Raw genomic sequence first — 227,427 nt, forward strand, 5'->3', positions numbered from 1 at the left:
GGCGGCGGCGCCTTTCCAGTCGCCGTTGCCGAGGCCGCCCGGAAGAGTGGCCGCGGGGTCGTGCTGTTCCCACTCAAGGGCTTTGCCGACGACCCGCGTATCGCGACCTTGCCGCATGAGTGGATCGGCATTGGAATGGTCGGTGCGCTGATGAACGGGTTGCGGCGGCGCGGCTGCCGGCAGGTTGTCTTCGTCGGCATCGTCATGCGGCCACGCATGACGCAGATCCGCTTCGACTGGACGGCGGTGCGCCTGCTGCCCCGCTTCCTGAAACTGCTCAAGGGCGGCGACAATCATCTTCTCTCTGGCATTGGCCGTATTTTCGAGGATCAGGGCTTTGAGCTGCTGGGCGCCCATCAGGTCGCGCCGAGCATTCTCGTGCCGGAAGGCGTGCTCGGCCGTATCCAGCCATCGGCTGCCGAGCTCGATGACGCGCGGCTCGGCATGGATGTGATCCGCCAGCTCGGCCCGTTCGATATAGGGCAGGGTGTCGTCGTCGCGCGCCGGCACGTCCTGGCCGTCGAAGCGGCGGAGGGAACGGATCTGATGCTGGAGCGCTGCCGCGCGCTGCGGTCGAGCGGCCGCGTCAAGCTCGCCGAGCGTGCCGGCGTCCTCGTCAAGGCGCCGAAGCCGTCGCAGGACCGGCGCATGGATCTACCCTCGGTCGGCATCAAGACCATCGAACGCGCCGCCGAGGCGGGGCTCGCCGGGGTCGCGGTCGAGGCGGGTGGGGTGATCGCGGTCGAATCGGAGGCGATGATCAAGCTCGCCGACAAGCACGGGCTCTTCCTGGTCGGTATCGCCGAATGACGGGCGCGCTGGCCAAGCCGCTCCGCGTCTTCATTGTCGCGGGCGAGGAATCGGGCGACATGCTCGGCTCGGCGCTGATGCGCGCACTATCGTTGCGGCTTTCCGGCGCCGTGATGTTTCGCGGCGTCGGAGGCACGCGCATGAAGGCGGCCGGGCTCGATAGCCTCTATCCCATGGACGACCTGACCGCGATCGGCTTTGGCGCCGTCATCGGGCGATTGCCGACCATCCTGCGGCGCCTGCGCGAGACGGTCGAGGCGATCGTGGCCGAGCGGCCGGATATATTGGTGCTGGTCGACGCGCCGGATTTCACCCACCGCGTCGCCCATCGTGTGCGCAAACGCCTGCCCGATCTCCGCATCGTCAAATATGTCGCGCCGACGGTCTGGGCCTGGCGGCCCGGACGCGCACGCGCCATGAGCGGTTCGATCGACCATGTGCTGGCGCTGCTGCCCTTCGAGCCCGAGGTGATGCACCGGCTCGGTGGTCCGCCGACCAGCTATGTCGGCCATCCGTTGCTGAGCGAGATCGCCGCTTTGCGGCCGAACGCCGAGGAAGCCGCGCGCCGCGCCAGCAATCCGCCGGTCATCCTGGTGCTGCCGGGAAGCCGGGGGCAGGAGCTGACGCGGCTCGGCGCCGTGTTTGGCGAAACGCTCGGCCTGCTCGCGAAGCGCGGTCGGCGGTTCGAACTCGTCCTGCCGACGCTGCCGCGCCTGGAGGCTCGCATTCGGGCCATGACGGCGGGTTGGCCGGTGATGCCGCGGATCGTCACGGGGGAGGCGGAGAAGCTCAGTGCCTTCCGCTCGGCCCGCGCGGCGCTCGCCGCCTCCGGCACGGTCACGCTGGAGCTCGCCTTGTCGGGCGTGCCCTTCGTCGGCGCCTATCGCGTTCCCGAATGGGAGGCGATGATCGGCCGCATCATTCTGACCGGCCATTCGGTCCTGCTCGCCAATATCGTCCTCGGCGAAAACGCCGTGCCGGAATTCCTGCAGCAGAAATGCCGTCCCGATCGGCTCGCCAACGCGCTGGAGCCGCTGCTCGACGACGGCCCGATCCGCCAGGCGCAGCTCGACAGCTTCGCCCGCATCGACCGGCTGATGGAGACGGGCGGCGCCCCGGCGGAGATGCGCGCCGCCGATATCGTGCTCTCCCTCCTTCGTGACGGGGCCGCCACGAACTGATCGTTTCATTCGCCGGCAAATCAGATCGTCATCGGCTTGTCATGAATGACGGCATAGCTGATCCGGGGCGTTGATCGGTCCCGGGGCGGTCCTTGGAACGATCGCGGATGAGCGGCGGTCACCGGTGGTCATGCAGGATAGCGAGCTCGAGCGCGGCGCACGGCGCCCATTCTCCGGCATCATCTGGGCCTATCGATTCGATGCGGCCGGGCATGCGCGCAAGGTCGGCCTCGACGAGCCGGTCGCTCCTTTCGACGAAGGCGATGGCTTTCTCTGGCTGCATCTCGACCTGATCGACAGGTTGACGCGCGACTGGGTCGAGAAGCGTTCCGGCCTGCCGCAATCGGCGCGCCAGGCGCTGCTCGGCTCGGACGATCATCCGCAGCTCGAATCCGACGACGCGCTCGTTTGGGGCGTCTTCATCGACAATATGGAAGATCCCGAAGACGAGGATACGCTTCGGGCCGCGCCGCTGCGTTTCGTGCTCGGCGATCGCTTCCTCGTATCCGGTCGGCGCTACCCTGTCCGTTCGGCGGCGCTGATGCGGAGCCGGATCGAGGCGGGGCATCTTGTGGGCGGTCCCGTCGCGCTGTTCGAGCTGATGATCGACCAGTTCCTGCGCGCCACCAGCGACGCCCTGCGCGGCCTGCGGACCGAGGCGGATTCGATCGAGGACAGCGTGCTGGATGATCGGGTGCGCGACGAATCGCGGCGGCTGGCGCCGCTCCGGCGCACCGCCGTGCAACTCCGCCGGCAACTGGCCGGCTTTCGCGGCATCTTGCGTGGTTTCGCGGAGGATCAGGAGGAGCGTGCGACGCATAGCGGCTCGCGCGCGGCGGCGGAGCGGTTGCTGCACCGGATCGAGGCGCTGGAGCAGGAGGTGCTGGAAGTACAGGACCGCGCCCGCTTCCTGCAGGACGAGATCGGCGCGAAGCTCGCCAACACGACCAACCGCCATCTCTATGTGCTGTCGGTCCTGACAGCGCTTCTGATGCCGGCAACGCTCGTTACCGGCATCTTCGGCATGAACACCGGCGGCCTGCCGCTGGAGCAGGGCACTAATGGCTCCGTCTTGGCGCTGCTGCTTGCCTGCCTCGCCTCGGCGCTCGTCTATCTGCTGCTGCGCAAGCTCGGCTTCTTCGACTGAAAAAGAAACCGCCGCGCAGGGGGCGCGGCGGCTTTGTTCCTCAGCAGGGCTGCGAGGCGACGGCTATTTCTTGCCGCTTCGCGCGGGGGCCGTGCCCTTCACCCGATCGTCGCGCAGCTCGTACCACATGGCGTTCAGGATGGCGAAGCTGCAGGCCAGGCTGAGGCCGAGGATCCAGGAAAAATACCACATCGTTTGATACTCCGGCTCAATAGGCGTTGGGGTTCTTGCCGAGGCTCGCGGTCGTGACCTTGCCGCGCATGACGCGGTAGACGAAGGCCGTGTAGACGAGAACGATCGGCAGGAAGACGCAGGTCGCCAGCAGCATGATCCAAAGCGTCAGATGAGAGGACGAGGCGTCCCAGACGGTGAGGCTTGCATTCGGCGCCAGCGAGGACGGCAGCAGGAACGGGAAGAGAGACAGTCCCGCGGTGGAGATGATGCCCAGGATTCCGATCGCCGAGCCGAGGAAGGTGATCCAGGCGAGACGGCCGGAGAAGCCGAGGATGGCGATCAGCATGCCGAGGAAGCCGAGCACAGGCGCGATCATCATCCAGGGATGGGCGCTGTAATTGGCCAGCCAGGCACCGGTCTTCGCCACGACGGTCTTGTTGAGCGGGTTCGACGGTCCGAGCACGTCCTGCACGCTGGTGACGACATAGCCGTCCAGCGCATAGGCGACCCAGAGGCCACCGAGGGCAAACAGCACGATCGTGGCGATCGCCGTGATCCGGCCATAGGTCCGTGCGCGCTCGGCGATCGGGCCGTCCGTCTTGAGCGTCAGCATGGCCGCGCCATGCGTGAGCAGCATGCAGAGGCTGACGAGACCGGCGAGCAGCGCGAAGGGCGTGAGCAGGCCGAAGAAGCCGCCGCGATAGAAGACGCGGAGCGTATCGTCGAACTCGAAGGGCACGCCGCGCAGCACGTTGCCGACGGCGACGCCGAGGATGAGCGCCGGGATGAAGCCGCCGATGAACAGCGCCCAGTCCCAGATCTCGCGCCAGCGCGGATCGGCGATCTTGCTGCGATACTTGAAGCCGACCGGGCGCAGGATGATGGCGATCAGGATCACCATCATGGCGAGGTAGAAGCCCGAGAACGACGTCGCATAGAGCGCAGGCCAGGCGGCGAAGATCGCGCCGCCGCCGAGAATGAGCCAGACCTGGTTGCCTTCCCAGACCGGGCCGACGACGTTGATCACGATCCGGCGTTCGTCGTCATTCTTGGCGACGAAGGGCAGGAGGGCGCCGACGCCGAGGTCGAAGCCGTCCATGATCGCGTAGCCGATCAGGAGGATGCCGAGCAGCAGCCACCAGATCAGGCGGAGTGCTTCATAGTCGAGGGGAATGAAGTTCATGTCCATGGTCCTCCCGTTCAGAGCCGGGGACTGGCGGTGGCAGGGAGCGGCAGGATGCTGGCGCCGTGGGCCGGGCTCGTATCCTCGATCGGATCACGGTCGTGGGGACCCTTGCGGATCGTGCGGACCATGAGGAAGAGCTCGACCACCAGGAGCGTGGTGTAGAGCACCAGGAAGATCGCGAGGCTGAGCGAGAGATCCCACAGCGTGAGGCCTGAGGCTGCATAGAAGGTCGGCAGCACGCCTTCGATGATCCAGGGCTGGCGGCCATATTCGGCGACGAGCCATCCTGCTTCGATCGCGACCCAGGGCAGGGGCAGGCTGAAGAGCGCCAGCCACAAGGTCCAGCGATTGACGCCGAGCTTGTGCCGGGACGCGACCCAGAACGCCGCCGCGAAGAAGCCGATGAAGTAGAAGCCGAGGCCCACCATCAGGCGGAAGCTCCAGAACAGGACCGGCACATTGGGGATCGTGTCGGCAGCGGCCTTGGCGATATCCTCCTCGGTCGCGTTCTCTACATCGGTCCGGTACTGCTTCACGAGCAGGCCGTAGCCGAGATCCTGCCACTTGCCGGCGAATGTGGCGCGAGCGGCCTCATCCTTGGGGTTGGCGCGGACGGCCTCGAGCGCCGCATAGGCCGAGACACCGGCGCGGATGCGTTCCTTGGCGCTGTCGACGAGGTTCACGATGCCCGGGAGCTCAGTGCTGAGTGAACGGGTACCGATGATGCCGAGCAGATAGGGAACCGAAATCGAGAAGCTGTTGTCCTGCTTCGCCTGATCCGGGAAGGCGATGATGTTCATCGCAGCCGGCGCCGGCTCGGTGTGCCACATGGCTTCCATCGCCGCGATCTTCATCTTCTGGTTTTCCGTCGCGACATAGCCGCTCTCGTCACCGAGCACGACGACCGACAGCGCCGAGGCAAGACCGAAGCTCGCCGCGACCGCCATGGAGCGCTTGGCGAACTCGATGTGACGACCCTTGATCAGGTACCAGGCGCTGATCGCCATCACGAACATCGAGCCGGTGACATAACCGGCGCTGACCGTGTGCACGAACTTGGCCTGCGCGACCGGATTGAACAGCACGGCCATGAAATCCGTGATCTCCATCCGCATCGTGTCGGGATTGAAGGTCGAGCCGACCGGATGCTGCATCCAGCCATTGGCGATCAGGATCCACAGCGCCGAGAAGTTGGCGCCGAAGGCGACCAGCCATGTGACGGCCAGATGCCCGACCTTCGACATTCGGTCCCAGCCGAAGAAGAAGAGACCGATGAACGTCGCCTCGAGGAAGAAGGCCATCAGGCCCTCGATCGCGAGCGGGGCGCCGAAAATGTCGCCGACATAATGGCTGTAATAGGACCAGTTCATGCCGAACTGGAACTCCATCACGACACCGGTCGCCACACCCATGGCGAAGTTGATGCCGAACAGCGTGCCCCAGAAAAGCGTCATGCGCCGCCATATATCGCGGCCAGTCATCACGTAGACACTTTCCATGATCGCCATCAGGAAGGAGAGCCCGAGCGTCAATGGAACAAATAGAAAATGATACATAGCCGTAGCGGCAAACTGCAGCCGCGACAGCGTGACCACATCGATATCAATCATGGCTTACACCTTCGAGTCGCTAGGTTTCCACAGTTATGCCTTGATTTGATCAGTCACATTGATCGAAATCAATGCTGCAACGTCGCGCATGTGGTGGATTGGCGCAGTGCACAATAGTCTTTGTGGTGACGGCATCGGATGCTTCGGGCAGGCCAGGCCTGGTCATGATCGATCCCCCTCGCGACCCGGCATTGCAGGCGATCCCACCAATTGATCGAGCGTCTCCAGCGGCCTCGAAACGGTCGTCCGCGCGTCGAAATCTGAGGATTGTCTGTCTTCCACCCCGATGGGCTTCACCAAGGGTGCGGCGTCGGAATAGGCTTGTCCCGAGATCGGCAAGTCGCGGGATCAGATTGGACCGCGGCCGATGGGCCGGCGGCTCGGGGAGGGCGCAATGAACACCGTCTTGGCTGGTTGGGAACGTCTCTGCGAGGGATCGGCGGTCGCGCGCTTCATCGACATCAATCTGCGTGGCATCGGGCAGGTGATGTTCCAGGACAATCCCCTGACCGGAGCGCTGTTCCTCCTCGCCGTCGCATGGGGCTCGATCGCCGGCGGCGTGCCAGCCGTGGTAATCGGCGGCGTCGTCGCGGTGATGGTCGCGACACTGACAGCGCAATGGCTGCATGTCGATCCGAAGGCGCTCCGCGCGGGTCTCTATGGCTATAATGGCGTTCTGGTCGGGCTCGCTTTGCCAACCTTCCTGGCGCCGGGTCCGATGCTCTGGGTCTATGTCGTGCTGGGCGCCGCCGTGTCGGTCGTCGCGATGCTCGCCATCGCCAATGCGGTCAAGCCGTGGGGTGTCTCCGCGCTGACCTTTCCCTTCGTCCTGATCACCTGGCTGCTGCTCCTCGCGAGCTATGGCTTCGGCGCGATCGAGGGCACCGGATTGCCCCAGGGGGGCGTGGTCGGCGTCGCCGTGCCGATCGAGAGCAATCCGCTGCATCTGATCGATTTTCTCGGCAGCGCCTTGCATAGCATTTCGCAGGTGTTCCTCAAGGGCAGCGCCGTCACGGCTATCCTTCTGGTCGCGGGCCTCGCCGTCAGTTCCATTCCAGCCGCGCTCTTTGCGGTGCTGGGCGCGCTGATCGCCGTGGTCTTCGCCCATCTCTTCGGCGCGGAGAGCGACCTGATCACGGGCGGCCTGCTCGGCTTCAGCCCGGTCCTGACGGCCATCGCGCTCGGCTCGGTGTTCTATAGCCCGAGCCCGCGCGTGGTGGCCTATGCCGTGCTGGGTACGATCTTCACCGTCGTGGTCCAGGCGGCGCTCAATACGGCGCTGATTCCCTTCGCCATTCCAACGCTCACGGCGCCGTTCGTGATCGCCTCATGGCTGTTCCTGCTGCCCCGGCAATATTTCGAGCCGACCGGGTCCTCCGACGGGGCGGCCTGAGCCGGCGTTCATCGCTCCGGCTCTTCCTTGCCTTCTTCCGGCTTGCGAAGCGCCAGGATGATCGGCACGAGCACCGAGGCGACGAGGCCGGCGGCAAAGCCGTTATTGTAGAGATTGAGGCCGCCATAGAGCACGCCAACGCTCTGGGCGACCGAAGAGTGGACGAAGCCGGCGACGATGCCCCAGTGCCAGCCGAATCGGCCGGCAATCGGCGCGAGCGTGGTGCCGAAGAGGGCGGCCAGCACGATCGTCGGATCGGCGATGTTCCATGGCTTGAAGATCGAGCCGAGCACGACGCCGGCCATGATCGGCACGATGTTGCGGGGATGCTTGCCATAGGCGGAGAAGCCGACGATCGTGAACACGGCGCCGATCGTCGGGCCGTTCAGGTCGCCGCCGACGAGCAGGACGTAGCTGGTCCCGATCGCGCCGGTCAGCGCCATGTTGACGAGGGCCGCGCCGAAGCCGGCCTTTTCGGTGAAATCGCTCGGCGATTGGCCCGACAGTCTCATGATGGCGACCACGCCGCTGAAGGCGGTGCGGTCAAACCAGAGGCCGAGCGCGATCATCGAGGTAAAGATCGCATAAAGGAACGCGCCCAGAAGCCAGTTATTGCCCGTCGACCAGACGAAGACGGGATCGGGCAGGAAGCCGTAGGATTTGTAGATCGCCACCACGATCGCGCCGACGACGCCGGCGGTGAAGCCCATATTGTAGAGGCTGAACCCCATATGGGCCTTGAAGAGCTGAGCCGCCGCCGGGACCAGCGCAAAGCCGATGACCAGCATGGTCGCAGCGCCGAGCGGCAGGCTGACGCTGACGGGCAGCGTCGATCCGAAGACGATCTCGGAGAAGATCGGCGAAAGGGCGGCACCGAAAAAGGCCGTGTTGATATGGGCTGCGAAGGCCTCGCCCTTGAACTTCGCATAGAGGAAGACGCCGAGGACGATGAACCAGATGTTCAGCAGGTTCTTGCCGAAGAGGCCGAAGCCGAGAACGAGGAACAGGCAGGCTATCGCCGCGCCGCCGATCTTCGCGCCTGACCATCGGTAGATCAGGACGCTGATCAGCGTGAGCAGGCCGGTGTTGAGGAAGGCGCCGCCAATGCCGCCGACGCCGATATAGTCGGTGATCAGCGTATCGCGCACCACCAGAATGCTGCCAAGGCCGTGCACGGCCTCGATGGGCCCCGACACCAGGAGGCCGAACAGGATGAAGAGCCCGGCATAGGCGCTGATCACCAGCAGGACCTGGTCATTGCTGGCCGTCGCGATAGCGGCCGGTTGGGTGGAACGGCTGGCCGTCATCTGCAGAAGGGCTCCTTGTCCGCGGCGACGATGCATCTCGGTCGCAGACAGAGAGCCGGCGCTTGATGTGTGTCAAGCCGGCAGATGCCTGCAAGCCATAAGGAAGCGCGACCGTCCGCGCGGTGCCGTGGAGTGCGTCGGCGCTGCTACCATCGACCACCTTGTCGTGCCCTTGCTGAGGCGCGAGGATCACTGACGAAACGGCTTTGGGACTTCGGATCGGATGAGCAGCGTCGAACACGACCCCGGACGCGTCACGACGCGCCTCTCCAAGGCCGACATGGCGTGGCTGAGGGCACGAGGCCGCGTCGGCCGCCGCTGGCTTTCGGTCGCGATCATGGCGCCGCTCGTCAGCGGCTGCCTTACGGTGGCGCAGGCCTTCCTGCTCGCGACCATCCTGCAGCGCGCCATTGTCGAGCATGTGCCGAGCCGCGAGCAGGTGCCCGCCATTCTCGGCCTTGTCGGTTTCGTCCTGCTGCGTGCATTGCTTGCCTGGACAGGTGAACGCGCGGGCAGCCAGGCGGCCGAGACGATCAAGCTCGCCGTGCGGCATGACCTCTTCGCCGCGCTGATGGCCCGGCGACCGGCATGGATGCGCGAGAAGACATCCGGCGTGCTGACCAACCAGATCGTCGATCAGGTCGAGGCGCTCGACGCCTATTTCGCCCGCTTCCTGCCGGCGATGATTGCGGCCGCCTTCCTGCCAATCGCATTCGCCGTTATTCTCATGCCGGTCGATCTGGTCGTCGGCGCGCTGTTCCTCATCACGGCGCCCCTGATCCCCGTTTTCATGGCGTTGGCCGGCTGGGGCGCGGAATCGGCCAGCCGTCGTCATATGACCGCGCTTTCGCGCCTTTCTGGTCTCTTTGCCGACCGCCTGCGCGGGCTGCTCGTGCTGAAGCTCTTCGGTCGTGCCGAGGATGAGGTGGCCCGTGTGCGGGAAGCGAGCGACGAGGTGGCCGACCGCACCCTCTCGGTCTTGAAGATCGCCTTCCTGTCCTCGGCCGTGCTGGAGTTTTTCGCGGCGCTCGGCGTGGCCGGCGTCGCGCTCTATGTCGGCCTGACTTATCTCGGCCTCATCGATCTGCACCCGGGAACGCTCACCCTTCAGGCGGGCCTGTTCTGCCTGTTCATGGCGCCAGAGATCTACCTGCCGCTGCGCACGCTCGCAGCCCATTATCATGACCGCGCGGCCGCCAAGGCCGCTGTGGCCGATATGTCGGCCGTGTTCGAAGGTCTGCCGGATGTCGTCGACGGTGCCCAGGCCGCCTCGCGGCCCGCTACGGTTCGGCGTGGCGCGATTGCGGTCGATGTCTCGGATCTCGTCGTCATGGCGCCGGGCCGGGGGCCTGTTCTCGAGGGAGCCGCGATCCATGCCGCGGCCGGCGAACACGTCGCCCTGCTCGGCCCCAGTGGCATCGGCAAGTCGACCCTGATCGACGTGCTGGCGCGATTCAGAGACTGGAGCGGTCGCGTCGAACTCGATGGAGAGGACCTCGCGGCGATCGACGAGACGGCTCTCCGTGCCGATATCGCCGTGCTCAACCAGAGACCGCGTCTCTTTCACGGCACGATCGCGTCGAATATCCGTCTCGGTCGCCTGGATGCTTCCGACGAGGATGTCCGCCGCGCCGCTGAACGTGCCTGCGTGACGGATTTCGCCGATGCCCTTCCCGACGGCCTCGCGACCACGATCGGCGAGCGGGGACGCGGCGTCTCCGGCGGCGAGGCGCAGCGCATTGCGCTCGCCCGCATCTTCCTGCGTGATCCAGGCTTGATCCTGCTCGACGAGCCGACAGCCCATCTCGACAGCGCGACGGAAACGCGGATTGTGGACGCGATCCTCGATTTCGCGGTCGGGCGCAGCCTGATCATCGCGACGCATTCGGTCGCCGTGGCGAACCGGATGGACCGGATCTACCGCATTGCCGGCGGCCAGATCCTCCCCGTGCCGCACCGGCCCACCAGCCGGCTGCCGAACTTGCCGAAGCTCGGAGCGGGAGACGCGCCATGAAGGTTCTCGTTCCGCTTTTCGCCGCGCGCTGGCGCGGGCTGGCACTGGCGCTGCTGCTGGCGGCAACGACCCTTGCTGCCGGCGTGGCGCTGCTCGGCGTCTCGGGCTGGTTCCTGACCGGTGCCGCAATCACCACCGCCGCGGCGTCCTTCAATCTCTTCGGCCCCTCCTCGATGGTGCGGGGCTTCTCTTTCCTGCGCATCGCGTCGCGCTATGGCGAGCGGATCACCGGCCACGCCACCACGCTCGCGATCCTCTCCGATCTTCGCGTCTGGCTGTTCGGACGGCTGATCCCGCTGGTTCCCTTCAAGGGGCAGGACGAGCGGACGGGCGATTTCGTCTCGCGGCTGACCGGCGATGTCGAGACGCTCGATCTCGTGTTCCTGCAGGTGATCGCGCCGCTCGCGACGGCCCTGTTCGCGGCCCTGGGCCTTGGCTTGTTCCTGTGGTTCGTGATGCCGACCGCCATGCCGGTCGCGCTCGTGGGCCTCGGCGTCTCCGCGATCGGCGCGCCGCTGCTGCTGGCGCTGTCGGGTCGCCGGTCGGGTGCGGCCGTCATTCGCGCCATGTCGGACATGCGCATCGCGGCGCTCGATGGCGTCGACGGCCAGGCGGATCTCGTGGCGCTCGGCGCGGTGCCGCTGAGCCGGCAGGCCTTTGGCGCCGCTGCGGCGGATGTGCGGGTTGCACGTCTGAAGCAGGCGCGTGGCGTGGCGCTTGGGGCGGGCGCCGCCCAGTTCGGCGCCGGACTGACCGTGATCGGCGTCCTGTGGACAGGCCTTCAGGCGATCGAGACGGGCGACATTGGCGGCCCGTTGATGGTCGGCGCGCTGCTCGCCGTCATGGCGGCCTTCGAGGTGACGGGACCGATCCTGCGTGGGGCGGGGCGCATCGGCCAGTCAATGGCAGCGGCGCGGCGCATGCAGGCAATATCAGGGGCGGAGCCCGCTATCCGCGATCCTGCGCGCCCGATCGCCTTGCCGCCCGGCGGCGTTCTCGAACTCGAAGGTGTGCGGTTCGGATATAGCGCCGCGCGGCCCGTTCTGGCGGGGATCAATCTCCGGCTGGGGGAGGGCGAGCGCATCGCCCTGGTCGGAGGCAGCGGATCGGGCAAATCGACTCTGCTGGGGCTGCTGCTCAGGCTTTCCGATGTGGATGCCGGCTCGATCCGTCTGGCCGGCCTCGATATTCGCGATATCAGGCTCGTAGATCTGCGCAGCCGCATTGCCTTGCTCAGCCAGGATGCGCCGGTCTTTATCGGCACAGTGCGCGACAATCTCTTGATCGGTGATCCCGCGGCCGACGACGCGACCCTGCATGCGGCGCTACGTCGGGCACGGCTCGATGATTTCGTGCGCGGTTTGCCGGAGGGCCTCGACAGTTGGCTCGGCGAGTCCGGTGCGACGCTTTCCGCTGGACAGGCGCGGCGGCTCTGCCTTGCGCGGACGCTCTTGGCGCCGGCAGAGATCTTGCTGCTGGACGAGCCCACGGCCGGGCTCGACCGCGACACCGAGGCGGCATTCCTGGCCGATCTGGTCACCGCCACGGCGGGCCGCGCCGTCATCCTCGCGACTCATGCAGCGCTGCCGGATGGCGCGGTCGATCGTGTCTATCGGTTCGAGGCCGGGCGTCTCGCTCCGGGGTGACGATCAGGGCTCATGCGCGGCCATGATGTTCTCGGCCATGGCCAGCAGATTGGCGCCGATTCCGTCCGGTCCGGCGCTGCGATAGCTGACGCGCGCGCCTTCCACGATCAGGAAGAGCTGGTCGGCCAGAAGCTCCGGATCGGAATAGCCCGCTGCCTGGCACAGGCTGACGAGCTTGTTGCGATGCGCGCGCTTGCTCTCCTCGACAACCTTGCGTCCGGGGTGGTCGGGGTCAGTGATCTGGATCGCGGCATTGACCAGCGCACAGCCGACGTGGTTGCCGTCCGGCGTGTGCTCGCCGATCGACCGCAGCCACGTCATGATCTGCCCGCGCGGATCATTCGGGCAGGCTGAATCGATCAATGACCAGACGCTGTCGTTTTCGCCGGCGATGCCGCGCAGGCATTCCGCGATCAGCAGGTCCTTCGATTCGAAATGGCGATAGAGCGTCATCTTGTTGGTGCCGGCGGCCTCGGCGATCGTCTCGACGCCAACGCCATGAAACCCGTGCCGAACGAACAACTCCTGCGCAGCTATCAGGATACGCGCGCGCGGAGGCAGCGAGCGATCGTCCATCGCTGGGTGAACAGTCCGTTCATCGGCTCTCGCATCCATGGCCTTGACTCTCTGTTACCGAGTAGTAACATTTACTCATGTTACCGAACGGTACCGCCTGCCGATGCCAACTATCCCATGGATCGGCCCGGCGAGGTTAAGATAGTGAAGGAAGCAGCAATGACCAACATCCTTTTCGTGACGTCAAGCCCTCGTGGCGCCGCCTCTCATTCCACGAAGGTCGCCGAGCAGGTCCTGGCCGGATTGATCGAGCGCGAGCCGGGCGCGAGCGTGGTTCGCCGCGATCTCAGCGCCAATCCCCTGCCGCATCTGGGCGAGGACTATCTCGGCGCCCTGTTCAGTGCCCCTGAAGGCTGGACCGAGGAGCAGCGCGCGCTCGTGGGCATCTCCGACACGCTGGTGGACGAAGTCTTCGCCGCCGACGTGATCGTGATCGCCTCGGCCATGATCAATTTCTCCGTGCCGTCGACCCTGAAGACCTGGCTCGATTATGTGGCGCGCGCCGGCAAGACCTTCTCCTATGGCGAGGCCGGCCCGAAGGGCCTGATTACCGGCAAGCGTGTCGTTCTCGTCGAATCGAAGGGCGGCATCTATTCCGAAGGTCCGATGAAGGCGCATGACCACCAGCTGCCTTATCTTCGCTTCATCCTCGCCTTCCTGGGCATGACCGACGTTGAAGTGATCCAGGTCGAAGGCGTGAACCTCGGACCGGACATTGCGGTTGCCGCCGTCGAGAAGGCGACCACGCAGGCCGGCGCGACCGCCAAGGCGATCTCGGACCAGCGCCAGGCCGCCTGACTGATCGGGACCGCGCCGCGGTCCTCCGGAAACTGAAAAGGGCAGGCGATCCGATCGCCTGCCCTTTTGTTTGTCCGCTCGGGGCGAGTGCGTTTACTTCGCGGCCTGGATATCGAGCGAGAGCAGGTCCGGCAGCTTCTGCGGCGTCGTATTGGCCGTTTCGATCAGCTTCGAGACGGGGACCGGCGGATTGGGCTCGGATGTGATGGTCATCGTGCCCGGCGCCCGAATGAAGGCCTGGAGCGCCGGGGCGAGCTTCGCCTGGAAGCCGGGATTCTTCAGCACCATCATGAAGAGCGGCAGGGCGCCGACGACCTGCTGGCGGAATTTCTCCGGCGTCTGGTTCATCTTCTTCGCCTGCATGCCGATCGCGCGATCGACGACGGAATGGTCTTGCACGACGATCTTGCCGCGCGAGAACATCAGGCTCGGCAGTGCCGCCTGGATCGCCATCGGGTTTTCGATGGTCGAGCGGGTGAGCCCGGTCAGCATGACATCGGCCGAAAGCGAGGCGAGGTCCTTGATGCCGAGCTTGAAATCCTCGAGCCGCAGGCTCTCGTCGGCTTCGCGCCAGATCAGCTTGAAGCCATAATCGGCCTGCAGCCGGTCGTAGCCCAGCCCTTCGATGATCTCGCGGGCGCGCCGGTCATCGACCTGCGACAAGTCAAGATCGAGCCCGCGCATGTCGAGCGCGATATCGGTCGGGACGGGGCCGATATAGCTGCCGAGGTCGAGCCGTGCACGATCGACGCTGCCGAGCTTCTTGCCGGCCTGCTGGACGTCGAGGGCGATGGCCTCGGCATAGCCCATGGTCGGGATCAGCGGCAGCGGGTTGGATTCAATGCCGCTCGTGCTCGCCTTGATCGCCGCGCTGATCGTATCGAGACTCGGGAACTTGAAGCCGCCGACTGCGAGCCGGTCAGCGCCGATCGAGCCGAGATCGCGCGCGGCAATGTCGAGATCGGAGAGCCCGATCTCCCCGAGCCCGTCGCTCGACAGATCGTTGATGTGGAAATCGCCGAGATGGAACCGCTCGACTTCCGGCGAAATGACATCGAGGTCCGAAAGGCGGAACGCGCCAATGCCGAAGAGGCCGATCAGGCTCGGTATGTTGTCGGCTGAGAGCTTCGACAGTTCGTCATCCGGCATGTCCGGATTGGCGAGAATGGCGTCGAAGAACGGAGCGAGGCTGCGGGGAGGCTGGCGAAGCTTGAGGTTCTCGGCCTCGAAGGTGCCGATCCGGATCTTGCCATCGGGAAACTCGACGCTGAAGTTCCGGTAGGTTTCGAGTGCGAGTGCGGTCCGCCACTGGTTGTCGCCGACTCCGCCCACATAGCGGGCCGGGTCGAGCACGGCGATCAGCGCGTCGAGATCATATTTGTGCGCCTCGATCTTCTCGATCCGCATCTTGAGCAGGCCGTCGGCAGCCGGCGATTCCTGCTGCAGCGGACCGGATATGAGCTGGTCGATCTTGCCGTCGGCCATACCGGTCAGCGCATAGCGGCCGAACGAGGTGTGTGTCGTCTCGCCCTGATAGGTCTGGTCGAGTTCGATATTGCCGACCGTCACGCTCTTCGCCGAAGCCTTGGCCGCGATGGCGAGCGCCTGCACGCCCGAAGTGAAGATGTGGCTTTGGTCGAACAGCAGGTTGGCGAAGCTCGGTACCCCGATATTTTCCGCCGTGATGTCGGTCAGCTTGGCGTCGAGGATCGAGCCGTAGACCGCATGGCCTTCATCGGCCTTGATCTCGACCGCGGTGAAGCCGCCATCCGCCGTCTCGTTATAGCCGAGGATCGTGACGGTACCGAAGGTGATCTCGACCTTGGTCGCCAGCGTCTCGCTGCGAATGGTGAGGTTCTTCAGCGTCGCCGTGCGCAAGCCGGCATCATAGCTCAGCTCCGCGAAGCCGGCGACCCAGTTGGGCGAGGCGTCGAGCGAGGAGACCCAACTGCGAATGGCCGTTTCGACCGGCTCGTCGGCTAGAGCGGGCAGGGCACCGAAGGCGCTCGCCGCGCCGAGCGCGATGGCAGCGAACCGCAGGCGGACGGAGGAAGCGATCATGGCGTTGCCTCTCTGGACGAGTGTGCTGATCGTTCGGCATTGAGCCGGGTATGGAAAGGCCCGGGCGGATCATCCGCCCGGGCCAAAGGTCTGCCCGTCAGGGGCCTAGTTGTTGGCCGCGATGCCGACGGAGAGGATATCCGGGATCGTCTGCGGGGCGGTGCCGGCGGCGCCGATGATCTGCATGATCGGAACCGGCGTGCCGGGGGTCGCAGTGATCGTCAGCGACTTCGGATCCTTCAGGAACACCGAGGCGGCCGAGGCGATCTTGTCCTGGAAGCCCTGGTTGCCGAGCGCGCTCAGAAGCAGGGGCAGCGCGCCGCTGATCTGCTCGACGAACTGCTCGGACGTCGCACCCATGGCCTTGGCCTGCATTTCGATCACGCGCTGGACGATGCCGGCATTGTCGAAGCGGATCGTCGCGTTCTGGATCGTCGCGGTCGAGGCGAGTTCCTTCAACTGGTCGGGATTCTGCAGCTTCTGGCGCGGCAGGCCGCCGAAATCGCCGTTGATCGCGAGCTTGCCGACATCCTTGCCGTCGATCGTGATCGTGCGGATCTGCAGCGAATCCTTGGAGCTGTCGAAGCTGCCGTCAATCGCGACGTCGAGCGTCAGCTCCTGATAGCCGAGCTGGTCGACCCAATCCTTGGTCTGCTCGTCCTGGCGCAGCACGCTGCCGGGAATGTTGATGCCGGTCACGGCGAGCTTGCCTTCGTTCGGCGCACCATCGACCACATTGCCCAGATCGATCGAGACCGATCCGATCGTGACCGGATCAGGCGAAGTCTTGTCGGCCGCCTTGATGCTGGTGATGGCGAAATGCGAGAACGGGGTGATTTTTGCCGTCGAGTGCATCTCGGTCGGATCAGGCACGATCGCATCGTTGGAGATACCGGTCGCCCAGGTCACGGTACGTTCGCCGTCGACCATCTGGCCATTGTCGAATGCAATGCTCGTTGCGGTGAAACCGCCGGACGTGCGCTCGACCGGATTGGTGATCACGACCGAGGGAACCGTCGCGTCGCCACCTTCCTTCGAGCTCACCTTGAGGTTGGTGATCGTGACGACGTCGCCATTGGCCGTGGCGCTGTCGAACGTCGCCTTGGCGTCGCCCTTGGCCTGCAGCGCGGCCACCAGGCTGGTCGCGATCTTGGTGGCATCGGGTGCCGCGAACGCCGCGGTCGACAGCAGCAGCGCCGAGACGAGCGTCAGGCCGCGTAGGGCGCCGCCGGAAAAGTGAAAGCTCATTCTGTCCTCCAAGGAACAATAGGGGCTTCGGCAGAAACGCCGAGGCGACGACCGGCCGACATTCTGGACGGACTTCGTGGCGAGAGCAAGCCGGACCCGGATGGGGTGTGACCGAAATCACTGGCGAAAAACCGAGGAATTCAGCCGTTTCTCATGTGTGATTCTGGCTTTGATGTGGCGCCTCGACTTCGGAGTTCAAGCCATAGCCGCGCAGTCGCATCTGGAGCATGACATTCTCCATCTCCGCGTCCGATAGCACGGGTGGCTCGCCCAGCGCGAGCGCATGGATATAGATGCGCGCCAATGTCTCGACTTCATTGGCGAGCCAGAGCGCCTGTTTCAGCGTCTTGCCGAGCGCGATCTGGCCGTGCTGGCCGAGCAGGCAGGCCGTCCGATCCTCAAGCGCCGCGATCGCATGGTCGGAGAGCGCCTGCGTCCCGAAGGTTGCATAGGGCGCGCAGCGAATCGTCGTGCCGCCGGCGACGCATGTCATGTAGTGGAAGCTCGGGATCGCGCGATGATGGCAGGCGAGCGCCGTTGCATGGACCGAGTGGCAATGGAGCACGACGTCGACATCGGTCCGACGCGCCAGGATATCGCGGTGGAAGCGCCATTCCGATGATGGGCGGCGTGGCCCCTGATACCGTCCGTCGAAGCCCATTGCGACGATGTCGTCGGGTTCCATCTCATCATAGGGAAGGGCGGAGGGCGTGATCAGCAGCCCGTCGCCGGACCGGATCGACAGATTGCCCGCCGTCCCCTGATTGAGACCGGTCGCATTCATGCGGCGGCAGATATCGACCATTTCGCGCCGGAGCGCCGCCTCGTCCTGCATCCCCGAACCTCACGCCCGTTCCGAATCCGCCGGCACAATAGAATGACGAGCCTTGCCAGCCTAGGTCGCAGGCGCAAACACGGTAACCGCGCGGCGCAGGAGGGTGAATCGCGCCGGCGTGGTCGTTACCAGCTCGCCATCGGCGTTAACCTCGTGGCGGCGACGCGTCTGGATCGTCAGTTCGGTCGTGTCGAAGGCGCGCACGCGCTTGTCCTCGCCATGTGTTCCAGCGCGCAAGCGTGGCAGGAGCTGGAGGATCTCGCTCCAATGGCCGAGTTCGAGACTGTAGACATCGAGGCGCCCGTCATCCGGCTTGGCGTTGGCCTCGACGGTCATCCCGCCGCCATAATAGCGCCCGTTGCCGACCGAGACCTGGATCGTGCGAATCGGCTCGATCTTGCCGTCATGCTCGATCGTGGCGGTGAAGGGCCGGCTTTGTGAGAGAATTCGCATCGCGCCGAGCGCATAGCCGAATACGCCCCAGCGCTTCTTGGCCTCGCTCGTCAGGCCGCGCGCGAGATGAGCGCTGAAGCCGATGCTCGCCACGTTGAAGAAGGGATGATCGTTGACGCTGCCAAGGTCGATCTGCCGCGTATGGCCTTCGAGGATCAGCTTGGCCGCGGCCAAGGGATCCTTCGGCAGCTCGAGCGTCCGGGCGAGATCATTCGCCGTGCCGAGCGGCAGGATGCCGAGAGGCAGACCCGTCGCCAACAGCCCACGCGCCGAGGCGTTCAGGCTGCCATCACCGCCACCGACGATGACCGCATCGACCTTGTCGCGGTGGTCGCGAATGAGGTCCGCGATCTCACCGGGTTGAAAACCCTCGGGCATGGCGAGCTCGACGCCGCCCTCCTTCAGGAGATCGATGATGGCCTGGATATCGGACCCGCCGTTCCGCGCCTTGCGGTTCACGAGGAAGAGAGCACGTTTGGGCGTCATGGGCACCGGATCCTGCGTCGCCGGGAAGGGGTGGAGGCCTCACATGGCGTGCCGCACCGCAGCGCGCAATATGGTCGCGCCCCATTCAATTGCATTCCCCGGTCGGCCCGATTAATCCTGAGCTCGGGAATGGGGTCTCCCGAAGATCGCCTGGCAATGGCCGGCGATGTTGAACCGCCGGCACCGGCTGATGGCTCCTGCAACGCCCTTTTCGGGGAGCGCGGCAGGATTCCGTCCAGTGGTTCGCCGCGCTGGTCATCGGCACTGGACATCGACCCGTTTGGGCAGATTGCCCGCAGGAGTGTCCATGTATCTCGCAACGATCGTCTTCTTCGGCGCCGGTATTGGCGGCGTGCTGCGCCATCTCGTCAATCTCGGAGCGGCGCGTCTTCTCGGCGTCGGCTTTCCCTGGGGTACGCTGACCGTCAATGTCGTCGGCTCCTTCGTCATGGGCGTTCTCGCCGGCTATTTCGCCTTTCGCGCCGACCAGCCCGGCATGCAGGAATGGCGCTTCTTCCTGGCAACCGGCATCCTCGGCGGTTTCACGACGTTCTCGACCTTCTCGCTCGATCTGGCGGTGCTCTATGAGCGCGGCGCGCTCGGAACGGCGGCGCTCTACGGCGTCACTTCGGTAGCTGTTGCGGTTTTGGCGCTGTTTCTCGGGCTTTTTCTCGTCAGAACCTTTGCCGGGTGATATGAGGCGCCTTCAAGAGAAGGACTTTCATCATGGCGACCGTCGTCACCAAGACTGTAGGGACCGACGAGGCCGGCATGCGCCTCGATCGCTGGTTCAAGGAACATTTCCCCGGCCTGTCGTTTGGCCATCTGCAGAAGCTGCTGCGCTCCGGCCAGATCCGCGTCGATGGCGGCCGCGCCAAGACCAATGACCGGGTCAATCCTGGCCAGGCGATCCGCATTCCACCGCTCGGCGTCGACGATGCCGGCGGCAGCCCGCATGTCGCCCGCCCGGCCGGCGCCCGCGGCAGCGCCGCCGACGCGCTGATGGCGATGGTGATCTACGAAGACGATCACGTCTTCGTCTTCAACAAGCCGCACGGCCTCGCCGTGCAGGGCGGCTCGGGCCTCACGACCCATGTCGACGGCATGCTGGAGGCACTGCGTGACCCGAAGGGCCAGAAGCCGCGTCTGGTCCACCGCCTCGACCGCGACACGACCGGCGTGCTCGTCGTGGCACGCACGCGTCTCGCAGCCTCGAAGCTCGCGGCGAGCTTCCGTGCGCGCACGACCAAGAAGATCTACTGGGCGCTCGTGAAGGGCGTGCCGCGCCCGCCGCAGGGCCGCATCTCGACCTGGCTCGCCAAGGATGGCGGGCCGATGGCCGAGAAGATGAAGGTCGCCAAGCACGGCGACGACGATGCGAGCCATGCGGTCTCGCTCTTTTCCGTCGTCGACAATGCCGGCCCGAACCTCGCCTGGCTGACCATGCGTCCGGTGACCGGCCGCACGCATCAGCTGCGCGCGCATGCCGCCCATATCGGCCATCCGATCATCGGCGATCCCAAATATTTCGAGGCCGACCAGAACTGGGATTTCCCGGGCGGTCTGCAGAACAAGCTTCATCTGCATGCACGGCGGATCATCATGCCGCACCCGGCCGGCGGCACGCTCGACGTGTCGGCGCCGCTGCCGCCGCATATGGTGCAGAGCTGGAACCTGCTCGGCTTCGATGCCGAAATGGGTGATCGCGGAGCGGACGACGACGAATGAACGGCATTTTCGACCCACCCGAGCGGCAGGAGCGCAATGAGCGCCGCGATATTGCGCGGGAGAACGACAAGCGCCCGCTGCCGAAGCGTTTCTATAGTGCCGTCGACTATGCCGCCGATGGCGATCAGTTCCTGATCCGTCTCGACGGCAAGCCGGTGCGCACGCCGGCGAAGAACCGCCTCGCCGTCACGAGCGAGGCCGTCGCCGCCACGCTGGTCGCCGAATGGGCGGCGCAGAAGGATGTCATCGAACCCTCCACCATGCCGGTGACGCGCCTCGTCAATTCGGCGATCGATGGCGTTGTCAGCAATTTCGCCGCGGTCAAGGCCGAGATCGTCCGCTATGCCGGCAGCGACCTGCTCTGCTACCGGGCCGACAAGCCGGAGCGGCTGGTGCGCTGGCAGGACGAGCTCTGGTCGCCGCCGATCGCCTGGATGAGGGAGCGTTTCGATGCGCGCTTTCTCCTCGCGGAGGGCGTCATTCATGTCGAGCAGTTCCCCGAGACGCTCGAAGCCGTCGATGCGGCGATCGGCGAGCCGGATGCGCTCCGTCTTGCCGCGCTGAACACGATCACCGTACTGACCGGGTCGGCGATCCTGGCGCTCGCAGTCGCCTATGGCCGACTTTCGGCCGAGGAGGCCTGGACGGCGGCTCATGTCGACGAGGATTTCGAAATCGAGCTCTGGGGCGAGGATGCCGAGGCGACCGCGCGCCGGGATGCGCGCTGGCGCGAGATGCAGGCGGCGGCACTGGTGCTTGCCGCAGGCTGAGCGACGAATGCTGTTTGAGGCAACATGAATACGGCCTGCGGAGGGCTTTTACGGTGAAGCATGTTCTCGTGGAGCTTGAAGAGCGGCGGGCCGAGGCACGGCTCGGCGGCGGCGAGAAGCGGATCGCGGCGCAGCACGCGAAATCGAAGCTCACGGCGCGCGAGCGGCTCGAAGTCCTCCTCGATGAGGGTTCGTTCGAGGAGTTCGGCATGTTCGTCGAGCACCGCGCCACCGATTTCGGGATGGAGAAGACCAAGATCGCCGGCGACGGCGTCGTCACCGGCTGGGGAACGATCAACGGCCGCACCGTCTTCGTCTTCGCCAAGGATTTCACGGTTTTCGGCGGATCGCTCTCCGAGGCTCATGCCGAGAAGATCACCAAGATCCAGGACATGGCGCTCAAGAACCGCGCGCCGATCATCGGCCTCTTCGACGCAGGCGGCGCGCGCATCCAGGAGGGCGTCGCGGCGCTCGGCGGCTATGGAGAGGTGTTTCAGCGCAACGTGCTGGCATCCGGCGTAATCCCGCAGATCTCCGTCATCATGGGCCCCTGCGCGGGGGGCGATGTCTATTCGCCCGCCATGACCGATTTCATCTTCATGGTTCGCGATTCGAGCTACATGTTCGTCACGGGACCGGATGTGGTGAAGACGGTGACGAACGAGACCGTCACGGCGGAGCAGCTCGGCGGCGCCAGCGTCCACACCACCCGCTCGTCGATCGCCGATGGCGCTTACGACAATGACGTCGAGACGCTGACCGAGATGCGGCGGCTGATCGACCTGCTGCCGATGAACAATCGGGCCGAACTGCCCGAGCTCGACGTCAGTGATCCGGCCGACCGTCTGGAAATGTCGCTCGACACGCTGGTTCCCGACAATCCGAACAAGCCCTACGACATCAAGGAACTCATCATCAAGACGGTCGACGAGGGCGATTTCTTCGAGATCCAGGCGGCGTTTGCGAAGAATATCGTCATCGGTTTCGGGCGAATCGAGGGGCGGACCATCGGTATCGTCGCCAACCAGCCCATGGTGCTCGCCGGCGTGCTCGACAGCGATGCCTCGCGCAAGGCGGCTCGCTTCGTGCGCTTCTGCGATGCCTTCTCGATCCCGATCGTCACCTTTGTCGATGTGCCGGGCTTCCTTCCCGGCACGGCGCAGGAATATGGCGGCCTGATCAAGCACGGCGCCAAGCTGCTTTTCGCCTATGGCGAGGCGACGGTGCCGAAGATCACGGTGATCACCCGCAAGGCCTATGGCGGCGCCTATGACGTCATGGCGTCGAAGCACCTGCGTGGCGATGTCAACTACGCCTGGCCGTCGGCCCAGATCGCCGTCATGGGTGCCAAGGGCGCGGTCGAGATCATCTTCCGCACTTCGAATGGCGATGCCGAGCAGCTCGCGGCGCGGACGAAGGAATATGAGGACCGTTTCCTCTCGCCCTTCGTGGCGGCCGAGCGCGGCTATATCGACGAGGTGATCATGCCGCATTCGACCCGGCGCCGGATCGCGCGCGCCCTCAGGCTCCTCCGCAACAAGGCGCTGGAGAACCCTTGGAAGAAGCACGACAATATCCCGCTCTGACGAGCGATGGCTGGGGAAGAGGCCGCGTCCCGGCTAACGCTGCCAATCCGTCTCGCGCTTGACGATGCCGGACGTGTCGACCCGCGAGATCAGGGTCTTGATCGGCACATCGTCGATTCTGATGTCGGGCGCGATTTCGGCCAGTGGGATCAGCACGAATGCACGCTGCACCATGCGCGGGTGCGGGACGATCAGGCCCAGTTCGTCGATGGTTTCCTGGCCATAGAGCAGCAGGTCGATGTCGAGTGTGCGCGGTCCCCAACGCACGAGACGCTCGCGACCCTCGGTCTCTTCGATGGACCGGCACAGCGCGAGCAATGCGCGCGCTGAAAGCGACGTCTCGACGCCGATACAGGCGTTGAGATAGGCGCCCTGCGGGATCGGGCCCCAGGGGGGCGTCTCATAGAGAGACGAGACGGCTGTCACGGTCACTGAGGGGCTAGACGTCAGCGCCTTGATCGCGCGCCCCATGATCGCTTCGCGGTTGCCCAGATTGCCACCAAGGCCAAGATAGGCGCTAACCACGGCTGCGGCTCCGTTCGATCTCGATGGCGATGAGCCCGGTTGCGATCTGCACCGGCGCCTCCGGCTTAGTGATGCGGACAATGAGGCTGTCGATCCGCGCGAATGCCTCGAAGAGCGACCGGGCGATCGTTTCGGCGAGGGTTTCGATCAGCTTGTAGCGGTGGGTCGTGACAATCCTCTCAACGACTTCGATCACCTGGCCATAATGGACCGTATTCTCGACCTGGTCGGTGCGGCCCGCTTCGCCGAGATCGAGCGAGCAGGTGATGTCGACGCGGAAGCGCTGGCCGAGGCTCGTTTCTTCCGGCAGTACGCCATGAAAGCCAAAGAAGCGCAGGTCCGTAATGATAATGCGATCGGTCATTCGGCCTTGCCCCGTGAGAGGATGGCATCGGCGACAGCGAGCCCGTCATGGTGCGCGGCGACGTCGTGGACGCGGATAATGTCGGCGCCACGCATCGCGGCAATGACGCCCGCGGCCAGCGTGCCTGCCTGGCGCTCCTTGGGTGGGCGGCCGGTGATCTCGCCGATGAAGCGCTTTCTGGATGCGCCTACCAGGACGGGGAAGCCAAGCGCGACGATCTCTCCGATCCGGTCGAGGATCATGAGATTGTCCGCCGTTCCCTTACCGAAACCGAGGCCCGGGTCTAGCACGATCCGCTGGTCGGGGATGCCGGCATTGCGCGCGATGGCGATGGAGCGCTCGAAGTAGCGCTTCATGGCATCCAGCAGGAGCGCGGTACTGTACGTCTCGCGCTCCCAGTGGCTGGCGACGACGGCCGCACCATGCGCTGCGGCGACCATCGCGATGTCGGGCTCACGCTGCAGTCCCCAGACGTCGTTGACGATCCGCGCACCTGCGGCGAGGGCGCGTTCGGCGACTTCGGCCTTGTAGGTATCGATCGAAAGCAGCGCCTCCGGCCTCGCCATGGCGAGGCCGGCAACGACGGGCACGACACGGGCGATTTCCGTTTCGGCGTCGATCTCGACGGAGCCGGGACGCGTCGATTCGCCTCCGAGGTCAATGATGTCGGCGCCTTCGGCAAGAAGCCGCTCGGCATGGGCGATCGCGGGTTCGGTCGTCGCGTGATCGCCTCCGTCGGAGAAGCTGTCCGGCGTGACGTTCACGACGCCCATGATCAGGGTACGCCCGCTTGCGTTGCGGGATAATCGGTCAAGTTGAGCGGTGGCCGGGGAGCGCACGACGATGCCCTTCGGCGTCGATGAAAGAAAGCTCGCTAGAGGACTGAAAACACCTGTCCTGTCAACGCTCCCTCGACGCTTTTCGAGAAGGCGCGGGCGGCGCGTGCAACCGGGACGGGTTCATGCCCCCTGAAGAACGGTCCATAGCCCGCCATGGATTCGACGAAGACGCCCGGGCTGACGCTGTTGATCCGAAGGCCGCGCGGAAGCTCTATGGCCGCGGCGCGCACGAAGCTGTCGAGCGCACCATTGACCATGGAGGCCGATGTGCCGCTCCGGATCGGATCATGCGCCAGAACGCCGGTCGTCAGGGTGAAGGAGCCACCATCGCTGACAAAGCCACGGCCGATCAGCACGAGATTCACTTGGCTCATGAGCTTGTTGGCGATGCCATAGGCATAGTCCTCCGCCGTCATGCTGGCGAGCGGGGCGAACTTGACCTTGCCTGTCGCCGAGACGACGGCATCGCAGGATCCGATCTTCTCGAATGCCGCACGGATCGAAAGTGCGTCGGCGAGATCGATATTGATATCGCCCGAGCTGCGGCCGCCTGTGATGATCTCGTGCCGTTCGCCGAGCTCTGCGGCTATGGCGCTGCCGAGCGTACCGGCTGCGCCGATCAGGAATATCTTCACGTCATTCTCCAGCTTCGAATTTCTACGACCAATATAGCGACGAGCGCGGGATTCGAAGTCCGGCTCGAGGCGGCAGGGCCGAATCCCGCTTGGATCGTCCCAGTTGGTTGTCGCAGGAAGAACCGCTCGCGTCAGCCACCCGCATTGAGGAAGTCCATCATGACCTTGTTGAAGGCGGCCGGGTCTTCCAGCAGGCCGGCATGCCCGACCTTCGGAAGGATGACGAGCTTGGCGCCGGGGATGAGTCGCGCCAGATTGCGGGTGTGTTCAGGCAGGATCGCCTGGTCATGCTCGCCATCGGCGATGACGGTGGGGGTCGTGATGCGGCCGAGTTCGTCAGGCTGGAAATCCGGTTCGGAGTACCACATCGCCATCACGTCATGAACGGTGCGGTCGTGGTCATCGAGATCGTCGACCGGATCGTCGGGGCTCGGATGTGGCTCCCAGGGCGGGGACGGCGCCAGCCCGGCGACATTGTAGTTCGCGCCATAGGCAAACAGCTTCTCAAGGCGTTCGGGGTGATGGATGGCGATATCGAGGCCGATAATGCCCCCGTCGCTCCAGCCGACTATCGATACCTTCTTGAGTCCGAGATGATCCAGGAGGGCCAGAACGTCGGACGCCATCAGATCATAGCCGATGGTCGCCTTGGAGCGCGTGCTTCGACCCTGCCCACGACTGTCGGCGATGATGACCTCATGGCTGCTCATCAGCGCCGGGATCTGCTTGCGCCAGTCATGCGAACTCCCAAGCCCGCCGTGAAGCAGCAGGACCGGATTGCCGCCATGAGGATTGTAGATCGCAAACCACATGCGAATGCCGTTGACCTTGGCGAAGCCGGCCTTGTCGGGGCGTGGCAAGGCTCCCGGCGTGAGTTGCGCGGCGCCCACGAAACCGATCTCGGTCGCGAACACGCCGAAAGCGGCCATTGCTAGCATGCGCAAGGCCAAGAGATGGAGCCGCTTCATCGGGTCGAACGATCCCCCAACGTGATGCGCTGCTCGCCTGGTCGGGTCAGGTCGTGAAACCAAGGGAGCAGAACGATAAGTTAGAACGGCAAAGCATGCTCGCCAAGGGCATCACGCTGAAACGTCGCACCCATGTCGCAACGATCGGTTGGTGCGTTGCGCCCTGCCGATCGGCGGACGTAGAAAGGGGACGACAAAGGCAAGAAGCCGGCTTCGAGGAGCGTCCATGTTCGAGAAGATCCTGATCGCCAACCGCGGCGAGATCGCCTGCCGCATCATCAAGACGGCACGGTGCATGGGCATCGGGACCGTGGCGGTCTTCTCCGACGCCGATCGCGACGCGCTCCATGTCGAAATGGCGGATGAGGCCGTCCACATCGGGCCGTCCCAGGCGGCGCAGTCTTATCTCGTGATCGATCGCATTATCGCCGCCGCCCGTCAGACCGGGGCGCAGGCGATCCATCCCGGATATGGCTTTCTCTCCGAGCGCGCCGCCTTTGCCGAGGCGCTGGAGGCTGAGGGCATCGCCTTCATCGGGCCGAACGCCCGCGCCATCACGGCGATGGGCGACAAGATCGAATCGAAGAAGGTGGCGGCGGCAGCGCATGTGTCGACCGTGCCCGGTCATCTCGGCGTGATCGAAAGCGCGGACGAGGCCGTCACGATCGCCCGGTCGGTGGGCTATCCGGTCATGATCAAGGCATCGGCGGGCGGCGGCGGCAAGGGCATGCGCATCGCCCATGACGACGCCGGAACGCGGGAGGGCTTCGGCCTCGCCCGTTCCGAGGCACGCTCGTCCTTTGGCGATGACCGCGTCTTCATCGAGAAGTTCATCGTCGATCCCCGCCACATCGAGATCCAGCTTCTCGCCGACAAGCACGGCAATGCCGTCTATCTCGGCGAGCGCGAATGTTCGATCCAGCGCCGCAATCAGAAGGTCATCGAGGAGGCGCCCTCGCCATTGCTCGATGAGGCGACGCGCCGGATCATGGGCGAGCAGGCGGTCGCGCTCGCCAAGGCCGTCGGCTACGATTCCGCCGGCACGGTCGAGTTTGTCGCCGGGCAGGACAGGAGCTTCTTCTTCCTTGAGATGAATACCCGCCTGCAGGTCGAGCATCCCGTGACCGAACTGGTCACCGGCCTCGATCTGGTCGAGCAGATGATCCGCATTGCCGCTGGTGAGCGACTGAGCTTCACGCAGGACGACGTCAGGCTCGATGGCTGGGCGATCGAGAGCCGCATCTATGCCGAGGACCCCTATCGCGAGTTTCTGCCTTCGATCGGCCGCTTGACCCGCTACCGCCCGCCGGCAGAGGCGCGGCACGGCGGCGTCACGGTCCGCAACGACACGGGCGTCGTCGAGGGATCCGAGATTTCGATCTTCTACGATCCGATGATCGCCAAGCTCTGCACCCATGCCGCGACCCGCGAGGCCGCGATCGACGCCATGGCGACGGCCCTGGACAGCTTCGTCATCGACGGAATCCAGCACAACATCCCCTTCCTCTCCGCGCTCATGGATCACGAGCGCTGGCGTCGGGGCGAACTGTCGACCGGCTTCATCGCCGAGGAATTTCCAGGCGGTTTTCAGGGCGTTTCGCTCGACGAGGACACGCTGAACAAGCTCGCCGCCGTCGCACTTTCAATGGAACTGCTGCGCAAGGACCGGCTCGATCGCCTGCCGGGGCGGCTCGGCCCGCATCCGGGCTCATGGCGCGAGGACTGGGTGGTCAAGCTCGGCGGCGTCTCGTTCCAGATGCAATGTCCGAGCGGTGTTTCGTTGTCGCCGATCGAGGTCGACATCGTCTTGCCGGGAACGTCGTCGCCCGTGGTCGTCGCATCGAACTGGCGGCCGGGCGAGCCTGTATGGACGGGGACGATCGACGATGAGGTCTTCGTGACGCAGGTGCGCCGTTCGGCGACGGGCTATCGCCTGCTTCATCGCGGCGCTGACGTCGTCGCGCGCGTGCTGTCGCCCCGGATCGCAGCCCTCGACGCGTTGATGCCGGAGAAGCGCGCTGCCGATACGTCGAAATTCCTGCTCTGCCCGATGCCGGGGCTGGTCGTATCCGTAGCCGTATCGGAAGGGCAGGCCGTGAAGGCGGGCGAGACGCTGGCGGTCGTCGAGGCGATGAAGATGGAGAACGTGCTGCGCGCCGAACGCGACCTGACCGTTCAGACCATCAACGCTAAGCCGGGCGACAGCCTTGCGGTCGATGCCGTAATCATGGAGTTCGCGTAAGGGGCGCGGTCACCAGATGGCCGCCTGATCGAAGCCTTTGCGTCGCGGCGGACCGTATCAGTCCGCCTCGACGACCATCAGGCTGTCCTCCTTGACGTTCATCTGGTTGCCGCGCCACTCGAAGCCATTGCCTGATACCGCATTGATCCAGAGCAGCGGCAGGGAGACGTCACGCAGGATCCAGGCCAGGGGCGACTTCCAGGAGCAGTGCCAGTCGAGCCCCTTCGCCATCAGCGCTTCCATGCCGTACCAGAAGACGGCGAGCGCGGCAGCGGACCAGATCGGGATTACGTCATTCGCGGAAAGGAATGCTGCCGACAGGATCGGGAACATGCCGCCGACGAAGAATTCCATGCAGAAGAAGATCGGGAACGTGACGCGCCGCAGCCGCGCCCAGCGGAGCTGCCTGTGCCATACGGCGCGCAGCGAGCGATGGCCGAGCGGCTGCGGGAAGGGGAGATAGACGAGACGCACGTCGAGCCCGCTGCCGCGAATGACCTTCGTCGCCGCTGCATCCTCGGCCGGATCGGCCGCTAGGGCCTCGATGCCGCCATTGCGGTCGAGGTTCTCGCGGCGCCAGAACATCGTCTTGCCCTGAGCAAAGCCGTTGCCGACAGCGTCAGCCGCCAGCTGCCAGCGCGCCTGGAACGTATTGAGGAAGGCGCATTCGAACTCGGCGAAGGCACCGTCTGGCTCGCTGCCGAGCGGCGGCGAGCAGACCAGTCCGGTCGACGGCGACCAGCGGTCGAGCATGCGCGTCAGATAATCGGGCGGCATCAGCACGTTGCTGTCGGCCATCACGACCCAGTCGTGTTCGGCAGCCTGCCAACCCTTGACCAGATTGTTCAGCTTCGGATTGATGCTGATGCGGTCGTCGCCGATCAGGATGCGTGCAGGCACGCCGGAATATTCTGCCATGAGGCGCCGAACCAGCGGGATGACCGGATCGGTCTCGCTGGCGACGCAGAAGACGAGCTCATATTCCGGATAGTCGAGCTCGAAACCGGACCTGAGCGTGCGCTCGATGGCATTCTCGATCCCGCAGACCGGTCTCAGGATCGATACGACCGGTAACGGTCCCGCGGCGCTGGGCGAATTCTTGCCCGCGAAACGGCCTCGGAGCGTCACGAGCGCTATGCTCACGAAGTGAACCAGCGAAGTAACGATACAGAACGCTCCCGCTACCCAAATTGCGGCGGTCATCGCGGAACTCTAGTCAGGAGATGAAGAGGCTGATTCTGCAACAAGGTAAGTTTCGGTCCCAGGGCGACGATTCGTATCGCAGCGCCATGATATCTTCTGGTGGAGCAGACACGTGACGATCTGATGACGACCAAGATGACAATGAACTTGACCTCCGGCGCGCCTGCGCGCAAGCCCCCACGCGAGCGGGTACAGGTTTCAGCAGCACGGACCGGATGACTTCATGACACGTCCCACACCGACGGCCTTGGTCGATCTCGACGGAACTTTGACCGATCCCTATGTCGGGATCAGCAGTTCCATCCTGTATGCATTGGACAAATTGGGCCACCCGGCCGTTGACGAGATCACCTTGCGTGCGGCGATTGGTCCTCCGCTCGAGGCGAGCTTCGCCGCCATGCTCGGCGGTGATCCGGTGCTCGCCAAACAGGCACTCGGCTTCTATCGTGAGCGATATGCACCGATCGGTGCCTTCGAGAACCGCGTTTTCGACGGCATCCCTGATTCGCTTGCTGCCCTGCGCGCAGCCGGCGTCCGTCTCTTCGTCGCAAGCTCCAAGCCGCGCGTTTTCTGCGAGCAGATCATCGAGCGCTTTGGCCTGGCGCCTTATTTCGACAAGGTGCACGGCTCCGAGCTCGACGGCCGCTGGGCCGACAAGAGCGAGTTGATTGCTCATGTGCTCGAATATGAAGCCATCGACCGCGATCAATGCGTCATGATCGGGGATCGTCGCCACGATATACTGGGTGCGCGGGCGAACCAGATCAAAGTGATCGCCGTCGAGTGGGGATATGGCTCGCCCGAAGAGTTTGGGGCCTATCCGCCGGATACGATCGTGGCGGAGGTTTCCGAGCTCGCTCCCGCCGTTCTGCGGCATTTGCGATTGGAGGCAGCGTGAAGAAGCGTTCGGTTCATATTGTCGTCAGCGGCGCCGTCCAGGGCATCGGCTATCGTGCCTGGGTCGAGCGCCAGGCTGTGGCGCGCGGTCTTTCGGGCTGGGTGCGCAATCGCCGCGACGGCACGGTTGAAGCCATCTTTTCGGGCGACCAGCCGGCCGTCGACGCCATGGTCGCGACCTGCTGGCAGGGCCCGCAGCACGCGACGGTCGCCAATGTCGCCATCACCGAAGATATCGCGGTCGAGGACGGCGTGTTCACCATCGCTCCGAGCGAGTGAGCTGATCGCGCGCCGCTGAACCCTGGCGCGCGACGACAGCTGGCGTCCCGCGCCTTGCCGGTGATCGACGTGTCGCGCCCGCGGCATCGTGACATTGGTATCGATGCCGTGGCAGGCCTATGCCTTGGAACGATCCCTCCAGCGCGGGCTTGCCATGTTCTCGATCCTCGGGGTCGTCGCCCCGATCTTTGCGTTGATTCTCGTCGGCTTTCTGGCCGGCAAGCGGAACATCCTCGGTCCGAATGCCGCCGGCGAACTCAATCGCTTCGTCGTCTATCTCGCCTTGCCGGCGCTGCTCTTCGACGTGATGGCGCGGACCAGCTTCGAAGAGATCTACCAGCCCGCCTTCGTGGCGGCCTTCACGCTCGGCTGCGGGCTTGTCTTCGCGCTGACCGTCGTCATTCGCCTGCGCCAGCACCGTCATCTCGCCGACGCCAGCATTGACGGCCTCAATGCCGGCTATGCCAATACGGGCTATATGGGCTTCCCGCTGGCCATGATCGCCTTCGGACCGTCAAGCCTCGCGCCGACCTCGATCGCGGCGATCCTGACCGTGTGCTTCCTGTTCGGCATTGCGATCATCCTGATCGAAGTCGGCCTGCAGACGGAGAGGCATGCTGGGCGGATGGTGCTGAAGGTGGTGCGCTCTCTCGCGCGCAACCCGCTTCTCATCGCGCCTGCCGCCGGCGCCGCCTTTGCGGCCACGGGTATTGCAATGCCCGCGGGTGCCGAGACCTTCCTGAAGCTCCTTGGCGGTGCTGCCTCTCCCTGCGCGCTGGTTTCGCTCGGGCTTTTCCTCGCCACGACGCGGACCGAAGCGACCGGCACCGGGACCGGGCTCGGCATGCTGGTCGGCTTCAAGCTCATCCTGCAGCCGACGATCACATGGCTCTGCGGTCGCTATCTGTTCGGCCTTCAGCCGCCACTGCTTCACATGGCGGTTTTGCTGGCAGCGCTTCCGACCGGGACGGGCCCCTACATGCTCGCCGAATTCTACCGCCGCGGCGCTGCGCCAACGGCGCGCGCGATCCTGTTTTCAACCGTCGGTTCGCTCGTGACGGTCTCTGCCTACCTCGCCTTGATCCGGTAGTCGTCGGAGCCACCCCAGGGCGTTTGCGGGGCAATCGAACCGCAGAGCGGGAGGCACTGGCCGCCGATCTCCCGCGTTCAGTCCGCCACTGACACTGTCGGTCCGAAGAGCGCCTCGAATTCACGCCTCAACACCGAATCGACCTCCGGCGTCGTGACGATGCGGCCGAGGTCGACAAGGCTCGTGACACCATGCTCGCGCACGCCGCATGGCACGATGCCGTCGAAATGGCTCAGATCCGGCTCGACATTGATCGATATGCCGTGAAACGTCACCCAATGGCGAACGCGGATGCCGATCGCAGCGATCTTGTCTTCCGCATCGATGCCCTTTTCGGGCCGGCGCACCCAGACGCCGACGCGATCCTCGCGCCGCTCGCCGCGAACATTGAAATTGTCGAGCGTCTGGATCAGCCACGCCTCGAGAGTCGCGACGAACACACGCAGATCCTGCCGCCGCCGCCTGAGGTCGAGCATCACATAGGCCACGCGCTGGCCGGGGCCGTGATAGGTGTACTGGCCGCCGCGTTTCGCCTCGTAGACGGGAAAGCGGTCAGGCGCGATCAGGTCCTTGAGATCGGCGCTGGTGCCCGCCGTATAGAGGGGCGGGTGCTCGACCAGCCACACGCGCTCCGGCGCTGCGCCTGCAGCGATCAGCGCGGCGCGCGCCTCCATTTCGGCGAGCGCGGTCGGATAGTCCACAAGTTCGTCGCTCACCACCCATTCGACGGGCGCATCGCCACGGACCGGCATCATCGTTGGCGTGATCGTGTCGCGGATATTCATGGCTTTCGCTAGGGACTCGCTGGGTTTGGTGGCTGTTCCGGCCCTGTGCACAACCGAGGTTCATGTCGTGCTCGTTGGAGCTTGTACAAGGGATCCGAAGCGCCGGAGACGATGCTGGCCTACAGAATTGTGGGTGACTTGTCGAATGCCCACGCAGAAGCGCTTGTAAGCTCGGAATCCTTTTGCTACATCGACGCCGCGCCGGTTCGCCGGCTCGGGTTTCGCGGTCGTGGCGGAATTGGTAGACGCGCAGCGTTGAGGTCGCTGTGCCGCAAGGCGTGGAAGTTCGAGTCTTCTCGACCGCACCAAACCCGAAAAAATCCTCACGAAACGGCGACCTTTGGGTCGCCGTTTTCGTTTTGGGCGCCCGGCGTGGCGGACTTCGGTGTCATCCACACGTCAAGGAAAGCGTTTAGCGCTCGCTCCGAGCTTTATCACGGAGAACGTCATGCGCCGCCTCATCGCCGCCAGCCTGCTCGTCGCCGCCTCGATTCTTCCCGCGGCCGCCGCCGTGGAGGGCACGCTGGTGCTCTATACCAGCCAGCCCCAGACCGATGCGCAGCAGACCGCCGACGCCTTCATGGCGAAATATCCCGGCGTGAAGGTCGAATGGGTGCGCGATGGCACGCCCAAGGTCATGGCCAAGCTGCGCGCCGAAATCGAAGCGGGCCAGCCCCAGCCGGATGTGCTGCTGATCTCCGATGTCGTGACCATGGAAGGTCTCAAGAAGGATGGCCGCTTGATGGCCTATCCCGAAGCCGACATCTCGGCCTTCGATCCGGCAGTTCACGACAAGGACAAGACCTATTTCTCGACCAAGCTGATCACGACCGGCATCGTCTACAACACCAAGGCGCCGTTCGTTCCCACGAGCTGGCTCGACCTGACCAAGCCGGAAGCCAAGGGCCTGATCGCCATTCCGAGCCCGCTGACCTCCGGCGCGGCCTTGATCCACACCGTGACGCTGACCGAGAATCTTCCCGAGGGTTGGGCGTTCTACAAGGCGCTCGGCGCGAACGGCGTCCAGGCATCGGGCGGCAATGGCGACGTGCTGAAGGCGGTCGCGGGCGGCGACAAGCTCTATGGCATGATCGTCGACTACATGCCGATCCGCGAGAAGGCCAAGGGCGCGCCGGTCGAGTTCGTCTTCCCGAAGGAAGGCGTCTCCGCCGTCACCGAGCCGGTCGCGATCCTTTCCACGGCCAAGAATCCCGAGGCAGCCAAAGCGTTCGTCTCCTTCCTGCTGTCGAAGGACGGCCAGGAGCTCGCCGCCAAGATGGGCTATATCCCGGCTCGTGCCGATATCGCGCTGCCGGCCGGTTATCCCGATCGCGCCTCGATCAAGGTCCTGACCTTCGACGCCCCGGCCGCGCTCGCCAACGAGAAGGCGAACAAGGAGAAGTTCAGCGAGGCGCTCGGACAGTGAGGGCGGTTCGCCGGCCTTGAGTTCTCCGTCCATACTCCGTCAAGCCGATACGGATCGGACCCGGCCGGGGCCCCAGGCAGTCCCGGCCGGATCGGCCCCGGCTGCCGGCCGGGATGACGGCGGCGATTTGGGCCAGGGCGAGGTAATGCGGGGCGGGGCACTGCCATCGCTCCCGCTGCGCCTTGTCCGGCGGCTCGGCAGTGCCGACGGCGTTCTGGCGCTAATCCTGCTTCTGGTGATCGGCATATTCGCCGCTCTGCCTGTGGGACGATTGATAGCGACGAGCATCGCTCCGGGTGGCGTGCTCGACCTCCCGGCCTTCGTCGATCACCTCGCGCGCCCCTCCGTGCTGCGCGCCACGCTTCATACCCTCGATACGGCGGTGTTCGGCGCGCTGGTCGCCTTCGTCATCGGGAGCGCCTTTGCGCTTGCGACCGCGCTGACCGACCTGCCGGGCCGCAAGGCTCTGAGCTTTCTCATCCTGCTGCCGCTGGTCGTGGCGCCACAGGTGACGGCGCTCGCCTGGCTCCAGCTCGTCGGGCCGTCCAGCGTCCTGCTGAATGCGATCGGGCTGGCGCCACCCGCCGGCACGCCCAATCCGTTGCATGGCCGCATGGGCATCATCCTGCTCTATGGCATCCAGAACGCGCCGATCGTGTTCGTCACGGTGCGCGCCGGGCTGGTTGGCCTGCCGCGCGATCTGATCGAGGCGGCGCGCATGTCGGGCTCGTCGGCGTTGCGCTCGCTGCTGACGGTCGCCCTGCCGCTGGCGCGTCCGTACCTCGTGGCGGCGCTTGCCCTGGCATTCGTTGCCGGGGTGGGCAATTTCGGTATCGCCGCGCTGGCCGGCATCCCCGCGAATTACATGACGCTGACGACGCTCATCTATCAGCGTCTCGCGAGCTTTGGTCCGGACGTGCTGCCGGAGGTGGCGGCGCTCTCGGTGCTCGTTGGCGCCCTGGCGCTGGCCGGTCTCGGCCTGCAGGGGCTGGCGCTCGGACGTCGTGGCCATCGCTATGCGCCGGGATCGCCGACGCGCCTCGCCCTCGGCGCCTGGCGCTGGCCGCTCGCGGCTCTGGCCTGGTTCGCCATCATCATCATGCTCGTCATGCCGGCCCTCGCGCTTCTTTCGACCTCGCTCGTTCCGGCCTTCGGCGTGCCGCTGTCGCTCCATACGGCGACCTCGGTCAACTTCGCCGAGATCCTCGTGCGGCAGGCCTCGACCGTTCGCGCCTTCGCCAATTCGTTCATGCTGGCCGGAGGCGCCGGCCTGATCCTCGGGTTCATGGCGATCCCGCTCGCCTGGTCGCTCACCCGGCGCCACTGGATGGCGCGTCATCTGCTCTCGTCCGTCGCGGAACTGCCCTATGCGCTGCCGGGCGTGGTGATCGGCATCGCCTGCATCCTGATCTTCCTGCGGCCGATGCCGCTGATCGGCAGCCTGTACGGCACGATGTGGATCATCCTCGCTGCCTATCTCATGCGCTTCCTGGCGCTGGCGCTCCGCCCCGTCGGCGCCGCGATGGGCCAGATACCGGGCGAACTCGACGAGGCCGCCGCCATGTCCGGGGCAAGCACGGCCTATCGGCTGCGAACGATCACGGCCCCCATGGCCGCGCCCGCCGCTGCGGCCGGCATGCTGCTCGTCTTCCTGACGGCCTTCAACGAGCTGACCGTCTCGGCGCTGCTCTGGTCCGGCGGGCACGAAACGCTGGGCGTGGTCCTCTTCAGCCTCGAGGAAGCGGGGCTCGGCACGCAGGCGGCGGCGATCGGCGTCGTCACGATCGTGGTCGTGATCGTTCTTCTCGCTGTGCTCGATCGGCTCGGCCGCCGCTTGCCGGCCGGCGTCCTGCCGTGGCGCTGATCAATCCTCGGGGACGATCCAGCCATCGGCGATCGCGAGCCGGACCATCCCGCCCTCGTCCAGCGGCGTGACCTGATCGAACAGGATGGTCCCGCCGTCCTTGAGTTCGGCCTCGATCTCGTGCGAGGCACCGCGATAGGTCGAGCGACGGACGCGCACTGTCAGCCCGGCCGCCGCCGGCTGGACAGCTTCCGGCCTGACCAGAACGCGCACCGGTCCGGCCGCATGGGGTGTCGCGCTGCGCACCGGCACGATGACCTCGCCGATTCTCACTGTGCCCTGTTCGTCGCGGGATCCCGTGACAATGCTGCCCCGACCGATGAAGCCCGCGACATGCGCGTTGGCCGGGGCGCGATAGACATCGTGCGGCGCTCCGAACTGCATCAGCCGCCCGCCCTGCATGACGGCGACACGGTCGGCCAATGCCAGGGCCTCCGCCTGATCATGGGTCACATAGACCATGGTGCGCTCGGTCTTGCGGTGAATGGTCCTGATCATTTCGATCATCTCGGCGCGCAGATGCATGTCGAGATTGGCGAGCGGTTCGTCGAAGAGGATGATCCGGTGATCGGCGACGAGGCAGCGCGCGAGCGCCACGCGCTGGCGCTGGCCGCCGGAGAGTTCATCGGGCCGCCTTTCGCCGAAGCGCGCGAGGCCCACGAGCGCCAGCACCTCTTGCACCCGCCTGCCGATCTCGGCCCGCGGCACGCCATGCGCGCGCAGCGGATAGGCGACATTGTCGCCGACGGTCAGGTGCGGCCAGAGCGCATAGGATTGGAAGACGACGCCGACCCGCCGTTTCTCGGGCGGTATTTGCTGTGTCGAATCGCAGACGGTTGCGCCGTCGAAGGCGATGCGGCCGCTATCCGGCGCCTCGAAGCCGGCGATCATGCGGAGCAACGTGGTCTTGCCGCAGCCGGACGGGCCGAGCAGGGCCGTGAAGGAGCCCGTATCGAGCCTCAGCGACACGTCGGCCAGCGCGGCCGTCTCGCCGAAGCGCTTGCCCAACTGCTCGATCGTGATCGTGGTCATGGCACCTCAGGGTGGAGCACGGCAGCGGTCTAGGCAGTTCGCATGACAGTTGGACGACATGCAGCAAATTGCTGGCGGACCAGAGCCTTTTTCCTTTGAACCGACATGATCGCAGTCTAAAGCTCGGTCCGAGGCTTCCCGAAATCCCGAGCGCGTTCCGAGGGTCCATGGCGGATGAACTGACCATTGAACGCGATGCTCCGAACGGGGACGAATTTCCGCCGCTGCGCGACGAGAACGACAACCTCTCCGCCGCGTTCATGGACGAACTCGTTGCCGCGATCGAGGCGCAGGATGCCGGGCGGGCGCGCGCGCTCACGGCCGATGTGCACGAGGCCGATGTCGGCGCGATCCTCGAGCAGCTCGATCCCGACCAGCGTCCGGCGCTGATCCAGCTTCTGGGCGACGCCTTCGATTTTACGGCGCTGACCGAGCTGGACGAGACGACCCGCGTCGAGATCCTGGAGGAGCTTCCGCCCGAGACCGTCGCCGAGGGCATGCGCGAGCTCGATTCGGACGACGCGGTCTATATTCTCGAGGACCTCGACAAGGAGGATCGCGACGAGATCCTCGCGCAGATCCCGCCGGTCGAGCGGCTGGCGCTGAACCGCAGCCTCGATTATCCCGAGGAGAGCGCCGGCCGGCGCATGCAGACGGATTTCATCGCCGTCGCGCCGTTCTGGACCGTCGGCCAGACCATCGACTACATGCGCGATGCGCAGGACCTGCCGGAGAGCTTCCACGAGATCTTCGTCGTCGATCCCGCGTTCCATATCCTGGGCACGGTTTCGCTCGATCGCCTGCTCCGCGCCAAGCGGCCGGTGAAGGTCTCCGATCTCGTCAATGAGGCACGCCATCTGATCCATGCCACCGACGATCAGGAGGCGGCGGCGCGGCTGTTCCAGCGCTACAATCTGATCTCGGCCGCAGTGGTGGATGAATCCGACCGGCTCGTCGGCGTTCTCACCATCGACGACATTGTCGACGTCATCCAGCAGGAGGCGGACGAGGACATCAAGCGCCTCGGCGGCGTCGGCGACGAAGAGGTCTCCGATCGCGTCTGGTCGATCGCGCGGAGCCGGTTTCCCTGGCTCTTCATCAACCTCATGACGGCCCTGGCCGCCTCCTTCGTGATCGGCCTCTTCCAGGGCGAATTGCAGAAGATGGTGGCGCTCGCTGTACTGATGCCGATCGTCGCGAGCCAGGGTGGCAATGCCGGCACGCAGACCATGACCGTCGCCGTGCGGGCGCTCGCCATGCGCGAACTCGGGCCGCACAATGTTCTGCGCGTCGTCGGCCGCGAACTCGTCGTCGGCATCATGAACGGCTTCATCTTCGCCGCCATCGTCGGCGCCATGGCGGTCTATCGCTTCGGCGTGGCCGATCTCGGCTTCGTCATCGCAGCCGCGATGATGATCAATCTGATCGCCGCCGCGCTCGGCGGCATCCTGATTCCGCTCGGCCTCAACCGCCTCAAAGTCGATCCGGCAATCGCCTCCAGCGCTTTCGTGACGACCATTACCGACATTGTCGGCTTCTTCTCCTTCCTCGGCTTCGCGGCGCTCTGGTTCGGCAAGATGTGAGGCCGCGCTGCGGGCCGACGGGCGGAGTGTCGCGCGATGTTTCCCGGTTGGACAAATTGTGACCGTCTTTTTGCGCGCATTGGTCGACAACGGCTCGAAAATCGTTAGACGAGGACGGGTGATTTTGCGGTGCACGCGTTGTGTTCGGTGCCGCCAACTATGCAGGATGATGTCGGATTGACGGACGGAGCGATCAAGACGGGGGTCATAGGGCTCGGATATTTCGGTTCCTTTCACGCCCGTCATCATGCCGCCAATCCGAAGAGCCAGCTCGTTGCCGTCGTCGACGCGGACGGTACACGTGCAGCCGCAGCCGCGGATCAGCATGGCGCCATCGCGTTCTCCGATCACCGCGACCTGATCGGCAAGGTCGATGCCGTCTCGATCACCGTTCCGACATCGCTTCACCATGCCGTCGCTGGAGAGCTGATCGACGCCGGCATCCATGTCCTGATCGAGAAGCCGATCGCCGATACGCCGACCGCCGCGCGCGACCTGATGCGCCGCGCCGATGCCAGGGGCGTCGTGCTGCAGATCGGCCATATTGAACGCTTCTCGCCGGTCTTCGGCCTGCTGCGCGAGCGGGTCGGCCGGCCGATCACCGTGGAATGCACGCGCATCGGCCCATGGAAGGGCAGGGCCGTCGATGTCGACGTCGTGCTCGATTTGATGATTCACGACATCGATCTCGTGCTGGCGCTGGTCGGTTCCGAGGTCGTCGAAGTCGAGGCGACGGGTTCGCCGGTGCTGGCCCCAACGAACGATTTCGCCCATGCGCAGCTGCGCTTCGCCGACGGCACGCTCGCCTATCTCGCGGCGAGCCGGATCTCCGATCGCTCCGAGCGCATGATCAAGGTCGTGGACGCCGAGCGCTACTGGATGGCGGACCTCGCCGCGCGCACGATCACATCGTTCGGCCGCAATGCCGGCTTTGATAATCGCGACGAAATTTCGGTGCCTCCGAGCGACAATCTGGCGCTCGAGATTGATTCGTTCCTGCAGGCGGTCGCCTCGAAGTCGCGGCCGGTTGTCGATGGCAAGGCAGGGCTCGACGCCCTGACTGTCGCCGACATGATCATTCGACGTATCGCTGAGAAGCCGCGCCAAGCCGCGGCCAGCGCAATTGGAGGTGCACATTGATGGTGTCCCAATCCCGTCCGGCCGTGACCGTCACTTCGGGCCGCGTGGCGTTCTTCGATCTGCAGCGCCAGCAGCGCCGGATCCATGACGATGTCCGTGCCCGCATGGACGCCGTGCTCAACCATGGCCAGTTCATCCTCGGGCCGGAGGTTTCCGAGCTCGAGGCGAAGCTCGCCGCCTATTCGGGCGTGCCGCACGCGATTGCCGTATCGAGCGGCCGCGACGCGCTGATGATCGGCCTGATGGCGCTCGGCGTCGGTCCGGGCGATGCCGTGTTCGTTCCGGCGTTCACCTTCGCCGCCACGGCAGGCGCTGTCTGCTCGGTCAATGCGACGCCGGTCTTCGTCGATGTCGACCCCGATACGTTCAACATGGACCCGGCCGATCTGAAGCGTGCGGTCGACGAGATTCTCGCGGCCGGCGAACTGACGCCGCGCGCCGTGATCCCGGTCGATCTCTACGGCCTGCCGGCGGATTACGAGGCGATCGGCGCGATCGCGGCCAAGCACGGCATGACGGTGTTTTCCGACGCGGCGCAGAGCTATGGCGGCCGCTCGGGCAATCGCCGCGTCGGCGGCATGGCGCCGATTACCGCGACGAGCTTCTATCCGACCAAGCCGCTCGGCTGCTACGGCGACGGTGGCGCGATCCTGACGGATGACGACGCGATCGCCGATGCGGTGCGCACGCTGCGTTCGCATGGCCGCCAAGGCACTGGCGACGTGGCGGTGCGGAACGGCATCACCGGCCGCCTCGACACGCTGCAGGCGGCGGTTCTGCTCGCCAAGCTCACGATCTTCGAGGATGAACTCGAGCGCCGTGACGTGATCGCCGCGCGCTACGACGCCGCCCTCAAGGGAATCGTCGGCGTGCAGAAGCGCCCGCAGGGCTTTTTCAGCGGCAATGCGCTCTACACGATCAAGACCGCAGACCGCGACCGTCTCAAGGTCGAGCTTGATGCGCAGGGTATCGGCAATGCGTTCTTCTATCGCGTGGCCTTGCATCAGCATCCCGCCTTTGCGGCCTATCCGGCCCGTCCGCTGCCGATTTCCGAGCAGCTTGCAGAGACGGTCATCAGCATTCCGATGAACCCCGACCTGACGGATGAGGAAGTCGACCGGGTCATTGCCGTCGTCAAGGCTTTCGCCGGCTGACGATCCGTCATAAGACTTGGCCCGTTTTCCGGCGGAGGCGGCGCAGGGTCGCCGCATTCGCCGCTGGGTCATGTGGCGATGCTTCTGCACGTTCCAACGCTGGTCGTCGTCCTCATAGGTGTCTGTCTTCTGTCGGGCGCGGCCATCATGCTGCGCTGGGCGAGGTCGGGCCGGAGCGACTATCTGCTGTGTTGGTCGCTGGCTCTGCTGGCCGCGGGCGTTGTCTTCAGCCTGCTGATGCTGCGCGGGACCGCGCCGGATTGGCTCACGATCGCCATCGCCAACGCGCTCGCTCTGGTGGCGCTCGGCCTGACCTGGAACGGTATCCGCCTCTTCGACCGTCGCCGGCCGTTCTGGGCGCTGCCGCTCGTCCTGCCGGCGCTGTGGCTCGCGAGTTGCACCGTCCCGGAGATTTATGGCTCGTTTGCCAACCGGTCGTTGGTCGCGTCGTTTCTTGTCGCGGTGGCCTCGCTGGCGCTTGGCTATCAGGTCTGGTTCGGACGCTCCGATTACCTGGCGGCGCGCTGGCCGCTCGCGGCCCTCTGCCTGGTTCATGCAACGGTATCGATCCTGCGGATCGGCTATATCCTCTGGCACGGCTCGGCCGGCGTCGAGGGGACCGATCTCTTCACGTCGCTGGGCCTGCTCGAACTGATTTTCGTGCTGTTCGCGCTCATGATCTTCGGCCTCGGCCTGACGCAGCAGCGGACTGAGGGCGTGCTGCGCCGCCTTGCCTCGGAGGACGGCTTGACCGGCCTGCTCAACCGGACGGCCTTCATTGAGCAATCCGAGGCGATGATCAGGCAAGCCGGCCGGGAGCACGCCAATGTCGGGCTCATTCTCTGCGATCTCGACCGCTTCAAGTCGATCAACGATCATTACGGCCATGCCGCGGGCGATCAGGTCCTCGTAGCCTTCGCCGATATCGTGCGCGGCGCGTTGCGGTCGGATGATCTCGTCTGCCGGCTCGGCGGCGAAGAGTTTGCAGCGCTCCTGATTGGCGTCGACGACACGGTGGCGATCCGCATCGCCGAGCGGATGCGGGCCGACCTGTCCCGTGCACGCATCATGTTCGAGGAGGTTCGGCTGTCGGCGACGGTCAGCATCGGCTTCGCCTCGGCACCCGGGGAGCGGGCGGACCTCGCGTCCCTGATGGCGCGCGCCGACAGTGCGCTCTACAAGGCGAAGCGCAGCGGCCGCGACCTCGTCCAGCCGGCGGCCTGACCGCGTCTCGTCGGCCCGCGAGGGCAGGCGGCCTCGGGCGCATGACGGCTTGACGCTCGCCGGGCGGAATCGGACATTGGCCGCCATAACTCCAATCGGAGTCGATCCATGCACACCGTCACGGCGCACGGCGCGTCCATACCCGCGATCGGTCTCGGCACATGGATGCTGAACGGCCAGCGCTGCGTCGAGGCCGTATCGGCTGCCATCGGCGCCGGCTATCGCCACATCGATACGGCGATCGGCTACAGCAATGAGACCGAAGTCGGCGAGGGCATCCGCGCAGCGGGCGTCCCCCGCGACACGCTTTTCGTCACGACCAAGATTCCGCCGGACCAGCTTGGCGCCGATGCGATGCTGCGCGCGGCCGAGGGCAGCCTTGCCCGCCTCAAGCTCGATCAGGTCGACCTGCTGCTCATCCACTGGCCGAGCCAGACGCTCTCGGCGGCCGAGACGATCCGCTCGCTCAACGCGGTCAAGCGGCGTGGCCTCACGCGCCATATCGGTGTCTCCAACTATACGATCCGCCTGCTCGACGAGGCATGGGCCGCGACCGAGGAGCCGATCGTCGCCAATCAGTGCGAGCATCACCCCTATCTCGACCAGACGCGCCTGCGCGCTGCCACCCATCGGCATGGCATGGCCTTCGTCGCCTATTCGCCGCTCGGCCAGGCCGAGGCGCTGGACGAGCCGGTGATCAAGGACATCGCCGCCAAGCTCGGCTGCACGCCGGCCCAGATCATCCTGCGCTGGCATATGCAGAATGGCAGCGTCGCGATCCCGCGTAGCGCCCATCCCGCCCGCATCCGCCAGAACATCGATGTCTTCGGCTTCGAGCTCAGCGCCGACGACATGGCGGCGATCGATGCCCTGCAGAGCACGGGCACGCGCATCTGCGATTATTCCTTCTCCCCGGAATGGGATGTCTGACGGGCGCGGGGTCGGGACGTGTTCTTCTATGCCGCCAAGCTGATCTGGTTCGTGCTGCAGCCTTCCGCGGCGCTCATCCTGTTGCTCGTGGCCGGCATCCTCGCGATCGGATTGCAGCGTGTTCGCCTCGGCGCCTCTCTGATGGTCGTGGCGACGGTTGGACTGGTCATAGCCGGCTTCCTGCCGCTCGGGCCTGCACTGCTGCTGCCGCTGGAGGAGCGCTTTCCCCGTCCGGTCCTTGACGGGCCGGTGACGGGCATCGTCGTGCTCGGCGGCGGCGTCGATCAGTATATCGGCGAGGCGCGCGATCTGGTCGCGCTGCCCGATGCAGGCGATCGCATGACCGAGGCGGTGGCGCTGGCGCTGCGCTTTCCGGAAGCGCGCATCGTCTTCACCGGCGGCACCGCTGCGTTGGTGCCGGACGGCAATACCGAGGGACAGGCAGCCGCGCGCTTCTTCCGCTCCATGGGCATTCCCGACTCGCGCGTCACGATCGAGGACAAGAGTCGCGACACCGTCGAGAATGCGCGCTTCACGAAGGCTATGGTCCAGCCGAGGCCCGGCGAGCGCTGGCTGCTCGTCACCTCCGCCTGGCACATGCCGCGCGCCATGGGCTGCTTTCGTGCCGCTGGATGGCCGATGCTGGCCTGGCCGACCGACTACAGGACGGCCGGTATGCGTGATCTCTGGCAGTTGATCCCGCGTCCCGCCTATGGGCTGACCCAGGTCGATGTCGGTGCGCGCGAGTGGATCGGACTGCTGGCCTATCGACTGAGCGGGCGAACGGACGCGCTGTTTCCGTCCCCGTGACAGCGTGCCTGCCGTCGGATTAGTGTGGCTTCGTTCGTCCTCGGGAGGCGGCGTCCCGGATTTGGTGCGGCGCGTGCCCCCATATCGAGCGGCCGGGAGGGCCTCATGTCTCCATCCACAGTCACGGAACCGCAGGTCGAGACGCTCCTGACCGGCCTTTTGCTCGGCGAATCCCCGCGCTGGCACGACGGCCGTCTCTGGTTTTCCGATTGGGGCGCCGGCGAGATCATGACGGTCGATCCGGCCGGCGCGCATGAGACGATCCTGCCGGTCCGCGCGCTGCCCTTCTCGCTCGACTTCCTGCCCGACGGGCGGATGCTGATCGTCGCGAACAGCGCGGTGCTCTGCCGCGAGGCCGATGGCGCCGTGCGGCCCTATGCCGATCTCTCGGCGCTTTCCACCAAGCCCTGGAACGAGATCGTCATCGACGGTCGCGGCAATGCCTATGTGAATACGATCAATTTCGACTTTCCCGGCGGCGCGTTCCAGCCGGGCATCGTCGCGCTGGTCACGCCGGACGGCCGGGTTCGACAGGTGGCCGATGACGTGGCCTTTCCCAATGGCATGGCTGTGACGCCCGACAATGCGACGCTGATCCTGGCCGAATCCTATGGCAATCGCCTGACCGCCTTCGATATCGACGCCGATGGCGGCCTTTCCGGCCGGAGGGTGTGGGCGACGCTCGAGGGCTGCTATCCCGATGGCATCTGTCTCGATGCGGAAGGCGCCGTTTGGTATGCCGACGTGCCGAACCGGCGCTGCGTGCGCGTCAGTGCCGGCGGTGCGGTGCTGCAATCGGTGGCCGTCGATCGCGGCTGCTTCGCCTGCATGCTTGGCGGAGCGGATGGCAGGACCCTTTTCATCCTTGCGGCCGAATGGCACGGGGTTACAGATTCGCCGGTGCAGACCGGCGTTGTGCTGACGGCGCGCGTGTCGGTGCCTGCCGCCGGCTGGCCCTAGCCGCGCGGTGGCTCGACCGAAGTTCATGATATGTTCTAATCTTCCTTATGCGAGCGGAGGACGAGCAGAATGACCACGAGGCCTGTGCGGCATGTCAGCATCAGCATCGAGCGACGGCCGGAGGACGTCTATGGCTTCCTGTCCGACCCCGCCAATTTCCCGCAATGGGCGGATGGTCTCGGCCATTCCTTCGAGCCGCTGGGCGGGCCGGACTGGCGCGCCGTGACGCCGATGGGCGCGATGATCATCCGCTTCACGCCGCCCAATGCCTTCGGCGTGGTCGACCACGATGTGATCCCAGATGACGGCGCGCCGATGGCCAATCCCATGCGCGTGATCGCCAATGGCGATGGTAGCGAGGTCATGTTCACGCTGTTCCACCGTCCCGACATGTCGGACGAGGATTTCGAGCGCGACGCGGACTGGGTCGCGAAGGATCTCCGTGTGCTGAAGGCCGTGCTCGAAGGCTGAACCCTCAGGCGGCCTCGGCGCGGCCGATCCGATAGACGCCCTTGAAGTCCTGCGGATCGACCGGGCGGCCCTTGCGCAGGATCGCCACCTTGCCGTCGCCGGCGAGGCGGATCGCTGCATTGCGGATCGGCATCATCAGGAGCCGCCACTGCTTCTCGTCCGTGCCGGCGATCGCGCGGGCGATCTCGGTCGGGTCGATGCTCTTGCCCGGCGGCAGCGCGTCGAGCAGGCGGAGCAGGGTGGTTTCCACGAGGGCGGTGTCGGCGGTCATGAGCGGCCTTTCAGGGCGGCGGCGATGACGCTGCGCGCCGAGGGCGAGAAGAACTGGCGATAGAGCTGAACGGAAAAGACCAGCGTGGTCGTCGCGATCAGCATCCAGGCGTTGATGAACCAGCCGAGATAGCCGACCGCGAAGAAGAAGGCGCGCAGGCCGTGGTTGAAATGCCGGCCGGCGGTGATGGTGAAGACGGCGGCGCGATCGGCGGCCGCGATCGAATCGGCTTCTCCCGCATGTGCCGAGGCGGGCGTCGCGCCGACGAGGATCGAGGCATAGTTGAACAGGCGGTACGACCAGCCGAACTGGAAGAAGGCATAGCCGAAGATCAGCATCAGCCCGATCGCCTTCAGTTCGAACAGGCCGCGCGGCGCCGGCTGGATCAGCGCGATATCGTTCAGCACGCCATAGATCCGGTCCGTCGCATTGAGCAGCGCGAAACTGCCGCCGATCGCCAGCAGCGAGGTCGAGGCGAAGAAGGCCGTCCCGTTCTGCAGGCCGCTCATGATGCCGGTATCGATCATCCGCAAATCGCGGCGCGCCATGGTGTGCATCCATTGATGGCGCTGGAAATCCATGGCCGAGGAGAGCGAGCGGCCGGACCCGGCGAAATGGTTGATCACGCTGGCATAGATCGTCCATGCGACGAGGAACCAGACGACGGCGATGATATCGAGCAGCGAGACACTGAGCACGATGCACTCCCCCGAACCGTGGCGATGGTGCCAGAGCGTGGGAGGCCCGGCAACCGTGGCGGTCAGCGCGCCGGCAGCCGGCGCGCGATCTGATGGCGGAAGATGACGAGCACGGCGAGGCTCACCAGCCCGATGCCGCCGAGGATCGGCGAGCGGATCATCATGCCGGCCGCCGTCAGGACGAGGCCCGTTATGATGCCGACCATGGCGACGCGGCTCGACAGGATCTGAAGCTCGTTGGGTTCGGTACTCATGAGGGTTTCATAGGCCAGTTCTGGTGCGGATCACAATCGTTCTTGTGGAAAGGGAGCGGGTGTGTTTGACCTCCCGTCATCGCGGGAGAATGCTCGTTTCATGACCGTTCATCTGATCAAGCCATGACCCTTCATCTGATCAAGCTCTGTGTCGGTGTCGAGAGCATCGCCGAAGTCGTCGAATGGATCGCGGAGGATCTCGCCCGCCAGCGTGCGCTCGGCCTCGAACCCGAGGATACGCACACGACGCGCATGGTGCCGAAGCGGATCCCGGAACTGCTCGATGGCGGCTCGCTCTACTGGGTGATCAAGGGCCAGGTCCAGGCTCGTCAGCGCCTCCGCGATTTGCGCCCGGTGGTGGGCGCCGATGGTATCCAGCGTTGCCGGATCGTCTTCGACCCGGAGGTGATCCCGACCGAGTGGCAGCCCAAGCGCCCGTTCCAGGGCTGGCGCTATCTCGAGCCGAAGGACGCGCCACGCGATCTCGCCGCTCTCGGCGGCGGGCCGAACGACGACATGCCTGACGCGCTCAAGGCGGAACTGGCCGAACTCGGACTGCTCTGAAAGAAGCGACGCAACGAAAAGCGTTGAAGGCCGACCGGCGACACTTAGCGCGAAGCCGCGCGCGATCCTCGCCATCCACCCAGATGGCCCCCGCTCGCTGCCGTTCAAGCCTCAGACGGCGATATTGTCGATCAACCGCGTCCGCCCCAGCCAAGCGGCCACCAGCAGGCGAAGCGGCTCGGTCGCAAGGTCGACCGGCTCGGCCAGTGTGCGGGCATTGCGCAGCGTCAGATAATCGGGCGTCCTGAAGCCGCTGGCCACGAGCCGCGCCGTGCCGGCCTCGATCAGGGCCGCTGCCGGCTGGCCGGAGCGGATCCCCGCCGCGATCTCCTGAAGCGTGGCGGCGAGGATCGGCGCGACGGCCCGCTCCTCCGCCGTCAGATAGGCGTTGCGGGAGGAGAGGGCGAGCCCGTCAGCCTCGCGGATGGTCGGCAGGCCGATGATCTCGGTCGGCAGGCGCAGATCGGCGACCAACTGTGTCACGACGGCGAGCTGCTGATAGTCCTTCTCGCCGAAGAGCGCGACATCGGGGAAGCCGGCGATCAGCAGCTTCGCCACGACCGTCGCGACGCCGGCGAAGAAATGCGGGCGGAAGTCGGTCTCGAGGCCGAGCGCCGGACCCTTGAGCGTGATCGTCGTGGCGAAGCCGGCCGGATACATCTCGGCCGCGTTCGGCGCGAAGACGGCCTCGACCCCGAGCGCGGCCAGCTTCTCGACATCGCTCGCCTCGGTGCGCGGATAGGCGGCGAAGTCCTCGGTCGGGGCGAACTGCGCCGGATTGACGAAGATGGTGACGATGATCCGCTCGGCGCGCGCGCGCGCCGCCTCGACGAGCGCGAGATGGCCGGAATGCAGGGCGCCCATGGTCGGCACCATGCCGACGCGGAGGCCGGCGCGATGCCATTCGGCGGAGAGCGCCTGGAGCGTGTCGACGGTGCGGATGATGCGGGGCGGGGTCGTCATGTCGACGCTGATCCTCGATGCGGGGCGCTAGACTGCTGGGCCTGACCGCGTGTGGCCGCCCGGCCATTGCGACCACGCTCTAGCAAATGGCGGCGCCGAGGGCCATTGCAGCGCGCCGCCTGCCGCCCCATTAGAGGAAGGGGCCGTGCAGAATCGGCTCGTCCGGGAGAGCCATGGGCCTGATCATTCCACTACTGGGTGTGTTCGTCGTCGCGATCGGTCTCGCCTGGCTGTTTGCCGGCGAGAAAGGGCCTGAGGCATTGGGGCGGGCGGTGCGTCGTGGCGGCGCCTGGGGGCTGGTGGCCGTCGGCGTCGGCCTGTCGCTGGCCGGCCGCATGGCGATCGGCCTGCCACTGCTCGGGCTCGGCGTCTCCATGCTGAAGCCGCAGCGCCTCTTCGAGCACAAGCCCGTCCTCGACGCCAACCGCGTGCTGCGCGGCCGCTTCGCCGGCCGCACGCTCGATTCGCTCGGCCGCGACGAACTGGCGGCCCTCCATGCCGATCTCGCCGGCGCGCCGCGCGATCGCTCAATCCTGGAAGCGCATCTCGATCGCCGAATGCCCGGCTGGCGTGAAGACGTCGAGCGTGATGCGGCAGGCCGGTCGCGCCGCGCGACGGGCGCGGGCACCATGACAAAGGAGCAGGCCTACCAGATCCTTGGCCTTGCGCCCGGCGCTTCCGAGGCCGAAATCACCGCGGCCTACCGGCGGCTGATGAAGGGCGTTCATCCCGATCAGGGGGGGTCGACGTTCCTCGCCGCTCAGATCAACCAGGCGAAGGACAGGCTCCTCGACGGACATCGCTAGCTCCCATACGCGATACAAAGCGGAAGGCTAGAGGGACGGGACACCATCGCGCTCACTGGCGGATGGCGAGGCAGGACACGGAACGCTTGGTCAGATAGGCGCAGGCGGCGCGGGCCTCGTCCTTGCTGTCGAAGCCTGCGAAACGGGCGCGGTAGAAGGTGGCGTCGCCCTTGGTGAAGGTCTCGACCACGGGCGTCGCGTCGGCGAGCACCTTGCCGCCCTTGGACTTGGCGGTATCGAGCATGGAGCGGGCGCCATCCTGGCTCGGGGCGGCGGCGATCTGGATCTTCCAGCCGCTGCTTTCCTGGTCGGGCTGCACGGCGGCGGCGACCGGCGGGCTGTTATCCTCGGTATCGCCCTGGGCGATCGTGCCGCCTTCTTCGGTCGGGTCGTTGTCGGCGGTGGGAACCGGGCCGGCGATGGAGGCCGTCACGACCTTGGGGGTCGCCACCGGCTTGCCGCTCGGGCCGGCCTGGAACACCATGCGCGGGCCGTTGGACGGCGCCGGATCGGCTTCCGCCATGGCGATCGGAGCGACGGAGGCCGTCGCGACCTGGTCCTCGCCATCCTCGCTATTGTCGTCGACGGCCGCGACCTGCTGGACAGCGGGCTGCGGACGAACGCGCGGAGCGGGGGCGGCCGGGGCAGCCTCGGCGACGACCGGCGCCGTATCGGCATCGGCTTCCTCGATCGCCGGGGCAGGGGCAGTTGCGGCCTTGGCGACCATGAAGCCCGGCTTCTTGCCGCCGGCATAGGCCTGCGGCACGTATTTATCGAGCAGGCTGACCATCTGCCGGTCGCGCGCGCCGCCCGAACTTCCGCCCATGACGGCCGCGACGACATAGCGGTTGTCGCGCTTCAGCGAGGTCACGAGGTTGAAGCCGGAGGCGTTGGTGTAGCCGGTCTTGATGCCGTCCACGCCCTCGACGCGGCCGAGCAGCTTGTTGTGGTTGCCGATGGTCTGGCCGCGATAGACGAAGGCGCGGGTCGAGAAATAGCGATAATAGCTCGGATAGCGCTCCTGCAGCGCGCGGCCGAGCGTCGTCATGTCGCGCGCGGTTGTCCACTGGTTCGGATTGGGCAGGCCCGAGGCATTGCGGAAGGTGGTGCGGCTCATGCCGAGCGAACGCGCCGTCGACGTCATGCGGCGGGCGAAGGCGGCTTCGGTGCCGTCGAGATTTTCCGCGATCACCACGGCCGCATCATTGGCCGAGCGGGTGATGAGGCCGAGCATGGCGTCGCGCACGGTCACGGTCGAGCCCGGCTTCAGGCCGAGCTTGGTCGGCGACTGGCGGGCGGCGAAGGTCGAGACCTTGAGCTGGCTCGACATGGAGAGCTTGCCGCTGTCGAGCGCGCCGAACAGCAGATAGAGCGTCATCATCTTGGTCAGCGAGGCGGGATGGCGCGGGCCGTCGGGATCCTTGGCGTAAAGGACCTTTCCAGTCTTGGCATCGACCACGATGGCGGATTGCGGGGCGGCATTGGCTTCGACCGTCGTCGTCGCGATCGTCGCGCCAATGACGAGAAGGGCGGCGAAAGCGCTCCGGATCGTCCGGGCGCCATGCCGTCCGAGGGGGCTGATTGCCTTCAACATGTCGAAAGAATTCTCCGCGTCTCACTGGCCGAAAAAGGAACGCCGGCAGTGCCCATTCGAATCGAAACCCATGACCGGTTCTTTTTTGAGGCAGAGACCGACACGTCGCGCATTTCGCTTCGATGGGAGGATCGAAGGCTTTCGATTGTCGCGCCGTCCGGCTCCGCCGATGGGTTCTGGAGCGCTCTTGCGCCGCGTCGCCCGCCGATCACCAACAAAGGCTAAGGAAACGCCGTTACGAATCCGTAAAAATCGACAATTTGTCCCGGTCCCGTTTTGAGGCGCCGCCCGGGGGCGACGTTAGCGGCGATTTCACTCTTTGTGCAACGCAGCAATTTTGCTTGACTTTGGTGCTGCGGCACCTAATCGTTTCTCGTGGGCAGGCTGGCCATCCCGCCAGTTTCCGTCGCGGAGGGATCTCATGATCAGCGGTTTCGAGGATGTGCAAAAGGCTTCCAAGGAAAATATCGACCTGGCAATGAAGAGCTTCGACGCCATGGGCAAGGGCATGCAGGCCATGGCCCTGGAAGCCGCCGACTATTCGAAGAAGAGCTTCGAGAGCGGCAGCGCCGCGCTGGAAAAGCTGATGGCCGCCAAGAGCATCGAGAAGGTCGTCGAAGTTCAGAGTGAGTTCGCCAAGTCCGCCTATGAGGGCTATGTCGGCGAGATGAACAAGTTCAGCGCCATGATGACGGACTTCGCCAAGGACGCCTACAAGCCGTTCGAGAGCATGTTCGGCAAATATCCGAAGTAAGCATCGGCTCCTTGCCGATCGACCGAAGCCCGGCCTCGCGCCGGGCTTTTTGTTGGCTGCGTCGAAATGGTGCAGCGCGGCGTAAACGTTTTCGGAAGTCACGCCGAGGCGCCCCGTCGGCGATCGCCGCGAGGGTTGCAGGAGGTGGCGCGGGGCGCAGCGAACCGCCGGCGTCCAGGCGGGCGCCGGCGAAAAGTGGTTTGATCATGTGCCTGGAACCGCCTGGTCGGGCGATCCGCGGCCCCGCGCACGGGATGTTTTCCAGCCTGTTCTCGATCGACCCGGGGTGTATCGTTGCTTGGGCCACCCCTTCGACGATGTCGCGCGCCGCGAAAGTGCCGCGGCGTCGTCCTGTGCCCTGCGTTCCAGGGCAGGCGTATCGAGCTTGGCCGCCGCCGCTCACCCGGTTCGTGACGCCGGATCAACGACAGCTTCCCGTTTCCCGCCCGCGTCTCGGAACGACCGGTTCGCCCTCCTGCATGGGCGGGAACGAAGCGATTATGCGGCCGCTCCGGGAGGGCGGGGATAGAATTTAATGAAGTTTATTTTATCCCCGCGTTCCAAACCCGTGTTACGCGCGGGCGCGCGCGCCCGCCCGATGGTTGGGCAGATCGCCCCGCGGGCAGGGCACAGGGCGCTGTCTCGCCGCTCCATCGGACCCGGCTGGCGCGCGGGCGCGACCGGCCCGGGCGATCAGCGGTGGTTGCTGCGGCAGGCGTTGATGTCGTTCGTGCCGCCGCTGCCGCAGGCGTTCGGCGGATTGTTCATCGCGTAAATCGCGGCAGCGTTGTTTGGATCGTAATTCGTCGAACAACCGGCAAGTCCGGCGACGCCGGATGCGACGGCGATCAGGATGAGGAAAGAGCGCATGTTGAGTTTCCCGGAAGCTTGGAATGAGCTGCTTGTACCGCTTCGCTGTCGTCGTCACCCGGGGCCGGCGCCAACCCGTCGTTCAGGCGACGGGTTGGTGACCGGACGGGTTGGCCGCCGACGCGCCGCGATCAGCGGTTGCTGCTGCTGCAATCATTGATGTTGGCCGTGCCGCCAGGGCCGCAGCTGTTCGGCGGGTTGTTCATCGCCTGGATGGCGGGATCGTTGGGATTGGTGGTGCAGCCGGCGAGGCTGGACAGGCCAGTGAGGCTGCCGGCCATGGCGAGGAGGATGATGAAGGAACGCATGTCAGGAATCCCGGGCTTGTCCCTCACGCGAGGGTCATTGCGGATATAGGGTCTGGCGCGCGCCGGACCAGCCGCGCTTTGTCGCACTCGCATGGACCCATGCTCACAAGAGCGCGATGATCGAGATCAATCCTCCGCCGCTGCCGGCCAGAGCCGTTCGTCGAAGCGGAAGGGCCGCGTGCTCGCGATCGCCAGCGCGGCGGCGCGCGGATGGGCCGGGTTGATGAGCAGGTTGGCGCTCTCCGGCACGATGAAGGAGGGCACGCGCAGGATCGGCGTGCGCGCTTCCGCCAGCCAGCGATCGCCGAAGGCGACGGGATCGTCGGGCAGCGTCGCCGCCGTCTCGATCTCGAGCGCGTCGCAATCGATCGCCACGAGCAGATAATCCTCCGGCAGCAATTCGGGCGGCAGGTCGAGATGCACGCGCACTTCGAGCACGGCGAGCGCCGCCGTCTCGGCCGCATAGATCAGCGCCCGGCCGCGCGCATTCCAGCGCCCGCCATAGAGCCGCGCGCCCGCCCCGGAGAGATCGGCATAGGGCGCGCGACAGATGCGCCAGGCGATCATCGCGGCGACGCCGTCATGCTGGTGAGGCTGTCATGGTGATCGGGGATCATGGGCGAGGCCATTCGGGGCGGGCGCCGTCATCGGGCGATGCGATCATGGGCGCGATGCGTTCAGGAGGCCGGACGCCGATGCGGGTGTTGCGCCTCGCGCCGTGACGGTACGCGCGGGGCATCGGCGGACCGCGCCGTCAGGCGGCGATGCCGTGGTCAATGCGGCCGAGCAGCGTCTCGACCTGCAGCGCGCCCTCCGACGTATCGAGCAGCGAGAGCGGCGCGACACCGGCGAGCGCGGTCGTCGGCCGGCGCAGCCATGTCGCCGCCTTCTCGCGCGAGCCGAACGTATCCTCCGCCGCCGCGATCACCCGCGCCGCGCGCATCAGCCGGTCGGACTGGTCGGCGGTCAGGCGGCCGATCTTCTTGCGATGGGAGAGCGTCTTGCGCGGCAGCACGACCTCGTCGACCTCGGCAAGCGTCATCCGCCCCGTCGCGATGACATGATCCACCGCCGCCACCGGCAGACCATGCCGCACGGCCGCAATCAGATCCTGCCCGGTCCGAATGACAAACCCCAGCGTCGGCTCCCCGCCGACTATGTCGAGCGCATGCGTATGGGTCATGAAATTGCCTCCAGGCGATATGCCCGGAATATAGGGGCATATGGCCGGGGAGGGAAGGGGACGCTGTTCAGGATAAGGGTTCCACAGTGGCTAGTTTCACCAGCAGGCGATCCTCTGTGGCAAGCCGGCTGGTGTCAAAATGCCGATGGAAGGCCGAAGCAGTGATGCTATAGGCATCCTCACTCTCCGGCTGGAGGTTAGTGGCAGCGCCCCACCAATCTACGCCCCGATCTGCTTTCAGCGAATATGCGACATAGTTGGCGAGTATGCCCAGATCCATTTTATGCTGGCCTGCGACCTGCCGTACTGTTTGCTTTAGGCTGGCGACGCTTCCATTCGCCCGCTCCACGGCTTCCCTATAGAGCTCTTTGGCATTTCCTCCGAGAAGAACATTGCCCGCAAACTCATTGGCGGCAAGTTCCTCCTCTGACTCCCTTCGGTCAGGATCTGAACCGTCGATGCTGATGGCCTCAAAGTCAGAGCGCGCTTCATCGCCCGCATGGTACAATTCATGAACCAAGTCGAATAGCCATCGTGACTCTGATCTCACTGACTGCTTCAGGACAATGACGTTTCGATCGTTGATACGCCAGCAACATCCGTGGAAACGGATCGGGTCGCTCAACGGAATAACGGCGATACCCATGCCCCAGACCTTGTCCAGTGCGGACTGTAGGGTTAACTCGCCACGCTCGCATAGGAAGTCGCGCATCTGCTTCCAGTCCCGAGGTACTGGCACGCTTTCCGTGTCGATGACGGATGAGACCCGTTCTGCTACATGGTACGCGTATTGGGTGTAGGCTCGGACTCGAACGGGATTGGCGTCTTTCGGAAGCTTATAACGCGCGATATCAACTGCGGCGTAGTTGAAATTATTGGAATCGATGCTCCCGTCTGGGCGAACTACTATGTTCCAAATATTCTGCAGATATTTTGATGCAGCAGCGATTATTTCGTGTGGCTTCGGCCCTGCGTCGGGGACTATCCTCCGTTGGAGAAACTTAAGATCGATGCCGAGCGCACTCAGTGCGCTAGCGCTGCTTCTTGCATTGCTCTGAAACGATATGCTCTCAAGAATTGAGATGTCGAGCGCATCGGCGATTTTGACTAGATTATTGAAGCCAGTGGTTTCGTAGTCAGCATTTTCCCAACGCTGGACTTGTTGAGCCTTGACACCAATGCGATCCGCTAGCTCTTGGTGCGTTAGCCCCCTGACAATCCTTGCCTTGATAATGCCAAGGGGCAACCCTTCAAGCGAACCCACCTCGATCCGATCGACTTTGCCCGACTTCAAACAATGGTACTCGTCGATCTCCCGTTGCAACGTCGAGAGCTGACTTTCCATCCCGTCGATATAGGCCTTCCACATGATTGGGTGAGTGTTCTCAGGGGCATCACGGTGGCGAGCGTCAGCGATCGCTTCTTCGAAGCGGCGGGCCTGCTTCTGCGTGATCCCAAGCTGGCGCTCGTTCTTAATCATGGCAATGTTCCCAAATCGATAACCACAATACCCTTCGGTTTGCCGTCTTTCGTATGTTGAAAGAAGCTTAAATATGGTTCTCCTAACAGTGTCGCCTTACCTTCGGCAAAGAACATCTCGCCGAGATACTTCGCCTTTTGTGCCGCACGTTCGTTACTGAAATCGAAAAAGACAGAATCTAGTTTGGTCGGATCAACTCTCGCAATTTCAAAACAAGCATCCCAATCTCCTGGATTTGCCTTTTTTGTTGCAAAGCTGCCATCGACGTAAACTCGCGTCACTCCGGCCAGCGCCAATGCTCTACAGGCGGCCAAGAGGCCCCCCATCAACATCTTCCGCCGGTCATTATAAGCAAGAAGCTCTTCAGCCTCCGACCAGGTGAGGGTATGGATGCCCGCTGGCAACCTGCCACTAACGCCACCAAATCGCAGCTTCATAACAACCTTTATGTTGTGTTGATTACAGGGGAGTCAAGCACAATCAATGGACGCCTACCGGTGCCAGCTCCGCTGGATTGGTCCCGACAGGTCATCTCCTGTCGGGGGGCGCGCGTGGAGCGAGCTCAATCCCCTACGAACACCCGCTCGTATTCCCGCAGGTGTCGCACTTCAGGCAGGTGCCGTTGCGCACCATGGTGAAGTTGCCGCATTCGGTGCAGCTTTCGCCCTCATAGCCCTTCATGCGCGCGATTGCGGCCTGTTCGGCGGCTTTCGGCTTGGGAGGGGCCGAGGGGGCGATCGGCTCGGCGGCGCCGATGACCAGTTCGGTCGCGGCCTCGGCGGCCGGGTCGCGCTTGAAGGCGGTGGCGACATTGCCGGCCTGGCTCGTCGTGCGCAGCGCCGTCACCGTCGAGCCGGTCGCGGCCGGAGCCGCGGCGGCGCCCTTCGATTCACCGGCGCGGTCGACGATCTTGAAGCGCTCCATCTTGCCGCGGACGAGGCCGTGGCTGACGGGCGCGGGGCGCGAGGTCGGCACATCGCCGCCGCCCAGCGTCGTCGCGGTGTTGTCGTCCGGGATGACATGGGCGAGATCGTTGCGGCCGAGATAGGAAACGGCGAGCTCGCGGAACACGTAATCGAGGATCGACGTCGCGTTCTTGATCGCCTCATTGCCGGTGACCATGCCGGCCGGCTCGAAGCGGGTGAACACGAAGGCCTCGACATATTCCTCGAGCGGCACGCCATATTGCAGGCCGAGCGAGATGGCGATGGCGAAATTGTTCATCATCGCGCGGAAGGCGGCGCCTTCCTTGTGCATGTCGATGAAGATCTCGCCGAGGCGGCCATCGCGATATTCGCCGGTGTGGAGATAGACCTTGTGGCCGCCGACATTGGCCTTCTGGGTGTAGCCCGTGCGGCGATCCGGCATCTTCTCCCGCTTGCGGACCTCGCGCTCGATGATCCGCTCGACAATGCGCTCGGCGATCTGCTCGGCGCGCGCCGCCGGCGTCTTGGCGACCAGCGCCTCGACCGCGTCCTCCGCATCCTCCTCGTCATCGGCGAGAAGCTGCGAATTCAGCGGCTGCGACAGCTTCGAGCCGTCGCGATAGAGCGCGTTCGCCTTCAGCGCCAGCTTCCACGACAGCATGTAGGCGCTCTTGGCGTCCTCGACGGTCGCGTCGTTCGGCATGTTGATGGTCTTGGAGATCGCGCCCGAGATGAAGGGCTGCGCCGCCGCCATCATGCGGATGTGGCTCTCGACCGAGAGATAGCGTTTTCCCAGCTTGCCGCAGGGATTGGCGCAATCGAACACGGCGTAATGCTCGAGCTTCAGGAAGGGGGCGCCTTCCAGCGTCATCGCACCGCAGACATGGATGTTCGCGGCCTCGATCTCCTTCTTCGAGAAGCCGAGCGCCGGCAGGATCTCGAAGGCGGGATCGTTGAGCTGCGCCTCGGTGAAGCCGATGCTCTTGAGGAAATCCTCGCCGAGCGCCCATTTGTTGAAGACGAACTTGATGTCGAAGGCGGAGGCGAGCGTGCCTTCCAGCTTCTCCAGCACCTCGTCGGTGAAGCCCTTGGCCTTCAGCGCGGTGTGGTTGACGCCGGGCGACTGGCGCAGCGAGGCATGGCCGACCGCATAGGCCTCGATCTCGGCGATCTGGTGCTGGGCATAGCCGAGCGTCGAAAGCGCTTCCGGAACGGCGCGGTTGATGATCTTGAAGTAGCCGCCGCCGGCGAGCTTCTTGAATTTGACCAGCGCGAAATCCGGCTCGATGCCCGTGGTGTCGCAATCCATGACGAGGCCGATCGTGCCGGTCGGCGCGATCACGGTCGCCTGGGCGTTGCGATAGCCATGCGCCTCGCCGAGCTCCAGCGCCTTGTCCCAGGCCGCCTTGGCATGGGCGGAGAGCGCCTTGTCCTTGAGCGAGCCATGGTCGAGCGGAACCGGGACGACCGAGAGGCCTTCATAGCCCGTCGTCTCGGCATGGGCCGCGCGGCGATGGTTGCGGATCACGCGCAGCATATGCTCGCGGTTCTTGGCGAAGCCGGGGAAGGGGCCCTGCTCCTTGGCCATCTCGGCCGAGGTCGCATAGGCGGTGCCGGTCATGATCGCGGTCAGCGCGCCGCAGATGGCGCGGCCTTCGGCCGAGTCATAGGGAATGCCGGCGGTCATCAGCAGGCCGCCAATGTTCGCATAGCCGAGGCCGAGCGTGCGGAACTCATAGGAGAGTTCGGCGATCTCCTTCGACGGGAACTGCGCCATCAGCACGGAGATTTCGAGCACGATCGTCCAGAGACGGCAGGCATGCTCGTAGTTCTCGACGTCGAAGCTCTTATCCTCGTTCCTGAACTGCAAGAGGTTCATCGAGGCGAGATTGCAGGCCGTATCGTCGAGGAACATGTATTCCGAGCACGGGTTCGACGCGTTGATGCGCCCCGAGGCCGGGCTGGTGTGCCACTCGTTCATGGTGGTGTTGAAGTGCAGGCCCGGATCGGCCGAGGCCCAGGCGGCGTGGCCGATCTGCTCCCAGAGGTCGCGCGCCTTCAGCGTCTTCGAGATCTTGCCGTCGGTGCGGCGGACGAGGTTCCAGTCGGCGTCGGTTTCCACGGCGCGCAGGAAGTCGTTCGAGATCGAGACGGAATTGTTCGAGTTCTGGCCCGAAACCGTCAGATAGGCTTCCGAATCCCAATCGGTGTCGTAGATCGGGAATTCGATGTCGGTATAGCCCTGCTTGGCGAACTGGATCACGCGCAGGATGTAGTTCTGCGGCACCAGCGCCTTCTTGGCGGCGCGGATCTCGCGCTTCAGGGCCGGGTTCTTGGCCGGGTCGTAGCAATCATCGCCCGAGCCCTCGCAGTTCACGCAGGCCTTCATGATGGCCTTGAGGTGCTGCGCGTTGATCTTCGAGCCGGTGACGAGGGCGGCGACCTTCTGCTCCTCATGCACCTTCCAGTTGATGTATTTCTCGATATCGGGATGGTCGGCGTCGACCACGACCATCTTGGCCGCGCGCCGCGTGGTGCCGCCCGACTTGATCGCGCCCGCCGCGCGGTCGCCGATCTTCAGGAAGCTCATCAGGCCGGAGGACTTGCCGCCGCCGGAGAGCTTCTCGCCCTCGCCGCGCAGCTTGGAGAAATTGGAGCCGGTGCCGGAGCCGTACTTGAACAGGCGCGCCTCGCGGACCCAGAGGTCCATGATGCCGCCCTCGTTGACGAGATCGTCGGAGACGCCCTGGATGAAGCAGGCATGCGGCTGCGGATGCTCATAGGCGGTCTTCGACTTCACCAGCTTGCCGGTCTTGAAGTCGACGTAGAAATGGCCCTGGCTCGGGCCGTCAATGCCATAGGCCCAATGCAGGCCGGTGTTGAACCATTGCGGGGAATTCGGCGCCACCTTCTGCGTCGCCAGCATGAAGCGGTGTTCGTCGAAGAAAGCCTGAGCGTCCGCCTCGGTGTCGAAATAGCCGCCCTTCCAGCCCCAATAGGTCCAGGTGCCGGCCAGACGATCGAAGACCTGGCGCGAATCAACTTCGCCGACATAGCGCTCCTTCTCCGGCAGGCTCGCGAGCGCCTTTTCGTCAGGCACGGAACGCCACAGGAAGGAGGGGACGTCGTTCTCCTCGACGCGCTTCAGCCGCGCGGGAACGCCCGCCTTGCGGAAATATTTCTGCGCGATGATGTCGCTCGCGACCTGGCTCCAGCTCGTCGGCACGGCAATGCCCTCGAGACGGAACACCACCGATCCGTCCGGGTTGCGGATCTCGCTCTTGGTGGTTCGGAACTCGATCCCCGCATAGGCCGATTGCCCCGCTGTCGTGTACCGCCGTTCGATCCGCATTGTCTCAAGCCCTTCGTTGCAAGCGGCGAAGCCCAGCCCGCCGCCGGCCGGTTCAAACGTGACCGACCTTTGTCCTTGCCCAACGCATTACACGTGACGGAGTTCACTGTCTCCATCATCTAGTGCCCAAAATACGCAGGGACTCTAAATATAGTGTTTATGACCCAAAAAGCACAGGTCGGCACACACGAAAAATCGGGCAAGGAGCGGCCCATGCAAGGAGGGACGATGCCCGCTGCCCGCTTGCCGATCCTACCACCGATGTACTGGAAAATCCGGGCTGTGCCGCCCGGCGCGCATTCCACATTCAACAGAGGCGAAACTATTCCGAGTCCGACAAAAGCGTCAAGGAATAGTGGCGCGCAAAAGTTAGACGCCTACATCTGGACAGATGCGCCGGAATGTGTCGCGACCACGACGTGCATGGGCCCGATCGGCGGGTCAAAACGGAGGGGATGAAGATTACCAATATGTTGCGGCGCGCTATGCCCTTCACGACGGGTTCGTGACGGCTGGCCCGGACCGCGCGACGGGGTTTTTCCTGTCCTCAGTTTCCACAGGCAGGTGAATCGGCGGTGGTGGAATTGATGAGACGGCTTGCACGATGCCGATCCGCGGAGACCGCCATCCGAGGGACGAATCGAGTCGGGCTCGACGCTCCCGATCGGGGCGCCGGGGCCGTGCCTGTCATGTCCGGGGGAGGGCGTTTACGGCAGCGGCCGTTCGTCGAGGCGCTCGGCCATCATGACGAGGTAGCCGTTCGGATCGAGCAGGAAGATCTCGCGCTGGCTGCTTTCCCGGTCGCCTGTGCGGCGCCAGACCTCACGCGGGCCGTGATGCAGCGCAATGCCGGCATCGGTGACCGTGGCCTCGACCGCCGCTAAATCGGCGACATAGATCTGGAACATCACGCCCCGGCCGAAGGGGATTTCGAGCGGCCCGGTTTCCCAATTACCCGAGCGCTGGCAGAGCATGATCTGCGTACCCTCGGGCCGTTCGAGATAGACGAAGCCGTGCTCGGGCCGCTGATAGGCGATGGTGAAGCCGAGTATGTCGCGCCAGAAGGCGAGGCTCACCGCAATGTCGGCGACGAGCAGTTCCGGCACCATGGAGGCCCATCCGGAAGCGGGCAAACGGCCATGCAGGTCGCTGGTCAACCGCAGCTCCCAGGGTCGGCAGGCCACAGGACCAATTCAACCATGCCCGCATCGAAGCGGAGCCGGGCGCCTATGGCAGTGCAGCCTCGGGGTTCTAGCTCGGCGTCCAGGCGTCGTAATCGCCGGTGACGCGCGGGCGCTGGTCGGCGCCGATGATCGAGCCCTTGGGGCGATAGGCGGCGGCGGTGCCGGTCGGGTTGGCGCGGTGCGGCTTCTGCCACGCGCGCGGCTTGTAGTTCTGGCTCGGCGGCGGTGCCTCGACGCGGTGGTGCATCCAGCCATGCCAGCCGGTCGGGATCTTCGACGCTTCGGCATAGCCGCTATAGACGACCCAGCGCCGCTCGGGGAAACCACCGGCGGTGCGCGCCTTGTCGGGCGTACGGTAATAAATATTGCCGAATTCGTCGGTGCCGACCTTCTCGCCCTTCTTCCAGGTGTAGAAGCGCGTGCCTATGGTCTGGCCGTTCCACCAGGTAAAGAGCTGGGTCAGCAAGCCGGCCATCGGGCACCTCTCTCGGCAATACGATTGATCACTGCCTTATGCCGCTCCGCCGCCGCCAAGTCAAAGGCGGACAGAGTGGGGCGGGCCGTCGGCGCCGCATTGCGCTCATCCGTCGCGGTTGGCGGACAGCGTGTTCAGCGTGTCGCGCAACGTCACGATCGCGCCACGCAAGGCCTCCGCCTGCTCGCGCGACAGACGCAGGCTGACAGCCATGTCCTCGGTCACGGCGCAGGCGTCATGGAGCAGGGCGCGACCCTGCGGCGTCAGCGAAACGCGCACCTGCCGCTCGTCGGCCGCGTCGCGCCGGCGCGCGATATGGCCGGCCGCCTCCAGGCGCTTCAGGAGCGGGGTCAGCGTGTTCGATTCGAGAAAGACGCGCGCGCCGATGGCGCCGACCGTCATCTCGTCGGCCTCGCCCAGCGCCAGCAGCACCAGATATTGCGGATAGGTGAGGCCGAGCGGATCCAGGATCGGCCGATAGGCGCGGTTGAAGGCGCCATTCGTCGAATAGATCGCAAAGCAGAGCATCTGGTCGAGGCCGATGCCCTCATGGGACGTCGCAGACTGTGCCACGGCCGGGGTCTCCTGTTTGACCCGACAACATAGATCGCGCACGATATAATCGGAAGCGCTCCAGGCGCATGGCTCCCATGCCGAGATGTACATCGTCAACGATTAGATCGTGTGCGATGTAAACCGGGCCGGCGAGATTGCGCCGCACCGATTTCGAAAGGCGCGCAGCCCGCGTGCCGCACCCAGGAGCAAGAGCATGTCCGTTCTCTACACCGCCGCCGCCACCTCGACCGGCAGTGGCCGCGAAGGCCACACCACCAGTTCCGATGGCCGCCTCGACCTGCAGCTCAACGTGCCGAAGGAAATGGGCGGCAATGGCGGCCCGGGCACCAATCCCGAGCAGCTCTTCGCGGCCGGCTATTCCGCCTGCTTCCTGAGCGCGCTGCGCTTCGTCGCCGGCAAGGAGAAGGCCAAGGTTCCCGACGGCACGACCGTCACGGCCGATGTCGGCATCGGTCCGAAGGGCGAGGGCTTCGGCCTCGAGGTGACGATGGAAGTTTCGCTGCCGGGCCTCGATCAGGCGGCCGCCGAGGCGCTGGTCGCCAAGGCCCATGCGGTCTGCCCCTATTCGCAGGCGACGCGCGGCAATATCGACGTCAAGCTCGCCGTCACGGTCTGAGCTTCGGCCAAAACGAAGAGACCCGCGCCGAGGCGCGGGTCTCATCATGATTCTGTCGGGCGATCCGCTCAGAAGAAGGAGCGGCGCTGCCACCAGCCGGAGCGCTTCGGCCGCGTCTCGTCTTCCGCGTCGGGCTCTTCCTCCGGCTGCGGCTTGGTGTCGGGCCCATCGACCATCGATTCGTCGTCGAGCGCCTCCGGGTCGTCGCTGTGGCGCGCCATGTCGTCCTCGGTGGTGACATGGAGGCCCTGCGCCTCGTCTTCCGGCTCGTCGTCCTCGTCGTCACCGACTTCCGGCATGTCGAGTTCGGGCTCGTCGCCGATCTCATCGAGGAAGGGCGCTTCCATCTCGCCAATATCGGCGACGGGAATATCCTCCGCGATCAGCCGCTCGCCGGCATCTTCCGGATCGATGTCGCGAATGCCTTCGTCCTCGACCTCGGTATAGGGGCCGGACTGGACCTCGCCGGTCTCGTCGATCAAGAGCGCCTTGTCGGCATCGTCGACCGGGATCGGAACGCCGGCATCGTCGAGAAGCTGCGGAGCCTCGCCTTCGCCGGCCTCACCCGCCTCGCCACGACGACCGCGGCGACCGCCACGACGACCGCGGCGACGGCGACGCTTGTCGCCATTCTCGTCCGTGCCGTCGCCCTCGCTGCCTTCGGCGCCGTCGGCGGCTTCACCCGCTTCCGTCTCGCCGCCCTCGGCAGCTTCGCCGCCCTCGGCAGCTTCGCCGCCTTCGGCCGTGCCGTCCTCATAATCGCCGGACTCGTCGGAGCCCTCGTCATCCTCGCCTTCGGACTGCTGAGCATTGTCCTGGCCCTCGGATGCCGAAGCCTCGCCACCCCGCCGCCGACGACGCCGCCGGCGCTTGCGCCGTGCTCCGCCCTCGTCGGTCTGGCCCTGCGGCGTGGTCGCGGCGGCCGCGGCCTCCTCGGTCTCGACCTCGTCCTCGGCAACGGCCTCTTCCGGCTCGACCTCGGCCGGCTCGAAGGAGTCCGGATGGATGATCGCCAGCGTCGCGGCCGGAACCTCGCGCGGGATCACGGGCTCGCCGCGCTCCAGCGTGTAATGGGTCGCGGACGTCACGGTCTCGTCGGCGAGCACGGTGATCGACACACCGAAGCGCGCCTCGATCTCGGCCAGATGACCGCGCTTCTGGTTCAGTATGTAGAGCGCGACGGCGGTCCGCGTGCGGATCGTCAGATTATGCGTCGCGCCCTTGAGCAGATTGTCCTCGATCGAACGCAGCACATGCAGCGCCACGGAGGCCGGCGCGCGGACATGGCCGGTGCCATGGCAATGCGGGCAGACTTCCATCGAGCTTTCGACGACGCCGGTGCGGATGCGCTGGCGCGACATCTCCATCAGGCCGAAATGCGAGATCCGGCCGACCTGGATGCGGGCGCGATCGTTCTTGAGCGCCGTCTTGAGCTTGTTCTCGACCGCCCGGTTGTTGCGCTTCTCCTCCATGTCGATGAAGTCGATGACGATCAACCCGGCGAGATCGCGCAGCCGAAGCTGGCGCGCGACTTCTTCCGCCGCTTCCAGATTGGTCTGGTAGGCGGTGTCCTCGATATTGTGCTCGCGCGTCGAGCGGCCCGAGTTCACGTCGATCGCGACGAGCGCCTCGGTCTGGTTGATGACGAGATAGCCGCCCGATTTCAGCGTCACCTGCGGCGAGAACATCGCATCGAGCTGCGGTTCCACGCTGTAGCGCGCGAAGATCGGCGGGCCCTCGCGATAGGGCTGGACGTTCTTGGCATGGCTCGGCATGAGCATGCGCATGAAGTCCTTGGCCTCGCGATAGCCTTCCTCGCCGGCGACGAGAACCTCGTCGATATCCTTGTTGTAGAGATCGCGGATCGACCGCTTGATCAGGCTGCCTTCCTCATAGACGAGCATGGGCGCGGCCGACCTCAGCGTCAGCTCGCGGACATTCTCCCAGAGGCGCAGCAGATATTCGAAGTCGCGCTTGACCTCGGCCTTGGTGCGCGAGGCGCCGGCCGTGCGCAGGATGACGCCCATGCCCTCCGGCACTTCCAGATCCTGGGCGACTTCCTTCAGGCGCTTGCGATCGGCGGTGTTGGTGATCTTGCGCGAAATGCCGCCGCCACGCGCCGTGTTCGGCATCAGGACCGAATAGCGGCCGGCGAGCGAGAGATAGGTGGTGAGCGCCGCGCCCTTGTTGCCGCGCTCTTCCTTGACGACCTGGACCAGCAGCACCTGGCGGCGCTTGATCACTTCCTGGATCTTGTACTGGCGCGCACGCGCCCGGCGCCGCTCCGGCAATTCCTCCAGCGCGTCTTCGGCGCCGACGGACTCGACCTGATCCTCGGGATTCTCTTCGTCGTCGTCGTGGCCGATTTCCTCGACGCTGTGGTCGGAGGCCGGCGCATCGAGCTCGTGATGGTCGTCATGCGCCTCGCCATCGCCCTCGGACGAAGGCGCTGCGGCCTCCGTCTCGGCGGCGTGGGATTCGCCCTCGCCATGGGGCACGGGCTCGCCGGACGTCTCGGCCTCGTGAGCGACGGTCTCGCCTTCGGCCGACGCTTCCGCCGGCGCGCTCTCCTCGGAAGAGGAGGGCTCGGCCGTGACGGTCTCGGCCGGTGCTTCCGCCGGCTTGGAGCGGCGGCTGTTCTTGTGGCGCTGCGTCGCGCGCTCCTCGGCCTCGCGCTCCTCGGCTTCCTCGGCGTCGATCAGCGCCTGCCGGTCGGCGACGGGGATCTGGTAATAATCGGGATGGATTTCCGAGAAGGCCAGGAAGCCGTGACGGTTGCCGCCATATTCGACGAAGGCCGCCTGCAAGGACGGTTCAACGCGGGTGACCTTGGCGAGATAGATATTGCCGCGGAGCTGCTTGCGGCTTGCGGATTCGAAATCGAACTCCTCAACCCGGTTTCCGCGCACCACCACAACCCGGGTCTCTTCCGGGTGGGTGGCATCGATGAGCATCTTGTTTGCCATATTGGAACATCTCCATGGCAAAACCGCGCGAGACTGCGGCCGGCGCATTGCGCCGACGCCGCGCCGATCGCGGTTCTGCCATCGTGGGGGGAAAATGGTGCGCAACCGCCAGCGCCGATACCGCCCATGGCACCGGACCGGCTATGGCCGGGTCCAGTTTGGTGGGGCGGGAAATCGTCGGCGAGAACATGGGTACGCGCTTCGAGCCTCTTAATAACAAGCCCGGCACGGGAACCCGGCCGGAAGGATCGGCTGCAAGCACGGGAGCGCTTGCGGCCGCGGATCGCAGGCGGTCTCGTCATGCGCTCAAGAAAAGGAGTGAGCCATGCGCGGCGAGGATGCCTGTCCCATCCCCTTAACCGTGGGCCGAACTGAGCGCTGAGCATCGCCGAAAGGAAGCATGCCGTTGACCGGCTGCTTCACCTCGGACGCTTCACCGCATCGTGCCGGCGGCGCCATGAAGAGCGGCCTACCGGTTTGGAGGATGAATTCCACCATCTCTTTTATGGAAGGCGACGATTCTTGGCAAGGATATTGGCAAGCCGGCACAGGGCGGGCCTTGCTGCCTAAATCGGCGGCAATCCGCGGCGATGGCCTGGGGAGCATTTGTTTGCGAGCCAATTTATCAACACGGGGTTAACCATTCCTGCCTAATCGTCTACACAGCGGAGCCAGTGCTGGTGGGGCGCCGGACGACACGGGCAGTATGCTGAAACAACGACAACCGAGCTCCGATCGGTGCGTATCCCCCCGATCGATGGCGTTTCGAGCGGTCGCCGCCCTCGCGCTGCTCATCGCCGCGCCATGGGATGGCGGAACCGCCGCCCACGCCGAGGAGACGGCACCGGCCACGACCGAGGCCGCCGCACCCGCCGACACATCTGCAGAGACACTTCCCGCGACACCTCCCGCCGCGATGACGATGCCGCCGGCGCCGCAGAACGTCACGGCGAGCGAGGCGAGGGTGGTCGGCGACGGTGCGCGGACGCGCTTCGTGATGGACCTTTCCGACGCCACCGCGCTCACCGTCTTCCCGCTCGACAAGCCGGACCGCGTCGTGGTCGACCTGCCGGAAGTGCATTTCACCTTGCCCGCCGATGCCGGCAAGACGGGGAAGGGGCTCGTTTCGGCCTTTCGCTACGGCATGATCTCGGCCGGCAAGTCGCGCATCGTGCTCGATGCGACCGAACCCGTCTCCGTCGACAAGGCCTTCGTGCTGCCGCCCGCCGACGGCCAGCCCGCCAAGCTCGTCATCGACCTGGTGCCGTCGACGCGGGCGAAGTTCACGGAAGCCGTCCGGCAATATCGCGATCGCGACCAGCAGACGGTGGCGGCCCCCCCAGCCGAGGCGCCGGCCATTCCCGCGCCTGAGGACGGCAAGCTGCGCATCGTGCTCGATCCCGGCCATGGCGGCATCGATTCCGGCGCCATCGGCAAGTCGGGCACGCTCGAAAAGGACGTCGTGCTCGCCTTCGCGCTGACCCTGAAGCAGAAGCTCGAGGCGAGCGGCCATTACGAAGTGATGATGACGCGCGCCGACGACACCTTCATTCCGCTCGGCGGGCGCGTCGTCTTTGCCCGCGCCCGGCACGCCGATCTCTTCATCTCGATCCATGCCGATTCGTTCTGGGGCAGCGATATTCGCGGCGCGACGGTCTACACGCTGTCGGAGAAGGCCTCGGACCAGATGGCGGCGCAGATCGCCGAATCCGAAAACAAGTCCGACATCCTCGCCGGCGTCGACGTGCCGGAGGACACGAACGAGGTTTCCGACATCCTGATCGACCTTGCGCGCCGCGAGACGAAGAATTTTGCGGTCGTCTTCGCGCGCAACATGATCAAGGAGCTGAAGCCGGATGTGCGGCTCTTCAAGCACGCGCACCAGCAGGCCGGTTTCATGGTGCTGAAGGCGCCGGATGTGCCGTCCGCGCTGGTGGAGCTCGGCTATCTCTCCAATGCCGAGGACGAAAAGCTGCTGACCTCCGACGATTGGCGCGACAAGACGGCGATCGCGATCAACCGCGCCGTCGACGACTATTTCCGCATGCGGGTCGCCCAGTCCACCACGGGCAGCATCACGGCCGGGGTCGCCGAACCATGACGCGACGGGCGGGACAAGTGTTGCCGCAGCGTCGCGCCGGGGTCGATATCGGACCTCGTCCCTTGCCGTTCTGCGGCTGCGCCCAAGTTTCTCCACAAAGCGACTGGAAGAACGGACGCATCGGGTCTATCGAAGCCAGACAAACTTGCATTAACCGACCCGATGGAGCTGGCCGTTTGCGGCAGCATCGTGCGGGTCGCGGTCGCGTCAGGGACGTGGTCGTGAATGTTCGAGAGCTGCGGCCGTCCCGGCGAAGACTTTCGGACGAATCAGGGAACTCTGGACCGGGGTTCGCTTCGTCGGCTTGAGCGGGACGCCGGCGGGCGGACCAGCGGGGAACGCGAGCGACATGTTTCTGCGACTGATCGGTTACTTATTCGGGATTGGCGCCGTGTTTTTCTTGGTGGTTGCAGCGGGTGTGGCCTGGTACGTCTCGGGCTTGACGGGTGGATTGCCTTCCGTCGAGGTCCTGGCGAAGTACGAGCCGCCCGTGATGACGCGTATTCACGCGGCCGATGGCCAGCTTGTGGCCGAGTATGCGCGCGAGCGCCGTCTCTATCTGCCGATCCAGGCGATCCCGGACCGGGTCAAGGCCGCCTTCATCTCGGCCGAGGACAAGAATTTCTACAGCCATTCGGGCCTGGATTATTACGGCATCCTGCGCGCCGGCCTGCAGAACATCTCGGCGCTCTCGTCCGACAAGCGCATGATCGGCGCCTCGACGATCACGCAGCAGGTGGCCAAGAACTTCCTGCTCACCAATGAGCGCACGATCGACCGCAAGATCAAGGAAGCGATCCTTTCGCTCCGCATCGAGCAGGCGAATTCGAAGGACAAGATCCTCGAGCTCTATCTGAACGAGATCTTCCTCGGCCTCGGCTCCTATGGCGTCGCGGCCGCCTCGCTCTCCTATTTCGACAAGTCCGTGCACGAGCTGACGCTCGCCGAGGCCGCCTATCTCGCGGCCCTGCCCAAGGGCCCGAACAACTATAATCCGTTCCGCTATCCCGATCGCGCGATCGAGCGGCGCAACTGGGTCATCGACCGCATGGTCGAGAACGGTTTCGCCACCAAGGACGAGGGCGATGCCGCCAAGGCCTCCCCGCTCGGCGTCAAGACGCGCACGGCGAGCCCGCACATCTTCGCCGCCGACTATTACGTCGAGGAAGTGCGCCGCCAGCTCATGACGATGTATGGCGAGAAGGCGCTCTATGATGGCGGCCTTTCCGTCCGCACCTCGCTCGATCCGGCCATGCAGGTCATGGCGCGCCAGTCGCTGATGGGTGGCCTCGTCACCTTCGACGAGCAGCGCGGCTGGCGTGGCCCGGTCAAGAACGTGCCGATCGACGGCGATTGGGGCGAGGCGGTCGGTTCGGTGCCGGCGCTCGCCGACCTGATCGAATGGCGCCTCGCCATCGTCACCGGCGTTTCCAAGGACGAGGCCGAGATCGGCCTGCAGCCCGGCCGCAGCGAAACCGGCAAGCTCCTGCCCGACCGTGAGACGGGCGTGATCCCCGCATCCGAGATGAAATGGGCGCTGGGCGGCAAGCGCTCGGTCGACAGCGTGCTGAAGGTCGGCGACGTCGTCTATGTCGAATCGGCCGATGGCAAGCCCGGTTCCTATCGCCTGCACCAGATCCCCGAGATCGAGGGCGCCATGGTCGTCATGGACCCGCATACCGGCCGCGTGCTCGCGCTCGATGGCGGCTTCTCCTATTCGGCCTCCGAGTTCAACCGCGCCACGCAGGCGCTGCGCCAGCCGGGTTCGTCCTTCAAGCCGTTCGTCTATTCGGCCGCGCTCGACAATGGCTACACGCCGTCGTCGGTCGTCATGGATGCGCCGATCGAGATCGATCCCGGCTTCGGCCAGCCGATCTGGCGGCCGGAAAACTACGCGCAGAAGTTCTACGGTCCCTCGACGCTCAGGACCGGCATCGAGCAGTCGCGTAACGTGATGACGGTGCGTCTCGCGCAGGACATGGGCATGCCGCTCGTGGCCGAATATGCGAAGCGCTTCGGCGTCTACGACAATCTCGGGCCGTTCCTGCCGAACGCGCTCGGCGCGTCGGAGACGACCGTGATGAAGATGGTTGCCGGTTATGCCGTGTTCGCCAATGGCGGCCGCCAGGTGAAGCCGACGCTGATCGACCGCATCCAGGATCGCTTCGGCAAGACGATCTTCAAGCATGAGGAGCGTGTCTGCGAGGGCTGCGAGGTCGATAGCTGGACGCATCAGGACGAGCCGGTCATCGAGGATAATCGCGAGCAGGTGCTCGACCCGATGACCGCCTACCAGATCACTTCCATGCTGGAAGGCGTCGTGCAGCGCGGCACCGCGACGGTCGTCAAGCAGGTCGGCAAGCCGATCGCGGGCAAGACCGGCACGTCGAACGACTATAAGGACGCCTGGTTCATCGGCTATTCGCCCGACCTCGTCGTCGGTGTCTTCATCGGCTACGACAATCCGCGCCCGATGGGCCGTGGCATGACGGGCGGCGAGATCGCGGCCCCGGTCGCGACCGAGTTCTTCAAGATGGCGCTCGCCGACAAGCCGGCCATCCCGTTCCGCATGCCGGAAGGGCTGACGCTGATCCCGATCGACCGCAAGACCGGCATGCGCGCCAGCGCCGACGGCGCGAACACCATCCTCGAGGCGTTCAAGCCCGGAACCGGCCCGCCCGACACCTATTCGATCATCGGCCAGACCGATGCGAACGGCCAGCCGCTGACCGTGGCGCCGGAAGCGGACCGGGCCGTGATCTCGGGAACGGGCGGGCTCTATTGATCCCGCCGGCCGTTCCGGCTGTGCAGAGCTGAAAGACCATCGCGGCCGCCTCCGGGCGGCCGCTTTGCATCGTGAGGCACCCATATCACGCGCCGTGCCCGCGCCGCGCTGGCTTCGGGCGCCGGGCCGGGGCATGCGCTCGCCGGGGCAGAGGCGGTGCTCGGCGCGCGCGTGTCCGTATCGGCCGCCTATACCGGCGATCGGCCCCCCCGCGAAGGTCAGATCGCGGCACGCCGTCGCATGGCCTGTCCGCCCGGCAGGCGCGGCCGGCGGGCGGGGCAGGGCGCGCTCGTAATCTCCAGGAAGATCAGCAGGATGCGGGCGTTTCCGGAATCGATTCCGAGGCGGCGATGATAGTCATTGTGGACCGGAATTCACTTGACGGACGAGGCGCTCTGGCGCACCTGAAACATGTCGAGCCGACCCCGATTTACAGGGCGCGGCACCAATCGGAACCCCAAGCTTCATGTCGAGCGACAGTAGCAGTCGAATGCTGATGCCGTCCGTGGCCCGCATGGCCTGATCGCTCGCGATCAGCTCACCATGATCGGCACGGCGGCCGATCAGGGAAAGGTGAGCGATGGAAGAACGCGCCCGGGACGACCGTGCCGAGATCCGCGATGACGTGCTCAATCTCGAGCACGGCCATGTCGCCGATGTTGTTGAACATCTGAACGACCAGGAGCCTGAGGACGCTGCCGAACTGATCGGCAAGCTGCCGGATGAGCGTGCGATCGAAATTCTGGACCAGCCGGAATTCGAGGACTCGGCTGAAGTCGTCGCCAACCTGCCGATCGAGCGCGCCGTGGCGCTCCTCGCCGGCATGTCGGCCGACCGGGCCACCGACCTCCTGACCGAGGTCGAGGAGCCGCTGCGCTCGGAACTGCTCGCCCGCCTCGATCCCGAGACGCGCAATGCCGTCTCGCATCTCGCGAGCTATCCAGAGGGCAGCGCCGGCGCCATCATGACCACCGAGGTCGTGAGCGTGCCGACGACATGGACCGTGGGCGACACGCTGCGCCATATCCGCGTCGTCGAGAAGAGCCGCGAGACGATCTACACGATCTGCGTGCTCGATCCGAAGACGAGGGCACTGGTCCAGACCGTGACGCTGCGCCGCCTGATCACCGCCGATCCGGCCGCGCCCGTCCTCTCGGCCGCGCGGTACAGCAAGCCGATCACCGTCACGCCGACGACCGACCAGGAAGAGGCTGCCCGCCTGTTCTCCAAATACGACCTGCTCGCCGTCCCGGTCGTCGATGACGCCTATCGCGTCATCGGCATCGTCACGGTCGACGACATCATCGATGCGATCTTCGAGGAGAGCACGGAGGACGCGCAGAAGTTCGGCGGCATGGAGGCTCTGGACGAGCCCTACATGGACATCAGCTTCCTGAAGATGATGAAGAAGCGCGCCGGCTGGCTCTGCGCGCTGTTCCTGGGCGAGATGCTGACGGCGACCGCCATGCAGCATTTCGAGACGGAACTGGAAAAGGCGATCGTGCTGACGCTGTTCATTCCGCTGATCATGAGCTCCGGCGGCAATTCCGGCTCGCAGGCGACCTCGCTGATCATCCGCGCGCTGGCGCTGGGCGAGGTCAAGGTCAAGGATTGGTGGCGCGTCGCGCTGCGCGAGCTGCCCTCGGGCCTCGCGCTCGGGGCGATCCTCGGCACGATCGGCATCATCCGCATCTCGGTCTGGCAGATGCTGGGCCTCTATGATTACGGCCCGCACTGGATCCTGGTCGCGCTCACGGTCGGCACCGGCCTGCTCGGCATCGTCACCTTCGGCTCGATGTCGGGCTCGATGCTGCCCTTCCTGCTGAAGCGCCTCGGCTTCGACCCGGCCAGCGCCTCGGCGCCCTTCGTCGCGACGCTGGTCGATGTCACGGGCCTCGTGATCTATTTCAGCGTCGCCGTGGTGATCCTGAGCGGAACGCTGCTCTAGGCTCATCCGATCTTGCCGTCATCCCGGCCTGTGCCGGGATGACGGCGGCGGTCTCGTGCCCGAGGTCGTCCGTGTCTCAGCGCTTCTGCAGCTCGATGATGTCGAACTGCGATTCATATTGCGGCAGCGGCAGGTCGAGCCGGTAGCGGCCGGGCCCGGTCCTGAAGAAATAGCCGACCTGGTCGCGGTCGGCGGCCGTGCCGTAGCGCTTCGGCTTCTCGTCGGCATAGTGCGCGGCGCCGTAATAGATCAGCCGCGTTTTCGCCTCGTCGATGAAATGGCCGGCGAAGCGCTGCGAGCCTGAGGTCTTGGTCAGCCGGTAGCCGATATCGTCCTCGTCGATGCGGCAGTTGAACCAGCCATAGACGGTGAGCGGCGGCTCGCCGCCGAGCTTGATCGTGCGGCAGCGATAATCGCCGCGTATGTCGACGCCGAGAATCGGTTCCGCCTTCGCCGCGAGCAGCGTGTCGAGCGTGGCGACGTCGGCCGTGCCGCCGCCCTGGCGCGCCGTGGCGACCGCCGCCTTCTTCGCCGTCTCATACTGGGCGAGACGCGCCTTGTCGGCCTTGGTCAGCGTGCGGTCCGCCATCGTGCCGTCGGCGTGCGCGGCGCCGGGCAGGACCATCGGCAGCAGGAGCGCCAGCAGGCTCAGGCGGGCGCGGATCGGCTTCATCATGAACATCCTCCATGGCCATGTCGGTTCGGCCAGATTGGTTTACATGGGGGCGGGGCGTCACTATGTTGCCCCACCCGGCGGGGAGACCCGCCACGAACGAGAGATGGACGACCTTATATGCGGGCCGAGATCGAGACGATCGTCGACGAAATCAAGCAGGGCATAACCCTGCTGAGGAGGCATCTTTGACTGGGATCGTGCCCAGCGACGCCTTCTCGAACTGAACGCACTCTCCGAGACGCAGAACTTCTGGGACGATCCGCAGAAGGCGCAGAAGCTGATGCGCGAGCGCCAGGGGCTCGAGGACGGCATCAAGGCCGTCGAGACCAGCGAGCGCGAGCTCGCCGACAATATCGAGCTGATCGAGCTCGGCGAGGCGGAGAATGATCCCTCGATCATCGCCGATGCCGAGGCGGCGATCGTCGCGTTGAAGGGCGATATCCGGAAGCGCCAGATCAATTCGATGCTGTCCGGCGAGGCCGACGGCAACGATACCTATGTCGAGGTTCATGCCGGCGCCGGTGGCACGGAAAGCCAGGACTGGGCCAACATGCTGCTGCGCATGTATACGCGCTGGGCGGAGAAGAACGGCCGCAAGGTCGAACTGCTCGAAGTCCATGACGGCGAAGAGGCGGGCATCAAGTCGGCCACGATCCTCGTCAAGGGCGAGCAGTCCTATGGCTGGCTGAAGACCGAATCGGGCGTTCACCGTCTGGTCCGCATCTCGCCCTATGACAGCAGCGCCCGCCGGCACACCAGCTTCGCCTCGATCTGGGTCTATCCGGTGGTCGACGATTCGATCGATATCGAGATCAACGAGAGCGATTGCCGCATCGATACCTATCGCGCGCAGGGCGCGGGCGGGCAGCACATCAACACGACCGATTCGGCCGTGCGCATCACGCATATTCCGTCGGGAATCGTCGTGCAGTGCCAGAACGAGCGCTCGCAGCACAAGAACCGCGCCGCCGCCTGGGACATGCTGCGCTCGCGCCTCTACGAGGCCGAGCTGGAGCGCCGCGAGGCGGCCGCGATGGCGACCGAGTCGACCAAGAAGGATATTGGCTGGGGCCACCAGATCCGCTCCTATGTCCTGCAGCCCTACCAGTTGGTGAAGGATCTCCGGACCGGCGTCGAAAGCACCGATCCGCAGACCGTCCTGAACGGCGAGCTGAACGATTTCATGGAAGCGGCCCTCGCCCAGAGGCTCGGCGGTGAAGCGGTCGACGTGGCCGATATCGACTGAGCGACCGGCGCGCTCTGCGTCCCATGATGATGCATGACGAGAGCCGGCAGCGGTGAGCGCTGCCGGCTCTTTCGTTTTCGCGCGCTGTCGTCTGCGTATCGTGATGCTCGACAGGCCAAGGCGGTGAAGGCACAGTCGCGGGCCTGACAACGGCGCGGGGTGAACCGTGGATCTCAGCGAATACAGCGCCTTGGACGGTCTCGATCTCGTCGAGCGCATCGAGCGGCGCGAAATCGAGCCGCAGCGGGTTCTGGCGCTCGCGTTGGAGGCGGCGCGGGAGGTCAACCCGTCGATCAATGCGGTCGTCGGCTTTGCGCCGCAGGAGGCCGAGCGGGCGCAGGAGGCCGATTGCCTGACGCGGCCGATGGCGGGGCTGCCCTTCCTGATGAAGGATCTCGGCGCGACCGTCGCCGGCCTGCGGCAGGATATGGGCAGCCGGCTCGCGAGCGGCTTCGTGCCCGATGCCGACAGCGAACTGGCCGCGCGCTACAAGCGGGCGGGGCTCGCCATATTCGGCCGCACCAACACGCCCGAATTCGGCCTGAACCCCTCGACCGAGCCGCTCTTGCACGGGCCGACGCGCAATCCCTTCGACCCGACGCGCAGCGCCGGCGGATCGAGCGGCGGTGCGGCGGCAGCCGTTGCATCCGGCATCGTTCCGATCGCGCATGGCACGGATGGCGGCGGCTCGCTGCGCTGCCCGGCATCGGCCTGCGGCGTCTTCGGCTTCAAGCCCTCGCGTGGCCGCATGCCCTCGGGGCCGGGCGCGGACGAGTTCGGCTATGGTATCGTGGCCGAGCACGTGATCACGCGGTCGGTGCGCGACAGCGCCCATATGCTCGATCTGACGGCCGGCGCCGATATCGGCTCCCGGCTGGCGCTGCCGTCGCCGCCCACCTCCTATCGCGAAGCGGCCGGACAGGACCCGCGCCCGCTGCGCATCGCCGTCGTCACCGATCCTCCTGCGGGTGGACCAGCCACCGATCGTGACTGTATCGAGGCGACGCTGGCCGCGGCGCGGCTCTGCGAGGCGCTTGGCCATCAGGTCGAGGTCGCGACCCTGCCGGTCGGAGCGGAGGAGATCGCCTCCGTCTTCGGTGATTTGCACGGCTTCGCCTTTGCCGGCGAAATCCCGTTCCTGGAGCGGCTGACCGGCCGCACGGCCGATGCGGATACGCTCGAATGGGCGTCCTGGCAGGCGCTCCAGCACGGGCGGGGGATGACGGCGGTCGATTTCGAACGTGCGCGGCGGCTGCACAATGATCTCGCCCGGCGCATGGGACGGTTCTTCGCGCCGTTCGACATTCTGCTCTCGCCGGTGCTCAGCAGCCCGCCGGTCCCGCTCGGCTTCATGGACGCCAATGACAGCGCGCTCGACTACCGCGCCATGACGGCGAAGTTCTTCGAGATCATGCCCTTCACGCCGATCTTCAACCTGACCGGCCAGCCCGCCATGTCGATGCCGCTCCATATGTCGGAGGGTGGCCTGCCGGTCGGCGTGCAGTTCGCGGCGAAGCTGGCGGAGGAGGCGACCTTGTTCAGCCTCGCCGGCCAGATCGAGCGCGCCGCGCCCTGGCGCCACAGGCGGCCGGCGATCTTCGCGGGCAACGCCGCAATGCCTAGCTGACCCAGCCGGGGATCGGCCCGTCGGTCCGCACGGAACGCTCTGCTGTTGCCGGCATTGGGTTCCCGGATGCGGTGCGCGTCAACTGGACCCGGTGGGGACAGGGAACAAGGCGATTTTTCCAGTTTCTCGCCTTGGCCAACGAAACGGCAGTCGAGCCCTCAAACCGCCCGCCCGCGATCCACGGAGTTCGCCACCTCCTACCCAGAGGTTGGCGGGCTCTTTCATGCCCGGGCCGGCGCGAGCGTCACAGCCAGACGGCGATTTCCTGGCCGATGGTCAGGTAGCGCATCGGGTCGATCGGCTCGCCATTGATGCGGATTTCGTAATGGAGATGCGGCCCGGTCGAGCGGCCCGTCGAGCCGACGCGGCCGATCTTGTCGCCGGGGCCGACCTTGTCGCCGTCCTTGACCGTGATGGCCGAGAGATGGCCGTAGCGCGTGATGACGCCATTGCCATGGTCGATATCGACCATGTTGCCATAGCCGCCCGAGTTCCACTGCGCGGCCACCACGGTGCCGGCTGCGACGGCGCGGGCCGGCGTGCCGTTTGGGGCCTGGAAGTCGATTCCCGGATGCATGGCGGGACGGCCGAGGAAGGGATCGACGCGGGCGCCGAAGCGGCTGGTGATCGGGGCGTTGCCGAGCGGGCGCTTGAGCGGCAGGGCGAGCGCGATCTTGCGCGCCATCGCATAGCGCTCGAGCTGGCCCTGCAGCGTCTGGACGCGGAGCTTGAAATCCTGGGCCGAACCTTCGGGAAGGGGAATGAAGGGCCCGCCGACATCCTGCGTCGCGAGCGATTTGGGGATCGGCCGGCCGAGCTTCTTCAGCACGGAGGCGATGCGCTCGGTGCGCTTGGCGAGGCGGTTGCTCATCGTGTCGACGACGGCGACCTGCTGGTTCTCCATGGCGGAGATCTGCTTCTCGATCCGTGCGAGCCCGCCCTCGGACAAGGCGGCGCGCGGGGCCGGAGCGATGCTGCCGGTGATGTCGCCGAGCGCGACGTCGGGATTGGCGACCGGCGCGATCGAGGCCTGCGGCTTCAGCGCCTTGGTCGATACGGGCGGAATGTCGAAGCCGGCGCGGCGGGCCGCTTCGGTCAGCTTCGCCAGCATGTCCTGCCGCTTGCCCAGCGCCTGCTGGCGATCGAGCAGGATATCGACCTTCTGCGCCACGGTGGCGTGGTCGGCGGCGCGGCTGCTGTTGATCTGGTCGATCTGCTCGCGCAGCGTCGCGATCTTTTCCTCGTAATTCTGCTTCTTCAGCGCCTGCGCCTCCAGCTCCTGCTGCTGGCGCAGGGTCTCCTCGCGCGTAGCGGTCACGGTTTTCAGATCGTCGCGGAAGACGAGATAGGCGGTCGCGCCGAAATAGAGCGTCAGGAAGAGCAGGACGCAGATGCCGCCGAGCACGATGGTCTGCGGACGGAAATGGATGGCCTGGGTCCGGTCGCCGCGCTCGATGACCAGCCGCGTCGATCGGCTCCGCACATGGCGCGGCACGGCTTTCGGGCGGCGCGGATCTCTTCGGTGCAAGTCCGGAAGGGGGCTTGGCATACGCGGATAGACCTCGACGACTGCAATGAACACCAGCCCTCGGAGGTGAGGGCCGCGCAGCGATTAGAGGCCCTCATGGTTAAGTCTTGGTTACCCGGCGCCCGACATGTTGAAGTTACTCAGCGCCCGGCGGGGCGAACGAGCGGGCGGTAGAAGCCGGGCGTCAATCCCGCCTCGGCGCGCGCCGCATCGTTGAAGGGCGGCTTCAGCGGGCCGCGGAAGTGCTTGATCACGAGCTGGCGGAACAGCGGCTCCGGCGCCACGCCGCGCCGGTCGCACAGGAAGCGGAACCATTTGCAGCCGAATGCGACATGGCGCCGCTCGTCGCGATAGATGGTGGCGAGGATATCGGCGCTCGCCCTGTCGCCGACCTCGATCATCTTGTCGATCAGGGGCGGTGTGACGTCGAGCCCGCGCGCCTCCAGCACCAGCGGCAGGATGGCGAGGCGCGCGGAAAGGTCATGCCCGGTCTCCTGCGTCGCCTGCCAGAGCCCGTCATGGGCCGGCAGGTCGCCATAGGCGGCACCGAGCTCCTTCAGCCGCGCGGCGAGCAGGGAGAAGTGCTTGGCCTCCTCCAGCCCCACCTGCACCCAATTGTCGAAGAAGGAGCGCGGCATCGAGGCATGCGCGAAGCGCCCGACCAGGTCCCATGTCAGGTCGACGGCATTCAGCTCGATATGGACGAGCGAATGGATGAGCGCGATGCGGCCATGCGGGGAGACGGGCGAGCGCTTCGGCAGCTCGCGCGGCGGCACCAGGAGCGGACGTTCCGGCCGGCCGGGCCGATCGGGCATGATGCCGTCATTCGGGCCGGTCGCGAGCGACAGGCGGCGGCCGAACCAGGCCTTGGCGGTCGCGAAGGCGAGTTCGACCTTTTCATCGAGATCGGCGGCCGCGACAATGCGCGAGGCCGCAGCCGCGAGGCTCGCCGGTGGCTTTGCAGACATGGGTCTATCGGCCGGGCATGAGTGTCAGTCGCACATCGTCCATCCGGCCGCCGTCGTGATCAGAGCGCCTGCGCGGCGGCGAGCACCTCGGCAACATGGCCGGCGACCTTCACCTTTTGCCAGACCCGCGCGATCGTGCCGTCGGCGTCGATGAGATAGGTGGTGCGGACGACGCCCATGTATTTCTTGCCATACATGGATTTCTCCTGCCACACGCCATAGGCCTCGAGCATGGCCTTGTCGACGTCGGCCGCGAGGTCGATCGTCAGCGCGTGCTTCTTCTTGAACTTGTCGTGCGAGGCGACCGAATCGGGCGAGACACCTATGACGATGGCGCCCGCGGCCTCGAAGGCGGCCTTGCGCGCGGAGAAATCGATGGCCTCGGTCGTGCAGCCGGACGTGTCGTCCTTCGGGTAGAAATAGAGCACGACTTTCTTGCCCTTCAGATCGGCAAGGCCAACATTGCCGCCACCATCCCTCGGAAGCAGGAAATCCGGTGCCTTCGAGCCCGCTTCGAGCACGGCCATCCGCGCCTTCCTTTCGTCGTGTTTGTCTGGCTTCAAGAACATAATTAACGAAGAATTTTCAAGAGGGGCTTGGCGAGGCCGGCGATTCCGGGTCCTATCGCCGTCGGTCGGATCGAACCGAGGCGCCACGCGAGGAGACGGCCGATCAATCCATACCGCCCATGCCTTTGGTCGGACGCAAGGGGTGTTGACGGCTGACGATGCGCCTTAACGAGTATCCATCGGCGCGTGCCCACCGCCCGCTTTACGACAAACCGCCGCGTCGCACACCGATTTGGTTGCGCATGACGCTGCGCATGTTTGGCGTGGTGGCGCTGTTTGCGCTCGTGGCTTTCGGCGCGCTCGTCATGATCGTCGCCTCGGGCCCGATCCAGCTGAACGCGCTCAGGGACCGTGTCGTGGCGGCGATGAGCGAGCGGCTCGGGCCGGGCTATGTCGTGCGTGTCGGCGGCGCCTCGATCGATGTCGATCCGGTGCTCGGCCTGATCGCACAGATCGACGAGATCACGGTACGCGACAGCGACAGGACCGTGGTGGCGCGCGTGCCGGCGATCCGACTCGCCATCGATCCGCTCTCGCTCGCCCGGCTTCGTGTCGATGTCCGCACCATCGAAGTGTCCGAACCCGAAATCTCGCTCGTGCGCGATCGCAGCGGCAGCATCTATCTCGGCACCTCGGAAACGCTGCGCCGGCCGCCTGCGCCGATCGAGGCGGCCGCCACACCCTCCGCCCCACCGGCTGACACCAAGCCGGTCGGCCCCGATGGTGGCTTCCCGGATCTCCTGACGGCGCTGCATACGCTCGACGGCGGATTGGAGCCCTTGATCGAGCTGGCGCTCGAGCGGAATTTCGAGCGCCTGTCGATCGACGCCGCCACGATCCGTGTCTGGGACGCAGCCCGGCTGCAGCAGCGTGTCTTCGCCCATTCGGACCTGGCCATCAATGTCGACCCCAGGACGGAGGCGCTGAAGGCGAGCTTCAACACCTCGGGCTATATGGGGCGCTGGGGCCTGCTGGCGGAGCGCACGGTCGACGAGCAGACGCGCGGCCGCACGCTGACGCTGGCCTTCTCGCAGCTGACGCTGGCCGACCTCAATCCCAATTTCGGCGATCCGGCGAGCCTGCTCTCCTCCGACGTTCCCGTCTTCGGCCGCGCCACGGTGCGCTTCGGCGAGAAGGGCGATGTCGAGGACGCCACGATGCGGATCGATCTCGGCGCCGGCAACATCATTTCGGGCTTCAGCCGCGATACGGTGCTGCTCGACGAAGCCACGATCCGCCTGCACTGGGACATGGCGAAGCGCGCGGTGATCATCGAGCCGTCCTCGTTCTTCTTCGGCGATACGCGCGGCGTGGTGACGGGGGTGGTCAAGCCGATCACCGATATCGCCGATGGCCGCTATTCCTTCTCGCTCGAAAGCCAGAATTCGATCCTCGCGGCCCGCGACGCCAACGCCCCGCCGATCGTCGCCGACCGGATCGCGCTCGCCGGCACGGCCGATTTCCCCGGCAAGCGGATCGACTTCACCGATGCCGTGCTGACCTCGCAGGCGGGCTCCATCGCGGCTGCCGGCACGCTCGGCCTCGAGGGTCCGACGCCCTCGCTCGCCATGGCGGCCTCGTTCACGCCGATGTCGATCTCGACCTTCAAGCAGATGTGGCCGCCCTTCCTGGCCGGGCCGGCGCGCAAATGGGTCATGGACCATGTGACCGATGGACGGATCGAGGCCGGCCGTTTCGAGGCCTCTATCCCCGGCGGCGTGCTGTGGACCGGCGAGCGGGTCCAGATGCCGGAAGATTACATGCGGCTCGATGCGCGCCTCGCCGGCGTCTCCTTCACGACGGTCGGCACCATTCCCCCGATCATCAATGCCAGCGGCAACGCCGTTCTCGCCGGCTCGACGTTCGGCATCGACATGGATGGTGGCCAGGTCATCACGCCCTCGGGCAAGACGGTCCAGGTGACGGCGGGCGCATTCGCGGTCGGCAATACCGCCCAGGTCATCGCCGAGGGGCAGGTCGAATTGCAGCTCGAAGGCGATATCGGGGCGCTGGCCGAGATCGGCAATGCCGATCCGATCTTCGCCCTGCGCGACCGCTCGATCGATCCGGCCGATCTGTCGGGCAAGGGCCGCGCCAGCCTTTCGATCAAGATCCCGATGAAGCCGGGTCTGTTGCCCGACGATGTCGACTGGCGTCTCAGCCTGATCACGACCGATTTCGCGAGCAGCGCGCCGATCGACGGCCGGATGATCAAGAAGGGCATGTTCGACATCAAGGCGGACCAGGACCAGCTCACCATCAACGGCAAGGCCACCATCAACGGCGTGCCGGCCTCGATCAATCTGGTCCAGCCGCTCGGCGACCATGATGGCGACGGCGAGACGGAGGCGGGAAGCCGCAAGGTCAGCCTGAGCCTCGACGCGAGGGCGCGCCAGCAACTCGGCATCGGCCTCGACAATGTGCTGGGCGGTACCGTCGGCGCGGCGATCAGCGACCTGCCGGACGGCAAGAAAGGCCAGCATTACGAACTCGACCTGAAGCAGGCGCGGCTGACGCTGCCGGCGGTCGGATGGTCGAAGGGCATCGGCGTTCCGGCCAAGCTCGCCTTCGACCTGCTGCAGCACGATGGCGGCTTCTCGATCGACAATATGGTGGCGAGCGGCGACGGTTTCGGGCTCAAGGGCAGCGCCGAGCTGGACGGCAAATATGGCCTCGTCTCCGCCGATCTCGAGCATCTGGCGCTCAGGAAGGGCGACGACGTCTCGGTCAAGCTGGCGCGCAAGGGCAATGGCTATGCGATCACCGCGCGCGGCTCGTCCTTCGACGTGCGCGGGCTGATCGCGCAATACAAGTCCGGCAATACCAGCAGCACCGACGGCGCGGCCGATCTCTCCATCGACGCCAAGATCGACACGCTGATCGGTTTCAACCAGGCGACGCTGAGCGGTTCCAGCATCCTGGTCCGGACGCAGTCCGGCACGGTGCAGAAGGCGACGCTGGACGGGATCCTGCCGCAGGGCGGCGTCTCGATGAACTATAGCGACACCGGTAACGCCGCCGAATTGTCGCTGACCTCGGCCGATACGGGCGGGCTCTTCCGCTTCGTCGATCTCTACCGGCGGATCATGGGCGGCGATCTCTCGCTCACCGGCAAGCGCGATGGTCCGTCGAGCCCGTTCGTCGGCGTATTCGACGTGACGCAATTCGCGATCGTCGGCGAGGAATCGATGCGCCGCCTCGTCTCGGCCACCAACGGGACGGGCGAGGGCGCGACGCCCACCGGCGTCAATCCCGACAATGTGCCCTTCGGGCGCATGCGGCTCGATTATACGAAGCGCGGGCCGATCATCGTGATCGAGGATGCCGTGCTGCGCGGCGCTTCGGTCGGCTCCACCTTCAGCGGCACCATCGACCTCGCCAAGCAGTTCGTGTCGCTGGCCGGCACCTATCTGCCGGCCTACGCCTTCAACAACCTGTTCGGCCGCCTGCCGCTGATCGGCCTCGCGCTCGGCGGCGGCAGCAAGGGGGGGCTATTCGGCGTGACCTTCAAGGTCGAGGGCCCGGCGACCGGGCCCAGCCTGACCGTGAACCCGCTCTCGCTGATCACGCCCGGCATCTTCCGCAAGATCTTCGAGTTCCCGGTGAACTGAAGGCGGACCGGGCGTCGCGTCAGCTCGGGCGGACGAGGACGTGCTTCTTGCGGCCGAGCGAGAGCTTGACCACGCCCTCGGGCGTCAGCAGGGCAGGGCCGATCAGCAGCTTCTCGTCGGTCACGGCCGCGTCGTTGACGCGGAGGCCGCCGCCCTTGATCTGGCGTCGCGCCTCGCCGTTCGAGGCGACGAGGCCGCTCTGAACGAAGAGCGACAACACGCCGATGCCCTCCAGGAATTCCGACGCCGCGATCTCGATCGTCGGCAGGCTCTCAGCCAGAGCGCCTTCCTCGAAGGTGCGGCGCGCGGTCTCGGCCGATTCCTCGGCGGCGGCGCGGCCATGGAGGAGGGCGGTCGCCTCGGTCGCGAGGATCTTCTTCGCCTCATTGATCTCCGAGCCGCCGAGCCTTTCCAGCCGCGCGATCTCATCCATCGGCAGCGTGGTGAAGCGCTTCAGGAAGCGGATGACGTCGGCATCCTCGGTATTGCGCCAGTACTGCCAGAAGTCATAGGGGCTGAACATGTCGGCGTTGAGCCAGACCGCGCCCTGCGCCGTCTTGCCCATCTTGGCGCCGGAGGCGGTCGTGAGCAGCGGCGTCGTCAGCGCATGAAGCTGGTGCGTGCCCATGCGGCGGCCGAGATCGACGCCGTTGACGATGTTGCCCCACTGATCCGAGCCGCCCATCTGCAGGTTGCAGCCGGTGCGGCGGGCGAGCTCGGCATAGTCATAGGACTGGCAGACCATGTAGTTGAACTCGATGAAGCTCATTTCCTGCTCGCGCTCGAGCCGGAGTTTGACCGAATCCATGGTCAGCATGCGGTTGACCGAGAAATGGCGGCCAACCTCGCGCAGCATCTCGATATAGCCGAGCTTCAAGAGCCAGTCGGCATTGTCGACCATGATCGCGTCCGTCGGCCCGTCGCCGAAGGTGAGCACCTTGGAGAACACGCCCTTGATGCTGGCCTTGTTGGCCTCGATCTCCTCGACCGTGCGCATCGGGCGGGATTCGTCCTTGCCCGAGGGGTCGCCGACCATGGTGGTGCCGCCGCCCATCAGTGTGATCGGCTTGTTGCCGCTCTGCTGCAGCCAGTAGAGCAGCATCATGGTCAGGAAGTTGCCGATATGGAGCGAGGGCGCCGTGCAGTCATAGCCGACATAGCCGATCGCCTTCCCCTGCGCGGCGAGCGCGTCGAGGCTCTCGAAATCCGAGCATTGGTGGATGAAGCCACGCTCGTTCAGGGTGTTCAGGAAATCGGACTTGTAGGCGGTCATGGCGGAAAAGGTCCTTGGACGGCGATTTGGCACGCTGTTTAGCAGCCGGGACGGCAAATTCCATCCCGGTTCGATGTCGAAGCGGCGGCGTTCTTCAGCCGTTCGCGGCCAGTAGCTGCGGGTCGAGGCTGCGCGAGGCGATCACCGCGCGCCGTCCGGACACGGCTTCGGCCAACCGCTCCAGCACCGCGACCGAGCTCTCCCAGTCGATGCAGCCATCGGTGATGCTCTGCCCGTAGACGAGCGGCTTGCCGGGCACGAGGTCCTGGCGCCCCGCGACGAGATTGCTTTCCACCATGACGCCCATGATCCGGTCGTCGCCGGCCTCGAGCTGGCGGGCAATGTCGTCCACGACGAGCGGCTGGTTCTCCGGCTTCTTCGACGAATTGGCATGGCTCGCATCGATCATGATGCTGGGATTGAGCCCGGCCTTCGCGACTTCCCGCGACGCCGCATCGACGCTCGCCGCGTCATAGTTCGGCGCCTTGCCGCCGCGCAGGATGATGTGGCAATCGCCATTGCCGGCCGTCGCGGCGATCGCCGAGCGGCCGTTCTTGGTCACGGCCAGGAAATGATGCGGCTGCGAGGCCGAGAGCACCGCGTCGACCGCGATCTTCACATTGCCGTCGGTGCCGTTCTTGAAGCCGACCGGGCAGGAGAGGCCCGAGGCGAGTTCGCGATGAACCTGGCTTTCCGTCGTCCGCGCGCCGATCGCGCCCCAGCCGACGAGGTCGGCGAAATATTGCGGGGTCGTCATGTCGAGGAACTCGCAGCCCGCTGGCAGGCCGAGATCGTTGATCTCGAGCAGCAGCTTGCGCGCGAGGCGCAGGCCCTTGTTGATGTCGAACGAGCCGTCGAGGTCCGGGTCGTTGATCAGGCCCTTCCAGCCGACCGTCGTGCGCGGCTTCTCGAAATAGACGCGCATCACGATCTCGAGCCGGTCGCCGAGCCGCTCGCGCAGCGGCACCAGCCGCTTGGCGTATTCGATCGCCGCGGCGGGATCGTGGATCGAGCAGGGGCCGATGATGACGACGAGGCGGTCATCGGTGCCCTGGAGGATGTCGTGAATGGCGCCGCGCGCCCTGGTCACGGTCGCGCTCGCCGCATCGGTGCGGACGAATTCGGCCATGATCTCGGCGGGCGTGCTCAATTCATGGATTTCGAGGATGCGGAGGTCGTCTGTTGTATCAGGCACGGTCGGGTTCCTTGGGGTTGGCCCTCCCGGCGGCATAAAAAAAGCCGCCAAGGAGCTTGGCGGCTGTCGGGATGATCTTGCTCGGTTTTTCTTTAAGTCGAGCGCGCCCCTACCTCCGCCAAAGGCATCGGATAGCCATAAAACCAAAAGTAATACGGGGCGGAAGCACGGATCATGAGCCGCATATAGATCAGGCCGCGGCGTTTGTCACGTCCCGCGTGCAATGCTCGTCATGGGCCGGCCGGCCATGGTGCAGCGGCGACACAGTCTGGTCCTCCCCCGTGAAAACCGCTATCCCGGCTTTCGGCGTCCTGCCCTGAGGGCGCGCAGAGCGGGAGCCGGGGACGAGCGATGCGCATGATGATCGTCGCGGGGCTGATGAGCGGCACGTCGATGGACGGCGTCGACGGCGCCCTGATCGCGACCGATGGCGAGGAGGTCGAGGCCTTCGGCCCGACGACGTTCCGGCCCTATTCCGACGACGAGCGCGCGGTCCTGCGCGCGGCACTGGCGCGCGCGACGACGCTCGACGATCGGGCGGCGCGGCCGGACGTCCTCGCGGAGGCCGAGCGCATCATCACCGATGCTCATGCCGAGGCGGTCGAGGCGCTGCTGGCGCGGGCCGATGTCGATGCCGGCCGCGTCGGGCTGGTGGGCTTCCACGGCCAGACCGTGTTTCATGCGCCGGCGCGGCGACTGACGATCCAGATCGGTGACGGCGCCGCGCTCGCGAGGCGCCTCGGCATTCCGGTCGTCTATGATTTTCGCGCCGCCGACGTCGCATCGGGCGGGCAGGGGGCGCCCTTCGTTCCCGTGTTCCATCGCGCGCTGGTGCGGGCGGCCGGCCTCGCGGGCAATGTCGCCGTGGTCAATATAGGCGGCGTCGGCAATGTGACGCGCATCGGCGCCGACGGTTCGGTCGTCGCCTTCGATACCGGGCCGGGCAATGCGCTGATCGACGATCTCGTCCATGAGCGCACCGGCGCGGCGATGGACCGGGACGGGGCGCTATCGAGCGCCGGCACGGTGCAGCTCCAGAGCCTCGCCGAACTCATGGACGATCCCTGGTTCAGCCTGCCGCCGCCGAAATCGCTCGATCGCGACGCCTTCTCGCGCCGGCCTGTCGCGCGCCTGTCGACGGCGGATGCGGCTGCGACGCTCGCCGCCTTCACGGCCGAATCGATTGCGCGCGCCGTCGCGCTCGCCGGTGGCGCCGATCGCATCATCGTCTGCGGCGGCGGTGCCCATAATCCGGCCATTCTCCGCCTGCTCGCCAAGGCGAGCGCGGCCGAGGTCTCCACGGCCGACGATCTGGGCTGGTCGGGCGATTTCATGGAGGCGCAGGCCTTCGCCTATCTGGCGGCCCGCAGCCTCGCCGGCCTGCCGCTCAGTTTCCCCGAGACGACGGGCGTGCCGTATCCGATGCCGGGCGGCGTGCTCGAGCGGCCGTGAGCGTGTCCGCACGGGTCCTCTGGCGATTCGCTTACGCCTCGATCATGATCATCGCGACGGGGGACGTCTGCTGAGGAGAGACATATGCCACCGAGGATCATGAAGCTGTTGTTGGCGTTGCTGGTCGGCGTGTTCGTTAATGCGGTCGAACCCGCATCGGCGGTTGCCAAGGGCCCGAAGGTCGCGCCACGCGATCCGCAGGTGATCCTGCTCCGGGGCCTCGCCAATGTCTTTTCCTACGGCATGGACGACCTGTCGAAGCAGCTTCGCGCCGCGGGAATCGACAGCAAGGTCTATAATCACGCGCAATGGCCCGTGATCGCGCAGGAGATCGCGGAGGCCTATCGCGCCAGCCCGAAGCGCACGAGGCCCATCATCCTGATCGGCCATTCGCTCGGCGCGAACGCCGTTCTGATCATGGCGAAGCAGTTGAGCGAGTCGGGCATCCCGGTCGATCTGGTCGTCACATTCGATCCGACGCGCTCCGGCCCGGTCACCGGCGCGGTCCGGCGATACCTCAACCTCTACCAGTCAAACAATGGTTGGGGCGAACCATTGGATGTACCGGTCAACAGCAAGCGCGTCGTCAATTCGGATGTTCGCCACCGCAATGACGTCAAAGGCTCGATCGGCCACACGAATATTGAAAAGAACCAGACGCTCCATCAGGAGGTTGTCGATGAAATCGTCAAGCTCGTCGGAGTCAAGTCTGCGAAATCGTGACGTTGCCGTTTCGTGAGTTGGTTTAGCATCAGTAAAATCGGCAGTTATCGCGCATGTATTGTTCGCGGAAATTATGGTTACCAAAACGTTGTGCCGATAACAGCGCCGTGAGTGTTCTGGGGTAGCGGTCGGGGGTGTGATGCGATTCAGCCACACCTTGTCAAGAACAGTCGGGCCCCGTCTGGAAGGCCTTGCACGTTGAACCCGATCGCGTAGATTTCACTCAGGTCACTATTCGGGGATGGGCGACCCATATTTGAGTTCAATGGGAGAATCTCATGAAGAATTTCTTGCTTGCCGGCGCTGCGGTTCTGGCTATGACGGGCGCCGCTTCCGCTGCTGATCTGACGGTTGAGCCGGCTCCGGTCGCTCCGATCGTCAGCCCGGTCTTCGATTGGTCCGGCTTCTACGTCGGCGTTCATGGCGGCGGCGGCTGGGGCAGCTTCGGCACCTCGCTCGCGAACAGCTTCTTCGACGACGCCTCGGGCGCCTTCGGCGGTGCGCAGATCGGCTACAACTATCAGACCGGTCCGCTCGTTCTCGGCGTCCAGACCGATATGGCTTTTGCCAACATCAATTCGACCGGCAGCCTGTTCCTGCCGAACGACACCGAGGCCAAGCTGAAGTGGCTCGGCATGACGACCCTGCGCGCCGGCTATGCGGCTGACACCTGGCTGTTCTACGGCAAGGGCGGCGTGGCTTATGGCGAGCTCGAGGCGGGCATCAGCTGGCTGAACGCCAGCGCGAGCAGCTGGCAGGTTGGCTGGACCTTGGGTGCTGGCGTCGAGAAGGCGTTCACCAAGAACATCACCGGCTTCCTGGAGTATGACTACGTCGATCTCGGCAGCAACAGCATCAACACTTCGCTCGGCAACAGCGACGTGGACTTCACGACCAGCCTGGTCAAGGTCGGCCTGAACTACAAGTTCTGATTGCTGCTCCCATCTGGACGGAAAAGGCCTCGCCTCGTGCGAGGCCTTTTTTTGCTGCGTGCCGAGCGTCGCGGCCGTTTTCTGGCGTCTTGGCGGCCAGAGCGTTTCCGAGCGAAGTGGAATGCGGTTCGCGTGGAGGAAACGCGACCAACCAAAGAGCTGGAGCTATCCATCGATTCAAAGAAACGATGGATAGCTCCAGAACGGCAAACTATCGCCGGAATCATGGCGCCCTATGCAGGGGCGGTCGTTCGGAACCGCCCTGATCTTCGAAGGAATCGCGTCTGATGATCGAGAGCATGAACCTCGCCATTCTGGTAGGTTCATTGCTGATTGCGGTTGCGGTCTTCACCTCCCTCTTCTCGACGCGATTCGGCGCGCCGTTGCTGCTCGTCTTCCTGATTCTCGGCCTGATCGCGGGCGAGGACGGGCTCGGAATCCGGTTCGACAATGGCCGCGTCGCCTATTTCATCGGCTCGATCGCGCTTGCCATCATCCTGTTCGAGAGCGGATTCGAGACAAAGCTCTCCTCATTCCGAACGGCGGCCCTTCCCGCGCTGACGCTTGCGACGGCCGGCGTGCTGATCACGGCCGGCATTGTCGGGCTGTCGGCCTGGCTGTTCTTCCGCTGGACATGGGTGCAGTCCTTCCTGCTCGGCACCATCGTTGCCTCGACCGATGCGGCGGCGGTGTTCTTCCTGCTGCGGGTCGGCGGCATCTCGCTACGTGATCGCGTGCGATCATCGCTCGAGGTCGAATCGGGCTCCAACGACCCGATGGCGATTTTCCTGACCATCGCGCTGGTCGGCGTCGCGTCGGCTGCGAGCGTGTCGGCCGAAAGCGAGGCGGTGCTCAGCCTCGTGCGCTCCTTCTTCATCCAGATCGGTCTCGGCACGATCTTCGGCCTCGTCGGCGGCTATGTGATCGTGCGGATCGTCAACCGCGTCGAGCTGGAGCCGGCTCTCTATCCGATCGTCGTGCTCGCCATGGCGCTCGCGCTCTTCGCGGCGACCGGCATGCTGCAGGCGAGCGGCTTTCTCGCCGTCTATGTGGCGGGCCTGATCTGCGGCAACGCGCATCTGAAGCAGATCCTGGCGCTTCGACGCTTCCTGCAGGGCATGAGCTGGCTGGCGCAGATCGCGATGTTCCTGACGCTCGGTCTGCTCGCAACGCCGACCGCGTTTGGCGACGTGCTGGTTCCCGCGCTCCTGACCGCCTTTGTGCTCATCTTCCTGGCACGGCCGATCGCTGTCTGGCTCTGCCTCGCCCCGTTCGGCTTCTCGCGTAACGAGACGGCCTTCGTCGCCTGGGTCGGCCTGCGTGGGGCGGTCTCGATCCTGCTCGCGATCCTGCCCATGATCGGCGGGGTCCCGCACGGGCAGGCGATGTTCAACGTGGCTTTCATCGTCGTGCTCTGCTCGCTGGTGCTGCAGGGCTGGACGATCGGTCCCGTCGCGCGCTGGCTGCGCCTCGTCGTGCCAGCGCGTTATGGCCCGGTCGATCGCATCGAGCTCGAACTGCCGGGCAAGGGCGACCATGAGGTCGTTGCTTATCGTGTCGGCGCCGAGAGCGCCGTCGGGCGGGGCCGCCGCATCCCGCGCTGGGCCCGTCCGTCACTGATCCTGCGCCATGGCCGCTCGCTGCGCTATGAGACGGCCGGGCCGCTCGAAATCGGCGATCAGGTCTATATCGTGACGGCGACGGAGAATGTGCGCCTGCTCGACCAGCTCTTTGCCCGACCGGCCGAATCGGCCGACGATTCGGCGCTGTTCGGCGATTTCGTGCTGGCGCCGAATGCGCGCATGGCGGATCTCGCCGCGGTCTATGGCTTCGTGCTGCCGCGCGAGGCCGAGACGCAGACGGCGGCTGGCCTGCTCAAATCGGCGCTCGACGGCAATATCGAGGAGGGCGACCGCGTCGCCTGCGGCCCGGTCGATCTGATCGTGCGGCGTCTCAATGATGATGACGAGGTGGCCGAGGTCGGCCTCGCGCTTGAGCGCCGCGAAGGACCCCGCAAGCTGCCCTTGTTCCAGAACCGGCGCGAGATCATGGAATATCTGCGCGAGCGCCGCATTCGCAAGACCGCAGCCCGCGCCGCCGCCCTGGCCGCGGCCGTCACGACCCTGCCGGTCGAGGATGAGGGCGAGGGACAGAAAGGCCGTTAAGGCGTTTCAAGCTGACCGCTATGCGCGTGCCGCTCTGCGGAAATGAACGGCGAGCAGCGCCATGGCGAGCGGGAACGTCACCAGCCAGAGCGCGCCGATCGCGATCAGCGCGGGATAGGCTGTCTGCAGGATGAGGAACGGCGCGATGAGCCCGTTCGCAATGAAAACGACGGCGAGCGGCCGGTTCTCTGTCACGGCGCCGGCGGCGAAGAGCGTGGCGAGGCTCATCAGCGTATAACCGAGCAGGTCGACCGCCGTCAGGGGATTGCCGGTCGCGCAGCACGAGAACAGCCGGGCTATGTCCGAGCCGCCAGCGAGCTTGGCCGGAATGACCGCGGCGAGCTGGATCACATAGACGATGCTGACCAGCACCGCATAATGGAGCGCGAGCACGAGCCCGGCGAGGCTCCAGATCCGTCGCTCCGGCCGCGTCGCCTCATAGAGCGCCGCCGAAGCGAGCACGAAGCTCGGCGCCAGAGCGAGCGAGGGCAGGAAGATCAGGATCTCGTCGAGCGGAAAGGTGAGCCAGCCCACGACTTGCAGAATCTGCGGCACGCCATAGGCGAGCGCGAAGAACATCGCCGCGATGGAAGCCCAGAAGCCGAACCGTGCCGTCATGCCCAACATCCCCTTTTTCGCGAGGATCGGACAAAACGCAACGTTCGCCTTGATCTCGCGCAAGTTGAATCCCTGCCGGTGAGCCGCCACGCGATCCGCTGCGCCCGGGCGATCACGCGGCTTCGGTCGTCGCCTTGATGCACTTGTGCCTCCAGCCCCCGCATGGGATGTCGTCAACAAGGGCGGCTGGCGGCGAAGTCCCGCCGTCCTCATGGTTGTATCAAAGGGGCGGCCCGGCATGGGTCTGAGGGTGTGTCATGCTCAACCGGCTGTTGCGGCATCCCGTTCGGATCGTTCTGGCGACGATTGTGCTGCTCTTCCTGCTCTATGAGGCCAGCGTCACGTTCTTCGCCTATTCGGGCGATGCCTATGTCACCGGCGACGTGGTCGTGCTTTCCGCGCAGGTCGCCGGGCCGATCGCCGGCCTCTCCGTCGCCGATAATGCCGTCGTGGCGGCGGGCGACCCGCTCTTTGCGATCCATCCGACACCCTACCAGCTGGCGGTTCAGCAGGCCGAAGCGACCCTGGCGCAGGCCAAGGCGGATCTCGCCGTCGTCAATGACGATGTGGCGGCAGCAGAGGCGTCACTCCGCTCGGCAAGCGCCGTCGACCAGGATGCGCAGGCGGCGCTCCGTCGCTCCAGGAATCTGTCGCAGGATGGCGAGGCGACCGATGCGAGCCTCGACAATGCCGTCCGCGATGCGGCGAAATCGAGCGCCGGCGTCCTGATCGCGCAGGCGAACCTGACCGCCTCCAGCAGTCGTGTCGCCGCCGCCATTGCGGCGATCGCGACCAGCGAAGCCGCGCTCGCCAAGGCGCGATACGACCTGTCCAAGACTGCGATCGCGGCGCCGGTTCCGGGACGCGTGGCGCCTTTCAGGGCGCGCAAGGGCGATTATCTGCAGGTCGGTTCCGAGGTGATGGCCGTCGTGACCGACTCGAACCGGCGCATCATCGCCAATGTCGCCGAACGGCATCTGTCGCATATCCGGCCCGGGCAAAAGGTGTGGGTGACGCTCGGCTCCGATCCCTGGTCGATCCACGATGCGCATGTCGTCAGCGTCGGTGCCGGCGTCGCGCGCCAGCCGGGTGCCCAGAATGTCGTGCCCTATATTGCGCCGACGACCGATTGGGTCCGCATTCCGCAGCGCTTTCCAGTCGAGATCGCGCTCGACGACTGGCCTGCGACGCTGCCCTATCACCTCGGCGCCGATGCGCGCGTGCTGATCCGGTTCTGATCATGAGCGAGGTCGATCGTCAGGCACTGGCGACCACCATCGGCGTCGTCGCGGCGATCTTCGTCGCACTGGCGGCCAATCTCGAGCAGCCGTTCTGGGCCGGCATCAGCGCGCTCATCATCAGCAATGTCGATCGGACGGAGCTCTTCACCAAGGGCGTCCTGCGAATCCTGGGAACGATCGCAGGCGTCGTCAGTGGCTATTTCATTTCGCTCGTGATCGGCGGGCAGCCCCTGATCCAGGCCGTGCTGCTGATGGCAGTCGCGGGCGGCGGCACCTATGCGCGCCAGCGCAGCCGCTACGGCTATGTCTGGTTCTACGGTGCGTTGACCTTCCTGCTCGTGCTGGTCTGCAGCATGACGACGCCGGAACAGCTCTACGCCTTCGCCCATTACCGCTGCTACGAGATCATCATCGGCGTTCTGGCCGCAACCATCGCCGGCTTCGCGCTCGGGCCCAAGGCGGGACAATTGCCGGACGGTGTGCGGGCTCATCCGAGCAACGTCACCGTCGAGGCCGCGGGGCGCTATGCCTTCGCCGCCGCCGTCGGCGCGCTCGTCCTCGTGCTGGTCTGGTCGCTGTTCGGCCTGCCGGCGCTGACGCAGGTGCTGGCATCGAGCCTGGTCGTGGTCGATATCGACCCGAGGGCGACGCGAAAGCGCGGCCTTCAGCGCATTCTGGGCTGTCTGATCGGCGGCGGGGCTGGGCTCGTCATCATCGGCATCAACGCCGATGTCATGCTCTGGTGGGTGACCACGCTGTCGCTGGGCATCTTCCTGTCGGCGCGGGTCCATCTCGGTCCGTCGCCGAACGCCTATGTCGGAACGCAGTCGGCCGTGGCCCTGCTGGTCACCATGGTCGGCAGCGGGCCGCCGGACAGCATCGCACCGGCGTTCGACCGCCTTGTGGGCATCGCGCTCGGCGTGGCGCTGATGAGCCTTGTCGTCTGGATGCTGGAACAGCGAAACATGCCCGAAACGCCCTCGTCCGTGCCGGCGGGTGAGCACGGCACGGAAGGGCGCTGAGGGGCCGGCCGATCACGCGGCTTCGGTGATCGCCTTGATGCGCTTGTCGACATAGGCACCGCAAATGTCGATCAGCGGCTCGACCTGCTGGTCGAAGAAGTGGTTGGCGCCGGGCATGATCGTCTGCTCGACAGTGATGCCCTTCTGCGTCTTCAGCTTGTCGACGAGGGTTTGCACGTCCTTCGGCGGTGCGACCTTGTCCTGATCGCCATGGATGATCAGGCCGGAGGACGGGCAGGGCGCCAGGAACGAGAAATCATAGAGGTTGGCCTGCGGCGCGATCGAGATGAAACCCTCGATCTCGGGGCGGCGCATCAGAAGCTGCATGCCGATCCAGGAGCCGAACGAGAAACCGGCCACCCAGCAGGCGCGCGCGTCGGGATGGATCGTCTGCACCCAGTCGAGCGCCGACGCCGCATCCGAAAGCTCACCCTCGCCATGGTCGAATTCGCCCTGGCTGCGGCCGACACCGCGGAAATTGAACCGCAGGACGGCGAAGCCACGCTTCGCGAACATGTAGAACAGCTGATAGGTGATCGCATTGTTCATCGTGCCGCCGAATTGCGGATGCGGATGAAGAATGATGGCGATCGGACCGTTCTTTTCCTTCGAGGGCTGGAAGCGTCCCTCGATGCGGCCGGCGGGGCCGGTAAAGATAACCTCGGGCATGGCGTCCTTGGACCTCTGGACCTGTTCCGAACCCGCGAAACCGCCTATATGCAGGCCGAGCCGAACTTGACTCTGAGCTTCAGGGTTTCTAGAACACTTTAGAATTATTCGAAATCGGGGCGGGATGTCATCCAGCCTGTGAGCGGGCCTTGTAGCATGGGGCAGGGTCTCGATTTCAAGCATAATGCGACATGGATCTGAACATCGGCGTTCAGATGGAGCTCGAAAGTCTTGGCGCGAGAGCGGATCTATCTCGATTACAATGCCGGCGCGCCGCTCAGGGCGGATGTGCGCGCGGCCATGATCGAATGGCTCGCCATGACCGGCAACGCATCCTCCGTGCATGCCGAGGGGCGCGCCGCGAGGGCGCGCATCGAGAAGGCCCGCCGCCAGGTCGCGGCGCTGGTCGGCGGCGATCCCGATCGCGTCATCTTCACCTCGGGCGGCACCGAAGCCAATGTCACCGTGCTCTCGCCCGCGATCCGTGTCGGCGCCGGGGCGATCTCGGTCGACATGCTGCTCGTTGGCGCGAGCGAACATCCCTCCGTTCTGGCAGGTGGCCGCTTCCCGGCCGATCGGGTCGAGACCATTCCGGTCGATGGCGACGGGCTGATCGATCTGGCGGCCCTCGAGGCCCGGCTCGACGGCCTGGCGCGAAGCGGCAAGCGCGCGCTCGTCTCCGTCATGCTCGCCAATAACGAGACCGGCACGATCCAGCCCGTTGCCGCGGTCGCCGCGATCGCGCGCCGGCATGGTGCGCTGGTCCATAGCGATGCCGTCCAGGCGTCCGGTCGCATTCCGGTCGATATCGCCGCGCTCGGCGTCGATTTCCTGACGCTTTCGGCGCACAAGATCGGCGGACCGCAAGGCGCTGGCGCGATCGTCCTCGGTGGCGACCTCGCTTCGCCAGCGCCGCTTCTGGTCGGCGGCGGACAGGAGAAATACAGTCGCGCCGGCACGCAGAACGTCGTCGCGATTGCCGGTTTCGGCCTTGCGGCGGAGCTTGCGCGCACCGATCTAGAGCGCATGGCGCATTGGGCGGATTGGCGGGCTGCAATTGCAGCCGCAGCCGGTCCCGCGCGGGTGCTTTCTGCCGGCGCCCCGTGCCTGCCGCAGACCATCGCGCTCGCCGCCGAGGGCCTGTCGGCCGAAACGCTCGTCATCGCGCTCGATCTCGAAGGAATCGCCATTTCGGCCGGTTCCGCCTGCTCGTCGGGCAAAGTGGCGGTCTCGCATGTGATGAAGGCCATGAATGTGCCGGAATCGCACGCGAAAGCCGCCATCCGCGTCAGCTTCGGCTGGGAAACCAGCGAAAATGACATACGTAGATTTACTGAGGTCTGGGGACGTGTCATGGAACGGCTCGCGCCGGCCAAGACAATTGCCGCCTGACAAACGCTCAACCCGCGGTCCTTGAAACCGCTGTGGATGGAGTAGGAAATGCCTGCAGTCCAGGAGACGATCGATCAGGTCAGCCTGATCGACGTTGATCAGTACAAATACGGCTTTGTGACCGACATCGAGTCCGATCGCGCCCCCAAGGGCCTTTCGGAGGACATTGTCCGTTTCATTTCGGCCAAGAAGAACGAGCCTGAATGGATGCTCGAATGGCGGCTGGAAGCCTATCGGCGCTGGCTGACCATGACCGAGCCGAAATGGGCCCGCGTCCATTATCCCAAGATCGATTTCGACGATCTCTATTATTACTCGGCGCCGAAGAGCACCAAGGGTCCGAAGTCGCTCGACGAGGTCGATCCCGAGCTGCTCGCGACCTATGAGAAGCTGGGCATTCCGCTGCGCGAGCGCGAGATCCTGGCCGGTGTCGAAGGCGCATCGGATCGCCGCGTCGCGGTCGATGCGGTGTTCGACAGCGTCTCCGTCGTCACGACCTTCAAGGAAGAGCTGAAGAAGGCCGGCGTCATCTTCTGCGCGATCTCCGAGGCGATCCGCGAATATCCTGAGATCGTGAAGAAATATCTCGGCTCCGTCGTGCCGACGACCGACAATTACTATGCGACGCTGAATTCGGCGGTCTTCTCCGACGGCTCCTTCGTCTATATCCCCGAGGGTGTTCGCTGCCCGATGGAGCTCTCGACCTATTTCCGCATCAATGAGCGGAATACGGGCCAGTTCGAGCGCACGCTGATCATCGCCGAGAAGGGCGCCTATGTCTCGTATTTGGAGGGCTGCACGGCCCCGATGCGCGACGAGAACCAGCTCCATGCGGCCGTCGTCGAACTGGTCGCGCTGGATGATGCCGAGATCAAATACTCGACGGTCCAGAACTGGTATCCCGGCGACAAGGACGGCAAGGGCGGCATCTACAACTTCGTCACCAAGCGCGGCGATTGCCGTGGTGACCGCTCGAAGATCTCGTGGACCCAGGTCGAGACCGGCTCTGCCATCACCTGGAAATACCCGTCCTGCATCCTGCGCGGCGATGACAGCCAGGGCGAGTTCTATTCGATCGCGGTTTCGAACGGCTATCAGCAGGTCGACAGCGGTACCAAGATGATCCATCTCGGCAAGCGCACCAAGAGCCGGATCATCTCCAAGGGCATCGCGGCCGGCCGCTCGGACAACACCTATCGCGGCCTCGTCTCGGCGCACCGCAAGGCCTCCGGCGCGCGGAACTTCACGAACTGCGACAGCCTGCTCATCGGTGACAAATGCGGCGCGCACACCGTGCCCTATATCGAATCGAAGAATGCGAGCGCCGTCTTCGAGCACGAGGCGACGACGTCGAAGATCGCCGACGACCAGCTGTTCTATTGCCTCCAGCGCGGGCTTTCGTCCGAGGAGGCCGTGGCGCTGATCGTCAACGGCTTCGTCAAGGACGTCATCCAGCAATTGCCGATGGAATTCGCGGTCGAAGCCCAGAAGCTGATCTCGATCAGCCTCGAAGGCTCGGTCGGCTAACTATCAACAGGCCGTCGGCCTGCCGCCGCCGTCATCCCCGCGAAAGCGGGGACCCATGCAGCAGTGCCGTTCCTCGTGGTTCTGGCGGCCGTATGGATCCCGGGTCTCCGCTTCGCTGCGCCCGGGATGACGGAGCGAGAGGCGAATGGCGGAACGAGATACGGATACTGAAGATGCTTGAAATCAGAAACCTCCATGCCTCCGTCGGCGACCGGCAGATCCTGCGCGGTGTCGATCTCGTCGTGCCGACGGGCGAGGTGCATGCGATCATGGGGCCGAACGGCTCCGGCAAGTCGACTCTCTCTTATGTGCTGTCCGGCCGCGATGGCTATGACATCACCGAAGGCGAGATCCTGTTCGACGGCAAGGAGATCATCGACATGCCGGCCGAGGAGCGCGCGGCGGCCGGGATCTTCCTCGCCTTCCAGTATCCGCTCGAAATCCCCGGCGTCGCGACCATGACCTTCCTCAAGGCCGCTCTGAACGCGCAGCGCAAGGCGCGCGGCGAGGCGGAATTGACCACGCCGGACTTCATGCGTCGCGTGAAGGTCGCGGCGGAAAAGCTCAACGTCACCCAGGAAATGCTGCGTCGCCCGCTCAATGTCGGTTTTTCCGGCGGCGAGAAGAAGCGCAACGAGATCCTGCAGATGGCGCTCTTGGAGCCGAAGCTCGCCATCCTCGACGAGACCGATTCCGGCCTCGACATCGATGCGTTGCGCGTCGTCTCCGACGGCGTCAACGCGCTCCGCTCGCCGAACCGCTCCATGCTGGTGATCACCCATTACCAGCGCCTGCTCGACCACATCGTGCCCGACGTCGTGCATGTGATGTCGGCCGGCCGCATCGTCCGCTCGGGCGGGCCGGAGCTGGCGCTCGAACTCGAAGCCAATGGCTATGCCGGCTACGTCGAAGCGGCGGCCTGAGGCAGGAGTGACGGACATGAATGCCCAGCCGCGCATATTGCGCACCCAGGCCGAGGACACGCTCGCCGCCGAATTCGCGGCTGCGCGCACCCAATTGCCGGGCAGCACCGCGATCGCGAGCGCCCGCGAGGCGGCCTTCGCCGCGTTCCAGAAGGTCGGCCTGCCGCATCGCCGCGTCGAGGCGTGGAAATATACCGATCTGCGCGCGCTGCTGCGCTCCGTGCCGCCGCTGGCGCTCGACATCGCGGTCGATGGCGTCGTGCCGGCCGATCCGCTGATCGGATTCGACCGTGCGCGGATCGTCATCATCGATGGCGTGTTCCGCCCCGAACTCTCCGATCTCTCGGGGATCGAGGGCGCGACGATCACGCCGACGGTAGAACTTCTGCGTGCCGATGACGCGCGGATCGGCGCTCGCCTTGGCGCGATCGACGATGCCGTCGTCTCGCTGAACACGGCGCTGATGGTCGGCGGCGTGGCGATCGACGTGCCGGAAGGCGTGACGGTCGCGCGTGCGATCGAGATCGCCCATGTCACCACGGCGGCGATCGGCGTGCATGTCCGTAACATCGTGACGGTCGGCGCCGATGCCTCGCTGCGCGTGGTGGAAAGCCATGTCGGCTCGGTCGGCAGCGCCTATCAGGCCAATGTCGTGACCGAGGCGACGATCGGCGATCGGGCCAAGGTCGTCTGGGCCAAGCTGCAGGCGGAGGGCGACGCGTCAGTCCATCTCGGCACGCTCGCGGTCTCGATCGGCAAGGAGACGCAGTTCGACCATCTCGTGCTGATGACCGGCGCGACCGTGTCGCGCTCGCAGACCTTCGTGACCTTCACCGGCGAATTTGCGCGGGCGGGCCTGTTCGGCGCCACCATGATCGGCGGCCGGCAGCATGCCGATATCATGCTCGGCGTCGATCATGCGGTGCCGAACGGCCAGAGTCGTGAGCGCTTCAAGGCGGTCATGGACGGCCGCGCCGACGGCATCTTCCAGGGCCGCATCGTCGTGCGCCCGGATGCGCAGAAGGTCGATGCGCGGATGATGACGCAGGGCCTGCTGCTCTCGGAAGAATCCTCCTTCTCGGCCAAGCCCGAGCTCGAGATCTTCGCGGACGACGTTCAGTGCGCCCATGGCGCGACGAGCGGCCAGATCGACGACGACATGCTGTTCTACCTGTTGTCGCGCGGCATTCCGAAGGCGGAGGCCGAGACGCTGCTGGTGACGGCCTTCCTCGCCGAGGCGATCGAAGGCCTCGGCGACGAGGCGATCGGGGCGGCATTCGAGGCGATCGCCGGCCAATGGCTCGCCGCGCGCGGCAGCGAGGCGGCGGCATGAGCGATCCGGCACCCTATGACGTCCAGGCGATCCGACGGGATTTCCCGATCCTGTCGAAGACCGTCTATGGCAAGCCGCTGGTCTATCTCGACAATGGCGCCTCGGCCCAGAAGCCGCAGGCCATGCTCGATGCGGTGATGAAGGCCTATACGGAAGAATACGCCAACGTTCATCGCGGGCTGCACTTCCTCTCGAATGCCGCGACCGAATCCTATGAGCATGCGCGCGAGACCGTGCGCGGCTTCCTGAATGCCGGCTCGGTCGACGAGATCATCTTCACGCGGTCCTCGACCGAGGCGATCAACCTCGTCGCCGCCTCCTATGGCGGCATGGTGCTGGGCGAGGGCGACGAGATCATCCTCTCGATCCTCGAGCACCATTCCAACATCGTGCCCTGGCACTTTCATCGCGAGCGCAAGGGCGCCGTGATCAAATGGGCGCCGATCGACGACGAAGGCAATTTCCGCCTCGACGTGTTCGAGAAGCTGTTCACGCCCAAGACCAAGATGGTCGCGATCACCCATATGTCGAACGTCACGGGAACCGTGGTGCCGATCAAGGAGGTGATCCGCATCGCGCATGAGCATGGCGTCAAGGTGCTGGTCGATGGCAGCCAGGCGGCCGTGCACCTGCCGGTCGACGTGCGCGATCTCGATGCTGATTTCTACGTCGTGACCGGCCACAAGCTCTATGGCCCGACCGGCATCGGCGTGCTCTACGCCAAGAAGGAACTGCTCAACGCCATGCCGCCCTATATGGGCGGCGGCGAGATGATCCGCGACGTCACCGGCACGGCCGTGACCTATGCCGAGCCGCCGCATCGCTTCGAGGCCGGCACGCCGCCGATCGTCCAGGCCATCGGCCTCGGCGCCTCGCTCGACTACATGGAAAAGCTCGGCCGCGAGCGCATCCATGCGCATGAAAACGCGCTGCGCGACTATGCCCATGAGCGGCTCGGCGCGATCAACAGCCTGAGAATATTCGGCACGGCCAAGGACAAGGGCGCGATCATCTCCTTTGAGATGGCCGGCGCGCATGCCCATGACGTCTCCACCATCATCGACCGCGAGGGCGTGGCGGTGCGGGCAGGAACCCATTGCGCTCAGCCGCTCCTGCGCCGCTTCGGCGTGACCTCCACCTGTCGGGCTTCGTTCGGCCTCTACAACACGCTGGAAGAAGTCGATCGTCTTGCCGATGCGCTGATCAAGGCGCATGCTTTCTTCGCGTGAGGGACTGAACATGGATGATGCCAGCGCCATCAGCGAGCCTGCCGCTCCGGCCGAAGAGACCAGCGTCCTGCCGCTCGAGACATCTTCGGCGATCCCGCCGGCCGAGCTGGAGCAACTGACGGCCGATATCGTGGCGGCGCTGAAAACCGTCTACGATCCCGAGATTCCGGCCGATATCTATGAGCTCGGCCTGATCTACAAGGTCGATATCGACAATGACCGCAATGTCGCGATCGAGATGACGCTGACCGCGCCGGGTTGCCCGGTCGCCGGCGAGATGCCCGGCTGGGTCGAGAACGCCGTGGGCGCGATCCCCGGCGTCGGCCGCGTCGATGTCACCATGACGTTCGATCCGCCCTGGTCGCAGGATCGCATGTCGGACGAGGCCCGCGTCGCGCTGGATTGGTATTGATGAGCATGGTCGGCGAGAGGGCGCTTGCGGCGCCGCCCATCAGCGGGGTGCTGGAAACGGCGATCTATGTCGACGACGTCGAGCGTGCGGCAGCTTTCTACCAGAGCGTTCTCGGGCTTCCGGCGATGATCGTCGATCCGCGGCTCGTGGCCCTCAATGCCGGCCCGGCCAGCGTGCTGCTGATCTTCAAGCGCGGTGCCACGCAGGACGATATCCATCTTCCCGGCGGTACCATACCCGCCCATGACGGATCGGGGCCGCTGCATTTCGCGCTCGCGATTCCGAGCGGGTCGATCGACGAATGGCGCGCGCATCTGAAGGCCAGGGGCGTCGCCCTCACGGCCGAGATGAGCTGGCCGCAAGGCGGCGAGAGCCTCTATTTCAATGATCCCGACGGCCATGTGGTCGAACTGGCGACGCCGGGCGTTTGGTCGAACTATTCTTAAGTGGGCCTTCCCATCTTGCCGAATGGCGAGGAAGGGCCGATCTTAGGTGGATGAATGGCGCCTCGGCGCCGCGATGTGGAGATTTGCCATGGCTCGTCCGCGCTTCGCCGTGATGACCCTGACCGAAGCGGCCGCCGAGCGCGTCCGCGAGATCGTCGAGGATGCCGATCATCCGGTGCTGGGCTTGCGCATCGGTGTGAAGAAGGGCGGCTGCGCCGGCATGGAATATACCATGAAGCCGGTGGAAGAGGCCGACCCGAAAGATGAGCGCATCGAGGAGAAGGGCGCGACCGTGTTCGTCGATCCCTCGGCGGTGCTGTTCCTGCTCGGCACGGTGATGGATTTCGAGACGACCAAGCTGCGCTCGGGCTTCGTGTTCAAAAACCCGAACGAGGTTTCGGCCTGCGGCTGCGGTGAATCGGTGATGCTGAAGCCCGCCGATCCGGCCGCAATGAGCGCTGCGGCCGGCTGAGTTTCCAAGGGCCTGCCGGTTACGGCATGAAGAGCGAGCGATGCGCAGCAACGCCCGCAAGCACGCCCGAGGCTGAAGCCAGCGTTGCGTTGTGCATCGGGTTGGCCGCATCGCCGGCGGCATAGACGCCGGGGACGGTGGTCTGCTTCCAATCGTCGACCCGCAGGATAGGCCCGGTCATTCCCGCATCGAAAGCGCAGCCGAGCTGTTCCGCCAGCGGGCTCGCCATATGGGTCTTCGAGGCCGTGAAGATCGCCTCGACCGGCAGGATCCGTCCGTCGGCCAGGCGCACGCCTTCCAGACGCGGCGCTGGGCCGAGACACGCCACAATCGGCGTCCGCTCGATGACCGCGCCACGCGCGATCATGCCCGCCGCCTCCTCTTCGCTGGGCTCGAACGTTCCCTGCGTGAAGTAGGTCGTCGGCCCCCAATCCGGGATCAGCAGGCCCTGATGCGGCGAGCCGGGATGATTGGCGAGAACGCCGAGCTGGCGACCGGCGACCTCATATCCGTGGCAATAGGGGCAGTGCAGCACGGTGGCGCCCCAACGCTCCTCCAGGCCGGGAATTGCCGGCAATTCGTCGCGGCGTCCGATGGCGAGGATCAGCTTTGACCCCTCAGCCTCTCGCCCGTCGGCCAGCGTCACGGAGAAATGCTGATCTTCCTGCCGCGCCCGGACCGCCATGCCGTCGATGAACTCCACGGTAGGGTAGAGCAGCAACTGGCGGCGGCCTTCCCGCATGATCTCATGGGGCGCCTTGCCGTCCTGGCCGAGGAACCCATGCGACGCCTCGGCGAAACGGTTGCGTGGCAGGCCGGCATCGATGACCAGCACCTTCCGGCGGGCACGGGCGAGTTGCATGGCGGCGGAGAGGCCGGCGAAGCTGCCGCCGATGATGATCGCGTCATAGTGCATGCGGGAGGTCTCCTGGTCGAACAGATGACGTCGGGCCAATTGACGCCACTTCATAAGTTGCGTGATGCCACGACGCCGGCGATCACGCAACCTGTATTGTTACATGTGTTGGGCGCTGCTAAGGATGGCGCAAATGCGAGGTGACATGATGAGAAGCGACAGCCGGCTTTCGCGGATGCTGCATGTGCTGATTCATATGGATCAGCATGAGGCGCCTTTGACCTCCGAGATGATCGCGTTGATGCTCAACACCAATCCCGTGGTGCTGCGCCGGACGATGGCCGGCCTGCGGGACAAGGGCTATGTCCAGTCGGAAAAGGGGCACGGCGGCGGGTGGAAGCTCAGCCGAAGCCTCGACGAGATCAGCCTGCTCGATGTCTATCTCGCGCTGGGCGAACCTTCAGTCTTCGCGCTCGGTCCGACGAGCGATCATCCGAGTTGCCTCGTCGAGCAGGCCGTCAACGCTGCCGTCGGCGACGCGTTGCGCGAAGCCGAGACGCACCTGCTCGGGCGCTTCGCCAAGGTGACCATAGCCGATATCGCCCGGGATTTCGGTGTACGGGCCCGCGATCACGGCATTCAGTTCTGAGATGGAATCGCCTATGCCTCGCCCTTGGATATGCGGGCGATTGCGTTGCCTGCATCGGGAGATGTCATGACTCTGCTGTTCGAACGACTGAAGCGCGATGCCGCCGCTGAATGGGACGCCTATGTCCATCATGAGTTTGTGCGCGACCTCGGCGACGGCACGCTGCCCAAGCCGGCCTTCCAGCATTATCTGGTCCAGGACTATCTGTTCCTGATCGAGTTCGCCCGCGCCTATGCCATCGCGCTCTACAAGGCGCCGAGCCTGACCGAGATGCGCAAGGCCTCCGCCGGCATCCAGGCGATCCTCGACGAGACCTCGCTGCATCTTCGCCTCTGCGCCTCATGGGGCCTCGACGCCGCCGCCGTGGAAGCGACGCCCGAGGCGCGCGCGACCATCGCCTATACGCGCTTCGTGCAGGAGGCGGGCCTTCGCGGCGACATCCTCGACATACTGATTGCCCTTTCCCCCTGTGTCGTCGGCTATGCCGAGATCGGAGCCGAGCTCGCGCAGACGGGGCAGGGCCTCGACGGCACCAATCCCTATGCCGACTGGATCCATGAATATGCCGGCTCGGGCTATCAGGCGGTGGCACAAGCGAGCCTCGAACAGATCGAACGGCTCGCCGGCGACTATCTCACCGAGGCGCGCTATCCTCGCTTGCTCGCGACATTCCGCCATGCCGTCCGGCTCGAAGCCGATTTCTGGCAGATGGGATTGTCGCTCGCGGATTGAGGGGAGGCAGGCTTGTCCGCTGATGACGAATTTCTCGCCGAACTGTTCGAGCCCGTCGGCCGCGTCACGTTCCGGCGCATGTTCGGCGGGCTCGGCATTTATCGCGACGGCCTGATGTTCGGCCTGGTCGCCTACGAGACGGTGCATCTCAAGGCCGACGACACGACGCGGCAAAGCTTCGAGGCCGAGGGCTGCCTGCCCTTCAGCTATGACACGAAGGACGGCAAGCGCACGCTGACCAGCTATTGGCGCATTCCCGAGCGCCTGCTCGACGAGCCCGATGAATTGCGCGACTGGGCGCTCGCGGCGGTCGAGGTCGCGATCAGGGCGAACGCGGCCAAGCCGGCCAGGAAGCGGAAATAGCGCCCGTCTCGATGACGGCTCAGGCGGACGACATCACCGCCGCCTCTGCCTCTGCGGCGGGGATAGCGCTCTTCTTCGTCGCCAGCGCCAGTTCCTTCAGGGCTCCGAAATCGACCTTGCCCGAGCCGAGCAGCGGCAGCTTCTCGACAAGCAGGATTGTCTTGGGCAGCATGATTTCCGACAATCCGCGCGTGCGGGCGAAACGCTGCAGTTCGGCAAGGTCCGCCTCGGGGCGCTCGGTGATGAGCACGATTTCCTCGCCCTTGCGATCATGCGGCACCGAGGTCGCCGCCGAGGCGTGATGCGCCCATAGTTCGCCCGCCAGCGCCTCGATCGCCGCGAGCGAGACCATCTCGCCGCCGATCTTGGCGAAGCGCTTGGCACGGCCGGAAATGGTGATGAAGCCGTCATCGATCGTCACGATGTCGCCGGTATCGTACCAGCCGTCGATCACTGGCTCGAGCACGCCGGGCGCTTCGGCCCGATAATAGCCGCGCATGACATTCTCGCCGCGCACCAGCAGTCGTCCCCCTTCGTCAATGCCCTCGACCGGCTCGAGCCGCGTCTCGATGCCCGGCAGCGGCTTGCCGACGGAGCCGGGGCGGTTGGCCATCGGCGTGTTGATGGCGATGACAGGCGCCATTTCCGTGGTGCCATAGCCTTCGAGCAGCCGGATGCCGAACTTCTCCGCCCAGACGCGGCGCGTTTCGGGTTTGAGCCGTTCGGCGCCGGCGAAGACATAGCGCACGGAGTAGAAATCATAGGGATGCGCCATGCGGGCATAGCCGGCGAGGAACGTATCGGTGCCGAACAGGATGGTCGCGTTCACGTCATAGGCCATTTCCGGAATGATCCGGTAATGCAGCGGCGAGGGATAGAGCATCTGCCGCACGCCGGAGAAAAGCGGCAGCAGGCAACCCGCCGTCAGCCCGAAGGCGTGGAAGAGCGGCAGCGCGTTGAGGACGATATCCTCATGCGAGAAGTCGATCACGCTGGCGACCTGCTGCCGGTTGGCCTGGATGGCGCGGTGGCTGAGCGAGACGCCCTTGGGCAGGCCCTCCGACCCTGAGGTGAAGAGCACGACGGCCTCGTCGTCGATCGCGGCGCCCTTGCCGAAGGCGAGGCGAGCGACGAGACCGGGCGCGAGGCTTCCGGCGAGCGCGAAGAGCTTGCGGATCGCGCCGATCTCGCCGCGCAGATCCTCGAGATAGACCACGCGGCAATGCGCCGAGAGCGTTTCGGCGAGCGGCAGCAGGCGGCCCTGCTCGATGAAACGCCGCGAGGTCAGGACCAGCCTGATCTCGGCCGCGCGCCGCGCCGCGTCGATTCCCGCCGGGCCGGCCGAGAAATTGAGCATAGCGGGGATGCGGCCGGTCAGTTGCAGCGCAAAGAAGGTGACGACCGAGGCGATGGTGTTCGGCAGCATCAGGCCGACACGTTCGCCCGGCGCGCTCATGCGGGCGATCGACTTGCCGAGCGCGAAGGCACCCCGGACGATCCCCGTATAGCCGATGGGCGCGCGGGTGACGTCCTCCAGCACCGGCCGGCTGCCATGCAGGTGGCGGGCGTGCAGCAGGCTGTCGAAGAGTGGTTCCAGCGGCGGACTGGTCTCATAGACCATCTCCGTCATGATCGCCTGCAGATGCGCCCCGGCCTCGGCCCGGCGCTTCCGCCCGATCAGACCAGGGGTCAGCGCGATCGAGCGCTCAGGCAACACGGAAAGGTGCATTTCCGGGAACAGGCGGCGCCGGACCTTGCCCTTCAGGCGGGAGAAGATCGAATATTGGGCGCCGGCGACGCGGACCGGGATGATCGGCACGTCAGCGAGCGCGGCAATCATGGCCGGGCCGTCATAGACCTTCATCAGCGCGCCCGTGACCGTGATGCGTCCTTCCGGGAAGATCACGAGCCGGCGGCCTTCCTTGACCAGCTTCACCATCTTGCGGACGGTGAACGGGCTGGTCGGATCGACGGGGATCAGGTCGAAGAACAGGAAGGCCGGCTTCACCCACCACCGCTCGGCGATGAACTTGTTGATGGCGAAAACCGGCTTGCCCGGTAGCAGGCAGCCGATCAGCACGGCATCAATGAATGAGGTGTGATTGACGACCACGACGGCGGCACTTTCGCCATCGCCGTAGCTTTCAATGTGCTGCACGCGGGCCCTGAAGAGAAGCTGCAACAGGCGCTGGCCGAGTGCCTTGACGACCTCGTCAGGCACGAATTTGAGGCACACGCCGGCGGCGATGATATTGGCGAGGCCGAGCCAGAACAGAAGCTGCAGCGTCGTGACACCGGCGGCGAGCAGAACGGCGGCCGCGACCGTGCCGGCCACCATCAGCGCCGCATTCATGATGTTGTTGCCGGCGATCGCGGCGGAACGCTCATGCTCCTCCGAGCGCGATTGCAGCATGGCGTAGAGCGGCACGGTGAAGAGCCCGCCGCCGAACGCGACGCCGACCAGGTCGATCAGAACGTGAATGCCGGCGGCCGAGGTTACGAAAGCGCCGAAGCCGATCGAGCCATCGCCCACCAGCGCACCGAGGGCGGCGGATGAATGCGAGAGGTCAATCATGAAGCCGGCCATGACCAGCGCACCGATCGGCGTGTGACGCGCGGAGATCCGTCCGGCGAGCAGCTTCGAGGTCGCGGCCGAGCCGAGCGCGATGCCGACGACGAAGGCAGCGACGAGCAGGTTGGCGACGATCTCGTCGACCTTCAGCGTCTTCTGCGCGAAATCCGGGAAGATCGACATCACGACGAGGCCGATCATCCAGAACCAGGAGATGCCGAGCACCGCCAGGAACACCGACTGGCGCCGCCGGATCGCCGCGAAGGCCGCACGGCTGGAGCCGAGTAGCGAAAATTTGAAGGGGGCGGAGTTTGGGGCGGGCGGGGCCGAGGGCACGAACAGGGATGCGGCAGCGCCGATCAAGGCAGCGCCGACGAGGCCCGCAACCGCGATCCATGTGCCGCCCAGGCCGATCGTCAGCCCGCCGAACAGCGTGCCGAGCAGGATGGCGACGAAGGTGGAGCCCTCGAACAGCGCGTTGGCGGCAACCAGCCGCTCGCGGCCGACGAATTGCGGCAGGATCGAATATTTCGCCGGCCCGAAGATCGTCGACTGGACCGAATAGAGGAACATGCCGAACAGGGCGAGCGGCGCCGAATGGATCATGATGGCGATCGACGAGATGATCGCGAGCACGATTTCAGCGATCCGCGTCCATCTGACGACCAGCATCTTGTCGATCGAATCGGAGAGGCGGCCCGATACGCCGGAAAACAGGAAGAAGGGCAGCATGAACACGCCGCCACCCAGCGTCACGGCGACGGAGGAGGGCAGGCCGAAGAGATCGGCGCCGCCATAGGCCACCATGAAGCCGAATGCGCTCTTGAGCGCATTGTCGGCAAAGGCGCCGAACCATTGCACGATGAAGAGCGGCAGAAAGCCTGGCGTCCGCAGAAGAGGCGGCGCGGGGGCTTGAGCCTGTGAAACGTCCATATGCAATGTGTCCATGGATCGAGCCTCAGCCAGTTCGCGGTCTCTCGCAAGTCCGCATTTATTGAACGTCGTTTAATTCGGTAGCATCGTTTTGAACAATGTTCAATATGTGGTAGTTGAACCAACATCAGGCCGGTTTCGAGAGCGCCGGCCGAGCTGGAAGGTGAGATCGCCATGGCCCGTCGGAACGACCATGCCCCGGACGAACTGCGCAGGCTGGCGCGCGAGGCGGCCGGCGCCGTCGCGCGCGAGGAGGGGTTGCGCGGCCTGACTGTTCGCCGCGTCGCGGAGCGGATCGGCTACACGCCGGGCACGCTCTATAATCTCTTCGCCAATCTCGACGACCTGATCGTCCATGTGAACGGCGACACGCTGGACCGGCTCGATGCGGCGCTGAAGGCGGCCGGGGCCTCGCTGCCGGCCGAGCGTCGGGCCCGGCTCGTCGACGCCTATTTCGATTTCGTCGAGGCCGATCCGCTGCTCTGGTCGCTGCTGTTCGAGCATCGCCTGCCGGCCGGCGCCGAACTGCCGGATTGGTACAAGGCGACGCTCGACCGCCTGATCGACAATGTCGTCGCGGCGCTGGCGCCGCTGATGGAGGCGTGGCCGTCGCCAGAGGCAAGGCGCATGACGGTGGTCGCGCTCTGGGCCGCGCTGCATGGCATCTCGACGCTCGCCGTGTCGCGCAAGTTGACGCTGGTTGCCGCCGTGCCGCCGCGAGCGCTCGGCCATCTCCTCGTCGAGCGGATGATCGCGGCGGGACCCGCTCCCGCGTCGCCGCCACCGGTCACACTTTCGTGAGGGGCCGGAATCCCCTGATCGGCAGTGCACAACGCCTCGTCAATTTGCACGCCCAATGGTATTGCTGGCACATTGTCTCATTGCCAAACGTATTTCGACTTCGGGGGATTAGGTGCAGATAGCGGAGATCCTCTCATCGCTCGGGCGAACCAGCTTCTTTAATGGTCTCGACAAGGACGATCTTACCCGTCTGGCGCAGATTGCCCGCCTGTCGACTTATGGCGCCGATACATTGCTCTTCGCGCAGGGGGATGAATCGGATGGGCTCTATTGCGTCGTCAGCGGTATTGTCCGCATCTTCCTGACGGCCGACGATAGCCGGGAATTGACGATCCAGCTTTTCGAGGAAGGCGAGGTGATCGGCGAGATCGCGCTGATCGACGGCCTGCCGCGCAGTGCCGGCGCCGCGACGCTCACCGAATCGACGCTGATCTTCGTGCCGCGCCAATCCTTCCTGAACCTGCTCGACAGCTCCAACCGCCTGCAGCGCCAGATCATTCTGGGCCTTTGCGAGCGGCTCAGGCAGACCAACGACCAGGTCAACCGCGCGGTGTTCCAGGATTTGCGCCACCGTCTCCTGGTGCTGCTGCGCCAGCTTGCGCTGATCCATGGCCGGATCGAGCGCGATGTCGCCATCGTCGAGCTCGACCTGACCCAGGGCTCGCTCGCTCAGATGCTCGGCGCCAGCCGCGAGGCGGTGAACAAGCAGATCCGCGCTCTGACCAAGGAGGGGCGGCTGTCGATCGACGGCCATCGCATCCTGGTGCACCGCTCGGTCAAGGATAACTGACCGGCCTGTATGCAGGGGCGGGGCGGGCTCAGCCGACGAGGCGCTTGCGCATGACCAGCAGGTCGAGGCTGTAATCGTCGCCGAGATCGAACGGCACGACGTCGCTCGCCGCATAGCCGGTTGCGCGGAACATGTCGGCGCCATGTAGCGGCGGGAAGGCGGTCAGCCAGGCGATGCCGCTTTTGCGCGCGCTGGTCTCGGTCAGGGTCAAGAGGCTGCGTCCGATGCCGCGCCGCTGGTGCTCCGGATCGACATAGAAGCTCACCGCGCAGGGAACCTCATTGTCGCCGCTGCGGACCCGGGTCCATCCGCCACAGCCGACGACGCCGGCATGCGTCTCGGCGACATAGAAATTCGGGGTGCGGCAGAGCGCGAGAGTTTGTCTGAGATGCCGCTCGACGAAGCGCTTGATCTTCACCGGCCCGTACAGGTCTCGGCCGCTCGCGCAAAGCGCCGCCACCTGTATTTCCGCGAGACGCGCGAAGTCGGCCTTGTCGGCGGCACGTATTGCGATGTCGGCAAGTCCGAAATAATCGACGACCGTACGCGCATAATGCTTGAAATCAGCGGAATCAAACGACATTGCGCGCCAGCTTCTCCTCAAACGCCCCGCGGTATCAGCATAACGCCGCAGAATTGATTCGAGGAGTGACCGGCATCACAGCCGGCCGCCGGAGCGGCCGGCCCGCGCCGGAGATCAGCTGCGCAGCTTGGCGATCGCGCCGATCAGGCCGGCCGTCGATGCGTCGCGGTTCTCCGCGCCCGCCGTGCCCTCGATCATCGGCAGGATCTGCATGGCGAGCACCTTGCCCAGTTCCACGCCCCACTGGTCGAAGGAATCGATGCCCCAAATCGAGCCTTGCACGAAGACCTGATGTTCGTAGAGCGCAATCAGGCGGCCGAGCGTGAAGGGGTCAAGCCTCGAATAGAGGATCGTGTTGGTGGGGCGGTTGCCGGGGAAGGTCTTGTGCGGGGCGAGCCGCTCGACCTCGCTCGGCGACTTGCCCTCGGCGGCGAGTTCGGCGCGCGCCTCGTCGGTCGTCCGCCCGCGCATCAGCGCCTCCGTCTGCGCCAGGCAATTGGCGAGCAGCAGGCGATGGTGGATGTCGTCGGGCTCATGCGCATTGGCGGCGACGAGGAAATCGGCCGGGATGACGTCGGTGCCCTGGTGCAGCAACTGGTAGAAGGCGTGCTGGCCATTGGTGCCGGGTTCGCCCCAGACGAGCGGACCGGTCGCGGTCGGCACGGGGGCGCCTTCGAGCGTCACGCGCTTGCCGTTCGATTCCATGTCGAGCTGCTGCAGATAGGCGGCGAAGCGCTCGAGACGCTGGTCATAGGGCAGCACCGCCTTGGCCGGGAAGCCGAGCACATTGCGGTTCCAGACACCGACGAGGCCGAGCAGGACCGGCAGGTTGCGGTCGAGCGGCGCGTCGCGGAAGTGCACGTCCATGGCATGGGCGCCGGCGAGGAACTGCCGGAAATTCGCGCCGCCGATCGCGATCATGACGGGCAGGCCGATGGCCGACCAGACCGAATAGCGGCCGCCGACCCAGTCCCAGAAGCCGAAGATGCGGCTTTCATCGTCAATGCCGAAGGCCTTCACCTTGGCGATCGCCGTCGACATCGCCGCGAAATGGGCGCCGACCGCCGCCTCGCCGAGCGCGTCCACGATCCAGCGGCGGGCCGTGCCCGCATTGGTCATGGTCTCGATCGTGGTGAAGGTCTTGGAGGCGACGAGGAACAGCGTCGTGGCGGGGTTGAGGCCGGCCAGCGTGTCGTGGATATGCGCGCCGTCGACATTGGAGACGAAATGCAGGCGTGGGCCGTCATGATAGGGGCTGAGCGCGCGCGTCACCATGGCGGGGCCGAGATCGGAGCCGCCAATGCCGATATTGACGACATCGGTGAAGGCGCCGCCCGTACCGGCGATCGCGCCGCTGCGCACGCCCTCGGCGAATGCGGTCATGGCGTCGAGGACCTCGTGGACGTCCTCGACCACATTCTTGCCGTCGACGACATAGCTTTCGCCTGCCTCCGCGCGGAGCGCCACATGCAGCACGGCGCGGTTTTCCGAGACGTTGATCTTCTCGCCCGCGAACATGGCCGCGCGATGCTCTTCAACGCCGGCCGTGCGGGCCAGATCGAGCAGCGCGACCAGTGCGGCCGTGTCGATCCGGTTCTTCGAATAGTCCAGGGTGAGGCCATCGACTTCGAGGGACAGCCGCGCAAAGCGCTGCGGATCGGCTGCGAACAGGCCGCGCAGGTTCTGCGCCTCGACCCGGTCCCTGTGATTGCGAAGAGCGGCGAAGGCATTGGCGACGGCGGCCGCCGATGCGGCGGTTCGTGCGGCGATCATGGTGGCATCCTTCGAAGCGAGTGGGAGCTTTCCGACCACATACGATGCCCGCGACACTTCGGCAAGGCGAGCACGGCGCGACGAGATGACGAGGACACCCGGGCTGCTGCAAAGCGGAAATTCCTTGGAAATCAAGATTTGATCGACGATGCTCCCGCGGGGAGAAGATTCGTGCAGAGCAAAGCAGATACAGAGCTGGTCCGGCGCCAGAACAGGGGACTTGTACTGGAGGCGCTTCGCCGCTCCGGTCCGCTGGCCCGCGTTGAACTCGGCCGCGAGACCGGCCTGAGCCCGGCTACAATTTCCGCCATTACCGCCGATCTTCTGTCGGAGAACATCATCGAGACAGCAGCGATCGACGATCGCGCCGAGCGGCCGCTCGGCCGTGGCCGACCGCGTGTCGCGCTTTCGCTCAATCCCGAGGCGGCCTATGTGCTCGGCGTCAAGGTCTCGCTGAATGCCGTAACGCTGATCCTCTCCGACTATGCCGGCCATCTGCGCGATCGCACGCGCGTGCCGATCCCGACCATGGGACCGCAGGCGGTCAATTTCGTGCCGAGCCTGATCGAGACGATCCGCGATTTCATCAAGACCAAGGAGATCGCCGACGGGCAGATTTCGGAGATACCGATCGCCGTTCCCGGCGTGGTCGACACCACCACCGGCCGCCTGCTCTGGAGCCCGACCATCGCCACCGAGGTCGGGCCCGTGCCGGTGCCCGTATCCGAGGCGCTCGGCATTGCCGCATCGATGACGAACGACGTCAACATGATGGCGCGCGCGCTCAATTCACGCGATCCCGTCCGCTTCAGCGGCACGTTCGGCGTCATCTTCATCGCCTATGGCGTCGGCATGGGCCTCTATGTGAACGGCCAGCTCTTTTCCGGGGCGTTCGGATCGGGCGCCGAGTTCGGCCACGCCAACCACATGCCCGGCGGCGCGCTCTGCCGGTGCGGCCGGCGCGGATGCGTCGAGGCCTATGTCGCCGATTATGCCATCTACCGCTCGGTCGAGAACCTGCCGCCCGACGCTCCGCCCGCCGATATCGATCCCGATGCCGAGACGATGCGGCGGCTGGAGGAGCGTGCGCGGGGAGGCGAGGCGCGCGTGCGCGAGGCCTATCACCAGGCGGGGCTTGCGCTCGGCTATGGTGTCTCGCGCCTGATCGCGCTGATCAATCCGAGCCGCGTCGCCTTCACCGGTCGCGGCGTCGCCGCCTTCGACCTGATGGAGGAGGGCTTCAAGATCGGCCTGCGCGAGGGGCTCGTGGCCGAGCTCAGCCGCATGACGGAGATCGAGGTGTTCTCCGCCGAGGATGGTCTCGTCGATGCCGGCATTCTCGCCGGCGCGCTGCAAAGGCTCGACAGGGAGCTCTTCGCCGGGACGGACCATCGGCCCGTCACCCCGTCCAGGCCGCCGCGCCAGATCCAGCCCGGCCGCGTCGACGCTCCCTCGCAATAGCGCTCAGGCGAGCCAGCCCTTCAGCCGGGCGACCGCATCGACGATCTCGCTTCCGGCTCCGGCAAACGAGAAGCGGATATAGCCATGGCCCTGGCGCTGGTCGAAATCGCCGCCGGGCGTCGCGGCGATGCCGGCTTCATGCAACATGCGGCGGGCGAACTCGGCCGAATCGTTCGAGAAGCGGCGCACCGACGCATAGACATAGAAGGCGCCATCCACCGGGAAGATGTCCTCGAATCCGATCGCCGGCAGATGGTCGAGCAGGACACGCCGGTTGGCGGCATAGCCAGCCTTGATGACCTCCAGATCCTCCGTGGCGTCGAAGGCCGCGATCGCCGCGCGCTGGGAAAGGTCGGGCGCTGAAATATAGAGGCTCTGCCCGAGCCGCTCGATCGGGCGCACCAGCGATTCCGGCAGCACCATCCAGCCGATACGCCAGCCGGTCATGCAGTAATACTTCGAGAAGGAGTTGATCACGATCGCCCGGTCTGAAACCCGCAGCGCCGTCTCGGCGACGCCGTCATAGACGAGGCCGTGATAGATCTCGTCGGAGATGAAGCGAATGCCCAGATCGTCGGCAGCGATCACCAGCGCGCGCAGGGCCTCGGGCGTCATCATCGTGCCGGTCGGATTGGCCGGGCTCGCGACGAGCAAGCCGGCGAGCGGCTTCTCCCGGTGAACTGCCTCCAGCATCGCCGGCGTGATGGCATGGCGCGTCTCGGCGGTGGTTTCGATCTCGACCACTTCGAGGCCGAGCGCGCCCAGAATGTTCCGATAGGCCGGATAGCCGGGCGCGGCGATGGCGACTCGGTCGCCGGGATCGAAGGCGGCGAGGAACGTCAGGTTGAAGCCGGCCGAGGAGCCCGTGGTGATCGCAATGCGCGCCGGGGAGACAGTGATGCCATGGGTGTCGGCGTAATATTGCGCGATGCGCTGGCGCAGCGCCCGCGAGCCGAGCGCCTCGGTATAGCCGATCCGGCCTTCGTCGAGCGCGGCGCGGGCCGCATCAAGCACGGCGCGCGGCGCCGTTGCGCCAGGCTCCCCAAGCTCCATGTGCACGACATGATGGCCATGCGCCTCCAGATCTCGGGCGGCCGAGAGGACGTCCATGGCGATGAAGGGAGCGACGGCGCTGCGCCGTGATGGCGGGCGTTCTGCTGACGTCATGGTGATCCGCTCTTGATAGAAAAAGACTTGCTCTCGCCTCATTTTCTGCGCATCGGTCGGCAGAGGACGAGTGGTGCCGCTGGTTCATACAGAGCAGGCGCCTTCAGGGGAAGCACAGACGAGAGCGACATGCCGCAAACGACTTCGCCGGTTTCACTGGCTCGCCGTGCCACCGGCATTGGACTTGCGTTTTGTCTCGCCGTTTCGTCCGTCATCGCGCCGGCCAGTGCCCAGACCCGGACCGGCGGCTTCGTGCGCGATGCCGAGACCGAGGCGCTGATCCAGGATTACATCGTGCCGATCTTCAAGGTGGCGGGCATACGCTCCACCTCGGTTCAGCTCTATCTGGTCGCCAATCCGGCGTTCAACGCCTTCGTCGCCGACGGCCAGAAGATCGTGGTCAATACTGGCGCGATCATTGATTCCAAGGTGCCGAACGAACTGATCGGCGTGCTTGCGCACGAGACGGGGCATCTGGCCGGAGGCCATCAGGTGCAGTTGCGCCAGCAGATCGAGCGCGCGAAGACGCTGGCGACGATCGGCGGCCTGCTCGGCATCGGGGCGGCGGTCGCGGGCGCGGCGGCAGGTTCGGGCGATGCGGCGCGGGCCGGCGGCGGCATTGCGGCCGGTGCGTCGGAAGCGGCGCGACGCAGCCTGCTCGCCTATCAGCGCTCGGAGGAGATGGCGGCCGACCAGTCGGCGCTCGAATATCTGCTCAAGACCCACCAGTCGGCCAAGGGCATGATCACGACCTTCACGCGCTTCGCCGACAACACGCTGTTCTCGCAGACACGCATCAATCCCTATCTGCAGACCCACCCGATGCCGGCCGAACGCATCGAGTTGATCCAGCGCGAGGCGAAGGCGAGCCCCTATTACAACACCAAGGATTCCGACGCGCTGAAGGCGCGGCACAATCTCGTTCGCGCCAAGCTCTCCGCCTTCACGGAGGAGACGTCGCTGGTGATGCGGCGCTATCCGCCCGACGATGTGAGCCTGCCGGCGCGCTACGCCCGCGCGATCCTCGCCTATCGCACCAGCAATTCCGAAAGCGCGCTCTCCCAGGTCGCCGAGCTGGTCAAGTCGCAGCCGAACAATCCCTATTTCTGGGAATTGCAGGGCCAGATCATGCTGGAGAACGGCCGCGCGGGTCAGGCGCTGCCGTCGCTGCGCAAGGCGGTGGCGCTCGCGCCGCGCTCGGGGCTGATCAAGATCCTGCTCGGGCAGGCGCTGGTCGAGGTCGGCGACAAGAAGTCGGTCGACGAGGCGGTCAAGAACCTGACGCAGGGCCTGCAGATCGACCCGGACGTGCCGATCGCCTATCGCAGCCTCGCGCGCGCCTATGCGCTGCGCGGCGACATACCGATGGCCGATCTCGCTACGGCGCAGGGGGAGTTCTCCAGCGGCGATTTCAAGGCGGCCCGCATGCATGCCGAGCGGGCGCAGGCGGCGTTGAAGCGCGGCTCGCCGGGATGGCTTCGCGCCGATGATATACTGTCCTATAACCCTCCCAAGCCAAACTGACCGGCAGGCACGGACCCCGGGCCGCCGACGCGGCAGAAAGCAGAGATGAGATGATCAGGATTTCAATGGCCGCGGCGTTTGCCGTCGTTGCTCTCGCGATCATGCCCGCGCGGGCCGCAGGCTTCGACGCCACGCAGCGCGACGAGATCGGCGCCATCGTCAAGGAATATCTGCTGCAGCATCCCGAGGTCATTCGCGATGCGATGGTCGAGCTCGACCGCAAGCAGCAGGCAGCCGAGGCCGACGCCCGCAAGGAGAGCGTTTCCAAATATTCGGACACGCTGCTGAATTCGAGCCGCCAGGTCGTGCTCGGCAATCCCAAGGGCGACGTCACGCTGGTCGAGTTCTTCGATTATAATTGCGGCTACTGCAAGCGCGCCCATGCCGACATGCAGAAGCTGATCGACGAGGACAGCAATCTGCGCGTCGTGCTGAAGGAGTTCCCGGTTCTCGGACCCGGCTCCGAGGAGGCGGCGCGCGTCGCGGTCATCGTCAACCAGATCGCCCCGGAGAAGTACAAGGCTTTCCATGACGAACTGCTGATGTCGCGCGGCGAGGTGAATGGCGCCCGCGCGCTCGCGGTCGCCGCCGATGTCGGCCTCGACCCGGCCGCCATCAAGGCCAAGCTGAGCGAGCCCGAGATTGCGGCCACCATCAACGAATCCTACAGCCTCGCCCAGGCGCTCGGAATCAACGGCACGCCGTCCTACGTCGTCCAGAACGACGTGGTGATCGGTGCCGTCGGCTATGACGCTTTGAAGAGCAAGATCAAGTCGATACGGGCCTGTGGCTCGGCGAACTGCTGATTTTGCCGGTCTGATTCCTGGGAATCGAGTCCCGAGGCGCAAGCTTCGGGGCTTTTCCTTTATGCGGCGACCCCCTATAACCGGCCAACTTCGCCGCAGGCATCCTTCGGCACCAGGCCTTCTTCGGTTTTCGGCATAAGGCTCCGGCTGACACATCCTCCATGGCAATCTCCATCCTCGTCCTGAACGGCCCCAATCTGAACATGCTCGGCAAGCGCGAGCCGGGTGTCTATGGCGCCAAGACGCTCGGCGAAATCGAAGCCGAGACCAAGGCATTCGCCGAGACGATCGGCCTTGCCGTCGATTTTCGTCAGTCGAACCATGAAGGCATGCTGATCGACTGGATCCACGAGGCGCTCGGCCGCTGCCGCGGCATCGTGATCAATCCCGGCGCCTACACCCACACATCGATCGCCCTGCACGACGCGCTGCGCGCTGTCGGCCTGCCGACGATCGAGGTGCATCTCTCGAATGTCTTCGCGCGCGAGGATTTTCGCCATCATTCCTATGTTTCTCCTGTTGCGGCAGGCGTCATCTGCGGTTTCGGCCCGCTGGGCTACCGGCTGGCGCTGCAGGCGCTCCAGCCGCTCGTCGTCTGACGCCAGGAGAAACGGCTTCATGAAAGAACAAAGGGCATGACCATCAAGAAATCGACCATCGACCAGGACCTGATCCGGCAGCTCGCGCTCCTTCTGACGGAGACGGACCTGACGGAAATCGAGGTCGAGCATGCCGATCTCAGGATCCGCGTCGCGCGCAACCTGACCGTGGCGCCCGCCGCCTACCAGTTCCCGGCCGCAGCGCCCGTGGCAGCCGCAGCGCCGGTGGCCGCAGCACCCGTCGAGGTCAGCGTCGCGAACCATCCCGGCATCGTTCCCTCGCCGATGGTCGGCACCGCCTATCGTTCGCCCGAGCCCGGCGCCAAGACCTTCGTCGAGGTCGGTGATTCGGTCCGTGAAGGGCAGACGCTTCTCATCGTCGAGGCGATGAAGACGATGAACCAGATTCCGGCGCCGCGCGGCGGTGTCGTCAAGGCGATCATGGTCACCGATGGACAGCCGGTCGAGTATGGCGAACCTCTGTTGATCATCGAGTGAGCGCCATCGTGCCGATGTTCAACAAGATCCTGATTGCCAATCGCGGCGAAATCGCCCTCCGCATCCTGCGCGCCTGCAAGGAGCTCGGGATCGAGACCGTCGCCGTGCACTCGACCGCCGATGCGGACGCCATGCATGTGCGCCTGGCCGATGAGAGCGTCTGTATTGGACCGCCTCCGGCCCGCGACAGCTATCTGAACATTCCCTCGCTGCTCGCCGCCTGCGAGATCACCGGGGCTGAGGCCATCCATCCCGGCTATGGCTTCCTGTCGGAAAATGCCCGCTTCGCCGAGATCCTCGAGGCGCACAACATCACTTTCATCGGCCCGAAGTCCGAGCATATCCGGATCATGGGCGACAAGATCGAGGCGAAACGCACCGCGCAGCGGCTCGGCATTCCGGTCGTTCCCGGTTCGACCGGCGCGCTGGCCGACGAGGCCGATGCGCTGCGCTGGGCCGCGGAGATCGGCTATCCCGTGCTGATCAAGGCGTCCGCCGGCGGCGGTGGCCGCGGCATGAAGGTGGCGCGCGACGCCAAGGAACTGCCGGTCGCCTTCGCGACGGCGCGTTCGGAATCGAAGGCGGCCTTTGGCGACGACGCCGTCTATATGGAAAAATACCTCGAGAAGCCGCGGCATATCGAGATCCAGGTGCTCGGCGACGGCAAGGGCTACGCCGTTCATCTCGGCGAGCGCGACTGCTCGCTGCAGCGTCGTCACCAGAAGGTCTGGGAAGAGGCCGGCTCGCCGGCGCTCAATGACGCGGAGCGCGATCGCATCGGTGCGATCTGCGCCAAGGCGATCGGCGATATGGGCTATTCCGGCGCCGGCACGATCGAATTCCTCTACGAGAATGGCGAGTTCTATTTCATCGAGATGAACACGCGCCTGCAGGTCGAGCATCCGGTCACGGAAGCGATCACCGGCATCGATCTCGTGAACGAGCAGATCCGCGTTGCGGCCGGCAGCGGACTGTCGTTCCGGCAAGAGGATGTGAAGTTCGAGGGCCATGCCATTGAATGCCGCATCAATGCCGAGGACCCGCGCACCTTCGCCCCGTCGCCCGGTCAGATCACCTATTACCATCCGCCGGGCGGGCTCGGTGTTCGCGTCGATTCGGGCGTCTATCAGGGCTACAAGATCCCGCCCTATTACGACAGCCTGATCGGCAAGCTCATCGTGCACGGCCGAAACCGTGTCGAATGCATGATGCGCCTGCGCCGCGCGCTCGACGAATTCGTTGTCGACGGCATCAAGACTACGATTCCGCTGTTCCGCCAGCTCGTCGACGATCAGGACATCGCCGATGGCCGCTACGACATTCACTGGCTCGAGAAAAAGCTGGCTGTGGAGCAGTAGCGCCGGGCGGTCCGGCTTCGCCTTTCTTCCTGCCCCGCTTCGTGCAATCGTGCGTGGAGCTCGGGGGCAGGGGCGAGCGTTAGGCTGGTCGATTCGGTGCTGGCGGTCGCCGGTACCGGTCGGGTGGCGCGCTCGGAGGTCGATGGCGAAGCAATCAGATCAGGCGCATCAGATCACGCCGCAGGTTCTGCTGAAGGCCTATGCCTGCGGCATTTTTCCGATGTCCGATTCGGCCGATGATCCCGGCCTGTACTGGATCGAGCCGGAGAAGCGGGGCATTTTCCCGCTCGATGCGTTTCACGTTCCGCGCCGTCTCGCCCGGACGATCCGCAAGCAACCCTACGAGATTCGCGTCGATACCGATTTCGCCGGCGTCATCGCAGGTTGCGCCGGCAATGTGGCGTCGGATTACCGCGACAAGACCTGGATCAACCAGCGAATCCGGCAGCTTTATGCCGATCTCTTCGCGCTCGGCCATTGCCACACCGTCGAGGTCTGGCGGGAGGGTGTCCTGGTCGGCGGTCTCTATGGCGTGCGGCTCGGCGGCGCCTTCTTCGGCGAGAGCATGTTCAGCCACGCGACCGACGCTTCGAAGATCGCGTTGGTCTATCTGGTGGCCAGGTTGAAGGCCGGCGGCTTCACCTTGCTCGACGCACAGTTCACCACCGAGCACCTCGAGCAGTTCGGGGTGATCGAGATCGACCGTTCCGACTATCACCGCCGGCTCGAGGCGGCGCTGCCGATCGAGGCCGATTTCTACGGGTTGGCGGGCTTGGCCACCGTCGACGAAGTCTTGCAGTTGGCGAGCCAGACGTCATAGACGGCGTGGTCCACGGCGTGCAGGCCGGGGCTGTCGGCGAACATCCAGCCGGTGAAGATCCGCCGCACCTTGCGGGCGAGCGTGATTTCCTCGACTTCGACGAAGGCATCCGTGCGCGGCGGCTCGGTCGGCGGGCGCGAATAGCAGACACGCGGCGTCACCTGCAACGCACCGAACTGCACCGTTTCGTCCATATAGACGTCGAAGGTGATGATCCGGCCGGTGATCTTGTCGAGACCAGCAAACTCCGCCACCGGATTGGTGATCCGGTCGGCCAGCGCCGGACCAGCCAGCATCGAGCCTAAAGCTGCCGCGACGAGTGCGGTCTGAGCGAAACGCCGCGATTTGAATAATGTCATGTGTTCGCCGATGAAGTCCTGTCCGCCGTCGGTAGCGTGCTTAACACGCGATTTCGGCGGCGAAAAGGCGAGCCTTCATGCCGCGTCGATTGCGCGGTTTTGCGCAATCAATCGACCCTTGGCGGTTGCGTCGTTCGCCGGTCGGGTCCTATGATCCTGTCATGCCTTGATCGGAGCATCCTTCGGGATGGCACGGGCCGTCGCATCGCTGCGACGCCTTCCGGACGAGGCATGTTGGGAGGAGACGGCCCGCAGGGGCCGATGCGCATGAACCGACCATCACTCGAGACCTCTTTCTGCTTTGTGGACGATTCCCGTCGTCTGCTTTCGTCGTGGCGTGTTCCCTCGCGCCCGGCGACCGACTGCATCTGAAACCGGACCGGGCGCAGTATCGTCCGGTTCCCCCGCGAGAACGGACCCGCTCGTGGTCCGACGGTGATATGGAAACGTCCGCGCGCGGGCAGCCCCTCCTCGGCGTGCTGCTCAAGGTTATCTCGACCATCGCCTTCACGGCGATGGCGACGCTCATCAAATATGTCTCCGATCGCTATCCGGCGGGGGAGGTCGCCTTCTTCCGCTCGGCCTTCGCGCTGATCCCGGTGCTGGTCTGGGTCGGCTATAAGGGGCTGTTGACGACCGTCTTCGTCACGCCGCGCATCGGCGGGCACCTGCTGCGTTCGGTCGCCGGCGCGACCTCGATGTTCTTCGGCTTCTCGGCGCTGGCGCGCCTGCCACTCTCGGACGCAACCGCGATCGGCTATGCCTCGCCGCTGATGACCGTGGTGCTCGCCGCCTTTCTGCTGAAGGAGACGATCCGCGTCTATCGCTGGACGGCGGTGGTGATCGGGCTTTGCGGCGTGCTGGTGATCCTGTCCGGCTATGTCGGGGCGTCCAACGAACCGGATCGGAGCGCGATCGGCGCGATCTTCTCGCTGCTCGCCGCCTTCTTCGGTGCCCTCGCGGCGACACAGACGCGGCGATTGACCTGGGTCGAGCAGCCTGGAACCATCGTCATCTATTTTTCGCTCTTCACCGCCCTCTTCATGCTGATCACGACGCTGCCTTTCGGCTGGGTCATGCCGCATGCGGAGGATTGGCCGTTCCTGATCGGCTGCGGCGTCTTTGGCGGCATCGGTCAGGTGCTGCTGACGCAGAGCTACCGCTTCGGCGATGCCTCGCTGATCGCGCCCTTCGAATATATCTCGATGGTCTGGGCGATCATCGTGGGCTACTTCCTGTTCGCCAATGTGCCGAGCGGCTCGATGCTGCTGGGCTCGGGCATCGTGATTGCGTCGGGGCTGTTCGTGATCTATCGCGAGCATCGGCTGGGCCTGAGGCGCGAGCGCGAGCGGGCCGCCAAGACGCCGACAGTGACGGGCGCGTGACCCTGATACGAGGAGAGAGCAGATGACAGCGATCGCCGTGACCATCGCCGGCTCGGATTCGGGCGGCGGCGCGGGCATCCAGGCCGACCTCAAGACGTTCTCGGCGCTCGGCGTCTATGGCGCCTCCGTGATCGCCGCATTGACGGCGCAGAACACGCTCGGCGTGACGGCGATCCACGACGTGCCGGCCGCGTTCGTGACGGCGCAAATCGATGCGGTCTTCTCCGACCTCGCGGTCAATGCGGTCAAGATCGGCATGCTGTCCCATCCCGATGTCATCCGCGCCGTTGCGGCGGGGCTCGATCGCTATGACCAGCGCAAGGTCGTGCTCGACCCCGTCATGGTTGCGACGAGCGGCGACATGCTGATCCATGATGAATCGGTCGAGCTGATGGTGGCCGAGCTGCTGCCGCGCGCGCTCGTCATCACGCCCAATCTGCGCGAGGCGGCGCGTCTGCTCGGCACGAAGATGGCGATGAACGATGCCGAGATGGAGGACCAGGCCCGGGCGCTGCTCGCCATGGGCCCCGGCACCGTCCTGTTGAAGGGCGGGCATGGCACGGGCGCGGAGAGTTCGGATTTCCTGCTGACGCAATCCGGCGCGCACTGGTTCTCGGCGCCGCGCATCCCGACTCTCAACACCCATGGCACCGGTTGCACGCTTTCGTCAGCGATTGCGGCGGGTCTGGCGCGGGGGATCGAACTGGTGCCCGCCGTCGAGGCCGCCAAGCTCTACATTACCGAGGCGATCGAGAACGCCGACCGGCTCGACATCGGCAAGGGCCACGGCCCGGTGCATCATTTCTATCGGTGGTGGTGAGCGTCCGGGCGACGCCCGGCGGCTCTGGCCATGACCGCATTCCCATGAACGAAAAAGGCCCTCGCCCGCAAAGCAGGCGAGGGCCTTCTTATTAGGAAACGGCTCAGCCCTTGTAGGCGTGGAACGTCTGTTCCTGCTCGCCGAGGCCGGTAATGCCGAGGCGGACCTTGTCGCCGTCCTTGAGGAACTTTGGCGGCTTCATGCCCATGCCGACGCCGGGCGGCGTGCCGGTCGTGATGACATCGCCCGGATCGAGCTGCAGGAACTGGCTGATATAGCTGACCAGATGCGCGACACCGAAGATCATCGTCTTGGTGTTGCCGGTCTGGGCGCGCGTGCCGTTCACGTCCAGGAACATGTCGAGGTTCTGCACGTCGGCGATCTCGTCCGGCGTGACGAGCCACGGGCCGAGCGGACCGAAGGTGGGCGAGCCCTTGCCCTTCATCCACTGTCCGCCGCGCTCGGTCTGGAACGCGCGCTCGGAGACGTCGTGGCAGACCGCGAAGCCCGCGACATAGGAGAGCGCGTCGGCCTCGGACACATAGAGGGCCGTCTTGCCGATGACGATGGCGAGCTCGACTTCCCAATCGGTCTTCTGCGAACCCTTCGGGATCGTGACCGCGTCGTTCGGGCCGATGATGCAGTTCGGCGCCTTGTTGAACAGGATCGGCTCGGACGGGATCGCAGCACCCGTCTCATGCGCGTGGTCGACATAGTTCAGGCCGACGGCGATGAAATTGCGCACGCCCTCGACGATCGGGCCAAGGCGAACGCCGGCCGGAACGATGGGGAGGGTCGAGGGATCGAGTTTCGCGATCGTTTCGATCGCACCGTTCTTGAGCGTTTCCGGGGTGATGTCCGAAACGACGCCGGACAGATCGCGGATCACGCCGTCCTTGTCGAGCAGGCCCGGCTTTTCCGCGCCAGCGGCGCCGAAGCGTAGGAGCTTCATTGATTTTCTCCGTGTTGGCGGCCGGGATCATGGGCGAGCGATCCCGTACGCGCAAGTACCCTCGAGGACTTCATTCAGCAATGCAGCTTGGCTGTTGTGGAACAGATGCCGAGCCTTATCGATCGATAAACGTCAGCATTATTGACCTATTTGGTGGGCCGTGCCAGAAACGCCGACCAAATGGGGGAGGCGCGTCATGCAGACGCTTTTTGCTATGTTCGGCTTTGCACTGATCACGGCGTTCACGCCGGGTCCGAACAACACCATGCTGATGGTCTCGGGCGCCAATTGGGGCTTCTGGCCGAGCCTGCCGCATGTCATGGGCATCACGATCGGCTTTCCGCTGATGGTGTTCGCGGTCGGCATGGGGCTCGGCGGCGTGTTCGACGCCTATCCGGTACTGCACGACATATTGAAGTACGTCGCCTTTGCCTATCTGCTCTATCTCGCCTGGAAGCTCGCCAATGCCGGGCGACATGATGCGAGCGGCGCGCGCGTCGGCAAGCCGATGAGCTTCACAGCGGCGGCTCTGTTCCAATGGGTCAATCCCAAGGCCTGGATGATGGCGATCGGCGCCATGGCGCTCTACGTGCCGGCGGGAGGCGACGTGCTGCATGCCGTCCTGTTGCTCGTCCTGGTCTTCGCGTCGACGGCGTTGCCGTCCGCTTCCGTCTGGTGTCTCTTCGGCACGGGCATTGCCCGCTTCCTCGACAGCGAACGGCGCGTGGCAATTTTCAACGCGGTCATGGCGCTGCTTCTGGTCGTCTCGATGGTTCCGACGCTCCTCTAGGCGCCTGTCACAAATCTGTGGCTTCGCTCGGCTAAGCGATCAGCAATGGTCTCCTAGTCGAGGGCGAATCAAGATCATGTCGAGCGGTGCCGCACCACGCCATCTGCGCACGCTTTTCCTGTCGGATATTCATCTCGGCACGCGGGGAAGCCAGGCAGACCTTCTGCTCGACTTTTTGAAGTGGCATGACGCCGAGACGATCTTCCTCGTCGGCGACATTGTCGACGGCTGGCGGCTGAAGAGAAGCTGGTATTGGCCGCAGACTCACAATGACGTCGTGCAGAAGCTCTTGCGCAAAGGCCGGAAGGGTGCGCGGCTGATCTATCTGCCGGGCAATCACGACGAATTCCTGCGCGATTATCTCGGCACGCATCTTGGCGGCGTCGAGGTCGTCGACCGGATTGTCCATGAGACGGCGGATGGCAAGCGGCTGCTCGTCATCCATGGCGACCAGTTCGATGTGGTGGTGCGCCATGCGAAGTGGCTCGCCTATCTGGGCGACGGCGCCTACGAGTTCGCGCTCGCGCTCAACACCGTCGTCAGCAAGATCCGCCGCAAGCTCGGTTTCGATTACTGGTCGCTCTCGGCCTGGGCCAAGCTCAAGGTCAAGAACGCCGTCTCCTTCATCGGGGCGTTCGAGCAGGCGCTGATCACCGAGGCCCGCCGCGTCGGCGCCGATGGCGTCGTCTGCGGCCATATCCACCACGCCACGATCCGCGAGGATCTCGGCGTGCGCTACATCAATACCGGCGATTGGGTGGAAAGCTGCACCGCCATCGCCGAACATCATGATGGTCGGCTCGAGATTTTGCGATGGTCGGTGATCGCGAAGGATCTTCCCTACATAGTCGACGAGGAGCAGGAGTCGGAAGCCGATCAGGTCGCGGCATGAGCCGCATCCTGATCGCGAGCGACGCCTGGCGCCCGCAGATCAACGGTGTCGTTCGGACATTGGAGCGGCTCGTCCGCCATCTGCCCGAATTCGGCGCCGAAGCGATCATGCTGACGCCGGAGGGCTTTCCGACGGTTCCGTGTCCGACCTACCCTGAAATTCGCCTGACCGTCGCCGTTCCCGGCTCGATCGCGCGGCGGATCGAGGAGGTCGATCCCGATCATGTCCATATCGCGACCGAGGGGCCCATCGGCTTTGCCGTCCGCCGCTGGTGCCTGCGCCATGGCCGGATCTTCACGACCAGCTATCACACCCGCTTTCCCGAATATCTCGCCGCGCGCATCCCGGTTCCCGTCGAATGGACCTATGGCTTCCTGCGCGATTTCCATAATTCCGGCGCCGGCTGCATGGTCGCGACGCGCTCGCTGCAACAGGAACTGGCGGCGCGTGGCTTTCACCATTTGATGAGTTGGTCGCGTGGCGTCGACGCCGAGCTCTTCCGGCCGGATCGAAACCGCGACGTGCTCGACCTGCCGCGCCCGATCTATCTCTATGTTGGCCGCGTCGCCGTCGAGAAGAACATCGAGGCCTTCCTCGGTCTCGATCTGCCGGGCAGCAAGGTCGTGGTCGGCGACGGTCCGGCGCTCGAGATGTTGAAGCGCGACTATCCCGACGCGACCTTCCTGGGTTCGAAGGTCGGCGAGGAGCTTGCCGACATTTATGCCGCGTCGGATTGCTTCGTCTTTCCGAGCCGCACCGATACGTTCGGCGTCGTGATGCTGGAGGCGATGGCCTCCGGCCTGCCGGTCGCCGCTTTCCCCGTCACCGGGCCGCTCGACGTCGTCGGCGATACCGGCGCGGGCGTGCTCGACGAGGACCTGCGTGCCGCCGCCATCGCCGCGCTCGACATTCCGCGCGAGCGTTGCCGCGCGGTGGCGCTGCGAAATTCGTGGCAGGCGGCGACGCGGCAGTTCCTCGACAATATCAGCGGCGTCTATCAGTTGAGCTCGGTCGCCTGAGGGGGGCTTGCGGCCGCGGCGCGGGCTTGTTAGCCAAACAGCATGACCCCGACAATCGACGATGTCCGCGCCGCCGCAGAGCGCATAAGGCCTGAGGCCGTTCGCACGCCGCTCCTCACCAATCCGGCGCTCGATGCGCTGGTGGGCGGGCGAGTTCTGCTCAAATGCGAGACCCTGCAGCGGACTGGCTCCTTCAAGTTCCGTGGTGCCTATAATGCGATTGCGGCCTTGAGCGAGGCCGAGCGCGCACGGGGAATCGTGGCATGCTCGTCGGGCAACCATGCCCAGGGCGTGGCCGCCGCCGCCGCACTGTTTGGCGTCCCCGCAACCATCGTCATGCCAGACGAGGCGCCGCAGGCGAAGCTCGATGGCACGCGGCGGCTCGGCGCTACGGTCGTGACTTATCGCCGGGCCGACCAGGACCGCGACGCGATGGCGAATGCCATCGTCGCCGAGACCGGGGCGCGGCTCGTCCATCCCTACAATGATCCGATGGTGATCGCAGGGCAGGGGACGATCGGTCTGGAGATCGCCGAGGCTCTCGCCGAACGCGGCGAGCAGGCCGACGCCGTCTTGGTCCCCTGTGGCGGCGGCGGCATGTCGGCGGGAATCGGCCTCGCCATCCGCGCGTTGGCGCCCGCGACCGCCGTCCATCTGGTCGAGCCGGAGGATTTCGACGATTACGGCCGTTCGCTCGCGGTGGGCACGGTCCTCGCCAATCCGCGCTCCGTTGGCTCGGTCTGCGACGCGCTGATGGCGGCTCAGCCGGGCGCGATCGGCTTTGCGATCAACCGACAGACGGCGGCCGGCGCGCTGTCGGTTTCCGATGACGATGCGCTGCGTGCCGTGGCTTTCGCCTTTCGCACGCTGAAGCTCGTGGTCGAGCCAGGTGGTGCGGTCGGTCTGGCGGCTCTGCTGGCGGGCCGTTTCGACGCTCGCGGGCGCACGGTCGTGGTCGTGCTATCGGGCGGCAATATCGACCCGGCGGTGCTGACGAAGGCGCTCGCGACGGGCTGAGATCCTGTGGCTTGAATCGATTTTTGCCGATGGTGTGATCCGCGCCATTGCAAGCGGCCGCCTAAGGGACTAACCGGAGGAACTGCCCGTCGGTCTCCATCCGACCCGGATTCCCGCAGCGGCGCCGGCAGCCAGCCGCCCTTCCGATCGACAGACCTCATGCTCGCACCGCGCTTCTTCGCGTCCCGAATCTCGTTCTACTACGCGACCTATTTCGTCGTCGGCGGGCTCGTCGTGCCGTTCCTGCCGGTCTGGCTGAAGGAGCGCGGCCTGACGGCGGAAGAAATCGCCACCTGCCTCGCCTTTCCGCTGGCCGCCCGTCTCGTCTTCATGCCGCTCGGCAGCTGGCTTGCCGACCGTGCCCCCAATCGCCGCTTCGCCATCATCATCTTCGGCTTTGCAGCGCTGGTCATGTTCGCCCTCGCCACCATTGCGGGTGGATACTGGCCGCTTCTGGTCCTCACCGGCCTCGCGACGACCTTTTCGAGCCTGACCAACCCGGCGCTCGATGCGCTGGCCCTGACCGGCTTTCGCCGCTTCGGGCTCGATTACGGCAAGATGCGGATCTGGGGATCGATCAGTTTCGTCGTGGTGAGCCTTGCCGGTGGCACGATCTTCGGCTGGTTCGGCGGCCCCATCCTGACGCCGCTGCTGCTCGGCGCCTATGTCATCGCGGCGCTGACCGCGTTCACGCTCCCTGTCACGCCGCCCGCCGTGCGCAAGGTCGATGACGCCGCGCGGCCCGAGCGGCGCTCGGCGCGATCGCTGCTCGCCAATCCCGGCTTCCTCGTCATCATCGGCTCCAGTGCGCTCATTCAGGCGAGCCATTGCGTCTTCTATTCCTTCGGCACGATCCACTGGCAGGAACTGGGTTTCTCCGGCGGCGAGATCGGCATGCTCTGGGCGATGGGCGTGATCGCGGAGATCTGCATGTTCGCTGTTGCCGGCTATGCGTTCCGCATCTTCAAGCCAGAGACGCTGATCATGATCGGCGCGGTCGCCGCCGTGATCCGCTGGGCGCTCTTTCCCTTCATCACGTCGTTTTCGCTGTCGCTGATCACGCAGGGTTTCCACGCCTTGACCTTCGGCGCCGCTTTCACCGGCGTACAGCTCGCGATCGCGCGGCGCATGCCGGATGAGATCACGGCATCGGCCCAAGGCTTCTGGCAGGTGCTGACCGGCGTCGCCATGGCGGCGGCGACGCTTCTCGCCGGGCCGCTCTATGCCCAGTTCGGCGTCTGGGCCTTTCCGGTCATGTCGCTGCTGGCGCTGGCCGCGATCGGCATCTTGATGCTGCCGATCCTCGGCTTTGTCAGCCCCACAGCGCCGGTTCGGGCGGACTGACGAGGCTGCCGCGATAGAGGAGCCCGGGCTCACGGTCGCGGGCGAGCAGGAGCGGTCCGTCGAGATCGACGAAATCGGCTTCCTGGGCCAGCAGGACGGCAGGGGCCATGGCGAGCGACGTGCCGACCATGCAACCGACCATGACGGCAAAGCCGTGTGCCCGTGCGGCCGCGACCAGTTCGAGCGCCTCGGTGAGCCCGCCTGTCTTGTCGAGCTTCACGTTGATCGCGTCATAGCGGCCCGCGAGTTCGTCGAGATCGCTGGCGACATGCAGGCTCTCGTCGGCGCAGACCGGTACGAGCCGCTTGGCGCTGGCGAGCCAATCGTCATGGCCGGCCGGCAATGGCTGCTCGATGAGTTCGACGCCGGCGTCGCGGCAGGCCCGCATGTGGGCATCGAAATCGGCTGTCGACCAGGCTTCGTTGGCATCGACGACGATCCGCGCAGTGGGTGCACCGCGTCGCACGGCGGCGATGCGTTCAATATCGCCTGCGCCGCCGAGCTTGACCTTGAGCAGCGGCCTCTCTGCGGCGATGCGTGCTGCAGCCTCCATGCTCTCCGGCGTGCCGAGGCTGAGCGTATAGGCCGTCACCAGCGGATGCGGCAATGAAAGGCCGAGGCGCGCCGCAACGCTGACGCCCGTCCGCTTCGCCTCGAGATCCCAGAGCGCGCAGTCGATCGCGTTCCGCGCGGCGCCAGGTGGCATCTCTGCCATGAGGGTGGCGCGGTCCATGCCAGCGGCTATGGCCGGCGCGACGGCCTCGATGGCCGCGACCACGCCCTCCACCGTCTCGCCATAGCGCGCATAGGGCACGCATTCGCCGCGACCGATATCGGCGCCGTCGCTGATGGTGGCGACGACGACCGTCGCCTCGGTCCGCGCGCCGCGCGAGATCACAAAGGCACCGGCGATCGGCCAGCGCTCCATGCCGACGGAGAGGATAGGGCTCATGGGGTTCCGAACACCCTGCCGATCTCGGCGACGATCGGCCTCACGCCGGTCCGGATCGGATCGACCGCCGGCAGCCCATATTCTGTGGCGAAGGCGTCGAGGCAGGCGGCCGCCGCGCCATCGTCGAGCGCTGCCGTGTTGATCGAGATGCCGACGCAACGGATGGCGGGGTTGGTCAGGCGGCCGCAGGCGATCGTGAGGTCGATGACCTCCTGGACCGAGGGCAGGGCATGGCTGACTCCGCGCATCTTGCTGCGGGTCGGCTCGTGGCACACCACGAAGGCATCCGGCTGGGCGCCATGCAGCAGGCCGAGCGATACACCGGCGAAGGAGGGATGGAACAGCGAACCCTGGCCCTCGACCAGATCCCAATGGTTTGGCGCAGCCGCTGGCGACAGCCATTCCACGGCGCCGGAGATGAAATCGGCGACGACCGCGTCGATCGCGACGCCGCGTCCCGAAATGAACACGCCGGTCTGGCCGGTCGCACGGAAATCGGCATCGAACCCTTCGGCGCGCATGGCGCGCTCGAGCGCGAGAACCGTGTATTTCTTGCCAACCGAGCAATCGGTGCCGACGCTCAGCAGGCGCAGTCCCGGACGCTTCGTGCCCTTGCCGGTCGCGAATCGCTCGGTCGTATGGCGCACATCGTGCAAAGCGCGTCCGTTCCGTTCGGCGGCGAGGCGGATCGGCTCGATATCGGCGAGGCGCGAATGCAGTCCGCTCGCGACGTCGAGGCCATTGTCGAGCGCTTCGACGATCGAGGCGACCCAATGGTCCGGCAGCACGCCACCGGCATTGACCGCGCCAACGATCATGGTGCGGACGCCGGCGGCCTTCGCTTCCGCGATCGTCATGTCGGGAATGCCGGCATCGGCCTTGCAACCGGCGAGCCGTGACTGCCCCAGACACCATTCAGGCCGCCAGTCGACGATTCCAAGCGCCGTCTTGGCCGCCAGAGCGTCCGGAACGTCACCCAAAAACAACAGATAGGGCGTTGCGATCTCCATGGATCGTCTTCCTTTCCATCCAAGGCTTGCCCGAGCTTCCTTGCTCGTGCGATCACCGAGGTAATACCCGGGAGATTAGGTGGGCCCCGGGGGCGCGGCAAGGGCCGGTCCCGTACCCATATGGCCGGAACAGGCGTTTAACCCGGAGTGCTCGTGGCGACGAAAACGGCATCGCAGCTTGAACTGCTTGACGTAAACGGTCACGCACGCATCGTCGCGAGCGGCCCGTGGACCGTGCAGACGGTCAATGGGATCGAGCCGCTGGTCGATAACGCGGTCGCCTCGCCCGCAAAGCAGATCACGATCGATCTCGCGGGCATCACCCACATCGATACGGCCGGCGCGTGGATGATCACGCGGCTCGAGCGCGGGCTCGCCGCCAATGGCACGAAGATCGAGCTCGTTGGCGCCTCCGACAACGCCACCCGCCTGCTGAAGGCGCTCGATTCGGCGGAACGGGTGATCCCACCGCCGCGGCCGCATATCGGCGTCGGACGCGAGATGATCGAAGGCGTCGGGCGGACGATGTATAATTCCGCCAACGACCTCGAGGCGGGTCTGAACATCCTGGGCGGCGTGACGCGGGGCTTCGTGCGGGCGCTCGTCCATCCCGCGCGCTTCCGCTTCACCTCCATCGTCTTTCATATTGACCGGACGGGCCTGCGCGCCGTGCCGATCATCGCGCTGATGTCGCTCTTGATCGGCGCGATCATAGCGCAGCAGAGCGCGTTTCAGCTCCGCAGCTTCGGCGCCGAGGTCTATGTCGTCGATCTCGTCGGCGTGCTGGTCTTGCGCGAACTGGGCGTCCTGCTGACGGCGATCATGATCGCCGGCCGCTCGGGCAGCGCGTTCACGGCCGAGATCGGCTCGATGAAGATGCGCGAGGAGATCGACGCCCTGAGCGTGATCGGCCTCGATCCGACGGAAGTGCTGATCATGCCGCGCATCTTCGCGCTGATCATCGCTCTGCCGTTGCTAACCTTCATTTCCGACATCATGGCGCTGATCGGCGGCGGGCTCGTCAGCTGGGTCTATGTCGGATTGCCACCATCGGCCTTCATCATGCGCCTGCGTGATGCCGTGGCGCTCAACACGCTGTTCGTCGGGCTGATCAAGGCGCCGTTCATGGCGCTCATCATCGGCATCATCGCGGCAACCGAGGGCCTGCGCGTCCAGGGCAGCGCCGAATCGCTCGGTGCCCGGACCACCTCATCCGTCGTGAAGGCGATCTTCATGGTGATCGTCGTCGACGGCCTGTTCGCGATGTATTTCAGCGCGGTGAGCTATTGATGTCGGCCGTGCTCGCCCAGCCACAACCCCCGGCACCCGATGCGGAGCGCGAGGTCGTCATTCGCGGCCGCGGCATCACGGTCGGATTCGGGGAGCGCAAGGTCCTCGAGAACCTCGATATCGACGTCTATCGCGGCGAGATCCTCGGCATCGTGGGCGCGTCGGGCACGGGCAAGTCGGTGCTGTTGCGCACGATATTGGGGCTGCAGCCGAAGCAGGCCGGCACCGTCGAAATTCTCGGCACGCCTTATGACGAGGCCGACGCCAATACGCGCGCTTCGATCGACCGGCGGCTAGGTGTGTTGTTCCAGCAGGGCGCGCTGTTCTCGTCGCTGACGGTGCTGCAGAACGTGGAATTTCCGATGCGGGAACACCTGCATCTGTCGAGCCGGCTGATGGACGAGCTGGCGCGGGTCAAGATCGAACTGGTGGGTCTCGCGCCCGAAGCGGCCGAGCGTGCGCCCTCCGAGCTGTCCGGCGGTATGATCAAGCGGGCGAGTCTCGCGCGGGCGCTGGCGCTCGATCCGGATATCGTGTTCCTCGACGAGCCGACATCGGGCCTCGATCCGATTGGCGCCGACGAATTCGACAAGCTGATCGCGACGCTCCGCGATACGTTGGGGCTCACTGTCTTCATGGTGACCCACGATCTCGATAGTTTGCATACTGTCTGCGACCGAATCGCTGTTCTGGGCGATCGGCATGTACTGATTGAGGGAACGATCGAGGACATGCTCGCCTTCGATCATCCTTGGGTTCAACAATATTTCCACGGCGTGCGTGCGCGCCGTCGTGAGGCCTAGACGGAGCGGCATGGAAACGCGTGCAAACTACGCGACGATCGGGTTGTTCACCCTTGCGGTGATCGTCGCCTGCTTCGCCTTTGTCTATTGGCTCGCCCGTTACGACGAGAGCGGCGTGCGCAAGCCCATGCGCATCCTCGTTCCAGGCTCCGTGACGGGACTCGCGACCGGCAGTCAGGTGCTGTTCAACGGCATTCGCATCGGCGACGTTACATCGCTCCGCATCAATCCGGACGACCCGAACCAGGTCGAGACCATGGTTTCGGTCGATCCGAACCAGCCGATCAAGGACGACACCAAGGTTTCGGTCGGCGTCCAGGGCCTGACGGGCCTCGCCTACATCGATTTTCGCGGCGGCACCGCCGGCAAGCCCAGCATCTTCGCGCAGGAAGGCATCCCGACGCTCACGGCTCAGGGCTCCGGCTTGCAGGACGTGATCGCCAGCGCGCAGGATGTGATTGCGAAGGTCAATACGGCCGTCGACCAGGTCAACGGCATCCTCAGCACCGCCGATCCGAAGATCCAGGCTTCGCTTACCAATGTGCAGAAATTCACCGACGCGCTTTCGAAGAATTCGGACGGCGTCGAGGACTTCATGGGCAATGTGAGCGATCTCTCGAAGAAGATCGGCTCGCTTTCCGGCAATCTCGAAGGGCTGGTCAAGCGCGCCGACGGCATTCTCGCTGCCGTCGATCCGGCCAAGGTCTCCTCGACGCTCGACAGCGTCAACCAGGTCACCGAGAAGCTGGCCGCCTCGTCGGAGAGCTTCCCGAAGATCATCGCCAATGTCGAGAAGGTGTCTGGCCAGCTGTCGCAAACGCTGGACGACGCGCAGAAGATCGTGCAGGCGGTCCAGGTCGAAGCGGTCAAGAACACGATCACCGACATCTCCACCATTGCACGTCGCGTCCAGACGGCGACGGTCGATATCGACAAGATCGTCGCCAATGCGGACAAGACCGTCGCAGACGCGCGCGATTTCGTCGCCTTCGTCAAGGACAAGCAGCCACAGGTCGACCAGATCGTCGCGGATTCGGGACAGTTGATGCAGCGGCTGAATGCGGCCTCGGCGCGTCTCGACACCATCCTCGGCAAGGCGCAGGACATGCTGACCGACCCGCAAGGCAAGAGCTTCTTCGCCGAGGCGACCGCCGCCGCCCATTCGATCCGCATCATTGCCGAGGCCTTCCAGGGCCGCGCCGACCAGATCGCCAGCAACCTTGCAAGCTTCAGCGGGCAGGGGCTCAGGAACGTCAACAGTCTTGTCGAGCAACTTCGCCGCGCGACCGCGAGTTTCGACCAGACTGTCACCACCATCGGCAGTAATCCGCAGGGCGTCATCTTTGGTAATCCCACGGTCAAGGACTATAACCGCAAATGACGGCATACCGTGGTCGGGCACAGTGAAGGGGCACAGGATTTCATGCGTCTTGTAAAGCGAACCGCGCGCGGTGCGGCGCTGGCATCGATCCTGTGTGCCGCCTTGTTGTCGGGCTGCGTCAGCAAGCTGCTGACGACACCGCCGCCGAATACCTATGAACTGACCGGACCGACCGAACTGCCCCAGGCGCAGAACCACACGACGGCCCAATTGCTCGTGCCCGCGCCCACGGCGCTCAAGATCCTGGACAGCCAGCGCGTCGCCGTATCGCGCGGTTCGCTCGTCGCCTATTATCCGAACGCGCAATATGCCGATACGCTGCCGCGCGTCATCCAGGCCCGGGTAATCGAGACATTCGAGAAGGCCAAGCAGGCCAAGGCTGTCGGCCGGCCGGGCGAAGGGCTCTCGATCGACTATCAGCTTCTGACCGACATCCGCTCCTTCAACTTCAATGTCGGCGCGAACAGCCGGACGGCGGTGGTGGAGATCTCGGCGCGCATCATGAACGATCGCAATGGCCGCGTCGTCGCCTTCAAGGTCTTCCGCGCCGAGGTGCCCGTCGCCGAGGACACGGCGCCGGCCGCCGTCGCCGGCCTCAATGCCGCGCTCGATCAGGTGCTGGTCGAACTCGTGTCCTGGTCGCTCGGCAAGATCTGATCAAGCAACCCTTCGGCCGGGGTCAGTGCCGACCATATTGGGCCAGAACGGCGGGAATATCGAGGACTACGCGGTTTCGGCCGCTGTGCTTTGCCGCATAGAGGCAGGCGTCGGCGCGCTCGATGAGCGATTGGATCGTGTCGCCGGGGCGATGGGTGGCGACACCGATCGAGATCGTGATGCGGCCGAGACGTTCGCCCGTGGAACGCTTCACGAACTCCTGGTGCATGACCGCCTGGCGAATATGTTCCCCGACGGCCAAGGCTCTGGCACTATCCGTGCGCGGCAGGATGATCGCAAATTCCTCGCCGCCATAGCGACAGGCCGTATCGCCCGCCGTGATGTTCTGCTTGGCGGCGAGCGCCACCAGTCGAAGCACATGGTCGCCGGTCGGATGACCGTAGCGATCGTTGAATGATTTGAAATGGTCGATGTCGGTCAGGAGCAGCGAAAGCGGCGCGCGTTCGGTTGCGGCCTCATCGACAGCCCGTTCGATCGCGTGGTCGAAGTGCTTACGATTGCCGAGCGTAGTCAGCTGGTCATTGAGAGATTCATAGTGGATCGCTTCGATATGCGCCTGAAGCGTATCGAGTTGCGTTCTCGAATCGGAGAGCTGCGCTTCGAGCAGGCGGCGCTTGCCGTCTATCTGCGCCGTTGCGGCAACCAGTTCGCTGAGGACGGCTCGGATGTTGTCGTCGCCCGTATCGGCTGACAGAGCACGACCCGTGAGTTGCAGCGTCGCGCTATAGCTCGCGGCCTCGTCGAGAGCCGTTTCGATCAACGCGCCGATCTGGCCGATCTTGGCCACGACCTTGCCGCCGACTTCACCGATCTGATCACCGAGCTGCGCCGGGGAGAGGTGGAGCGCGCATAGTCTCTTTAGCGTGTCGCTATCGATCCGGCCGTTTTCGCGCAGGGCCGTATCGACGGCGCGCTTCAGCGATCCATTGAAGCCGGACGCGTAAATGTACCAGAACTCGAAATTGCGGGGGGTGGCCGGCAGCGCGTTGCGGCGCAAATGGTCGAGCGCCAACTCCGCGTAGCGGTAGCTCCGCTTCAGATCATCCCGCCCCATCATGCCCCCGCCCAGACTACACGGCCCCACCCTGGTAGCTAACGTAAGCGTCAGCTCCTAAATCCGGGTTAAGTATCATCGTTAAAGTTGTGCTGCGATAGCGATGAAACTGGACTGGGGCAGATCAATCAGGGAGAAACGACGGAAATCGGTTCTTCGGTCAGAGCAAAAACGTCCTGGCGCGCCTTGTATACAACCAAAAGTTTCAGATGGTGGCGGGCATGCCCATTGGCATGATCGCCGATCGGCGCCGTTTTCGCGCAACAACCACGGCCGAGTCGCCGCGGCGCGCAATGACGGCGTGGATAGGACTACGACTCAGGAAGACGGGGCGCGAACCGGGCGCAGCAGGAACTGCGGGACGTGATCGCCAAGGCCGATGACCTTATCGTCGTCGCGCTCGGCGCGATGTGACCGCTCCCGACGCGGCTGCTCTGGGGCAGGGCGGGCCTGAACGGCCGGTGCGGGCCGTGGCTCGACCGCCGCAGCCGGCTTGGCAGCGCGGGCAGCCTTGGGCGTCCGCTGACGGCTCGATGCCGGCTTGGCCTCTTCCTCCGCACGCGGCTTGTGAGCCTCTTCAGGAGCCTTGCTGCGGGCAGGCGCCGTGCCGGGCGGATCGCCGAGCCATTTGACGCCGTCGCCAGTCAGCTTGTCGATCGCCGAGAGGTATTTCTGGTCCGCGGGCGCAACCAGCGTGATCGCAGTTCCCGAACGGCCGGCACGACCCGTGCGGCCGATGCGGTGGACATAGTCGTCCGCATGGGTCGGAATGTCGAAATTATAGACATGGCTGACATCGGGAATGTCGAGGCCACGCGCCGCAACATCGCTGGCGACCAGCAGCGTCAGGCGGTTGTGCTTGAAGGCATCGAGCGTCGCCATGCGGGCGCGCTGGTCCATATCGCCATGCAGCGCTCCGACCGAGAAGCCGTGCTTCTCGAGTGACCGGGCGAGAACAGCGACCTCACGCTTGCGATTGCAGAAGATGATCGCATTCTTGAGGTCGACGGCGCCGCGAATGAGCTCGCGCAGGGTTTCGCGCTTGTCGAAGGACTCGCGCCCCGTGGCGACGAAGAGCTGCGTCACCGTCTTGGCCGTCGTTGCAGGCTTGGCGACTTCGATCCGGACGGGATTGGACAGGAAGGTATCGGCGAGATGCTGGATCTCCGGCGGCATCGTCGCCGAGAAGAACAGCGTCTGACGCGTAAACGGGATCAGCTTGGCGATGCGCTCGATATCGGGAATGAAGCCCATGTCGAGCATGCGGTCGGCCTCGTCGATGACGAGAATCTCGACGCCGGTCATCAGCAGCTTGCCGCGCTCGGTGTGGTCGAGCAGACGGCCGGGCGTCGCGATCAGCACGTCGACGCCGCGCTCCAGCTTCTTTTCCTGGTCGCCAAATGAAACGCCGCCAATGAGCAGGGCGACGTTCAGCTTGTGGTTCTGGCCGTATTTGTTGAAATTCTCCTCGACCTGCGCCGCGAGTTCGCGCGTCGGCTCGAGGATGAGGGTGCGCGGCATGCGGGCGCGAGCGCGTCCCTGCTCCAGCAGCGTGATCATCGGCAGGACGAAGGAGGCCGTCTTGCCGGTGCCGGTCTGGGCGATGCCCAGAACGTCGCGCCGTTCAAGGACATGCGGAATTGCTTCGGCCTGGATCGGCGTCGGCGTGGTGTAGCCGCTTGCCTCAACGGCAGCCAGCACTTTGGGGCTCAGTCCGAGCGTAGAGAAGGTCATGTTCAAGAAGAAAAGGGCCCGAAGGCTGCGTGGGACGCAGGTCTTACGCGTCGCCATCGATGAATGACGTTGGCAGATATGAGCATTTCCGCCAACTTGTCAATTGTTTCGAGACAAATCCGCGGCCAAATCCGCTTTTTCGTCAAGCCGCTAGTTGCTGGCGGGGCCGAAACGGTAGCTTCCGTCACTGTCGATGAACAGCTCGTAGCTCTGGTCGGTGTCGTTGGCCGGGTCGAGCGTCTCGACAAAGATGCTGAGTCCGTCCGGATCCGTTTCGGCGACGAAATCGACGATATCGAGCTTCAGGCCGACCAGTTCCGAAACTTCCGTAGTGCGGTCGACGGTCTGCGATCCGTCGATGCCGACGGCGATCCACTGGACGAACAGGCGCGCTGTCGGTTTCTCGGCCGCGGTGCGGGAAACGACGATCCGGTAGACGCCCTTGCGGCCATCCTTTTCCCAATCGCCGGCGATGCGGACATCCTGGACCGAAGGATCGAGCGCTGCGATCCGGTCCGTGACCGGATCGGCCCATGCGGCCGGAATCGCCGAAGGAATGGAGGAGAAAGCCGCCAGGCTGGCGGCGGCGAGCGCCGCGAAGGCGAAGGTGCGATGAGTCTTCATCCGCTGTCTCCGGAAGAGGCGAGGCCCCGGTGGCCCTGCTATGGCCGCCGCGGGCGTGGCTGGCAAGACCGGATCGCATGGGCCCGCGACAGGACGATGGCAAGATGGCTCCAAGAATGCACGGCAAGCATGTGCCGCGACAAGGCGGTGTGACCATCTCAGCGAATGGCCGCCAGCGTGGCGAAAGCAAGCAGCGCATAGCGGGCGAACTTGCCGAATGCCACGAGGATGAGGAAGGAGGGCAGCGGCTCGCGCATGATTCCCGCGACGAGCGTCAGCGGGTCGCCCACCACGGGCAGCCAGGCGAAGAGGAGGCTCCAGCGGCCGAATCGGCCGTACCAGCGCTGGGCGCGTTCCAATGCAGGCGCGGAGACCGGAAACCAGCGGCGATCGCGGAAGCGGTCGATGCAGCGCCCAAGCCACCAGTTCACCAGTGAGCCCAGCACATTGCCGATGCCGGCCACGCAGACGATCAGCGGAACCGACACGCCGCCCTTGACGACCAGGGCGACGAGCACGGCCTCCGACTGCGCGGGAATGAGCGTCGCGGCGAGAAATGAGGCTGCAAAGAGTCCGGAAATTTCAGCGATCATGACCGGCCGCCTCGGTGCCGAGCCCGATGGAACCTGTTCCTGATGTTCGGCGGCGGCGTATCCGGCTGGCTGGTTCGCTCTCGATCCGGAGCATGGGTCGCCGCCTTTCAGCGCGCCCCGTCCCCGCGGCAAGAGGAGCGACGGCCGGACGATCAGTCGGCCTTGACGATTGTCCGCCGACGATCGATCCCATTGGGAGACGCGGTCGTTCCCCTTTCCCGGTGCTGAAGGAGAGCATTTCATGATTCCGTTCGAGGTCATTCGCGTCCGAGCCGAGGCGCGCAGAGGCGGCGCCGATGCTCTCGCCGCCCTGCTGCCGGTGGTCAAGCCGCGGGCGGCGCTGGCCGAACTCGCCGATGATCGGGTGCTCGCGGAAATGACGAAGCGCGTGTTTCAGGCCGGGTTCGTCTGGAGCGTGATCGAGGCGAAGTGGCAGGGCTTCGAGGCGGCCTTTCTCGGCTTCGATCCCGCCGCTCTGGTCTTCCAGCCCGACGATTACTGGGACGGACTCGAGAGCGACGCCCGCATCGTCAGGAACGGCGCCAAGATCCGCTCCGTGCGCGAGAATGCCGGCTTCGTGCGGGCGATCGCCGCGGAGCACGGCAGCTTCGGACGCTTTCTCGCCGCATGGCCGGAGGAGGACGAGGTCGGCCTGCTCGATCGGCTCGGCAAGCGCGGCAGCAGGCTCGGCGGCAATTCGGGCCAGATGCTGCTGCGCTTCCTGGGCTACGACGCCTTTGTCATCTCCGGCGACGTGGCTCTCTGCCTGCGCGATGCCGGAGTCGACATCGCCACCGAGCCAAAATCCAAGCGCGACCTCGCCAGAGTGCAAGAGGCCTTCAACGCCTGGCGAGCCGAGACGAACTTGCCCTATACGCATCTCTCCCGCATCGCCGCGATGTCCATCGGCGAGATCAGGTCCGAACGCCACGAAGACTGACATCCCTCGAGGTCTGACGCCATCCGGTGCTGCGCCAGTGCGCCGGGCGGTGTTCGTGATCAGATGTCGAGTTCGGTGACGAAGGCGGCATTGTCCTGGATGAAGCGGAAGCGCTCCTCCGGCTTGTTGCCCATCAATTGCTCGACGGTGTCCCGGGTCAGCTCGATCTCGCCATTGACGATCCCGACGCGCAGCAGCGTGCGCTTGGCCGGGTCCATCGTCGTCTCCTTGAGCTGGTTGGGCATCATTTCTCCCAGGCCCTTGAAGCGGCCGATCTCGATCTTGCCCTTGCCCTTGAACTCGCTCTCCAGCAATTCGTCCTTATGCGCATCATTGCGCGCATAGAGCGTCTTGCCGCCCTGGCTGATGCGGTAGAGCGGCGGCACGGCGAGATAGAGATGACCGGTCTGAATGAGCTCGGGCATTTCGCGATAGAAGAAGGTGATGAGCAGCGAGGCGATATGGGCGCCGTCGACATCGGCGTCGGTCATGATGATGACCTTGTCGTAGCGCAGGTCCTCGTCGCGATACTGGTTGCGCGGGCCGACGCCGAGTGCCTGCATCAGGTCGGCGAGCTGCTGGTTCTGTGCGAGCTTCTCGCGGCCGGCATTGGCGACATTGAGGATCTTGCCGCGAAGCGGCAGCACGGCCTGGCTGGCGCGGCTGCGGGCCTGCTTGGCGGAGCCGCCGGCGCTGTCGCCCTCGACGATGAAGATCTCGCTGCCCTGTGCCGCGCTCTGGCTGCAATCGGCGAGCTTGCCGGGGAGGCGGAGCTTGCGCACCGCCGACTTCCGGTTGACTTCCTTCTCCTGCCGGCGGCGCAGGCGCTCCTCGGCGCGCTCGATCACCCAGTCGAGCAGCCGCGTCGCTTCCTGCGGCGAGGCCGCGAGCCAATGGTCGAACGGATCGCCGATCGCCTTCTCGACGATGCGGGCGGCTTCCGCCGTCGCGAGGCGGTCCTTGGTCTGGCCGACAAATTCGGGCTCGCGCACGAAGACGGAGAGCATGGCGGCGCAGGATGTCATGACGTCGTCGGCCGTGATCGCGGCGGCGCGCTTGTTGCCGGTCAGATCGGCATAGGCCTTGAGACCGCGCAGGAGCGCCATGCGCAGCCCCTGCTCGTGCGTCCCGCCCTCGGGAGTGGGCACGGTGTTGCAGTAGGAGCGGACATAGCCGTCGCCGGGGAACCAGGTGATGGCCCATTCGGCCGCGCCATGGCCGCTCGCCTTGTCGGTACGGCCGGCAAAGATCTGGCTGGTGACCATGCGCTCGCCGGTGAGATCGGCCGCGAGCGAATCCTTGAGACCGCCGGGAAAATGCAGCACCGCCGTCGGCGGCGTGACGCTGTCGCCCACGAGAAGCTCGGCCGCACAGCTCCAGCGGATCTCGACGCCGCCAAAGAGATAGGCCTTGGAGCGCGCCATGGTGAAGATGCGCGCCGGCTTGAAATGCGCGCCCTTGCCGAAGATCTGTTCGTCGGGCTTGAAGCGGGTCCGCGTGCCGCGACGATTGTGGATCTCGCCCACCGCCTCCAGCCGCGATGTCGGCAGGCCACGCGAGAAGGTTTGACGGTAGAGACGCTTGCCGCGCGCGACCTCGACCTCGAGCATTTCGGAAAGCGCGTTGACGACCGATATGCCGACGCCGTGCAAGCCGCCCGAGGTCTCGTAAACCTTGGAATCGAACTTTCCGCCCGAATGCAGCGTCGTCATGATGACTTCGAGCGCGGACTTGTCCTTGAACTTCGGATGCGGATCAACCGGGATGCCACGTCCATTGTCCGTGACCGTGAGGAAGCCGTCGGCCGACATCTCGACCTCGATGAAGGTCGCGTGGCCGGCCACGGCCTCGTCCATCGAATTGTCGATCACTTCGGCGAAGAGATGATGCAGGGCTTTCTCGTCGGTGCCGCCAATATACATGCCCGGACGGCGCCGCACGGGCTCGAGCCCTTCCAGCACTTCGATGTCGGCGGCCGAATAGTCGCTCTCGGCCGAACTGCTTGCAGTCGCACGGGACGGCGCGGGCCGGCGCGGCGCTGGCTCGGGTGCAGGATCGAGCTTGCGGGCCGTGGCCGCTCCGCCACCGAAAAGGTCTTCAGTCTCTGCCATGGTCATCCGTTACTTGAGGTCCGTTGAAATGGCCGGGTGAAGGCTTCGAATCAAGATGGAATTTTGCCACGCGGTCGATCGCGGCGCGAGCTTGTTTCCCTTTTGTTCGAATTATCCAGTGTCTCGGGCACTTGAGGCGGGCAAGGCCGGACCTCGGGCGTCTCCGCGCTCGCGACGGAGTCTCCGGAGGGGCGCCGCAAGATTTGTGGCGGCATGGCAACAGTGTCGTTGCAACTCGATCCGAGTCCTTCGCGCGGTCATGATCCGCCGCCTTTCAGCCATAAAGTGAAACGACCGTCGAACTCATCCGGGGGCGGATAGGATCAGCTTTGAAGACTATCGAAAGAGCATTTCGACGTGCTGTCAAAGTGCGCGAACATGAGACGGGTGGGGCGTGGTCAAGACTCCGCGATGGCCTCGGATTCGCCAGAAACCTATCCCATATCTCTGGGCATCGTATTTTGGGCCGCGATCATGCGGCGCGGGCAAGGATCATCGTCGACATGCCGTTGGTGACTGAGCGTCGCCGGGGCGGCTTTGTCTCGGCGCTGACGTGGCGTGCTATGCGGATTTCTAACGCGTTTGGCAGCGTAGCCATACTCGGCATCGGCGTTATTGTTGGGCTCTGCTTCGGCATGGGCAGTGCGTCGGCGCTCGACGCGCGTTCGCTCGACAAGAATTCGACGCCGGTTGAAGCATTCCGGTTGGGTTTCAACGCCTACAAGCAAGGCGACAAGACCACGGCCGTCGAGGCGCTGACCTATGCCGCCGAAAAGGGGCATACGGTGGCGCAGTGGAAGCTCGGCCGCATGTATGCGGAGGGTGACGGCCTCGCCAAGGACGATGTGAAGGCGTTCGAGCTCTTCAGCGAGGTCGCCGACGCCCACGCGGACGACAATCCCAACGCCCCGGCCGCGCCCTTTGTCTCGAATGCCTTCGTCGCGCTCGGCTCCTATTATCGCAGCGGCATCCCGAACAGCGACATCCAGCCTGATTTCGGCCGTGCGCGGCAGATGTTCTCCTATGCGGCGTCCTATTTCGGCGATTCCGACGCGCAGTTGAACCTCGCCCGCATGTATTACGAAGGCGAGGGCGGCGACCGCGACCTGAAGCAGGCGGCGCGCTGGGCCAAGCTCTCGGCGAACAAGGGCAATGTTGGCGCTCAGGCCCTTCTCGGACACATGCTGTTCGAGGGCGACGGCGTCACGCGCCAGCCCGTGGTCGGCCTGATGTTCCTGACGATTGCGCGCGATCGCGCCAAGCCGCTCGACCCCTGGATCCAGGACATGCAGGAGCAGGCCTTCTCGGTCGCGACCGAGACCGAGCGGCGTACCGCGCTCGCAATGGCCGATGAGTGGATGAACAAGAACGCGGCGCCGGCTCCCTGAGGCCTGCCCGTTCCGGCACGGGCGGCGCAGATTGTCGCGTCGCCGGGTGCCTGACGCCCTATCTTATTGACGGTGGTTGTTATTTGACGTGGACGAGTAGCATCGCCGCTTGCGGTTCGTTGCCCTCTTCGTCCAGAGTCTCCCCATGGTTCGTCGTGGCCCCGGCAGAGCGCGCGGACATTGCATTGGCAAGCCAGGGCGGCGGGGAGGGTAGGGTCGCATGGCCGGCGCCGTTGATCGACACATCCAGCCAGGTTCGCCGCCCGCCGGCCGCACGGGGCTGCCGTTCGGTCCAGGCGCGCCATGAGCGCGTGGCGACTTTGGGTCACCCCCGGGCTCGTGATCGTGACCGTGCTGGCCGCGATCGCGATCTGGATGAGCATCGGCAGGATCGAGGCCGATATCGGCCAGCGGGTCGATGCCGAGCTGGCGACCGATGGCCAGGATTGGGCGAGCGCCGAGGTGAGCGGCCGCACCGTCACCGTCATGGGAACGGCGCCGACCGTCATCGCGCAGCGCCTTGCCGTCGAATCGGCGGATCGCGTCTGGGGTGTCTCGCTCGTCCTCGATGGCAGCGGCATCATTCCGCTGCAGCCGGCCTATAGCTGGACCGCGACGCGATCGGAAAAGGAAATCCGCCTCACCGGCTATGTGCCGGGGGAAGACGAGCGGCTTGCCGTCCTCTCTGCGGCGAAGCGCTATTTCCCCGGCTTCACCCTCCAGGACCAGATGCAGGATGCCCGCGGCCAACCGGTCAATTTCCTCGGGCTCACCGATTTCGCGCTCGCACGCCTCGCCGAATTGGGGGACGGATCCGTGGTCTTGAACGGCCCGAGTCTTTCGATCGACGGCACGGCCATCGACGAGCCGCGTTTTGCGGCGGCGGCGCGTGCCCTCTCCGGGCCGCTGCCGGCCAATGCCGCGATCAGAAGCGTCCGCATTCTGCCCCCACGCAAGGAGAGCTTCGTCTGGCACGTCGATTTCAACGGCAAGACGATCCGCATCGAAGGGTTCGTGCCGTCAGAATTAGTGCGGCGCGATATCGCTCTCGCGATCCAGACGGCGCTTCCCGGCATCTCGATCGATGACCAGACCGAGCTCGCCTCCGGCGCGCCGGGCGGCTTCGATTCCGCCGCGATCTTCGCCGTCTATCAGCTCGCCCATCTGACGGAGGGCCAGATCGCGATCGACGGCAAGGTTCTGTCCTTCAAGGGCAGCGCCCGGACGGTAGCCGATTATGAGACGACGCTGGCCGAGATCGGCGCGCGTCGGGACAAGCACAGCGTCGGCGTGGCGATCGGTTCGATCGATGTCGTACCGGCGAGCGTCGATCCCTATGTCTGGCGGGCCGATCGCAGCGGCACGGTGGTCGTGCTCAGCGGCTACATGCCGACCCCCGTCGCGCGTGACGAAGTACTGAAGGCAACCGCCGAACTCTTCCCCGGCATGATGGTGACGGATCGCCTGCGCATCGCCGACGGCGACCCGAAGATGGACTGGATCGGCGCCGTCGAATATTCGCTGCGCCAGCTCGCCCTGCTCGGCAAGGGCTCGGTCTCGCTCACCGGCCGGAGCTACGACATTGTCGGCGAGGCGATATCGACGACGGCCTATGCTGAATTGGTCGACGCGCTCAAGAAGACATTGCCCGCCAGCATGGAGTTGCGCCGCAAGGCGGTGGCGCCCGCCGCTATTTCGCCGTTCATCTTCGCGGCCGGTCGTCTGCCCGATGCGCTCAGCTTCAGCGGCTATGTCCCGACCGACGAAGCCGCCAAGCAGATCGTTGCGCTCGCTCGGCCGAAATTCGGCCAGGTGCGGATCGACATGCAGCTTCTTCTCGCCGGTGGCGCGCCGGATGGGTTTGTCGATGCGGTCGGCACGGCGCTTCAGGCGATCAGCCGGCTGGATGGCGGCCGCTTCGAACTGGTCGACACCAAGCTCTCACTCTCTGGCGTCGCCGTATCGGATGGCGCGCGCCAGGCCATCGAATCGACGGTCCAGTCGTCATTGCCGGATGGCTTCGAGTTCTCACCATCCCTGATGGTCGCCGTCGGCGGCGATCCGCTGGCCGCCGGCGAGTGCCAAACCGCGCTTCGCACAGAGATGGAGCGCGACATGGTGCAGTTTGAAAGCGGCACGGCGACGATCCTGCCCGACAGCTACGGCCTGCTCGACCGGCTGGCGGCTATCGTGCAGCGCTGCCCCGCCGCGACCGTCGAGGTCGGCGCCCATACGGATTCGGGTGGCGGCACGCGCAAGAACCAGGCCCTGAGCGAGGCACGCGCCAAGGCGGTGGTCGACCGACTGGTCGAGGATGGCGTTCGTCAGGAGCGCTTGCGTCCGATCGGCTATGGCCAATCGCGTCCGATCGCGTCCAATTCGAACGCGGCCGGACGCGCGCAGAATCGCCGTATCGAATTCAACGTGGTCGGGCAGTAAGGTCGGGCATGTCCTATCTCATCGTCCAATACTGGGATTTCCTGAGCATCGCCGCCGGCCTTGGCGTGGTCGTGGGCTGGTGGGCGCAGGGCTCGCGACGGCGTGGCGCGCCGGGGGCGCCCGGTGCCGCACGGCCGACCGCTTCCGGGGAGGCGAGACCGTGATCCTGCACGCGGCCGAACTCTGGGCGGTGCTCGCCCTCTGCTTCCTGTTCGGCTGTCTTGTCGGCTCGCTCCTCAATCGCGCCGTCGCCCTGACGGGCGCCGCCGCGTCCCAGACCCGTATCATCCACGGCATCGACCTGGTCATCCGTGTGTTGGAATGGCGCATTTTGCCCTGGCGCAATCGCGAGCCGGTGCCGCTGCCGCAGGTTGTCCCTGTGCCTCCGCCCAATTTCAGCCATTTGCCCGAAGAACTCGTGGTGACCTTGCCGCCGCCCGAGGAGCGATTGCTGCCGGCGGAGCTTCTGGAGCCCGTCGCAATGGCGTCCGAGCCGACGCCGCTCGCCACCGATCCGGCCAAGCTCGCCGAGGCGCTGGCGCGCGCCGATGGCGCCGGCCACCGTCCTCTCCCCCTTGCCGGTCCGCGAGGTGGTGTCGCCGATGATCTCGCCGCCATCAAGGGGCTCGGCAAGCGGCATGCGGCGCGGCTCGCCTCGGTCGGCATCTTCCATTTCAGCCAGATTGCGGCGTGGACTCCACAGGAGATCGCCTGGGTCGCAGCGTTTCTCGATGTTGGCGACACCATCGTGAGCAAGGACTGGGTCGGCCAGTCGACGCGCGTGGCGAGTGCCGATGACCCGGCCGAAGCGGTCAAGCCGAAGCGCAAGCTGCCGCGGCCCCGATCGAAGCGCGGTAAGGCGAAGAAGCAGTCGGAGACTATTGGCGAGTCCGCCTCAGCCGATCGTAGCGATGAAGCCGGCAATCCGTGACAGGAGCGGGCCGCGCAACATGGGCGGATGGCCCTCGCCCGCGACATTGACCGCGACGAGACCCGGATGGGTGGCGGCCATGGCGTCGAGCGTAGCCCGCGAGAGGAGATCGGTCTCCTCGCCACGGATCACCATCACGGGTACCGTGGTGAGCGTCGCGAAGGCGGCCGTGAGATCGACCGGTGGCGTCTCGGGCGTGACCGCATCGAGACCACGCGCCAGTGCGGGATCATAATCGACCACGGGACGCCCATCCTGCTCGGCGAAGGTGAGGCGAGCCTGGTCGATCCAGTCCTGGTCGGAATAGCCCGGAAAGAAACGCCCATGGGTCGTGCGGATCAGGCGCACGGCGTCGTCCCAGTCACGCGGGGCTTCGCCCTGGCCGACATAGGACTTGATCCTGAACAGCCCGGCGGTTTCGATGATGCTGCCAATATCGTTGAGGACCACGCCGGCGATCGCATCGCGTTTCACCGTGCCCATCAGCATGGTGATGATGCCGCCACGCGAGGTGCCGACGAAGATGGCGCGGGTGACGCCACGCAGCGACATGCCGAGCAGCACGTCCTGCATTTCGACGAGCGGATTATACGATGCCCCGGTCGGATCCCGATCGGAGGTGCCACGACCGCGATAATCGAAGACGAGTACCCGCCGGCCCGCCTCGGCGAGCATGTGGGCGAGCAGGTCGAAATCGCGCGCGGTGCGGGTCAGTCCCGGCAGGCACACGACGGGCAGGGTAGCCACCTGCCCGGCGCCATAGTCGCGTCCACCCAGCGTCAGGCCGTCCTGACTCTGGTAGCGGAAAGCCGCGTAGCCTGCATCGATCGACACGGCCATCCGATCAGGTCGGGCCGCCGCGGCCGAGGTCGCGGTTGATCACCAGCGCGGGCTCGCCGAGGCGTGCGCGATAGACCTGCAGGTTTTCCGTGCAGCGCTGGACATAGTTACGGGTCTCGGTGAACGGGATGCGCTCGATCCAGTCGACCGCGTCGACGCTGGGGTCGCGCGGATCGCCATATTGCTGCACCCATTTCACGACGCGGCTCTTGCCGGCGTTGTAGGCCGCAAACGACATGATGTAGGAGCCGTTGAAATCCGAGACGAGGTCGGCGAGGTGAGCCGCGCCCAAGGTGGCATTGTAGCCGGGATCGGTGGTCAGGCGCTGGAGCGAGTAGGGCACGCCGGCTGATTTAGCCACGATCTTGGCCGTTCCCGGCATCAATTGCAGCAGGCCGCGCGCGCCAGCATGGCTGACGGCGGCCGGGTTGAACGCGCTTTCCTGCCGGGCGATGGCATAGACGACGGACTTCTCAATGCCGGTGTTCTTGACCGTGCGCGGAATGGCCGCCGTGGGGAAGGCCAGCGTTTCCACGGGAAGACCGCGGACATAGGCCTTCTTGCCGATCTGCAGCGCGATCTGGTGCTTGCCGCTCTGCTCGGCCATTTGCGCCAGCATTCCGACTTCGGCCGGGTTGGTCAGCGTCTCCGCGAGCTGCATGTAGAAGGCCTGCGCGCGGTCGTCATAGCCGGCCTTGCTGAAACGCTGGATCGCCTGGACCATCTCGCGGCTGTTGAACCGCTGCCGGGTCGCGCCGTCGGCATTGCCGGGGCTCGACAGCACGATCTGCTTCATACCGAGCTTTGCCGCCGCCAACTGGCCGTAGAAGGTGGTCGGATAGGCTGCAGCGAGACGATACTGGGCGATCGCCTCGCTCTTGTCGCCCAGCGCCTCGGCGGACCGGCCGAGCCAGTAATCTGCGCGCGACTGGCTGAGCGGCATAGTCGAGACCGCGCGGATCGCGTTGAAATGGCGTCGAGCCGTCGAGGGATCGTTCAGGAAGCGCAGCGCGTACCAGCCGGCATGGAATTCGGCATCGGCCTGGTTGCTGCTCGATTCCGCGGCATGCTCGGCAACGAGCTTGTAGGCAGTCCTTGCATCGCCGAGATCGAGCAGTTCGCGCGACAGCACGCGCCGTTCGATCCACCACGCATCGGGATCGACCAGTGCCTCGCCACTGCGCGGCGCCGAGAGCATCACCTTCGCCGCCTCGGGGTATTTCTCGCTACGGCGCAGATACTGCGTCAGCGAATAGATATAGCCGGGGTCCTTCTTGAGACGGGACGGCACGCTGGAAAGAAGCTGGCCTGCATTCGGGGCCTTGCGCACGACGGCAGCCCGCGCCGCGGCGAGCTTCTGCGTGTCGCCATCGAGCATCTTGGCGACCGCCAACCCTTCGGTCGCGTCATCGTCATAGAAGAACTTGTCCATCCGCGCCTTGGTATCGGCGGCGGTCAGAAGCCCGCTGAATTCCTTCAGGATCGTCGCTTCATTGGCCTGCGAGAAGCTCTCGGTGCGCCAGGCGGGGCGAATCAGCGCGGCCGCCTGCTTGGGCTGGCCGGAGGCGACATAGGCGCGCGTGAGCAGGATCAGGCCCTCGTCGGAGCCCGGTTGGGTCTTGCCGAAGGCCGCGATGATGGTGGCGGGGTCGGCGTTCATGCGCACGAGCGCCTGCTCGGCGCGGCGGCGCAGCAGCGCCTGTCCGGGCCAGTCCGGCAGTTCCTGCGCGACCTGCGTGATCTGCGCCACCGAAACGTCGGGACTGCCGCTTTGCGCGACGAGCCATTCGATGATGTGCCGGTTGGTCTTGTCCGGCATCATGCGGCCGATCGCGGCAGCCTTGCCGACCTGGCCGCTATCCACGAGCTTGATCGCCGCGTCGAGGCCGAGCTGGCTCGGCGAAAGAGAATTGATGATGTCGTTCGCCGGCGAGGCAACAGAAGCCTGGCTTGGGCGCTGCGGCTTGGCGATGGGTGTGATGCCCGAAGTGATGTCGCCATTGTCGGCGAGCCGGTTCGGATTGGAGCGTGGCGTCGGAATGGATTCGGCCATCGCCGTCCCGGCAACCGAGGCGCAGATCAACGCGCTCACAGCCACCTGGGCGAGCATCCATCCGCGCCGTGCTTTGCTGCCGTTCGTTTTCACGATCATGCCGCCCTCTCTAAACGCATACCATCATCAGGCTGGAAATCGTCCTCGGCCGCCACCAGATAGCCTCTTGGCCAGGGTCGCGCCGCGGTCGATCCGCCAGCGTGCACCTCAGACTAGAGCCTCATGGTGAACAAAGGTTTGACGCCCTTGTTGAACGGAAACACCGGTTCTTGCTCTGGTGCGAGGCACCGACTATGTTCGCGGCCCCAGGAATAACACGAAACGCGTCGATACGAGCCCTGCCGCCCAAGATCCATGATCATGGCGGAATCCGGCCAATTGACGGCAAAGGGTAGAAGCGCACGATGTTCAAGGGTTCGATTCCGGCTTTGGTCACGCCGATGCGGAACGGTTCGGTGGATGAGGATGCGTTTCGCAGCTTTGTCGACTGGCAGATCAACGAAGGCTCGCACGGCCTCGTGCCGGTCGGCACGACGGGTGAAAGCCCGACGCTGACGCATAGCGAGCACAAGCGCGTCGTGGAGATCTGCATCGAGGTGGCTGCCGGCCGCGTTCCGGTCATTGCCGGTGCCGGTTCCAACAACACGCTCGAGGCAATCGATCTGGCGCGTCACGCGGAAGCGGCCGGCGCGGACGCCGTGCTCGTCGTCACGCCCTATTACAACAAGCCGAACCAGGAAGGCCTGTACCAGCACTTCAAGGCCATCAACGACGCGATCGACATTCCGATCATCATCTACAACATCCCGCCGCGCTCGGTCGTCGACATGTCGGTCGAGACGATGGCGCGGCTGTTCGAACTGGCCAATATTATCGGCGTCAAGGATGCGACGGCAAAGCTCGACCGGGTCAGCCTGCAGCGCCAGGCCATGGGGCCGGACTTCCTGCAGCTCTCGGGCGAGGACGGCACGGCGCTCGGCTTCATGGCACACGGCGGCCATGGCTGCATTTCGGTGACGGCCAATGTCGCGCCGAAGCTCTGCGCCGAGTTCCAGGAAGCCTGCCTCGCTGGCGACTATGCCAAGGCACTGAGCTACCAGGACCGGTTGATGCCGCTGCATCAGGCGCTGTTCATCGAGCCCAATCCCACGGGCGTGAAGTATGCGCTGTCGGTGCTCGGCCGGATGGAAGATCGGGTGCGCCTGCCGCTCGTCGGCATCACCGAGCCGACCAAGACCGCGATTCGCAGCGCGCTTGTGCATGCCGGGCTGACCAACTGAGGTCTCTCCCGCGAAGTGAAGGTATACGATCATGAGTAGCGCACGGGACGAAGCGCGCTATCGCCTTGCTGCCGATAATCGCAGGGCCCGCTATGACTTTGAAATCGGCCAGACTTACGAGGCCGGCATCATGCTGACCGGCACCGAGATCAAGTCGCTGCGCGGCGGTCGCTCGACGATCGGCGATTCCTATGCTGCCGAGAAGAATGGCGAGGTCTGGCTCTACAACGCCTACATCCCCGAATATCTTCAGGCGAACCAGTTCAATCACGAGACGCGCCGCCCGCGTAAGCTGCTGCTGCACAAGAAGGAAATCGGCCGCCTCATGGTCGCTGTGCAGCGTGAGGGCATGACGATCGTGCCGTTGAAGATCTATTTCAACGAGAAGGGCAGGGCCAAGGTCGAGCTGGCATTGGCGCGCGGCAAGAAGCTGCACGACAAGCGCGAGACCGAGAAAGCCCGCGACTGGAACCGCGAGAAGAGCCGCATCATGCGCGCGCGGGGCTGAGGCGCCGGTCTTCCCGAGGATACCGTCCTGATAGCAAAAAGGGGTCCGCGATGAGCGGACCCCTTCTTTTTGGCGCTATGGCAGAGCGGCGGAGGCCAGGACAAATGGAGACCGCGGACCGGCTTGAGCGCCATGGCGAGACGGACTGATCCGCCCCGCCAATTGTCAGGCGCTTACCAGGAGCGCTTCATCCACAGATTGACGGCCCAGGAATCACCCTCGAGGCCGGCGTCATCCGAGCTGACCTTGTTGTAGATGCCTTCGGCGATCATATCGAGGCCCTTGACCGGCGTGTAGCCGATGTCAAAGACGCCACGCCACGCGTTGAACGCCGAGCCATCAAAGGCGAGCGGCGACAGAAGGGCATGGCCGTCGCCGTCGAAGTCAGCATAGCTGCCCGTGAGCGAGGACCAGAGCTGCGGCGTCCAGACATGCTTGTAGGATGCCATCGCGCTCCAGCTGGTGCCGGCAACCGCGCCGGCCGTCGAGCCAAGAAGCGCGCTGCTGATGCCGGCAACCGACGTGCCGCCGGCGATGCCGGTGTAGGAGTTCGCATTGTCGCCATAGGCGGCCGAAACGAAGAACTTGTCGCCGGCCGAGAAGCTGTCGAGAGCGACCTCGAGACCGCCGCCCACTGCCCAACCGCTTTCGGCGTTGAACTCGAACGGATTGGCGGCCGAACCATTGCCGCCGCCATAGCTGATGGCTTCGTTCACATAGGCGCCCGCAACCTTCGCGGAGAAGATGCCGGACGTGTAGGTGACAGCCGCGACGATATCCGGAACGTTATCCTGACCGCCGGTGACGTAATACGGGTTCAGATAGGCATTATCGTAGCCCGCAGCGGCACCACGATCACGCTGGTCTTCGATCGAGACCGCGAGACCGAAGCCGTTGACGGCATAGGTCAGCTGGATGTGGTCGACGGTCGAATCCGAACCGAAGCCGCCCGTATCGCCATAGCCGCGGCCGAAGTCGAACAGCGAGGTGAAACGACCAGCCTTGATCGGTCCGAGCTCGAGGTAGGCGCTGTCGACATAAGCCGAGTTTGTCGAGGCGTTCTCGACCTGCGTCAGCGACTGGCTGAAGCCGCCGGTGTTGCCGGTCTGGGCGCGATAGTCGAGGAAGCCGGTCAGGTTGCCGTATTCGGTGATCGACGAAGCCGTCAGCTGGATCGAAGCTTCCGTGTAGAAGTTCGACCAGCTCGAGCCCGGATAGGTCGAGTTGTACTGGCCAAAATCGGTGTCGCCGAACGACGTACCGAACTTCACGTAGCCGCCGACCTTGATGCAGGTGTCGGTGCCGGGCGAGTAGAAGAAGCCCGTGCCGAAAGCGTCGCAGACCTTCACGTAGTCGACCGGCTCGGCGACTGTGAGATCCGCCGCCTGAGCGCCGCCAGCCACGATCATCGCGGCGGCAGAGCCGAGGAGAAGGGTCTTGAAGTTCATTTCTGAATCTCCGGTTTGAGAAGAGGATCGAAACCGCCCCCGAGATGCAGGAAACCGTGTCGCCACTTCGTGTCGGCACATCCTGGATCCGGCGTCGCCCGACCCCCCAAGCCAGCATCCGATGGCCACCCTGTTTGGTTGCAATCGGACTTTCCTCGTTCTGGAAAGTAAGTCGAACTTAACAAAGAAATTGATTCAGGCATCGTCCGAAGCCGGCTGATATCGCTATATCTGCTTGATTATAAGCATGCGTCACCAATTTGCCTCACCTCGCGACTGCGTTTTCGAGGGGCGAAATGGGCAGCCGAACGGGGCGAGTTGCGGCGTGCGAGGGGATGGAGCCTGGGGCGATAGAGCCCGCGAAATGCCATGTGTCGCGCCGGTTCCGTGACGCTGGCAATGCTAAATGTCAGTAAATATGAGGTTTTTTGTTTCCGTCGGCGCCGGGCGCATCCTCGCCCGACGGTCGACGCGTTCACACGACCAGGGCCGTGTCTCGCAGCGCAGCGCGCCGCCATCGGCGCAAAAGTTGCGGCAGCTCACGAGCTGACAGCAATATGGTCAGGAGACCAAACTGTATCTGAAAATCCACACAGCCTGGATCAGAGCTGGCGTCGGGCGCGTCATCGAGCCAACCGCGATTCACCATGAGGGCGCCGCGGCCGATGGCGCGGCGCGGCTCGTTACCAGGAGCGCTTCATCCAGAGGTTGAGCGCCCACGCGTCGCCGCTCTGCGCATTCTCCGTATGGTCGACGCTGGAGTAGGAGCTGTCGAACATCAGATCGAGCCCCTTGACGGGGGTGTAGCCGGTCGAGAAGACCGCGCGCCAGGCATCGAAGGACGAACTGCCATACCATTGGCCGCTGCCGTCGAACGAAGCATAGCCGCCGCTGACGGCTGACCAGATCTGGGGCGACCAGACATGCTTGTAGGAGGCGAGGGCGCTCCAGCTATTGCCGGGTATCGCCTCCGCCGTGGTGCCGAGCAGTGCACTGCTGAGGCCCGCAACCGACGTGCCGCCGGCAATGCCGGTGAAGGAATTGGCGTTGTCGCCATAGGCGGCGGAGGCGAAGAAGCGATCGCCCGGCGAAATGCCGTCGAGCTTGACCTCGACGCCGCCGCCGACCGCCCAGCCGGACTGTCCACTATAGACGAAGGGGTCGGCTGTGGTGCCCGCGCCGACGCGGTCAACCGCATGATTGACGTAGGCGCCGGCAATCTTGGCGTTGACGAGGCCGGAGCTGTAGGTCGCCGCGGCGACGATGTCGGGAATGTTGTCCTGGCCGCCATAGCCGATCGCGCCCGGCGTCGCCTCGACCGAGCCGGCCGCGCCGCGATCGCGCTGGTCCTCGATCGAGAGGGCGAGGCCAAATCCGTTCGCCGCATAGGTGAACTGGATGTGATCGGTGGTCGTGTCGGAGCCGAATGCGCCGGTATCGGTGTAGCCGCGGCCGAAATCGAACAGCGAGGTGAAGTAGCCCGCCTTGACGGGGCCGAGCTCCAGATAGGCGCTGTCCACATAGGCCGTATTGCTGGTCGAATTGACGACCTGCGCCAATGATTCCTCGAACCCGCCCGAATTGCCCGTCTGGGCGCGAACATCGATGAAGCCGACCAGATTGCCATATTCGGTGGCCGTGGCGGCCGTCAGCTGGATCGAGGCTTCGGTATAGAAATTGTCCCAGCGCGAATTGGGATATTGCTCGTTGTAGAAGCCGAAATCCGTATCGCCGAACGATGTGCCGAACTCGACATAGCCGCCGATCTTGATGCAGCTGTCCGTGCCCGGCGAATAATAGAAGCCCGAGCCGAACGTGCTGCAGACCTTCACATAATCGACCGGTTCGGCGACCGTCAGATCAGCTGCCTGTGCGCCGCCGGCCGCGACAATGGCGGCGATGGAGCCGAGGAGGAGCGATCTGAGGTTCATGCTGGAACTCCGATAAATACGCCGGTCAACAGGGTCGGGATGGCGGACACCATCCCATTTTCGCGACCAAACTGAGGCGTCCATGCCGGTCAGCCGCCCGCGCGCAGCCTCACGATCGCGACGGCCACCACCTGATATAGGCGCGCTATCCGCGATGACGAGGCGGTGGCTTGCGGAAAAAAACGGAGATTGATCGCGCGTCTGGCGAGAGCGGCGCTATGCGCCGTCGAGATGAGAGCGGACGGCGCTGAACACCGCGCGGAACATCTCGGGCGTCAGCACGCCCGTATTCGTATTGTATCGGGAGCAGTGATAGCTGTCGAAAAGCGTGAGGGACCCGATGCGGTGCTGGCCGCCATGGGTGAACTTGTACCGCGACATCCGTTCGCCGAGGGCCACGACGACGGAATCATGCGCGATCTTGCCGAGCGCGACGATGGCTTCCAGCCGTGGCATGGCGGCGATCGTCGGGGTCAGGAAGGTCCGGCAGGTGCGGATCTCTTCTGTCGTCGGCTTGTTCTCGGGCGGGACGCAGCGCACGGCATTGGCGATCGCCGCATCGACGAGTTGCAGCGTGTCGTCGATCCGGGCTTCGAAGTGCCCCGTCGCGAAACCGAACGCGATCAGCGTTTCATAGAGCAGGTCGCCGGCATAGTCGCCGGTGAACGGCCTTCCGGTGCGGTTGGCGCCGCGCAGGCCGGGCGCCAGCCCGATGATCAGCAGGCGGCCGTCAGCGGTGCCGAATGACGGCACCGGCGCGTTGTGCCAGCCGGGCTCGCGTTGGCGCCACAGATCGCGGAAAGCCACGAGCCGAGGACAAAGCGGACAATCCCGGCCGGGACCGACCTTCAAGAGCGACACCATTATGTTCCGCGCGCCGCTCAGGCGTCTTCGTCGAAATCGTCGTCGAAGCCGACCGTCGCGTGCTGGCGTTCCGCGGTGCGGGGAACACGTTCGGACGGATCGCGCCCGATCTTCTGCTGCAGCGTGGAGAGCTCGATGAAATGGTCCGCCTGGCGGCGCAACTCGTCGGCGATCATTGGCGGCTGGGTCGCAAGCGTCGAAATGACGGTGACCTTGCGGCCCTTGCGCTGCACGGCTTCGACCAGCGAGCGGAAATCGCCATCACCGGAGAACAGGACGATATGATCGATATGCTCGGCCATCTCCATCACGTCGACGGCGAGCTCGATATCCATATTGCCCTTGATCTTGCGCCGCCCGGAAGCGTCGTAGAACTCCTTGGTCGGCTTGGTGATGACCGTGTAACCATTATAGTCAAGCCAGTCGATCAGCGGGCGGATCGACGAGTATTCCTGATCTTCCGACAGGGCCGTGTAGTAATACGACCGCAGAAGATAGCCCTTATTCTGGAATTCGCTCAACAATTTGCGGTAGTCTATATCGAAATTGAGAGACTTTGCCGCAGCATAAAGGTTGGCGCCATCAATGAAGAGGGCGATTTTCTCCCGGGCGTCGAACATTCTTCTTATCCATTGTTTCTTGATTTAAATATTCAGGCAATCAACGCTAAGCGTGTCGAGTCGAGGTGATCAACTTTGAATAAATATAGAGCGAAGGGGGCGCCGGCAAACCATTCGGCAAGAGTCTTTTAAAAATGGTGAATCGTGCCCCCCGGCACGGTGATAATAGGTGCGAACGACAAAAGCTTGCAATCCTTGGCCTGCGCACCTATTCATTCGCGCTTGACACCCAGGAATTTTCGATAGGAGACCCCATGGCGCGCGTAACCGTGGAAGATTGCGTCGACAAGGTCGAGAACCGTTTCGAGCTCGTGCTGCTGGCCGGTCACCGCGCCCGCATGATTGCGAGCGGTTCGGCTTTGACCGTGCCGCGTGACAATGACAAGAATCCCGTCGTCGCCCTGCGCGAGATCGCCGAGGAGACTGTCGCTCCGGACGATCTCAAGGAAGACCTGATTCACTCGCTGCAGAAATATGTCGAGGTCGACGAGCCCGAGCAGGACATTGCGCTTCTGGCCTCCGGCGACGACGACGCTCCGGAAGACAATGCGATCGCCTTCGATCGCATGTCGGAAGAGGACCTGCTGCGCGGCCTCGAGAGCATGGTTCCGCCCGACAAGCAGGACGATTTCTAAGGCGCGATTTGTCTCGGGCAGGCGGTTCTGCTTGTCGTTTCGAAATGATCGCTATCCTATATTGAGGATGCACTCGGCCGGGGCTCGTCCCGGCCGCTTTGTTTGCCCTTGGAATTCGCGCCATGATGCGCCAGTACGAACTTCTCGAACGCGTCCAGCGGTATAATCCGCAGGCCGACGAGGGGCTTTTGAATAAGGCGTATGTCTATGCCATGCAGAAGCATGGCAGTCAGCGGCGTGCCAATGGCGATCCCTATTTCTCCCATCCGCTCGAAGTCGCAGCGATCCTCACGGAGCTGAAGCTCGACGATTCGACCATCGCCGTCGCGCTGCTGCACGACACGATCGAGGACACGGACGCGACGCGCGCCGAAATCGACGTGATGTTCGGCGAGGATATCGGCCGCCTCGTCGAAGGCCTGACGAAGATCAAGCGCCTCGATCTCGTCTCGAAGAAGGCTCAGCAGGCCGAGAATTTCCGCAAGCTCCTGCTCGCGATCTCCGAGGATGTCCGCGTCCTTCTCGTCAAACTCGCCGACCGCCTGCACAATATGCGCACGCTCCAGTTCATGCCGGAGAACAAGCGCGGGCGGATCGCCGAGGAGACGCTGGAGATCTATGCGCCGCTCGCCGGCCGCATGGGCATGCACGACATGCGCGAGGAGCTCGAAGAGCTCGCCTTCGCCGTCGTCAATCCCGAGGCGCATGGCGCGGTCACCACCCGTCTCGCCGAGATCCGCATCCGCAACCAGGGGCTCATCGCGGAGATCGAGAAGGATCTGAGCGAGAAGCTCGAAAAGAACGGTATCAAGGCCAAGGTCTATGGCCGCGAGAAGCGGCCCTATTCGATCTTCCGCAAGATGGAACGCAAGGCGATCTCCTTCGAGCAACTGTCCGACATTATTGGTTTCCGCGTGCTGGTCGACACGACGGGCGATTGCTATGCGGCGCTCGGTATAGTCCATACGACCTGGCCGACGGTGCCCGGCCGCTTCAAGGACTATATCTCGACGCCGAAGCAGAACGATTACCGCTCGATCCACACCACGGTGGTCGGTCCCGGGCGGCAGCGCGCCGAGCTTCAGATCCGCACCCACGACATGAACGCGGTCGCCGAATACGGTATCGCCGCCCATGCGCTCTACAAGGACAAGGGCAACGGCAATCTCTCCGATGAAAGCCGCGCCTACACCTGGCTGCGGCGTACCGTCGAGATGCTGGCCGAGGGCGACACGCCGGAAGAATTCCTCGAGAACACCAAGCTCGAGCTGTTCCACGACCAGGTCTTCTGCTTCACGCCGAAGGGGCGGCTGATTGCGCTGCCGCGTGGCGCGACGCCGATCGATTTCGCCTATGCGGTTCATACCGACATTGGCGACACCTGCGTCGGCTGCAAGCTCAATGGCCGCATGATGCCACTCACCACGGAGCTCAAGAACGGCGACGAGGTCGAGATCGTCTGTGCCAAGGGGCAGGTGCCGCCTTCGGCCTGGGAATCGATCGCGGTGACCGGCAAGGCGCGCGCCTCGATCCGCCGCGCGGCGCGGGCGGCGATCCGCAAGCAATATGCCGGTCTTGGCCGCAAGATCGTCGAGCGGGCCTTTGAGCGCGCGGGACGCGAGTTCTCCGAGGATCGGCTGAAGGCCGCCCTGCCGCGGCTCGCCCAGCAGAACATCGAGGACATGCTCGCCTCGGTCGGCCGGGGCGAAATCCCCTCGGCCAATGTGTTGAAGGCCGTCTATCCCGACCACAAGGAAGAACGCGCCGCCCCGCCGAAGACCGGTGGCAACGGGGCCGTCGAGGCCGGCTGGTTCGGCCTCAAGAAGGGCAGCGGCATGATGTTCCGCGTGCCGAGTGGTGATCCGGCGGATGCGAGCCATGCGATCCCGATCCGCGGCCTGCATGGCGACATGCCGGTGCGCTTCGGTGACGAGGGCGGCGCGGTTCCGGGAGACCGGATCGTCGGCATCATGTCGCCGGGCGAGGGCATCACGATCTATCCGATCCAGTCGCCGAACCTGAAGGATTTCGACGACGAGCCGGACCGCTGGCTCGACGTGCGCTGGGATATCGACGCGGCCAACCGCGAACGCTTCCCCGCGCGCATCGAGGTCGTGGCGATCAACGAGCCGGGAACGCTCGCCCAGATCGCCCAGGTGATCGCGGATAATGACGGCAATATCTCCAATCTTCGCATCGTGAAGAGCGCCCCCGATTTTTCGGAGATGGCGATCGATCTCGAAGTATGGGACTTGAAGCATCTCAATCGGCTCTTGAGCGATCTGCGCGAGCGACACGTCGTCAGCTCCGCCAATCGCGTCAATGGCTGACAGCCAGCAAGCGGAACCAGAATCTCATGAATCAGACCGAAGTCCTTGAAGTGTTCAGGCAATCGGGTGCTCTGCTCGAAGGGCACTTCATCCTGTCCTCCGGTTTGCGCAGCCCTGTCTTCCTGCAGAAGGCGCGGGTCTTCATGTATCCGGACAGGACCGAGCGGCTCTGTAAGGCGCTGGCCGAGAAGGTGCGCGCGAGTGGCGTCGCGTTCGATCTCGTCGTCTCGCCGGCATTGGGCGGCCTCATTCCGGGCTATGAGACGGCGCGTCATCTCGGCGTGCCGGCCATGTGGGTCGAGCGGGAGGGCGGCGTCTTCCGCCTGCGCCGTTTCGAGCTTCCGGCCAATGCCCGTGTCCTCGTGGTGGAGGACATCATCTCGACCGGGCTTTCGAGCCGCGAGACGATCGAGGCGCTCAAGGAGTTAGGCGCAACCGTGGTGGCCGTCGCCTGCCTGATCGACCGGTCCGCCGGCGAGGCCGATGTCGGCGTGCCGGTGATCGCGCTCGCCGATTACAAAGTTCCCGCCTATCCGGCCGACCAGCTTCCGCCGGAATTGGCGGCCATTCCTCCGGTCAAGCCAGGCAGCCGCAATTTAGCCTGACAAAGGACGGATTGGTTCTTACCGCGTCATGTTGTTTCGTCGTCGACAGCCCCTGCGACTTCACCAGAAGCTGACCCACTTCATGTGGCCGAAGCGGGGGTGGAAGCGTGCGTTCCGATATTATTCGAAGCGCCTGCTGCGCATGCCCGGCACGCCGCATACGATCGCGATCGGCTTTGCCACGGGCGTCGGCCTGTCGATGACGCCCTTCATCGGCTTTCACTACATTCTCTCGATCGTGGTCGCCTTCCTCATTCGCGGCAATGTTCTGGCGGCCGTGCTCGGAACCTCGATCGGCAATCCGCTGACCTTCCCGGTCATCTGGCTCGCCACCTTCGAGACCGGCAATTTCATCCTCGGCCTGTTCGGGCGCGCCCAGACGGATCCCAATTTCGACAAGCTCTCGCACCGCCTGTTGAGCCAGTCCTTCCACCATATCTGGCCGATCATCGAGCCGATGCTGATCGGCTCGATCCCGATCGGGCTGGCATTGGGTGCGATTTCCTACATCCTGATCTATCTTGCAGCGCGCAGCTTCCAGTCGTCGCGGCGTGAGCGCTTCGCTGTCCGTCGGCGCGAACTGCACGGGCTTCATTCCTGAGCGCGATCACGGGAGAGCAGCATGATCCGTTCCGACAAGCTTCGTCTCGGCGTCAACATCGATCATGTCGCGACGATCCGGAATGCGCGCGGCGGCGATCTGCCCGATCCGCTGCGGGCAGCCGAAATGGCGGCCGCCGCCGGAGCTGACGGCATCACGGCGCATCTGCGCGAGGATCGTCGCCATATTGGTGACCGCGACATTGAGCGCCTGCGCGCCGAGATCGCCTTGCCGCTCAATTTCGAGATGGCCGCCACGCGTGAGATGGTCGCGATCGCGCTGCGCCATCGTCCGCACGCCGCCTGCATCGTGCCGGAGCGGCGGGAGGAGCGGACAACGGAAGGCGGGCTCGATGCCGCAGGGCAGTTCGACCATCTCGCCCCCATGGTGCGCGAGCTCGGCGCGGCCGGCATCCGTGTCTCGCTCTTCATCGCGGCCGAACACGCCCAGCTCGACGCCGCGGCTGCGCTCGGCGCGCCGGTGGTCGAACTGCATACCGGCACCTATTGCGAGGCGTTTTTCTCCGGCGCTGATGCCTTCGAGCACGAACGCCGGCGCATTGCCGAGGCGGCTGCTTATGGCGCCAGCCTCGGGCTCGAAATCCATGCCGGCCATGGCCTCAGCTACGACACTGTGAAGCCGATCGCGGCGATCCCGCAAATACGCGAGCTGAATATCGGGCATTTCCTGATCGGCGAGGCGATTTTTGTCGGTCTCGACAACGCCATCCGCGAGATGCGCCGCCTGATGGACCTGGCGCGCCAGCCGATCTTGGACGCGACAACCTCATGATCATCGGGCTCGGCAGCGATCTGATCGATATCAGGCGAATCGAAAAGACGCTCGAGCGGCATGGCGCGCGATTCGTCGAGCGCGTCTTCACCGAGGTCGAACGGCAGAAGTCCGATCGCCGCAATCAGCGTGCGGCGTCCTATGCCAAGCGATTCGCGGCCAAGGAGGCCTGCGCCAAGGCGCTCGGAACCGGACTGAACCATGGAGTGTTCTGGCGCGACATGGGCGTCGTGAACCTGCCGAGCGGCAAGCCGACCATGCTTCTGACCGGCGGAGCCGCAGAACAACTGGCCCGAATGCTGCCAGCCGGCCATCGCGCGGCAATCCATTTGACGATTACCGACGATTATCCGCTCGCACAAGCGTTCGTGATCATAGAAGCCTTGCCGATCGAGGCCTAAGACGACTGCATGAGCCGGCGTATCGACGCGGCGGCCGATGGCCGTCGCGCGTTGCGTGGTCAATTGAGACTCTATATGAACCTAGCGCCGCGACGCAGCGGCATGATTGAGCAGATCGGAAGGAACGCATGAGCGTGGCGGGCGACAAGTACAAGGCCGAGCGCGGCGGCATCGGCGAGACGCTCAAGATCGTCGTTCAGGCGCTTCTCCTCGCGCTGATCGTTCGGACACTCCTCTTCCAGCCGTTCAATATTCCGTCCGGATCGATGAAATCGACTTTGCTGGTCGGCGATTATCTCTTCGTCTCGAAATACGCCTATGGCTACAGCAAGTACTCGCTGCCCTTCGCGCCCGACCTGTTCGAGGGGCGGATCTGGGCGACCCCGCCGACGCGCGGCGACGTGGCCGTGTTCAAGCTGCCGCGCGACCCGTCGGTCGACTATATCAAGCGCGTGATCGGGCTGCCCGGCGACAAGATCCAGATGATCGACGGCGTGCTGCAGATCAACGGCGTCGCCGTGCCGAAGGAGAAGATCGACGATTACGTGACGACCGACGAGTTCGGCGCGGAGACGCATGTCGCCCGCTACAAGGAAACGCTGCCGAACGGCGTCAGCTACACCGTGCTCGACCTCGATCCGCACAGCTTCTCCGATGATACGCCGGTCTATGAAGTGCCGCCGGATCACTACTTCATGATGGGCGACAATCGCGACAACTCGACCGACAGCCGCGTGCTCGGCGCGGTCGGCTACGTTCCGTTCGAAAATTTCGTCGGGCGCGCGGAGATCATCTTCTTCTCCGTCAAGGAGGGTGAGCGACCCTGGCAGTTCTGGATGTGGCCCTGGACGGTGCGGTTCGACCGCCTCTTCAAGATCATCTGATCGCGCATCATGACGGACGCGCTGCAGCCCCTCGAAGATCGACTCGGACACAAGTTCAAGACGCGCGGCCACCTTGTTAGGGCCCTGACCCATGCGAGCGCGGTGGCCGAAGACCATCTGACGCCGAGCGAGAGCTATCAGAGGCTCGAATTCCTCGGTGACCGCGTGCTGGCGCTGGTGATCGCGGACATGCTCATCGACGCCTTCCCCAATGCCGAGGAGGGCGAACTGGCCCGCCGGCTGACGGGGCTGGTCCGCAATGAAAGCTGCGCCGAAGTCGCGGTGGAGATCGGGCTCGGCAATTGGATTCGCCTTGGTGGCGGCGAGGTGCAGTCCGGCGGCAGGCGCAAGGCGGCCATTCTCGGCGATGTCTGCGAGGCGGTGATCGGGGCGCTCTTCGTCGATGGCGGCTTGCCGGTCGCGCAGCGCTTCATCGAGGATAATTGGCGCAAGCGGATGTTGAACTGGACTGGTCCGCTCCGCGACGCCAAGACGACATTGCAGGAATGGGTGCAGGGCAGGGGCCTCTCGACGCCCAAATATGAGATCGTCGAGCGCAGCGGCCCTGATCACGCGCCGCATTTCGTAGTAGAAGTAAGGGTCGAGGGGATGATGTCCGTGACGGGCACAGGCCGCTCGAAGCGCGAGGCAGAGCAAAAGGCGGCATCCGCCGTGCTGCTCGCCGAGGGCGTATGGAGACAGGAAACACATGCCGACTGATGAAACGCCGCCTCGTGATCCCTCGGCGCCCGACGCGTCGACACGATGCGGTTTCGTCGCGCTGATCGGCGCGCCGAACGCCGGCAAATCGACGCTCCTCAACCAGCTGGTCGGAACGAAGATCTCGATCGTCACCCACAAGGTGCAGACGACGCGGGCGATCATGCGCGGCATCGCGCTCGATGGCGCCTCGCAGATCATCTTCGTCGACACGCCGGGCATATTCCAGCCCAAGAAGCGGCTGGACCGGGCCATGGTGGATACCGCCTGGGGCGGCGCCAAGGATGCCGACATGGTGGCGGTGCTGGTCGACGCCGAGCGCGGCCTCAAGGGCGAGACGGCGCAGGTGCTCGACAAGGTCGCCGCGATCCGGCAGCCCAAGATCCTCGTCATCAACAAGATCGACGCGGTCAAGCGCGACACGCTGCTCGAACTGGCCCAGAGGGCCAATGAGACGGCCAAGTTCGACCAGACCTTCATGATCTCGGCGCTGAACGGCGACGGCTGCAAGGATCTGATGGCCTATCTCGCCGCCAAGGTGCCGCCGGGGCCGTGGCTCTATCCGGAAGACCAGGTGTCCGACCTGCCCCTGCGCGCGCTCGCAGCCGAGATCACGCGCGAGAAGCTCTTCCTGCGCCTACATGACGAACTGCCCTATGCCTCGCATGTCGAGACCGAGCTCTGGAAGGAGCAGGACGACGGTTCGGCCCGGATCGAGCAGACGATCTATGTCGAGCGCGAAAGCCAGAAGAAGATCGTGATCGGCCATAAGGGCCAGACGATCAAGGCGATCTCCATGGCGGCGCGGTCCGAGATCCAGGAGATGGCCGAGCGTCCGGTTCACCTGTTCCTGTTCGTGAAGGTGCGCGAGAACTGGGCCGACGATCCCGAGCGCTATCGCGAGATGGGCATCGAATTTCCCCGCTGAGCGCTCGATGCCGCTCCATCTCGGATCATGAGGCCGGCTTGCCGTAGCGGTTAAGCCCGCGCGCGCGGAGCCGGTCCAGATAGTCCTTGAGCATCTTGCCCTTTTCCGGCCTGAAGCGGTCTTCGAGGGTCTCGGCCGCATCGATGCGGTCGAGCCGGAACGTGCGGAAATCGACCCGCAATTCGCACCATGTCGTGACTGTCCAGGCATGGCCCCAGGCCTCGATGGCGAGCGGGCGGATCACGCGGCTCGAAACCTCGTCCTCGGCGAGCGTCCGATAGCCGATCCTGACCTTGCGGCCTTCCCGTATGGCGCGGCGAAATAGCCGCAAATGCTCGTTGCCGCTGGCGATCAGGCTCGGCGAATAGACATGGATCGCATCGCGCCAGAGATCGCCGCGCTTGCCATCCGGCAGGACGGCGTCGATCTTGATCAGCGCCTCGCGGGCGGCGTCGGCGAGCTCGGGATCGGCCCAGGCCTCGACGAAGCGCGCCCCCAGCGCCAGTCCCTCCAGTTCGGCCTGCGTGAAGGCGAGGGGCGGGAGCAGCAGCGTGCCGCGCAGCACATAGCCGACGCCGCGCTCGCCTTCGATCGGTACGCCGCTCAGCACCAGCGCGTCGATGTCGCGATAGATCGTGCGGACGGAGACCTCCAGCCGCTCGGCAATCTCCTGCGCCGTCCGAAGCCGTCCGCCGCGCAGGAACTGCACGATGTCGAAGAGCCGGTCGGCGCGTCGCACGGGCGCTCAGCCCGAACAGGCGACGGGATAGACGCCGCGCCGGAAGGACGGCTTGTCGATCAACGCGTAATAGGCGGCCGCGTCGGGCGTCTTCGGAATGCGGTCGGCCGCGCTGTCGGCTGACCGCCGGTCCAGCCAGTGGACGATCTCCGTCCAACTGCCATCGTCGGCCTTGGCGACGCTGCGCGCCAGGAACCCGCGCTGGGCTCGCATCGACCGCGTGGCGCGGGCGGCAGCCTGGACGAATTGCTTCTCTTCCGTTCCGCAAACGAGCGAATAGGAACAGATTTCGAGAACGTTCTGGTTCACGGCCCAGTTCATGGCCCATCCTCCTCAGCGTGGTCGCGGAGCAGGGTATAAGGATAGGCAACTGACAGCGTGGTGTCAGTTGTGTTTTCGATCCGTTCTCGTCGGATCAGGCGCTCGGCTCGTCGAAATGGGACGGCAGCTCGGAATCGAAGCCCTTGGCGGCCGCACGGCGCGAGCCGACCCAGATGTTGTGCTGGACCGGGAAGCGATCCGGCTCGTCGAGCGAGGCCAGCGTGACATCGACGCTGCCCGGGTCATCGATCGCGGTCATCATCAGCGGCGTGCCGCAATCGGCACAGAAATGACGGCGCCCGTTTGTCGATGATTCGTGGATCGTCGGCGTGCCGGCGGTCAGGTGGAACGCCTCCCTGTCGAAGGTCGCCCAGGTCAGGAACAACGCGCCGCCGGCGAGCTGGCACAAGCGGCAATGGCAATGCGTGACGATCCGCGGCGCCCCTTCGATCCGGTAGTGAATGCGGCCGCAGAGGCAGCCACCCGTGATGGGCGCCTTTGCATCATCGATGGTCATAGTGACAGTTCCACATGGACGGGGACATGGTCAGACGGCTTCTCCCAGCCGCGCACATGCTTGTCGACGCCGACGGTAACGAGGTGGTCGGTCGCCTGCGGCGAGAGCAGGAGATGATCGATGCGGATGCCGTTGTTCTTCTGGAAGGCGCCGGCCTGATAGTCCCAGAACGTGTAGAGATCGCTGGCGTCGGTCGTGGCGCGCAGGGCATCTGTGAGGCCGAGCGCCTCCAGCGCCCGCAGCGCCTTGCGGCTCTCAGGCTGATAGAGGGCGTCGTTGACCCACTGGCTGATATCCTTCGCGTCGCGCGGCTCGGGAATGACGTTGTAGTCGCCCGCCAGCACAAGCGGCTCCTCGAGCTTCAGCCTGTCGGCGGCCCAGCCTTGCAGGCGCCGCATCCAGGCGAGCTTGTAGGAGAACTTGTCGGTTCCGATCGGGTTGCCGTTCGGCAGATAGAGCGAGACGACGCGGAGCGCGCCGCTCGGTACGGAGAAGACGCCTTCGATGAAGCGGGCCTGTTCGTCGCCATCGTCGCCCGGCAGGCCACGATTGATCTCGTCGAAAGGCAGCTTGGAGAGTAGCGCCACGCCGTTGAAGCCCTTCTGGCCATGCGTGGCTACATTGTAGCCGAGGTCCTCGAAGGCGGACGTGGGGAAGCCCTCGTCGACCGTCTTGATCTCCTGCAGGCCGACAATGTCGGGCTGCGCCTCCCGGAGCCAGGCCAGCGCAGTGTCGATTCGGGCTCTGACCCCGTTGATGTTCCATGTCGCGATCTTCATGGCCGGCACACTAGCCGATCCTGAGCGACTTGCCAGCTACACGCAGCGACATGGTCCCATGCTATGGACTGAATATCCGATCTAGAATATACGCGGCTGGATCAGCGTCCGGCTGACATTGGGGAGGGTTCGAATGGCCGATGTGACCGAAGGTCCGGTTGTGCTCACGGGCGGGGCGCGACGGCTCGCGACCATCGTCGTCCTGTTCGCCTTCTTCATGGACGTGCTCGATTCCACCATCGTCAATGTGGCGATCCCGTCGATCGAGCAGTCGATCGGTGCCGATCCGGCGGCGATCCAGTGGATCATCGCCGGCTATCTGCTCGCCTTCTCGCTCTTCCTGATCACGGGCGGGCGGCTCGGCGACATCTTCGGCTACAAGCGCATGTTCCTGGTCGGCATGGCTGGCTTCACGCTGGCGTCGACGCTCTGCGGCCTGTCGTCCGGGTCGTTCATGCTGATCCTCGCGCGCCTGTTCCAGGGCGCCATGGCGGCCGTGATGGTGCCGCAGATCATGTCGACGATCCAGATTCTCTACCCCCATCCGCTCGAACGGCAGGGTGTCTCGGCCTTCTATGGCGCGCTTGCCGGCGTCGCGGCCGTGCTCGGCCCGGTGCTGGGCGCGTTCCTGATCGCCGGCGATGCGTTCGGTCTCGGCTGGCGCTCCATCTTCATGGTGAACCTGCCGGTTGGCATTGTCGCCTTTATCATGGCGGCTATCGTCCTGCCCGACACCAAATCGCCGCATCCGCTGAATGTCGACGTCTTCGGCATCCTGCTGACCATCGTGGCGCTCTTCATGCTGGTCTATCCGCTGATCGAAGGCCGCGAACTCGGCTGGCCAGCCTGGTCGATCGCGTCCATGCTGCTCTCGCTGCCGATCCTCATCTTCTTCGCTTGGACGCAGGTCGTGAAGGAGCGCGTCGGCGCTTCGCCACTCGTGGTCCCGTCCCTGTTCGGCCGGCGATCCTTCCTGGTCGGCGTCCTGCTCGCCGCCGTGTTCTTTGCGGTGCTCGCCGGCTATTTCCTGGTGCTGTCCGTCTTCATGCAGATCGGAGCCGGTTTTTCCGTCCTGGAGGCTGGTCTCACCGGCATTCCATTTTCGATCGCCGTTGCGATTACCTCGGGCATTTCGGGGCCGATGCTCGTGCCGCGCTTCGGGCGAAACGTGCTGACGACCGGCGCGCTCGGCATGGCAGTCGGAATCGGGCTGCTCTGGATCGTGGTCCACATGGTCGGCGCTGGCATCACGCCCGCGCTGATCATTCCGCCGCTGATCGTCGCCGGTATGGGCATGGGCGCCGTGGTGTCGCCGATCTTCGCCTTCGTGCTCTCCGATGTGCCGCTGCGCGACGCGGGCTCAGCATCGGGCCTCGTCAGCGCCATCCAGCAGGTTGCCGGCGCGATCGGTGTGGCGCTGGTCGGCCTGGTGTTCTTCTCGCAGATCAGGCTCGGCTCGCCGGTCGATACGGCCGGTTATGTCGTCGGCTTCCAGCATGCCGCGATTGCGGAGATCGGTGCGCTGCTCGTCGTGGCGGCGCTGACCCGCTTCCTGCCGCGCTTTCCGCGAACCGAGCGCATCGAAGCCTAGGCGGGAGATCGGGCATGAGCCGCAAGCTTTCCAATCCGCTCGCCTTGGCCGTCCTGGCCATATTGAGCGAAAAGCCAAGCCATCCCTATGACATCGCCGCCACACTGCGGCAGCGGCAGAAGGATGACAGCATCAAGCTCAATTATGGCTCGCTCTACGCGATCGTCGAATCGCTGGTGCGCCATCGCTGGATCGAGCCGCACGAAAAGGAGAAGTCCGGCAATCGCCCGGAGCGCACGGTCTATGGCCTCACGGAAGCCGGTGCGCACGAGCTTTCCGACTGGATGGGTGAGCTGATATCGCGCCCCGCCAAGGAGTTCACGCAGTTCGAGGCCGGCCTGTCGCTGATCGGCGTGCTCATCCCCGAGGAGGCGGTGGAACTGCTGAAGGAGCGTTGCCGGCTCCTGGAGATCGAGCTCAACAAAGCGGGCGCCGTCCGCAGCTATGCCCAGGGCGAGAAGCTGCCGAAGCTCTTCATGATCGAGTTCGAATATCGCAACATGCTCCACGCGGCCGAACTCGCCTGGGTGCGCGAACTGATCGAGGATATCGAGGCGGGAAGCCTCGACGGGCTCGATCTCTGGCGCAACTGGCACAAGGCCGGGCTGAGCGAAAAGGAATGGCCCGGCTCGAGCCAGTAGCGACGGGCGCTGCTACCGGGGATTGATGAACGGCCGCTGTCGTCATCGTGAAGACGGGCACCTCTTGGGGGCTCGACATGGCGCACCGGTAGCTCCTAGGCTCCGCCGCGTCATCGCAAACCATATGCGGGAGAAAGAAATGCCGGTCAGGACTTCGGAAGCGAATTGGAAGGGCGATCTCAAGCACGGCCAGGGGACTGTTCACCTCGGCAGCGGCGCCTGGGAAGGACAGTATAATTTCTCGTCCCGCTTCGAGAGCGGCAAGGGCTCCAACCCCGAGGAATTGCTGGCGGCTGCCCATGCCGGCTGCTTCTCCATGGCGCTCTCGGCCGGTCTGAGCGGGGCCGGGTTCACGGTTGAATCCATCCATACGGCGGCCAAGGTCAAGGTCGAGCTGGTCGGCGCCGGTTTCGAGATCACCGGCATCGAGCTGATCACCGAAGCCAATATTCCGGGCATCGACAAGGAAACGTTCGACAAGATCGCCGCCGCCACCAAAGAAGGCTGCCCGGTCTCCAAGGCGTTGAAGGCCGTTCCGATCCGTCTCGACGCCAAGCTGGTCTGAGCCGGCGTCCGATCTTCTCGTCCGCCGGCCGTGGCGCGCTTGACCGCACGCCCCGACTGGCGGACAGTCGCGCCCCAAAATGGGGAGCTTCATGAACCAAGAGCCTGCGCCCTTCGATCTTCCGGCGCCGATCGCGGCGGAATCCTTCACCGATCCGGAACTGGCCGTCCAGCGCCTGATCGATATCTACGACGCGCACACGGCGCATCTGCGGGCCCGCTTCATGGCGCTCCTGAAGGGCCATGTTCCCGCCGGCCGCGTGCGGGCGACCTATCCGGAGATCGGGATCAGCACGTCGAGCTACGCGCAGATCGATTCCCGGCTCGCCTATGGCCATGTATCGGGGCCCGGCACCTACGCCACGACCATCACGCAGCCGAAGCTCTTCCGCAGCTATCTGATCGACCAGATCAGGCTGCTGGTGCGCAATCACGGTGTTCCCGTCATCGTCGGGCCGTCGCAGATGCCGATCCCGCTGCATTTCGCCTTTCCCGATGGCGTCCATGTCGAATCGGAGCTGGCAGCGCGGCTCGAACGGCCGCTGCGCGATATTTTTGACGTGCCGGATCTGGCGGTGACCGACGACGCGATCGTCAACGGCACCTATGTTCCCGCGCCGGGCGCGCCACTGCCGCTCGCGCCCTTCACCGCGCCGCGCGTCGATTATTCGCTCCACCGCCTGTCGCACTACACGGCGACCCATGCCGAGCATTTCCAGAACTTCGTGCTCTTCACCAACTACCAGTTCTACATCGATGAATTCTGCGCCCGGGCGCGCAAGCTGATGGCCGAGGGCGACAGCGGCTATTCAGCCTTTGTCGAGCCGGGCAACCTGGTGACGCCGTCCGGCTCGCCCGAGCCGGTCTCTGGCCGCGCGCCGCCGCGCCTGCCGCAAATGCCAGCCTATCATCTGAAGTTCGGCAATTCGGCCGGCATCACCATGGTGAACATCGGCGTCGGCCCCTCCAACGCCAAGACCATCACCGATCACATCGCCGTCCTGCGTCCGCATGCCTGGCTGATGCTCGGCCATTGCGCGGGCCTCAGGAACAGCCAGGCGCTCGGCGATTATGTGCTGGCGCATGGCTATGTCCGCGAGGATCACGTGCTCGATGCCGACCTGCCGAGCTGGATCCCGATCCCGCCGCTCGCCGAGGTGCAGATCGCGCTGGAAGATGCGGTTGAGGAAGTCACGGGCCTCAAGGATTACGAGCTGAAGCGGATCATGCGCACGGGCACCGTGGCGACGATCGACAACCGCAATTGGGAGTTGCGCGACCATCGCGAGCCGGTGCAGCGCTTCTCACAGTCGCGTGCCGTCGCGCTCGACATGGAATCAGCCACGATCGCCGCCAATGGTTTCCGCTTCCGCGTTCCCTATGGCACGCTGCTCTGCGTCTCGGACAAACCGCTGCATGGCGAACTGAAGCTGCCCGGCATGGCGTCCGATTTCTACCGCAAGCAGGTCGGCCAGCATCTGGAGATCGGCATCCGCGCGCTGGAAAAGCTGCGCGAAATGGCGCCGGAGAGGCTCCATTCCCGCAAGCTCCGCAGCTTCACGGAGACGGCGTTCCAGTAGAAGAACGGCACAGCCGGGCGACTTCGCGCCTCCCGGCTGTGCCGTTACTAGATCGCGAAGCTCGTGCCGCAGCCGCAGGACGCGGTGGCGTGGGGGTTCTTGATCTGGAAGGACTGGCCCATCAGGTCGTCGACGAAATCGATCTCCGAGCCGTCCATATAGGGCAGCGAGATCTGGTCGATGAGGACGGTCGCGCCGTTCTTCTCGATGACGAGATCGTCCGGCGCGCGCGTCGCGTCGAGGTCGAACTCATATTGGAAGCCGGAACAGCCGCCGCCCGAGACGCTGATTCGCAGCGCCGTTCCTTCCGCTTCCTTCGAAAGGATGCGGGAAATCCGCTTTGCGGCATTGTCGGAAAGCGTGATGTCGAGCAATTCAGTGGTCATGGTGGCGTCCGAATGATCGGCTATTTCTAGCATTGCTGTAGCTGATAGTTAGGAATGCGGCCGCCAGTGTCAATCGGCGGCAACAGGGAAGGGGCGACATGGAGGGCTTGATCGGTTTCGGACGCGATGTCCGCGCGCCCTTTGCCTGCGATCCCGCCGCAAGCCGCGGCCGGCTCTACCCCGAGCCGGCGAGTCCGACCCGCACGCCGTTTCAGCGCGATCGTGATCGCATCATTCACTCGACCGCCTTCCGCCGGCTGAAGGACAAGACCCAGGTCTTCCTGTTCGATGAGGGCGATCATTATCGCACCCGGCTCACCCACACGATCGAGGTCGCGCAGATCGCGCGTGCCCTGGCGCGGGCGTTGCGTCTCGACGAGGATCTGGCGGAGGCGATCGCACTTTCCCACGATCTCGGCCACACGCCCTTCGGCCATGCTGGCGAGCGCGCCCTCGACGCCTTGATGCGCCATTATGGTGGCTTCGACCACAATGCGCAGAGCCTGCGCGTCGTGACCCGGCTCGAACGGCGCTATCCCGATTTCGACGGTCTCAATTTGAGCTGGGAGACGCTGGAAGGCCTGGTGAAGCACAACGGCCCGCTGATTGACCCTGACGGCAACGGTATCGGCACCTATGCCGGCAAGGTCCTGCCGGCAGCCATCCTGGCCTATGCCGACATTCAGGACCTGCAGCTTTCGACCTTCGCTTCCGCCGAGGCGCAGGCGGCGGCGATCGCCGACGACATCGCCTATAATGCGCATGACATTGATGACGGGCTGAGGGCCGGACTTCTGACCATAGAGGGGCTCCGCTCCGTTACCTATCTCCGCCCCATGATCGAGGCGATCGAAGCGGCCCATCCGGCGCTGGAGAAGCCGCGTCTCGTCAATGAGGTCGTCCGGAGGCTGATCACGCGGCTGATCGAGGACGCGATCGGCGAGGCGCTGCTGAGGCTGGGCGAAACGAAGCCCGCCTCCGCCGATGATGTTCGCGCGGCTGGCCGGGCGATGATCGCCTTTTCGGAAGAAGCTGCCGAGGGCGAGCGCGCGATCAAGGCTCATCTCTGGCGCCACGTCTATCGCCATCCCCGCGTGATGACCGTGATGACGGCGGCCGAGGGCGTGGTCGAGCGGCTTTTCGAACGCTATTGGTCCGATCCGCAGGCCTTGCCGGAGGAGTGGCGCAAGGGGCTCGATCCGGCCGATAACAGCCGCCGTGCGCGGCGCATTGCCGATTTTCTGGCGGGCATGACGGATCGCTATGCGTTACGCGAGCATCAGCGTTTGTTTGACGCTATGCCGGATTTGGGCTAGGCGCCCACATCCATTTCTATCTGGCCCGAAGGGCAGCGTCCGATCATGAATATCTTCCGCGATTTCACCACCCGGGTCTCCTCGGCCGTGCAGGTCATCCTGGCCGCGCGCGGGAGCGAGGGCGCCGATCTCTCGCGCATCGTCGTCGAGCCCCCGCGCGATGCCGCGCATGGCGATCTCTCGACCAATGCCGCCATGGTGCTGGCCAAGCCGCTCGGTCTGAAGCCGCGCGATCTGGCCGAGGCGATTGCCGGCCGGCTGCGCGATGATGCCGACGTCGCTTCGGTCGAGGTGGCCGGTCCCGGCTTCATCAATATCGCGCTCGCCGAGACCTACCGCGCCGCGGCGCTGAAGGGCCTGATCGAAGCGGGCGAAGCCTATGGCCGCAGCACGCTCGGCGCGGGCCTGAAGGTCAATGTGGAATATGTCTCGGCCAACCCGACGGGGCCGATGCATGTCGGCCATTGCCGCGGCGCCGTAGTCGGCGACGCGCTCGCCAACCTGCTCGACTGGGCGGGTTTTGCCGTCACCAAGGAATATTACATCAACGACGCCGGCGGACAGGTGGATGTCCTCGCCCGCTCGGCGTTCCTGCGCTATCGTGAGGCTCTCGGCGAAGAGATCGGCGCGATCCCCGAGGGGCTCTATCCCGGCGACTACCTGAAGCCGGTCGGCGTCGCGCTCGTCGATGTCCATGGCCGCACGCTGCTCGACATGCCGGAGAGCAAGTGGCTGCCGATCGTCCGTGAGGCGGCGATCAGCGCGATGATGCTGATGATCCGCGACGACCTCGCGCTGCTCAACGTCCATCACGACGTGTTCTTCTCCGAGCGGTCGCTCTCCGGCGCCAATGGCGGCAAGATCGCGTCGACGATCGAGGACATGGAGAAGAAGGGCTTCGTCTATCGTGGCACGTTGCCGCCGCCCAAGGGGCAGTTGCCCGAGGATTGGGAAGACCGCGAACAGCTTCTCTTCCGCGCCACCGATGTCGGCGACGATATCGATCGCCCGCTGATGAAGTCGGATGGCAGCTACACCTACTTTGCCGGCGACGTCGCCTACTTCAAGGACAAGTTCGATCGCGGCTTCCGCCGCATGATCTATGTGCTCGGCGCTGATCATGGTGGCTATGTGAAGCGCCTGCAGGCGGTCGGCCGGGCCATTTCGGGCGGTACCGCGTCTGTCGAGGTGTTGCTGTGCCAACTCGTGAAGCTCTATCGCGGCGGCGAGCCGGTGCGCATGTCGAAGCGCTCGGGCGATTTCGTCACGCTGCGCGACGTGGTCGAGGAAGTCGGCCGTGATGCCGTGCGCTTCATGATGCTCTACCGCAAGAGCGATGCGCCGCTCGATTTCGACTTCCAGAAGGTGACGGAACAGTCGAAGGACAATCCGGTCTTCTACGTCCAGTACGGCCATGCCCGCGCGGCATCGATCCTGCGCAACGCGGCGAACGACATGCCGACGCTCGATCTCTCGGCGACGGCACTGGCGAATGCTGACCTGTCTCTGCTCTCGGATCAGGGCGAAATCAGCCTGCAGCGGCGGCTCGCAGAGTTCCCGCGGATCATCGAGGGGGCATCCGAGGCGCATGAGCCGCACCGGATCGCGTTCTACCTTTATGAACTGGCGGCGGAGTTCCATCAGCAGTGGAATCGCGGCAAGGATCTGCCGCAATTACGATTTATTAACGTTGAAGAACCAGAGTTGACATCGGCGCGGCTTGCCCTTGTTCATGCCACAAAGCTGGTGCTGTCATCCGGATTGCTGGTGCTTGGGGTCAGTGCACCGGAAGAAATGCGCTGAGGCGCGCTTCCGTTGCCGGTGACTTCTGGTCACGGCACGAGTGTTACACGGAAAGTGGAGCGCGATGGCGGATCGCTACGACAATTCCTTCTCGCGCCGGCCGAACGCGGCCGACAGCGCGACCGGCAGGCGTGCCGATCCGGCCGTCCCGGCGGAGCAGGATCCTCTGGTTGAGCTGGCGCGGATCGTGTCCGGCAAGTCGAGCTTCGATGATCTCGTCGGCGGCCGCCCGCAAGCAGCGCCGACCGTTCGTCAGCAACAGCCGCCGCAGCTTCGCCCGCAGGGCCGCGATGTTTCGTTTGATCTCGAATCGGAACTGCTGAACGACCTGCAATCGTCCTTCGATCCGACGGCCCGCCCCGCGCCGCCGCGCTATGCCGCGCCCGAGCCGGAGCGTGCCCCGGCTCGCGAATCCTTCGACCAGATGCGCCTGAGGGGAGGGCAGCCTGCCGCCCCCGCTCGCCCGCAGCAGATGGCGCCCGCGCCGGAAGACGATCCCTATGCCGGTACGGCTTACGCGACCAGCGGCTATGATGCGCCGCGGACGCCGGGCGCGCGTTCGGCCCAGCCCTTTGGTGGCGGCAGCTATCGCGCCGGCCAGGAGAACGCTGTCGATGAGCCGTCGGGCGGCTATGACGAATATTACCCTGAGGATGATCAGTCGGCCGGCTATGACGACGATGCCGATTACGACGATCAGGCCGTCTATGCCGAAGACGAGGTCTATGAGCAGCCGGAGCGTCCGAGCCGTTCGCGCAAGGGCCTGATTACGGCCGCCATCGTGCTGGCCGTGGTGCTGGCCGGCGGCCTCGCCGCGCTTGCGCTGAAGGACCGCAGCAGCACGATCGGCGGCGCGCCGAAGGTGATCGCTGCCGATCAGGGGCCGACCAAAGTGCAGCCGGCGGCACAGCCGAGCACGGATGACGGCCAGCAGAACAAGATGATCTACGATCGCGCAAGCCAGGACCCGTCGCAGGAGCAGCTCGTGCTGCCCGATGACGGTGCGATCGACCAGGCCGCGCCTTCGAACGAGAGCGCCGCGAGCCGCGAGATTTCGCGCATCATCCTTCCCGGCGCGCCGGGCAGTGCGACGAGTTCGGACGTATCCAATGCGATGAACGCGGCTTCGGCGCCGGCGGATGATGCCACGGCCGATGATTCCGATGCGGGGCCGCGCAAGGTTCGCACCGTCGTGGTCAAGCCCGATGGCACCATCATATCGAGCGAGGCGCAGCCGAAGGATGCGAGCGGCGCAACCGCTGCGGCCACGGCACCGACACAGCTCGCCATGACGCCGCCGACGTCGGACCCCGCCTCGCCGGTCGTGTCAGCGCCGGCTTCAACCCCGGCACCCACGACCGCTGCGCCCGCAACGACGCTGCCCAGTGATGCGGCCGCCTCGACCAAGGACGCTTCGCAACTGACCGAGCCGGCGGCTGCACCGCGCGCTGCCGCCGCACCCAAGCCAACCACGCGCCCGACCCCGAGCGACGCACCGGCGCAGACCGCCGCCGCTGCATCGACGCAGGACGCGGCGCCCGCTTCGGCCGGTGGTGGCTTCGTGGTGCAGATCACCTCGCAGCGGACGCAGGATCAGGCGCTCGCCGCCTATAAGAGCCTGCAGCGCAAGTTCCCGAGCGTGCTCGGCAGCCAGCAGCCGGATGTCGTGCGTGCCGATCTCGGCGCCAAGGGCGTATTCTACCGCGTGCGCGTCGGGCCGATGGCCACGCGCGACCAGGCTGTGTCGTTCTGCGAATCCCTGCGTGCCGCCGGCGGCGACTGCATCGTTCAGAAGAACTGATCGGTTCAACACGAGGCGCGTGACAGGCGGCGGAGCCAATCCGCCGCTTGCGATTGCGCCCTCCAGCGGCTAAGGCCCAAGCATGACAGCGAAAGCCTTCATTTCCGGCTGTGCCGGCCGCAGCCTCTCCGCCGACGAGATCGCGTTTTTCCGCGACGAGCGGCCATGGGGGCTGATCCTCTTCAAGCGCAATATCGGTACAGCGGAAGAGGTCTGCGAACTGGTCGCGACGTTCCGCGAGGCGCTCGGCGATCCGGATCGCCCGGTCCTCATCGACCAGGAGGGCGGGCGCGTCCAGCGCATCGGGCCGCCGCTCTGGAAGAGCCGGCCGGCCGCGCGCTATGCCGGCATTCTCCATGCCGAGGACGAGGCGGCCGGGCGGCGCATGGCCTGGCTGCATGCGCGGCTGATCGCGGCCGACCTGCTCGATCTCGGCGTGACGGTGGATTGCCTTCCCGTGGTCGATGTCGCGACGCCGCGCACCCATCAGGCGATCGGCGACCGCGCCTTTGCCGATGATCCCGATCGTGTCGCGCTGCTCGGGCGCGCCGTCGCGGAGGGGCTGGAGGCCGGCGGCGTCCTGCCCGTCATGAAGCACATGCCGGGGCACGGCCGCGCCACTGCCGACAGCCATTATGATCTGCCCTCGGTCGATGTCGGCCTCGAGACGCTGAAGCGGACTGATTTCGCGCCCTTCCGCGCGCTGGCCGATCTGCCCATGGCGATGACCGCCCATATTCTCTTCACCGCGATCGACCCGGACCGGCCCGCCACGACTTCGCCGCGTATCGTCGAGGAAATCATCCGCGGCTGGATCGGCTTTGACGGCCTGCTGATGAGCGATGATCTGTCGATGCAGGCGCTGGGCTCCGTGCCGGGGCTCGGCAGCGATTTCTCGAGCCGCGCCTCGGCCGTGCTCGCTGCCGGATGCGACACGGTCCTGCATTGCAACGGCCTCATGGACGAGATGCGCGCCGTCGCCGCGGCCGTGCCGGAGCTTGCCGGCCGGTCGGCCGAGCGGGCAGCGACGGCTCTTGCCGCGCGCAAGGCGCCGCATCCGCTGGACCGCGAATCGGCCGAGGCCGAATATGCGACGCTCGCCGAGCGCGCGGGCTGGCCGCCGGCCACGGCCTGAGCGGGAAAGCCAGGCGGAATGGCCCGGGAGAGCACGACCGACGGCCAGAGTGATCTCTGGGACATGCAGGAGCGGCCCGGCGCCAATAATGGCCCCGACCGCGCGCTGGTTGTCGACGTCGATGGCTTCGAGGGTCCGCTCGACCTCCTGCTCGCTTTGGCGCGCACGCAGAAGGTCGATCTCGCCAAGATCTCGATCCTCGCGCTGGCCGAGCAATATCTGAGCTATATCGAGGAATTGCGCCGACTCCGGCTCGAACTCGCCGCCGACTATCTCGTCATGGCGGCGTGGCTCGCTTATCTGAAATCGCGGCTGTTGCTGCCCGAGCCCGAGCCGGGCGAGGAGCCGACCGGCATCGAGCTGGCAGCGGCGCTCGCCTTCCGCCTGCGACGGCTGGAGGCGATGCGCGACGCGGCGGCCAAGCTCGTCAATCGCGACCGTCTCGGCCGCGAGGTCTTCGAGCGCGGCGCGCCCGAGCCGATCGAGATTGTCAAAAAGCACGAATTCACTGCGACGCTGTATGATCTCTTGACCGCCTATGCGGCGCAGCGCCAGCGACAGATGATCTCGATCGTCCATGTCCGCCGGCGCGAGGTCTGGTCGCTCGCCGAAGGCCGGGAGATCCTGACGCGGATGATCGGCGAGATCGCGGAGTGGACGCCGATGGATGTGTTCCTGTCACCCTGGATCCTGACACCGGAAATGCGCGCCACGGTGCTGGCGAGTTCGTTCAGCGCCAGTCTCGAACTGGTGCGCGAGGGGCGCATGGAACTGCGACAGGAACAGGCGTTCGGCGCGCTAATGATGCGTGGCCGGGAGGATGGACGCGATGGATGAGCGTGGCATCGTCAACCTGATGGCGTCCGAAGGGCAGCGGCTGGCGCTGCGCATGGTGGAGGCCTTGCTCTTCGCCAGCAATGCGCCGCTTTCGAAATCCGACATAGAATCGCGCCTGCCGGAAGGCAGCAATGTCGACGCGCTGCTGATCGAGTTGCAGCACGCCTATTCCGGGCGCGGGGTCAATCTGGTCCAGGTCGCCGGCAAGTGGATGTTCCGCACCGCGAGCGATCTCGCCTTCCTGCTGCAGCGCGATCAGGGCGAGCAGAAGAAGCTCTCGCGCGCCGCGCTCGAAACGCTCGCCATCATCGCCTATCACCAGCCGGTGACGCGCGCCGAGATCGAGGAGATCCGTGGCGTCTCGACCTCGAAGGGCACGGTCGACGTGCTGATGGAACTGGGCTGGATCAAGATGCGCGGCCGCCGCCGCACGCCCGGCCGGCCGATCACCTATGGCACGACCGAGACATTCCTGGTTCATTTCGGCCTTGATGTGATCGGCGATCTGCCCGGCCTCGACGAACTGAAGGGGGCAGGGCTGCTCGACGGGCGCATCCCGGCGGGCTTCTCCGTGCCTGAACCGCGTGACGGCGACGAATTGACCGAGGACGAAGACCCGCTCGATCCGGGCGACCTGCTCGCCTCGCATCTCGACGACGAGGGCTGATGTCGATGTCGACGGACGGCCGCGATCAGGCTAAACCGCTCCCATGAATACATCCTCCGCCAGCAAGGCCGCCAGCGAAGACGCCAGCACGCAATCCGTCGAGCGCACCGGCTGGGGCCGGCGTGGCACCGGCGGTGTCACCATCGCGGCGCGCCTCTGCTTCGAGAATGTCGTGCACCGCTATGGCGACACGCTCTCGCTGCGCGGCATCAAGCTCGATATCGAACCGGGCGAGGTCGTCTGCCTGCTCGGCCGTTCAGGCTGCGGCAAGACGACCCTGCTGCGCGTCACGGCCGGGCTCGAATATCCGGCCTCGGGCCGCATCACGATCAACGGCCGCGAAATCGCCGGACCATCCGTGATGCTGCCACCGGAGAAGCGCGGCATCGGGCTGATGTTCCAGGATTATGCGCTCTTCCCGCATATGACGATCCTCAAGAACGTCATCTATGGCCTCAAGGATATTCCGCGCGCCGAGGCGGAGCGGCAGGGCCATATCGCGCTCGCCCGCGTCGGCCTCGAAGGTTATGCGGCGGAGCATCCGCATGCGCTGTCGGGCGGCGAGCAGCAGCGCGTGGCGCTTGCCCGCGCGCTGGCGCCACGGCCGAGCGTGCTGCTGATGGACGAGCCGTTCTCCGGTTTGGACAAGCGCCTGCGCGATCACGTCCGCGAGGAGACGATGGCGATCATCCGCGAGGCGCGGGCGACCTGCATCATCGTCACCCACGACCCGGAAGAGGCAATGCGCATGGGCGACCGGATCGCTCTGATGCGTCAGGGCCGCCTGCTGCAGGTCGGCACGGCGCGCGATCTCTATGAAAGCCCGTCCGATCTCTACGCGGCGCGGTTCTTCTCGGAACTGAACGAGTTCGAAGGCGTCGCCAGGGGCGGCATGGTCGAGACGCCCGTGGGCATGGTCTCCGCCCATGGCCGCGCCGACGGCACGCCCGTCATGGTGGCGATCCGCCCGCAGGGAATCTCATTCACGACCGCAGGCGACGGCGTGGCGGGCCGCGTGGTGGGGAACCGTTTCCTCGGCGAGGTCGACCTTCTGAACGTCGCGGTCGATGGCGCGGATGTGCCCGTGCGCGTCCGGGCGCGCAATGCGGCGCCCTTCGTCGTCGGCTCTTCCGTGTGGCTCGTGCTCGATCAGCGCGATGTTCTTGTGTTTGATAAACTGGCCGCCTAGCCCTACATGCCAATAAGGCATTGGTTGCGGCGTTGCGGCGGGTCTGCGATAGTCCGCCCCCAAACACGCGGACGCGTCATTTTTTGGAGATGGTTTGATGGGTTCTTTCAGCATCTGGCACTGGCTTATCGTGCTGGTTATCGTCCTCCTGCTCTTCGGCAAGGGCAAGATTTCGGACGTGATGGGCGACATGGCCAAGGGCGTCAAGAGCTTCAAGAAGGGGCTCGCCGATGAGGACGAGACCCCCGCAAAGCCTGCCGGCTCGACCCTCGATCACAAGCCGGCCGACGTCGTGAACGCGACGACCGACGAAAAGAGCCGCGCAAGCTGACGCCTGGACGAGGACGGCGAAGCGGCCTTGACCACCCGTGCCCGGCGCGGGTGAGCGGGGCGTGCCGGCCGGTATAATGTGATGTTCGACATCGGCTGGAGCGAAATCCTCGTCATCGCCATCGTGGCGATCGTCGTGGTTGGACCCAAAGATCTGCCGCCCATGCTGCGCGCGTTCGGCCGGACCATCGGCAAGATGCGGCGCATGGCCGGCGAGTTCCAGGGCCAGTTCAACGAAGCGCTGCGCGAAGCGGAACTCGATGGCGTCAAGGACTCGATCAACGAGTTGCGCGCCCTCAATCCGATGAACGACATCCGCAAGAGCCTGGATGTGTCGGCGGCGATCGCCAAGCCGGCTGCACCGCCCGTGCCACCCCCGATCGACCAGCCGCCGCAACTGGCGACCGACGCCGATCTGGAGCCCGCGCCGGCTCCTGTTCCGGCTCCGGCTCCGGCTCCGGTCATTCCCGCGGCGGCGGCCGTTCCGGTCATCGCGGCGGATGCTGAGCCCGTCGTCGAGAAGCCGAAGCGGGCAACCCCGCGCAAGCCGAAGGCGTCGCCCTCCGAGACTTCACCGTCGGCAGCGGCCGATTTCGACGAGCCCGGCCTGCCGCTGGAGCCGCCGGCCGCAAAGCCGCGCACGCCCCGCGCCAAGGCAGCGCCGAAGGCGCCCGTCGTGGTGGGCGAAGGCGAGGCCGTCGCGGCCCCCGTCCGCAAGCCCCGCGTCGCCAAGCCCAAGGCGGCGAATCCCGAGGTAGCGTCGATGAAGCCCGAGGCCGAGACCGCCGTGGCATCCATTGCCTCGGCTCCGCCGGTCGGAACACCGTCTTCCGTCGAGCCGGTGGTCGCAACGCCGTCGGCCACCAGGCCTGAAGAGCAGAATTCATGAGCGATAAATCGACGGACGAAGACGAGATCGAAGCGAGCCGCATGCCGCTTCTCGATCATCTGATCGAGCTGCGCTCGCGGCTGATGTGGGCGATCGGCGCGATCATTCTTGCCTTCTTTGTCTGCTTCTTCTTCGCCGGCCGGATCTACAATATCCTCGTCATCCCCTATGAATGGGCGGTCGGGCCCGCCCAGGACATCAGGCTGATCTATACGGCGCCACAGGAATATTTCCTGACCCAGATGAAGCTCGCCCTGTTCGGCGCGGTCTTCATCGCCTTCCCGGTCATCGCGACGCAGATCTACAAATTCGCAGCGCCCGGGCTCTACAAGCACGAGCGCAACGCCTTCATTCCCTATCTGATCGCGACGCCTGTCCTGTTCGTGCTCGGCGCGGCTCTGGTCTATTTCCTGATCCTGCCGACGGCGCTGCACTTCTTCCTGTCATTCCAGCAGACGGGCGGAGAGGGGAGGGCCTCGATTGAGGCGCTGTTCAAGGTCAATGAATATCTCGGCCTGATCATGACGCTGATCCTGGCGTTCGGCCTGGTGTTCCAGTTGCCCGTGATCCTGACGCTGCTCGGCCGGGCCGGCGTGATTTCGAGCGAGGCGCTCAAGTCGAAGCGCCGTTATGCGATCGTTCTCGCGTTCATCGCCGCCGCCGTGCTCACTCCGCCGGACCCGATCAGCCAGATAGGTCTGGCGATCCCGATTCTTCTGCTCTACGAGGTCTCAATCATCTCGGTGCGCATGGTCGAGCGTAAGAAGCAGGCGACCATCGATGCCGAGACCGGCTCGGACGTCACCCCGAGCTGACGCCGCCCTTTCTTCTCCTCTCCCGCTTGCGGGGGAGGCCGGGAGGGGGCTTGCAGGAAGAACCGTCGGCGGCAGCGCTTCTGGCCCGTGCCAAGCCCCCCTCTCCAACTCTCCCCCGCTGCGCGGGAGAGAGGGCAGGCGAGCGCTTCATGGCGGGCAGGGCCTTTCATGCGGGAGAGCTGTCGTGCGTCCCGCCCTTTCTTCTCCTCTCCCGCGCAGCGGGGGAGGCCGGGAGGGGGCTTGCCGCGAAGATTCTCGACCACCGCGTTCCCGGCCCGTGCCAAGCGCCCCCTCTCCAACTCTCCCCCGCTGCGCGGGAGAGAGGGCTGGTGAAGCACTTCATGGCGGGCAGGGCCTTTCATGTGGGAGAGCTGTCGTGCGTCCCGCCCTTTCTTCTCCTCTCCCGCTTGCGGGGGAGGCCGGGAGGGGGCTTGCCGCGAAGATTCTCGACGGCAACGCTCCCGGCCCGTGCCAAGCACCCTCTCTCCAACTCTCCCCCGCTGCGCGGGAGAGAGGGCGGGCCGAGCGCTTCATGGCGGGCAGGGCCTTTCATGCGGGAGAGCTGTCGTGCGTCCCGCCCTTTCTTCTCCTCTCCCGCTTGCGGGGGAGGCCGGGAGGGGGCTTGCAGGAAGAACCGTCGACGGTAGCGCTTCTGGCCCGTGCCAGGCGCCCCCTCTCCAACTCTCCCCCGCTGCGCGGGAGAGAGGGCGGGCCGAGCACTTCATGGCGGGCAGGGCCTTTCATGCGGGAGAGCTGTCGTGCGTCCCGCCCTTTCTTCTCCTCTCCCGCTTGCGGGGGAGGCCGGGAGGGAGCTTGCCGCGAAGATTCTCGACGGCAGCGCTCCCGGCCCATGCCAAGCACCCCCTCTCCAACTCTCCCCCGCTGCGCGGGAGAGAGGGCGGGCGGAGCGGTTCATGGCGGCCCCGGCCCCTGATCAGGCCGGTCGTGGGTTGATCCCCCGGCGTTCTCCCACTATCCGTCATCCCGCTGCCTGACGTGGCGGCGCTTTCCGTCTTGCGACAACCCTTCCGAGAACGATCATGCTCGACATCAAATGGATCCGCGAAAATCCCGCCGCGCTCGACCGCGCCTTGATGCATCGCAGCGCCTCGCCTCTCGCTGAGGCGATCCTGGGGATCGACGAGGAGCGCCGGGCCCATATCCAGAAGGTCCAGGCCGCGCAGGAGCGCCGCAACGCGGCCTCCAAGGAGATCGGCAAGGCGAAGGGCGCCAAGGACGAGGAGACGGCCGCGCGGCTGATGGCCGAGGTCAGCGAGATCAAGGAATTCCTCGCCCACGCCGAAGAGAAGGAGCGCGAGCTCAACAAGCAGCTCGACGATCTGCTCGCCACGACGCCGAACGTGCCGCTCGACGATGTTCCGGTCGGCAAGGACGAGCACGACAATGTCGAAAAATCCCTGTCCGGCCAGAAGCGCCTCTACAGCTTCGAGCCGAAGGAGCACTTTGAAATCGGCGTTTCCGCGAAGCTGATGGATTTCGAGACGGCGGCGAAACTCTCCGGCAGCCGCTTCGTCGTACTGAAGGGCCAGATGGCGCGGATGGAACGCGCGATCGGCCAGTTCATGCTCGACCTGCACACCAATCAACACGGCTATCTGGAAGTCCAGCCGCCGCTATTGGTGAAGGACCCTGCACTGTTCGGTACGGGTCAGCTACCTAAATTCAAAGACGATCTCTTTAGCGTCTATCGCGGCGTTTCATGGCAAGAGCAGTACGAGCGGAATATTGATCTGGCCCGCGCACAGGTTGGCCCTAGCACCACGATCGTTGGTGCGGCGATCCCTGAGGGCCCGGTCCTAGATCAACACTGGCTCATCCCCACCGCCGAAGTCCCGCTCACCAACCTCATCCGCGAATCCATTCTCGACGAGAAGGAACTGCCGCTGCGCTTCACTGCGCTGACGCCGTGCTTCCGTTCGGAAGCGGGCTCCGCCGGGCGCGATACGCGCGGCATGCTGCGGCAGCATCAGTTCAATAAGGTCGAGCTGGTCTCGATCACAACGCCGGAGACTTCGATCGGCGAGCATGAGCGCATGCTCTCCTGCGCCGAGGAAGTGCTGAAGCGGCTCGACCTGCATTATCGCGTCGTGACGCTCTGCACCGGCGACATGGGTTTCGGCTCGCAGAAGACTTATGACATCGAAGTCTGGTTGCCGGGCCAGAAAGCCTATCGCGAGATTTCCTCCGTCTCGGTCTGCGGCGATTTCCAGGCTCGGCGCATGGATGCGCGCTATCGCCCGGTCGAGGGCAAGGGCACGCGCTTCGTCCATACGCTGAACGGCTCCGGCACGGCAGTCGGCCGCGCGCTGATCGCGGTGCTTGAGAACTACCAGAACGAGGATGGCAGCGTCACGGTGCCGTCGGCGCTGCAGCCCTATATGGGCGGGCTGGAGAAGATCGGGGTGTAGGGATAGGCGCGCCGGCGCGGCGTAAGCCCTCCCCTAGAGGGAGGGCCGAAAACGCCTCGGCGTTTTCGGGGAGGGGGTAGCTTCGGCGACGCCGAAGCGTTCTCGTCCGCCGGAAAGAAGCCCCCTCCCCAAAACCGCTGCGCGGTTTTGACCCTCCCTCGAGGGGGAGGGTTTGGATCGCGTTCAACTCGTCGGAGCGAAGGCAAATTCATGCGCATCCTGATCACCAATGATGACGGCATCCATGCGCCGGGCCTCGAGGTCCTGCACAGGATCGCGCGGACGCTCAGCGACGACGTCTGGATCGTCGCGCCCGAGACCGACCAGTCGGGCCTCGCCCATTCGCTGACGATGAACGACCCGCTGCGCCTGCGTCAGGTCGACGAGCAGGCCTTCGCCGTTCGCGGCACGCCGACGGATTGCGTGATCATGGCCGTGCGCAAGGTGATCGGCGAGAAGCCGGACCTGATCCTTTCCGGCGTCAATGCCGGCAAGAATGCCGGCGACGACGTGCTCTATTCCGGCACGGTCGCAGCCGCCATCGAGGGCACGCTGCTCGGCATTCCGTCGATCGCCGTCAGCCAGGCCTTCCAGCGCATTGATGGCCGCAAGGAGATCCCGTGGGAGACGGCCGAGGCGCTCGCGCCCGATATCCTGCGCAAGCTGATCGCCCATGGCTGCCCGCACGGCATCCTCTACAATGTGAACTTCCCGACCGTTCCGGTCGATCAGGTCGTGGGGATCAAGGTCGCGCCGCAGGCGGCCGTCGGCCATGGCCTCACGATCGACGAGCGGCTGGACGGCCGCAGCAATCCCTATTTCTGGCTGAAATATCAGCGCCCGGTCGAGGAGATCGCGGTCGGCAGCGATGTCGAGGCGCTGTCCAAGGGCTTCGTCACCGTCACGCCGCTTCGCCTCGACATGACGGCGCATGATGAAGTCGCGGCGCTTTCGACGCTGTTTGGCTGAAGCGGCGGCGCGTCCTAACACGCCGTTTACCAAAGATGCCGCATGACTAGCCACGATTAGGCGAGGGCGTGTTGCGTATGGCACTCGGTGCGGTTCAGTATTTCCCGGCGGTCGACGACGCCGATGATGGCAGCTTCATTCCGATAGCCGAGTTTCTGCTGCATGTGCGGCAACTCGGCATCGTGGATCGCAAGCTGCTGGCGGCGCTGGAAACCGTGCCGCGCACGCTGTTCCTCGGCGTCGAGGCCGGTTATGGCCCGCTCTTCTCCGACCGCGCTCAGCCGATCGATTGCGGCCAGATGAACACGCCGCCGCTGCTCGCCGCGCGGGCAATCCAGGCGCTGGCGCCGACGCCACGCGACCGGCTGCTCGAGATCGGCACCGGCACGGGCTATCTGTCCGCCGTCCTCTCGCTGCTCGTCCGCCGCGTCTATACCGTCGATCGTTTCCGGACACTCGTGATGGCGGCGCAATCGCGCTTCGAGACCATCGGCGCCGACAACATCACCTCGATCTTCGCCGATGGTACATATGGCTGGGCGGAGAAGGGGCCGTTCGACAAGATCGTCGTGACGGCTTCGGCGGAAGCGGTGCCCAAGGCGCTCATCGAGCAGCTCTCGACCAACGGCATATTGGTCATGCCGATCGGGCCGGCCGATGGGCTGCAGACCATGACGCGCTTCGAGCGGGTCGACCGCAATCTGGTCGCGACGCCCATTTGTCCCGTCCGCGTCGTTCCCCTTATCCCCGGCAAGGCGGCGCGACTCTAGAACTGGCCGAAAGCCTCATTGGCGAGGCGGTTCGACCACGCCCCGCGCGGATTCAGCCTGTGGCTATCCAGCGGCGTTTCTTGGAGAATCCACAGGCTCTGCGGGTCCGCTTAAGCGTTTATAAACGTTACCGGTGTCTATTCGCGTCATGTGTGGTGTGGCGTCGCGAGTATAACCCCGATGCGTAGAAACGTTCTTTCCTTGCGGTCCCGTTCTCTGAGCCAGGTTGCCGTGATCGCCTTGCTGGGCGGCCTGACCGCAGCGTGCAGCGCCGATGCGTCGCGATTCGGCATTCCGGCTTTCACAGGCAGTACGGCGAACCAGAAGCAGATCATCGGCGGCGATCAGCCTATGCCGCAGCCGGTGCCCTATACGCCGCCGACATCGGTGCAGCGTTCCGATCTGCCGCCCCCCGGCGGTCAGTCGACGCTGCTCCCCGGTGTCGCATCGTCGCAGCCTTCGCAGCAGCCCTATAATGCGCAGCCCATTCCCGGCGCCGTCGCATCGGCCGCCTCCAGCGTCCCGCTGACTGCGCCTGTGGTCGCCGCTTCGGCGCGCCCCGGCGGCTGGGAGACGGCAGGCGGCACGACGATCACGCTGGCGGCTGGCGAGACGCTGTCGACCGTGTCGCGCCGCTATGGCGTCCCGGTCAAGGAACTCGCCAAGGCCAACAACATCGCCGATCCCTCGGCCGTCACGACCGGCACGCGCATCGTGATCCCGACCTATGCGGTCGGCGGCGCGCAGCAGCAGGCCCAGTCGGCGACGATGAAGGTCGCGGCGACGGCCAATGAGGTGAAGGCTCCGGCGGACACGCCGTTGAACGGCCTGCACACGGTCGCGCCGGGACAGACGCTGTCCTCGATCGCCCGCCTCTACAACGTCTCGACCAAGGATCTCGCCGCAGCCAACAATGTCTCGGCGACCTACCAGGTCAAGAGCGGGCAGAAGATGAAGATTCCGGGCCACGCGCCGGGCGAGGCGGTGGCGTTGCGCCCCGAGCCGACCCGCCGCGAGGAGACCCCGGCCGGCGAGGATCCGAACAAGAACCCGCTGGCGTCGAATACGCCGGCAGCACCCGCTCAGGGTAATCTTGCCGCGACGCCCGAGGGCGGTCCCGACAAGGTCGCCTCGATCGCCAAGCCCGCCGCCGATGCGGAGGCCGCAAAGCCGGTCGCCTACGCGCCGCCGGATCCGCCCTCCGCTGCTGCGGCGGCTGCCGATCCGGGCTCTGCCAACGGCACCTCGTTCCGCTGGCCAGTTCGTGGCCGCATCATCGGTTCGTTCGGCTCATCGCCGACCGGCGAGAAGAATGACGGCATCAACCTCGCCGTGCCCGAGGGCACCTCGATCAAGGCCGTCGAGGCCGGCACGGTCATCTATGCCGGCAACGAACTCGAGGGCTATGGCAACCTCGTGCTGATCCGCCATGCCGATGGCTGGGTCTCGGCCTATGCCCATAACAGCCAGATCTTGGTCAATCGCGGCGATACGGTTCGCCGCGGCCAGATCATCTCGCGCGCCGGAACGTCAGGTTCGGTCAGCGCGCCGCAGCTTCACTTCGAGCTCCGCAAGGGCTCCAAGCCGGTCAATCCGCTCGATTACCTTCAGGGTTGACCAAGAAAGAACTGATCGGCCTCCCCTAGTTTCTCGTGATAAACGGCTGATCAACTAACTGGCGGGACGGCTTCAGTCCGCAAGGGCGACCCCAAGTCGTCCCGCCAGATCCTGCACATATTGCCAGGCCACACGGCCCGAACGGGCGCCGCGCGTCGTCGACCATTCGAGCGCTTCGGCCTGAAGCGTCTCCGGCGCGATATCGAGCCCGAAATGCTCCGCGTAACCGAGCACCATGGCGAGATAGTCGTCCTGGCTGCATTTGTGGAAACCGAGCCAGAGCCCGAAGCGATCCGAGAGCGAAACCTTCTCCTCGACCGCCTCATGCGGGTTGATCGCCGTCGAGCGCTCGTTCTCCATCATGTCGCGCGGCAGAAGGTGCCTGCGGTTCGACGTCGCATAGAACACGACATTGGCCGGCCTTCCCTCCACGCCGCCATCCAGCGCCGCCTTCAGCGACTTGTAGGACGTATCGTCATTGTCGAAGGAAAGGTCGTCGCAAAACAGGATGAAGCGGCGGTCGATCCCGCGCACGATCGTCATCAACTCCGGCAGGCTGTCGATGTCCTCGCGATGGATCTCGATCAGCTTCATGGCGTGGCCGCCCGGCAGCGCAGACGGGTTCTGGTTGACCGTGGCATGGGCGGCCTTGACGAGCGAGCTCTTGCCCATGCCGCGCGCGCCCCAGAGCAGCACATTGTTGGCCGGCAGGCCGCGTGCGAAGCGCTCGGTATTCTCGACGAGGATGTCGCGGACGCGATCGACGCCCTTGAGCAGCATCATCTCGACGCGGTTGACCTTCGCCACCGGCTGCAGCGAGCCGGATGCCGCATGCCAGACGAAGGCATCGGCGAGATCGACATTGATGGCAGGGCGGGGCGGCGGTACGGCGCGCTCGATCAGGGCGATCAAGCGGTCGAGTCGGTCGGTGAGCGGCTTCAGGTCCAGATCGGCCATGGCGCGTTCACTCCTTGGCATGTATGGCGGGACTGATCGATAAGGCGCCTTGCGGTATCACGCGGGAGGCGGCATTTGCAAAGGGTTGCGGCGCCGCTATAGTCCGCGCCGTTTCGTGAGCCGTAGTCTCTGCCTATGTGTGAGGGCCGGCGCCAAACGACGCGCTTTTACCGACGAGCCCGAACGGGCTCTGCTGACCATAGGACCTAGACGATGTTCATTACTCCCGCCTTTGCCCAGGCAGCCGGCGCCGCGCCAGGTGGCACGGACCTTCTGATCCAGTTCGTCCCCTTCATCTTCGTTTTCGCGATCATGTGGTTCCTGATGATTCGCCCGCAGCGCCAGAAGGCGAAGCAGCACCAGGAAATGATCAAGAACGTGCGCCGCGGCGACACGATCGTCCTGACCGGTGGCCTCATCGGCAAGATCAACAAGGTTGTCGACGAGTCCGAAGTCCTTCTCGAAGTCGCCGAAGGCGTGCGTGTGCGCGTCTCTCGTGCAGCGATTGCCGATGTTCGCTCGAAGGGCGAGCCGGTCAAGGAAGGCGAATAATCCTTCTCTCCAAATAACGGCCGATCGAACGGCCGAAAGCGACTGGAACGGTTTCCATGCTGCACTTCACCCGCTGGAAGATGATCGCGATCCTGGGCACCGTGCTCGTCGGGATCCTGCTCGCTCTTCCCAATCTTTTCTCCAAGGAAACCGTCGATTCCTGGCCGAGCTGGGTGCCCAAGCGGCAAATGGTGCTCGGCCTGGATCTCCAGGGTGGCGCCTATCTCCTCTACGAGGTGGATAAGCAGGACTATGTGCAGAAGCGCCTGCGCACGCTGGTGGGTGAAATCCGCAAGGCGATGCTGGAAGAGCCGCGCATCGGCTATTCCGGCCTCGGCGTGCAGGGCCAGGGCGTCCAGCTCCGCATTCGCGACCTGACGCAGCTCGACGAAGTGCGTAAGCGCCTCGATCCGCTGCGTAATCCGCTGACCAATTCCGTTCTGGGCGGCACGGCCATCAATGAGTTCGACCTGAATGTCGGCTCGGATGGGCTCGTCCAGATGACCTATACCGACGCCGGGCTTGCCCAGCGCGTGCGCTCGATCGTCGACCAGTCGATCGAGGTCATCGCCCGCCGCGTCGACCAGCTCGGCACGGTCGAGCCGTCGATCCAGCGCCAGGGCGAGGATCGCATCCTCGTCGAGGCGCCGGGCCTCGGTGATCCCGAACGCCTGAAGAGCCTCGTCGGTCAGACGGCGCAGCTGACTTTCCATCTCGTCGACAGCACGCTTCCCCCTGGCCAGACCGACCAGACGCGCAAGCCCGGCACCATCGTCGTGCCGGCGGTCGAGGCGGGCGGTCCGTCCTATGTGCTGGAAGAGGCGCCGCTTCTGACGGGTGAAGACCTGACGGATGCGCAGGCCACCTTCGACCAGCGCTCCAACGAGCCCGTCGTCTCCTTCCGCCTGACGACCGGTGGTGCGCGCACCTTCGGCGACGTCACGCAGAAGAACGTCAATCGCGCCTTCGCCATCGTGCTCGACGACAAGGTGATTTCGGCGCCCGTCATCCGCGAGCCGATCCTCGGCGGCTCCGGCCAGATCAGCGGCAGCTTCTCGATCCAGTCGGCCAACGACCTCGCGATCCTGCTGCGCGCCGGCTCGCTGCCCGCCAAGCTGACCATCGTCGAGGAACGCAGCATCGGACCGGGCCTCGGCGCCGACTCCATTCGCGCCGGCAAGATCGCGTCGATCATCGCGACCGTGGCCGTCTGCGCTTTCATGGTGGCGACCTATGGCGTGCTCGGCTGGATCGCTAACATCGCCGTGATCGTGAACGTCATCCTGATCTTCTCGATCGTGACGATCCTCGGCGCCACGCTGTCTCTGCCCGGTATCGCCGGCGTGATCATCACGGTCGGCACGGCGGTGGATTCCAACGTGCTGATCTATGAGCGCATTCGAGAGGAGTACCGACAAGGGCGATCGGCCATCGCATCGATCGATGCGGGCTTCCATCGCGCGCTCGGCACCATTCTCGACGCGAATGTGACCACCCTGATCGCGGCCATCGTGCTGTTCTATCTCGGCTCCGGTCCGATCCGCGGCTTCGCCGTGACGCACGCCATCGGCGTCGCCACCACCATGTTCACCGCCTTCACCTTCACGCGCCTCCTGGTCGCGATGTGGGTTCGCTGGCGGCGTCCGACCAAGATCACGCTCTGAGCGAAGCGAGGACCAAACCCATGCGCCATCTTCGCTTCGTACCCGACAACACCAAGATCCCGTTCATGCGCATGCGGCGCTGGACGTTCCCGATCGCGGCGTTCCTCTCCATCATGTCGATCGTGCTGTTCATCGCGATCGGCCCGAATTACGGCATCGACTTCCTCGGCGGCACGGTCATCGAGATCCAGACCAAGGATGCCGAGCCGGATCTGGGCAAGCTCCGCTCGACGCTGGGTGGCCTCGGCCTCGGCGACGTGCAGGTGCAGACGATCGGCGCCGCCAATGACGTGCTGATCCGCATGGGCCAGCAGGCCGGCGGCGAGGTGGCGCAGCAGGAGGCGATCGGCAAGATCCGCACCGCGCTCACCGATCAGGCGGAGTTCCGCCGGATCGACATTGTCGGCCCGCGTGTCTCGGGCGAACTCGCCTATAATGGCGCGCTCGCCATGATCGTGACCTTCGCGGCCATCGCGGTCTATGTCTGGTTCCGCTTCGAATGGCAGTTCGCGGCCGGCAGTATCATCTCGGCCGCCAACGTGGTCGTGATGACGTTCGGCTTCTATGTCGTGACGCAGCACGAGTTCAATCTGACCTCGCTCGCTGCGATCCTGACGACGGTCGGCTATTCGCTGAACGACACCGTCGTGGTCTATGACCGAATTCGCGAAACGCTGCGAAAATACAAGAAGATCCCGCTTGGCGACCTGATCGACCGCGCCATCAACGACATGCTCGGCCGAACCGTCATCACCACGATGACGACCCTGATCGCGCTGCTCTCGCTCTATTTCTTCGGCGGCGAGGTCATCCAGGCCTTCACGCTCGCCATGATCTTCGGCGTGATCGCGGCGATTTTCTCCTCGATCTGCGTCGCGGCACCAATCCTGATCTATTTCGGCCTTCGTCAGGATACGATGACGAAGAAGCAGGACGCGGACGCGGAAGCGGCCGGGAAGGCATAGGCGGATATGGCGCTGTTCTCGCGGCCGCCTGTCGAGGTTCGTGACCAGCACAATCCGCTGCAGGCCCCGGTCGACGCCTATGGTGAGGGCACCTTCAGCTTTGCCGGCATGTCGCATGCCGGCTCGCTGCTTTCGGTGCCGAGCGGCATCTATGGCTGGCCGCTCGCGAGTGTCGCCGATATCGACGAACAGACGCTGGCGCGTGTCTTCGCCGAAGCCGACAAGATCGACGTGCTCGTCATTGGCTGTGGCCGCGACATCGGGGTCATACCGGCCGCGCTGCGCCAGGCGCTGCGCGAGCAGGGCATCGGCGTCGAGGTCATGGGCACCGGCCCGGCGATCAGGACCTACAACATCCTGCTTTCCGAGGCCCGCCCCGTGGCGGCCGCGCTGATCGCGTTCTCCTAGATCGCCCCGCGCGCTGGCCGACTTCGGCTGGCTGCGTCAAGAGAAGTGAAGAGGGCGCTCATCGTCATGACGACCGATGCAACGTCCTGAAGCCGAGGCTCGTCCCATGGATGTGTTTGCCTTCTGCGCCGACGAGGTTCGCGCCCATGATGCGGATCGGTTCTGGGCCGATCTGTTCGCGCCTGAGGAGAAGCGGCGCTATCTCTTCGCCCTCCATGCCTTCAACCTCGAAATATCGCGCGTCCGCGAACTGGTCAGCGAGCCGATGCCGGGCGAAATTCGCCTGCAATGGTGGCGCGACGTGGTCGCCGGGCAGGGCAGTGGCGAGATAGCCGGTCATCCGGTCGCAGCGGCGCTGCTGGAGACGATCGGCCTCAACCATCTGCCGCGCGCCGCCTTCGACAATCTGATCGCGGCGCGCATCTTCGATCTCTACAACGACCCGATGCCCAGTCTTGGCGATCTCGAAGGCTATGCCGGGGAAACCAGTTCGGCGCTGATCCAGTGCGGCGCGGTAATCCTGGCCGGCGGTCGCGATCCGGGCACCGCCGATGCCGCCGGCCATGCCGGCGTGGCCCAGGCGCTCGCCGCACTGATGCGGGCGCTGCCCTTCCACGCCAGGCGACAGCAGCTCTATCTGCCGGCCGACCTGATGGCGAAGCATGGCGTGCTGGCCGACGATATCTTCAGCGGCCGCACCACGCCCGAACTGCTGCGGCTGCTCACCGAACTGCGCCAGATTGCGCGCCGTCATCTGGATATTGCGCGCCGCCTGCTCGCCGAAGCCGACCCGGCTCTGCTACCCGCCTTCCTGCCGGTCGCGCTCGTCGAGCCGCTGCTGAAACAGATGGACCGCCGCGACTACGACCCGTTCCGCACCGTGCTCGACCGGCCGCAATGGCGCACGCAATGGACCCTCTGGCGCGCAGCCCGGCGCGGCAAGATCTGAACTTCCGACATAGACGCCAAGCCTACCCTCTCTCCCGCGCAGCGGGGGAGAGCTGGAGAGGGGGGCGGGTCGGGTGAGCGCAGCCCGTCGAGAGTCTTGCCTGCAAGCCCCCTCCCGGCCTCCCCCGCAAGCGGGAGAGGGGAAGGGCGGCCCGCACACGCCGAGATTCCTGCGGACGCCAAGCCCCTTGCGGAAACGCTGCTTCCTATGCCGCCCCGTGCGTCAGCACGTCGATAGTGTGCGCGTGGCGGACGGCGCCGCGGGCGGCGTCGTTCTGGTTGAAGATTTCCAGCGTCTCGGTCTCGTCATCGGCGACCGGCGATAGCGCCTGGTCCATATAGGCGCGGCGGTTCGGGTCGGCCTCGATCTTGCGGCGCGCCATGTTGAGCTTGAAGCCGAGGCCAAGCAGCCGCGCGGTCCGTGCGATGCTCGACCAGATCTCGCGCGGATAGAACAGCAGCGCCGGCTCGATCGGCAGGCCCGGGCGCCGGTCGAGCCTGTCCTTGAAACGCAGCACGCCGCCCTGCAGCGGATGGACGCCCTCCAGCTCGACCGAGGTCGAGAACCAGAGCAGCAGCTTCAATATGCTGAAGGTCTTCACGCCGGTCGCCGCGGCGCGGCGCAGGACCGTCACCATGTGCTCGGGCGTGTAATAGAGCGACCACGCGTCGCGATAGATGCCCTCCCACTCCGTCTGGCTCATGCGTTCATGGGCGGTCACGGCATGTTCGAGATCGTATTTGTTGAGATCAGCATCCATGGGGACGCCCTTGCGGAAGAGGGTCTGGTGATCCTCCGAGCCGGGCAGGGGCGTCAGGAAGAAGAATTCGAGGATATCGAGCGGCAATTCGCGCTGGATGATGCCGATGTCGCGCCGGATCGTCTCGGGCGTGTCGCTCGGGAAGCCGAGGATATAGCCAGCATAGGTGATGATGCCCTGGTGCTTCCAGGCGAGCAGCATGCGGCGATATTCGGTGATCTTGTTCTGCCGCTTCTTCGCCGCCATCAGGTTGTCGGGATTGATGTTCTCGAGCCCGATGAAGACGCGCGACACGCCGGCGCGGCGGCATTTCTCGATGAAGTTCGGGATCTTGTGGCAGAGCGTGTCGACCTGGATCATCAGGCCGATCTTCAGCCCCTCGCGCTCGCGCAGCGCGATGATCCGGTCGAGGATGATCTCCCAGTCCTTGTTGCGGGCGAAATTGTCGTCGGTGATGAAGTAGTTGTGGATGCCTTCCCTCAGATTGTCGCGGATCAGCTTCTCGACATCGTCGGGCGAACGGCGGCGCGACTTGCGGCCCTGGACATTGATGATGGTGCAGAAGGAGCACTGGAACGGGCAGCCGCGGCCGGCGTCGAAGCTCGCATTGCCGCCTAGCGTGCGCGAAACATAGCTCGCCGGCAGATAGGGCGGCGGCGTGCCCTCGACGCTCGGCAGGTCGGCCATGTGGTTGTAGAGCGGATGCAGCGTTCCCGCTGCCGCATCGATCAGAACCTGGTCGAGCCGGCCCTCCGCCTCGCCGGCAAAGAGCGATACGCCGAGGTCGAGCGCGTCCTGCAGGTCGACATGAAGGTCGGGCAGCATGGCGAGGCAGCCCGAGACATGGAAGCCGCCGATCGCGACGGGAATGCCGGCGGCGCGCAGCGGACGGGCGAGGTCGAGCGCGCGCGGATACTGGTTGGACTGGACACCGATCAGGCCGACAAGCCCGAAATTGCCGTTGTCGCGGAAGCTCTTGATGATGCCGCCGAGATCGACGCGGGTGTTGGTCTCGTCGATCGCGCTGATGGCGATGGTCGTGTCGGGGCCGAGTATCTTGCGCGCTTCACAGTCGACCGCGAGGCCGAAAAGTGACGCCAAAGAATTCGATGGGATCATCGAGCGATACCATCGGATCACATACCCACGATCGTCATAATGCGACGGCTTGATCAGGACCAGATTGAAGGTCCGGCTCACAACGACACCGATTCACGTGGGAGCAGCATTGCGCAACCCTCAGATCGGGCCGGCCGAATATCGGCGGGCTCGATCTGAGCTTACGAAATAGCTGGCCCGGCGGCAACCTGGTCTCGAACAGTTCGGAATATTGCGCGAGAAGCGTGCGTCCGACGCCTATTCGGCGGCCGCAAGCGTGGTCCCGTTCAGCCAGATCGCTGCGTCCGCTCGGGCACGGGCCGTCAGCGCGTGCTTCTTGGCCAGCGCCTTTTCCGGTCCGCGCAGGCGCTTGCCGGGAACCTTGGGGACCTCGACCGGCGGGAACAGCCCGAAATTGACGTTCATCGGCTGGAAGGAGCGCACGCCGCCCTCTTCGCCCGCTATGTGGCCGCCGGTGATATGGCCGAGCAGCGCGCCGAAGGCGGTGGTGGCCGGGGGCAGGCTCGGCGCCTCGCCGAGGCGTTCGGCGGCGGCGAAGCGGCCCGCGAGCAGGCCGATCGAGGCCGATTCGACATAGCCCTCGCAGCCCGTGATCTGGCCTGCGAAGCGCAGGCGCGGCATCGCCTTCAACCTAAGCGTCGGATCGAGCAGCTCCGGCGAATTCAGGAAGGTGTTGCGGTGCAGGCCGCCGAGCCGCGCGAATTGGGCGTTCTGCAGGCCCGGGATCATGCGCAGCACATCGGTCTGCGCGCCATATTTCAGCTTCGTCTGGAAACCGACGATGTTGTAGAGCGTGCCGAGCGCATTATCCTGCCGGAGCTGGACGATCGCATAGGGCTTGACCAGCGGATCCTTCGGATTGGTGAGCCCCACGGGCTTCATCGGGCCGAAGCGCAGCGTCTCGCGGCCGCGCGAGGCCATGATCTCGATCGGCAGGCAGCCGTCGAAATAGGGCGTCGAGGCTTCCCATTCCTTGAAGTCGGTCTTGTCGCCGGCGAGGATCGCGTCGACGAAGGCGTTATATTCGGCCTCCGTCATCGGACAGTTGATGTAATCGGCGCCCGTGCCGCCCGGCCCGACCTTGTCGTAGCGCGACTGGAACCAGGCGATCTCCATGTCGATCGAATCGAAATAGACGATCGGGGCGATGGCATCGAAGAAGGCGAGGGAATCGACGCCGGTCAGGCCGCGAATGGCATCGGACAAGGCCGGCGAGGTGAGGGGACCGGTCGCGATGATGACGCTGTCCCAATCCTCGGGCGGCAGCGCATCGACCTCGCTCCGCTCGATCGTCACCAGCGGATGATCCTCGAGCGCGCTCGTGACGGCCTGCGAGAAGCCCTCGCGATCGACGGCGAGCGCGCCGCCGGCCGGCACCTGATGAGCATCGCCCGTGCGCATGATCAGCGAATCCGCCATGCGCATCTCGGCATGCAGCAGCCCGACGGCATTGGCGTCGGCATCATCCGAGCGGAAGGAGTTGGAGCAGACCAGTTCGGCGAGGCCGTCGGTCTTGTGGGCGTCGGTGCCGCGCACGGGGCGCATTTCATGCAGCACGACGGGAATGCCGCGGCGGGCGATCTGCCAGGCTGCTTCAGAACCGGCGAGGCCGCCGCCGACGATATGGATGGGCTTGTGTGTCATGGCGCGGACATTATGGCGCCGCGCGTGCGCCGACAACCCGGCGGACCGATGGGCAGGGCCCAAAATGAAAAACGCCCGTCGGGGAGGAGGTCGACGGGCGTTTCTCTATGGAGGCGTTCAGCGAGGGAGGAGGTTCGCTTACCGCCATATCGCAGGGAACGAGGGAGGAGGTTCGTGCCCCGACGAATTCTTGAAATCAGTAACCGGCAGCCTGCCGGGCGACGCGATTGACGTCGGCGCGAACAATACCGAGATCGGTGAGCTCGCGGTTCGAAAGGCGCATCAACTCGCTATAGGTCTCACGATATTTGCGCCAGTTCTTGTATGAAGCATACAAATTCACGGCCATGATCGTTTCCTTCATTCCTAAACCTTGGGCGAACCGAGGGTCTTTCGACCGGCGCCCTTTGTTGATTGGAATGTATGGAAAATGATCGAAGTTGAGCACTCCGAAAAATCGCATGGCTGGCCTGCGCATGATGCAGAGCAACATTGCGCTGCGTTACAATATTGCGTCGCAACATAAAAGAGCCTTCGACCCGCCTTGATCCCGCCGAAAAGAGCCATGCGACGCCCTTTCGCCGTGGAAGCCGGGCCGCGCCCTGTTTCGCGTCACGGCCGAATGCTTCAGGATGCCGGCCCATTCGGAGAAAGACATGCATCTGAGGATATTGCTCGGCGTCGCGATGATCGCCCTTGCCACCGCCGCGCCGGTTTCCGCCTCGGCCGAGACGATCGCCCCGGCCAAGATCCGCTATTGCCACGGTTTCGGCTGCAAGATGCGCTCGCCCGTCGTCTTTTCGTCCGGCGATATGGTGCAGTTGAAGCGGATCCTGGCGGCGGGGCGCAAGAGCCCCGAGGCCGAGCGCGCCGCGATTTCCAAGGCCGACCAGTGGTATGAGCGCAAGGCCGGCGCCCAGACCGGCACGTCGAATGACGGCGCCAAGGACGTCTACACCCTGTTCACGCCGCTCTCCGAGATCGACTGCGTCGACGAGACCGAGAATACGACGACGCTGCTGCAACTGATCGATGCGCGCGGCTGGCTCGTCCATCACCGGGCCGGGCGGCCGGCCAATCGCGGCTTCCTGATCGATGGCCGCTATCCGCACAACACGGCGACGATCGTCGAGATCAAGTCGGGCCGTGCCTGGGTCGTGGATAGCTGGGTCCGCGCCAATGCCGAGCCGCCGGACATCATGCCGCTCTCCGAATGGAAGAAGCGCGGCGGCCGGGCGGACTGAGCGGCCTCAGACCACGACCTTGCGATAGAGATGCCATGTCGCGTGGCCGAGCACTGGCATGACGATCGCGAGTCCGAGGAAGAACGGGATCGATCCGAGCACGAGCGAGGTCGCGACGATCAGGCCCCAGAGCGCCATGGGCCCGGGATTGGCGGCGACCGCGCGGATCGACGTCAGCACCGCCACGCCGGCGCCCACGTCGCGATCGAGCAGCAGCGGGAATGATACGACGCTGACCGTCAGGACGAAGAGCGCGAACAGGAAGCCGACAAGGTTGCCCACGAGGATCATCCAGCGACCCTGCGGCGTGCCGAAGACGCGGCCGAGGAAATCGGGGATCGAGGCGGCCGGCGCGTAGCCGAAGGCGGCGACATAGATCGATTGCGCAACGGCGATCCAGCACAGGAACACCACCATCAGGATCAGGCCGAGCGCAAGGATCGCGCCGAAGGACGGCGAATGCCGGATCGCCAGCGCATGATAGGCGGCCGTATCGAGGCCACGCTCACGCCGCCGCGACAGCTCGTAGAGGCCGAGCGCAGCCAAGGGGCCGATCAGCGCGAAACCCGCCATCAGCGGAAAGAGCAACGGCAGGATTTCCGCGCCATAGACCAGGCGGCCGAGCAGCAGGCCGACGACCGGATAGATCAGGACCAGAAACACCGCATGGCTCGGCATGGCTGAGAAATCCTCCCAGCCCTCGCGAAGCGCGGCGGCAAGATCACCGTCGTCGATGCGGCGCACGGCTGGCGCCGGACGCGCCGCGTCTGAACCGGTAATGACATTGGACAGCGCCATGAGTGTCCTCCCTGAAACGCCGCATCCGGCGATCGGGGCGCGCATGGCCCATCAACATCGGCTGTTCGTCGGGGCCTCGGGCGCCGCAATGCCAATGGGTGGATCATATCAAATTGCGGCGCGGGAACGAATCAATTCTGCACGTCGGGATGGGCCGTGGCCTGCGCGCCCGCCAGCGCGCCGAGCCCGCGGATCGTGTTCCAGTTGCGCAGCGTTCCGACGCCGCCGAGCCGTGTCGGCGTCAGGACGCCGAGCAGGCGTGACTGGCTGGGCTGGGCGGGAAAATGCACCCAGAGATCATCGCCCGCGATGGCAATGCGCTCGCCCTGCGTCGCATAGGGTTCCAGGAAGGTGAGGGCATCGGGACGGATTGGCGCCCGACCGACCCGCGCGATGACCTGGCTCGGCATGGTGCGCGATGCCTCGGGAAAGGGATTGGCCTCGACAAGCCGATGCCAGTCGGAGGCGCTGCGGACGATGATGTCGACGTGACGGCCGAATGTCTGCGCGAAGCGTGCTTCCAGAGCGTCCTCAATCCGGCGCTCCGTCGTCGCTTCGGCCTCGAAGACGAGATTGCCGGTCGCGACCAGCGTGCGCGGCGCGCCGAGGCCGAGCGTCTTGGCCATGGCCTTGAGGTCGGCCATGACGACCCTTCGGCCGCCGCCGAGGATGATGCTGTAGAGCAGGGCGACATAAGTGGTCATGCTTTCCCCCCTGTCCCGTGCCAGATTAGCCGGACATTTGTACGGGACGTCGAGCCCGATCGTCACTTTTGTGCCACGGCGGACGAATACGCACCGCGTTGGTCGCCTCGCCTGCCGGTTGCTGCTAAACTTTTCGTGTTGCCGAATCGTTGCGTCGGGCGTTGACGCTCATACGAAGCGCCAAGTCGAGAGAAATTGCCCCTATGAAGCACTCCCTTCCGATCCTGATCGTCCTCGCCGCCGCCGCCGGCCTCGCGGGCTGTCAGACCAGCCCGCCGCCCGGTTATTCGACGGCACCCGCGCCGCGCATGACCGATAACGAGCCGCTCGCCTGGGTCAGGACGGATGGGCAGAGTGGACGCGCCAACCCCGCGCTCGCCGACCAGTTCGCCGCCGATCGCGCCGCCTGCGTGCAGCAGCCGGGCGACAATGCCGCGCTCCGCGCCGCCGAGAGCTGCATGAGCCAGCGTGGCTATGTGCTGGTTCCGGCCTCGCAGGCCGCTGCTACCGCCGAGCAGTTCCGCCGTCAGGCGCGCTACTGATCCGCCGGAAGCGCTGATCGCCGGGCGCAACGAACGCGCCCGGTTTGATCCGCGCATGCCGGCACACGATCCGAGCGACGACCCGCCCCGGTCGTGAGCCGGCTTGAACGCTCGGTCTCCTCTCTGGTGGAGTGCCTTCTGCCATTCTACGCTGCCGCGTGCGGCTGGGCATCAGGGCAGGGGATCGGCGTGTACGACTTCATCGTCATTGGCGGCGGGATCGTGGGACTCGCCACCGTGCGGGCGCTTCAGCGCCGCCAGCCCGATGCGCGCATCATCCTTCTCGAGAAGGAAGATCAGGTCGGCCAGCACCAGACCGGTCACAATAGCGGCGTCATTCATGCCGGCGTCTATTATGCGCCGGGCAGCCTGAAAGCGCGGCTCTGTCGCGAAGGCGCCGAGGCGACCAAGGCATTCTGCCGCGAGCACGACATCCCCTTCGACCAATGCGGCAAGCTCCTCGTCGCCACCAACGAAGCCGAGCTGGCGCGCATGGGCGATCTCGCCGTGCGCGCGGGCGTGAACGGTATTGCTGTCCAGCGCCTCTCTGCATCGGAACTGGGCGAGCGCGAGCCCGCCATTGTCGGCCTCGGCGCGCTTCTGGTCGAATCGACCGCGATCGTCGATTACCGCCAGATCTGCCGCGCGCTTGTAACGGAAGCGCGGGCCAAGGGCGCGACGATCGCGCTCGGCCGGGCCGCGACCGCCATTCGCGAGACGCCGGGCCAAGTCGAGGTGGATACGGCGGCGGGCGCTGTCCTCGGTGCACGGCTCATCGCCTGCGCCGGCCTGCAATCGGACCGGATCGCCCGGCTCGCCGGCCTCGATATCGCGCATCGCATCATACCCTTCCGCGGCGAATATTACGTGCTGCCGGACGCGCTCAACCAGATTGTCCGTCATCTGATCTACCCGATCCCCGATCCGGACCTGCCCTTTCTCGGCATCCACTTGACGCGCATGATCGACGGGCGCGTCACCGTCGGCCCGAATGCGGTGCTGGGTCTGGCGCGCGAGGGTTATCCGCGCTTCTCGCTCGATCTGCGCGACATGGCCGACATGGCGGCCTTTCCCGGGTTCTGGCGGGTGCTGAAGGCCAATTGGCGCTCGGGCCTGACCGAAATGCGCAATTCGCTGCGAAAGTCGGGCTATCTGGAAGAGTGCCGCAAATATTGCCCGACGCTGACGGTCGCCGACCTCAAACCCTATCCGGCCGGCATCCGTGCGCAGGCCGTGCTGCGCGACGGGGCGCTGGTGCACGACTTTCTCTTCGCCGACACCGACCGCATGCTGCATGTGCTGAACGCACCGTCGCCGGCCGCGACCTCGGCGCTGCCGATCGGCGAGATGATCGCGGACCGGATGTTCTGAGCCGTCTGCCAGGCGCGGTCAGGTGCCGGCCCGATGCGGGCCGACACCGCCGGCGGCCAGCAGCCTCCACACCTCTTCCGCGTCCTCGGCGAAATCGAACAGCTTCAGTTCCGAGGCATCGATCATGCCCTCCTCGACAAGGGCGTCGAAATTGATCACGCGGCGCCAATAGGCCTGGTCGAACAGCACGATCGGGATCGGCGGCGCCTTCTGGGTCTGGCGCAGCGTCAGGATCTCGAACAGTTCGTCGAAGGTGCCGAAGCCGCCGGGAAACACGATGAGCGCATTGGCGCGCATGGCGAGATGCATCTTGCGCATCGCGAAATAGTGGAACTGGAACGTCAGTTCCGGGGTCGAGTAGGCGTTGGGCTGCTGCTCGTGCTTCAGGGTGATGTTGAAGCCGATGGAAGGGGCGCCGGCATCACAGGCGCCGCGATTCGCAGCTTCCATGATGCCCGGGCCGCCGCCGGTCGCGATCACATTGTCGCGAAACGAGCCGTTGTTGATGAGGGCGCCGCCGCGCTCGGACACGATCCGCCCGACGGTGCGGGCCTCTTCATACCAGCGCCGGCCATTATGCGAGCCCGCCTCGCGGCTGCGCGCCGAGCCAAAGACGACGACAGTCGAACGCACCCCCCAGCGGCGCAGCGCCTCCTCCGCCTTGGCATATTCGAGCAGGAAGCGGACACCGCGCATCGAATCACCGAGCAGGAAGTCCTGGTCCAGCGCCGGCAGACGGTAGGAAGGCGAGGCAAGCTGGGCGGCGTTGTCGGATTGCGTGGTCATTTCGGTCTTTCGGTCCTGTCCTGGCGGCGTTCCCGTCTGCGACACGGCGAGGTGGTGCGCATCATCGGCGGCGTCAATCTTTCGGTAACCCTGTTGCCCGATTCTCGGGATGGCGCCAGTCCGGCCCGCCGTCGGGACCGTGACATGAAAGCGCCATACTGCCGTGAAAACCAAGGCTTGGGTCGTTTCGACCTGGGGTGACCTGGCCGTTTCCGTATAGTCTCCGCGGGCAGGGGAGTAGGGCGCGGAGCGGTGGAGGAGCCGTCATTCGCGCCACGGGCGGTGCGGCCGGATGGTCGTTGCCATGTGAGGCGGGGCGTGGTCTTGGCCGCGACGCTCCCGAATTGATCGAGCCTTGAGACGTGTCGCGATGAGCGGATCCAACAGAACTCTACTCCTCAACCGGACGATGTCGCGGCGCGGTGCGCTGCGATCGATCATGGGCACGGTCGCCGCCTCGGCGATGGCGACGGTCGCGATGCCGCTGGCGGCGATGGCGGCCGGCAGTGACGACCCGATCGCGCAGGCGCTGCAGGGCAGCATCGACCAGTGGTCGGACGGCTTCGACGCAGCATCGAGCGGCGCCGCTTCCGTTCGCACGCTGGCGCCGATTCTCTCGCCCGATACCGCCGCGGCAGTCGAACTCGCCATCCAGCGCTACACCGATATCGTCTCGCGCGGCGGCTGGCCGGTCGTCCCGGGCGACAAGAAGCTCAGCCTCGGCATGCGTGATCCGAGCGTCGTGGTGCTGCGCCAGCGCCTGATCGTCTCGGGCGATCTCGCCGATGGCCTCGGCCAGTCCGAAACCTATGATTCCTATGTCGATGCGGCGGTGCGCCGCTTCCAGGCCCGCCATGGCCTGCCGGCCGATGGCGTGCTCGGCCGCTCGACCGTGGTGGCGATGAACATCACGGCGGCCGTCAGGCTCGGCCAGTTGCAGACCAATCTGGTGCGCCTGCGCTCCATGTCGGGTTTCCTGGGCGATCGCTATGTGATGGTCAATATTCCGGCTGCTGCCGTCGAGGTCGTCGAGGGCACGCGCGTCGTGTCGCGCCATACCGCCGTCGTCGGCCGGATCGAGCGCGAGACGCCGATCCTCGCCAGCAAGATCTACCAGATCCGCTTCAACCCGTTCTGGACCGTCCCTGCCTCGATCATCAGGAAGGATCTGATTCCCCTGATGCAGAAGCAGCCCGACTATCTGGAGAAGAAGCACATCCGCATCTACGATCCGCAGGGTCAGGAAGTGCCGCCGACGGCGATCGACTGGACCACGGACCAGGCGACCAAGGGCTACACCTTCAAGCAGGATCCGGGCTCGTTCAATTCGCTGGGCACGGTCAAGCTCAACTTCCTGAACCAGTACGAAGTCTACATGCACGATACGCCGGAGAAGAGCCTCTTTGCCTCGGAAGAGCGCTTCGATTCGTCGGGCTGCGTGCGCGTGCAGAACATCCGCCAGGTGATCGCCTGGCTGCTGCAGAACGATCCCGCCTGGCCCCGCGAGCGCATCGACGACATGTTCCGCACCGGCGAGACGCTGGATGTCGCCGTGAAGCCGGAAGTGCCGGTCTATTTCCAGTACGTCACCGCCTGGGCGATGAGCGACGGCGTCGTCCATTTCCGCAACGACATCTACAATCGCGACGGCATCGGTCAGATCGCGCTGCAGTAAAGCGGGCCGCATGGCGGATTTCAGCGCCGTTCCGGCTCGTCCGGGGCGGCGTTTCCGTTTTTGAGCGCCTATCCCTGTGCTTTTTGTTGGCGTGCACCCCACCATATGGTACTCCCGCCTCGATCCGGAGCGGCGCGCCGCCTTCAAGACGCCCCCGGTTCCACCACATAGGACGGATCGCCCATGTCCATGATCGAAAGCGCCGCACGCGCCTCCTCGACGTCAGACTTCTTCTCAAAGAGCCTCGCCGAGGCCGACCCGGAGATCGCGGACGCGATCGCCAAGGAGCTCGGTCGCCAGCAGCACGAGATCGAGCTGATCGCCTCGGAAAACATTGTCTCCCGCGCCGTTCTCGAGGCGCAGGGTTCGGTCATGACGAACAAATATGCCGAGGGTTATCCGGGCAAGCGCTATTATGGCGGCTGCGAGTTCGTCGATATCGCCGAGACGCTGGCGATCGAGCGGGCCAAGAAGCTGTTCGGCTGCGAATTCGCCAATGTGCAGCCGAATTCCGGCAGCCAGATGAATCAGGCCGTGTTCCTCGCGCTGCTGCAGCCGGGCGACACGTTCATGGGCCTCGATCTCGCGGCCGGCGGCCACCTGACGCACGGCTCCTCGGTCAACATGTCCGGCAAGTGGTTCAAGGTGGCGCCCTATGGCGTGCGCCGCGACGACCAGTTGCTCGACTATGAGGAGATCCAGCGCATTGCCGAGGAGGCGAAGCCGAAGCTGATCATCGCCGGTGGCACCGCCTATTCGCGCATCTGGGATTTCAAGCGCTTCCGCGAGATCGCCGATTCGGTCGGCGCCTATCTCATGGTCGACATGGCGCATTTTGCCGGTCTCGTGGCCGGCGGCCAGCATCCCTCGCCGCTGCCGCACGCCCATGTGGTGACCACGACGACGCACAAGTCGCTGCGCGGCCCGCGAGGCGGCATGATCCTGACCAATGACGAGGCGATCGCCAAGAAGATCAACTCGGCCGTTTTCCCCGGCCTCCAGGGCGGGCCGCTGATGCATGTCATCGCCGCCAAGGCCGTCGCCTTTGGCGAGGCGCTGCGCCCGGACTTCAAGGTCTACGCGAAGAACGTGGTGGAAAATGCGCGTGCGCTTGCGGAAACGCTGAAGAGCGCCGGCTTCGACATCGTCTCGGGCGGCACCGACAATCATCTCATGCTGGTCGACCTGCGGCCGAAGCAGGTCAAGGGCAACGTCTCCGAGAAGGCGCTCGTCCGCGCCGGCCTCACCTGCAACAAAAACGGCATTCCCTATGATCCGGAGAAGCCGTTCGTGACCTCGGGCATCCGACTCGGCACGCCGGCGGCCACCACGCGCGGCTTCGGCGTTGCCGAATTCCAGGAGGTCGGCCGCCTGATCGCCGAGGTGCTCGGCGCGGTATCGCAGTCGGAAGACGGATCGGCACCGCTCGTCGAAGCCTCGGTCAAGGAGCGTGTCCACGCTCTGACCGCGCGCTTCCCGATCTACTCGTAGGGTCGGGGCCGCCGATGCGCTGTCCCTATTGCGGAAGCGACGACACCCAGGTCAAGGATTCGCGGCCGTCGGAGGACAATACGTCCATCCGGCGCCGTCGCGTCTGCTCGGTCTGCGGCGGTCGCTTCACGACCTTCGAGCGCATCCAGCTCCGTGAACTGACCGTTCTGAAGAAGAGCGGCCGGCGCGTTCCTTTCGATCGCGACAAGCTGATGCGGTCGGTCCAGGTGGCGCTTCGGAAGCGGCCGGTCGATCCGGACCGGATCGAGCGCATGGTGAACGGCGTCGTCCGCCAGCTCGAATCGAGCGGCGAAAGCGAGATCACGGCCGAGCAGATCGGCGTGCTCGTCATGGAGGGGCTGAAGGGCCTCGACGATGTTGCCTATGTGCGCTTCGCCTCCGTCTACCGGAATTTCCGCGAGGCCAAGGATTTCTCGGCGGTCCTGCACGAGCTTTCGACGCAGGACGGCGTCGAGGACGAGCCGCGCTGAAGGTGGCCGTGGCGCCGTGCACCCGGCGATGAATTCCGTGCGTCCGCGAAGCAGGCTAGAGTGCGGGATGGGGCGACGGGGGTAGCGCATGGCGGCAGCGGAGACGACGATCGCCGATCCCGAGACGGATCGGCGTCTTATGGCTGCGGCGCTGCGGCTTGGACGCCGCCATCTCGGCTCGACCTTTCCAGCGCCGGCCGTGGGCGTGCTGATCGTGCGCTTCGACACGGGCGTGCCCGTCATCGTCGGGCGCGGCGCGACACCGCCGGGCGCCAGCGGACATGCCATCGCGATCGCGCTCGACGAGGCCGGAGAAGCGGCGCGCGGCGCGACGGTCTACACGTCAATCGAACCCACAATCCGTCATGAGGACGGTGCCTCGGACACGGATCGGCTGGTTGCGGCGGGCATCCAGCGTGTCGTGAGCGCGATGGACGATCCCGATCCACAGCGCGGCGGTGCTGGCCATGCGCGCCTGCGCGACGCCGGGCTCCAGGTCTCGTCCGGCATTCTCGGCGAGGAGGCGCGGCGCGTTCATGCGGGCTTCATCGCCCGCATGCAGGCCGGCCGGCCCCACGTCACGCTCAAGCTCGCCGTCTCCGCCGATGGCATGATCGGCCGCAGTTCGGGCGAGCGCGTGCTGGTCTCCGGCAAGGAGGCCTTTGCCCGGCTGCAGGCGATGCGCATCGAGACCGATGCGACCCTGATCGGGATCGGCACGGCGCTCGCGGCCGATCCGAGCCTGATCGTGCGCGTTCCGGGCCTGAAGAGCCTGTCGCCGATCCGCGTCGTTCTGGACACGCAATTGCGCCTCTCCCCGCAATCGGCCCTGGTGCAGGGCGCAGGCGAGATCCCCCTCTGGGTGATCGCTGGCCCCGAGGCGCCGGAGGCGGCGCGATCCGCCCTTGTGGCCGCTGGCGCAGAGATTATCTCTGCTCCGCTCGGTTCTGGTGGTGTCGATCTTCCGGCGGCGCTCAGGACATTGGCCGAGCGCGGCATCACGCGTCTGCTGGTCGAGGGTGGCGCGCGCGTCGCCGCCTCGCTGGTCGGGCAGGGGCTCGCCGACGAGGTGGTTCTGTTCCGCGCGCCGGTCGTCGTCGGTCCCGATGGCGTCCGCGCGCTGGCGGGACGGGCGCTGTCGGCGATCGAGCGCAGCCCGCGCTACCGGATCATCGAAGAGGCCATGCTCGGCGATGACCGCATGGTTCGCTATGAAAGGACGAGTTGAGAATGTTTACGGGTATCATTTCCGACGTCGGGACGGTCGAGGCCGTTCAGCGCCGCAACGACGTCAACAAGGTCACGATCGACAGCAAATATGATCCCGAGACGATCGCGATCGGCGCGTCGATTGCGTGCGCCGGTGTGTGCCTCACCGTGATCTCCGTCAATCCGAAGCCCGAGGGTGGCACGAAGTTCGACGTCGAGGCTGCGCCCGAGACGCTGGCGCTGACCGAGGTCGGCGGCTGGGACATGGGCACGAAGATCAATCTCGAGCGCTCGCTGAAGATCGGCGACGAGCTCGGCGGCCATCTGGTCTCCGGCCATGTCGACGGCGTCGCCACCATCATCAGCCGCGAGGATCTCGGCGAGACGACGCGCTTCGTCTTCGAGGCCCCGGCCAATCTCGCCCGCTTCATAGCCACCAAGGGCTCGGTCGCGCTCGACGGCACGTCGCTCACGGTCAATTGGGTGGAAGGCAACCGCTTTTCCGTGCTTCTTATCCCCCACACGCTGCTGCCGGACGTGACGACCTGGGGCAAGCGCCAGGCCGGCGAGAAGGTTCATCTCGAAGTCGACCAGATGGCGCGCTATGTCGCTCGTCTGAACGAAGCCGGCTGATCGCTATGCAATAATCGCAGGCGTGGCACGTTCGCCGCGCCGCTCTTTTCGCTTTACATCGCCTAGGCGCGCATGGTTCACCTGCCGCCCGTTCCGAGCCGGCACACACCGTTTAAGAGAGCCTCCACCATGAGTGACGCGTCTCCGCATCTCCTCGTCATCGACGCCCGATTCTACGAGGATATTTCCGACGATCTCTTCCTCGGCGCCAAGACCGCGATCGAGAAGGCCGGCGCGACGCTGGAGCGCATTTCCGTTCCCGGCGTCCTCGAGATTCCGGCGGCGCTCTCCATGGCGCTTGCGGCCATGGAAGATGGCGAGGCGGATTATGACGGCTTCGTCGTGCTCGGCTGCGTCATTCGTGGCGAGACCACGCATTACGACATCGTCGCCAATGAATCCGCGCGTGCCATCATGGACATGGCCGTCATCGAGGCGCTTGCGATCGGCAACGGCATCCTGACCGTCGAGAATGACGAGCAGGCCTATGCCCGCGCGCGTATCTCGGAGAAGAACAAGGGTGGTGCTGCGGCCGAGGCGGCGCTCGCCATGATCGCGCTCCGCAAGAAATTCGGTCTCTGAGATGCCATCCGACAAAGCGCCGGCGCCGCGCGAGGTAAAACCTGCCAATCAGCGCGGTGCGGCGCGGCTCGCGGCGGTCCAGGCTCTCTACCAGATGGACGTCGGCGGAGCGTCGCTTACGGAAGTCGTGGCGGAATTCGAGAATTTCCGCCTCGGCAAGGAACTGGACGGCGACCAGTATCGCGATGCGGACGCCGCCTTCTTCCGCGATATCATCGCGGGCGTCGTGCGCGAGCAGCGCAATCTCGATCCGGCGATCCATGTTTCGCTGGTTTCCGACTGGCCGCTGACCCGCATCGACGTGACGTTGCGCGCGATCCTGCGCTGCGGCACCTATGAGCTCGTCGGGCGCAAGGACGTGCCGGCGCGCGTCATCATCACCGAATATGTCGATGTCGCACGCGCATTCTTCGGCCCGGGCGATGAGCAGCGCATGGTGAACGGCGTGCTCGACACCGCCGCGCGGCGCCTGCGACCGGACGAATTCACCGAAGCGGCACATCCGGGCAAGCGGGCCTGACATGACGGAACGGGCAGGGCGGCCGGGCGAATTCGACCTGATCGCCCGATATCTCCGTCCGCTCGCCGATGATCCGGCGGCCTTCAACCTGACCGACGACGCGGCCGCTTTCACGCCAACGCCGGGCATGGATCTCGTCCTCACCAAGGACATGGTCGCCGCCGGTATCCATTTCTTCCCCGATGATCCGCCCGCCTCGATCGCACGCAAGGCGCTCCGGGTGAACCTCTCCGATCTCGCGGCCAAGGGCGCCACGCCGATCGGCTATCTGCTCGGTCTCGCGCTCCCCGCGGACTGGACCGAGGACTGGATGGCGGCGTTCTCCGCCGCGCTCGGCCAGGACCAGCTCACCTATGGCATCGCGCTTCTGGGCGGCGACACCGTGAAGGCGCCGAGCGGCCTCGTGCTCTCCATTACCGCGATCGGCGAGGTACCCTCCGGCGGCATGGTGCGCCGCCTGGGGGCGCGTCCCGGCGATGCGATCGTGGTGTCGGGCACGATCGGCGACGCTGCGCTCGGCCTTCGACTCAGGCTCGGCGCGCTTGACGGTGCGCCGGCCGGAGCGGGCGCCGCGCACCTGCTCGACCGCTATCTGCACCCCCGCCCGCGCCTGGCGCTGGCGGGTGCCGTCCGCCGCCATGCCCGCGCCGCGCTCGATGTTTCCGATGGGCTGATGGGCGATCTCGGCCATATCACCCGCGCCTCGAACGTCTCCGCCCTGGTCGAGGCAGCGGCGGTGCCGCTGTCGGATGCCGCGCGGCATCTGGTCGAAGCCGATGAAGCCGCGCTCACCAGCGTGCTGACCGGCGGCGACGATTATGAGATCCTCGCCATCATCCCGCCGGAGCGGCTCGATGCCTATGAGGCCGAGGCGATCGCCGCCGGTGTTCCGGTCGCGGTCATCGGGCGAATCGTCGAGGGCTCGGCCCCGCCAGCAGCCCTTGGGCGCGACGGCACGCCGCTGCATCTCGGCCGCGCCTCGCACGACCACTTCTGATAAAAACGTCCCCTGAGGGCAAGAAATCGATTCTCGATTTGCTCGATGGGGCCGAATTCGTGGATAATAATTCCAGTCTAGCCGATCAGGCCGTCCGCCGGAACGCATTCGTGCTGACAGCGGCGACGGCCTTTGGCGGCGCGATCATGCCGGTCGCCATCACGCTGGGCGGCCTCTCCGGCGCTTATCTGCTCGGCGCCGACAAATCGCTCGCGACCATGCCGGTCACGGCGCTGACGGTCGGTTCCGCGCTCGCGACGATCCCCGCCGCCACGCTGATGAGCCGGGTCGGCCGTCGCTGGGGTTTTGTCATCGGCGCCATGCCGGCGGCGCTCGGCGGCTTGCTTGCGACCTACGCGCTGCTGCAAGACCTGTTCTGGCTCTTCGCCGGCGCGTTGCTGCTGATCGGCGTCTCGGCCGCCTTCAATCAGCAATATCGCTTCGCCGCCGTCGATGGCGGCAGTGAGGTTGCCCGGACGCGGGCGCTGGCGCTCGTCATGGGCGGCGGTGTTCTCTCCGCCGTCATCGGCCCGCAGACCGCGATCTTCACGCGCGATCTGTTCCAGCCGATCCCGTTTGCCGGTGGCTTCCTCGCAATATCGGTGCTGGCGCTCGTCGCCTCGACGATCGTCAGCCGGCTGCGCAATATCGCCCCGCCGCGCAGAGCCCGGGATGGCGCTCAATTGCGCGGACGTCCGCTCGCCGAGATCGCGCGCCAGCCTCGCTTCGTGGCGGCGGTCCTGTGCGGCATCTGCTCCTATGCGCTCATGACCTTCGTGATGACGGCGGCGCCGCTCGCCATGGTCGGCTGCGGCCTCAGCCAGAGCAATGCCGCGCTCGGCATCCAGTGGCATGTGCTCGCCATGTTCGGGCCGAGCTTCTTCACCGGCAAGCTGATCGTGCGTTTCGGCAAGGACCGGATCGTCATCGCCGGCATGGCGCTGCTGACGGCTTGCGCCGTCGTCGCGATCTCGGGTCTGTCGCTCAGCCATTTCTGGATCGCGCTCGTTCTGCTCGGCCTCGGCTGGAATTTCGGCTTCATCGGCGCGACTGCGATGCTGACGGAAACCTACCGGCCGGAGGAAAAGGGCAGGGTGCAGGGCCTCAACGATTTTCTCGTCTTCGCCTCTTCCGCGGTCGCGTCGTTCTTTGCCGGCACATTGATCAACGGTCCCGGCTGGGCCTTCATCAACGCGATCGTCTTCCCGGTTGTCATCGTCTGCCTCATCGTGCTCGCTTGGACGGCGCTGCTGCGCCGTGGCGCCGTGCCGGAAGCCCTCTGAGTCCGCCGGCAAACAGACCGACCGCGCGTTTCTTGATCCTCCCAAGTCAAAATGGCGTGGCGCCGGCAAGCTAGTGCTTGACCGCCGCCTCAACCCGTCCTCAACTCGTTCAACGGGGGGAGAGCCGGGAGGAACGTTGCTTTCCCGCCGCACGGACAGCCGGCGCGGCGTTCTGGTTCGTCATAGGGCGAAATCCGGGGCGTTTGAAACGACGCCGGCAAGAGGAGGGGAAGAGAGACGTGATTTACTTGATCATTCTGTGCGCCTTGCTGGCCTTGGCCTATGGCGCCTGGGCGACACGCGACGTACTCGCCGCCGATGCCGGTTCCGCGCGCATGCAGGAGATCGCCGCGGCGATCCGGGAGGGTGCGAGCGCCTATCTGAGGCGGCAATACATGACGATCGCCGTCGTCGGCATCGTCATATTCGCGATCCTCGTATGGCTGCTGTCGCTGACGGTGGCGATCGGCTTTGCCATCGGCGCCATCCTGTCGGGCCTCGCCGGCTTCATCGGCATGAACGTCTCCGTGCGCGCCAATGTGCGGACGGCGCAGGCGGCGACCAAGAGCCTCGCGGCCGGCCTCGCCATCGCCTTCAAGTCGGGCGCCATCACCGGCATGCTGGTGGCCGGCCTCGCTTTGCTCGGCGTCGCGGTCTACTATCTCATCTTGACCCAGTTCGCCGGCTACAGCCCGGATGACCGCACGGTGATCAACGCGCTGGTCGCGCTCGGCTTCGGCGCCTCGCTGATCTCGATCTTCGCCCGTCTCGGCGGCGGCATTTTCACCAAGGGCGCCGATGTCGGCGGCGATCTCGTCGGCAAGGTCGAGGCGGGAATCCCGGAGGATGATCCGCGCAATCCGGCCACCATCGCCGATAATGTCGGCGACAATGTCGGTGACTGCGCCGGCATGGCGGCGGATCTGTTCGAGACCTATGTCGTCACCGTGGTCGCGACCATGGTGCTCGCCGCGATCTTCTTCGCCACCTCGCCCAATTTCGGGTCGATCATGCTCTATCCGCTCGGTATCGGCGCGGCCTGCATCATTACCTCGATCGCCGGCACCTTCTTCGTCAAGCTCGGCGCCAACCAGTCGATCATGGGCGCGCTCTACAAGGGCTTCATCGCCTCGGCACTGCTCTCCATCATCGGCCTCGCCGTCGCAACGCAGCTGCTCGTCGGCTGGGGCGAGATCGGCACGGCGGCAGGCTTCACCATCACCGGGCTGAACCTGTTCTATTGCGGCCTCGTCGGCCTGGCGGTGACCGGGCTGATCGTCTGGATCACCGAATATTATACCGGCATCGGCTATCGCCCGGTGCGCTCGATCTCGCAGGCCTCGGTGACCGGCCACGGCACCAATGTGATCCAGGGCCTCGCCGTCTCGCTGGAGGCGACCGCGCTGCCGACTCTGGTGATCGTCGCCGGCATCGTCTCGACCTACAGCTTCGCCGGCCTGTTCGGTACGGCGATCGCCGTCTCGACCATGCTCGGCCTCGCCGGCATGGTCGTGGCGCTCGATGCCTTCGGCCCCGTCACGGACAATGCCGGCGGCATCGCCGAAATGGCGGGCCTACCCAAGGAGGTGCGTCACGCGACCGATGCGCTCGACGCGGTCGGCAACACCACCAAGGCCGTGACCAAGGGCTATGCCATCGGTTCGGCCGGTCTCGGCGCGCTGGTGCTGTTCGCCGCCTATAATTACGACCTGACCTACTTCATCAGCGAGGCCAACAAGGAAGGCTCGACCAGCTTCCAGTATTTCAGGGGCATCGTCCCCGATTTCACGCTCTCCAATCCCTATGTCGTGGTCGGGCTGCTGCTCGGCGGCCTCATTCCCTACATTTTCGGCGGCATCACCATGACCGCCGTCGGCCGCGCCGCCGGCGCGATCGTGGAAGAGGTCCGGCGCCAGTTCCGTGCGAAGCCGGGCATCATGGCCGGCACCGACAAGCCGGATTACGGCAAGGCGGTCGACCTGCTGACCAAAGCGGCGATCAAGGAGATGGTGATTCCCTCGCTGCTGCCGGTGCTCGCGCCGATCGTCGTCTTCTTCGTGATCAAGTGGATCGCGGGGCCGAGCGAGGCCTTCTCGGCCGTCGGCGCCATGCTGCTCGGCGTTATCGTCACCGGCCTCTTCGTCGCCATCTCGATGACCTCGGGCGGCGGCGCCTGGGACAATGCGAAGAAGTCGTTCGAGGATGGTTTCGTCGATGCGAATGGCGTTCGCCACATGAAGGGTTCGGAAGCGCACAAGGCATCGGTGACGGGCGATACCGTCGGCGATCCCTACAAGGACACGGCCGGTCCGGCCGTCAATCCCGCGATCAAGATCACCAACATCGTGGCCCTGCTGCTGCTCGCCGTGCTCGCCCACTGAGCGGGCGAGGCTGAGCCTTGAAAAAAGAAAGCCCGGTGCGGTCGCACCGGGCTTTTTGCTGAGAGGCGAGGGCGGCCTCGATTATCCGCCGAACGGATTGCCGCCGCCCATGGCCATCGTTCCCGTCAGCACCTGCTCGAGGAAGCCCTGGTCGGTGCCGCTGGTCGGCGTCGTCTGGGTGATGAAGTCGAACACCTTGCCGTCCTTCAGGCCGTAATTGGCGATTCGGGCCACGGTCTGGTTCTTGTCGAAATAGACGGCCAGGATGCGCTGGTCGACGATCTTCTGGCGCTGGAAGGCCATGGTGCGCTTGCGCGTCTGGCTGATGTAGTAGAACACCTCGCCGCCGAAATCGGCTGTCGTTGAGGGCGAGCCGAGCACGATCAGCACCTGATCGCGGCTGGCGCCGACCGGCACCTGCTCGAGCGCCATGCTGGAGGCGACATAGCCGGCGTGATAGGTCTCGTTCAGCCCGCCGAAGGTGTTGGACTTCAGGCAACCCGCCAGGGGAACTAACGCGAATACGGCCAGCATGCCCACCGTGATGCGACGCGCCCGCGCGCTGCCGCCAAACCGCTGATCCGTTACGCCGAAAGGCATTGCATTCTCCTGGCCCACTTCATCGGGTTGGCAATCTCCCTAGCCTGCGCTAGGGCTCGTGGCAATCTTCCTTGCAAGGGCAGCAGGCAGTACCATCTGGAGCCGGGGACGGTTCGCCTCTGGCCTAGCCCTTTGCTGTCCAATCTGGAGATCGGCAGAAATGTTCCGACGCTTCTTCACCCGCAGCCGCAGGAACGAATCTATTGCATATTCGCTTTACGGCGCGATCGTGGCGCAGTCGCGGCAACCGGCCTTCTACGCCGATTGGCTCGTACCCGACACGCTCGACGGCCGCTATGACATGATCGTCCTGCATGATTTCCTGCTCTTCTACCGGTTGAAGACCGAGAGCGATGCCGATCGGCGACTCGGTCAGGCCGTATTCGACATTTTTCTCAAGGACATGGACGGCGCGCTGCGCGAAATGGGCGTGGGCGACATATCGGTGCCGAAGAAGCTGAAAAAGATGGCCGAGGTGTTTTATGGCCGCGTCAGCGCCTATGACGCGGCGCTCGCGGCCGGCGACGGCGCGGCGCTGGAGGCGGCGATCGCCCGGAACATATTTCCCGAAGGTGACCCGGCGGGCTCGGCAGGACGGATGGCGGCCTATGTCGAAGCCGCTACGGTGGCGCTCGCGGCCCAGCCGATCGATGTGATTCGCGCCGGGCGGATCGATTTCCCCGCGATTCGGTCCAACACGGCATCGGAGGCCGCGTGATGAGCAGCATTCCCTTTTCCCGCATCGTCGATATTGCCCGGCTCGGCCGTGGCCGCACGAACGAGCACCTGGTTGCCGATGCGGAGGAGCGGCGCGCGATCGCCAAGGAATTCGGCATCCTCGAACTGACCGCGCTGGAGGCCGATCTGGCGATCGAAACCTGGCGCCGGGTCGGGCTGAAGATCGAGGGGCGGCTGCGCGCCGATGCCGTGCAGGCCTGCGTCGTCACCGTGGAGCCGGTTCCCGAGCATATCGACCAGCCCTTCACGCTCACCTTCCTGCCGCCCGAGGCGATGGCGAAGGACCCCAAGACGGTCGCCGAGGCCGAGGTCATCGTCGTGTTCGACGAGGATGATCCGCCGGACGAACTGGTCGGCCATACGATCGATCTCGGGGCGATCGTCACCGAGCAGCTCGCGCTGGCGCTCGATCCCTACCCGCGCGCACCCGGCGCCGAGCTGCCGAAAGGTCTCGGAACGCACGATGAGGAAGAGGGATCGCCGTTTGCCGCATTGTCGAGCCTGAGGCAGAAGTGATAGCCACAAGGCCGTCGCCGGCGCGGCTGGCGAAACATTTGTTGTCAGGCAGGCCGAATTCGGTATTTTCCACCGCCGTAATCGCGGCGCTGTTGGAACGGCCGGTGGCGTTGAAGCGCTGAAAGGGCGGAATGGTTAAGATAGCGATCGACGCCATGGGCGGCGACAACGGGCCTTCGACCGTTCTCGCCGGCGCAGATATTGCGCTGGTCCGTCGGCCCGAACTGACGTTCCAGCTCTTCGGTGACGAGCAGGCGGTGCTGCCCCTGCTCGACAATTACCCGCGCCTCAAGGCCGTCTCGACCTTCACCCATTGCGAAGTCACCGTCCAGATGGACGACAAGCCGAGTCAGGCGCTGCGCAAGGGCCGCTGGAAATCGAGCATGTGGCGCGCGCTGGAGGCGGTGAAGAAGGGCGAGGCGGACGTCGCTCTCTCGGCCGGCAATACCGGCGCGCTGATGGCGATGTCGAAATTCTGCCTGCGCACCATGGCGGGCATCGAGCGCCCGGCGCTGGCAGCACTCTGGCCGACCATGCGCGGGGAAAGCGTCGTGCTCGATGTCGGCGCGACCATCAACGCCGATGCGCAGCAACTGATCGACTTCGCCATGATGGGCGGTGCGATGGCGCGGGCGCTGCTCGATGTCGAGCGTCCCACGGTCGGCCTGCTCAATATCGGCGTCGAAGAGATGAAGGGCCTCGAGGAGGTCCGCGTCGCCGGACAGATCCTCAAGGAAGCCAATCTCGACCATCTCGAATATGTCGGCTTCGTCGAGGGCGATGATATCGGCCGGGGAACGGTCGATGTCGTAGTGACCGAGGCCTTTGCCGGCAATATCGCGCTGAAGACGGCCGAGGGAACCGCCCGGCAGATCGGGTCTTATCTCCGTGACGCCATGGGGCGCACGCTGCTCGGGCGCATCGGCTATTTCTTCGCGCAGGGCGCGTTCAAGGAATTGCGCCAGAAGCTCGATCCGCGCGCCTCGAATGGTGCCGTGCTGCTCGGGCTGAACGGCATTGTCATCAAGAGCCATGGCGGCACGGATGGCGAAGGCTTCGCCAATGCCGTCGAAGTCGGCTACAGCATGGCCCGCAACGGGTTGCTGGCCAAAATTAGCCAGGATCTCGGCGATTATCACCGGGCGGGCTTCGTCCGCGAGGTGGCCGAAATCGTGAATGAAGGTGCTCCGTGAGTTTTATCCGTTCGGTGGTTCTCGGCTGCGGGAGCTATCTTCCCGAGAAGACCCTGACCAATTTCGAACTCGCCACGATGGTGGATACGTCGGATGAGTGGATCGTCCAGCGCACCGGCATCAGCGAGCGGCACATCGCCGCCGAAGGCGAGTTTACTTCTGATCTGGCGACGGCTGCCGCCAAGGCCGCCCTTGCCGATGCCGGTCTCACGATCGGCGAGATCGACATGATCCTCGTCGCGACCGCCACGCCCGACGACACCTTTCCCGCGACGGCCGTGACGGTCCAGCGCAAGCTCGGCATGCTGCACGGCGCCGCTTTCGACCTGCATGCGGTCTGCTCCGGCTTCGTCTTCGCGCTGTCGACGGCCGACGCCTATATCCGCGCGAGCCAGGCCAAGCGCATTCTTATCATCGGCGCCGAGACCTTCTCGCGTATCCTCGACTGGACCGACCGCTCGACCTGCGTGCTGTTCGGCGATGGCGCGGGTGCCGTGATCCTCGGCGCCTCGGTGCAGGACGGCACGCGCGAGGATCGCGGCGTGCTCACGACGCATCTGCGCTCCGACGGCAATCATCGCGAAAAGCTCTATGTCGATGGCGGCCCGTCCTCGACGGGCACGGTCGGCCATCTCCGCATGGAGGGCCGCGAGGTCTTCAAGCATGCCGTCGGCATGATCACCGACGTGATCGAGGACGCCTTCAGCGCCACCGGCTATACCGCCCAGGACGTCGACTGGTTCGTTCCGCACCAGGCGAATATCCGCATCATCGATGGCAGCGCGCGCAAGCTCGGCATAGCAAGCGAGAAAGTTGTGCGGACCGTCGCGGTCCACGGCAACACTTCGGCGGCGTCGATTCCGCTCGCCCTTTCGGTCGCGCGCGACGACGGGCGGATCAAGCGGGGCGACCTCGTGCTGCTCGAAGCGATGGGCGGCGGATTTACATGGGGTTCGGCGCTGCTGCGCTGGTAGGAAACGCCTGAAATTCCCGCGCGTTACGATGAAGGACGTTGACCGCCCCGAGGTCTGGCAATAGGCTTGTGTCAGGGGAGCAACAGGACTTTAGCCTAGCAAAAAGATTGGGAAAAAGACCATGACAGGCAAGACGGTGACGCGCGCCGATCTGTGCGAGGCGGTCTACCAGAAGGTCGGCTTGTCTCGGACGGAGTCTGCTGAGCTTGTCGAACTCGTCCTGGATGAAATCAGCGCGTGTATCGTCCGCGGCGAGTCCGTGAAGTTGTCTTCGTTCGGCTCGTTTCTCGTTCGCTCCAAGGGCGAGCGGATCGGCCGCAACCCGAAGACCGGCGAAGAGGTACCGATTTCGCCTCGCCGCGTGATGGTATTCAAGCCCAGCAATGTTCTGAAGCAGCGGATCAATGGCTCGCTTGTTCCAAACGGCCATGATTCCGATGAGGAAGATGCGTGACCGCGACGCCTGGTGACGGTTTGCCGGGGCCGTGCGCGGTTCTGAGTGACTGAGGGCAAGCCCTTGTCAAAGGGTCCTGACGCGTTCCGGACGATCAGCGAGGTGGCCGAGGAACTCGACCTGCCTCAGCATGTCTTGCGCTTCTGGGAAACCCGCTTCACGCAAATCCGTCCGATGAAGCGCGGCGGTGGCCGCCGCTATTACCGCCCCGACGATGTCGAATTGCTGCGCGGTATCCGCAAGCTGCTCTATGGCGAAGGCTATACGATCAAGGGCGTGCAGCGCATCCTGAAGGAACAGGGGCCGCGCCATGTCGTGGCGGCGGGGCAGGGCGCGAGCCTCGATCCCGTGCCCGTCGATGGCGACGACGACACCCTCCTTGATGCGGTTCCCGATGGCATCCTCGCCGACGAGGATGGCGATGATTTCGCGATTGCGCCACGCGCTCCCGAGCCACGCGGCGCGCGGCGCGACCCGCTCTTTGATCCGCCGGGGCGGGGTGATGCGCATCATCGCGAGCCCGAATTTCTCGACAGGCGCCGCGATGCGGGGCCTGCGCCGGCGGTGCGGGCCGAGCCGCGGCCCGTCGAGCCGGCGACGCGGGGACGACTGGCGCCGGAACCGGCCGTCTCGCTCGTCTCCCGCCTGCCGGCGGCGCCACCGGACGAACCCGAATCGGCCGACGACTACCTGCCGCCGCTGGTTGCCGAGACGCCGGCCCCGCCCGACAGGGTGCGCGGCGCGATCCGTGCCGAGGAACCGAGCCGGCATGCAACGTTCGAGGACCGGCGCGAGCCCTCGCTCACGTCCACTCGACCGGTGCCGATCCCGCGCGAGACCGATCCCCATCCCGTCGTCGAGCGGGCGAATCTCTCCCCATCGCAGCGGCAGCCGGCCCATGTCGCGCCGCAACCAACTGGTCCTGCGCTCTCGCATGACGATATTCGCACGCTGCGCGCAGCCCTGGCCGACCTTCTCGAATGCAAGCGAATCCTCGATCAGGCGCGATAGACGCGCACATCGGTGGATGACACCGAGATTGCCGGTGACAAGCCCGCGGCAACCGTGCTAACAGCGGCGCATTCCTCGACGGTCCTGCCGCCGAGGGGCGCGGCCGGGGGCCGCGCGGGGCCTCGGCTCCTGGAAGCTATATGAGTGGTCTTCCGTTTTCGGACGGAGCGTGGCGCAGCCTGGTAGCGCACTTGTCTGGGGGACAAGGGGTCGCAGGTTCAAATCCTGTCGCTCCGACCATCTCATCATCTTTACCGGCACATTTCCTGTCGAGTCACTGGCGACATGCAATGCCGGCGAGCCGCGCGAATCGAGCGCACCGGCTTTCGGGGCCCGGCGGAATTTCCGTCTTGTCGGGCGCGAGGCACGGTCAACGCGGCGATCAGCGCTATTGCTCCCGCATGTCGACCGACAGGCACTTGAGCGACACGAACATTGCTGCCGGAATTTCAGAATGCCCAGTGAGGATTTCTCCGCCGATATCGCCGCTGTCGCCAGCATCGCAGTCGTCCCGACGCTTCTCGACGTGGTCTGCCGGGCGACGGGCATGGGATTCGCCGCGATCACCCGGGTCACCGAGGATCGTTGGATCGCCTGCAGCGTGAAGGACGATATCGCGTTCGGGCTGGTCCCGGGCGGCGAGCTCGATGTGCGGACGACGCTCTGCCGCGAGGTGCGCGGCACTGGCGAGGCGGTGGTCATCGACCATGTCGCCACCGACCCGGTCTATTGCTCCCACCCGACGCCCCGGCTCTACGGCCTGCAGAGCTATGTCTCCATGCCGATCGTCCTGCCGGATGGCCGCTTCTTCGGCACGCTCTGCGCGATCGATCCCCGTCCGGCCAAGGTGAGCTCGCCCGAGATCGTCGGCATGTTCAAATTGTTCGCCGAATTGATCGCCTACCATCTCGATGCGATCGAGCGGCTCGCGGCCAGCAATGCGCTGGTCGAGGCGGAGCGGCGCAATGCGGAGCTGCGCGAGCAGTTCATCGCCGTGCTCGGCCATGATCTGCGCAGCCCGCTCGCCGCGATCGATGCCGGCACGCGCATGCTGATGAAGAACCCGCCGCAGGAGAAGGTCGATACGATCCTCGGCTTGATGAAGGCGACCGTGGGCCGCATGTCCGGGCTGATCGACAATGTGCTCGATCTCGCGCGCGGGCGGCTGGCGGGCGGCATCATCGTCCAGCGGACCGTGAACACGGATCTTCCCGCCGTGCTCGGCCAAGTCGTCGACGAACTGCGCGCCGGACATCCCGATCGTGAGATCCACGCCGAATTCGCGATCGAACGGCCGGTGTCCAACGATCCCGCGCGGCTCGCCCAGCTCTTCGCCAACCTGCTCGCCAATGCGTTGACGCATGGCGATGCCGGGGCGCCGGTCAGGGTCCGCGCCGCGACGATCGCCGATGATTTCGAGCTCGCGGTGATCAATGTCGGCGAGCCGATCCCGCCCGCGGCGATGGAGAGGCTGTTCCAGCCCTTCTTCCGCAGCGAGATTCGCCGCAACCTTCAGGGCCTCGGCCTCGGACTCTATATCGCCTCGGAAATCGCCAAGGCCCATGGTGGCGTGCTGGATGTCGTCTCGGACAGCGAGCGGACGGAGTTCCGCCTTCGCATGCCGATCGAGCATCCGCGCCAGCCGGCGCCCTAGATCATTTCATCGTTTCATGGAAACGACGAAATGATCTATCTATTTGACTTGTCGCGCTTCCTTCACGCGAACCGGGGCCCGCTTCGTTTGGAAATGCTCTAGCCCCTGTCGATCAGGGCCGGCGGTATGTTGAGCGCCTGCGACAGCTTGCCAATATGTTCGCCGGGCCGGATCAGGCCCTGTTCGATGGCGAGGATACGACTCGCGGGGATGCCGGATTGCTGCGCCAACCGCGCGATCGACAGGCCGCGATAGGCCCGTGCCGCCGTCAGCGGCGCGACCCCGCCGGCGACCTTCGCGTCCATCATGTCCTCGAGTTCGTGGTCAAAGAGCGAATTGCCACGACGTTTGGCAAGCGGACGCGTCATCAGCATGTGAGTCATCGTTCCGTCCTCTTCTCTCCCCCCGTTCATCTCCAACACGGGGCAGGACTCCGCCGTGCGGAACATCAAATCGGCTTGGGTCCGCACGGCCGGGACCGGCCTCTGGGCCGGCTCCCCGGGACCGGCCTCTGGGCCGGCTCCCATGTCCTCAATCGGGTGTCAGGCGATGCTGGCGACATCGACGCCGAGCGCGTCGGCGATCATCTGCCGCTCGGGCAGTGTCGGCTCCATGCCGAGCTCGATGGCGCGCAGATGGTCGGGCAGCAATCCGGCCCGCCCGGCCAGCTCGCACTGGCTCCATCCACGCTCGATCCGCAGCGCTTCGACCGTACGGCGCGGTGCCCCGGAGGCGCTGTCGATCTCGTCGATCCAGGGCGCGTCGATATCGCGGGGAATGTCGAGGCTGCGGGTCTGCTGCGGCTGTTCCTGTAGCATTGGTCTTCTCCCTCTCGCTTTTATTGTCTGGATCAATGCGCGAGGCGGGTTAGGGATGCACGGAAGGCTGGAATAGTTTTCTAAGTGCTGGGGCGCGGCGCCAGCGGCGTGCGGGGCAGGGCAACGGGGCCGACGATGAGCGGTGCCGGAACGGCCGGCCGTGCCGTGGCCTCGCCTCGTGCGCCGGCGCCGATGCGCCGCTCAACGGCATAGGCGCCCCAGAGCACGCCATAGATCAGGAAGAGATGGCGCCAATGGTCGTTGTCGATCACGTTGTGGATCAGCAGATGGCCGAGATAGACCGCATAGACGCTCTGGAGGAACGGCGTCCAGGGGTGGCGGTGCCAGATCAGCGGCGTCGCGATCGCGAGCGTCCAGACGACGAGGCCGATATAGGCGAAGCCGCCGAGCCAGCCATAGACCGTGAAGCCCTTCAGCCACATATTGTGCTCGTCTTCGCCCATGGCGAGGCCGAACTGGAACGGCCCGATGCCGAGCGGGTGCTCCTGGATCAGGAAGAAGCCGATGATATGGCGCTCGAACCGGCCGAGCCGCGCGGCGTCGTAATCCTGCACCAGCTTGAAGCGCTGGACGAAGATCTCCTGCACGGCGGGGATCGAGATCGCGATGGCGAGCAGCAGCGCGACGACGACGAGCCCGGCCGCCACCACGCCCAGCATGCGCAGCCGCCGGCTCGGGCGGAATTCCGTCACGAAGGCGAGGAGCGCGATGATGACGAGGGCGAGCACCGCCATGCCCCAGGCGGCGCGCGAGAACGACAGGAAGATGCCCGCGAGCAGGATCAATATGCCCGGCACGCGCCAGCCCGAGCGGATCAGCGGCGTCGTCAGCACGGCGCGGGTGAGCACGACCAGCGGCAGCACCAGGAACGGGCCGAACACGTTCGGGTCCTTGAAGGCGCCCTTGGCGCGATCATAGAGCGTGAACAGGTCCGAGCGGGGCAGGGCGCCGAAATAGGCCAATATGCCGATTAGCGCGCAGATGATCGCCGAGGCGACATAGCTGCGCTCGATGATCCGCATCCGCCGCTCGGTGTCGTCCTGCAGGATCGCGGCGTAGAACACTGAGGAAATGACGAGAAAGGCCGTGGTCGCCATATAGGTGACCGGCTTCTGGAAGCCCGAGAGCTGCGTAAACGAGAGCAGGCCGCCGGCCACATAGAGGCTCATCAGCACGACCATTGGCATGACCGACCGCGTCAGCCTGAGCCCGCAGAACGACCAGATCAGCACCACCAGGCAGAGCAGCAGGTCCGACGGGGCCGGCTCGAACATGACGAAGGCGGAGAGGAAGACGAGCACGCCGATCACCATGTTGGCGATCGCCCGCATGGGCAGGCCGGAGACGGGCATGCTCGTTCTCAATATGCGTTCTCCGTCCTGACGAGGCGGAGCGGGGTCATGAGCAGGATGTAGAGATCGAACGCGATCGACCAGCGATCGATATATTCGAGGTCGTATTCCACGCGCCGGCGGATCTTCTCCGGCACGTCGACCTCGCCGCGCCAGCCATTGATCTGCGCCCAGCCCGTCATGCCGGGCTTGACCTTGTGGCGGGCGAAATAGCCGTCGACGACATCGTCCCAGGGCGCATCGTCGGTATGCGCGTTGACGGCATGCGGTCGCGGCCCGACAAGTGACAATTCGCCCCTGAGTACATTGACGAGTTGCGGCAGCTCGTCGATCGAGCTGCGCCGGATGAAGCGGCCGATCCGCGTGACGCGGGGATCGCCGCGCGTGACGGCGACCTTCGCGCCGGGGTCGCTCAGATGCTCGTAGATCGACCGAAACTTCAGGACCTCGATCACCTCATTGTTGAAGCCATAGCGCTTCTGGCGGAAGAGGACGGGGCCGGGACTGTCGATCTTGATGAGGATGGCTGTGAGGAGGAGCAGCGGCGACAGCACCACCAGCCCGATCGTGGCGAAGACGACATCGAAGATCCGCTTCGCCAGTGCGTTCCAGCCCGTGATCGGCTGGTCGGCGAGATCGAGAAACGGGATCGAGCCGATATAGGAATAGGCGCGCGGGCGGAAGCGCAGGCGGCTGCCGAGCGCGGAGAGGCGAATATCGGCCGGCAGTACCCAGAGCGCTTTCAGCACTTCGAGCAATCGCGCCTCGGCATTCACCGGCAGCGACACGATCAGCAGGTCGATGCCGGCGAGGCGCGCGAAGGCGACGAGATCGGCGACGGTGCCGAGTTTGGGGTAGCCCAGCATCTCGTCGGGCGAGCGCGCGCCGCCGCGATCATCGAACAGGCCGCAGACGCGGATGCCGCCCTTGGGTTCGGCGGCGATGGCCTGGACCAGCGCTTCCGCCTCGGCACCACCGCCAATGATCACGGCGCGCCGTTCCAGCCGCCCCTGGCGGATCAGGGCACGCACGATGGTGGCGATGATGGCGCGCTCGGCGATCAGGAACAGGAATCCGGCGACCAGGAACAGCCCGAGCGTGCCGCGGAGCGGCGTTTCGGTTGGTGCGAGGAAGAAGCTGGCCGCCGCCACGCCGATCACCACGGCGCCCCAACCGAACAGCACGCGCGTCAGCGTTGCAACGGGATCGGCCAATGCCGTCACGCGGTAGCCGCCGCGCGCGCGGATCGCGATCACCGCGACGAAGGGCGCGCCGATCACGGCCAGAATCTCGCTCCAGCCGAGCGGCGCCGACCGGCTCGCCAAGGCGAGGAGGAACGAGCCGATCAACGCGAGCGCGATGAATTCGGTCGCCTGCACCGTGCCGGTGACAAAGCCCGGCGCGATCGCGCGCCCCGACAGGCGCGCGGCAATGGCGCGTGCCTCGGCGCTGAGGGCGTCCTCCTTGTCGGAGTCGCCGAGGGGCGAGGGCGTGCGAGCCGTCATGAACCGCGATTGAGCCGACCAGAGCTGATAAACGCCGGCAGGCTAGCAGCCGACGCCTAACAAAGCTTTGCAGGCGCAAGGGAATGTCAGCGGGCGAGGCTCGCGCTATAAAGCCCGGCGACATTGGCCGCCATGGCCTCGACCGAGAAGCGAGGCTCGATCGATGCACGTAGCGCCTCGGCCTCCATTTGCGCCCGTTCCGGGTCGTCGAGGAGCGCCGCCATCGCTTCGGCGAGCGCCGGTTCGTCGCCCGGCCGCACCAGCCTGTCCGCGGCCGCGTCGAAAATCTCGGGAATGCCGCCGACGCGCGTGGCGACGAGCGGGCGGCCGGCCGCGATCGCCTCCAGCACGATATAGGGCATCGATTCCGCGCGGGACGGCACCACGACGATGCGTGCCGTCGCGAACGCGGCGCGGGCCGGCATCGCATCGTGGAAGCGCGTGGTCGCAGAAAGGCCGAGCCGCTCGGCCTTCGCGACGTAGCGCGGCTTGTCCGGCCCGTCGCCGACGATCTCGGCCGTTGGCGCGACGCCGCGCTGGTCGCGAAGCCGCGCGAGCGCGTCGATGAAGAGGTCCGGCCCCTTCAGGTCGCGCATCATGCCGATATAGAGGAAATCAGCCGCGTCGGCGTTTTCCCGCACGGGCACGAATTCCTCGGGCCGGATGCCGTTCGGCGCGATGCGCCAGGGCTTGGTCGGCCGGCCGACCTTTGCCGCATAGGCATCGGCCTCGTAGCGGCTGACGAAGACGAAGGCGTCGGTGATCCGCTCCATCAGCCGTTCGAGCGCGAAGAAGACGCGACCCGAATGCGAACGCGGATCGTAGTGCAGGCTGCCGCCATGCGGACAATAGATGCGGGCCACGCGACTACCAGAGACCCGCAAGAACGTGCCGATCATTCGTCCATACACGCCGCCCTTGGCGCCATGCGTATGGATGACATCGGGATTGAGAGCCTTGATGCTGCGGAAGACGCGCATCAGGGCGACGAAATCGGTTGGCGAGATCTGCCGCTTCATCGGCACCCGGTTGAGGCCGAGGGGAAGAAGCGGCGCGATCTCTCGAAACAGGTCCTCCTCGCGGGCACCGCCCGTCGACGAGTCGCAGACGATGCCGACGCTGTGGCCGTCGGCGATCTGCGCCAGCGCGAGATCGCGCACATGGCGGAAGATGCCGCCGACCGGCGAGCGGAAGCAGTGCACGATCCGAAGGCCCCGCTCCGGCACTGCGACGGAAGAAGGGGATGGGGCCATAGGATCAGAACAGACGTTCGCGCACGTTGAGCGTATCGCCGGGATAGACCGGCTGGGTGGGTAGCAGGCGGACGGTCATGACCTTGCCGTTCACCTGGCGCGTCACGTCGACATCGGATTTCTGGGCGCGCGGCGTGAAGCCGCCGGCGATCGCGACCGCCGTCTGCACGGTCATGCCGGTGACATAGGGATATTGGCCGGCGCTCGTGACCTCGCCCATGATGAAGAAGGGGCGGTAGCGATCGACCTCGACCGAGACATCGGGATTGCGCACATAGCCGCCGCGCAACTTGGTCGCGATATCGGCCTCTATCTCCTGCGTGGTGCGGCCGCGCGCCGCCACCGTGCCGACCAGCGGCATGGAGATCATGCCGGCCTGGTCGATCGTATAGCTGTTGGTCAAGTCCGCCTGGCCGAAGACGACCACGCGCAGCCGGTCGCCGCTGTCGAGGCGATAGGGCGCGACGAGTGCCTTGTACGTTGCCGGGTCCGGCGGCGGATAGCTGCTCGTGCAGCCGCCGAGGAGGGCGGTCGCGATCAGCGTCAAAGCGAGGAGGAAGAAACGCATCGGTCAGGCGTTCCCGATCGGGGTGAAGCAGTGAGCGGACTGTCGCCGCTCATGGTTAATGCCGCGTAAAGCGCGAGCGCTGACCCACTGTTTCGATTCATGAATATGACCGGCCCGGCCCGAAAATTAACGTGCCGGTTACCCTGACTTTCCATGATGGCGCTGTTGGAAACAGGATTCTCGCCATCATGACGGACGGCCGGCCACGCGAGATCGACGATGTCGAGCTCGACATGCGCGCATTGTTCGCCGCACTCGGGCGCGCATTGCCGTGGCTCGTCGCCTTCGTGCTGGTCGTCGCCATCGCGCTTTTCTTCGGGCTCAGCCTGGTGACGCCGCGCTATACGGCCGAGGCCAAGCTGTTGATCGAGCGGGGCGAATCCGCGATCACGCAGAATGCCGGCGACACGGAGGAGGCGCGGGCGCTGCTCGATGCCGAGGGCGTTGCGAGCCAGGTGCAGCTCATCGGTTCGCGCGATCTGGCCGAGACGGTCGTGAAGCAGCTCGGCCTCGCCGACCTGCCCGAATTCAACCAGCCATCCCTGATCGGCCGGTTCGACCAGATGCTGGCCGGATTCGGTATCGGCGCGCTGTCGGGTCCCGCGACGACGGATGAGCGCGTCTTCCAGCGCTTCGCCGACCGGCTCTCCGTCTATTCGGTCGACAAGACCCGCGTCATCACGATCGATTTCTCCTCGTCCGATCCCGCGCTCGCCGCCCGCATCGCCAATGCGGTGGCCGATCAGTATCTGGCGCTGGACCGCGACGCCAAGCGAGCCAGCAATGCCGACGCCACGACATGGCTGGAGGCGCAGATCGCCGATCTCCGCGTCAAGGTCACAGATGCCGAGGCCAAGGTTGAGACGTTCCGCACCGGCAGCGATCTCTTCCTCGGCGGGCAGAACAACAACCAGTCGCTCTCGCAGCAGAAGCTGACCGACCTCAACGCCGAGCTCGCCCGCGTGCAGGCGGTTCGCGCCGCGGCGGAAGCGAAGGCCGCGACCGTACGCAAGGGCCTCTCCAACGATACGGCCTTCGACATGCCGGATGTCCTCAGCTCGCCGCTGATCCAGCGGCTGCTCGAACAGCAGGTCTCGCTGCGCGCCCAGATCGCGCAGCTTTCGGCGACGCTGTTGCCGGCGCATCCGCGTATTCGCGAGCTGAACGCGCAACTCGCCGATCTCGACGCTCAGGTGAAGCGCGAGACCGGCCGCATTCTGAAGAGCATCGAGGCGGAGGCCGCCACAGCCCGCGCCAGCGAGGCCGAGATCAATGCCGATCTCGCCCGCGCCAAGACCGTGGCGGGCCAATCGAATGATGCCGAAGTCCAGCTCCGCGCGCTGGAGCGCGAGGCGACGGCCGAGCGCGACCTGCTTGAAACCTATCTGCGCCGCTATCGCGAGGCGACATCGCGCCAGGCCGGCGACTATCTCCCGGCCGATGCCCGCGTGATCTCGCGCGCGGCGACGCCGCTGGAACCGTCCTTCCCGCGTCGGATTCCGATCACTGCGGCGGCAACCACGGCGCTCCTGCTGCTCGCCCTCGTCTTCGTGCTCGTGCGCGAACTGGCGAGCGGCCGTGCGCTGCGCCGCATCGTGTTCGACGGATCGCCCCAGGCGCCGGCCCCGCTTCCATCGGGTGAACGCAGCGGCCGGAGTGATACGGCGCCGACGCCGCTTCACGCCGTGCCCTCCGATCCGTCGCTGGCGGGGCTGGTGGCGGTGGACGACCGCGATTCGCTGCGCGCCATCGTCGATCGCATCACGGCCGCGAAGG

General features: G+C 65.3%; 209 protein-coding genes, 2 tRNA genes, 3 pseudogenes and 1 riboswitch (2 of these 215 running past the window's edge). Of the genes and pseudogenes, 134 read left to right on the top strand and 80 right to left on the bottom strand.

Translation table 11 applies throughout. From position 1 onward, the window contains the following. The 3 genes from QO014_RS01820 to QO014_RS01830 form a co-directional block, all read left to right on the top strand. A protein-coding gene (locus QO014_RS01820; RefSeq protein ID WP_266346937.1) for an LpxI family protein crosses the window boundary here: on the top strand, window positions 1-810 show its 3' portion. It extends 63 nt beyond the left edge of the window; 810 of the gene's 873 nt are visible here — the last part of the coding sequence; its start codon lies beyond the left edge, outside the window; the stop codon is at window positions 808-810. Beyond that, window positions 807-1,991, top strand: coding sequence for a lipid-A-disaccharide synthase (lpxB, locus tag QO014_RS01825; RefSeq protein WP_266346938.1), 1,185 nt, complete (start codon window positions 807-809; stop codon window positions 1,989-1,991). The genes QO014_RS01820 and lpxB overlap by 4 nt, the downstream gene beginning before the upstream one ends. A 130-nt stretch (window positions 1,992-2,121) precedes the next feature. Further along, the gene (locus QO014_RS01830; protein WP_266346939.1) at window positions 2,122-3,138 is read left to right on the top strand and encodes a CorA family divalent cation transporter; all 1,017 of its coding nucleotides are present in this window, start codon (window positions 2,122-2,124) and stop codon (window positions 3,136-3,138) included. Between the two features lie 63 nt (window positions 3,139-3,201). Here QO014_RS01830 and cydX read toward each other — a convergent pair whose 3' ends face one another. The 3 genes from cydX to QO014_RS01845 are packed head-to-tail and all read right to left on the bottom strand — an operon-like array spanning window position 3,202 to window position 6,105. Next, a complete protein-coding gene (cydX, locus tag QO014_RS01835) occupies window positions 3,202-3,330 on the bottom strand; it encodes a cytochrome bd-I oxidase subunit CydX (protein ID WP_266346940.1) in 129 nt (42 codons plus the stop codon). 16 nt (window positions 3,331-3,346) lie between these two features. Then, a complete protein-coding gene (gene cydB / locus QO014_RS01840; protein ID WP_370877063.1) occupies window positions 3,347-4,495 on the bottom strand; it encodes a cytochrome d ubiquinol oxidase subunit II in 1,149 nt (382 codons plus the stop codon). A 17-nt stretch (window positions 4,496-4,512) separates the two neighbouring features. Then, window positions 4,513-6,105: a cytochrome ubiquinol oxidase subunit I gene (locus QO014_RS01845; RefSeq protein WP_266347764.1), complete on the bottom strand. Its 1,593-nt coding sequence runs from the start codon at window positions 6,103-6,105 to the stop codon at window positions 4,513-4,515. Window positions 6,106-6,502: 397 nt separating this feature from the next. On the opposite strand from QO014_RS01845, the gene yut reads away from it, so the two are divergent. Next, the gene (yut, locus tag QO014_RS01850) at window positions 6,503-7,501 is read left to right on the top strand and encodes an urea transporter (RefSeq protein WP_266346942.1); all 999 of its coding nucleotides are present in this window, start codon (window positions 6,503-6,505) and stop codon (window positions 7,499-7,501) included. Window positions 7,502-7,509: 8 nt separating this feature from the next. On the opposite strand, the gene QO014_RS01855 is transcribed toward yut, so the two are convergent. Beyond that, the gene (locus QO014_RS01855) at window positions 7,510-8,808 is read right to left on the bottom strand and encodes a DUF1576 domain-containing protein (RefSeq protein WP_266346943.1); all 1,299 of its coding nucleotides are present in this window, start codon (window positions 8,806-8,808) and stop codon (window positions 7,510-7,512) included. Between the two features lie 223 nt (window positions 8,809-9,031). Here QO014_RS01855 and cydD point away from each other — a divergent pair, with 223 nt between their 5' ends. Together cydD and cydC are read left to right on the top strand one after the other, a co-directional pair. After that, on the top strand, window positions 9,032-10,822 hold the full coding sequence (gene cydD / locus QO014_RS01860; RefSeq protein WP_266346944.1) for a thiol reductant ABC exporter subunit CydD: 1,791 nt from the start codon (window positions 9,032-9,034) through the stop codon (window positions 10,820-10,822). Next, window positions 10,819-12,468, top strand: coding sequence for a thiol reductant ABC exporter subunit CydC (cydC, locus tag QO014_RS01865; protein ID WP_266346945.1), 1,650 nt, complete (start codon window positions 10,819-10,821; stop codon window positions 12,466-12,468). The genes cydD and cydC overlap by 4 nt, the downstream gene beginning before the upstream one ends. A 3-nt stretch (window positions 12,469-12,471) precedes the next feature. Here the strand turns inward: cydC and QO014_RS01870 are convergent, their stop codons facing one another. Next, window positions 12,472-13,083 (bottom strand): TetR/AcrR family transcriptional regulator, encoded by a 612-nt coding sequence (locus QO014_RS01870; protein ID WP_266346946.1) that lies wholly within the window; start codon window positions 13,081-13,083, stop codon window positions 12,472-12,474. A 120-nt stretch (window positions 13,084-13,203) separates the two neighbouring features. Here QO014_RS01870 and QO014_RS01875 point away from each other — a divergent pair, with 120 nt between their 5' ends. Continuing rightward, window positions 13,204-13,842, top strand: coding sequence for an FMN-dependent NADH-azoreductase (locus QO014_RS01875; protein WP_266346947.1), 639 nt, complete (start codon window positions 13,204-13,206; stop codon window positions 13,840-13,842). Window positions 13,843-13,935: 93 nt separating this feature from the next. Here the strand turns inward: QO014_RS01875 and QO014_RS01880 are convergent, their stop codons facing one another. From QO014_RS01880 to QO014_RS01895, 4 genes are all read right to left on the bottom strand, one after another. Further along, window positions 13,936-15,903 (bottom strand): aq_1923 C-terminal domain, encoded by a 1,968-nt coding sequence (locus tag QO014_RS01880; protein ID WP_266346948.1) that lies wholly within the window; start codon window positions 15,901-15,903, stop codon window positions 13,936-13,938. A gap of 105 nt (window positions 15,904-16,008) precedes the next feature. Then, on the bottom strand, window positions 16,009-17,151 hold the full coding sequence (locus QO014_RS01885) for an aq_1923 C-terminal domain (protein ID WP_266346949.1): 1,143 nt from the start codon (window positions 17,149-17,151) through the stop codon (window positions 16,009-16,011). 151 nt (window positions 17,152-17,302) lie between these two features. After that, window positions 17,303-17,986 carry a class II aldolase/adducin family protein gene (locus QO014_RS01890; protein WP_266346950.1) on the bottom strand — a complete coding sequence of 228 codons (684 nt, stop codon included), beginning with the start codon at window positions 17,984-17,986 and terminating at the stop codon, window positions 17,303-17,305. A 60-nt stretch (window positions 17,987-18,046) separates the two neighbouring features. Further along, window positions 18,047-18,925 (bottom strand): lipid kinase, encoded by an 879-nt coding sequence (locus tag QO014_RS01895; RefSeq protein ID WP_266346951.1) that lies wholly within the window; start codon window positions 18,923-18,925, stop codon window positions 18,047-18,049. A 116-nt stretch (window positions 18,926-19,041) separates the two neighbouring features. Next, window positions 19,042-19,132, top strand: a riboswitch (Fluoride riboswitch). A gap of 100 nt (window positions 19,133-19,232) precedes the next feature. On the opposite strand from QO014_RS01895, the gene crcB reads away from it, so the two are divergent. Genes crcB through QO014_RS01915 form a run of 4 tightly spaced genes read left to right on the top strand, consistent with a single transcriptional unit; the run spans window position 19,233 to window position 23,009 of the window. Continuing rightward, the gene (crcB, locus tag QO014_RS01900; RefSeq protein ID WP_266346952.1) at window positions 19,233-19,619 is read left to right on the top strand and encodes a fluoride efflux transporter CrcB; all 387 of its coding nucleotides are present in this window, start codon (window positions 19,233-19,235) and stop codon (window positions 19,617-19,619) included. A gap of 32 nt (window positions 19,620-19,651) precedes the next feature. Next, on the top strand, window positions 19,652-20,653 hold the full coding sequence (locus tag QO014_RS01905; protein ID WP_266346953.1) for an RluA family pseudouridine synthase: 1,002 nt from the start codon (window positions 19,652-19,654) through the stop codon (window positions 20,651-20,653). Then, on the top strand, window positions 20,650-21,423 hold the full coding sequence (locus QO014_RS01910) for an ATP12 family chaperone protein (protein ID WP_266346954.1): 774 nt from the start codon (window positions 20,650-20,652) through the stop codon (window positions 21,421-21,423). The genes QO014_RS01905 and QO014_RS01910 overlap by 4 nt, the downstream gene beginning before the upstream one ends. Before the next feature lie 53 nt (window positions 21,424-21,476). Next, complete coding sequence (locus QO014_RS01915; RefSeq protein WP_266346955.1) at window positions 21,477-23,009, top strand: acyl-CoA carboxylase subunit beta; 1,533 nt, start codon at window positions 21,477-21,479, stop codon at window positions 23,007-23,009. A gap of 33 nt (window positions 23,010-23,042) precedes the next feature. On the opposite strand, the gene folK is transcribed toward QO014_RS01915, so the two are convergent. From folK to QO014_RS01940, 5 genes are all read right to left on the bottom strand, one after another. Further along, on the bottom strand, window positions 23,043-23,534 hold the full coding sequence (gene folK / locus QO014_RS01920; protein WP_266346956.1) for a 2-amino-4-hydroxy-6-hydroxymethyldihydropteridine diphosphokinase: 492 nt from the start codon (window positions 23,532-23,534) through the stop codon (window positions 23,043-23,045). Then, window positions 23,527-23,898, bottom strand: coding sequence for a dihydroneopterin aldolase (folB, locus tag QO014_RS01925; RefSeq protein ID WP_266346957.1), 372 nt, complete (start codon window positions 23,896-23,898; stop codon window positions 23,527-23,529). Before folB ends, folK begins: the two co-directional genes overlap by 8 nt. After that, entirely contained in the window at window positions 23,895-24,671 is a 777-nt protein-coding gene (gene folP, locus QO014_RS01930) for a dihydropteroate synthase (RefSeq protein WP_266346958.1), read from the bottom strand. The genes folB and folP overlap by 4 nt, the downstream gene beginning before the upstream one ends. Before the next feature lie 101 nt (window positions 24,672-24,772). Next, window positions 24,773-25,372, bottom strand: coding sequence for a short chain dehydrogenase (locus QO014_RS01935; RefSeq protein WP_266346959.1), 600 nt, complete (start codon window positions 25,370-25,372; stop codon window positions 24,773-24,775). Between the two features lie 131 nt (window positions 25,373-25,503). Further along, window positions 25,504-26,301, bottom strand: a complete 798-nt coding sequence (locus tag QO014_RS01940; protein ID WP_266346960.1) for an alpha/beta fold hydrolase — start codon at window positions 26,299-26,301, stop codon at window positions 25,504-25,506. 265 nt (window positions 26,302-26,566) lie between these two features. Between QO014_RS01940 and QO014_RS01945 the strand changes: the two genes are divergently transcribed. Next, window positions 26,567-28,582 (top strand): acetyl-CoA carboxylase biotin carboxylase subunit, encoded by a 2,016-nt coding sequence (locus tag QO014_RS01945; RefSeq protein ID WP_266346961.1) that lies wholly within the window; start codon window positions 26,567-26,569, stop codon window positions 28,580-28,582. A gap of 57 nt (window positions 28,583-28,639) precedes the next feature. On the opposite strand, the gene QO014_RS01950 is transcribed toward QO014_RS01945, so the two are convergent. Further along, window positions 28,640-29,785 (bottom strand): ceramide glucosyltransferase, encoded by a 1,146-nt coding sequence (locus QO014_RS01950; RefSeq protein WP_266346962.1) that lies wholly within the window; start codon window positions 29,783-29,785, stop codon window positions 28,640-28,642. Between the two features lie 247 nt (window positions 29,786-30,032). Here QO014_RS01950 and QO014_RS01955 point away from each other — a divergent pair, with 247 nt between their 5' ends. The 3 genes from QO014_RS01955 to QO014_RS01965 all read left to right on the top strand — a co-directional run bounded on the left by QO014_RS01955 (window position 30,033) and on the right by QO014_RS01965 (window position 32,051). Beyond that, the gene (locus QO014_RS01955) at window positions 30,033-30,683 is read left to right on the top strand and encodes an HAD hydrolase-like protein (protein WP_266346963.1); all 651 of its coding nucleotides are present in this window, start codon (window positions 30,033-30,035) and stop codon (window positions 30,681-30,683) included. Further along, on the top strand, window positions 30,680-30,961 hold the full coding sequence (locus QO014_RS01960) for an acylphosphatase (RefSeq protein WP_266346964.1): 282 nt from the start codon (window positions 30,680-30,682) through the stop codon (window positions 30,959-30,961). Before QO014_RS01955 ends, QO014_RS01960 begins: the two co-directional genes overlap by 4 nt. Window positions 30,962-31,115: 154 nt before the next feature. Next, a complete protein-coding gene (locus tag QO014_RS01965; RefSeq protein WP_266347765.1) occupies window positions 31,116-32,051 on the top strand; it encodes an AEC family transporter in 936 nt (311 codons plus the stop codon). A 77-nt stretch (window positions 32,052-32,128) separates the two neighbouring features. On the opposite strand, the gene lipB is transcribed toward QO014_RS01965, so the two are convergent. Continuing rightward, entirely contained in the window at window positions 32,129-32,836 is a 708-nt protein-coding gene (lipB, locus tag QO014_RS01970) for a lipoyl(octanoyl) transferase LipB (RefSeq protein ID WP_266346965.1), read from the bottom strand. 223 nt (window positions 32,837-33,059) lie between these two features. Between lipB and QO014_RS01975 the strand changes: the two genes are divergently transcribed. From QO014_RS01975 to QO014_RS01985, 3 genes are all read left to right on the top strand, one after another. Beyond that, window positions 33,060-33,144 (top strand) — tRNA-Leu (locus QO014_RS01975). A 140-nt stretch (window positions 33,145-33,284) separates the two neighbouring features. After that, a complete protein-coding gene (locus QO014_RS01980) occupies window positions 33,285-34,262 on the top strand; it encodes an ABC transporter substrate-binding protein (protein ID WP_266346966.1) in 978 nt (325 codons plus the stop codon). Between the two features lie 145 nt (window positions 34,263-34,407). After that, window positions 34,408-36,126, top strand: coding sequence for an ABC transporter permease (locus QO014_RS01985; protein ID WP_266346967.1), 1,719 nt, complete (start codon window positions 34,408-34,410; stop codon window positions 36,124-36,126). Here the strand turns inward: QO014_RS01985 and QO014_RS01990 are convergent, their stop codons facing one another. Next, window positions 36,127-37,158 carry an ABC transporter ATP-binding protein gene (locus QO014_RS01990; RefSeq protein WP_266346968.1) on the bottom strand — a complete coding sequence of 344 codons (1,032 nt, stop codon included), beginning with the start codon at window positions 37,156-37,158 and terminating at the stop codon, window positions 36,127-36,129. Window positions 37,159-37,325: 167 nt separating this feature from the next. Between QO014_RS01990 and mgtE (QO014_RS01995) the strand changes: the two genes are divergently transcribed. From mgtE (QO014_RS01995) to QO014_RS02030, 8 genes are all read left to right on the top strand, one after another. Beyond that, window positions 37,326-38,741, top strand: coding sequence for a magnesium transporter (mgtE, locus tag QO014_RS01995; RefSeq protein ID WP_266346969.1), 1,416 nt, complete (start codon window positions 37,326-37,328; stop codon window positions 38,739-38,741). A 177-nt stretch (window positions 38,742-38,918) separates the two neighbouring features. Further along, entirely contained in the window at window positions 38,919-39,881 is a 963-nt protein-coding gene (locus QO014_RS02000; RefSeq protein WP_266346970.1) for a Gfo/Idh/MocA family protein, read from the top strand. Next, window positions 39,881-41,035, top strand: a complete 1,155-nt coding sequence (locus tag QO014_RS02005; RefSeq protein ID WP_266346971.1) for a DegT/DnrJ/EryC1/StrS family aminotransferase — start codon at window positions 39,881-39,883, stop codon at window positions 41,033-41,035. The genes QO014_RS02000 and QO014_RS02005 overlap by 1 nt, the downstream gene beginning before the upstream one ends. A gap of 78 nt (window positions 41,036-41,113) precedes the next feature. Then, window positions 41,114-42,259, top strand: coding sequence for a GGDEF domain-containing protein (locus QO014_RS02010; protein WP_266346972.1), 1,146 nt, complete (start codon window positions 41,114-41,116; stop codon window positions 42,257-42,259). A gap of 108 nt (window positions 42,260-42,367) precedes the next feature. After that, window positions 42,368-43,189: an aldo/keto reductase gene (locus QO014_RS02015; protein WP_266346973.1), complete on the top strand. Its 822-nt coding sequence runs from the start codon at window positions 42,368-42,370 to the stop codon at window positions 43,187-43,189. An 18-nt stretch (window positions 43,190-43,207) separates the two neighbouring features. Further along, a complete protein-coding gene (locus tag QO014_RS02020) occupies window positions 43,208-43,999 on the top strand; it encodes a YdcF family protein (RefSeq protein ID WP_266346974.1) in 792 nt (263 codons plus the stop codon). Between the two features lie 105 nt (window positions 44,000-44,104). After that, complete coding sequence (locus tag QO014_RS02025) at window positions 44,105-44,959, top strand: SMP-30/gluconolactonase/LRE family protein (protein ID WP_266346975.1); 855 nt, start codon at window positions 44,105-44,107, stop codon at window positions 44,957-44,959. A 69-nt stretch (window positions 44,960-45,028) separates the two neighbouring features. After that, window positions 45,029-45,430, top strand: coding sequence for an SRPBCC family protein (locus tag QO014_RS02030; protein ID WP_266346976.1), 402 nt, complete (start codon window positions 45,029-45,031; stop codon window positions 45,428-45,430). Between the two features lie 4 nt (window positions 45,431-45,434). On the opposite strand, the gene QO014_RS02035 is transcribed toward QO014_RS02030, so the two are convergent. From QO014_RS02035 to QO014_RS02045, 3 genes are all read right to left on the bottom strand, one after another. Then, entirely contained in the window at window positions 45,435-45,701 is a 267-nt protein-coding gene (locus tag QO014_RS02035) for a DUF3253 domain-containing protein (RefSeq protein ID WP_266346977.1), read from the bottom strand. Next, entirely contained in the window at window positions 45,698-46,399 is a 702-nt protein-coding gene (locus QO014_RS02040) for a DUF599 domain-containing protein (protein WP_266346978.1), read from the bottom strand. Before QO014_RS02040 ends, QO014_RS02035 begins: the two co-directional genes overlap by 4 nt. Before the next feature lie 62 nt (window positions 46,400-46,461). Further along, window positions 46,462-46,653 (bottom strand): hypothetical protein, encoded by a 192-nt coding sequence (locus QO014_RS02045; RefSeq protein WP_266346979.1) that lies wholly within the window; start codon window positions 46,651-46,653, stop codon window positions 46,462-46,464. A 123-nt stretch (window positions 46,654-46,776) separates the two neighbouring features. On the opposite strand from QO014_RS02045, the gene QO014_RS02050 reads away from it, so the two are divergent. Continuing rightward, complete coding sequence (locus tag QO014_RS02050) at window positions 46,777-47,217, top strand: DUF1489 family protein (protein WP_266346980.1); 441 nt, start codon at window positions 46,777-46,779, stop codon at window positions 47,215-47,217. Window positions 47,218-47,328: 111 nt separating this feature from the next. On the opposite strand, the gene panC is transcribed toward QO014_RS02050, so the two are convergent. Next, a complete protein-coding gene (gene panC, locus QO014_RS02055) occupies window positions 47,329-48,180 on the bottom strand; it encodes a pantoate--beta-alanine ligase (protein WP_266346981.1) in 852 nt (283 codons plus the stop codon). Between the two features lie 173 nt (window positions 48,181-48,353). Here panC and QO014_RS02060 point away from each other — a divergent pair, with 173 nt between their 5' ends. After that, window positions 48,354-48,986 (top strand): DnaJ domain-containing protein, encoded by a 633-nt coding sequence (locus QO014_RS02060; RefSeq protein WP_266346982.1) that lies wholly within the window; start codon window positions 48,354-48,356, stop codon window positions 48,984-48,986. Between the two features lie 52 nt (window positions 48,987-49,038). On the opposite strand, the gene QO014_RS02065 is transcribed toward QO014_RS02060, so the two are convergent. Beyond that, window positions 49,039-50,580, bottom strand: coding sequence for a serine hydrolase (locus QO014_RS02065; RefSeq protein ID WP_266346983.1), 1,542 nt, complete (start codon window positions 50,578-50,580; stop codon window positions 49,039-49,041). 421 nt (window positions 50,581-51,001) lie between these two features. Here QO014_RS02065 and QO014_RS02070 point away from each other — a divergent pair, with 421 nt between their 5' ends. Then, a complete protein-coding gene (locus tag QO014_RS02070; RefSeq protein WP_307257374.1) occupies window positions 51,002-51,334 on the top strand; it encodes a phasin family protein in 333 nt (110 codons plus the stop codon). 693 nt (window positions 51,335-52,027) lie between these two features. Here QO014_RS02070 and QO014_RS02075 read toward each other — a convergent pair. The 10 genes from QO014_RS02075 to QO014_RS02120 form a co-directional block, all read right to left on the bottom strand. After that, window positions 52,028-52,204, bottom strand: a complete 177-nt coding sequence (locus QO014_RS02075; protein ID WP_266346984.1) for a YgdI/YgdR family lipoprotein — start codon at window positions 52,202-52,204, stop codon at window positions 52,028-52,030. Between the two features lie 131 nt (window positions 52,205-52,335). Then, window positions 52,336-52,512, bottom strand: coding sequence for a hypothetical protein (locus tag QO014_RS02080; protein ID WP_266346985.1), 177 nt, complete (start codon window positions 52,510-52,512; stop codon window positions 52,336-52,338). Window positions 52,513-52,638: 126 nt separating this feature from the next. Beyond that, window positions 52,639-53,079 carry an RES family NAD+ phosphorylase gene (locus QO014_RS02085; RefSeq protein ID WP_266346986.1) on the bottom strand — a complete coding sequence of 147 codons (441 nt, stop codon included), beginning with the start codon at window positions 53,077-53,079 and terminating at the stop codon, window positions 52,639-52,641. A gap of 187 nt (window positions 53,080-53,266) precedes the next feature. Then, on the bottom strand, window positions 53,267-53,695 hold the full coding sequence (locus QO014_RS02090; RefSeq protein ID WP_266346987.1) for an Xre family toxin-antitoxin system antitoxin: 429 nt from the start codon (window positions 53,693-53,695) through the stop codon (window positions 53,267-53,269). Between the two features lie 67 nt (window positions 53,696-53,762). Beyond that, window positions 53,763-55,175 carry an XRE family transcriptional regulator gene (locus tag QO014_RS02095; protein ID WP_266346988.1) on the bottom strand — a complete coding sequence of 471 codons (1,413 nt, stop codon included), beginning with the start codon at window positions 55,173-55,175 and terminating at the stop codon, window positions 53,763-53,765. Then, window positions 55,172-55,612 carry a DUF6932 family protein gene (locus QO014_RS02100; RefSeq protein WP_266346989.1) on the bottom strand — a complete coding sequence of 147 codons (441 nt, stop codon included), beginning with the start codon at window positions 55,610-55,612 and terminating at the stop codon, window positions 55,172-55,174. Before QO014_RS02100 ends, QO014_RS02095 begins: the two co-directional genes overlap by 4 nt. A 133-nt stretch (window positions 55,613-55,745) precedes the next feature. Continuing rightward, window positions 55,746-59,453, bottom strand: coding sequence for a vitamin B12-dependent ribonucleotide reductase (locus QO014_RS02105; protein WP_266346990.1), 3,708 nt, complete (start codon window positions 59,451-59,453; stop codon window positions 55,746-55,748). 707 nt (window positions 59,454-60,160) lie between these two features. After that, on the bottom strand, window positions 60,161-60,610 hold the full coding sequence (locus QO014_RS02110) for a VOC family protein (RefSeq protein WP_266346991.1): 450 nt from the start codon (window positions 60,608-60,610) through the stop codon (window positions 60,161-60,163). Between the two features lie 94 nt (window positions 60,611-60,704). After that, window positions 60,705-61,112: an NADH:ubiquinone oxidoreductase subunit NDUFA12 gene (locus QO014_RS02115; RefSeq protein ID WP_266346992.1), complete on the bottom strand. Its 408-nt coding sequence runs from the start codon at window positions 61,110-61,112 to the stop codon at window positions 60,705-60,707. Between the two features lie 105 nt (window positions 61,113-61,217). Beyond that, window positions 61,218-61,685, bottom strand: a complete 468-nt coding sequence (locus QO014_RS02120) for a MarR family winged helix-turn-helix transcriptional regulator (RefSeq protein ID WP_370877065.1) — start codon at window positions 61,683-61,685, stop codon at window positions 61,218-61,220. Window positions 61,686-61,881: 196 nt separating this feature from the next. Between QO014_RS02120 and QO014_RS02125 the strand changes: the two genes are divergently transcribed. Then, complete coding sequence (locus QO014_RS02125; protein ID WP_266346993.1) at window positions 61,882-62,304, top strand: organic hydroperoxide resistance protein; 423 nt, start codon at window positions 61,882-61,884, stop codon at window positions 62,302-62,304. Window positions 62,305-62,372: 68 nt separating this feature from the next. Here QO014_RS02125 and QO014_RS02130 read toward each other — a convergent pair whose 3' ends face one another. Further along, complete coding sequence (locus QO014_RS02130; protein ID WP_266346994.1) at window positions 62,373-65,270, bottom strand: Rne/Rng family ribonuclease; 2,898 nt, start codon at window positions 65,268-65,270, stop codon at window positions 62,373-62,375. Window positions 65,271-66,027: 757 nt separating this feature from the next. Here QO014_RS02130 and QO014_RS02135 point away from each other — a divergent pair. From QO014_RS02135 to mgtE (QO014_RS02145), 3 genes are all read left to right on the top strand, one after another. After that, entirely contained in the window at window positions 66,028-67,371 is a 1,344-nt protein-coding gene (locus QO014_RS02135) for an N-acetylmuramoyl-L-alanine amidase (protein WP_266346995.1), read from the top strand. A gap of 349 nt (window positions 67,372-67,720) precedes the next feature. Next, complete coding sequence (locus QO014_RS02140; protein WP_266346996.1) at window positions 67,721-70,156, top strand: penicillin-binding protein 1A; 2,436 nt, start codon at window positions 67,721-67,723, stop codon at window positions 70,154-70,156. A gap of 580 nt (window positions 70,157-70,736) precedes the next feature. Beyond that, window positions 70,737-72,104 (top strand): magnesium transporter, encoded by a 1,368-nt coding sequence (mgtE, locus tag QO014_RS02145; RefSeq protein WP_266346997.1) that lies wholly within the window; start codon window positions 70,737-70,739, stop codon window positions 72,102-72,104. A gap of 76 nt (window positions 72,105-72,180) precedes the next feature. Here mgtE (QO014_RS02145) and QO014_RS02150 read toward each other — a convergent pair whose 3' ends face one another. Beyond that, the gene (locus QO014_RS02150; RefSeq protein WP_266346998.1) at window positions 72,181-72,780 is read right to left on the bottom strand and encodes a DUF4893 domain-containing protein; all 600 of its coding nucleotides are present in this window, start codon (window positions 72,778-72,780) and stop codon (window positions 72,181-72,183) included. Window positions 72,781-72,897: 117 nt separating this feature from the next. Between QO014_RS02150 and prfB the strand changes: the two genes are divergently transcribed. Then, window positions 72,898-74,026, top strand: a protein-coding gene (gene prfB / locus QO014_RS02155; RefSeq protein WP_266346999.1) for a peptide chain release factor 2 whose coding sequence is annotated in 2 segments (ribosomal slippage) — window positions 72,898-72,966 and window positions 72,968-74,026 — 1,128 coding nt in all. Because the reading frame shifts where the segments join, the coding sequence is not laid out codon by codon here. 166 nt (window positions 74,027-74,192) lie between these two features. Beyond that, window positions 74,193-75,653, top strand: coding sequence for an amidase (locus QO014_RS02160; protein WP_266347000.1), 1,461 nt, complete (start codon window positions 74,193-74,195; stop codon window positions 75,651-75,653). A 244-nt stretch (window positions 75,654-75,897) separates the two neighbouring features. Here the strand turns inward: QO014_RS02160 and QO014_RS02165 are convergent, their stop codons facing one another. The 3 genes from QO014_RS02165 to QO014_RS02175 all read right to left on the bottom strand — a co-directional run bounded on the left by QO014_RS02165 (window position 75,898) and on the right by QO014_RS02175 (window position 78,676). After that, entirely contained in the window at window positions 75,898-77,148 is a 1,251-nt protein-coding gene (locus QO014_RS02165; protein WP_266347001.1) for a peptidoglycan DD-metalloendopeptidase family protein, read from the bottom strand. A 173-nt stretch (window positions 77,149-77,321) separates the two neighbouring features. Beyond that, complete coding sequence (locus tag QO014_RS02170; protein ID WP_266347002.1) at window positions 77,322-78,149, bottom strand: ferritin-like domain-containing protein; 828 nt, start codon at window positions 78,147-78,149, stop codon at window positions 77,322-77,324. Between the two features lie 59 nt (window positions 78,150-78,208). Then, window positions 78,209-78,676 (bottom strand): peroxiredoxin, encoded by a 468-nt coding sequence (locus tag QO014_RS02175; protein WP_266347003.1) that lies wholly within the window; start codon window positions 78,674-78,676, stop codon window positions 78,209-78,211. 284 nt (window positions 78,677-78,960) lie between these two features. Here QO014_RS02175 and QO014_RS02180 point away from each other — a divergent pair, with 284 nt between their 5' ends. Next, entirely contained in the window at window positions 78,961-82,329 is a 3,369-nt protein-coding gene (locus QO014_RS02180) for a DUF3971 domain-containing protein (protein ID WP_266347004.1), read from the top strand. A 19-nt stretch (window positions 82,330-82,348) separates the two neighbouring features. Here the strand turns inward: QO014_RS02180 and tyrS are convergent, their stop codons facing one another. Both tyrS and QO014_RS02190 read right to left on the bottom strand, forming a co-directional pair. Next, a complete protein-coding gene (tyrS, locus tag QO014_RS02185; protein WP_266347005.1) occupies window positions 82,349-83,602 on the bottom strand; it encodes a tyrosine--tRNA ligase in 1,254 nt (417 codons plus the stop codon). Between the two features lie 94 nt (window positions 83,603-83,696). Beyond that, entirely contained in the window at window positions 83,697-84,797 is a 1,101-nt protein-coding gene (locus QO014_RS02190; RefSeq protein WP_266347006.1) for a 3-deoxy-7-phosphoheptulonate synthase, read from the bottom strand. 357 nt (window positions 84,798-85,154) lie between these two features. On the opposite strand from QO014_RS02190, the gene QO014_RS02195 reads away from it, so the two are divergent. The 4 genes from QO014_RS02195 (at window position 85,155) to QO014_RS02210 (ending at window position 90,069) form a co-directional block, all read left to right on the top strand. Further along, window positions 85,155-86,249: an anhydro-N-acetylmuramic acid kinase gene (locus QO014_RS02195; protein ID WP_266347007.1), complete on the top strand. Its 1,095-nt coding sequence runs from the start codon at window positions 85,155-85,157 to the stop codon at window positions 86,247-86,249. Between the two features lie 84 nt (window positions 86,250-86,333). Continuing rightward, a complete protein-coding gene (locus QO014_RS02200; RefSeq protein ID WP_266347008.1) occupies window positions 86,334-86,972 on the top strand; it encodes a thioesterase domain-containing protein in 639 nt (212 codons plus the stop codon). 278 nt (window positions 86,973-87,250) lie between these two features. Next, window positions 87,251-87,904 (top strand): outer membrane protein, encoded by a 654-nt coding sequence (locus tag QO014_RS02205; RefSeq protein ID WP_266347009.1) that lies wholly within the window; start codon window positions 87,251-87,253, stop codon window positions 87,902-87,904. A gap of 287 nt (window positions 87,905-88,191) precedes the next feature. After that, window positions 88,192-90,069: a potassium/proton antiporter gene (locus QO014_RS02210; RefSeq protein ID WP_266347010.1), complete on the top strand. Its 1,878-nt coding sequence runs from the start codon at window positions 88,192-88,194 to the stop codon at window positions 90,067-90,069. A gap of 18 nt (window positions 90,070-90,087) precedes the next feature. Here QO014_RS02210 and QO014_RS02215 read toward each other — a convergent pair whose 3' ends face one another. Continuing rightward, complete coding sequence (locus QO014_RS02215) at window positions 90,088-90,687, bottom strand: hypothetical protein (RefSeq protein WP_266347011.1); 600 nt, start codon at window positions 90,685-90,687, stop codon at window positions 90,088-90,090. Window positions 90,688-90,944: 257 nt separating this feature from the next. Between QO014_RS02215 and QO014_RS02220 the strand changes: the two genes are divergently transcribed. After that, window positions 90,945-91,925 carry an HlyD family secretion protein gene (locus QO014_RS02220; protein ID WP_266347012.1) on the top strand — a complete coding sequence of 327 codons (981 nt, stop codon included), beginning with the start codon at window positions 90,945-90,947 and terminating at the stop codon, window positions 91,923-91,925. Between the two features lie 2 nt (window positions 91,926-91,927). Then, window positions 91,928-92,950 (top strand): FUSC family protein, encoded by a 1,023-nt coding sequence (locus QO014_RS02225; protein ID WP_266347013.1) that lies wholly within the window; start codon window positions 91,928-91,930, stop codon window positions 92,948-92,950. A 12-nt stretch (window positions 92,951-92,962) separates the two neighbouring features. Here QO014_RS02225 and QO014_RS02230 read toward each other — a convergent pair whose 3' ends face one another. Beyond that, a complete protein-coding gene (locus QO014_RS02230) occupies window positions 92,963-93,619 on the bottom strand; it encodes an alpha/beta hydrolase (RefSeq protein ID WP_266347014.1) in 657 nt (218 codons plus the stop codon). A gap of 231 nt (window positions 93,620-93,850) precedes the next feature. On the opposite strand from QO014_RS02230, the gene QO014_RS02235 reads away from it, so the two are divergent. The 8 genes from QO014_RS02235 (at window position 93,851) to sufA (ending at window position 101,353) form a co-directional block, all read left to right on the top strand. Further along, window positions 93,851-95,011 (top strand): cysteine desulfurase family protein, encoded by a 1,161-nt coding sequence (locus tag QO014_RS02235; RefSeq protein ID WP_266347015.1) that lies wholly within the window; start codon window positions 93,851-93,853, stop codon window positions 95,009-95,011. Between the two features lie 48 nt (window positions 95,012-95,059). Then, window positions 95,060-96,538, top strand: coding sequence for a Fe-S cluster assembly protein SufB (gene sufB, locus QO014_RS02240; protein WP_266347016.1), 1,479 nt, complete (start codon window positions 95,060-95,062; stop codon window positions 96,536-96,538). Window positions 96,539-96,711: 173 nt separating this feature from the next. After that, a complete protein-coding gene (gene sufC / locus QO014_RS02245; RefSeq protein WP_266347017.1) occupies window positions 96,712-97,461 on the top strand; it encodes a Fe-S cluster assembly ATPase SufC in 750 nt (249 codons plus the stop codon). Window positions 97,462-97,477: 16 nt separating this feature from the next. After that, window positions 97,478-98,794 carry a Fe-S cluster assembly protein SufD gene (sufD, locus tag QO014_RS02250; protein WP_266347018.1) on the top strand — a complete coding sequence of 439 codons (1,317 nt, stop codon included), beginning with the start codon at window positions 97,478-97,480 and terminating at the stop codon, window positions 98,792-98,794. After that, window positions 98,791-100,023 (top strand): cysteine desulfurase, encoded by a 1,233-nt coding sequence (locus tag QO014_RS02255; protein WP_266347019.1) that lies wholly within the window; start codon window positions 98,791-98,793, stop codon window positions 100,021-100,023. The genes sufD and QO014_RS02255 overlap by 4 nt, the downstream gene beginning before the upstream one ends. A 10-nt stretch (window positions 100,024-100,033) precedes the next feature. Beyond that, window positions 100,034-100,435, top strand: a complete 402-nt coding sequence (locus QO014_RS02260; protein ID WP_266347020.1) for an SUF system Fe-S cluster assembly protein — start codon at window positions 100,034-100,036, stop codon at window positions 100,433-100,435. 5 nt (window positions 100,436-100,440) lie between these two features. Continuing rightward, window positions 100,441-100,881, top strand: a complete 441-nt coding sequence (locus QO014_RS02265) for a VOC family protein (RefSeq protein WP_266347768.1) — start codon at window positions 100,441-100,443, stop codon at window positions 100,879-100,881. An 88-nt stretch (window positions 100,882-100,969) separates the two neighbouring features. Next, the gene (gene sufA / locus QO014_RS02270) at window positions 100,970-101,353 is read left to right on the top strand and encodes a Fe-S cluster assembly scaffold SufA (protein ID WP_266347021.1); all 384 of its coding nucleotides are present in this window, start codon (window positions 100,970-100,972) and stop codon (window positions 101,351-101,353) included. A 19-nt stretch (window positions 101,354-101,372) separates the two neighbouring features. Here the strand turns inward: sufA and QO014_RS02275 are convergent, their stop codons facing one another. Further along, window positions 101,373-102,269, bottom strand: a complete 897-nt coding sequence (locus QO014_RS02275; RefSeq protein WP_266347769.1) for an NAD(P)/FAD-dependent oxidoreductase — start codon at window positions 102,267-102,269, stop codon at window positions 101,373-101,375. Window positions 102,270-102,417: 148 nt separating this feature from the next. Here QO014_RS02275 and QO014_RS02280 point away from each other — a divergent pair, with 148 nt between their 5' ends. From QO014_RS02280 to QO014_RS02290, 3 genes are all read left to right on the top strand, one after another. Further along, window positions 102,418-102,858: an RrF2 family transcriptional regulator gene (locus tag QO014_RS02280; protein WP_266347770.1), complete on the top strand. Its 441-nt coding sequence runs from the start codon at window positions 102,418-102,420 to the stop codon at window positions 102,856-102,858. A 66-nt stretch (window positions 102,859-102,924) separates the two neighbouring features. Continuing rightward, window positions 102,925-103,590: a TenA family protein gene (locus QO014_RS02285; RefSeq protein ID WP_266347022.1), complete on the top strand. Its 666-nt coding sequence runs from the start codon at window positions 102,925-102,927 to the stop codon at window positions 103,588-103,590. Between the two features lie 12 nt (window positions 103,591-103,602). Beyond that, a complete protein-coding gene (locus tag QO014_RS02290; RefSeq protein WP_266347023.1) occupies window positions 103,603-103,953 on the top strand; it encodes a TfoX/Sxy family protein in 351 nt (116 codons plus the stop codon). Between the two features lie 19 nt (window positions 103,954-103,972). On the opposite strand, the gene QO014_RS02295 is transcribed toward QO014_RS02290, so the two are convergent. Further along, the gene (locus QO014_RS02295) at window positions 103,973-107,458 is read right to left on the bottom strand and encodes an acyl-[ACP]--phospholipid O-acyltransferase (protein WP_266347024.1); all 3,486 of its coding nucleotides are present in this window, start codon (window positions 107,456-107,458) and stop codon (window positions 103,973-103,975) included. Between the two features lie 174 nt (window positions 107,459-107,632). On the opposite strand from QO014_RS02295, the gene QO014_RS02300 reads away from it, so the two are divergent. Next, entirely contained in the window at window positions 107,633-108,259 is a 627-nt protein-coding gene (locus QO014_RS02300; RefSeq protein ID WP_266347025.1) for a TetR/AcrR family transcriptional regulator, read from the top strand. A gap of 112 nt (window positions 108,260-108,371) precedes the next feature. After that, a complete protein-coding gene (locus QO014_RS02305) occupies window positions 108,372-109,049 on the top strand; it encodes a Crp/Fnr family transcriptional regulator (protein WP_266347026.1) in 678 nt (225 codons plus the stop codon). A 28-nt stretch (window positions 109,050-109,077) separates the two neighbouring features. Here the strand turns inward: QO014_RS02305 and QO014_RS02310 are convergent, their stop codons facing one another. Together QO014_RS02310 and pgi are read right to left on the bottom strand one after the other, a co-directional pair. Further along, window positions 109,078-109,632: a GNAT family N-acetyltransferase gene (locus tag QO014_RS02310; RefSeq protein WP_266347027.1), complete on the bottom strand. Its 555-nt coding sequence runs from the start codon at window positions 109,630-109,632 to the stop codon at window positions 109,078-109,080. Window positions 109,633-109,746: 114 nt separating this feature from the next. Then, a complete protein-coding gene (gene pgi / locus QO014_RS02315; protein WP_266347028.1) occupies window positions 109,747-111,405 on the bottom strand; it encodes a glucose-6-phosphate isomerase in 1,659 nt (552 codons plus the stop codon). Window positions 111,406-111,576: 171 nt separating this feature from the next. Here pgi and QO014_RS02320 point away from each other — a divergent pair, with 171 nt between their 5' ends. Next, window positions 111,577-112,866 carry an ROK family protein gene (locus QO014_RS02320; RefSeq protein WP_266347029.1) on the top strand — a complete coding sequence of 430 codons (1,290 nt, stop codon included), beginning with the start codon at window positions 111,577-111,579 and terminating at the stop codon, window positions 112,864-112,866. A 3-nt stretch (window positions 112,867-112,869) separates the two neighbouring features. On the opposite strand, the gene QO014_RS02325 is transcribed toward QO014_RS02320, so the two are convergent. Next, window positions 112,870-114,033, bottom strand: a complete 1,164-nt coding sequence (locus QO014_RS02325) for an aminotransferase class I/II-fold pyridoxal phosphate-dependent enzyme (protein ID WP_266347030.1) — start codon at window positions 114,031-114,033, stop codon at window positions 112,870-112,872. A gap of 129 nt (window positions 114,034-114,162) precedes the next feature. Between QO014_RS02325 and QO014_RS02330 the strand changes: the two genes are divergently transcribed. The 6 genes from QO014_RS02330 to aat all read left to right on the top strand — a co-directional run bounded on the left by QO014_RS02330 (window position 114,163) and on the right by aat (window position 119,638). Further along, the gene (locus QO014_RS02330; RefSeq protein ID WP_266347031.1) at window positions 114,163-115,557 is read left to right on the top strand and encodes a M48 family metalloprotease; all 1,395 of its coding nucleotides are present in this window, start codon (window positions 114,163-114,165) and stop codon (window positions 115,555-115,557) included. Between the two features lie 50 nt (window positions 115,558-115,607). After that, entirely contained in the window at window positions 115,608-116,363 is a 756-nt protein-coding gene (locus QO014_RS02335; protein ID WP_266347032.1) for a DsbA family protein, read from the top strand. Window positions 116,364-116,524: 161 nt separating this feature from the next. Beyond that, on the top strand, window positions 116,525-116,962 hold the full coding sequence (gene aroQ, locus QO014_RS02340) for a type II 3-dehydroquinate dehydratase (RefSeq protein ID WP_266347033.1): 438 nt from the start codon (window positions 116,525-116,527) through the stop codon (window positions 116,960-116,962). A 36-nt stretch (window positions 116,963-116,998) separates the two neighbouring features. Next, window positions 116,999-117,460: an acetyl-CoA carboxylase biotin carboxyl carrier protein gene (accB, locus tag QO014_RS02345; protein ID WP_266347034.1), complete on the top strand. Its 462-nt coding sequence runs from the start codon at window positions 116,999-117,001 to the stop codon at window positions 117,458-117,460. A 14-nt stretch (window positions 117,461-117,474) separates the two neighbouring features. Next, the gene (gene accC, locus QO014_RS02350; RefSeq protein WP_266347771.1) at window positions 117,475-118,818 is read left to right on the top strand and encodes an acetyl-CoA carboxylase biotin carboxylase subunit; all 1,344 of its coding nucleotides are present in this window, start codon (window positions 117,475-117,477) and stop codon (window positions 118,816-118,818) included. Window positions 118,819-118,960: 142 nt separating this feature from the next. Further along, on the top strand, window positions 118,961-119,638 hold the full coding sequence (gene aat, locus QO014_RS02355) for a leucyl/phenylalanyl-tRNA--protein transferase (RefSeq protein ID WP_266347035.1): 678 nt from the start codon (window positions 118,961-118,963) through the stop codon (window positions 119,636-119,638). On the opposite strand, the gene QO014_RS02360 is transcribed toward aat, so the two are convergent. Further along, a complete protein-coding gene (locus QO014_RS02360; RefSeq protein WP_266347036.1) occupies window positions 119,575-119,997 on the bottom strand; it encodes a DUF2155 domain-containing protein in 423 nt (140 codons plus the stop codon). The two genes, aat and QO014_RS02360, sit on opposite strands and share 64 nt — an antisense overlap. Window positions 119,998-120,437: 440 nt before the next feature. On the opposite strand from QO014_RS02360, the gene QO014_RS02365 reads away from it, so the two are divergent. Further along, window positions 120,438-121,382, top strand: a complete 945-nt coding sequence (locus tag QO014_RS02365) for a DMT family transporter (RefSeq protein WP_266347037.1) — start codon at window positions 120,438-120,440, stop codon at window positions 121,380-121,382. A gap of 22 nt (window positions 121,383-121,404) precedes the next feature. After that, window positions 121,405-122,202, top strand: coding sequence for a bifunctional hydroxymethylpyrimidine kinase/phosphomethylpyrimidine kinase (gene thiD / locus QO014_RS02370; protein WP_266347038.1), 798 nt, complete (start codon window positions 121,405-121,407; stop codon window positions 122,200-122,202). A gap of 103 nt (window positions 122,203-122,305) precedes the next feature. Here thiD and QO014_RS02375 read toward each other — a convergent pair whose 3' ends face one another. After that, complete coding sequence (locus QO014_RS02375; RefSeq protein WP_266347039.1) at window positions 122,306-123,154, bottom strand: fumarylacetoacetate hydrolase family protein; 849 nt, start codon at window positions 123,152-123,154, stop codon at window positions 122,306-122,308. A 196-nt stretch (window positions 123,155-123,350) separates the two neighbouring features. On the opposite strand from QO014_RS02375, the gene QO014_RS02380 reads away from it, so the two are divergent. From QO014_RS02380 to QO014_RS02400, 5 genes are all read left to right on the top strand, one after another. Beyond that, window positions 123,351-123,944: a LysE family translocator gene (locus QO014_RS02380; RefSeq protein WP_266347040.1), complete on the top strand. Its 594-nt coding sequence runs from the start codon at window positions 123,351-123,353 to the stop codon at window positions 123,942-123,944. A gap of 76 nt (window positions 123,945-124,020) precedes the next feature. After that, entirely contained in the window at window positions 124,021-124,836 is an 816-nt protein-coding gene (locus QO014_RS02385; RefSeq protein ID WP_266347041.1) for a UDP-2,3-diacylglucosamine diphosphatase, read from the top strand. Beyond that, window positions 124,833-125,855, top strand: a complete 1,023-nt coding sequence (locus QO014_RS02390; RefSeq protein ID WP_266347042.1) for a glycosyltransferase family 4 protein — start codon at window positions 124,833-124,835, stop codon at window positions 125,853-125,855. The genes QO014_RS02385 and QO014_RS02390 overlap by 4 nt, the downstream gene beginning before the upstream one ends. 42 nt (window positions 125,856-125,897) lie before the next feature. Then, a complete protein-coding gene (locus QO014_RS02395) occupies window positions 125,898-126,872 on the top strand; it encodes a threonine ammonia-lyase (protein WP_266347043.1) in 975 nt (324 codons plus the stop codon). A 159-nt stretch (window positions 126,873-127,031) separates the two neighbouring features. After that, window positions 127,032-128,216: an MFS transporter gene (locus QO014_RS02400; protein ID WP_266347044.1), complete on the top strand. Its 1,185-nt coding sequence runs from the start codon at window positions 127,032-127,034 to the stop codon at window positions 128,214-128,216. Here QO014_RS02400 and dgcA read toward each other — a convergent pair. Both dgcA and dgcN read right to left on the bottom strand, forming a co-directional pair. Further along, entirely contained in the window at window positions 128,185-129,168 is a 984-nt protein-coding gene (gene dgcA, locus QO014_RS02405) for an N-acetyl-D-Glu racemase DgcA (protein ID WP_266347045.1), read from the bottom strand. The genes QO014_RS02400 and dgcA overlap by 32 nt on opposite strands. Further along, window positions 129,165-130,178 carry an N-acetyltransferase DgcN gene (gene dgcN, locus QO014_RS02410; RefSeq protein WP_266347046.1) on the bottom strand — a complete coding sequence of 338 codons (1,014 nt, stop codon included), beginning with the start codon at window positions 130,176-130,178 and terminating at the stop codon, window positions 129,165-129,167. Before dgcN ends, dgcA begins: the two co-directional genes overlap by 4 nt. A gap of 153 nt (window positions 130,179-130,331) precedes the next feature. On the opposite strand from dgcN, the gene QO014_RS02415 reads away from it, so the two are divergent. Genes QO014_RS02415 through QO014_RS02430 form a run of 4 tightly spaced genes read left to right on the top strand, consistent with a single transcriptional unit; the run spans window position 130,332 to window position 134,309 of the window. After that, window positions 130,332-131,468 carry an ABC transporter permease gene (locus QO014_RS02415; RefSeq protein WP_266347047.1) on the top strand — a complete coding sequence of 379 codons (1,137 nt, stop codon included), beginning with the start codon at window positions 130,332-130,334 and terminating at the stop codon, window positions 131,466-131,468. Beyond that, window positions 131,468-132,271: an ABC transporter ATP-binding protein gene (locus QO014_RS02420; RefSeq protein WP_266347048.1), complete on the top strand. Its 804-nt coding sequence runs from the start codon at window positions 131,468-131,470 to the stop codon at window positions 132,269-132,271. Before QO014_RS02415 ends, QO014_RS02420 begins: the two co-directional genes overlap by 1 nt. Before the next feature lie 10 nt (window positions 132,272-132,281). Then, on the top strand, window positions 132,282-133,652 hold the full coding sequence (locus tag QO014_RS02425; RefSeq protein WP_266347049.1) for an MlaD family protein: 1,371 nt from the start codon (window positions 132,282-132,284) through the stop codon (window positions 133,650-133,652). Window positions 133,653-133,694: 42 nt separating this feature from the next. Then, window positions 133,695-134,309, top strand: a complete 615-nt coding sequence (locus QO014_RS02430; RefSeq protein ID WP_266347050.1) for an ABC-type transport auxiliary lipoprotein family protein — start codon at window positions 133,695-133,697, stop codon at window positions 134,307-134,309. Window positions 134,310-134,331: 22 nt separating this feature from the next. Here the strand turns inward: QO014_RS02430 and QO014_RS02435 are convergent, their stop codons facing one another. The 4 genes from QO014_RS02435 to QO014_RS02450 form a co-directional block, all read right to left on the bottom strand. Further along, window positions 134,332-135,387, bottom strand: a complete 1,056-nt coding sequence (locus tag QO014_RS02435; protein ID WP_266347051.1) for a GGDEF domain-containing protein — start codon at window positions 135,385-135,387, stop codon at window positions 134,332-134,334. 315 nt (window positions 135,388-135,702) lie between these two features. Next, on the bottom strand, window positions 135,703-137,118 hold the full coding sequence (locus QO014_RS02440; protein ID WP_266347052.1) for a DEAD/DEAH box helicase: 1,416 nt from the start codon (window positions 137,116-137,118) through the stop codon (window positions 135,703-135,705). Window positions 137,119-137,268: 150 nt separating this feature from the next. Further along, complete coding sequence (locus QO014_RS02445) at window positions 137,269-137,742, bottom strand: hypothetical protein (RefSeq protein WP_266347053.1); 474 nt, start codon at window positions 137,740-137,742, stop codon at window positions 137,269-137,271. Window positions 137,743-137,900: 158 nt separating this feature from the next. Beyond that, window positions 137,901-138,335, bottom strand: coding sequence for a YqaA family protein (locus tag QO014_RS02450; RefSeq protein WP_266347054.1), 435 nt, complete (start codon window positions 138,333-138,335; stop codon window positions 137,901-137,903). 241 nt (window positions 138,336-138,576) lie between these two features. On the opposite strand from QO014_RS02450, the gene QO014_RS02455 reads away from it, so the two are divergent. Then, a complete protein-coding gene (locus tag QO014_RS02455) occupies window positions 138,577-139,275 on the top strand; it encodes a DNA-3-methyladenine glycosylase I (protein ID WP_266347055.1) in 699 nt (232 codons plus the stop codon). A gap of 59 nt (window positions 139,276-139,334) precedes the next feature. Here QO014_RS02455 and parE read toward each other — a convergent pair whose 3' ends face one another. Continuing rightward, a complete protein-coding gene (gene parE, locus QO014_RS02460) occupies window positions 139,335-141,386 on the bottom strand; it encodes a DNA topoisomerase IV subunit B (protein WP_266347056.1) in 2,052 nt (683 codons plus the stop codon). A gap of 503 nt (window positions 141,387-141,889) precedes the next feature. On the opposite strand from parE, the gene QO014_RS02465 reads away from it, so the two are divergent. The 3 genes from QO014_RS02465 (at window position 141,890) to QO014_RS02475 (ending at window position 146,144) form a co-directional block, all read left to right on the top strand. Continuing rightward, window positions 141,890-142,774 carry a tetratricopeptide repeat protein gene (locus tag QO014_RS02465; RefSeq protein WP_266347057.1) on the top strand — a complete coding sequence of 295 codons (885 nt, stop codon included), beginning with the start codon at window positions 141,890-141,892 and terminating at the stop codon, window positions 142,772-142,774. A gap of 303 nt (window positions 142,775-143,077) precedes the next feature. Next, complete coding sequence (locus QO014_RS02470; RefSeq protein WP_266347058.1) at window positions 143,078-145,213, top strand: OmpA family protein; 2,136 nt, start codon at window positions 143,078-143,080, stop codon at window positions 145,211-145,213. Window positions 145,214-145,373: 160 nt separating this feature from the next. Next, entirely contained in the window at window positions 145,374-146,144 is a 771-nt protein-coding gene (locus tag QO014_RS02475) for a helix-hairpin-helix domain-containing protein (RefSeq protein WP_266347059.1), read from the top strand. On the opposite strand, the gene QO014_RS02480 is transcribed toward QO014_RS02475, so the two are convergent. Together QO014_RS02480 and QO014_RS02485 are read right to left on the bottom strand one after the other, a co-directional pair. Continuing rightward, on the bottom strand, window positions 146,109-146,978 hold the full coding sequence (locus QO014_RS02480) for an alpha/beta fold hydrolase (protein WP_266347060.1): 870 nt from the start codon (window positions 146,976-146,978) through the stop codon (window positions 146,109-146,111). The genes QO014_RS02475 and QO014_RS02480 overlap by 36 nt on opposite strands. Window positions 146,979-146,988: 10 nt before the next feature. Beyond that, complete coding sequence (locus tag QO014_RS02485) at window positions 146,989-149,136, bottom strand: lytic transglycosylase domain-containing protein (protein ID WP_266347061.1); 2,148 nt, start codon at window positions 149,134-149,136, stop codon at window positions 146,989-146,991. Between the two features lie 305 nt (window positions 149,137-149,441). Between QO014_RS02485 and dapA the strand changes: the two genes are divergently transcribed. Together dapA and smpB are read left to right on the top strand one after the other, a co-directional pair. Then, entirely contained in the window at window positions 149,442-150,317 is an 876-nt protein-coding gene (gene dapA, locus QO014_RS02490) for a 4-hydroxy-tetrahydrodipicolinate synthase (RefSeq protein WP_266347062.1), read from the top strand. Between the two features lie 31 nt (window positions 150,318-150,348). Further along, the gene (gene smpB, locus QO014_RS02495; protein ID WP_266347063.1) at window positions 150,349-150,825 is read left to right on the top strand and encodes an SsrA-binding protein SmpB; all 477 of its coding nucleotides are present in this window, start codon (window positions 150,349-150,351) and stop codon (window positions 150,823-150,825) included. A gap of 173 nt (window positions 150,826-150,998) precedes the next feature. Here the strand turns inward: smpB and QO014_RS02500 are convergent, their stop codons facing one another. The 4 genes from QO014_RS02500 to QO014_RS02515 form a co-directional block, all read right to left on the bottom strand. Further along, window positions 150,999-152,273 (bottom strand): porin, encoded by a 1,275-nt coding sequence (locus tag QO014_RS02500; RefSeq protein ID WP_266347064.1) that lies wholly within the window; start codon window positions 152,271-152,273, stop codon window positions 150,999-151,001. Window positions 152,274-152,956: 683 nt separating this feature from the next. Next, window positions 152,957-154,204, bottom strand: coding sequence for a porin (locus QO014_RS02505; protein ID WP_266347065.1), 1,248 nt, complete (start codon window positions 154,202-154,204; stop codon window positions 152,957-152,959). A gap of 216 nt (window positions 154,205-154,420) precedes the next feature. Continuing rightward, a complete protein-coding gene (locus QO014_RS02510; RefSeq protein ID WP_266347066.1) occupies window positions 154,421-155,068 on the bottom strand; it encodes a uracil-DNA glycosylase in 648 nt (215 codons plus the stop codon). 17 nt (window positions 155,069-155,085) lie between these two features. Then, window positions 155,086-155,688: a LabA-like NYN domain-containing protein gene (locus tag QO014_RS02515; RefSeq protein ID WP_266347067.1), complete on the bottom strand. Its 603-nt coding sequence runs from the start codon at window positions 155,686-155,688 to the stop codon at window positions 155,086-155,088. 254 nt (window positions 155,689-155,942) lie between these two features. Here QO014_RS02515 and rpoZ point away from each other — a divergent pair, with 254 nt between their 5' ends. From rpoZ to era, 9 genes are all read left to right on the top strand, one after another. Then, window positions 155,943-156,323 (top strand): DNA-directed RNA polymerase subunit omega, encoded by a 381-nt coding sequence (gene rpoZ / locus QO014_RS02520; RefSeq protein ID WP_266347068.1) that lies wholly within the window; start codon window positions 155,943-155,945, stop codon window positions 156,321-156,323. A gap of 122 nt (window positions 156,324-156,445) precedes the next feature. Then, window positions 156,446-158,653: a RelA/SpoT family protein gene (locus QO014_RS02525; RefSeq protein ID WP_266347069.1), complete on the top strand. Its 2,208-nt coding sequence runs from the start codon at window positions 156,446-156,448 to the stop codon at window positions 158,651-158,653. A gap of 26 nt (window positions 158,654-158,679) precedes the next feature. Next, window positions 158,680-159,258 carry an orotate phosphoribosyltransferase gene (pyrE, locus tag QO014_RS02530; protein ID WP_266347070.1) on the top strand — a complete coding sequence of 193 codons (579 nt, stop codon included), beginning with the start codon at window positions 158,680-158,682 and terminating at the stop codon, window positions 159,256-159,258. Between the two features lie 82 nt (window positions 159,259-159,340). Beyond that, a complete protein-coding gene (locus QO014_RS02535; protein WP_266347071.1) occupies window positions 159,341-159,859 on the top strand; it encodes a DUF2062 domain-containing protein in 519 nt (172 codons plus the stop codon). Window positions 159,860-159,880: 21 nt separating this feature from the next. Beyond that, the gene (locus QO014_RS02540) at window positions 159,881-160,651 is read left to right on the top strand and encodes a pyridoxine 5'-phosphate synthase (RefSeq protein ID WP_266347072.1); all 771 of its coding nucleotides are present in this window, start codon (window positions 159,881-159,883) and stop codon (window positions 160,649-160,651) included. Next, entirely contained in the window at window positions 160,648-161,052 is a 405-nt protein-coding gene (acpS, locus tag QO014_RS02545) for a holo-ACP synthase (protein WP_266347073.1), read from the top strand. The genes QO014_RS02540 and acpS overlap by 4 nt, the downstream gene beginning before the upstream one ends. Window positions 161,053-161,180: 128 nt before the next feature. Further along, window positions 161,181-161,936, top strand: a complete 756-nt coding sequence (lepB, locus tag QO014_RS02550; RefSeq protein WP_266347074.1) for a signal peptidase I — start codon at window positions 161,181-161,183, stop codon at window positions 161,934-161,936. Between the two features lie 9 nt (window positions 161,937-161,945). After that, window positions 161,946-162,656, top strand: a complete 711-nt coding sequence (gene rnc / locus QO014_RS02555) for a ribonuclease III (RefSeq protein WP_266347075.1) — start codon at window positions 161,946-161,948, stop codon at window positions 162,654-162,656. Beyond that, window positions 162,646-163,584 (top strand): GTPase Era, encoded by a 939-nt coding sequence (gene era, locus QO014_RS02560; RefSeq protein ID WP_266347076.1) that lies wholly within the window; start codon window positions 162,646-162,648, stop codon window positions 163,582-163,584. Before rnc ends, era begins: the two co-directional genes overlap by 11 nt. A 25-nt stretch (window positions 163,585-163,609) precedes the next feature. Here the strand turns inward: era and QO014_RS02565 are convergent, their stop codons facing one another. The 4 genes from QO014_RS02565 to xth form a co-directional block, all read right to left on the bottom strand. After that, window positions 163,610-164,323 carry a helix-turn-helix transcriptional regulator gene (locus tag QO014_RS02565; RefSeq protein ID WP_266347077.1) on the bottom strand — a complete coding sequence of 238 codons (714 nt, stop codon included), beginning with the start codon at window positions 164,321-164,323 and terminating at the stop codon, window positions 163,610-163,612. Window positions 164,324-164,329: 6 nt separating this feature from the next. Further along, window positions 164,330-164,644, bottom strand: coding sequence for a hypothetical protein (locus QO014_RS02570; RefSeq protein ID WP_266347078.1), 315 nt, complete (start codon window positions 164,642-164,644; stop codon window positions 164,330-164,332). A 94-nt stretch (window positions 164,645-164,738) separates the two neighbouring features. Then, the gene (locus QO014_RS02575) at window positions 164,739-165,161 is read right to left on the bottom strand and encodes a GFA family protein (RefSeq protein WP_266347079.1); all 423 of its coding nucleotides are present in this window, start codon (window positions 165,159-165,161) and stop codon (window positions 164,739-164,741) included. After that, window positions 165,158-165,940 carry an exodeoxyribonuclease III gene (gene xth / locus QO014_RS02580; RefSeq protein ID WP_266347080.1) on the bottom strand — a complete coding sequence of 261 codons (783 nt, stop codon included), beginning with the start codon at window positions 165,938-165,940 and terminating at the stop codon, window positions 165,158-165,160. The genes QO014_RS02575 and xth overlap by 4 nt, the downstream gene beginning before the upstream one ends. Before the next feature lie 133 nt (window positions 165,941-166,073). On the opposite strand from xth, the gene QO014_RS02585 reads away from it, so the two are divergent. The 4 genes from QO014_RS02585 to QO014_RS02600 all read left to right on the top strand — a co-directional run bounded on the left by QO014_RS02585 (window position 166,074) and on the right by QO014_RS02600 (window position 170,316). After that, window positions 166,074-167,531 (top strand): DHA2 family efflux MFS transporter permease subunit, encoded by a 1,458-nt coding sequence (locus QO014_RS02585; protein WP_266347081.1) that lies wholly within the window; start codon window positions 166,074-166,076, stop codon window positions 167,529-167,531. 14 nt (window positions 167,532-167,545) lie between these two features. After that, the gene (locus QO014_RS02590; RefSeq protein ID WP_266347082.1) at window positions 167,546-168,172 is read left to right on the top strand and encodes a PadR family transcriptional regulator; all 627 of its coding nucleotides are present in this window, start codon (window positions 167,546-167,548) and stop codon (window positions 168,170-168,172) included. 139 nt (window positions 168,173-168,311) lie between these two features. Beyond that, window positions 168,312-168,737 (top strand): OsmC family protein, encoded by a 426-nt coding sequence (locus tag QO014_RS02595; protein ID WP_266347083.1) that lies wholly within the window; start codon window positions 168,312-168,314, stop codon window positions 168,735-168,737. A 91-nt stretch (window positions 168,738-168,828) separates the two neighbouring features. Continuing rightward, on the top strand, window positions 168,829-170,316 hold the full coding sequence (locus tag QO014_RS02600) for an AMP nucleosidase (protein WP_266347084.1): 1,488 nt from the start codon (window positions 168,829-168,831) through the stop codon (window positions 170,314-170,316). A gap of 47 nt (window positions 170,317-170,363) precedes the next feature. Here QO014_RS02600 and erpA read toward each other — a convergent pair whose 3' ends face one another. Further along, the gene (gene erpA, locus QO014_RS02605; RefSeq protein WP_266347772.1) at window positions 170,364-170,690 is read right to left on the bottom strand and encodes an iron-sulfur cluster insertion protein ErpA; all 327 of its coding nucleotides are present in this window, start codon (window positions 170,688-170,690) and stop codon (window positions 170,364-170,366) included. 110 nt (window positions 170,691-170,800) lie between these two features. Here erpA and QO014_RS02610 point away from each other — a divergent pair, with 110 nt between their 5' ends. The 15 genes and pseudogenes from QO014_RS02610 (at window position 170,801) to QO014_RS02675 (ending at window position 187,269) form a co-directional block, all read left to right on the top strand. After that, window positions 170,801-172,018, top strand: a complete 1,218-nt coding sequence (locus QO014_RS02610) for a deoxyguanosinetriphosphate triphosphohydrolase (protein ID WP_266347085.1) — start codon at window positions 170,801-170,803, stop codon at window positions 172,016-172,018. Window positions 172,019-172,063: 45 nt separating this feature from the next. After that, window positions 172,064-173,821: an arginine--tRNA ligase gene (gene argS / locus QO014_RS02615; RefSeq protein WP_266347086.1), complete on the top strand. Its 1,758-nt coding sequence runs from the start codon at window positions 172,064-172,066 to the stop codon at window positions 173,819-173,821. Between the two features lie 64 nt (window positions 173,822-173,885). Continuing rightward, a complete protein-coding gene (locus QO014_RS02620) occupies window positions 173,886-175,622 on the top strand; it encodes an SPOR domain-containing protein (protein WP_266347087.1) in 1,737 nt (578 codons plus the stop codon). An 82-nt stretch (window positions 175,623-175,704) separates the two neighbouring features. Beyond that, window positions 175,705-176,757, top strand: a complete 1,053-nt coding sequence (gene nagZ / locus QO014_RS02625; protein ID WP_266347088.1) for a beta-N-acetylhexosaminidase — start codon at window positions 175,705-175,707, stop codon at window positions 176,755-176,757. Window positions 176,758-176,775: 18 nt separating this feature from the next. After that, window positions 176,776-177,594: a segregation and condensation protein A gene (locus QO014_RS02630; RefSeq protein ID WP_370877071.1), complete on the top strand. Its 819-nt coding sequence runs from the start codon at window positions 176,776-176,778 to the stop codon at window positions 177,592-177,594. Next, the gene (gene scpB / locus QO014_RS02635) at window positions 177,587-178,261 is read left to right on the top strand and encodes an SMC-Scp complex subunit ScpB (RefSeq protein WP_266347089.1); all 675 of its coding nucleotides are present in this window, start codon (window positions 177,587-177,589) and stop codon (window positions 178,259-178,261) included. The genes QO014_RS02630 and scpB overlap by 8 nt, the downstream gene beginning before the upstream one ends. A 43-nt stretch (window positions 178,262-178,304) precedes the next feature. Next, window positions 178,305-179,450, top strand: coding sequence for an ABC transporter ATP-binding protein (locus QO014_RS02640; protein ID WP_266347090.1), 1,146 nt, complete (start codon window positions 178,305-178,307; stop codon window positions 179,448-179,450). A 97-nt stretch (window positions 179,451-179,547) separates the two neighbouring features. After that, window positions 179,548-179,781, top strand: coding sequence for a twin-arginine translocase TatA/TatE family subunit (locus tag QO014_RS02645; RefSeq protein WP_266347091.1), 234 nt, complete (start codon window positions 179,548-179,550; stop codon window positions 179,779-179,781). Window positions 179,782-179,862: 81 nt separating this feature from the next. Next, window positions 179,863-180,669, top strand: coding sequence for a Sec-independent protein translocase protein TatB (gene tatB / locus QO014_RS02650; RefSeq protein WP_266347092.1), 807 nt, complete (start codon window positions 179,863-179,865; stop codon window positions 180,667-180,669). Next, window positions 180,666-181,484: a twin-arginine translocase subunit TatC gene (tatC, locus tag QO014_RS02655; RefSeq protein WP_266347093.1), complete on the top strand. Its 819-nt coding sequence runs from the start codon at window positions 180,666-180,668 to the stop codon at window positions 181,482-181,484. The genes tatB and tatC overlap by 4 nt, the downstream gene beginning before the upstream one ends. A 1,040-nt stretch (window positions 181,485-182,524) precedes the next feature. Next, a pseudogene (locus QO014_RS24620) lies at window positions 182,525-182,839 on the top strand (serine--tRNA ligase); the annotation flags it as partial. A 459-nt stretch (window positions 182,840-183,298) separates the two neighbouring features. Further along, window positions 183,299-183,913, top strand: a pseudogene (gene serS, locus QO014_RS24625) (serine--tRNA ligase); the annotation flags it as partial. A 210-nt stretch (window positions 183,914-184,123) separates the two neighbouring features. Continuing rightward, window positions 184,124-184,882: a 5'/3'-nucleotidase SurE gene (surE, locus tag QO014_RS02665; protein ID WP_266347095.1), complete on the top strand. Its 759-nt coding sequence runs from the start codon at window positions 184,124-184,126 to the stop codon at window positions 184,880-184,882. Between the two features lie 77 nt (window positions 184,883-184,959). Further along, complete coding sequence (locus QO014_RS02670) at window positions 184,960-185,652, top strand: protein-L-isoaspartate(D-aspartate) O-methyltransferase (RefSeq protein WP_266347096.1); 693 nt, start codon at window positions 184,960-184,962, stop codon at window positions 185,650-185,652. 201 nt (window positions 185,653-185,853) lie between these two features. Next, window positions 185,854-187,269 (top strand): peptidoglycan DD-metalloendopeptidase family protein, encoded by a 1,416-nt coding sequence (locus QO014_RS02675; protein ID WP_266347097.1) that lies wholly within the window; start codon window positions 185,854-185,856, stop codon window positions 187,267-187,269. A gap of 72 nt (window positions 187,270-187,341) precedes the next feature. Here the strand turns inward: QO014_RS02675 and QO014_RS02680 are convergent, their stop codons facing one another. Continuing rightward, complete coding sequence (locus QO014_RS02680) at window positions 187,342-188,226, bottom strand: ATP-binding protein (protein WP_266347098.1); 885 nt, start codon at window positions 188,224-188,226, stop codon at window positions 187,342-187,344. A 213-nt stretch (window positions 188,227-188,439) separates the two neighbouring features. Between QO014_RS02680 and yajC the strand changes: the two genes are divergently transcribed. From yajC to QO014_RS02705, 5 genes are all read left to right on the top strand, one after another. Further along, a complete protein-coding gene (yajC, locus tag QO014_RS02685) occupies window positions 188,440-188,778 on the top strand; it encodes a preprotein translocase subunit YajC (RefSeq protein ID WP_266347099.1) in 339 nt (112 codons plus the stop codon). Between the two features lie 56 nt (window positions 188,779-188,834). Beyond that, window positions 188,835-190,442: a protein translocase subunit SecD gene (gene secD, locus QO014_RS02690; protein ID WP_266347100.1), complete on the top strand. Its 1,608-nt coding sequence runs from the start codon at window positions 188,835-188,837 to the stop codon at window positions 190,440-190,442. A 20-nt stretch (window positions 190,443-190,462) separates the two neighbouring features. Beyond that, a complete protein-coding gene (gene secF / locus QO014_RS02695; protein ID WP_266347101.1) occupies window positions 190,463-191,407 on the top strand; it encodes a protein translocase subunit SecF in 945 nt (314 codons plus the stop codon). Window positions 191,408-191,413: 6 nt separating this feature from the next. Continuing rightward, complete coding sequence (locus QO014_RS02700; protein ID WP_266347102.1) at window positions 191,414-191,815, top strand: Mth938-like domain-containing protein; 402 nt, start codon at window positions 191,414-191,416, stop codon at window positions 191,813-191,815. Window positions 191,816-191,921: 106 nt separating this feature from the next. Next, entirely contained in the window at window positions 191,922-192,764 is an 843-nt protein-coding gene (locus QO014_RS02705; RefSeq protein ID WP_266347103.1) for a phytoene/squalene synthase family protein, read from the top strand. Between the two features lie 205 nt (window positions 192,765-192,969). Here QO014_RS02705 and QO014_RS02710 read toward each other — a convergent pair whose 3' ends face one another. From QO014_RS02710 to QO014_RS02720, 3 genes are all read right to left on the bottom strand, one after another. After that, on the bottom strand, window positions 192,970-194,724 hold the full coding sequence (locus QO014_RS02710) for a B12-binding domain-containing radical SAM protein (RefSeq protein WP_266347104.1): 1,755 nt from the start codon (window positions 194,722-194,724) through the stop codon (window positions 192,970-192,972). Between the two features lie 156 nt (window positions 194,725-194,880). Continuing rightward, window positions 194,881-196,287: a methylenetetrahydrofolate--tRNA-(uracil(54)-C(5))-methyltransferase (FADH(2)-oxidizing) TrmFO gene (gene trmFO, locus QO014_RS02715; protein ID WP_266347105.1), complete on the bottom strand. Its 1,407-nt coding sequence runs from the start codon at window positions 196,285-196,287 to the stop codon at window positions 194,881-194,883. Between the two features lie 196 nt (window positions 196,288-196,483). Next, entirely contained in the window at window positions 196,484-196,636 is a 153-nt protein-coding gene (locus QO014_RS02720; RefSeq protein ID WP_370877074.1) for a DUF1127 domain-containing protein, read from the bottom strand. A 307-nt stretch (window positions 196,637-196,943) separates the two neighbouring features. Between QO014_RS02720 and QO014_RS02725 the strand changes: the two genes are divergently transcribed. Continuing rightward, window positions 196,944-197,531, top strand: a complete 588-nt coding sequence (locus QO014_RS02725; RefSeq protein ID WP_266347106.1) for a hypothetical protein — start codon at window positions 196,944-196,946, stop codon at window positions 197,529-197,531. 6 nt (window positions 197,532-197,537) lie between these two features. On the opposite strand, the gene QO014_RS02730 is transcribed toward QO014_RS02725, so the two are convergent. Together QO014_RS02730 and QO014_RS02735 are read right to left on the bottom strand one after the other, a co-directional pair. Further along, window positions 197,538-198,329: a DUF2189 domain-containing protein gene (locus QO014_RS02730; RefSeq protein WP_266347107.1), complete on the bottom strand. Its 792-nt coding sequence runs from the start codon at window positions 198,327-198,329 to the stop codon at window positions 197,538-197,540. A 131-nt stretch (window positions 198,330-198,460) separates the two neighbouring features. Then, window positions 198,461-199,033 carry a DUF1697 domain-containing protein gene (locus QO014_RS02735; protein ID WP_266347108.1) on the bottom strand — a complete coding sequence of 191 codons (573 nt, stop codon included), beginning with the start codon at window positions 199,031-199,033 and terminating at the stop codon, window positions 198,461-198,463. Window positions 199,034-199,236: 203 nt separating this feature from the next. On the opposite strand from QO014_RS02735, the gene QO014_RS02740 reads away from it, so the two are divergent. Together QO014_RS02740 and lhgD are read left to right on the top strand one after the other, a co-directional pair. After that, window positions 199,237-199,575: a hypothetical protein gene (locus tag QO014_RS02740; protein ID WP_266347109.1), complete on the top strand. Its 339-nt coding sequence runs from the start codon at window positions 199,237-199,239 to the stop codon at window positions 199,573-199,575. 189 nt (window positions 199,576-199,764) lie between these two features. Then, entirely contained in the window at window positions 199,765-200,946 is a 1,182-nt protein-coding gene (gene lhgD, locus QO014_RS02745; RefSeq protein WP_266347110.1) for an L-2-hydroxyglutarate dehydrogenase, read from the top strand. A gap of 18 nt (window positions 200,947-200,964) precedes the next feature. On the opposite strand, the gene QO014_RS02750 is transcribed toward lhgD, so the two are convergent. Further along, a complete protein-coding gene (locus QO014_RS02750; RefSeq protein WP_266347111.1) occupies window positions 200,965-201,732 on the bottom strand; it encodes an LOG family protein in 768 nt (255 codons plus the stop codon). A 370-nt stretch (window positions 201,733-202,102) separates the two neighbouring features. On the opposite strand from QO014_RS02750, the gene QO014_RS02755 reads away from it, so the two are divergent. From QO014_RS02755 to QO014_RS02800, 10 genes are all read left to right on the top strand, one after another. Continuing rightward, window positions 202,103-203,407 carry a L,D-transpeptidase family protein gene (locus tag QO014_RS02755; RefSeq protein ID WP_266347112.1) on the top strand — a complete coding sequence of 435 codons (1,305 nt, stop codon included), beginning with the start codon at window positions 202,103-202,105 and terminating at the stop codon, window positions 203,405-203,407. Between the two features lie 189 nt (window positions 203,408-203,596). Continuing rightward, a complete protein-coding gene (glyA, locus tag QO014_RS02760) occupies window positions 203,597-204,898 on the top strand; it encodes a serine hydroxymethyltransferase (protein WP_266347775.1) in 1,302 nt (433 codons plus the stop codon). A 14-nt stretch (window positions 204,899-204,912) separates the two neighbouring features. Further along, the gene (gene nrdR, locus QO014_RS02765) at window positions 204,913-205,389 is read left to right on the top strand and encodes a transcriptional regulator NrdR (protein WP_266347113.1); all 477 of its coding nucleotides are present in this window, start codon (window positions 204,913-204,915) and stop codon (window positions 205,387-205,389) included. 88 nt (window positions 205,390-205,477) lie between these two features. Beyond that, window positions 205,478-206,617, top strand: a complete 1,140-nt coding sequence (ribD, locus tag QO014_RS02770) for a bifunctional diaminohydroxyphosphoribosylaminopyrimidine deaminase/5-amino-6-(5-phosphoribosylamino)uracil reductase RibD (RefSeq protein ID WP_266347114.1) — start codon at window positions 205,478-205,480, stop codon at window positions 206,615-206,617. A gap of 2 nt (window positions 206,618-206,619) precedes the next feature. Then, on the top strand, window positions 206,620-207,231 hold the full coding sequence (locus QO014_RS02775; RefSeq protein ID WP_266347115.1) for a riboflavin synthase: 612 nt from the start codon (window positions 206,620-206,622) through the stop codon (window positions 207,229-207,231). Between the two features lie 129 nt (window positions 207,232-207,360). Further along, window positions 207,361-207,813, top strand: a complete 453-nt coding sequence (ribH, locus tag QO014_RS02780; protein WP_266347116.1) for a 6,7-dimethyl-8-ribityllumazine synthase — start codon at window positions 207,361-207,363, stop codon at window positions 207,811-207,813. Between the two features lies 1 nt (window position 207,814). Next, window positions 207,815-208,333: a transcription antitermination factor NusB gene (gene nusB / locus QO014_RS02785; protein WP_266347117.1), complete on the top strand. Its 519-nt coding sequence runs from the start codon at window positions 207,815-207,817 to the stop codon at window positions 208,331-208,333. Between the two features lies 1 nt (window position 208,334). Beyond that, on the top strand, window positions 208,335-209,330 hold the full coding sequence (gene thiL, locus QO014_RS02790; protein ID WP_266347118.1) for a thiamine-phosphate kinase: 996 nt from the start codon (window positions 208,335-208,337) through the stop codon (window positions 209,328-209,330). Between the two features lie 59 nt (window positions 209,331-209,389). Further along, on the top strand, window positions 209,390-210,613 hold the full coding sequence (locus QO014_RS02795; protein WP_266347119.1) for an MFS transporter: 1,224 nt from the start codon (window positions 209,390-209,392) through the stop codon (window positions 210,611-210,613). Window positions 210,614-210,861: 248 nt separating this feature from the next. After that, on the top strand, window positions 210,862-212,994 hold the full coding sequence (locus QO014_RS02800) for a sodium-translocating pyrophosphatase (protein WP_370877104.1): 2,133 nt from the start codon (window positions 210,862-210,864) through the stop codon (window positions 212,992-212,994). 81 nt (window positions 212,995-213,075) lie between these two features. Here QO014_RS02800 and QO014_RS02805 read toward each other — a convergent pair whose 3' ends face one another. Then, the gene (locus QO014_RS02805; RefSeq protein ID WP_266347121.1) at window positions 213,076-213,594 is read right to left on the bottom strand and encodes an outer membrane protein assembly factor BamE; all 519 of its coding nucleotides are present in this window, start codon (window positions 213,592-213,594) and stop codon (window positions 213,076-213,078) included. Window positions 213,595-213,754: 160 nt separating this feature from the next. Here QO014_RS02805 and QO014_RS02810 point away from each other — a divergent pair, with 160 nt between their 5' ends. From QO014_RS02810 to QO014_RS02845, 8 genes and pseudogenes are all read left to right on the top strand, one after another. Further along, on the top strand, window positions 213,755-214,312 hold the full coding sequence (locus tag QO014_RS02810; protein ID WP_266347122.1) for a ubiquinol-cytochrome C chaperone family protein: 558 nt from the start codon (window positions 213,755-213,757) through the stop codon (window positions 214,310-214,312). Then, on the top strand, window positions 214,312-214,848 hold the full coding sequence (locus tag QO014_RS02815) for a YceD family protein (protein WP_266347123.1): 537 nt from the start codon (window positions 214,312-214,314) through the stop codon (window positions 214,846-214,848). Before QO014_RS02810 ends, QO014_RS02815 begins: the two co-directional genes overlap by 1 nt. Window positions 214,849-214,979: 131 nt before the next feature. Then, a complete protein-coding gene (gene plsX / locus QO014_RS02820) occupies window positions 214,980-216,041 on the top strand; it encodes a phosphate acyltransferase PlsX (RefSeq protein WP_266347124.1) in 1,062 nt (353 codons plus the stop codon). Then, window positions 216,038-217,015: a beta-ketoacyl-ACP synthase III gene (locus tag QO014_RS02825; protein WP_266347125.1), complete on the top strand. Its 978-nt coding sequence runs from the start codon at window positions 216,038-216,040 to the stop codon at window positions 217,013-217,015. Before plsX ends, QO014_RS02825 begins: the two co-directional genes overlap by 4 nt. Before the next feature lie 121 nt (window positions 217,016-217,136). After that, entirely contained in the window at window positions 217,137-217,469 is a 333-nt protein-coding gene (locus tag QO014_RS02830) for an integration host factor subunit alpha (RefSeq protein WP_266347126.1), read from the top strand. A 63-nt stretch (window positions 217,470-217,532) separates the two neighbouring features. Continuing rightward, window positions 217,533-217,785 (top strand): annotated as a pseudogene (locus tag QO014_RS02835) (MerR family transcriptional regulator); the annotation flags it as partial. An 858-nt stretch (window positions 217,786-218,643) separates the two neighbouring features. Then, window positions 218,644-218,720, top strand: a tRNA-Pro gene (locus tag QO014_RS02840). Window positions 218,721-218,934: 214 nt separating this feature from the next. After that, complete coding sequence (locus tag QO014_RS02845; RefSeq protein ID WP_266347127.1) at window positions 218,935-220,134, top strand: GAF domain-containing sensor histidine kinase; 1,200 nt, start codon at window positions 218,935-218,937, stop codon at window positions 220,132-220,134. Between the two features lie 98 nt (window positions 220,135-220,232). On the opposite strand, the gene QO014_RS02850 is transcribed toward QO014_RS02845, so the two are convergent. The 6 genes from QO014_RS02850 to QO014_RS02875 form a co-directional block, all read right to left on the bottom strand. Continuing rightward, entirely contained in the window at window positions 220,233-220,517 is a 285-nt protein-coding gene (locus QO014_RS02850; protein ID WP_266347128.1) for a helix-turn-helix domain-containing protein, read from the bottom strand. Between the two features lie 159 nt (window positions 220,518-220,676). Next, window positions 220,677-220,952: a helix-turn-helix domain-containing protein gene (locus QO014_RS02855; protein ID WP_266347129.1), complete on the bottom strand. Its 276-nt coding sequence runs from the start codon at window positions 220,950-220,952 to the stop codon at window positions 220,677-220,679. An 80-nt stretch (window positions 220,953-221,032) separates the two neighbouring features. Further along, the gene (locus QO014_RS02860) at window positions 221,033-222,337 is read right to left on the bottom strand and encodes an O-antigen ligase family protein (protein WP_266347130.1); all 1,305 of its coding nucleotides are present in this window, start codon (window positions 222,335-222,337) and stop codon (window positions 221,033-221,035) included. Then, complete coding sequence (locus tag QO014_RS02865; protein WP_266347131.1) at window positions 222,334-223,830, bottom strand: undecaprenyl-phosphate glucose phosphotransferase; 1,497 nt, start codon at window positions 223,828-223,830, stop codon at window positions 222,334-222,336. Before QO014_RS02865 ends, QO014_RS02860 begins: the two co-directional genes overlap by 4 nt. Window positions 223,831-223,916: 86 nt before the next feature. Next, window positions 223,917-225,083, bottom strand: a complete 1,167-nt coding sequence (locus tag QO014_RS02870) for a glycosyltransferase (protein ID WP_266347132.1) — start codon at window positions 225,081-225,083, stop codon at window positions 223,917-223,919. A 4-nt stretch (window positions 225,084-225,087) separates the two neighbouring features. Beyond that, entirely contained in the window at window positions 225,088-225,651 is a 564-nt protein-coding gene (locus QO014_RS02875) for a polysaccharide biosynthesis/export family protein (protein ID WP_266347133.1), read from the bottom strand. Between the two features lie 188 nt (window positions 225,652-225,839). Here QO014_RS02875 and QO014_RS02880 point away from each other — a divergent pair, with 188 nt between their 5' ends. After that, window positions 225,840-227,427, top strand: partial view of a GumC family protein gene (locus QO014_RS02880; protein WP_266347134.1) — the 5' portion only. Its footprint extends 551 nt past the window's final position; the window shows 1,588 of its 2,139 coding nt (coding positions 1-1,588); its start codon is at window positions 225,840-225,842; its stop codon lies off the right edge, out of view.

The organism is Kaistia dalseonensis (assembly GCF_030814715.1).
Taxonomy (GTDB): domain Bacteria; phylum Pseudomonadota; class Alphaproteobacteria; order Rhizobiales; family Kaistiaceae; genus Kaistia; species Kaistia dalseonensis.

Excerpts from the sequence above, each read along its gene's own strand:
- lpxB (WP_266346938.1), top strand. The coding sequence starts at position 807 with ATGACGGGCGCGCTGGCCAAGCCGCTCCGCGTCTTCATTGTCGCGGGC.
- QO014_RS01830 (WP_266346939.1), top strand. The coding sequence starts at position 2,122 with ATGCAGGATAGCGAGCTCGAGCGCGGCGCACGGCGCCCATTCTCCGGC.
- cydX (WP_266346940.1), bottom strand. The coding sequence starts at position 3,330 with ATGTGGTATTTTTCCTGGATCCTCGGCCTCAGCCTGGCCTGCAGCTTC.
- cydB (WP_370877063.1), bottom strand. The coding sequence starts at position 4,495 with ATGAACTTCATTCCCCTCGACTATGAAGCACTCCGCCTGATCTGGTGG.
- yut (WP_266346942.1), top strand. The coding sequence starts at position 6,503 with ATGAACACCGTCTTGGCTGGTTGGGAACGTCTCTGCGAGGGATCGGCG.
- QO014_RS01855 (WP_266346943.1), bottom strand. The coding sequence starts at position 8,808 with ATGACGGCCAGCCGTTCCACCCAACCGGCCGCTATCGCGACGGCCAGC.
- cydD (WP_266346944.1), top strand. The coding sequence starts at position 9,032 with ATGAGCAGCGTCGAACACGACCCCGGACGCGTCACGACGCGCCTCTCC.
- cydC (WP_266346945.1), top strand. The coding sequence starts at position 10,819 with ATGAAGGTTCTCGTTCCGCTTTTCGCCGCGCGCTGGCGCGGGCTGGCA.
- QO014_RS01870 (WP_266346946.1), bottom strand. The coding sequence starts at position 13,083 with ATGGATGCGAGAGCCGATGAACGGACTGTTCACCCAGCGATGGACGAT.
- QO014_RS01875 (WP_266346947.1), top strand. The coding sequence starts at position 13,204 with ATGACCAACATCCTTTTCGTGACGTCAAGCCCTCGTGGCGCCGCCTCT.
- QO014_RS01880 (WP_266346948.1), bottom strand. The coding sequence starts at position 15,903 with ATGATCGCTTCCTCCGTCCGCCTGCGGTTCGCTGCCATCGCGCTCGGC.
- QO014_RS01885 (WP_266346949.1), bottom strand. The coding sequence starts at position 17,151 with ATGAGCTTTCACTTTTCCGGCGGCGCCCTACGCGGCCTGACGCTCGTC.
- QO014_RS01890 (WP_266346950.1), bottom strand. The coding sequence starts at position 17,986 with ATGCAGGACGAGGCGGCGCTCCGGCGCGAAATGGTCGATATCTGCCGC.
- QO014_RS01895 (WP_266346951.1), bottom strand. The coding sequence starts at position 18,925 with ATGACGCCCAAACGTGCTCTCTTCCTCGTGAACCGCAAGGCGCGGAAC.
- crcB (WP_266346952.1), top strand. The coding sequence starts at position 19,233 with ATGTATCTCGCAACGATCGTCTTCTTCGGCGCCGGTATTGGCGGCGTG.
- QO014_RS01905 (WP_266346953.1), top strand. The coding sequence starts at position 19,652 with ATGGCGACCGTCGTCACCAAGACTGTAGGGACCGACGAGGCCGGCATG.
- QO014_RS01910 (WP_266346954.1), top strand. The coding sequence starts at position 20,650 with ATGAACGGCATTTTCGACCCACCCGAGCGGCAGGAGCGCAATGAGCGC.
- folB (WP_266346957.1), bottom strand. The coding sequence starts at position 23,898 with ATGACCGATCGCATTATCATTACGGACCTGCGCTTCTTTGGCTTTCAT.
- folP (WP_266346958.1), bottom strand. The coding sequence starts at position 24,671 with ATGGGCGTCGTGAACGTCACGCCGGACAGCTTCTCCGACGGAGGCGAT.
- QO014_RS01940 (WP_266346960.1), bottom strand. The coding sequence starts at position 26,301 with ATGGCCGCTTTCGGCGTGTTCGCGACCGAGATCGGTTTCGTGGGCGCC.
- QO014_RS01945 (WP_266346961.1), top strand. The coding sequence starts at position 26,567 with ATGTTCGAGAAGATCCTGATCGCCAACCGCGGCGAGATCGCCTGCCGC.
- QO014_RS01950 (WP_266346962.1), bottom strand. The coding sequence starts at position 29,785 with ATGACCGCCGCAATTTGGGTAGCGGGAGCGTTCTGTATCGTTACTTCG.
- QO014_RS01965 (WP_266347765.1), top strand. The coding sequence starts at position 31,116 with ATGTTCTCGATCCTCGGGGTCGTCGCCCCGATCTTTGCGTTGATTCTC.
- lipB (WP_266346965.1), bottom strand. The coding sequence starts at position 32,836 with ATGAATATCCGCGACACGATCACGCCAACGATGATGCCGGTCCGTGGC.
- QO014_RS01980 (WP_266346966.1), top strand. The coding sequence starts at position 33,285 with ATGCGCCGCCTCATCGCCGCCAGCCTGCTCGTCGCCGCCTCGATTCTT.
- QO014_RS01985 (WP_266346967.1), top strand. The coding sequence starts at position 34,408 with ATGCGGGGCGGGGCACTGCCATCGCTCCCGCTGCGCCTTGTCCGGCGG.
- QO014_RS01990 (WP_266346968.1), bottom strand. The coding sequence starts at position 37,158 with ATGACCACGATCACGATCGAGCAGTTGGGCAAGCGCTTCGGCGAGACG.
- mgtE (WP_266346969.1), top strand. The coding sequence starts at position 37,326 with ATGGCGGATGAACTGACCATTGAACGCGATGCTCCGAACGGGGACGAA.
- QO014_RS02005 (WP_266346971.1), top strand. The coding sequence starts at position 39,881 with ATGGTGTCCCAATCCCGTCCGGCCGTGACCGTCACTTCGGGCCGCGTG.
- QO014_RS02010 (WP_266346972.1), top strand. The coding sequence starts at position 41,114 with ATGCTTCTGCACGTTCCAACGCTGGTCGTCGTCCTCATAGGTGTCTGT.
- QO014_RS02015 (WP_266346973.1), top strand. The coding sequence starts at position 42,368 with ATGCACACCGTCACGGCGCACGGCGCGTCCATACCCGCGATCGGTCTC.
- QO014_RS02025 (WP_266346975.1), top strand. The coding sequence starts at position 44,105 with ATGTCTCCATCCACAGTCACGGAACCGCAGGTCGAGACGCTCCTGACC.
- QO014_RS02030 (WP_266346976.1), top strand. The coding sequence starts at position 45,029 with ATGACCACGAGGCCTGTGCGGCATGTCAGCATCAGCATCGAGCGACGG.
- QO014_RS02035 (WP_266346977.1), bottom strand. The coding sequence starts at position 45,701 with ATGACCGCCGACACCGCCCTCGTGGAAACCACCCTGCTCCGCCTGCTC.
- QO014_RS02045 (WP_266346979.1), bottom strand. The coding sequence starts at position 46,653 with ATGAGTACCGAACCCAACGAGCTTCAGATCCTGTCGAGCCGCGTCGCC.
- QO014_RS02050 (WP_266346980.1), top strand. The coding sequence starts at position 46,777 with ATGACCCTTCATCTGATCAAGCTCTGTGTCGGTGTCGAGAGCATCGCC.
- panC (WP_266346981.1), bottom strand. The coding sequence starts at position 48,180 with ATGACGACCCCGCCCCGCATCATCCGCACCGTCGACACGCTCCAGGCG.
- QO014_RS02060 (WP_266346982.1), top strand. The coding sequence starts at position 48,354 with ATGGGCCTGATCATTCCACTACTGGGTGTGTTCGTCGTCGCGATCGGT.
- QO014_RS02065 (WP_266346983.1), bottom strand. The coding sequence starts at position 50,580 with ATGTTGAAGGCAATCAGCCCCCTCGGACGGCATGGCGCCCGGACGATC.
- QO014_RS02070 (WP_307257374.1), top strand. The coding sequence starts at position 51,002 with ATGATCAGCGGTTTCGAGGATGTGCAAAAGGCTTCCAAGGAAAATATC.
- QO014_RS02075 (WP_266346984.1), bottom strand. The coding sequence starts at position 52,204 with ATGCGCTCTTTCCTCATCCTGATCGCCGTCGCATCCGGCGTCGCCGGA.
- QO014_RS02080 (WP_266346985.1), bottom strand. The coding sequence starts at position 52,512 with ATGCGTTCCTTCATCATCCTCCTCGCCATGGCCGGCAGCCTCACTGGC.
- QO014_RS02085 (WP_266346986.1), bottom strand. The coding sequence starts at position 53,079 with ATGATCGCCTGGCGCATCTGTCGCGCGCCCTATGCCGATCTCTCCGGG.
- QO014_RS02090 (WP_266346987.1), bottom strand. The coding sequence starts at position 53,695 with ATGACCCATACGCATGCGCTCGACATAGTCGGCGGGGAGCCGACGCTG.
- QO014_RS02095 (WP_266346988.1), bottom strand. The coding sequence starts at position 55,175 with ATGATTAAGAACGAGCGCCAGCTTGGGATCACGCAGAAGCAGGCCCGC.
- QO014_RS02100 (WP_266346989.1), bottom strand. The coding sequence starts at position 55,612 with ATGAAGCTGCGATTTGGTGGCGTTAGTGGCAGGTTGCCAGCGGGCATC.
- QO014_RS02105 (WP_266346990.1), bottom strand. The coding sequence starts at position 59,453 with ATGCGGATCGAACGGCGGTACACGACAGCGGGGCAATCGGCCTATGCG.
- QO014_RS02115 (WP_266346992.1), bottom strand. The coding sequence starts at position 61,112 with ATGGCCGGCTTGCTGACCCAGCTCTTTACCTGGTGGAACGGCCAGACC.
- QO014_RS02125 (WP_266346993.1), top strand. The coding sequence starts at position 61,882 with ATGTCCGTTCTCTACACCGCCGCCGCCACCTCGACCGGCAGTGGCCGC.
- QO014_RS02130 (WP_266346994.1), bottom strand. The coding sequence starts at position 65,270 with ATGGCAAACAAGATGCTCATCGATGCCACCCACCCGGAAGAGACCCGG.
- QO014_RS02135 (WP_266346995.1), top strand. The coding sequence starts at position 66,028 with ATGGCGTTTCGAGCGGTCGCCGCCCTCGCGCTGCTCATCGCCGCGCCA.
- QO014_RS02140 (WP_266346996.1), top strand. The coding sequence starts at position 67,721 with ATGTTTCTGCGACTGATCGGTTACTTATTCGGGATTGGCGCCGTGTTT.
- mgtE (WP_266346997.1), top strand. The coding sequence starts at position 70,737 with ATGGAAGAACGCGCCCGGGACGACCGTGCCGAGATCCGCGATGACGTG.
- QO014_RS02150 (WP_266346998.1), bottom strand. The coding sequence starts at position 72,780 with ATGATGAAGCCGATCCGCGCCCGCCTGAGCCTGCTGGCGCTCCTGCTG.
- QO014_RS02170 (WP_266347002.1), bottom strand. The coding sequence starts at position 78,149 with ATGTCTGCAAAGCCACCGGCGAGCCTCGCGGCTGCGGCCTCGCGCATT.
- QO014_RS02175 (WP_266347003.1), bottom strand. The coding sequence starts at position 78,676 with ATGGCCGTGCTCGAAGCGGGCTCGAAGGCACCGGATTTCCTGCTTCCG.
- QO014_RS02180 (WP_266347004.1), top strand. The coding sequence starts at position 78,961 with ATGACGCTGCGCATGTTTGGCGTGGTGGCGCTGTTTGCGCTCGTGGCT.
- tyrS (WP_266347005.1), bottom strand. The coding sequence starts at position 83,602 with ATGACCGCCTACAAGTCCGATTTCCTGAACACCCTGAACGAGCGTGGC.
- QO014_RS02195 (WP_266347007.1), top strand. The coding sequence starts at position 85,155 with ATGATGATCGTCGCGGGGCTGATGAGCGGCACGTCGATGGACGGCGTC.
- QO014_RS02200 (WP_266347008.1), top strand. The coding sequence starts at position 86,334 with ATGCCACCGAGGATCATGAAGCTGTTGTTGGCGTTGCTGGTCGGCGTG.
- QO014_RS02205 (WP_266347009.1), top strand. The coding sequence starts at position 87,251 with ATGAAGAATTTCTTGCTTGCCGGCGCTGCGGTTCTGGCTATGACGGGC.
- QO014_RS02210 (WP_266347010.1), top strand. The coding sequence starts at position 88,192 with ATGATCGAGAGCATGAACCTCGCCATTCTGGTAGGTTCATTGCTGATT.
- QO014_RS02215 (WP_266347011.1), bottom strand. The coding sequence starts at position 90,687 with ATGACGGCACGGTTCGGCTTCTGGGCTTCCATCGCGGCGATGTTCTTC.
- QO014_RS02220 (WP_266347012.1), top strand. The coding sequence starts at position 90,945 with ATGCTCAACCGGCTGTTGCGGCATCCCGTTCGGATCGTTCTGGCGACG.
- QO014_RS02225 (WP_266347013.1), top strand. The coding sequence starts at position 91,928 with ATGAGCGAGGTCGATCGTCAGGCACTGGCGACCACCATCGGCGTCGTC.
- QO014_RS02230 (WP_266347014.1), bottom strand. The coding sequence starts at position 93,619 with ATGCCCGAGGTTATCTTTACCGGCCCCGCCGGCCGCATCGAGGGACGC.
- sufB (WP_266347016.1), top strand. The coding sequence starts at position 95,060 with ATGCCTGCAGTCCAGGAGACGATCGATCAGGTCAGCCTGATCGACGTT.
- sufC (WP_266347017.1), top strand. The coding sequence starts at position 96,712 with ATGCTTGAAATCAGAAACCTCCATGCCTCCGTCGGCGACCGGCAGATC.
- sufD (WP_266347018.1), top strand. The coding sequence starts at position 97,478 with ATGAATGCCCAGCCGCGCATATTGCGCACCCAGGCCGAGGACACGCTC.
- QO014_RS02255 (WP_266347019.1), top strand. The coding sequence starts at position 98,791 with ATGAGCGATCCGGCACCCTATGACGTCCAGGCGATCCGACGGGATTTC.
- QO014_RS02260 (WP_266347020.1), top strand. The coding sequence starts at position 100,034 with ATGGATGATGCCAGCGCCATCAGCGAGCCTGCCGCTCCGGCCGAAGAG.
- QO014_RS02265 (WP_266347768.1), top strand. The coding sequence starts at position 100,441 with ATGGTCGGCGAGAGGGCGCTTGCGGCGCCGCCCATCAGCGGGGTGCTG.
- sufA (WP_266347021.1), top strand. The coding sequence starts at position 100,970 with ATGGCTCGTCCGCGCTTCGCCGTGATGACCCTGACCGAAGCGGCCGCC.
- QO014_RS02275 (WP_266347769.1), bottom strand. The coding sequence starts at position 102,269 with ATGCACTATGACGCGATCATCATCGGCGGCAGCTTCGCCGGCCTCTCC.
- QO014_RS02280 (WP_266347770.1), top strand. The coding sequence starts at position 102,418 with ATGAGAAGCGACAGCCGGCTTTCGCGGATGCTGCATGTGCTGATTCAT.
- QO014_RS02285 (WP_266347022.1), top strand. The coding sequence starts at position 102,925 with ATGACTCTGCTGTTCGAACGACTGAAGCGCGATGCCGCCGCTGAATGG.
- QO014_RS02295 (WP_266347024.1), bottom strand. The coding sequence starts at position 107,458 with ATGGACGTTTCACAGGCTCAAGCCCCCGCGCCGCCTCTTCTGCGGACG.
- QO014_RS02300 (WP_266347025.1), top strand. The coding sequence starts at position 107,633 with ATGGCCCGTCGGAACGACCATGCCCCGGACGAACTGCGCAGGCTGGCG.
- QO014_RS02310 (WP_266347027.1), bottom strand. The coding sequence starts at position 109,632 with ATGTCGTTTGATTCCGCTGATTTCAAGCATTATGCGCGTACGGTCGTC.
- pgi (WP_266347028.1), bottom strand. The coding sequence starts at position 111,405 with ATGATCGCCGCACGAACCGCCGCATCGGCGGCCGCCGTCGCCAATGCC.
- QO014_RS02325 (WP_266347030.1), bottom strand. The coding sequence starts at position 114,033 with ATGACGTCAGCAGAACGCCCGCCATCACGGCGCAGCGCCGTCGCTCCC.
- QO014_RS02330 (WP_266347031.1), top strand. The coding sequence starts at position 114,163 with ATGCCGCAAACGACTTCGCCGGTTTCACTGGCTCGCCGTGCCACCGGC.
- QO014_RS02335 (WP_266347032.1), top strand. The coding sequence starts at position 115,608 with ATGATCAGGATTTCAATGGCCGCGGCGTTTGCCGTCGTTGCTCTCGCG.
- aroQ (WP_266347033.1), top strand. The coding sequence starts at position 116,525 with ATGGCAATCTCCATCCTCGTCCTGAACGGCCCCAATCTGAACATGCTC.
- accB (WP_266347034.1), top strand. The coding sequence starts at position 116,999 with ATGACCATCAAGAAATCGACCATCGACCAGGACCTGATCCGGCAGCTC.
- accC (WP_266347771.1), top strand. The coding sequence starts at position 117,475 with ATGTTCAACAAGATCCTGATTGCCAATCGCGGCGAAATCGCCCTCCGC.
- aat (WP_266347035.1), top strand. The coding sequence starts at position 118,961 with ATGGCGAAGCAATCAGATCAGGCGCATCAGATCACGCCGCAGGTTCTG.
- QO014_RS02360 (WP_266347036.1), bottom strand. The coding sequence starts at position 119,997 with ATGACATTATTCAAATCGCGGCGTTTCGCTCAGACCGCACTCGTCGCG.
- QO014_RS02365 (WP_266347037.1), top strand. The coding sequence starts at position 120,438 with ATGGAAACGTCCGCGCGCGGGCAGCCCCTCCTCGGCGTGCTGCTCAAG.
- thiD (WP_266347038.1), top strand. The coding sequence starts at position 121,405 with ATGACAGCGATCGCCGTGACCATCGCCGGCTCGGATTCGGGCGGCGGC.
- QO014_RS02375 (WP_266347039.1), bottom strand. The coding sequence starts at position 123,154 with ATGAAGCTCCTACGCTTCGGCGCCGCTGGCGCGGAAAAGCCGGGCCTG.
- QO014_RS02380 (WP_266347040.1), top strand. The coding sequence starts at position 123,351 with ATGCAGACGCTTTTTGCTATGTTCGGCTTTGCACTGATCACGGCGTTC.
- QO014_RS02385 (WP_266347041.1), top strand. The coding sequence starts at position 124,021 with ATGTCGAGCGGTGCCGCACCACGCCATCTGCGCACGCTTTTCCTGTCG.
- QO014_RS02390 (WP_266347042.1), top strand. The coding sequence starts at position 124,833 with ATGAGCCGCATCCTGATCGCGAGCGACGCCTGGCGCCCGCAGATCAAC.
- QO014_RS02395 (WP_266347043.1), top strand. The coding sequence starts at position 125,898 with ATGACCCCGACAATCGACGATGTCCGCGCCGCCGCAGAGCGCATAAGG.
- QO014_RS02400 (WP_266347044.1), top strand. The coding sequence starts at position 127,032 with ATGCTCGCACCGCGCTTCTTCGCGTCCCGAATCTCGTTCTACTACGCG.
- dgcA (WP_266347045.1), bottom strand. The coding sequence starts at position 129,168 with ATGAGCCCTATCCTCTCCGTCGGCATGGAGCGCTGGCCGATCGCCGGT.
- dgcN (WP_266347046.1), bottom strand. The coding sequence starts at position 130,178 with ATGGAGATCGCAACGCCCTATCTGTTGTTTTTGGGTGACGTTCCGGAC.
- QO014_RS02420 (WP_266347048.1), top strand. The coding sequence starts at position 131,468 with ATGTCGGCCGTGCTCGCCCAGCCACAACCCCCGGCACCCGATGCGGAG.
- QO014_RS02425 (WP_266347049.1), top strand. The coding sequence starts at position 132,282 with ATGGAAACGCGTGCAAACTACGCGACGATCGGGTTGTTCACCCTTGCG.
- QO014_RS02430 (WP_266347050.1), top strand. The coding sequence starts at position 133,695 with ATGCGTCTTGTAAAGCGAACCGCGCGCGGTGCGGCGCTGGCATCGATC.
- QO014_RS02435 (WP_266347051.1), bottom strand. The coding sequence starts at position 135,387 with ATGATGGGGCGGGATGATCTGAAGCGGAGCTACCGCTACGCGGAGTTG.
- QO014_RS02440 (WP_266347052.1), bottom strand. The coding sequence starts at position 137,118 with ATGACCTTCTCTACGCTCGGACTGAGCCCCAAAGTGCTGGCTGCCGTT.
- QO014_RS02445 (WP_266347053.1), bottom strand. The coding sequence starts at position 137,742 with ATGAAGACTCATCGCACCTTCGCCTTCGCGGCGCTCGCCGCCGCCAGC.
- QO014_RS02450 (WP_266347054.1), bottom strand. The coding sequence starts at position 138,335 with ATGATCGCTGAAATTTCCGGACTCTTTGCAGCCTCATTTCTCGCCGCG.
- QO014_RS02455 (WP_266347055.1), top strand. The coding sequence starts at position 138,577 with ATGATTCCGTTCGAGGTCATTCGCGTCCGAGCCGAGGCGCGCAGAGGC.
- parE (WP_266347056.1), bottom strand. The coding sequence starts at position 141,386 with ATGGCAGAGACTGAAGACCTTTTCGGTGGCGGAGCGGCCACGGCCCGC.
- QO014_RS02465 (WP_266347057.1), top strand. The coding sequence starts at position 141,890 with ATGCCGTTGGTGACTGAGCGTCGCCGGGGCGGCTTTGTCTCGGCGCTG.
- QO014_RS02470 (WP_266347058.1), top strand. The coding sequence starts at position 143,078 with ATGAGCGCGTGGCGACTTTGGGTCACCCCCGGGCTCGTGATCGTGACC.
- QO014_RS02485 (WP_266347061.1), bottom strand. The coding sequence starts at position 149,136 with ATGATCGTGAAAACGAACGGCAGCAAAGCACGGCGCGGATGGATGCTC.
- dapA (WP_266347062.1), top strand. The coding sequence starts at position 149,442 with ATGTTCAAGGGTTCGATTCCGGCTTTGGTCACGCCGATGCGGAACGGT.
- smpB (WP_266347063.1), top strand. The coding sequence starts at position 150,349 with ATGAGTAGCGCACGGGACGAAGCGCGCTATCGCCTTGCTGCCGATAAT.
- QO014_RS02500 (WP_266347064.1), bottom strand. The coding sequence starts at position 152,273 with ATGAACTTCAAGACCCTTCTCCTCGGCTCTGCCGCCGCGATGATCGTG.
- QO014_RS02505 (WP_266347065.1), bottom strand. The coding sequence starts at position 154,204 with ATGAACCTCAGATCGCTCCTCCTCGGCTCCATCGCCGCCATTGTCGCG.
- QO014_RS02510 (WP_266347066.1), bottom strand. The coding sequence starts at position 155,068 with ATGGTGTCGCTCTTGAAGGTCGGTCCCGGCCGGGATTGTCCGCTTTGT.
- QO014_RS02515 (WP_266347067.1), bottom strand. The coding sequence starts at position 155,688 with ATGTTCGACGCCCGGGAGAAAATCGCCCTCTTCATTGATGGCGCCAAC.
- rpoZ (WP_266347068.1), top strand. The coding sequence starts at position 155,943 with ATGGCGCGCGTAACCGTGGAAGATTGCGTCGACAAGGTCGAGAACCGT.
- QO014_RS02525 (WP_266347069.1), top strand. The coding sequence starts at position 156,446 with ATGATGCGCCAGTACGAACTTCTCGAACGCGTCCAGCGGTATAATCCG.
- pyrE (WP_266347070.1), top strand. The coding sequence starts at position 158,680 with ATGAATCAGACCGAAGTCCTTGAAGTGTTCAGGCAATCGGGTGCTCTG.
- QO014_RS02535 (WP_266347071.1), top strand. The coding sequence starts at position 159,341 with ATGTGGCCGAAGCGGGGGTGGAAGCGTGCGTTCCGATATTATTCGAAG.
- QO014_RS02540 (WP_266347072.1), top strand. The coding sequence starts at position 159,881 with ATGATCCGTTCCGACAAGCTTCGTCTCGGCGTCAACATCGATCATGTC.
- acpS (WP_266347073.1), top strand. The coding sequence starts at position 160,648 with ATGATCATCGGGCTCGGCAGCGATCTGATCGATATCAGGCGAATCGAA.
- lepB (WP_266347074.1), top strand. The coding sequence starts at position 161,181 with ATGAGCGTGGCGGGCGACAAGTACAAGGCCGAGCGCGGCGGCATCGGC.
- rnc (WP_266347075.1), top strand. The coding sequence starts at position 161,946 with ATGACGGACGCGCTGCAGCCCCTCGAAGATCGACTCGGACACAAGTTC.
- era (WP_266347076.1), top strand. The coding sequence starts at position 162,646 with ATGCCGACTGATGAAACGCCGCCTCGTGATCCCTCGGCGCCCGACGCG.
- QO014_RS02570 (WP_266347078.1), bottom strand. The coding sequence starts at position 164,644 with ATGAACTGGGCCGTGAACCAGAACGTTCTCGAAATCTGTTCCTATTCG.
- QO014_RS02575 (WP_266347079.1), bottom strand. The coding sequence starts at position 165,161 with ATGACCATCGATGATGCAAAGGCGCCCATCACGGGTGGCTGCCTCTGC.
- xth (WP_266347080.1), bottom strand. The coding sequence starts at position 165,940 with ATGAAGATCGCGACATGGAACATCAACGGGGTCAGAGCCCGAATCGAC.
- QO014_RS02585 (WP_266347081.1), top strand. The coding sequence starts at position 166,074 with ATGGCCGATGTGACCGAAGGTCCGGTTGTGCTCACGGGCGGGGCGCGA.
- QO014_RS02590 (WP_266347082.1), top strand. The coding sequence starts at position 167,546 with ATGAGCCGCAAGCTTTCCAATCCGCTCGCCTTGGCCGTCCTGGCCATA.
- QO014_RS02595 (WP_266347083.1), top strand. The coding sequence starts at position 168,312 with ATGCCGGTCAGGACTTCGGAAGCGAATTGGAAGGGCGATCTCAAGCAC.
- QO014_RS02600 (WP_266347084.1), top strand. The coding sequence starts at position 168,829 with ATGAACCAAGAGCCTGCGCCCTTCGATCTTCCGGCGCCGATCGCGGCG.
- QO014_RS02610 (WP_266347085.1), top strand. The coding sequence starts at position 170,801 with ATGGAGGGCTTGATCGGTTTCGGACGCGATGTCCGCGCGCCCTTTGCC.
- argS (WP_266347086.1), top strand. The coding sequence starts at position 172,064 with ATGAATATCTTCCGCGATTTCACCACCCGGGTCTCCTCGGCCGTGCAG.
- QO014_RS02620 (WP_266347087.1), top strand. The coding sequence starts at position 173,886 with ATGGCGGATCGCTACGACAATTCCTTCTCGCGCCGGCCGAACGCGGCC.
- nagZ (WP_266347088.1), top strand. The coding sequence starts at position 175,705 with ATGACAGCGAAAGCCTTCATTTCCGGCTGTGCCGGCCGCAGCCTCTCC.
- QO014_RS02630 (WP_370877071.1), top strand. The coding sequence starts at position 176,776 with ATGGCCCGGGAGAGCACGACCGACGGCCAGAGTGATCTCTGGGACATG.
- scpB (WP_266347089.1), top strand. The coding sequence starts at position 177,587 with ATGGATGAGCGTGGCATCGTCAACCTGATGGCGTCCGAAGGGCAGCGG.
- QO014_RS02640 (WP_266347090.1), top strand. The coding sequence starts at position 178,305 with ATGAATACATCCTCCGCCAGCAAGGCCGCCAGCGAAGACGCCAGCACG.
- QO014_RS02645 (WP_266347091.1), top strand. The coding sequence starts at position 179,548 with ATGGGTTCTTTCAGCATCTGGCACTGGCTTATCGTGCTGGTTATCGTC.
- tatB (WP_266347092.1), top strand. The coding sequence starts at position 179,863 with ATGTTCGACATCGGCTGGAGCGAAATCCTCGTCATCGCCATCGTGGCG.
- tatC (WP_266347093.1), top strand. The coding sequence starts at position 180,666 with ATGAGCGATAAATCGACGGACGAAGACGAGATCGAAGCGAGCCGCATG.
- surE (WP_266347095.1), top strand. The coding sequence starts at position 184,124 with ATGCGCATCCTGATCACCAATGATGACGGCATCCATGCGCCGGGCCTC.
- QO014_RS02670 (WP_266347096.1), top strand. The coding sequence starts at position 184,960 with ATGGCACTCGGTGCGGTTCAGTATTTCCCGGCGGTCGACGACGCCGAT.
- QO014_RS02680 (WP_266347098.1), bottom strand. The coding sequence starts at position 188,226 with ATGGCCGATCTGGACCTGAAGCCGCTCACCGACCGACTCGACCGCTTG.
- yajC (WP_266347099.1), top strand. The coding sequence starts at position 188,440 with ATGTTCATTACTCCCGCCTTTGCCCAGGCAGCCGGCGCCGCGCCAGGT.
- secD (WP_266347100.1), top strand. The coding sequence starts at position 188,835 with ATGCTGCACTTCACCCGCTGGAAGATGATCGCGATCCTGGGCACCGTG.
- secF (WP_266347101.1), top strand. The coding sequence starts at position 190,463 with ATGCGCCATCTTCGCTTCGTACCCGACAACACCAAGATCCCGTTCATG.
- QO014_RS02700 (WP_266347102.1), top strand. The coding sequence starts at position 191,414 with ATGGCGCTGTTCTCGCGGCCGCCTGTCGAGGTTCGTGACCAGCACAAT.
- QO014_RS02705 (WP_266347103.1), top strand. The coding sequence starts at position 191,922 with ATGGATGTGTTTGCCTTCTGCGCCGACGAGGTTCGCGCCCATGATGCG.
- trmFO (WP_266347105.1), bottom strand. The coding sequence starts at position 196,287 with ATGACACACAAGCCCATCCATATCGTCGGCGGCGGCCTCGCCGGTTCT.
- QO014_RS02720 (WP_370877074.1), bottom strand. The coding sequence starts at position 196,636 with ATGGCCGTGAATTTGTATGCTTCATACAAGAACTGGCGCAAATATCGT.
- QO014_RS02725 (WP_266347106.1), top strand. The coding sequence starts at position 196,944 with ATGCATCTGAGGATATTGCTCGGCGTCGCGATGATCGCCCTTGCCACC.
- QO014_RS02730 (WP_266347107.1), bottom strand. The coding sequence starts at position 198,329 with ATGGCGCTGTCCAATGTCATTACCGGTTCAGACGCGGCGCGTCCGGCG.
- QO014_RS02735 (WP_266347108.1), bottom strand. The coding sequence starts at position 199,033 with ATGACCACTTATGTCGCCCTGCTCTACAGCATCATCCTCGGCGGCGGC.
- QO014_RS02740 (WP_266347109.1), top strand. The coding sequence starts at position 199,237 with ATGAAGCACTCCCTTCCGATCCTGATCGTCCTCGCCGCCGCCGCCGGC.
- QO014_RS02750 (WP_266347111.1), bottom strand. The coding sequence starts at position 201,732 with ATGACCACGCAATCCGACAACGCCGCCCAGCTTGCCTCGCCTTCCTAC.
- QO014_RS02755 (WP_266347112.1), top strand. The coding sequence starts at position 202,103 with ATGAGCGGATCCAACAGAACTCTACTCCTCAACCGGACGATGTCGCGG.
- glyA (WP_266347775.1), top strand. The coding sequence starts at position 203,597 with ATGATCGAAAGCGCCGCACGCGCCTCCTCGACGTCAGACTTCTTCTCA.
- nrdR (WP_266347113.1), top strand. The coding sequence starts at position 204,913 with ATGCGCTGTCCCTATTGCGGAAGCGACGACACCCAGGTCAAGGATTCG.
- ribD (WP_266347114.1), top strand. The coding sequence starts at position 205,478 with ATGGCGGCAGCGGAGACGACGATCGCCGATCCCGAGACGGATCGGCGT.
- QO014_RS02775 (WP_266347115.1), top strand. The coding sequence starts at position 206,620 with ATGTTTACGGGTATCATTTCCGACGTCGGGACGGTCGAGGCCGTTCAG.
- ribH (WP_266347116.1), top strand. The coding sequence starts at position 207,361 with ATGAGTGACGCGTCTCCGCATCTCCTCGTCATCGACGCCCGATTCTAC.
- nusB (WP_266347117.1), top strand. The coding sequence starts at position 207,815 with ATGCCATCCGACAAAGCGCCGGCGCCGCGCGAGGTAAAACCTGCCAAT.
- thiL (WP_266347118.1), top strand. The coding sequence starts at position 208,335 with ATGACGGAACGGGCAGGGCGGCCGGGCGAATTCGACCTGATCGCCCGA.
- QO014_RS02805 (WP_266347121.1), bottom strand. The coding sequence starts at position 213,594 with ATGCCTTTCGGCGTAACGGATCAGCGGTTTGGCGGCAGCGCGCGGGCG.
- QO014_RS02810 (WP_266347122.1), top strand. The coding sequence starts at position 213,755 with ATGTTCCGACGCTTCTTCACCCGCAGCCGCAGGAACGAATCTATTGCA.
- QO014_RS02815 (WP_266347123.1), top strand. The coding sequence starts at position 214,312 with ATGAGCAGCATTCCCTTTTCCCGCATCGTCGATATTGCCCGGCTCGGC.
- plsX (WP_266347124.1), top strand. The coding sequence starts at position 214,980 with ATGGTTAAGATAGCGATCGACGCCATGGGCGGCGACAACGGGCCTTCG.
- QO014_RS02830 (WP_266347126.1), top strand. The coding sequence starts at position 217,137 with ATGACAGGCAAGACGGTGACGCGCGCCGATCTGTGCGAGGCGGTCTAC.
- QO014_RS02845 (WP_266347127.1), top strand. The coding sequence starts at position 218,935 with ATGCCCAGTGAGGATTTCTCCGCCGATATCGCCGCTGTCGCCAGCATC.
- QO014_RS02850 (WP_266347128.1), bottom strand. The coding sequence starts at position 220,517 with ATGACTCACATGCTGATGACGCGTCCGCTTGCCAAACGTCGTGGCAAT.
- QO014_RS02855 (WP_266347129.1), bottom strand. The coding sequence starts at position 220,952 with ATGCTACAGGAACAGCCGCAGCAGACCCGCAGCCTCGACATTCCCCGC.
- QO014_RS02865 (WP_266347131.1), bottom strand. The coding sequence starts at position 223,830 with ATGACGGCTCGCACGCCCTCGCCCCTCGGCGACTCCGACAAGGAGGAC.
- QO014_RS02870 (WP_266347132.1), bottom strand. The coding sequence starts at position 225,083 with ATGGCCCCATCCCCTTCTTCCGTCGCAGTGCCGGAGCGGGGCCTTCGG.
- QO014_RS02875 (WP_266347133.1), bottom strand. The coding sequence starts at position 225,651 with ATGCGTTTCTTCCTCCTCGCTTTGACGCTGATCGCGACCGCCCTCCTC.